207 protein-coding genes, 1 tRNA gene and 2 pseudogenes (1 of these 210 running past the window's edge) are annotated in these 224921 nt (G+C 65.0%); 98 read left to right on the top strand and 112 right to left on the bottom strand.

Annotation, left to right across the window (positions count from 1 at the left end):
• From ABFX23_RS09000 to ABFX23_RS08985, 4 genes are all read right to left on the bottom strand, one after another.
• On the bottom strand, window positions 1-973 hold the 5' portion of the coding sequence (locus ABFX23_RS09000; RefSeq protein WP_346032761.1) for an NAD(P)H-dependent flavin oxidoreductase. 38 nt of this gene lie to the left of the window's left edge; the window shows 973 of its 1011 coding nt (coding positions 1-973); the start codon lies at window positions 971-973; its stop codon lies off the left edge, out of view.
• Window positions 974-1071: 98 nt separating this feature from the next.
• Window positions 1072-2070 (bottom strand): NADPH:quinone oxidoreductase family protein, encoded by a 999-nt coding sequence (locus ABFX23_RS08995; protein WP_346033035.1) that lies wholly within the window; start codon window positions 2068-2070, stop codon window positions 1072-1074.
• A 13-nt stretch (window positions 2071-2083) separates the two neighbouring features.
• Window positions 2084-2896 carry a tyrosine-protein phosphatase gene (locus ABFX23_RS08990; RefSeq protein WP_346032760.1) on the bottom strand — a complete coding sequence of 271 codons (813 nt, stop codon included), beginning with the start codon at window positions 2894-2896 and terminating at the stop codon, window positions 2084-2086.
• The gene (locus tag ABFX23_RS08985; RefSeq protein WP_346032759.1) at window positions 2893-4167 is read right to left on the bottom strand and encodes a TetR/AcrR family transcriptional regulator; all 1275 of its coding nucleotides are present in this window, start codon (window positions 4165-4167) and stop codon (window positions 2893-2895) included. Before ABFX23_RS08985 ends, ABFX23_RS08990 begins: the two co-directional genes overlap by 4 nt.
• Before the next feature lie 118 nt (window positions 4168-4285).
• Here ABFX23_RS08985 and ABFX23_RS08980 point away from each other — a divergent pair, with 118 nt between their 5' ends.
• The 6 genes from ABFX23_RS08980 (at window position 4286) to ABFX23_RS08955 (ending at window position 11521) form a co-directional block, all read left to right on the top strand.
• Window positions 4286-5329, top strand: a complete 1044-nt coding sequence (locus ABFX23_RS08980; protein WP_346032758.1) for a phosphotransferase family protein — start codon at window positions 4286-4288, stop codon at window positions 5327-5329.
• Between the two features lie 31 nt (window positions 5330-5360).
• Complete coding sequence (locus tag ABFX23_RS08975; RefSeq protein WP_346032757.1) at window positions 5361-6137, top strand: SDR family oxidoreductase; 777 nt, start codon at window positions 5361-5363, stop codon at window positions 6135-6137.
• On the top strand, window positions 6137-6937 hold the full coding sequence (locus ABFX23_RS08970) for an SDR family NAD(P)-dependent oxidoreductase (protein ID WP_346032756.1): 801 nt from the start codon (window positions 6137-6139) through the stop codon (window positions 6935-6937). Before ABFX23_RS08975 ends, ABFX23_RS08970 begins: the two co-directional genes overlap by 1 nt.
• Window positions 6938-7169: 232 nt before the next feature.
• On the top strand, window positions 7170-9206 hold the full coding sequence (locus tag ABFX23_RS08965; RefSeq protein ID WP_346032755.1) for a 3-hydroxyacyl-CoA dehydrogenase NAD-binding domain-containing protein: 2037 nt from the start codon (window positions 7170-7172) through the stop codon (window positions 9204-9206).
• Window positions 9199-10383 (top strand): acyl-CoA dehydrogenase family protein, encoded by a 1185-nt coding sequence (locus ABFX23_RS08960; RefSeq protein WP_346032754.1) that lies wholly within the window; start codon window positions 9199-9201, stop codon window positions 10381-10383. Before ABFX23_RS08965 ends, ABFX23_RS08960 begins: the two co-directional genes overlap by 8 nt.
• Before the next feature lies 1 nt (window position 10384).
• Window positions 10385-11521 (top strand): acyl-CoA dehydrogenase family protein, encoded by a 1137-nt coding sequence (locus ABFX23_RS08955; RefSeq protein ID WP_346032753.1) that lies wholly within the window; start codon window positions 10385-10387, stop codon window positions 11519-11521.
• 135 nt (window positions 11522-11656) lie between these two features.
• On the opposite strand, the gene ABFX23_RS08950 is transcribed toward ABFX23_RS08955, so the two are convergent.
• Genes ABFX23_RS08950 through ABFX23_RS08935 form a run of 4 tightly spaced genes read right to left on the bottom strand, consistent with a single transcriptional unit; the run spans window position 11657 to window position 16415 of the window.
• On the bottom strand, window positions 11657-12730 hold the full coding sequence (locus tag ABFX23_RS08950) for an acyl-CoA dehydrogenase family protein (protein ID WP_346032752.1): 1074 nt from the start codon (window positions 12728-12730) through the stop codon (window positions 11657-11659).
• 5 nt (window positions 12731-12735) lie between these two features.
• Entirely contained in the window at window positions 12736-13932 is a 1197-nt protein-coding gene (locus tag ABFX23_RS08945) for an acyl-CoA dehydrogenase family protein (RefSeq protein WP_346032751.1), read from the bottom strand.
• Between the two features lie 12 nt (window positions 13933-13944).
• The gene (locus ABFX23_RS08940) at window positions 13945-15153 is read right to left on the bottom strand and encodes a thiolase family protein (protein WP_346032750.1); all 1209 of its coding nucleotides are present in this window, start codon (window positions 15151-15153) and stop codon (window positions 13945-13947) included.
• Window positions 15150-16415: an acyl-CoA dehydrogenase family protein gene (locus ABFX23_RS08935; RefSeq protein WP_346032749.1), complete on the bottom strand. Its 1266-nt coding sequence runs from the start codon at window positions 16413-16415 to the stop codon at window positions 15150-15152. Before ABFX23_RS08935 ends, ABFX23_RS08940 begins: the two co-directional genes overlap by 4 nt.
• 183 nt (window positions 16416-16598) lie before the next feature.
• On the opposite strand from ABFX23_RS08935, the gene ABFX23_RS08930 reads away from it, so the two are divergent.
• Window positions 16599-17681: a Zn-dependent alcohol dehydrogenase gene (locus ABFX23_RS08930; protein ID WP_346032748.1), complete on the top strand. Its 1083-nt coding sequence runs from the start codon at window positions 16599-16601 to the stop codon at window positions 17679-17681.
• Window positions 17682-17742: 61 nt separating this feature from the next.
• Here the strand turns inward: ABFX23_RS08930 and ABFX23_RS08925 are convergent, their stop codons facing one another.
• Both ABFX23_RS08925 and ABFX23_RS08920 read right to left on the bottom strand, forming a co-directional pair.
• The gene (locus ABFX23_RS08925) at window positions 17743-18720 is read right to left on the bottom strand and encodes a calcium/sodium antiporter (RefSeq protein ID WP_346032747.1); all 978 of its coding nucleotides are present in this window, start codon (window positions 18718-18720) and stop codon (window positions 17743-17745) included.
• The gene (locus ABFX23_RS08920) at window positions 18717-18968 is read right to left on the bottom strand and encodes a hypothetical protein (protein WP_346032746.1); all 252 of its coding nucleotides are present in this window, start codon (window positions 18966-18968) and stop codon (window positions 18717-18719) included. Before ABFX23_RS08920 ends, ABFX23_RS08925 begins: the two co-directional genes overlap by 4 nt.
• 259 nt (window positions 18969-19227) lie before the next feature.
• Here ABFX23_RS08920 and ABFX23_RS08915 point away from each other — a divergent pair, with 259 nt between their 5' ends.
• Window positions 19228-20049, top strand: coding sequence for a mechanosensitive ion channel domain-containing protein (locus tag ABFX23_RS08915; protein ID WP_346032745.1), 822 nt, complete (start codon window positions 19228-19230; stop codon window positions 20047-20049).
• Window positions 20050-20116: 67 nt separating this feature from the next.
• Here the strand turns inward: ABFX23_RS08915 and ABFX23_RS08910 are convergent, their stop codons facing one another.
• A complete protein-coding gene (locus ABFX23_RS08910; protein ID WP_346032744.1) occupies window positions 20117-21874 on the bottom strand; it encodes a class I adenylate-forming enzyme family protein in 1758 nt (585 codons plus the stop codon).
• 562 nt (window positions 21875-22436) lie between these two features.
• Between ABFX23_RS08910 and ABFX23_RS08905 the strand changes: the two genes are divergently transcribed.
• A complete protein-coding gene (locus ABFX23_RS08905; RefSeq protein WP_346032743.1) occupies window positions 22437-25148 on the top strand; it encodes a TonB-dependent receptor in 2712 nt (903 codons plus the stop codon).
• 94 nt (window positions 25149-25242) lie between these two features.
• Window positions 25243-26127 (top strand): acyl-CoA thioesterase, encoded by an 885-nt coding sequence (locus ABFX23_RS08900; RefSeq protein ID WP_346032742.1) that lies wholly within the window; start codon window positions 25243-25245, stop codon window positions 26125-26127.
• 31 nt (window positions 26128-26158) lie between these two features.
• Here ABFX23_RS08900 and ABFX23_RS08895 read toward each other — a convergent pair whose 3' ends face one another.
• The gene (locus ABFX23_RS08895; RefSeq protein WP_346032741.1) at window positions 26159-27058 is read right to left on the bottom strand and encodes a LysR family transcriptional regulator; all 900 of its coding nucleotides are present in this window, start codon (window positions 27056-27058) and stop codon (window positions 26159-26161) included.
• Between the two features lie 116 nt (window positions 27059-27174).
• On the opposite strand from ABFX23_RS08895, the gene ABFX23_RS08890 reads away from it, so the two are divergent.
• Genes ABFX23_RS08890 through ABFX23_RS08860 form a run of 7 tightly spaced genes read left to right on the top strand, consistent with a single transcriptional unit; the run spans window position 27175 to window position 35117 of the window.
• Window positions 27175-29661, top strand: coding sequence for a TonB-dependent receptor (locus tag ABFX23_RS08890; RefSeq protein WP_346032740.1), 2487 nt, complete (start codon window positions 27175-27177; stop codon window positions 29659-29661).
• 16 nt (window positions 29662-29677) lie between these two features.
• A complete protein-coding gene (locus ABFX23_RS08885; protein WP_346032739.1) occupies window positions 29678-30793 on the top strand; it encodes an FAD-dependent oxidoreductase in 1116 nt (371 codons plus the stop codon).
• Window positions 30794-30818: 25 nt separating this feature from the next.
• Window positions 30819-31721: a VOC family protein gene (locus tag ABFX23_RS08880; protein ID WP_346032738.1), complete on the top strand. Its 903-nt coding sequence runs from the start codon at window positions 30819-30821 to the stop codon at window positions 31719-31721.
• 4 nt (window positions 31722-31725) lie between these two features.
• Window positions 31726-32883 (top strand): alpha/beta hydrolase family protein, encoded by a 1158-nt coding sequence (locus tag ABFX23_RS08875; RefSeq protein WP_346032737.1) that lies wholly within the window; start codon window positions 31726-31728, stop codon window positions 32881-32883.
• Window positions 32883-33566, top strand: coding sequence for a glutathione S-transferase family protein (locus ABFX23_RS08870; RefSeq protein WP_346032736.1), 684 nt, complete (start codon window positions 32883-32885; stop codon window positions 33564-33566). The genes ABFX23_RS08875 and ABFX23_RS08870 overlap by 1 nt, the downstream gene beginning before the upstream one ends.
• A gap of 10 nt (window positions 33567-33576) precedes the next feature.
• A complete protein-coding gene (locus ABFX23_RS08865; protein WP_346032735.1) occupies window positions 33577-34149 on the top strand; it encodes a cupin domain-containing protein in 573 nt (190 codons plus the stop codon).
• A complete protein-coding gene (locus ABFX23_RS08860) occupies window positions 34149-35117 on the top strand; it encodes a fumarylacetoacetate hydrolase family protein (protein ID WP_346032734.1) in 969 nt (322 codons plus the stop codon). Before ABFX23_RS08865 ends, ABFX23_RS08860 begins: the two co-directional genes overlap by 1 nt.
• A gap of 13 nt (window positions 35118-35130) precedes the next feature.
• Here ABFX23_RS08860 and ABFX23_RS08855 read toward each other — a convergent pair whose 3' ends face one another.
• The 4 genes from ABFX23_RS08855 to ABFX23_RS08840 form a co-directional block, all read right to left on the bottom strand.
• Window positions 35131-38211, bottom strand: a complete 3081-nt coding sequence (locus tag ABFX23_RS08855; protein WP_346032733.1) for a CHAT domain-containing protein — start codon at window positions 38209-38211, stop codon at window positions 35131-35133.
• Complete coding sequence (locus tag ABFX23_RS08850; RefSeq protein WP_346032732.1) at window positions 38211-44126, bottom strand: beta strand repeat-containing protein; 5916 nt, start codon at window positions 44124-44126, stop codon at window positions 38211-38213. The genes ABFX23_RS08855 and ABFX23_RS08850 overlap by 1 nt, the downstream gene beginning before the upstream one ends.
• Window positions 44123-45943: a ShlB/FhaC/HecB family hemolysin secretion/activation protein gene (locus ABFX23_RS08845; protein WP_346032731.1), complete on the bottom strand. Its 1821-nt coding sequence runs from the start codon at window positions 45941-45943 to the stop codon at window positions 44123-44125. Before ABFX23_RS08845 ends, ABFX23_RS08850 begins: the two co-directional genes overlap by 4 nt.
• A gap of 104 nt (window positions 45944-46047) precedes the next feature.
• The gene (locus ABFX23_RS08840) at window positions 46048-46947 is read right to left on the bottom strand and encodes a TPR domain-containing protein (RefSeq protein WP_346032730.1); all 900 of its coding nucleotides are present in this window, start codon (window positions 46945-46947) and stop codon (window positions 46048-46050) included.
• A gap of 121 nt (window positions 46948-47068) precedes the next feature.
• Here ABFX23_RS08840 and ABFX23_RS08835 point away from each other — a divergent pair, with 121 nt between their 5' ends.
• From ABFX23_RS08835 to ABFX23_RS08820, 4 genes are all read left to right on the top strand, one after another.
• Entirely contained in the window at window positions 47069-49534 is a 2466-nt protein-coding gene (locus ABFX23_RS08835; RefSeq protein ID WP_346032729.1) for an NAD(P)-binding domain-containing protein, read from the top strand.
• A gap of 1 nt (window position 49535) precedes the next feature.
• A complete protein-coding gene (locus tag ABFX23_RS08830) occupies window positions 49536-50402 on the top strand; it encodes a hypothetical protein (RefSeq protein WP_346032728.1) in 867 nt (288 codons plus the stop codon).
• Between the two features lie 16 nt (window positions 50403-50418).
• The gene (locus ABFX23_RS08825) at window positions 50419-52179 is read left to right on the top strand and encodes a cytochrome c3 family protein (protein ID WP_346032727.1); all 1761 of its coding nucleotides are present in this window, start codon (window positions 50419-50421) and stop codon (window positions 52177-52179) included.
• 64 nt (window positions 52180-52243) lie between these two features.
• Window positions 52244-53104: a metallophosphoesterase gene (locus tag ABFX23_RS08820; protein ID WP_346032726.1), complete on the top strand. Its 861-nt coding sequence runs from the start codon at window positions 52244-52246 to the stop codon at window positions 53102-53104.
• 21 nt (window positions 53105-53125) lie between these two features.
• On the opposite strand, the gene ABFX23_RS08815 is transcribed toward ABFX23_RS08820, so the two are convergent.
• From ABFX23_RS08815 to ABFX23_RS08790, 6 genes are all read right to left on the bottom strand, one after another.
• Window positions 53126-57439, bottom strand: a complete 4314-nt coding sequence (locus tag ABFX23_RS08815) for an LVIVD repeat-containing protein (protein WP_346032725.1) — start codon at window positions 57437-57439, stop codon at window positions 53126-53128.
• Window positions 57439-59424, bottom strand: coding sequence for a hypothetical protein (locus tag ABFX23_RS08810; RefSeq protein WP_428831656.1), 1986 nt, complete (start codon window positions 59422-59424; stop codon window positions 57439-57441). The genes ABFX23_RS08815 and ABFX23_RS08810 overlap by 1 nt, the downstream gene beginning before the upstream one ends.
• A gap of 57 nt (window positions 59425-59481) precedes the next feature.
• Complete coding sequence (locus ABFX23_RS08805) at window positions 59482-61458, bottom strand: heme-binding protein (RefSeq protein WP_346032723.1); 1977 nt, start codon at window positions 61456-61458, stop codon at window positions 59482-59484.
• Complete coding sequence (locus tag ABFX23_RS08800; RefSeq protein ID WP_346032722.1) at window positions 61458-62834, bottom strand: multiheme c-type cytochrome; 1377 nt, start codon at window positions 62832-62834, stop codon at window positions 61458-61460. Before ABFX23_RS08800 ends, ABFX23_RS08805 begins: the two co-directional genes overlap by 1 nt.
• Window positions 62835-62989: 155 nt before the next feature.
• The gene (locus ABFX23_RS08795; RefSeq protein ID WP_346032721.1) at window positions 62990-63736 is read right to left on the bottom strand and encodes a hypothetical protein; all 747 of its coding nucleotides are present in this window, start codon (window positions 63734-63736) and stop codon (window positions 62990-62992) included.
• Window positions 63737-63870: 134 nt separating this feature from the next.
• Window positions 63871-65955, bottom strand: coding sequence for a CHASE2 domain-containing protein (locus tag ABFX23_RS08790; RefSeq protein ID WP_346032720.1), 2085 nt, complete (start codon window positions 65953-65955; stop codon window positions 63871-63873).
• Between the two features lie 136 nt (window positions 65956-66091).
• Here ABFX23_RS08790 and gdhA point away from each other — a divergent pair, with 136 nt between their 5' ends.
• Window positions 66092-67456: an NADP-specific glutamate dehydrogenase gene (gene gdhA / locus ABFX23_RS08785; protein WP_346032719.1), complete on the top strand. Its 1365-nt coding sequence runs from the start codon at window positions 66092-66094 to the stop codon at window positions 67454-67456.
• A 13-nt stretch (window positions 67457-67469) separates the two neighbouring features.
• Here gdhA and ABFX23_RS08780 read toward each other — a convergent pair whose 3' ends face one another.
• Window positions 67470-68273 carry a class I mannose-6-phosphate isomerase gene (locus ABFX23_RS08780; RefSeq protein ID WP_346032718.1) on the bottom strand — a complete coding sequence of 268 codons (804 nt, stop codon included), beginning with the start codon at window positions 68271-68273 and terminating at the stop codon, window positions 67470-67472.
• A 91-nt stretch (window positions 68274-68364) separates the two neighbouring features.
• On the opposite strand from ABFX23_RS08780, the gene ABFX23_RS08775 reads away from it, so the two are divergent.
• Genes ABFX23_RS08775 through ABFX23_RS08765 form a run of 3 tightly spaced genes read left to right on the top strand, consistent with a single transcriptional unit; the run spans window position 68365 to window position 71569 of the window.
• Window positions 68365-69183 (top strand): sulfite exporter TauE/SafE family protein, encoded by an 819-nt coding sequence (locus ABFX23_RS08775; protein WP_346032717.1) that lies wholly within the window; start codon window positions 68365-68367, stop codon window positions 69181-69183.
• Window positions 69184-69205: 22 nt separating this feature from the next.
• Window positions 69206-70336, top strand: a complete 1131-nt coding sequence (locus ABFX23_RS08770; protein ID WP_346032716.1) for a pyridoxal phosphate-dependent aminotransferase — start codon at window positions 69206-69208, stop codon at window positions 70334-70336.
• A gap of 15 nt (window positions 70337-70351) precedes the next feature.
• Window positions 70352-71569, top strand: coding sequence for an NHL repeat-containing protein (locus tag ABFX23_RS08765; protein ID WP_346032715.1), 1218 nt, complete (start codon window positions 70352-70354; stop codon window positions 71567-71569).
• 42 nt (window positions 71570-71611) lie between these two features.
• On the opposite strand, the gene ABFX23_RS08760 is transcribed toward ABFX23_RS08765, so the two are convergent.
• The 4 genes from ABFX23_RS08760 to ABFX23_RS08745 all read right to left on the bottom strand — a co-directional run bounded on the left by ABFX23_RS08760 (window position 71612) and on the right by ABFX23_RS08745 (window position 74729).
• Window positions 71612-71803, bottom strand: coding sequence for a helix-turn-helix transcriptional regulator (locus tag ABFX23_RS08760; RefSeq protein WP_346033034.1), 192 nt, complete (start codon window positions 71801-71803; stop codon window positions 71612-71614).
• On the bottom strand, window positions 71800-72225 hold the full coding sequence (locus ABFX23_RS08755; protein WP_346032714.1) for a hypothetical protein: 426 nt from the start codon (window positions 72223-72225) through the stop codon (window positions 71800-71802). Before ABFX23_RS08755 ends, ABFX23_RS08760 begins: the two co-directional genes overlap by 4 nt.
• Window positions 72222-72404 carry a hypothetical protein gene (locus ABFX23_RS08750; RefSeq protein ID WP_346032713.1) on the bottom strand — a complete coding sequence of 61 codons (183 nt, stop codon included), beginning with the start codon at window positions 72402-72404 and terminating at the stop codon, window positions 72222-72224. Before ABFX23_RS08750 ends, ABFX23_RS08755 begins: the two co-directional genes overlap by 4 nt.
• A 210-nt stretch (window positions 72405-72614) precedes the next feature.
• Complete coding sequence (locus ABFX23_RS08745) at window positions 72615-74729, bottom strand: TonB-dependent receptor (RefSeq protein WP_346032712.1); 2115 nt, start codon at window positions 74727-74729, stop codon at window positions 72615-72617.
• Between the two features lie 91 nt (window positions 74730-74820).
• Between ABFX23_RS08745 and ABFX23_RS08740 the strand changes: the two genes are divergently transcribed.
• The 3 genes from ABFX23_RS08740 (at window position 74821) to ABFX23_RS08730 (ending at window position 78402) form a co-directional block, all read left to right on the top strand.
• Entirely contained in the window at window positions 74821-75999 is a 1179-nt protein-coding gene (locus tag ABFX23_RS08740; RefSeq protein ID WP_346032711.1) for a winged helix-turn-helix domain-containing protein, read from the top strand.
• Between the two features lie 109 nt (window positions 76000-76108).
• On the top strand, window positions 76109-78061 hold the full coding sequence (gene ftsH / locus ABFX23_RS08735; RefSeq protein WP_346032710.1) for an ATP-dependent zinc metalloprotease FtsH: 1953 nt from the start codon (window positions 76109-76111) through the stop codon (window positions 78059-78061).
• A 62-nt stretch (window positions 78062-78123) separates the two neighbouring features.
• The gene (locus ABFX23_RS08730; protein ID WP_346032709.1) at window positions 78124-78402 is read left to right on the top strand and encodes a hypothetical protein; all 279 of its coding nucleotides are present in this window, start codon (window positions 78124-78126) and stop codon (window positions 78400-78402) included.
• A gap of 79 nt (window positions 78403-78481) precedes the next feature.
• Here the strand turns inward: ABFX23_RS08730 and ABFX23_RS08725 are convergent, their stop codons facing one another.
• Complete coding sequence (locus ABFX23_RS08725) at window positions 78482-79636, bottom strand: DUF3667 domain-containing protein (RefSeq protein ID WP_346032708.1); 1155 nt, start codon at window positions 79634-79636, stop codon at window positions 78482-78484.
• Window positions 79637-79745: 109 nt separating this feature from the next.
• On the opposite strand from ABFX23_RS08725, the gene ABFX23_RS08720 reads away from it, so the two are divergent.
• A complete protein-coding gene (locus tag ABFX23_RS08720; protein WP_120077223.1) occupies window positions 79746-79979 on the top strand; it encodes a DUF3072 domain-containing protein in 234 nt (77 codons plus the stop codon).
• A 78-nt stretch (window positions 79980-80057) separates the two neighbouring features.
• Here the strand turns inward: ABFX23_RS08720 and rpoZ are convergent, their stop codons facing one another.
• Entirely contained in the window at window positions 80058-80402 is a 345-nt protein-coding gene (gene rpoZ / locus ABFX23_RS08715; RefSeq protein ID WP_346032707.1) for a DNA-directed RNA polymerase subunit omega, read from the bottom strand.
• Between the two features lie 103 nt (window positions 80403-80505).
• On the opposite strand from rpoZ, the gene ABFX23_RS08710 reads away from it, so the two are divergent.
• Window positions 80506-81681 carry a phospholipase D-like domain-containing protein gene (locus tag ABFX23_RS08710; protein ID WP_346032706.1) on the top strand — a complete coding sequence of 392 codons (1176 nt, stop codon included), beginning with the start codon at window positions 80506-80508 and terminating at the stop codon, window positions 81679-81681.
• Between the two features lie 112 nt (window positions 81682-81793).
• Here the strand turns inward: ABFX23_RS08710 and ABFX23_RS08705 are convergent, their stop codons facing one another.
• From ABFX23_RS08705 to ABFX23_RS08690, 4 genes are all read right to left on the bottom strand, one after another.
• Window positions 81794-83410 carry an FAD-binding oxidoreductase gene (locus ABFX23_RS08705; protein WP_346032705.1) on the bottom strand — a complete coding sequence of 539 codons (1617 nt, stop codon included), beginning with the start codon at window positions 83408-83410 and terminating at the stop codon, window positions 81794-81796.
• Window positions 83407-83760 carry a c-type cytochrome gene (locus ABFX23_RS08700; protein ID WP_346032704.1) on the bottom strand — a complete coding sequence of 118 codons (354 nt, stop codon included), beginning with the start codon at window positions 83758-83760 and terminating at the stop codon, window positions 83407-83409. The genes ABFX23_RS08705 and ABFX23_RS08700 overlap by 4 nt, the downstream gene beginning before the upstream one ends.
• 83 nt (window positions 83761-83843) lie before the next feature.
• The gene (locus tag ABFX23_RS08695; protein WP_346032703.1) at window positions 83844-84518 is read right to left on the bottom strand and encodes a TetR/AcrR family transcriptional regulator; all 675 of its coding nucleotides are present in this window, start codon (window positions 84516-84518) and stop codon (window positions 83844-83846) included.
• A 5-nt stretch (window positions 84519-84523) separates the two neighbouring features.
• Window positions 84524-86044 (bottom strand): replicative DNA helicase, encoded by a 1521-nt coding sequence (locus ABFX23_RS08690; protein WP_346032702.1) that lies wholly within the window; start codon window positions 86042-86044, stop codon window positions 84524-84526.
• Window positions 86045-86202: 158 nt separating this feature from the next.
• Between ABFX23_RS08690 and ABFX23_RS08685 the strand changes: the two genes are divergently transcribed.
• The gene (locus tag ABFX23_RS08685) at window positions 86203-86694 is read left to right on the top strand and encodes a UPF0262 family protein (RefSeq protein ID WP_346032701.1); all 492 of its coding nucleotides are present in this window, start codon (window positions 86203-86205) and stop codon (window positions 86692-86694) included.
• 65 nt (window positions 86695-86759) lie between these two features.
• Window positions 86760-87422 carry a glycoside hydrolase family 25 protein gene (locus ABFX23_RS08680; RefSeq protein WP_346032700.1) on the top strand — a complete coding sequence of 221 codons (663 nt, stop codon included), beginning with the start codon at window positions 86760-86762 and terminating at the stop codon, window positions 87420-87422.
• Window positions 87423-87438: 16 nt separating this feature from the next.
• Here the strand turns inward: ABFX23_RS08680 and ABFX23_RS08675 are convergent, their stop codons facing one another.
• The 3 genes from ABFX23_RS08675 to ABFX23_RS08665 form a co-directional block, all read right to left on the bottom strand.
• The gene (locus ABFX23_RS08675; RefSeq protein ID WP_346032699.1) at window positions 87439-88422 is read right to left on the bottom strand and encodes an endonuclease/exonuclease/phosphatase family protein; all 984 of its coding nucleotides are present in this window, start codon (window positions 88420-88422) and stop codon (window positions 87439-87441) included.
• Between the two features lie 88 nt (window positions 88423-88510).
• Window positions 88511-89647: a M14 family metallopeptidase gene (locus ABFX23_RS08670; protein ID WP_346032698.1), complete on the bottom strand. Its 1137-nt coding sequence runs from the start codon at window positions 89645-89647 to the stop codon at window positions 88511-88513.
• Window positions 89644-90252: a DUF4136 domain-containing protein gene (locus tag ABFX23_RS08665; RefSeq protein WP_346032697.1), complete on the bottom strand. Its 609-nt coding sequence runs from the start codon at window positions 90250-90252 to the stop codon at window positions 89644-89646. Before ABFX23_RS08665 ends, ABFX23_RS08670 begins: the two co-directional genes overlap by 4 nt.
• 87 nt (window positions 90253-90339) lie before the next feature.
• On the opposite strand from ABFX23_RS08665, the gene galE reads away from it, so the two are divergent.
• The 3 genes from galE (at window position 90340) to ABFX23_RS08650 (ending at window position 92269) form a co-directional block, all read left to right on the top strand.
• A complete protein-coding gene (gene galE, locus ABFX23_RS08660) occupies window positions 90340-91341 on the top strand; it encodes a UDP-glucose 4-epimerase GalE (RefSeq protein ID WP_346032696.1) in 1002 nt (333 codons plus the stop codon).
• Window positions 91342-91447: 106 nt separating this feature from the next.
• On the top strand, window positions 91448-91573 hold the full coding sequence (ykgO, locus tag ABFX23_RS08655; RefSeq protein WP_007165381.1) for a type B 50S ribosomal protein L36: 126 nt from the start codon (window positions 91448-91450) through the stop codon (window positions 91571-91573).
• Window positions 91574-91642: 69 nt separating this feature from the next.
• Complete coding sequence (locus tag ABFX23_RS08650; protein WP_346032695.1) at window positions 91643-92269, top strand: HAD family hydrolase; 627 nt, start codon at window positions 91643-91645, stop codon at window positions 92267-92269.
• Window positions 92270-92344: 75 nt separating this feature from the next.
• Here ABFX23_RS08650 and ABFX23_RS08645 read toward each other — a convergent pair whose 3' ends face one another.
• Entirely contained in the window at window positions 92345-92656 is a 312-nt protein-coding gene (locus ABFX23_RS08645) for a DUF8200 family protein (RefSeq protein WP_346032694.1), read from the bottom strand.
• A 155-nt stretch (window positions 92657-92811) separates the two neighbouring features.
• Between ABFX23_RS08645 and ABFX23_RS08640 the strand changes: the two genes are divergently transcribed.
• Both ABFX23_RS08640 and ABFX23_RS08635 read left to right on the top strand, forming a co-directional pair.
• On the top strand, window positions 92812-93333 hold the full coding sequence (locus tag ABFX23_RS08640) for a winged helix-turn-helix transcriptional regulator (protein ID WP_346032693.1): 522 nt from the start codon (window positions 92812-92814) through the stop codon (window positions 93331-93333).
• A 53-nt stretch (window positions 93334-93386) separates the two neighbouring features.
• A complete protein-coding gene (locus ABFX23_RS08635) occupies window positions 93387-93647 on the top strand; it encodes a hypothetical protein (RefSeq protein ID WP_346032692.1) in 261 nt (86 codons plus the stop codon).
• A gap of 3 nt (window positions 93648-93650) precedes the next feature.
• Here the strand turns inward: ABFX23_RS08635 and ABFX23_RS08630 are convergent, their stop codons facing one another.
• The 4 genes and pseudogenes from ABFX23_RS08630 to ABFX23_RS08615 all read right to left on the bottom strand — a co-directional run.
• Window positions 93651-94322, bottom strand: coding sequence for a cyclic nucleotide-binding domain-containing protein (locus tag ABFX23_RS08630; protein WP_346032691.1), 672 nt, complete (start codon window positions 94320-94322; stop codon window positions 93651-93653).
• A 78-nt stretch (window positions 94323-94400) separates the two neighbouring features.
• A complete protein-coding gene (locus ABFX23_RS08625) occupies window positions 94401-94889 on the bottom strand; it encodes an MgtC/SapB family protein (protein ID WP_346032690.1) in 489 nt (162 codons plus the stop codon).
• A gap of 35 nt (window positions 94890-94924) precedes the next feature.
• Entirely contained in the window at window positions 94925-95491 is a 567-nt protein-coding gene (locus ABFX23_RS08620; RefSeq protein ID WP_346032689.1) for a manganese efflux pump MntP, read from the bottom strand.
• 58 nt (window positions 95492-95549) lie between these two features.
• Window positions 95550-96143: pseudogene (locus ABFX23_RS08615) on the bottom strand (ATP-binding protein); the annotation flags it as partial.
• Between the two features lie 64 nt (window positions 96144-96207).
• Between ABFX23_RS08615 and ABFX23_RS08610 the strand changes: the two are divergent.
• Genes ABFX23_RS08610 through ABFX23_RS08600 form a run of 3 tightly spaced genes read left to right on the top strand, consistent with a single transcriptional unit; the run spans window position 96208 to window position 97728 of the window.
• A complete protein-coding gene (locus tag ABFX23_RS08610) occupies window positions 96208-96639 on the top strand; it encodes a hypothetical protein (RefSeq protein WP_346032688.1) in 432 nt (143 codons plus the stop codon).
• Between the two features lie 35 nt (window positions 96640-96674).
• Window positions 96675-97634, top strand: a complete 960-nt coding sequence (locus ABFX23_RS08605) for an SDH family Clp fold serine proteinase (protein ID WP_346032687.1) — start codon at window positions 96675-96677, stop codon at window positions 97632-97634.
• Window positions 97573-97728 (top strand): hypothetical protein, encoded by a 156-nt coding sequence (locus ABFX23_RS08600; protein ID WP_346033049.1) that lies wholly within the window; start codon window positions 97573-97575, stop codon window positions 97726-97728. The genes ABFX23_RS08605 and ABFX23_RS08600 overlap by 62 nt, the downstream gene beginning before the upstream one ends.
• Here the strand turns inward: ABFX23_RS08600 and ABFX23_RS08595 are convergent.
• A complete protein-coding gene (locus tag ABFX23_RS08595; RefSeq protein WP_428831652.1) occupies window positions 97707-98681 on the bottom strand; it encodes an IS1595 family transposase in 975 nt (324 codons plus the stop codon). The two genes, ABFX23_RS08600 and ABFX23_RS08595, sit on opposite strands and share 22 nt — an antisense overlap.
• Window positions 98682-98771: 90 nt before the next feature.
• Here ABFX23_RS08595 and ABFX23_RS08590 point away from each other — a divergent pair, with 90 nt between their 5' ends.
• Window positions 98772-99008, top strand: a complete 237-nt coding sequence (locus ABFX23_RS08590; protein WP_346032685.1) for a DUF6471 domain-containing protein — start codon at window positions 98772-98774, stop codon at window positions 99006-99008.
• Here the strand turns inward: ABFX23_RS08590 and ABFX23_RS08585 are convergent.
• A complete protein-coding gene (locus tag ABFX23_RS08585) occupies window positions 98986-99972 on the bottom strand; it encodes a hypothetical protein (RefSeq protein ID WP_346032684.1) in 987 nt (328 codons plus the stop codon). The genes ABFX23_RS08590 and ABFX23_RS08585 overlap by 23 nt on opposite strands.
• A gap of 135 nt (window positions 99973-100107) precedes the next feature.
• A pseudogene (locus tag ABFX23_RS08580) lies at window positions 100108-101022 on the bottom strand (YifB family Mg chelatase-like AAA ATPase); the annotation flags it as partial.
• A gap of 263 nt (window positions 101023-101285) precedes the next feature.
• Between ABFX23_RS08580 and rpmH the strand changes: the two are divergent.
• The 5 genes from rpmH (at window position 101286) to yihA (ending at window position 104609) form a co-directional block, all read left to right on the top strand.
• Window positions 101286-101420: a 50S ribosomal protein L34 gene (gene rpmH, locus ABFX23_RS08575; RefSeq protein ID WP_120077204.1), complete on the top strand. Its 135-nt coding sequence runs from the start codon at window positions 101286-101288 to the stop codon at window positions 101418-101420.
• Window positions 101421-101591: 171 nt separating this feature from the next.
• Complete coding sequence (rnpA, locus tag ABFX23_RS08570) at window positions 101592-101972, top strand: ribonuclease P protein component (protein WP_346032683.1); 381 nt, start codon at window positions 101592-101594, stop codon at window positions 101970-101972.
• On the top strand, window positions 101969-102202 hold the full coding sequence (gene yidD, locus ABFX23_RS08565) for a membrane protein insertion efficiency factor YidD (RefSeq protein WP_346032682.1): 234 nt from the start codon (window positions 101969-101971) through the stop codon (window positions 102200-102202). The genes rnpA and yidD overlap by 4 nt, the downstream gene beginning before the upstream one ends.
• A 17-nt stretch (window positions 102203-102219) precedes the next feature.
• On the top strand, window positions 102220-103971 hold the full coding sequence (gene yidC / locus ABFX23_RS08560; RefSeq protein WP_346032681.1) for a membrane protein insertase YidC: 1752 nt from the start codon (window positions 102220-102222) through the stop codon (window positions 103969-103971).
• Window positions 103968-104609, top strand: a complete 642-nt coding sequence (gene yihA, locus ABFX23_RS08555) for a ribosome biogenesis GTP-binding protein YihA/YsxC (protein ID WP_346032680.1) — start codon at window positions 103968-103970, stop codon at window positions 104607-104609. The genes yidC and yihA overlap by 4 nt, the downstream gene beginning before the upstream one ends.
• A gap of 187 nt (window positions 104610-104796) precedes the next feature.
• Here yihA and ABFX23_RS08550 read toward each other — a convergent pair whose 3' ends face one another.
• Window positions 104797-107115: an EAL domain-containing protein gene (locus ABFX23_RS08550; RefSeq protein ID WP_346032679.1), complete on the bottom strand. Its 2319-nt coding sequence runs from the start codon at window positions 107113-107115 to the stop codon at window positions 104797-104799.
• Between the two features lie 198 nt (window positions 107116-107313).
• On the opposite strand from ABFX23_RS08550, the gene ABFX23_RS08545 reads away from it, so the two are divergent.
• Genes ABFX23_RS08545 through ABFX23_RS08535 form a run of 3 tightly spaced genes read left to right on the top strand, consistent with a single transcriptional unit; the run spans window position 107314 to window position 110392 of the window.
• Window positions 107314-107979 (top strand): glutathione S-transferase family protein, encoded by a 666-nt coding sequence (locus ABFX23_RS08545; RefSeq protein ID WP_346032678.1) that lies wholly within the window; start codon window positions 107314-107316, stop codon window positions 107977-107979.
• Complete coding sequence (gene dapE / locus ABFX23_RS08540; RefSeq protein ID WP_346032677.1) at window positions 107976-109160, top strand: succinyl-diaminopimelate desuccinylase; 1185 nt, start codon at window positions 107976-107978, stop codon at window positions 109158-109160. The genes ABFX23_RS08545 and dapE overlap by 4 nt, the downstream gene beginning before the upstream one ends.
• A complete protein-coding gene (locus ABFX23_RS08535) occupies window positions 109157-110392 on the top strand; it encodes a dicarboxylate/amino acid:cation symporter (RefSeq protein WP_346032676.1) in 1236 nt (411 codons plus the stop codon). The genes dapE and ABFX23_RS08535 overlap by 4 nt, the downstream gene beginning before the upstream one ends.
• On the opposite strand, the gene ABFX23_RS08530 is transcribed toward ABFX23_RS08535, so the two are convergent.
• The 5 genes from ABFX23_RS08530 to dapB all read right to left on the bottom strand — a co-directional run bounded on the left by ABFX23_RS08530 (window position 110393) and on the right by dapB (window position 114757).
• Window positions 110393-111157, bottom strand: coding sequence for a DUF2189 domain-containing protein (locus ABFX23_RS08530; RefSeq protein WP_346032675.1), 765 nt, complete (start codon window positions 111155-111157; stop codon window positions 110393-110395). It abuts the gene before it with no gap.
• A 71-nt stretch (window positions 111158-111228) separates the two neighbouring features.
• On the bottom strand, window positions 111229-111879 hold the full coding sequence (nth, locus tag ABFX23_RS08525) for an endonuclease III (protein WP_346032674.1): 651 nt from the start codon (window positions 111877-111879) through the stop codon (window positions 111229-111231).
• 10 nt (window positions 111880-111889) lie between these two features.
• Window positions 111890-112750, bottom strand: a complete 861-nt coding sequence (locus tag ABFX23_RS08520; protein ID WP_346032673.1) for an ion transporter — start codon at window positions 112748-112750, stop codon at window positions 111890-111892.
• Between the two features lie 93 nt (window positions 112751-112843).
• A complete protein-coding gene (locus ABFX23_RS08515; protein ID WP_346032672.1) occupies window positions 112844-114001 on the bottom strand; it encodes a M48 family metallopeptidase in 1158 nt (385 codons plus the stop codon).
• Window positions 114002-114025: 24 nt separating this feature from the next.
• On the bottom strand, window positions 114026-114757 hold the full coding sequence (gene dapB, locus ABFX23_RS08510; protein ID WP_346032671.1) for a 4-hydroxy-tetrahydrodipicolinate reductase: 732 nt from the start codon (window positions 114755-114757) through the stop codon (window positions 114026-114028).
• A gap of 35 nt (window positions 114758-114792) precedes the next feature.
• On the opposite strand from dapB, the gene ABFX23_RS08505 reads away from it, so the two are divergent.
• On the top strand, window positions 114793-115494 hold the full coding sequence (locus ABFX23_RS08505; RefSeq protein WP_346032670.1) for an NAD-dependent deacylase: 702 nt from the start codon (window positions 114793-114795) through the stop codon (window positions 115492-115494).
• Window positions 115495-115528: 34 nt separating this feature from the next.
• Here ABFX23_RS08505 and ABFX23_RS08500 read toward each other — a convergent pair whose 3' ends face one another.
• From ABFX23_RS08500 to mutM, 5 genes are all read right to left on the bottom strand, one after another.
• Window positions 115529-115993 (bottom strand): hypothetical protein, encoded by a 465-nt coding sequence (locus ABFX23_RS08500; RefSeq protein WP_346032669.1) that lies wholly within the window; start codon window positions 115991-115993, stop codon window positions 115529-115531.
• A gap of 146 nt (window positions 115994-116139) precedes the next feature.
• On the bottom strand, window positions 116140-116925 hold the full coding sequence (locus ABFX23_RS08495) for a HesA/MoeB/ThiF family protein (protein ID WP_346032668.1): 786 nt from the start codon (window positions 116923-116925) through the stop codon (window positions 116140-116142).
• Between the two features lie 265 nt (window positions 116926-117190).
• Complete coding sequence (dnaA, locus tag ABFX23_RS08490; RefSeq protein ID WP_346032667.1) at window positions 117191-118594, bottom strand: chromosomal replication initiator protein DnaA; 1404 nt, start codon at window positions 118592-118594, stop codon at window positions 117191-117193.
• 535 nt (window positions 118595-119129) lie between these two features.
• Window positions 119130-119390 carry a 30S ribosomal protein S20 gene (gene rpsT / locus ABFX23_RS08485; protein WP_346032666.1) on the bottom strand — a complete coding sequence of 87 codons (261 nt, stop codon included), beginning with the start codon at window positions 119388-119390 and terminating at the stop codon, window positions 119130-119132.
• 125 nt (window positions 119391-119515) lie between these two features.
• Window positions 119516-120331 (bottom strand): bifunctional DNA-formamidopyrimidine glycosylase/DNA-(apurinic or apyrimidinic site) lyase, encoded by an 816-nt coding sequence (gene mutM, locus ABFX23_RS08480; protein ID WP_346032665.1) that lies wholly within the window; start codon window positions 120329-120331, stop codon window positions 119516-119518.
• A 56-nt stretch (window positions 120332-120387) separates the two neighbouring features.
• Here mutM and ABFX23_RS08475 point away from each other — a divergent pair, with 56 nt between their 5' ends.
• The 5 genes from ABFX23_RS08475 to dut all read left to right on the top strand — a co-directional run bounded on the left by ABFX23_RS08475 (window position 120388) and on the right by dut (window position 126123).
• Entirely contained in the window at window positions 120388-121131 is a 744-nt protein-coding gene (locus ABFX23_RS08475) for a class I SAM-dependent methyltransferase (protein WP_346032664.1), read from the top strand.
• Between the two features lie 4 nt (window positions 121132-121135).
• Window positions 121136-122704, top strand: coding sequence for a 2-polyprenylphenol 6-hydroxylase (gene ubiB / locus ABFX23_RS08470; RefSeq protein WP_346032663.1), 1569 nt, complete (start codon window positions 121136-121138; stop codon window positions 122702-122704).
• A 61-nt stretch (window positions 122705-122765) separates the two neighbouring features.
• Window positions 122766-123878, top strand: coding sequence for a hypothetical protein (locus tag ABFX23_RS08465; RefSeq protein ID WP_346032662.1), 1113 nt, complete (start codon window positions 122766-122768; stop codon window positions 123876-123878).
• 75 nt (window positions 123879-123953) lie between these two features.
• Window positions 123954-125672 (top strand): bifunctional phosphopantothenoylcysteine decarboxylase/phosphopantothenate synthase, encoded by a 1719-nt coding sequence (locus tag ABFX23_RS08460; protein WP_346032661.1) that lies wholly within the window; start codon window positions 123954-123956, stop codon window positions 125670-125672.
• Window positions 125665-126123 carry a dUTP diphosphatase gene (gene dut / locus ABFX23_RS08455; RefSeq protein WP_346032660.1) on the top strand — a complete coding sequence of 153 codons (459 nt, stop codon included), beginning with the start codon at window positions 125665-125667 and terminating at the stop codon, window positions 126121-126123. The genes ABFX23_RS08460 and dut overlap by 8 nt, the downstream gene beginning before the upstream one ends.
• 7 nt (window positions 126124-126130) lie before the next feature.
• Here the strand turns inward: dut and ABFX23_RS08450 are convergent, their stop codons facing one another.
• From ABFX23_RS08450 to secB, 5 genes are all read right to left on the bottom strand, one after another.
• Complete coding sequence (locus ABFX23_RS08450; protein WP_346032659.1) at window positions 126131-127006, bottom strand: hypothetical protein; 876 nt, start codon at window positions 127004-127006, stop codon at window positions 126131-126133.
• Window positions 127007-127185: 179 nt separating this feature from the next.
• A complete protein-coding gene (locus tag ABFX23_RS08445) occupies window positions 127186-127911 on the bottom strand; it encodes a DUF4136 domain-containing protein (RefSeq protein ID WP_346032658.1) in 726 nt (241 codons plus the stop codon).
• Window positions 127912-128080: 169 nt separating this feature from the next.
• Window positions 128081-129097, bottom strand: a complete 1017-nt coding sequence (gene trpS, locus ABFX23_RS08440) for a tryptophan--tRNA ligase (protein WP_346032657.1) — start codon at window positions 129095-129097, stop codon at window positions 128081-128083.
• Window positions 129098-129102: 5 nt separating this feature from the next.
• Window positions 129103-130674 carry a murein biosynthesis integral membrane protein MurJ gene (gene murJ, locus ABFX23_RS08435; protein ID WP_346032656.1) on the bottom strand — a complete coding sequence of 524 codons (1572 nt, stop codon included), beginning with the start codon at window positions 130672-130674 and terminating at the stop codon, window positions 129103-129105.
• Window positions 130675-130702: 28 nt separating this feature from the next.
• Window positions 130703-131245, bottom strand: a complete 543-nt coding sequence (secB, locus tag ABFX23_RS08430) for a protein-export chaperone SecB (protein ID WP_346032655.1) — start codon at window positions 131243-131245, stop codon at window positions 130703-130705.
• A gap of 233 nt (window positions 131246-131478) precedes the next feature.
• Here secB and ABFX23_RS08425 point away from each other — a divergent pair, with 233 nt between their 5' ends.
• From ABFX23_RS08425 to ABFX23_RS08415, 3 genes are read left to right on the top strand one after another with little or no spacing between them, the layout of a single operon-like run.
• Window positions 131479-132141 (top strand): Tim44/TimA family putative adaptor protein, encoded by a 663-nt coding sequence (locus tag ABFX23_RS08425; RefSeq protein WP_346032654.1) that lies wholly within the window; start codon window positions 131479-131481, stop codon window positions 132139-132141.
• Between the two features lie 14 nt (window positions 132142-132155).
• On the top strand, window positions 132156-133334 hold the full coding sequence (gene mltA / locus ABFX23_RS08420) for a murein transglycosylase A (protein ID WP_346032653.1): 1179 nt from the start codon (window positions 132156-132158) through the stop codon (window positions 133332-133334).
• On the top strand, window positions 133331-133894 hold the full coding sequence (locus ABFX23_RS08415) for a Smr/MutS family protein (protein WP_346032652.1): 564 nt from the start codon (window positions 133331-133333) through the stop codon (window positions 133892-133894). Before mltA ends, ABFX23_RS08415 begins: the two co-directional genes overlap by 4 nt.
• A 28-nt stretch (window positions 133895-133922) precedes the next feature.
• On the opposite strand, the gene ABFX23_RS08410 is transcribed toward ABFX23_RS08415, so the two are convergent.
• From ABFX23_RS08410 to ABFX23_RS08385, 6 genes are all read right to left on the bottom strand, one after another.
• A complete protein-coding gene (locus ABFX23_RS08410) occupies window positions 133923-135473 on the bottom strand; it encodes a catalase (protein ID WP_346032651.1) in 1551 nt (516 codons plus the stop codon).
• 190 nt (window positions 135474-135663) lie between these two features.
• Window positions 135664-137883: a catalase/peroxidase HPI gene (katG, locus tag ABFX23_RS08405; RefSeq protein WP_346032650.1), complete on the bottom strand. Its 2220-nt coding sequence runs from the start codon at window positions 137881-137883 to the stop codon at window positions 135664-135666.
• A gap of 207 nt (window positions 137884-138090) precedes the next feature.
• Window positions 138091-139680, bottom strand: coding sequence for an alkyl hydroperoxide reductase subunit F (ahpF, locus tag ABFX23_RS08400; protein WP_346032649.1), 1590 nt, complete (start codon window positions 139678-139680; stop codon window positions 138091-138093).
• Between the two features lie 175 nt (window positions 139681-139855).
• Window positions 139856-140422: an alkyl hydroperoxide reductase subunit C gene (gene ahpC / locus ABFX23_RS08395; RefSeq protein ID WP_346032648.1), complete on the bottom strand. Its 567-nt coding sequence runs from the start codon at window positions 140420-140422 to the stop codon at window positions 139856-139858.
• A 217-nt stretch (window positions 140423-140639) separates the two neighbouring features.
• The gene (locus tag ABFX23_RS08390; RefSeq protein ID WP_346032647.1) at window positions 140640-141872 is read right to left on the bottom strand and encodes a potassium/proton antiporter; all 1233 of its coding nucleotides are present in this window, start codon (window positions 141870-141872) and stop codon (window positions 140640-140642) included.
• A 44-nt stretch (window positions 141873-141916) separates the two neighbouring features.
• On the bottom strand, window positions 141917-142471 hold the full coding sequence (locus ABFX23_RS08385; RefSeq protein WP_346032646.1) for a hypothetical protein: 555 nt from the start codon (window positions 142469-142471) through the stop codon (window positions 141917-141919).
• Between ABFX23_RS08385 and ABFX23_RS08380 the strand changes: the two genes are divergently transcribed.
• Window positions 142470-142712 (top strand): hypothetical protein, encoded by a 243-nt coding sequence (locus ABFX23_RS08380; RefSeq protein WP_346032645.1) that lies wholly within the window; start codon window positions 142470-142472, stop codon window positions 142710-142712. The two genes, ABFX23_RS08385 and ABFX23_RS08380, sit on opposite strands and share 2 nt — an antisense overlap.
• 59 nt (window positions 142713-142771) lie before the next feature.
• Here the strand turns inward: ABFX23_RS08380 and ABFX23_RS08375 are convergent, their stop codons facing one another.
• Complete coding sequence (locus ABFX23_RS08375; protein WP_346032644.1) at window positions 142772-143461, bottom strand: hypothetical protein; 690 nt, start codon at window positions 143459-143461, stop codon at window positions 142772-142774.
• Window positions 143462-143471: 10 nt separating this feature from the next.
• The gene (locus ABFX23_RS08370; RefSeq protein WP_346032643.1) at window positions 143472-144260 is read right to left on the bottom strand and encodes a hypothetical protein; all 789 of its coding nucleotides are present in this window, start codon (window positions 144258-144260) and stop codon (window positions 143472-143474) included.
• Between the two features lie 212 nt (window positions 144261-144472).
• Here ABFX23_RS08370 and ABFX23_RS08365 point away from each other — a divergent pair, with 212 nt between their 5' ends.
• Window positions 144473-144922, top strand: coding sequence for an META domain-containing protein (locus ABFX23_RS08365; protein WP_346032642.1), 450 nt, complete (start codon window positions 144473-144475; stop codon window positions 144920-144922).
• A 24-nt stretch (window positions 144923-144946) separates the two neighbouring features.
• On the opposite strand, the gene aroC is transcribed toward ABFX23_RS08365, so the two are convergent.
• Window positions 144947-146017, bottom strand: coding sequence for a chorismate synthase (gene aroC, locus ABFX23_RS08360; protein ID WP_346032641.1), 1071 nt, complete (start codon window positions 146015-146017; stop codon window positions 144947-144949).
• 292 nt (window positions 146018-146309) lie between these two features.
• On the opposite strand from aroC, the gene ruvA reads away from it, so the two are divergent.
• Window positions 146310-146921, top strand: a complete 612-nt coding sequence (gene ruvA, locus ABFX23_RS08355; RefSeq protein ID WP_346032640.1) for a Holliday junction branch migration protein RuvA — start codon at window positions 146310-146312, stop codon at window positions 146919-146921.
• Entirely contained in the window at window positions 146921-147958 is a 1038-nt protein-coding gene (gene ruvB / locus ABFX23_RS08350) for a Holliday junction branch migration DNA helicase RuvB (protein ID WP_346032639.1), read from the top strand. Before ruvA ends, ruvB begins: the two co-directional genes overlap by 1 nt.
• A 495-nt stretch (window positions 147959-148453) precedes the next feature.
• On the opposite strand, the gene ABFX23_RS08345 is transcribed toward ruvB, so the two are convergent.
• Entirely contained in the window at window positions 148454-149185 is a 732-nt protein-coding gene (locus ABFX23_RS08345; RefSeq protein ID WP_346032638.1) for a hypothetical protein, read from the bottom strand.
• On the opposite strand from ABFX23_RS08345, the gene ABFX23_RS08340 reads away from it, so the two are divergent.
• Window positions 149184-149276 (top strand): hypothetical protein, encoded by a 93-nt coding sequence (locus ABFX23_RS08340; protein ID WP_346032637.1) that lies wholly within the window; start codon window positions 149184-149186, stop codon window positions 149274-149276. The genes ABFX23_RS08345 and ABFX23_RS08340 overlap by 2 nt on opposite strands.
• A gap of 54 nt (window positions 149277-149330) precedes the next feature.
• Here the strand turns inward: ABFX23_RS08340 and ABFX23_RS08335 are convergent, their stop codons facing one another.
• The 4 genes from ABFX23_RS08335 to acnA form a co-directional block, all read right to left on the bottom strand.
• Window positions 149331-149912, bottom strand: a complete 582-nt coding sequence (locus ABFX23_RS08335; RefSeq protein ID WP_346032636.1) for a prolyl hydroxylase family protein — start codon at window positions 149910-149912, stop codon at window positions 149331-149333.
• A gap of 177 nt (window positions 149913-150089) precedes the next feature.
• The gene (locus tag ABFX23_RS08330; RefSeq protein WP_346032635.1) at window positions 150090-150797 is read right to left on the bottom strand and encodes a prolyl hydroxylase family protein; all 708 of its coding nucleotides are present in this window, start codon (window positions 150795-150797) and stop codon (window positions 150090-150092) included.
• Between the two features lie 80 nt (window positions 150798-150877).
• Entirely contained in the window at window positions 150878-151306 is a 429-nt protein-coding gene (locus ABFX23_RS08325; protein WP_346032634.1) for a rhodanese-like domain-containing protein, read from the bottom strand.
• A complete protein-coding gene (acnA, locus tag ABFX23_RS08320; protein WP_346032633.1) occupies window positions 151306-153981 on the bottom strand; it encodes an aconitate hydratase AcnA in 2676 nt (891 codons plus the stop codon). The genes ABFX23_RS08325 and acnA overlap by 1 nt, the downstream gene beginning before the upstream one ends.
• Window positions 153982-154147: 166 nt before the next feature.
• Here acnA and ABFX23_RS08315 point away from each other — a divergent pair, with 166 nt between their 5' ends.
• Window positions 154148-154324 (top strand): hypothetical protein, encoded by a 177-nt coding sequence (locus ABFX23_RS08315; RefSeq protein WP_346032632.1) that lies wholly within the window; start codon window positions 154148-154150, stop codon window positions 154322-154324.
• A 22-nt stretch (window positions 154325-154346) separates the two neighbouring features.
• Here the strand turns inward: ABFX23_RS08315 and ABFX23_RS08310 are convergent, their stop codons facing one another.
• Window positions 154347-155246 carry a DMT family transporter gene (locus ABFX23_RS08310; RefSeq protein WP_346032631.1) on the bottom strand — a complete coding sequence of 300 codons (900 nt, stop codon included), beginning with the start codon at window positions 155244-155246 and terminating at the stop codon, window positions 154347-154349.
• A gap of 151 nt (window positions 155247-155397) precedes the next feature.
• Between ABFX23_RS08310 and ABFX23_RS08305 the strand changes: the two genes are divergently transcribed.
• A complete protein-coding gene (locus tag ABFX23_RS08305; RefSeq protein ID WP_346032630.1) occupies window positions 155398-156741 on the top strand; it encodes a L,D-transpeptidase family protein in 1344 nt (447 codons plus the stop codon).
• Between the two features lie 12 nt (window positions 156742-156753).
• On the opposite strand, the gene ABFX23_RS08300 is transcribed toward ABFX23_RS08305, so the two are convergent.
• Genes ABFX23_RS08300 through ispG form a run of 6 tightly spaced genes read right to left on the bottom strand, consistent with a single transcriptional unit; the run spans window position 156754 to window position 161544 of the window.
• The gene (locus ABFX23_RS08300) at window positions 156754-157443 is read right to left on the bottom strand and encodes a murein L,D-transpeptidase catalytic domain-containing protein (protein WP_346032629.1); all 690 of its coding nucleotides are present in this window, start codon (window positions 157441-157443) and stop codon (window positions 156754-156756) included.
• A gap of 38 nt (window positions 157444-157481) precedes the next feature.
• On the bottom strand, window positions 157482-158411 hold the full coding sequence (locus ABFX23_RS08295) for a hypothetical protein (protein ID WP_346032628.1): 930 nt from the start codon (window positions 158409-158411) through the stop codon (window positions 157482-157484).
• Window positions 158412-158415: 4 nt separating this feature from the next.
• Entirely contained in the window at window positions 158416-158919 is a 504-nt protein-coding gene (locus tag ABFX23_RS08290; protein ID WP_346032627.1) for a retropepsin-like aspartic protease family protein, read from the bottom strand.
• A gap of 42 nt (window positions 158920-158961) precedes the next feature.
• Entirely contained in the window at window positions 158962-159855 is an 894-nt protein-coding gene (locus ABFX23_RS08285) for a histone deacetylase family protein (RefSeq protein ID WP_346033033.1), read from the bottom strand.
• A 34-nt stretch (window positions 159856-159889) separates the two neighbouring features.
• Window positions 159890-160408: a thioredoxin family protein gene (locus tag ABFX23_RS08280; protein ID WP_346032626.1), complete on the bottom strand. Its 519-nt coding sequence runs from the start codon at window positions 160406-160408 to the stop codon at window positions 159890-159892.
• On the bottom strand, window positions 160405-161544 hold the full coding sequence (gene ispG, locus ABFX23_RS08275; RefSeq protein WP_346033032.1) for a flavodoxin-dependent (E)-4-hydroxy-3-methylbut-2-enyl-diphosphate synthase: 1140 nt from the start codon (window positions 161542-161544) through the stop codon (window positions 160405-160407). The genes ABFX23_RS08280 and ispG overlap by 4 nt, the downstream gene beginning before the upstream one ends.
• A gap of 176 nt (window positions 161545-161720) precedes the next feature.
• Between ispG and ABFX23_RS08270 the strand changes: the two genes are divergently transcribed.
• From ABFX23_RS08270 to ABFX23_RS08260, 3 genes are read left to right on the top strand one after another with little or no spacing between them, the layout of a single operon-like run.
• Window positions 161721-163016, top strand: coding sequence for an MFS transporter (locus ABFX23_RS08270; RefSeq protein ID WP_346032625.1), 1296 nt, complete (start codon window positions 161721-161723; stop codon window positions 163014-163016).
• Between the two features lie 53 nt (window positions 163017-163069).
• Window positions 163070-164083 (top strand): CorA family divalent cation transporter, encoded by a 1014-nt coding sequence (locus ABFX23_RS08265; RefSeq protein ID WP_346032624.1) that lies wholly within the window; start codon window positions 163070-163072, stop codon window positions 164081-164083.
• Between the two features lie 28 nt (window positions 164084-164111).
• Window positions 164112-165866, top strand: a complete 1755-nt coding sequence (locus ABFX23_RS08260; RefSeq protein ID WP_346032623.1) for a cation:proton antiporter domain-containing protein — start codon at window positions 164112-164114, stop codon at window positions 165864-165866.
• 9 nt (window positions 165867-165875) lie between these two features.
• Here ABFX23_RS08260 and ABFX23_RS08255 read toward each other — a convergent pair whose 3' ends face one another.
• From ABFX23_RS08255 to ABFX23_RS08220, 8 genes are all read right to left on the bottom strand, one after another.
• Window positions 165876-167123, bottom strand: coding sequence for a sensor domain-containing phosphodiesterase (locus ABFX23_RS08255; RefSeq protein ID WP_346032622.1), 1248 nt, complete (start codon window positions 167121-167123; stop codon window positions 165876-165878).
• A 61-nt stretch (window positions 167124-167184) separates the two neighbouring features.
• Entirely contained in the window at window positions 167185-167706 is a 522-nt protein-coding gene (locus tag ABFX23_RS08250) for a GNAT family N-acetyltransferase (protein WP_346032621.1), read from the bottom strand.
• Window positions 167703-168593 (bottom strand): RDD family protein, encoded by an 891-nt coding sequence (locus ABFX23_RS08245; protein ID WP_346032620.1) that lies wholly within the window; start codon window positions 168591-168593, stop codon window positions 167703-167705. Before ABFX23_RS08245 ends, ABFX23_RS08250 begins: the two co-directional genes overlap by 4 nt.
• Window positions 168590-169639, bottom strand: coding sequence for a stage II sporulation protein M (locus ABFX23_RS08240; RefSeq protein ID WP_346032619.1), 1050 nt, complete (start codon window positions 169637-169639; stop codon window positions 168590-168592). The genes ABFX23_RS08245 and ABFX23_RS08240 overlap by 4 nt, the downstream gene beginning before the upstream one ends.
• Window positions 169639-171000 carry a DUF58 domain-containing protein gene (locus tag ABFX23_RS08235; RefSeq protein WP_346032618.1) on the bottom strand — a complete coding sequence of 454 codons (1362 nt, stop codon included), beginning with the start codon at window positions 170998-171000 and terminating at the stop codon, window positions 169639-169641. Before ABFX23_RS08235 ends, ABFX23_RS08240 begins: the two co-directional genes overlap by 1 nt.
• Before the next feature lie 5 nt (window positions 171001-171005).
• Complete coding sequence (locus tag ABFX23_RS08230) at window positions 171006-171983, bottom strand: AAA family ATPase (RefSeq protein WP_346032617.1); 978 nt, start codon at window positions 171981-171983, stop codon at window positions 171006-171008.
• Window positions 171980-173224 (bottom strand): DUF4350 domain-containing protein, encoded by a 1245-nt coding sequence (locus tag ABFX23_RS08225; RefSeq protein ID WP_346032616.1) that lies wholly within the window; start codon window positions 173222-173224, stop codon window positions 171980-171982. The genes ABFX23_RS08230 and ABFX23_RS08225 overlap by 4 nt, the downstream gene beginning before the upstream one ends.
• Window positions 173221-173880 (bottom strand): hypothetical protein, encoded by a 660-nt coding sequence (locus ABFX23_RS08220; RefSeq protein WP_346032615.1) that lies wholly within the window; start codon window positions 173878-173880, stop codon window positions 173221-173223. The genes ABFX23_RS08225 and ABFX23_RS08220 overlap by 4 nt, the downstream gene beginning before the upstream one ends.
• Window positions 173881-173959: 79 nt before the next feature.
• Between ABFX23_RS08220 and ABFX23_RS08215 the strand changes: the two genes are divergently transcribed.
• On the top strand, window positions 173960-175525 hold the full coding sequence (locus ABFX23_RS08215; RefSeq protein ID WP_346032614.1) for a tryptophan halogenase family protein: 1566 nt from the start codon (window positions 173960-173962) through the stop codon (window positions 175523-175525).
• A 7-nt stretch (window positions 175526-175532) separates the two neighbouring features.
• On the opposite strand, the gene ABFX23_RS08210 is transcribed toward ABFX23_RS08215, so the two are convergent.
• Complete coding sequence (locus tag ABFX23_RS08210) at window positions 175533-176429, bottom strand: prephenate dehydratase (protein WP_346032613.1); 897 nt, start codon at window positions 176427-176429, stop codon at window positions 175533-175535.
• A 119-nt stretch (window positions 176430-176548) separates the two neighbouring features.
• Between ABFX23_RS08210 and ABFX23_RS08205 the strand changes: the two genes are divergently transcribed.
• A complete protein-coding gene (locus ABFX23_RS08205; protein WP_346032612.1) occupies window positions 176549-177217 on the top strand; it encodes a c-type cytochrome in 669 nt (222 codons plus the stop codon).
• Between the two features lie 33 nt (window positions 177218-177250).
• Here ABFX23_RS08205 and ABFX23_RS08200 read toward each other — a convergent pair whose 3' ends face one another.
• The 3 genes from ABFX23_RS08200 to ABFX23_RS08190 all read right to left on the bottom strand — a co-directional run bounded on the left by ABFX23_RS08200 (window position 177251) and on the right by ABFX23_RS08190 (window position 180007).
• Window positions 177251-177919: an RlmE family RNA methyltransferase gene (locus ABFX23_RS08200; protein ID WP_346032611.1), complete on the bottom strand. Its 669-nt coding sequence runs from the start codon at window positions 177917-177919 to the stop codon at window positions 177251-177253.
• A complete protein-coding gene (locus ABFX23_RS08195) occupies window positions 177919-179100 on the bottom strand; it encodes a Ppx/GppA phosphatase family protein (RefSeq protein ID WP_346032610.1) in 1182 nt (393 codons plus the stop codon). The genes ABFX23_RS08200 and ABFX23_RS08195 overlap by 1 nt, the downstream gene beginning before the upstream one ends.
• Window positions 179101-179197: 97 nt before the next feature.
• Complete coding sequence (locus ABFX23_RS08190) at window positions 179198-180007, bottom strand: sterol desaturase family protein (protein ID WP_346032609.1); 810 nt, start codon at window positions 180005-180007, stop codon at window positions 179198-179200.
• Between the two features lie 52 nt (window positions 180008-180059).
• Between ABFX23_RS08190 and ABFX23_RS08185 the strand changes: the two genes are divergently transcribed.
• Window positions 180060-180641, top strand: a complete 582-nt coding sequence (locus ABFX23_RS08185; protein ID WP_346032608.1) for a TIGR04282 family arsenosugar biosynthesis glycosyltransferase — start codon at window positions 180060-180062, stop codon at window positions 180639-180641.
• Complete coding sequence (locus tag ABFX23_RS08180) at window positions 180638-181360, top strand: glycosyltransferase (protein ID WP_346032607.1); 723 nt, start codon at window positions 180638-180640, stop codon at window positions 181358-181360. The genes ABFX23_RS08185 and ABFX23_RS08180 overlap by 4 nt, the downstream gene beginning before the upstream one ends.
• On the opposite strand, the gene ABFX23_RS08175 is transcribed toward ABFX23_RS08180, so the two are convergent.
• Together ABFX23_RS08175 and ABFX23_RS08170 are read right to left on the bottom strand one after the other, a co-directional pair.
• A complete protein-coding gene (locus ABFX23_RS08175) occupies window positions 181320-182354 on the bottom strand; it encodes an SDR family oxidoreductase (RefSeq protein WP_346032606.1) in 1035 nt (344 codons plus the stop codon). The genes ABFX23_RS08180 and ABFX23_RS08175 overlap by 41 nt on opposite strands.
• Window positions 182348-183397, bottom strand: coding sequence for a methyltransferase domain-containing protein (locus tag ABFX23_RS08170; protein WP_346032605.1), 1050 nt, complete (start codon window positions 183395-183397; stop codon window positions 182348-182350). Before ABFX23_RS08170 ends, ABFX23_RS08175 begins: the two co-directional genes overlap by 7 nt.
• An 89-nt stretch (window positions 183398-183486) precedes the next feature.
• Between ABFX23_RS08170 and ABFX23_RS08165 the strand changes: the two genes are divergently transcribed.
• The 4 genes from ABFX23_RS08165 (at window position 183487) to ABFX23_RS08150 (ending at window position 186496) form a co-directional block, all read left to right on the top strand.
• Window positions 183487-184902, top strand: coding sequence for a dihydrolipoyl dehydrogenase family protein (locus tag ABFX23_RS08165; RefSeq protein WP_346032604.1), 1416 nt, complete (start codon window positions 183487-183489; stop codon window positions 184900-184902).
• Entirely contained in the window at window positions 184902-185888 is a 987-nt protein-coding gene (locus tag ABFX23_RS08160; RefSeq protein WP_346032603.1) for a radical SAM protein, read from the top strand. The genes ABFX23_RS08165 and ABFX23_RS08160 overlap by 1 nt, the downstream gene beginning before the upstream one ends.
• A gap of 59 nt (window positions 185889-185947) precedes the next feature.
• Window positions 185948-186364 carry a DUF2147 domain-containing protein gene (locus ABFX23_RS08155; protein ID WP_346032602.1) on the top strand — a complete coding sequence of 139 codons (417 nt, stop codon included), beginning with the start codon at window positions 185948-185950 and terminating at the stop codon, window positions 186362-186364.
• Window positions 186365-186422: 58 nt separating this feature from the next.
• Window positions 186423-186496, top strand: a tRNA-Gln gene (locus ABFX23_RS08150).
• A gap of 16 nt (window positions 186497-186512) precedes the next feature.
• Here the strand turns inward: ABFX23_RS08150 and ABFX23_RS08145 are convergent.
• Window positions 186513-187382 carry a LysR family transcriptional regulator gene (locus ABFX23_RS08145; RefSeq protein WP_346032601.1) on the bottom strand — a complete coding sequence of 290 codons (870 nt, stop codon included), beginning with the start codon at window positions 187380-187382 and terminating at the stop codon, window positions 186513-186515.
• Window positions 187383-187490: 108 nt separating this feature from the next.
• Here ABFX23_RS08145 and ABFX23_RS08140 point away from each other — a divergent pair, with 108 nt between their 5' ends.
• The 3 genes from ABFX23_RS08140 to ABFX23_RS08130 are packed head-to-tail and all read left to right on the top strand — an operon-like array spanning window position 187491 to window position 191765.
• Window positions 187491-188837, top strand: a complete 1347-nt coding sequence (locus ABFX23_RS08140; protein WP_346032600.1) for a proton-conducting transporter transmembrane domain-containing protein — start codon at window positions 187491-187493, stop codon at window positions 188835-188837.
• Between the two features lie 21 nt (window positions 188838-188858).
• Entirely contained in the window at window positions 188859-191390 is a 2532-nt protein-coding gene (locus ABFX23_RS08135) for a DUF2309 domain-containing protein (protein ID WP_346032599.1), read from the top strand.
• A gap of 15 nt (window positions 191391-191405) precedes the next feature.
• On the top strand, window positions 191406-191765 hold the full coding sequence (locus ABFX23_RS08130) for a P-II family nitrogen regulator (protein ID WP_346032598.1): 360 nt from the start codon (window positions 191406-191408) through the stop codon (window positions 191763-191765).
• 12 nt (window positions 191766-191777) lie between these two features.
• Here ABFX23_RS08130 and ABFX23_RS08125 read toward each other — a convergent pair whose 3' ends face one another.
• The 9 genes from ABFX23_RS08125 to ABFX23_RS08085 all read right to left on the bottom strand — a co-directional run bounded on the left by ABFX23_RS08125 (window position 191778) and on the right by ABFX23_RS08085 (window position 201151).
• A complete protein-coding gene (locus ABFX23_RS08125; protein ID WP_346032597.1) occupies window positions 191778-193067 on the bottom strand; it encodes a PepSY-associated TM helix domain-containing protein in 1290 nt (429 codons plus the stop codon).
• A gap of 5 nt (window positions 193068-193072) precedes the next feature.
• Complete coding sequence (locus tag ABFX23_RS08120) at window positions 193073-193642, bottom strand: hypothetical protein (RefSeq protein ID WP_346032596.1); 570 nt, start codon at window positions 193640-193642, stop codon at window positions 193073-193075.
• Window positions 193642-195753, bottom strand: a complete 2112-nt coding sequence (locus ABFX23_RS08115; protein ID WP_346032595.1) for a TonB-dependent siderophore receptor — start codon at window positions 195751-195753, stop codon at window positions 193642-193644. The genes ABFX23_RS08120 and ABFX23_RS08115 overlap by 1 nt, the downstream gene beginning before the upstream one ends.
• 225 nt (window positions 195754-195978) lie before the next feature.
• Window positions 195979-197241 carry an adenosylmethionine--8-amino-7-oxononanoate transaminase gene (locus ABFX23_RS08110; protein ID WP_346032594.1) on the bottom strand — a complete coding sequence of 421 codons (1263 nt, stop codon included), beginning with the start codon at window positions 197239-197241 and terminating at the stop codon, window positions 195979-195981.
• Window positions 197238-197855, bottom strand: a complete 618-nt coding sequence (bioD, locus tag ABFX23_RS08105; RefSeq protein ID WP_346032593.1) for a dethiobiotin synthase — start codon at window positions 197853-197855, stop codon at window positions 197238-197240. The genes ABFX23_RS08110 and bioD overlap by 4 nt, the downstream gene beginning before the upstream one ends.
• On the bottom strand, window positions 197852-199006 hold the full coding sequence (locus tag ABFX23_RS08100) for an aminotransferase class I/II-fold pyridoxal phosphate-dependent enzyme (RefSeq protein WP_346032592.1): 1155 nt from the start codon (window positions 199004-199006) through the stop codon (window positions 197852-197854). The genes bioD and ABFX23_RS08100 overlap by 4 nt, the downstream gene beginning before the upstream one ends.
• A gap of 10 nt (window positions 199007-199016) precedes the next feature.
• Entirely contained in the window at window positions 199017-200054 is a 1038-nt protein-coding gene (bioB, locus tag ABFX23_RS08095) for a biotin synthase BioB (RefSeq protein WP_346032591.1), read from the bottom strand.
• A 111-nt stretch (window positions 200055-200165) separates the two neighbouring features.
• Window positions 200166-200513, bottom strand: a complete 348-nt coding sequence (locus ABFX23_RS08090; RefSeq protein ID WP_346032590.1) for an ArsR/SmtB family transcription factor — start codon at window positions 200511-200513, stop codon at window positions 200166-200168.
• Window positions 200513-201151 carry a peroxiredoxin gene (locus ABFX23_RS08085; protein WP_346032589.1) on the bottom strand — a complete coding sequence of 213 codons (639 nt, stop codon included), beginning with the start codon at window positions 201149-201151 and terminating at the stop codon, window positions 200513-200515. The genes ABFX23_RS08090 and ABFX23_RS08085 overlap by 1 nt, the downstream gene beginning before the upstream one ends.
• A gap of 77 nt (window positions 201152-201228) precedes the next feature.
• Between ABFX23_RS08085 and ABFX23_RS08080 the strand changes: the two genes are divergently transcribed.
• The 14 genes from ABFX23_RS08080 to ABFX23_RS08015 all read left to right on the top strand — a co-directional run bounded on the left by ABFX23_RS08080 (window position 201229) and on the right by ABFX23_RS08015 (window position 212623).
• Window positions 201229-202158 carry an MBL fold metallo-hydrolase gene (locus ABFX23_RS08080; protein ID WP_346032588.1) on the top strand — a complete coding sequence of 310 codons (930 nt, stop codon included), beginning with the start codon at window positions 201229-201231 and terminating at the stop codon, window positions 202156-202158.
• On the top strand, window positions 202155-202604 hold the full coding sequence (locus ABFX23_RS08075; RefSeq protein ID WP_346032587.1) for a YeeE/YedE family protein: 450 nt from the start codon (window positions 202155-202157) through the stop codon (window positions 202602-202604). The genes ABFX23_RS08080 and ABFX23_RS08075 overlap by 4 nt, the downstream gene beginning before the upstream one ends.
• Window positions 202601-202804: a YgaP family membrane protein gene (locus ABFX23_RS08070; protein ID WP_346032586.1), complete on the top strand. Its 204-nt coding sequence runs from the start codon at window positions 202601-202603 to the stop codon at window positions 202802-202804. The genes ABFX23_RS08075 and ABFX23_RS08070 overlap by 4 nt, the downstream gene beginning before the upstream one ends.
• A gap of 3 nt (window positions 202805-202807) precedes the next feature.
• Window positions 202808-203221 carry a DUF6691 family protein gene (locus ABFX23_RS08065; RefSeq protein WP_346032585.1) on the top strand — a complete coding sequence of 138 codons (414 nt, stop codon included), beginning with the start codon at window positions 202808-202810 and terminating at the stop codon, window positions 203219-203221.
• Window positions 203221-203550: a protein tyrosine phosphatase family protein gene (locus ABFX23_RS08060; protein WP_346032584.1), complete on the top strand. Its 330-nt coding sequence runs from the start codon at window positions 203221-203223 to the stop codon at window positions 203548-203550. Before ABFX23_RS08065 ends, ABFX23_RS08060 begins: the two co-directional genes overlap by 1 nt.
• A 13-nt stretch (window positions 203551-203563) precedes the next feature.
• The gene (locus tag ABFX23_RS08055; RefSeq protein ID WP_346032583.1) at window positions 203564-204790 is read left to right on the top strand and encodes an NAD(P)/FAD-dependent oxidoreductase; all 1227 of its coding nucleotides are present in this window, start codon (window positions 203564-203566) and stop codon (window positions 204788-204790) included.
• Window positions 204791-204800: 10 nt separating this feature from the next.
• On the top strand, window positions 204801-206555 hold the full coding sequence (locus tag ABFX23_RS08050; protein WP_346032582.1) for a SulP family inorganic anion transporter: 1755 nt from the start codon (window positions 204801-204803) through the stop codon (window positions 206553-206555).
• Window positions 206555-206701, top strand: a complete 147-nt coding sequence (locus ABFX23_RS08045; protein WP_346032581.1) for a transposase — start codon at window positions 206555-206557, stop codon at window positions 206699-206701. Before ABFX23_RS08050 ends, ABFX23_RS08045 begins: the two co-directional genes overlap by 1 nt.
• Window positions 206702-206877: 176 nt before the next feature.
• On the top strand, window positions 206878-207507 hold the full coding sequence (locus tag ABFX23_RS08040; protein WP_346032580.1) for a peroxiredoxin: 630 nt from the start codon (window positions 206878-206880) through the stop codon (window positions 207505-207507).
• Window positions 207508-207620: 113 nt separating this feature from the next.
• Window positions 207621-209066, top strand: a complete 1446-nt coding sequence (locus ABFX23_RS08035) for a cytochrome ubiquinol oxidase subunit I (RefSeq protein WP_346032579.1) — start codon at window positions 207621-207623, stop codon at window positions 209064-209066.
• On the top strand, window positions 209066-210061 hold the full coding sequence (cydB, locus tag ABFX23_RS08030; RefSeq protein WP_346032578.1) for a cytochrome d ubiquinol oxidase subunit II: 996 nt from the start codon (window positions 209066-209068) through the stop codon (window positions 210059-210061). The genes ABFX23_RS08035 and cydB overlap by 1 nt, the downstream gene beginning before the upstream one ends.
• Window positions 210045-210182 carry a DUF2474 family protein gene (locus tag ABFX23_RS08025; RefSeq protein WP_346032577.1) on the top strand — a complete coding sequence of 46 codons (138 nt, stop codon included), beginning with the start codon at window positions 210045-210047 and terminating at the stop codon, window positions 210180-210182. Before cydB ends, ABFX23_RS08025 begins: the two co-directional genes overlap by 17 nt.
• Before the next feature lie 144 nt (window positions 210183-210326).
• Window positions 210327-211184, top strand: coding sequence for an LOG family protein (locus tag ABFX23_RS08020; RefSeq protein ID WP_346033031.1), 858 nt, complete (start codon window positions 210327-210329; stop codon window positions 211182-211184).
• A gap of 695 nt (window positions 211185-211879) precedes the next feature.
• Complete coding sequence (locus ABFX23_RS08015) at window positions 211880-212623, top strand: alkaline phosphatase family protein (RefSeq protein ID WP_346032576.1); 744 nt, start codon at window positions 211880-211882, stop codon at window positions 212621-212623.
• 351 nt (window positions 212624-212974) lie between these two features.
• Here the strand turns inward: ABFX23_RS08015 and thiD are convergent, their stop codons facing one another.
• Entirely contained in the window at window positions 212975-213727 is a 753-nt protein-coding gene (gene thiD / locus ABFX23_RS08010; RefSeq protein ID WP_346032575.1) for a bifunctional hydroxymethylpyrimidine kinase/phosphomethylpyrimidine kinase, read from the bottom strand.
• Window positions 213728-213731: 4 nt separating this feature from the next.
• Window positions 213732-215069 carry a phosphoglucosamine mutase gene (glmM, locus tag ABFX23_RS08005; protein ID WP_346032574.1) on the bottom strand — a complete coding sequence of 446 codons (1338 nt, stop codon included), beginning with the start codon at window positions 215067-215069 and terminating at the stop codon, window positions 213732-213734.
• 202 nt (window positions 215070-215271) lie between these two features.
• On the opposite strand from glmM, the gene ABFX23_RS08000 reads away from it, so the two are divergent.
• Window positions 215272-215883 carry a superoxide dismutase gene (locus tag ABFX23_RS08000; RefSeq protein WP_346032573.1) on the top strand — a complete coding sequence of 204 codons (612 nt, stop codon included), beginning with the start codon at window positions 215272-215274 and terminating at the stop codon, window positions 215881-215883.
• Window positions 215884-215978: 95 nt separating this feature from the next.
• Here the strand turns inward: ABFX23_RS08000 and ABFX23_RS07995 are convergent, their stop codons facing one another.
• From ABFX23_RS07995 to ABFX23_RS07985, 3 genes are all read right to left on the bottom strand, one after another.
• Window positions 215979-217139 carry an AI-2E family transporter gene (locus ABFX23_RS07995; protein ID WP_346032572.1) on the bottom strand — a complete coding sequence of 387 codons (1161 nt, stop codon included), beginning with the start codon at window positions 217137-217139 and terminating at the stop codon, window positions 215979-215981.
• Between the two features lie 72 nt (window positions 217140-217211).
• Entirely contained in the window at window positions 217212-217844 is a 633-nt protein-coding gene (locus tag ABFX23_RS07990) for a sigma-70 family RNA polymerase sigma factor (RefSeq protein ID WP_346032571.1), read from the bottom strand.
• A complete protein-coding gene (locus ABFX23_RS07985; RefSeq protein WP_346032570.1) occupies window positions 217841-218092 on the bottom strand; it encodes a NepR family anti-sigma factor in 252 nt (83 codons plus the stop codon). Before ABFX23_RS07985 ends, ABFX23_RS07990 begins: the two co-directional genes overlap by 4 nt.
• Before the next feature lie 223 nt (window positions 218093-218315).
• Here ABFX23_RS07985 and ABFX23_RS07980 point away from each other — a divergent pair, with 223 nt between their 5' ends.
• The 4 genes from ABFX23_RS07980 to ABFX23_RS07965 all read left to right on the top strand — a co-directional run bounded on the left by ABFX23_RS07980 (window position 218316) and on the right by ABFX23_RS07965 (window position 222053).
• Window positions 218316-219938: a CHASE domain-containing protein gene (locus ABFX23_RS07980; protein WP_346032569.1), complete on the top strand. Its 1623-nt coding sequence runs from the start codon at window positions 218316-218318 to the stop codon at window positions 219936-219938.
• A 69-nt stretch (window positions 219939-220007) separates the two neighbouring features.
• Entirely contained in the window at window positions 220008-220739 is a 732-nt protein-coding gene (modA, locus tag ABFX23_RS07975; protein ID WP_346032568.1) for a molybdate ABC transporter substrate-binding protein, read from the top strand.
• Entirely contained in the window at window positions 220736-221425 is a 690-nt protein-coding gene (gene modB / locus ABFX23_RS07970) for a molybdate ABC transporter permease subunit (RefSeq protein WP_346032567.1), read from the top strand. Before modA ends, modB begins: the two co-directional genes overlap by 4 nt.
• On the top strand, window positions 221415-222053 hold the full coding sequence (locus ABFX23_RS07965) for an ATP-binding cassette domain-containing protein (RefSeq protein WP_346032566.1): 639 nt from the start codon (window positions 221415-221417) through the stop codon (window positions 222051-222053). The genes modB and ABFX23_RS07965 overlap by 11 nt, the downstream gene beginning before the upstream one ends.
• A 3-nt stretch (window positions 222054-222056) precedes the next feature.
• Here ABFX23_RS07965 and ABFX23_RS07960 read toward each other — a convergent pair whose 3' ends face one another.
• Both ABFX23_RS07960 and ABFX23_RS07955 read right to left on the bottom strand, forming a co-directional pair.
• On the bottom strand, window positions 222057-224258 hold the full coding sequence (locus tag ABFX23_RS07960; protein ID WP_346032565.1) for a xanthine dehydrogenase family protein molybdopterin-binding subunit: 2202 nt from the start codon (window positions 224256-224258) through the stop codon (window positions 222057-222059).
• Window positions 224251-224724, bottom strand: coding sequence for a (2Fe-2S)-binding protein (locus ABFX23_RS07955; RefSeq protein ID WP_346032564.1), 474 nt, complete (start codon window positions 224722-224724; stop codon window positions 224251-224253). Before ABFX23_RS07955 ends, ABFX23_RS07960 begins: the two co-directional genes overlap by 8 nt.
• Between the last annotated feature and the right edge of the window lie 197 nt (window positions 224725-224921).

Genomic DNA, 224921 nt, shown 5'->3' with positions numbered 1-224921 from the left:
CGCGCGCCTCTTCCATGATGCGCCCGATCAGTTCGGCCACGGTCGGTACGTCGTGGATCAGCCCTTGCGCCATGCCAGCCCAGTACAGGCCGTTGTCGAGGTTGCCTTCCTCCATCACGTTCTTCCCGCGCGCCCCGGCCACCAGATGAGCGACATCCTGGAACTCGGCATCGGGCCGCGAAAGAAGGTCCACCACCTCGTCGGAGACGCTGTTCTTGCCCACCCGGGCGGTGTTGTGGAGGTTGCGGAAGATGAGGTTCGTGTCCCGCTCCGTACTGGCGACGATCTTGTCCTTCACGTTCGCGTGGATCTGGCATTCCTGCGTGGCGAGGAAGCGGGTGCCCATGTTCACCCCTTCGGCCCCCAGCGCCAGCGCCGCCACCAGCCCGCGCCCGTCGGCGATGCCGCCGCTGGCGATGATCGGGATATCCAGCGCGTCGGCGGCGGCGGGGATCAGGATCAGGCCGCCGATATCGTCTTCCCCCGGATGGCCCGCGCATTCGAAACCGTCGATGGAGATCACGTCCACGCCCATGCGCTGCGCCGACAGGGCATGGCGCACGGCGGTGCACTTGTGGATCACCTTCACGCCGTTGGCCTTGAAGTCCTCGACATGCTCCTGCGGGCGGTGTCCGGCGGTCTCCACGATGGAGATGCCCGCCTCGATGATCGCCTGCCGGTATTCGGCATAGGGCGGCGGCTTCATTGTCGGCAGGATGGTGAGGTTGACGCCGAAGGGCTTGTCCGTCCGCTCCCGCGTGGCGGCGATTTCCTTCGTCAGGTCTTCCGGCGTGGGCTGCGTCAGCGCGGTGAGCACGGCAAGGCCACCAGCCTCCGCGACGGCAGCGACGAGCGGCGCGCGGCCCACCCATTGCATGCCGCCCATCATGATTGGATGCTCCACCCCGAACATTGCGGTGAACCGGTTGCGCATGCTCTCTCCCTCACGCGATTCGTGATCGGCATCATCCATCACGAAGCGCCCGCTGGCAACGGGCAATTCGCGTTTTTTGAATGCACGGAATGTGGAAGCGCCCTAGGCATTAGGTATCAGCCGAAGGAGAAGTATGGTCAGCCGAGGGTTACGACCACCTTGCCTACCGCTTTGCGTTCCGCCAGTCGCCGGATTGCCGCGCCGCCTTCTTGCAAAGGGTAGGTGCGGTCGATGCGGGGGCTGATCGTGCCGTCCTGCCACCAGCGGATCAGCTGTTCGACATGCTCGGCATTGCGCCGCGGATCGCGCATGACGAAGCCGCCCCAGAACACCCCGCGCACGTCGCAGCTTTTCAGCAGCGTCAGGTTGAGCGGCAGCTTCGGGATGCCCGCCGGGAAGCCGACGACGAGGTAACGCCCCTCCCACGCGATGCTGCGTAGCGCAGGCTCGCAATAGTCGCCGCCGACCGGATCGTAGATAACGTCGGCGCCGCTAGGACCCACGGCTTCCTTGAACGCGGCGGAAAGCGCCTTGCTTTCATCCTTGGCGAACGGCGCGCGACCATAGATCAGCGTTTCGTCCGCGCCCGCCGCACGCGCCGCCTCGGCCTTCTCCTCGCTCGACACTGCGGCGACGACGCGCGCGCCCATGGCCTTGCCGATCTCGACCGCCGCCAGCCCCACGCCGCCCGCCGCGCCGAGCACCAGCAGTTTCTGGCCTTGGCTCAGCTCGCCGCGATCCTTCAGCGCATGGATGGTGGTGGCATAGGTCATCAGCAGGGCGGAGCCTTCCACCGGGTCAACTCCCTCGGGCAGGCGGAATGCGCGCTGCGCGTCGACGACGATCTGCTCCGCCAATCCGCCGAAGCCGGTGACGGCGATCAGCCGGTCGCCCGCGGTCCATCGTTCCACGCCCTCGCCCACCGCAACGACTTCGCCGGCGAATTCCGCGCCGGGCGCGAAGGGGCGGGGCGGGCGCATCTGGTACTTGTCCTCGATGATCAGCACGTCGGGATAGTTGATCGCGCAGGCGAGCACGCGCACCGCCAGTTCGCCCTTGCCGGGCGTGGGCGCGTCGACCTCTGTGAGTTCCAGCGTTTCGGGGCCGCCGGGTTGGCGCGAGAGCAGTGCCTTGATGATCTTTACTCCGTTACGAAGGGATGGGTTCGAGCAGCCGCGACCGCAGCGCGGCCTGCACGGCATCGTCGATGCCGATGGCCTCGAAATAGGCGGTGAGCGATCCGTACTCGCGGTCGATCCCGGCAAAGGCGCTTTCGAGAAAAGCGGGCCGGGCCGATCGCATCACGGCAATCGCTTCGGGCGGAAACGCCTCGCGCATGGCGCCTTGCGCCCGCGCGCCGCCATCGCGGCCGGTGAACAGGGAGCGCGCCATGTCGTCCTCGCTGGCGACGATCCTGTCGGTCATCGCGTAGTCGTCCAGCACGAGATCGCGTGGCACGCCGAGCGCGCTCAGCACCAGCGCCGCCGCCATGCCGGTGCGGTCCTTGCCTGCCGAGCAATGGATGATGCACGGCGCGGCCCTGTCGGCGATGTGCCGGATGATGCCGGAAAAGGCGTGGCTCATCGTGCGCGGAAGCTCGGCGTAGAAATCCAGCATCAGCGCTTCTGCGCCGCCCGCGTCCTGCGGATAGTCCCGCGCCATGTCGACAAGCCGTCGCTTGTGCCCTGGCGGCCACGTATGGAATGCGAGGTGCGAGGCTTGCCACGCGGTTGGGTCGGCCTCCCGCTCGCGGGGTGCGCGCAGGTCGAACACGGTGGCGATTCCCGCCGCTTCGAGCGCGGCGATGTCACCTTTTGTCAGTTGCGACAGACGGTTGGAGCGGAACAATACGCCTCGCCGCACTTTCCGGCCGTCTCTTGCGGGATAGCCACCGAAATCGCGGAAGTTCGCTGCGCCTTCGAGTTCGACGATGCGCGCCCTGTCTTCCGGCCCGAGAGTCATTCCCCGGCCAGGATGGTGTCCGGATCGGCAAACATGCCGCGCGTCAGGCACGAGGCGTAGAGCCGGATCGCGGTCTCGCGCTCCATCGTGGCCGCCCATTTGCGCAGGTCGTAGGCGGAATTGAGCATGGCGGTGATGGTCTGGCTGGCGATCATCGGATTCACCACGCGGATCGATCCCTCCTGCGCGCCGTCCACCAGCGTATTGCCGAAACGCAGCGCGGTCTGGTCGGATTTCGCCAGAACTTCGGTGCGCACGTCGGCGGGCAGCGCCTGTAGCGCAGATGTACGTGTGAGCGGGAATTCGCCCTCGAACTGCAGGTCCATGAAGTGCGCCATCATCGCTTCGAGATGCTGCCACTGCGTCTCGCCCGCGCTGGCGGCCGCCTGCTGCACCGCGGCCATGCGGCTGAAGGAGCGGCGGAAGCACTCGGCGATCAGGTCGTCCTTTGCGTCGAGGTGATGGTAGAAGCTGCCCTTCGTCACCTGCAATTCCTCGACGATGCGCGTGACGCTGGCCCCGCGATAGCCGCTCTCGTTGATGAGCCGGGTGGCGACCCCAAGGAAATTGGGCGCGCCGCGCTCCTCGTCGCCGACGGGTTCTCCGTCCGCGCCGGGCGGCAATGCGATCGGCGACCATGCGGTTTCGGGCAGGGCGAGGCCGTGGTCGAACAGGTCGAACAACTGGCGGTGCACGCGCGGGAATTCGTCTGCCGGGAAACGCGCCAGCCACACCGGCATCCAGAAAATGGTTTCCTGCAACAGGTGCGTTCGCGCCGTGATCAGCGGCTTCGCCTCTTCGGGGAAATCGCCCCACAGCGCACGCGTGGCGCGGAACAGGTCTACGTATTGCTCCAGCAAAGGCTCGCGGATCGCATCGTCCAGCGTGCGCACTTCGGACAGCGTGGCGATGGGCACATCGGAGCCATCGATCACGGCGGCGCGCAGGTCGATGTGAAGCTGCAGCAGGCGGCGCACGCGTTCGCGGGGTGTGCCTTCCTTTGCCGCCTCGTCCACGTATTCGCGCAGGCGACCAATGGCGCGTTCGAACACGGCGGCGGCCAGCACGTCCTTGCGCGGGAAGTAGTAGGTGACGCTGGTGGTGCTCAGTTCCACGGCCTGCGACACGGCCTGCAGGGTTGTCGCCTTGGCACCGTGCTCGTTGATCAGGTTCGTCGCCGCATCCAGCAAGGCATCGCGCTTGCGCCGGTAACGCTGTCCGCGCTGGGGTCCCCCTGCCGCCCCGGAAGTCTCGATTGCTTTCGCGTCCATCGGTCTTCCATGCCGCAAACGGGCTCGTTCGCCAAGCAAAAGGATAAACGGAAATTGGTTGTCCTCGGCCAAGTTTCGAACGTATGGTATCCTCAAATGCATAAAACGAGGTGCCTAGATGACTGATAGCGGCCAGGAACAGTTTGCCGATCTCGATGGTGACAGCCTGGCGCGTTGGCTTGGTGAAAATACCGCGCTTGAAGGGGCGATCGAGAAGGTCGTTAAGTTTTCCGGCGGCCAGTCGAACCCTACCTACCGGATGGAGTGTGGCGGGAAGAGCTACGTCCTGCGGCGCAAGCCGTTCGGCAGGATCCTGCCTTCCGCTCATGCGGTGGAGCGCGAGTTCCGGCTGATCAGCGCGCTGCACCCGCTCGGTCTGCCGGTGGCGAAGCCCCATGCGCTGTGCGAGGATGAAAGCGTCATCGGCTCCCCGTTCTACATCATGGACATGGTGGAAGGCCGGGTGTTCTGGGACGGCGCGCTGCCCGATTGCGCGAGGGAGGAACGCGCCCCCATCTACCACGCGATGGTCGATACGCTGGCGCGGATCCACGCCGTCGATCCGCAGGAAGCGGGACTGGGCGGCTACGGGGCACCCGGCAACTATTTCGAGCGGCAGGTGGGCCGCTGGACCAAGCAGTACCGCGCTTCCCAGACAGACGACCTTGCTGCCGTCGAAGGCCTCATCGAGTTCCTGCCCGACACCGTGCCCGAGCAGGAGCGCACCAGCATCATCCACGGCGACTACCGTATCGACAACCTGATCTACGCCCCCGATGCGCCGGAAGTGCGCGCGGTGCTGGACTGGGAGCTTTCCACGCTGGGCGATCCCCTGGCGGATTTCACCTACCTCGCGATGAACTGGGCGCTGCCCCGGCAGGGTCGCAACGCGCAGCTTGGCGGGCTGGACCTGGAGGAGCTGGGCATCCCCTCTCTGGAGGAGATCACCCGCCGGTATTGCGAGGCTACGGGCCGCAGCAGCGTGCCCGACATGAACTGGTACTTCGCCTACAATCTCTTCCGCCTCGTCGGCATCCTGCAGGGCATCAAGAAGCGCATCATCGACGGCAACGCCTCCAGCAAGGACGCGCAGAAGAAGGCCGCCATGGTCGAGCCGCTGGCCGATGCAGCCCTTAATTTCGCCAAGAAGGCCGGAGCCTGAATTTTACAAGCTATTGCAAGGAGTAAATCCCATGTCGCTGTTCGATTGCACCGGTAAGGTTGCCGTCATCACCGGCTCGTCGCGCGGGATCGGCCGCGCCATCGCCGAAGAGCTGGCCGCCCACGGCGCGCGCGTCGTCATTTCCAGCCGGAAGCAGGATGCCTGCGAGGACGTGGCCGCCGCGATCAACGCGAAACACGGGGAGGGCACCGCCGTCGCCATCGCCGCCAGCATTTCCGAGAAGGAAGCGCTGGAACGGCTCGTCGAGCAAACGCACGAGAAGCTCGGCCCGATCGACATTCTCGTCTGCAACGCGGCGAGCAATCCCTACTACGGTTCGATGGACGGGATCACGGACGAGCAGTTCCGCAAGATCCTCGACAACAACGTGCTCTCCAACCACTGGCTGGTGCAGCTGGCTCTGCCTGACATGCGGGCGAGCGGCGGGGGCGCGATCATCGTGGTCTCCAGCATCGGCGGCCTGCGCGGATCGGCCATGATCGGCGCCTACAACATCTCGAAAGCGGCGGATTTCCAGCTTGTGCGCAACTACGCCGTGGAAGTCGGCAAGGACAATATCCGCATCAACGCCATCGCCCCCGGCGTGGTGAAGACGGACTTCGCCCGCGCCCTGTGGGAGGATCAGAAGGCGCACGATCGCACCGCCGCCGTCACCCCCATGCGCAGGCTGGGCGAGCCGCGCGATATCGCCGGGGCGGCGGTCTACCTCGCCAGCGATGCGGGCGCTTGGATGACGGGGCAGATGATGGTGATCGACGGCGGCGTCACCATCGGATCGGGCATGTAATGGGCCAGCTTTCCGGCAAGGTGGCCTGCATCACGGGCGCGGCTTCCGGCATCGGCCGGGCGAGCGCGCTGCTGTTTGCATCCGAGGGTGCAAAGGTCGTCGCGTTCGACCGCTCCTCCAGCGTTGCCGACACGGTGGAAGCGGTGAAGGATGCTGGCGGGCAGGCCATCGGCATGACGGGCGACGCGGCGGATGAAGCCGATATCGCCGCGCTGGTGAGCCAGGCGCGCGAGGCCTTCGGTGGCCTCCACATCTTCTTCGCCAACGCCGGGATCACCGGCACGGCGCGGGAGGGGTTCTTCGACAGCGATGCCGCGAACTGGACCGAGGTATTGCGCGTCAACCTGATCGGTCCATTCTGCGCGGTGAAGCATGCCGCGCCTGCTATCAGCGAAAGCGGCGGCGGGGCGATCGTCTGCACCGCCTCGGTTGCCGGCCTGCGTTCCGGTGCGGGGCCTGCGCCCTACTCGGCATCGAAGGCGGGCGTGATCAACCTGGTGCAGACGGCGGCGCAGCAGCTTGCTGGCACTAAGGTGCGGATCAACGGCATCTGCCCCGGCCTGATCGAGACGGGGATGACCGCGCCGCTCTACGAGAATGCGCGGGCGAAGGGACTGGAGGACAGGATCGGCTTGCTCAACCCGCTGGGGCGCGGCGGCGAACCCGAAGAGATCGCGAAGGTCGCCCTGTTCCTCGCATCCGACGCTGCCAGCTACGTTCACGGACAGATCACCGTGGTCGACGGCGGGCTCTCCACATCGCACCCGGTCACGCGGCCTCCGGGCCTTGCGAGAGGCTGACGGGCGGCACGGGGGCAAGGGCCCGGGAACGGACAGCAAGGGGCCGCAGGGCGATACACCGGGCGCAGCGATGCCGTGGCGGGGTGCGACGCTGCGCGCCCGCGCGCCCGCTCGGAGGATCCTGCAAAGCCGCTTGTCTGAAAACACGGTATGTCCTACGGCTGTGCGGGAAGCGGAGTCGCATGGGCCTTTTGCCCGTCCGCAGACGCAGCCAGTCGGAACGGGAGCAAGCATGTCCAAAGTCACCACCAAGCGCGAAGGCGAAGTCCTTGTCGTCACGCTCGACAATCCGCCCGTGAACGCCTTCTCCACCGAAGTCCGCAACGCGATGGCGGCCGCGGTCGAGGACGCAGCGAGCGATGACGGTGTGAAGGCCGTGGTGATCCGGGCGGAGGGACGCATGTTCTCCGGCGGGGCGGACATTACCGAATTCGGAAAAGCCCCGGTCCATCCGACGCTGCCCGAATTGATCGACTCCATCGAGAACCTCGACAAGCCGGTGGTCGCGGCGCTGAACGGCACGGCGCTGGGCGGCGGCTGCGAGATCGCGCTGGGCTGCAATTATCGCATCGGCGTGCCCGCAACGAAGATCGGCCTTCCCGAAGTGAAGATCGGCATCCTGCCCGGCGCGGGCGGCACCCAGCGCCTGCCGCGCGTGGTCGGCGTGGAGGAAGCCCTGCCCATCATCGTGACGGGCAACCCGGTTTCGGCGAAGAAGGCAGAGGCCATCGGCCTGCTCGACAGGATCGTGGCGCCGGAACGCCTGCGGGAAGAAGCCATCGCCTTCGCCCGCGAGGTGGCGGGGGGGAGCGAGCATCCCGTCTCCAGCAAGCGCACCGACAGGATCGACGCGCACGACCCCGGCGTGTTCAAGGCATTCCGCGAGAAGAACGCGCGCCGCCTGAAGGGTCTCGACGCACCGGCACGCTGCATCGAAGCGGTCGAACTGGCCACGCAGCTTTCCTACGACGAGGGCATCGCGAAGGAGCGCGAGTTCTTCATGGAACTGGTGATGGGCGACCAGTCGAAGGCCCTGCGCCACGTGTTCTTCGCAGAGCGGCAGGCGGGCAAGATCGACGGCTTGCCAAAGGACGCGGTGCCGCTGCCGATCCGCAAGGTCGGCATCATCGGCGCGGGCACGATGGGCGGCGGCATCGCGATGAACTTCCTCTCCGCCGGGTACGATGTCACCATCGTCGAGCGAGAGCAGGAAGCGCTGGATCGCGGTGTCGGCATCATCCGCAAGAATTACGATGCCACGGCGCGCAAGGGGCGGATGACCGAGGAGCAGGTCGAGAAAGCGATGGGCCACCTCAGCACTTCGCTCGATTACCAGGACCTCGCCGACTGCGACCTCGTGATCGAGGCGGTGTTCGAGCTGATGGCGATCAAGAAGGACGTGTTTGGCAAGCTGGACGCGATCTGCAAGCCGGACGCCATCATGGCCTCTAACACCAGCTATCTGGACGTGAACGAGATTGCCGCCTGCACCTCGCGGCCCGAGCAGGTGGTGGGCCTGCACTTCTTCTCGCCCGCCAACATCATGCGCCTGCTGGAAGTGGTTCGCGGCGAGAAAACCAGCCCGCAGGTGATGGCGACCGCGATGGATCTGGCCAAGAAAATCGGCAAGGTCGCGGTGGTTTCCGGCGTGTGCCACGGCTTCATCGGCAACCGCATGCTGGCGAAGCGGCAGGAGCAGGCGAGCGAACTGCTGATGGAAGGCGCGCGGCCCGCGCAGGTGGACAAGGTGCTGACCGATTTCGGTTTCCCGATGGGGCCGTTCCAGATGGCCGATCTTGCAGGGCTCGACATCGGCTGGGACCCGGAGAAGACGAGTAGCGCCACCGTGCGTGAAGTGCTGTGCGAGCGCGGGCGGCGCGGGCAGAAGACCGGCAAGGGCTTCTACGATTACGACGAAAACCGCCAGCGCACGCCGTCTGACGAAGTGGACGCTGTGATCGCCGACTTCGCCGCAAAGTCGGGCGAGGAGCAGCGCGATATCTCCGACGAGGAAATCCGCGAGCGGCTGCTCTATCCGATGGTGAACGAGGGCGCGCTCATCCTGGAGGAAGGCGTGTCCCAGCGCGCGAGCGACATCGATACCGTCTGGGTCAACGGCTACGGCTGGCCGCCGCACACCGGCGGGCCGATGTTCTGGGCCGATACCATTGGCCTCGATAGCGTGCTGGCGGGGCTGGAGAAGCACGGCATGGAAGTGAGCCAATTGCTGCGCGAAAAGGCGGCGAAGGGCGAGACTTTCAATGGCTGACGCGCTTGAAGGCTTCCGCCGAGAGGCGCGCGACTGGCTGGAGGAGAATTGCCCGGCCGAAATGCGCACACCCATGCGCAGCGAGAAGGACATCTGCTGGGGCGGGCGCAAGTTCACTTTCGCCAGCGACGCGCAGAAGCAATGGCTGGACGTGATGGCGCAGCGCGGCTGGACCGTGCCCGACTGGCCGAGAGAATACGGCGGCGGCGGTCTGTCGCCTGCCGAGGCCAAGGTGCTGAAGCAGGAAATGGCGGCGCTCGGCTGCCGGGTGCCGTTGCAAAGCTTCGGCATATCCATGCTCGGCCCCGCGCTGCTGAAGTACGGCACCGAGGCGCAGAAGCTGGAACACCTGCCGAAGATCGCGCGCGGCGAGATCCGCTGGTGCCAGGGTTACAGCGAGCCGAACGCAGGCTCCGACCTTGCCAGCCTTTCTACCAGTGCAGAGGACAAGGGCGACCATTTCCTCGTCAACGGGCAGAAGGTGTGGACCAGCTATGCCGATCGGGCCGACTGGATCTTCTGCCTCGTTCGCACCGATACCTCGCAGAAGCAGGGCGGCATTTCCTTCCTGCTGTTCGACATGGAATCGGAAGGGGTTTCCACGAAGCCGATCAAGCTGATCAGCGGCGCATCTCCTTTCTGCGAGACCTTCTTCGACGATGTGAAAGTGCCGAAGGACCAATTGTTGGGAGAGGTCAACCAGGGCTGGACCGTCGCCAAGTACCTGCTCGGCCACGAGCGGGAGATGATCTCCGGCATGGGCGGGCGGGCGCAGGGGCCGTCGCTATCGGAATACGCACTCGGGAAGATCGGGCGCGACGAACAGGGGCGGCTGGACGACCCGGTGCTGCGCGCGCGTATCGCCCTGTACGAGGTGCGTGCCCACGCCTTCGCCGCAATGAGCGAGCGGTTCATCGACCGTCTGAAGGCAGGCAAGATTCACCCCGCGCAGCCCAGCATGATGAAATACTACGGCACCGAGCTGAACAAGGACCGTCACGAACTGCTGATGGCGGCGGGCGGCAGCGACGCGCTGGAATGGGATAGCGAGAATTCGGGTGGGGGAAAGGCCGCGCGCGGCTGGCTGCGCACGAAGGCCAATTCCATCGAAGGCGGGACGAGCGAAATCCAGCTCAATATCATCGCCAAGCGCATCCTCGAACTGCCGGAGGGCTGACATGCCGCTGTTCCTAGACGACGACCAGGAAACCCTCGCTGACACCGTACGCCCCTTCATGGCGAGCGAGGCGCCGGTCTCTCACCTGCGCACGCTTCGCGATGCGGACGATCCCGCGGGGTTCAGCCGCGATCTTTGGCGGCAGTTCGGCGAGATGGGCTTCACCGGCGTGCTGGTGGACGAAGGTGACGGCGGCCTCGGCATGGGTCATGTCGAAGCCGGAATCGTGCTCGAAGAAATCGGCCGCAACCTCACCCCCTCGCCTTTCATCGGCACGGCGGTGGGCGCGGTCGAGGCGCTGCGTGGCGCAGACGCGGCGCTGAAGCAGGCGTGGTTGCCGGGCATCGTCGCGGGAGAGACCGTCGCCGCGCTGGCGCTGGACGAGGGCGCAAAGCACCGCCCGCGCCATGTTGCGCTGAAGGCAGAGCGGCAGGGCAACGGTTTTCGCCTCTCGGGCGCGAAGCAGTTCGTGGCCTTCGGGCACGAGGCGGACCTGCTGATCGTTTCCGCCCGCACATCGGGCGATTTAGCGGACGAGGACGGCGTGACTCTGTTCGCCGTGCCGTGCAGCCAGCCGGGCATCACCGTCAACGCCGAGCGGCTGGCCGACTCCAGCTTTGCGGCGCGCGTGGACTTGGACGGCGTGGAACTGGACGGCAGCGCCGTGATCGGCGAGATCGACGGCGGCAGGGCATTGCTCAACCGCGTGCTGAGCGCAGTGCGCGCCGGTGCCTCTTCCGAAATGGTGGGCGTTGCCGAAGGGGCGAGCGCCCTGACGCTCGACTACCTCAAGCAGCGCAAGCAGTTCGGCCGCGTGATCGGCAGCTACCAGGCGCTGCAACACCGCGCAGCGCACCTCTACAGCGAAATGGAGGTGGCCCGCGCCGCCACGCTGAAAGCGCAGCAGTCGCTCGATACAAGCAGCGCCGATGCGGACCGCGATGCTTCCGTCGCCAAGGCGATGACGGGCATGGCCAGCGGCCTTGCGGTGCGCGAGGCGGTGCAGATGCACGGCGGCATCGGCATGACCGACGAATACGACATCGGCTTCTTCATGAAGCGCCAGCGCGTGCTGGCCGAAATGTTCGGCGATGCCGATTTCCATGCGGACCTGTTGGCTCGGATGGAGGGGTATTGAAGGGCTCAGGCCCACCCCGCTGCGACTAGGCGGCAAGCCGCCAAGTCTCGCTCCCCTCCCGCATGCGGGAGGGGTAGTGAAGCTTGGTGAGCCATAGGCGAACCTAGCTGCAACGGGGAGGGCGCGGTCCCGAAATCAGGCCGCGCGCATCAGCTCGATATAGCGGGCAAGGTGCTCATCCTCGTCACCCAGCAGGTGGCCGAGGATCACCATGCGTTTCGCATAGTGCGACAGCGGCAGTTCCCAGGTCATTCCGATGCCGCCGTGGATCTGGATGGCTTCCTCCGCCGCCAGATTGCCCACCTTGCCGAGCGTGTACTTCGCCGCGGCGACGAAGCGATCGCGCTCCGGCTTGTCGAAAAAGGCCGCCGCATTGATCGAGGAGGAACGCGCCTGCTCGATCTCCAGCGCCAGCGTCGCCATGCGGTGCTGCAAGGCCTGGAACTTGCCGATGGGCACGCCGAACTGCTTGCGGGTGCGCATGTATTCCAGCGTCTGATCGCGCAACTGGTCCATCACGGCAACGCCTTCCCACGAAAGCGCCACGACGCCGGCCGCCTCGGCCTCGGCAATGGTATTGGCATCGACGCCGGAAAGGAGCTTCGCCGGAGCGCCCGAGAGGTGCAACTCGCCGCCCGAGCCGCCATCCACCATCCTGTAATCGGACACGGAAACGCCTGTCCCGCCTGCTTCCACGAGGAATGCCTTGTCACCTGCCGTGACCACGATCAGGTCCGCCGCGCCGAGGTAGCCGACCACGCCTTTCGAACCGTCGAGCGTCCAGTCCTCGCCCGAGCCGCTGGCGGTAACATCGCGGTCCTCCCCGCTATCGGCATCGTGCGCCGGAGCGTGCGCCAGCGTCACGATCTTTTCGCCGCCGATCACGCTTTCCAGTGCCTCGCTCTCGCCAGCGGCGGCCAGCAGGTGCCCGGCCATCAGCGTTTCGAGGAACGGCCCTGTTGCAATGGCACGGCCCACTTCGGCGAACACCACGCCGATATCGAAGGCGTTGCCGCCAAAGCCGCCGACGTCTTCGGAAAACAGCGCGCCCAGCACGCCCAATTCGGCCAGTTCGCTCCACATCGCCCGATCGAAGCCGTGTTCGGTCTCGATCATCTTGAGGCGTTTTTCCCAGTCGAAATTCTTGGCAAGAAAGCGGGACATCGTGTCCGCCAACATCTGGCGGTCTTCACCGATTGCGAAATCCATGACGATCAGAGCTCCAGTATGGCCTTGGTGATGATCTCGCGCTGCACCTCGTTGGAGCCGCCGAAGATCGAAAGCTTGCGATTGTTGAAATATTGCGAGGAAACAGGGCCGGTCCATTCGGGGCCGACGGGCGCGCCGTTGTAGCCTTCCTCCAGGCTCTCCGCGACGAAGGGCTGGGCGTAGCGGCCCGCCGCGCGGCGCATCAGCGCGCCGATTTCCTGCCGGATTTCGGTGCCGCGGATTTTCAGCATGGAGCTTTCCGCCACGGGCGCACCGCCCTTGCCCGCCGCATCCAGCACGCGCAGGTTCGTGGTCTTCATGTTCTCGAGGTCGATCTCCAGCCGCGCCAGCCGCTGCGCGAACAGCGGATCGTCGATCAGCAGCGTGCCGTTCTTCTTCGTGGTGCGGGCAATGTGCTTCAACTGCTCCAGCGCCGCCATGCTCGCGCCGATCCCGGCAATGTTCGTGCGCTCGTACGTCAGCAGGTACTTGGCGTAGGTCCAACCCTTGTTCTCCTCGCCGACGAGGTTGCTGACAGGCACCTTAACATCGGTGAAGAACACCTCGTTCACCTCGGCATCGCCGTCCAGCAGCTTGATCGGGCGCACTTCGATGCCGGGCGATGTCATGTCGATCAGCAGGAAGGAGATACCCTCCTGCTTCTTGCCGCTGCTGTCGGTGCGCACGAGGCAGAAGATCCAGTCGGCATGTTGGCCCAGCGTCGTCCAGGTCTTCTGGCCGTTGACGATATAGTGGTCGCCTTCCCGCACCGCGCTGGTCTTCAGGCTGGCGAGGTCGGACCCGGCGCCCGGCTCCGAATAGCCCTGGCACCACCAGTCCGTGCCATCGAGGATGCGCGGCAGGTAGTGCCGGCACTGTTCCTCGGTGCCGTACTTGATGAGCACGGGCGCGAGCATGGACAGGCCGAAGGGCACGATGCGCGGCGCGTGGGCCATCGCGGTCTCGGTCTCGAAAATGAACTTCTGCATCACCGACCAGTCGGTGCCACCATACTTTTCCGGCCAGTGCGGGGCGAGCCAGCCCTTCTCGTTGAGGATGGCGTGCCATTCCTCCATATCGGCCTTGGTCAGGCGCTTGCCCTCGCGCACCTTGCTGGAAAGACGGGCAGGCAGCTTTTCCTTCAGGAACGTGCGGACTTCCTCGCGGAAGGCTTCTTCTTCTGGCGTATATTCAAGGTTCATGGCTTCTCTCGCTTACGCAGGAATTTCGAACAGGCCGGCAGCGCCCATGCCGCCCGCGACGCACATGGAGACGACGGCGTAGCGTTCACCGCGCCGCCGCGCCTCCAGCAGCGCCGCGCCGACGAGCCGCGATCCGGTCATGCCGAAGGGGTGGCCCAGCGCGATGGCGCCGCCGTTGACGTTGAGCCGCTCGGGATCGATGCCGAGATGGTCGCGACAATAGAGCGCCTGGCTGGCAAATGCCTCGTTGATCTCCCACAGGCCGATTTCGCTCACCGAGAGCCCGGCGCGGTCGAGCAGCTTGGGGATCGCGAAAACGGGGCCGATGCCCATCTCGTCGGGTGCGCATCCGGCGGAGGCGAAGCCGCGAAACACGCCCAGCACCTCGCGCCCCTCGGCCTCTGCCGTGGCGCGGTCCATCAGCACCTGCGCCGCCGCGCCGTCCGAAAGCTGGCTGGCATTGCCCGCCGTGATGTGCTGGCCTTCCTTCACTTTCGCGCCGTCCCCGAAGACGGGATTGAGGCTCGCCAGCGCCTCGTAAGTGGTGCCGGGACGGATGCCTTCGTCCGCTTCCAGCGTCACCATCTCGCGGCCTGTCTCGCTGCCGTCCTTGGCCCGGATCACTTTCTCGGTGGTGAGCGGGACGATTTCCTCGGCGAGGCGGCCCGCCTCTGTCGCGGCGGCGGCGCGCTGCTGGCTTTCCGCGCCGAACTTGTCCTGCGCCTCGCGCGAGACGTCGTAGCGCTCGGCCACGATCTCGGCGGTCTCGATCATCGCCATGTAGGCGTCCGGCTCGTGTTCCAGCACGTTGGGCGATCGCCAGGATGGATCGACAATGCCCGGCACCATGGTGAGCGAGATGGATTCGCAGCCGCCCGCCATCAGCACGTCGGCATCGCCTGCCATGATGCTGCGCGCGGCCAGCGCCACCGTGGTGAGGCCGGAAGCGCACTTGCGGTCCAGCGTCATCGCGGGAACGCTCTGCGGCAATTTGCTGCCGAACACGCTCATGCGGCCAAGGTTGTAGAACTGCGGGCCGTACTGGTTGCCGCAGCCCCAGTAGAGGTCCTCCACCCTTTCCGGTTCTATCCCGGCGCGATCGAGCGCGGCGTCGATCACGTGGGCGGCCAGCCGGTCCGGCATGGTGGCGTTGAACGCGCCGCGGTGGGCCTTGCCGATGGGCGTGCGGGCGGTGGAAACGATGGCGGCTTCGCGGGTCATGACCTCGCTCCCGGTTTGGCCTTCAGGTCGGTGTATTTGCTGAATTCATTGCGGGCGATGGCGCGGTTGTGGACCTCGTCCGGCCCGTCGGCGAAGCGCAGCGTGCGGGTGCTGGCCCAGGTCGCGGCCAGTTCGTGATCGCTGCTGACTCCGCCGCCGCCGTGCGCCTGGATCGCATCGTCGAGGATGGCGAGCGCCATGCTGGGCGCCTGCACCTTGATCATGGCGATCTCGTTCTTGGCGGCCTTGTTGCCCTCGCGGTCCATCATGTCGGCGGCCTTGAGGCACAGGAGGCGGCTCATCTCGATGTCGATGCGGGCGCGGGCCACGCGTTCTTCCCACACGCTCTGCTGGTAGATGAACTTACCGAACGCGACACGGGCTGTGAGGCGGCGGCACATGGCCTCCAGCGCCTCTTCCGCAACGCCGATCGTGCGCATGCAGTGATGGATGCGACCGGGGCCGAGGCGGCCCTGCGCGATCTCGAACCCGCGCCCTTCGCCCAGCAAAATGGCGTCGGCGGGCAGGCGCACGTTATCGAGCGTGATCTCCGCATGGCCGTGGGGTGCATGGTCGTAACCGTAGACGGTCAACATCCGTTCGATGGTCACGCCGTCCGTATCCATCGGCACCAGGATCATGGACTGGCTGCCGTGGCGCGAGCCTTCGGGATCGGACTTGCCCATCACGATGGCCACCTTGCAGCGCGGATCGCCCGCGCCGCTGCTCCACCACTTGCGGCCGTTGATTACCCACTCGTTGCCGTCGCGGATGATGCTGGCCTCGATATTGGTGGCATCGGAGGAAGCGATGTCCGGCTCAGTCATCAGGAAGGCGGAGCGGATCTCGCCGTTCATCAGCGGGGTGAGCCAGCGGTCCTTCTGTTCGCGCGTGCCGTAGCGGTGCAGCACTTCCATGTTGCCGGTGTCGGGCGCGGAGCAGTTGAACACCTCGCTGGCCCAGTAAACGCGGCCCATTTCCTCCGCACACAAGGCATACTCCAGATTCGAAAGCTGCTCGCCCTCGAAGGTGAAGCTGTCGTCCACGTGGGCTTGCCCGGAGTGGGGCGGCATGAACAGGTTCCACAGGCCAGCCTCTCGCGCGACGGGCTTCAGTTCCTCGATCACCGGGTTCGGCGCCCAGCGGTCTCCCGCAGCCGCCGCCGCCTTGTAATCGGCCTGTCGCGGCCTGATTTTCTCATCGATGAACTGTTTGACGCGGTCGCGCATGGCGCGCTGGCGGTCGCTAAGGTTGAAATCCACGTTTGCCCTATCCTCTCAACGGGCCCTCTCCACGGCACCGAACTTTCGAAGCAATGTCCGAATGCACCTTTTTGGGCCGCTTGTCTACATACGCAATCTTCAGGTTCCAAAAATTCGCCTTGGCAAAGCGCGCCAATTCAGCGAACCTGCGAATCCTGAAAGTCATGCCGGATGGAGAGCATAGTGAAAGCAGCCGTATTGCGCGCGGTGGGTGAGCCGCTGCAGGTCGAGGATGTCGCCATTTCGAAGCCCGGACCGCGCGAGGTGCTGATCCGCGCGGCGGCCACCGGCGTGTGCCATTCGGACCTGCACTTCGTGGAAGGTCACTACCCGACCGCGCTGCCCACGGTGCTGGGCCACGAATGCGCAGGGATCGTGGAGCAGGTGGGCAGCGAAGTGCGCACCGTCGCGCCGGGCGATCACGTCGTCACCTGCCTCTCCGCTTTCTGCGGACACTGCGAGTTCTGCGTGGGCGGGCACCTGTCGCTGTGCAACGAGCCCGATACCCAGCGCCCCAAGGATGCCGAGCCGCGCCTAGGCACGGCGGATGCATCGATGGCGCAGTTCCTCAACCTGTCGGCCTTCGCCGAGCAGCTGCTGATCCACGAGAACGCCTGCGTGAAAATCCGCAAGGACATGCCGCTGGATCGCGCCGCCCTGCTGGGCTGCGCCACGATCACCGCCTATGGCTCGATTGTCCGCACGGCGGAGGTGAGGCCGGGGCAGAGCGTTGCCGTGATCGGCTGCGGCGGGGTGGGGCTATCCACCATCAACGCGGCGCAGATCGCCGGGGCCGGGCGCATCATCGCCATCGACATGGTGGCGGAAAAGGAACAGCTCGCCCGCGACTTCGGTGCGACCGATTTCATCGACGCGTCCGAAGGCGACGTGTGGAAGAAAGTGCTCGGCCTGACGAACGGCGGGGTGGACCACGCCTTCGAGGCGATCGGCCGCGCGGACACCGCATCAGACGCCTTCCGCATGCTCCGCCGCCGGGGCATTGCCACGGTGATCGGCATGATCCCGGTGGGCCAGAAGGTGACGCTGAACGGTTATGAACTGCTCCAGGAAAAGCAGCTGCGCGGATCGATGATGGGATCGAACCAGTTCCCCGTCGACATTCCGCGCCTTGTCGATTTCTACATGGCCGGAAAACTGAAACTGGACGAAATGATCTCGCGCCGCATCCAGCTATCGCAGGTGAACGAGGCTTTCGAGGAAATGAAGGGCGGCAAGATCGCGCGGTCGGTGATAACGTTCGATTGATGGGGGAGTGCCGCCTGCGGTGGAAAGCGAACGCTCGCCGGACCGCTGCCGGCGCGGTCGATCATATCAGGCCGGCGGTGAACGCCACGTAACCGGCATAGCCTGCCACCAGCAAGGAGCCCTCGACTCGTGAGAGCCTGCCGCCGGTAAAGGCGAACAGCATCACGATGGCGGAAACGGCAAGCAGCACCAGCAGGTCAACTTGAAGAATACCCGCCGGAATCTCGGTTGGGGCGACAATTCCGGTTACCCCTCCGATAAAGAGAACGTTGTAAATGTTCGAGCCAAGGACGTTACCGAGAGCAATCTCTCCCTGGCGCTTGATCGCGGCAATCGCGGACGTCACCAGTTCCGGCAATGAAGTACCGACGGCCACGACCGTCAATCCGATGACCTCGTCCGAAACGCCGAGACTGGCCGAAATCGTGATTGCAGCATCGACGAGCAAGCTGCCTCCCCAAACAATGAGAGCTATGCCCGCAACCAAGGAAGCGGCCGCCAGCACAATCGATCCTTGAGGCTTGGCAGAAGGAACGAGTGCGGGATCGATCTCCTCGAGTGCCAACGCCTTGTCGTAGGCCGCGCCATGACCCGCCCCTGCCTTTTCCTGCCGAAATGCAAGATACACGTAGGCAAACATCCCCACCACCAGGAGGATACCGACGCCCCGGGTAAGGCCGAGTGTATAACCTGCCGCGATCAGTATCGCTGCGCAGACCAGTCCTGTTCCGCCATCGCGCCAGAGAACCCCGCGAGGAACCGCGAAGGGAGAGAGCGCAACCGCCAGACCGAGGATCAGCAAGAGGTTCGCTATGTTCGAGCCCACGATATTGCCAAGAGCGATACCCGGCGAACCGGCAAGGGCGGCCTGAACGCTCGCCGCGAGTTCGGGCATCGAAGTGCCCATCCCCACGATCGTGAGGCCAATGAGCATCGGCGAAAGGCCGAGATGTTCGGCAATGCGAACAGCGCCGCGCACCAGGAGTTCGCCACCGGCGATCAGAAGGACGAGACCGAGAACAAGCAGCAGGTATGTCATGGCAGAAGGTCCAGTGCGACGCGGAGGCCGCCCAGCAGGGCTGCAACCGCTGTTGCAACCGCTGCGCGAGCATTCAGGATGCGAGCGCGGTTGAGCGCGGTCACCAGGCGGTTCAGATCCGCGTGGTTGAAATCCTCGAACTTGCTGACCCTGCGCTGGGGCTTGCCCGCAGCTTGCAGCCAGAACCAGGCAGACATTACCGCTGCGACGACAATGGTCACGTCCAGCACGTAGAGCGCTATTTCCACAAGACCGCTCCGAACCAACGGATTGGCGCGTCACTGGCTGTAGTCGTGAATTTCATTTCGAACCTCGTCCGATCAAATGATCTGGGAAAACCACTTGTTCCGACATCGCGATGCATGGGGAGCTATCGCCAGAGGGGCCCGGTAACTCGCGACAGATATGAGAGCCGCCAAGGTTTACAAGTGGCGGTGGGTCGAGCAGTTCACATTTCTTGAAGAGCCGCACGGAGGCATGCGGCAGGGAATTTTGGACGGAGAGCAGATGAATTTCGAGATTCCTTCAGCACTCTACACTTCCGACGTTTTTGCATCGGTTTCCCTCATTGTGGTCCTGCTTGTGGCGAGGCTGATCGCAGGCCGCGCCCTGCGGCGCAGAGACGATCTCACACAGCAAGTCGCGCGCCGCTGGACCGCGAATTTCCGCAACGTGCTGATCCTCGTAGCGGTAATCGGTCTCATCATGATCTGGGCACCGCAGTTGCGGACTTTCGCCCTGTCGCTCACGGCGGTCGCAGTCGCCATTGTGGTGGCGACCAAGGAACTGATCCTATGCCTGTCCGGCGCGGCGCTGCGCACTTTCACGCGCGCGTTCTCTGTGGGAGACGTGATCGAGGTGGGCACGACGAAGGGGGAGGTTCTCGATCTCAACCTGCTGGCGACGCGGCTGAAGGAATTCGAGAGCGCCGACGGGTCGATCGTGCCGACAGGCCGCACGATTACCCTTCCGTACAGCTTGCTGTTCACTCTGCCTGCAAAGGTCCTGCCTCACGCAAAAGGGACTATAGAGCACGCCTTCGAAATGACCTTCGAGCCCGATGCAGACGTCTTCGCCATGAACGAGGACCTGCTTGAGGTCGCTGAAATGGCGCTGGCCGACAATGTCGCCGACACCGGAACCACGACATCCTCGGGTCATCAGAGAGCGCGTTGCCGGATCAACTTCGGGACGAGTGAAATCGGCAAGTATCGTCTCGAAATCATTCTGTTCGGTCATCTGCCCGATCCGCAAGGCGCGGAGAACGCGGTTACTCGCGCAATCGGCTCACTGGTGCATTCGCGGCAACGAATTACTGTCGGGGCGTAGTAATTGCTCTGTCCGCAATCGGGTCGAACGAGGTGCCTGCCTGAATTGAACAGACACGCCCGCCCTATCAATCCGCCGTCTCGAACAACCCGCGCAGGTCCTTCTTCAGGATCTTGCCATTGGCGTTGCGTGGCAGGGTGTCGTCGGTGAAGGCGATCCGCACCGGCACCTTGAAATGGGCGAGGCGCGCGGCGACCCATTCTTGCAGTTCCGCCTCGCTCGCGCTTTCGCCGCTGGCGAGGTGGACGACGGCGGCGGGTTCTTCCCCAAGCTGGCGATGCGGCAGGCCGATCACGGCGGCGTCGCTGACGGCGGGGTGCTCGTAGAGGACGTTCTCGACCTCGCTCGAATAGATGTTCTCGCCGCCGCGGATCACCATGTCCTTGGCCCGGTCGACGATATAGCAGAAGCCTTCCTCGTCGAGGCGCGCAAGGTCGCCTGTACGCATCCAGCCGTCGACGAAGCTTTCCGCCGTTGCGTCGGGCCTGTTCCAGTACCCTTTCGCCACCATCGGTCCGAAGGCGTAGAGCTCGCCCACTTCGCCCACGGGCAATTCGCGCGTGCCGTCCAGCGACATGATCTTCAGGTCCGCCACGGCCACCGGCGGGCCGCAGCTGTCGGGGCGGTTCAGATAGTCCTCCGCCACATGGCCCGTTACCGTCGCCATCGTTTCCGTCATGCCCCAGCCGCTGCCGGGCGCCGCGCCGAATTCGTCGTGGATGCGCCGCACCAGTTCGGGCGCGGCGGGCGCGCCGCCGTAGGTGATGAGTTCGAGGCTGGAGAGATCGTAGTCCCCGCGCGCCGGGTGATCGAGCAATTGCCAGGCGATCGTCGGCACGCCGCCTGTCAGGTTCACCCGCTCGCGCTCTATGATGCGCATGGCTTCCTCTGCGTCCCAGTGGTGCATGAACACCATCGTGTGCCCGCTGACGAAATAGCCGACCATGGCGGCGGAGCAGGCGGTCACGTGGAACAGCGGTATCACCAGCAGCACGGTCTTCGGCTCCGGTTCGGGCGGCATCTCGCCCCGGCGCAGCGGCGCGAAGGCGAGGTTGTACTTGCTGGAAAGCACGTTGGTGCAGATGCTGCGATGCGAGCCGAGCGCACCCTTGGGATTGCCGGTGGTGCCGCTGGTGTAGAAGATGGTGGCATCGTCGTCCGGCGCGATGTCGGCGGGAGGCAGGCTCTGATCGGGCAGGTTGGCCCAGGCGTCGCTGGTGCCGAGAATGTCTTCCAGACGCCGCGCGCCTTCCAGCGGGGCTTCGGCGCGCGAGACGATGCAGGTTTCAAGATCGGGGAGATTGTCCCTGATTTCGCTGACGCGGACCCACCGCTCGGCATCGCAGATGATCGCCTTGCTGCCCGAATCGCCAAGGCCGAACGCCAGTTCCTCGGCGGTCCACCAGGCATTGATGGGCACACAGATCGCGCCCAGCGCGGTGATGGCGAAAAAGGCGACCGGCCATTCGGGCAGGTTGCGCATGGCCAGCGCCACCCGGTCCCCCTTCTCGATGCCGCATTCGCGCAGGTGACGGGCGAGGGCGGCGGTCGCGCGGAAACCCGCTTCGTAGCTCACGCGCTCGTCACGGTAGATGGTGCACAGCGTATCGCCGTGGGCGCGCGATGCCTCCACGATGGCGCGCAGCGTGGGCAGGGCGTTCTTCCACACGCGGGTGGGGCGGCCTGCGATGGCAACCGTCTCCATCTCGAACGGCTGGCCGGGCGCGGTCAGCATGGCGCGGACTTTCGCGTGGCTCACAGCGGGCCAGTTTGCAGGTGGCGCCCAGCGTTCTCTCATGGCGCTTTCCGGGCCGGCATCGGTCATGGGCATCTCTCTCCTTGGTGCCGAGGATAGGCATGTGCGGGCCGGATTCGCAAGGGGTAGGATTGCCAATCCTGAAAATAGGGTATGACTCCGGAGCGTTTGGTGAACGAAGCTTTCGCAGCTTGAGCGGAACGTCGGGTATGTGCCGGGGCGAGGAATGACGGTGAGCAGCGTTCCGGGTTCGGCCGTGCAGTACCGATGCCGAGGTGCCGAGCACTTGCGCGGCTTGCATTCGGGGCGCGCGATCCTGCTTCTAACGTCAGTCGCCTGGCGATGCGCTCGCCCAATTCCCGGCGCGCGCGATGGCGACTGGTCCGCACTCGCTCGCGATACCCGCGGCATGGGATAATTGTGCCCCGCCGGTAACACATCGAACCCGTCAGGATACCCGATATTCAAATTACTTGATTAGCTGTGAACAAAGGCGCACACATGGGGCCATGCAGACGAAGGGCGCTGTACCGACTGTAGGAGGGCGTGGGAAAGAGCCGGGCAAACGGCCACCCACGTCCCGGATGCACGGCGTACCTCGCAAAGAAAAAGGTTCAGTTGGGAGAGAGCTATGAAACCGGTTTTTCGTCAGTCCATCGCCTATGGCGCGCTTGCCTGCGCCATCGTCGGCATGCCCTCGGTCGGCTTCGCGCAAGAAGCAGATGCCGCGCAGGAGGAGGCCGATGACCGCAATGTGATCGTTGTGACGGCACAGGGCCGTGCCCAGTCGCTGGCCGACGTGCCTATCGCGGTCTCGGCCATTTCGGCAGAAATGCTGGAGCAGTCCGGCACCACCGATATCCGCGAACTGAACCAGATTGCACCGTCGCTGCTGGTGTCCTCCACCGGCAACGAGGCCAACGGCTCGGCCCGAATTCGTGGCATCGGTACGGTTGGCGACAACGCCGGCCTGGAAAGCTCGGTCGCGGTCTTCATCGATGGTGTCTATCGCTCGCGCTCCGGCAACGCGCTGTCCGAACTCGGCCCGATCGAGCGGGTGGAGATCCTGCGCGGCCCGCAGGGCACCCTTGGCGGGCGCAATTCCACCGCCGGCCTCATCAACATCTACACCGCGCCGCCCGAATTCGACCTCAACGGCTACGGCGCCTTCACCTATGGCAACTACGATGCCATGCGCTTCGAGGCCGGGATCAACGCACCCCTGAGCGATACGATCGCGGCGCGCGTGGACGGCGTCTATTTCAAGCGCGACGGTTTCTACAACGATGTAACCAACGACGTCGACGTGAACGATCGCGACCGCTACCTCGTGCGCGCGCAGGCCCTGTTCGAGCCCAATAGCGACGTCAGCTTCCGCCTGATCGCCGACTATTCGAAGAAGGACGAGGCATGTTGCGCGGCCACTTTCGTGCAGCCCGAATTCGCGCCGCTCGCCGTCATCAGCCCCGGCCTCGATCCGTTCACCAAGCCCACGCCCGGCAGTCCCGCGCTGACCAGCACGAGCAACCCCATCGTCAACGTCCTGCTGGGCCTCGGGCAGGATCCGCGCGCGCTGAACCAGGACACGTTCAACCGCGATATCTACCCCACGGCCGGTCGCAGCTACGACGGCGAGACCGAGGACTGGGGCCTTTCCGGCGAACTGAACTGGACTTTCGGCGATGTCACACTGACCTCGATCACCGGCTATCGCGAATACTCCAACTTCCAGGGGTCGGACACGGACTACACCACGGTCGACCTGCTCTACCGCGCACCAAACGAATTCGGCGGAGCGCGCGCGTTCGAGACGTTCACGCAGGAAATCCGCCTCAACGGCTCGCTGTTCAACGACCGGCTCGACTGGCTGGTGGGCGGCTACTACGCCAACGAGAGCCTGCGCTCGCAGGACAACCTGCGCTTTGGTGCGGATTACGGCACGTTCGTCAGCTGCCGCATCGCGCTCGCCATCAATCCGGCGCTGGCCAATCCCGCGGCCGACAACTGCCTCGGCGCGGGGGTTGCTTTCCTCGACGGAACGGTGGGCGACCCGGCTTTCGGACCCGCCACGCCGCTGATCATCGCGGGTATCAACAACCTGGCGCAGGTGAGCGATCTGGGCGGCACGGGTGACGTGTATGACCAGGACAGCGAGAACTTCGCGATCTTTACGCACAACATCGTGCACCTGACCGACACGATCGACCTGACGCTGGGCCTTCGCTACACGAGCGAGCAGAAGGATTTTTCCGCCACTTTCGGCAACGACAACACGATCTGCCCCACCAACCGCGCAATCCTTTCGCCGCTGTTGCAGGTACCGACTCTGGCCGGGCTTGCGGGCGGCCTGATCGCGCTGTCATGCCAGGGCAATTCGACAGCCGAGCTGGACGGCGTCTCCCTCTCCGATTCGCGGGACGAGGATGAGCTGACCGGCACCGCCGTGCTGTCGTGGCAGCCCAACCCGGACCTGCTGATCTACGGCAGCTATTCGCGCGGCTACAAGGCGGGCGGGTTCAACCTCGATCGTTCCGCGCTGGCCAACCCGGTGTTCTTCAATGTCAATGCGATCGATGTTTCGAACCTGCAGTTCGAGGAAGAGACCGTCGACGCCTTCGAGATCGGCGTGAAATATACCAGCCGCCCGTTCTCGGCCAGCATCGCGGCGTTCCGGCAGGAGTTCTCCAACTTCCAGCTGAACACCTTCAACGGCTCTGTCTTCCTTGTGCAAAACATCAATTCGTGCAGCACTTCGCTGGGCGGGGCCGACCAGGATGGCAGCGCCGCGACAGGGTCGTGCAGCCCGGACAACGTTCAGCCGGGCGTGGTGGCGCAGGGCTTTGAACTGGAAACCACGTTCAACCCGCTGGTGGACCTGACGCTGGCCTTCGGCCTCACCTATGCCGATACCAGCTACGAGAACGACCTGATCGGCGACGATACCGGCGCGCCGCTCGACCCCGCGCTGCGCCTGCTGCCGGGGGACAACCTGTCGAACGCGCCGGAAATCGCGGCAACCGGCTCGATCAGCTGGACGCCGGACCTGGGGACGTCGGGCCTGCGCGGCCTCGTCTACCTGAACGCGCGTTCGGTGGGGGCCTACAACACCGGGTCGGACCTTGCTTACGGCAAGGAGCAGGAAGCCTTCACCATCGTCAACGGGCGCATCGGCATTTCCGGTGACGACCGTGGCTGGTCGCTGGAGTTGTGGGCAAACAACATCTTCGACAAGGATTACACGCAGGTGGCTTTCAACACGCCGTTCGTCGCGCCGCAGCAGACCTACTCGGCCTACCTTGCGGAGCCGCGCACATACGGGATCACGGTTCGCGCCGGTTTCTGAAGCCGCCCGTTCCCGCTATCGCACGAAGGGCCGGGGCGCGTTTCCCGGCCCTTTTGTTTTCAGCCGCTGAATTTCAGCCTGTGAGGAGATCGCCTTGACCACCTTTGCCGACATGCTGACCCTCGATGCAGCAGGCGAGGGAAGCTGGACGGGCAAGCCCGGGCCGGGCGTGGGCAAACGCATGTTCGGCGGGCACGCGCTGGCGCAGGCGCTGATGGCGGCCTGCGAGGCGGAGCCGGATGCAGATCGCCTGCCGCACTCGCTGCACGCCCATTTCCTCCAGCCCGGCGACGCGCGCGAACCCATGCGTTACGATGTGACGACGCTGGGCACGGGGCGCAGCTTTGCCCGCCGCCGCGTGGAGGCCATGCAGGTTGACAGGCACGTGCTGACGATGACGGTTTCGGCGCAAGGAGATGAGGACGGGCTTTCCCATGCTGCCGCCCCGCCCGACATCGGCGATTTCGACAGCGCGCGCCGGGCGCTGGAGCAATGGCAGGACGCGCAAGGCAACCTGCGCCGGCTGCCGGTGATCGGCGACCTTGGCCTGAGGCCCATCGAAGTGGTGCCCGCCGATGCGCCTTCGCTGTTCGGCGATGCGCCGCATCCACCTGGCTCTGCCGTGTGGATGCGGGCGCGCGAGGGGGGCGCGGTCAGTCCGGCGATGGCCCGCGCGCAGCTGGCCTATGCGTCGGACATCCTGTTCCTGCGCAATGCCCTTTTGCCGCACGGCGTGCGACCGGGCGAGGAGGGTATCCAGATCGCCAGCCTGGATCATGCCATTTGGTTCCACACGACGCCGGATTTCGGCCAATGGCACCTCCTGGCAGGCGAAAGCCCGTGGGCAGGCAAGGGCAGAGGCCTCAGCCGCGGACACTTTTTCACTGAGGACGGCATCCTGGTAGCCACCGTCACGCAGGAAAACCTCATGCGCGTGACGGGCGGCCGCCCGGCCGAGAGGTTGCGCGAGAGGGGCTGACGATGTCGGCAACGGCGTGCACCTGCGCCCGCTATCGCGCGGTGGCAGCGTCCGCGATGCGTTCGCGCAGCCATGACAGGCCGGGATCGTCCTTACGCGTGGCGTGAAACTGCATCATCTCGCGCATCGGCGGTATGGCAAAGGGCATCTCCATGACGCGCAGGGGAAGGTGCCTTGCCATCAGCCGGGCCAACCGTTCGTGCATGACGCAAAGCAGGTTCGTCTCCGGCACGAGGTAAGGTGCCTGGATGAAAGAGGGCGCGCGCACCACTATGCGTCTCTCGATGCCCTGGCTCTTGAACCACTGTTCCGCAAAAGTGAACTGGCGTCCGACGCTGACGGCAACGTGACCGGCATCCTCGAAAGCCTGCCGTGACAGAGGGGCATCGACGACCGGGTTGCCGCTCCAGCCGACGGTGACGTGGTTCTCCTCGAAAACCATTTCGCACGGATGGTCCGGGTGGACGAAAGCCTCGGGCGTCAGCAGCAGGTCCAGTTCCCCGTTGGCGAGGGCGATCTGCTGGGCTGGTCCCGGAAGCTCGAAGCTGAAGGCAATCCCTGGCGCTTCCGACAAGAGCGCGGTGACGAGCGGGGCCAGCAGCACCGTGGTCACGTAGTCCGACGCGGCGATGCGGAAATGGCGTTCCGACTGACCCGGATCGAAACGGCCCTGGCGGGCGATCAACGCGCGCAGTTCGAAAATCTTTTCCGCGATCTCCGGCTGCAGGGCCAGTGCGAAGGGCGTGGGGATCAGCTTCTTGCCATGCTGCGACAGGATATCGTCCTGAAAGCTCTCGCGCAGGCGCTTGAGCGAAGCGCTCATCGCCGATTGCGTGACGTTCAGCCGGTTGGCAGCCCGCGTCACGCTCTGCTCCTGCATGAGGACATCGAAAGCGACGAGCAGGTTCAGATCGAAATTGTCGAGACGCATGAACCATCGATATCAGTGATGGTTTTCGATGAAAACAAAAAATTGGACTAAAGGACTGTCGCGGTGAGAAACGTTCGCAACGAGCTGCCGCGAAGCAGACCCACCGGGAGAGAACCATGCGAAAGTTTCTTGTCGCCACATCGGCGATAGCGATTGCCTTCACCAGCCAGCCTGCGCTGGCCCAGGACAACCAGGACGAGAGCACCGAGGCCGAGCGCGCCGGCGGGCTCAACGTCATTACCGTTACCGCGCAGCGCCGCGAGGAAAGTCTGCAGGACGCGGCGATTCCGATCAATGCCGTCAGCGGCGAGGAGCTGGAGCGGACCGGGGTGGTCGACGTGACGCAGCTGAACAAGGTCGCGCCCGCGCTCTACGTGCCGGAATCGGGCGGCGCCAACGTTGGCTATTTCATTCGCGGCGTCGGCAACTTCGCCAATAATGGCTACACGAACCCCGCCGTCGCCTTCAACCTGGACGGGGTCTACATCGGTCGCCCGTCATCGACCGTGGCATCGTTCCTCGACGTGAACCGAGTCGAGGTGCTCAAGGGGCCGCAGGGCACTCTCTACGGCCGCAACGCAACGGGCGGCGCGGTGAACGTCATTCCCAACACGCCGCGCCTGGGTGTGCTGGAGGGCAGCGTCAGCGCGCAATACGGCAATTACGATGCGATCGAAACGACCGGCGTCGTCAACCTGCCCATGGGGGACCGCGTGGCCGCGAGGCTGGCGGGCACATATTCGGAGCGGGACGGCTATTACGACGACGGCACCGGCGCGAAGGAAGACCTGGCCCTGCGCGGACAGCTTTTCTTCGAGATTTCGCCTGCCGCCGATATCCGCCTATCGGCCGACTATTCCACGCAGAAGGGCACCGGGCCGGGCATCGATATCGACGGTGTCTATACCTTCGCGCCGTTCACGCCCGATGCCACGGTTCCAAACTGGCAGTTCATCGCCGCACCTGCGTCGGTGCGCGAGCCCTTCACCGGCCTGTTCGCGCCGCAGTCGCTGGAATTCATCGAGGACAACGCCACCGCAGCGCCGCTCTATTCGCCGGTAACGGGATACGATTATCCCTACAGGGACGATGAATACTGGGGCATCAACGCCGAGTTCAATCTCGATCTGGGCGCAGCCGATCTGGTGGTCATTCCGGCCTACCGTCGCTCAGAGCTGGACAACCAGTTCAACGGTGCACCGTTCAAGGCCGGCATAAACCAAGATACCGCAGAGCAGTTCAGCATCGAGGGACGCCTGTCCGGCGATACCGGTCCGCTCGAATGGTTGCTGGGCGCATACTATTTCGATGAAAGCGTCGAGGGGCTGAACTCCTACAACCAGTTCTCGACCGTCTCCTTCCAGGATTTCGCCACCGATACCGAATCCGTCGCCGTTTTCGCGCGCGCCAGCTTCAGCGTCACTGAGGACTTCCGCGTGGTCGGCGGCATTCGCTACACCGACGAGAGCCGTTCCATCGACGCGCTGTCGATCAGCACGACCGGCGTATGCCTGATAGAGCCGGAGTTCGGACCGCCCAGCTGTCCGCAGGTGCCCACTATCCCGGTCGGCTTGACCTTGCAGGAGTCGCTGGCGCAGCTCGATCCGTCGCTGTTCCCTGCCGGTTCTCCGCTCGATAGCCCCGTGCCCTACGGAGCATTCCCTTACGGCCCGTTCGGCGCGATGGGACCGCAGGCGCTGCTCATCAACACGCCCACCCAGATCGTGCGCAGCTCGGGCGACGACGAGATCACCTGGCGCGCTGCGCTGGAATACGACGTGACGCCCGACAACCTCGTCTACGCCAGCTTCGAGACGGGCTTCCGCGCGGGCGGGTTCAACCTCACCTTCGGGCAGGAGGAGTACGACCCGGAATATATCGATGCTTACACCATCGGTTCGAAGAACAGCTTCTTCGACAATCGCCTGCAGCTGAACTTTGAAGCGTTCTACTGGGACTACAGCGGGCAGCAGCTTGCGGCCCTGGGCGTGGACGATCGCGGCAACAATTCGTTCTACACCCGCAACGTGGGGCAATCGTCCATCAAGGGTGCGGAGATCGATTTCCAGGCCCTCCTGACGGAGACGACCCTGCTGCGCGGCGGCGTGCAGTATCTGGACGCGACGTACGATTCCTTCGTCTACGACCAGGTCGATCTGTCGGACGACACCGATCCGCCCAACTTCCTGACGCCGATCACGGGCTGCGACTACACCCAGAACCTCGGCGCGCAGCGCAGCTTTACCATCGACTGTTCGGGCAAGCCCGCTCTCAACGCACCGGACTGGACGATCAACCTTGGCGTGCAGCAGACGTTCGAGATGCGCGATTACGAAGTCATCGCCACGCTCGACGGGCGCTACCGCAGCGAGAGGGAGGTCGGTTTCAACTATCTTCCCACGGGCAACGCAGGGGACGATGTGACGATCGATGCGAGTATCTCGCTGGTGCCCTACGACAAGGGCTTCACGGCCAGCGTTTTTGTCCGCAATCTCACCAACGAGTCGATGCGCTCGCTCTACCAGCTGGGCGCGGCGAACGTGGCTTCGTCGACGTTCGAGCCGCCGCGCACCTTCGGTGTCCGGGTCGGGTACGCGTTCTAGGGCTCGGGGGAGAGGTATGAAGGACCTGAACATACTTGTGATCGGGGGCGGCATCGGGGGCATGACCTCGGCCATTGCGCTGCGCCGTGATGGCCATTGCGTAAGCGTAATCGAGAAGGACCCCGAGTGGGCGGTTTATGGCGTGGGCATCATCCAGCAGGGCAATGTCCTGCGGGCGATGAAGGAACTCGGCCTGCTCGACGATTACATGGACGCAGCGGTCGGTTTCGATTTCGTGGCCGTGCACGCGCCCGACGGAACACAGGTCGCCAAGGTGCCCAGCCCGCGGCTGGTGGACGGTTATCCCGCCAATGTCGGCATCGGTCGCCCTGCGCTTCACAAGGTGCTGGGCGATCGCACCATCGCGGCAGGGGCCGATGTGCGCCTCGGCGTGACTGCAGAGACGATCGAGGACGACGGCGAGGGCGTTACGGTCCGCTTCTCCGACGGCAGCGAGGGGCGCTACGATATCGTGATCGGGGCGGACGGTGTCTATTCGGACACCCGGTCGAAGGTCATGCCGGATGCCGAGAAACCGGAGTACACGGGGCAGGCGGTGTCGCGTTACAACCTGCCGAGGCCGGACCATCTTGATTCCCTGCACGTCTACAATGGACCGACCGGCGTCGGCCTGGTGCCGATGAGCGAAAAGCTCATGTACATGTACGTCACCACGCCCGAGCCCGGTAATCCCTGGTACGACAAGCAGGGACTGGCGAAGGCCATGCGCGAAAAGCTGGCGAAGGCGCCGCCCGCAATCCGCGAGATGGCAGAAGCGATCACCGACGACGAAGGCGTGGTCTACCGTCCGCTGGAAGCCATGATGCTCTACGGCCCCTGGCACGAAGGCCGCGTGGTGCTGCTGGGCGATGCCGTCCACGCGACGACGCCGCACCTGGGGCAGGGCGCGGGCATGGCGATCGAGGACAGCATCGTGCTGGCCGAGGAGCTGGCGAAGGCGGACACGCCGCAGGAGGCTTTCGAAGCCTACCGCGAGCGCCGCTTCGAACGCTGCAAGTATATCGTCGAGAGTTCGCTGGCGATCTGTCACGGGCAGATCGGCAAGGGCCCGGCGATCGACAACCACAAGGCTACCGCGGAGATGTTCGAAGTCACCGCGCAGCCGATCTGAACCCCAGTTTTTCGAGGGACAAGCAATGAGCCGAGTAACCGAAATCCGCTACGTGGGATACGGGGTCGAGGACTTCGACGCCGAGCGTAAGTTCTATGCCGAGGACTGGGGCCTCGTCGAAGTCGCCGATGCAGACGGCATGGCGTGGTTCAAGACCCACGGGCATGACGAGCACCACGTCGTGCGCCTGCACGATACCGGCACCAACTGCATCGAGGTGATCGCGCTGGCGGCGGATAGCCGCGAGGACATCGACGACCTGCACGCCAAGGTGGCCGAAGCGGGGTGCAAGATCATCCACGAGCCGCGCGATATCGACGCGCCGGGCGGCGGCTATGGCTTCCGCTTCTTCTCCCCCGACGGCCTGCCGTTCGAAATCTCCGCAGGTGTCGAGAAACTCGACAAGCGGGCGATGCAGCGGTGGGAAGGCCTGCCGGTGAAGATCAGCCACATCGTGCTGCATTCGCCGGATCACCACGCGGCGGTGAAATTCTTCACCGACGTGCTGGGCTTCAAGGTCAGCGACTGGCTGGGCGACTTCATGTGCTTCCTGCGCTGCAACAGCGCGCACCATCGCCTCGCCCTGCTGCCGGGGCCGCCCTGCCTGAACCACGTTGCCTTCGACATGCTGGGCGCGGACGACATGCTGCGCGGCGTCTCGCGCCTGAAGCAGCGCGATATCGACATCAAGTGGGGACCGGGTCGCCACACGGCGGGCGACAACACGTTCAGCTATTTCTGCACGCCCAGCGGCTTCGCGGTGGAATATACCGCCGAGCTGGAGGAAGTGGATTTCGAGACGTTCGAGCCGACCGTCTACGAGCCCGGTCCGCGTATCATGGACCAGTGGGGCATCGGTGTGGGCGGGCCGCAGACCATGCCCAAGGCCGAACCCGATCCCTGCCTGTTCAAGCCGGCGGAGGTCTGAACGCGTGGCACTCTACTCTCCTTTCAAGAACTACATCTGGAACCTCAGCGTCGCCATCGCCATGGAAAGCGGCGGGCGCATCGGCGAAATCGTCGACATGTGCCAGCCGATCCTCGATGCGGCGGACAAGGGGGACGATGCCGGCACACCCGAATTCATGCGGGCCTGGGCAGCGATGGGGCACAAGCTGCTGGAACTGGCGGCCGAGGACGAGGCCAGGGGCCGCGCCTTCTCCGCTTCGGAAAAGATGGAACGCGCATCGCTATACCTGCTGGTGGCCGAACGGATGCAGGGCCACGGCACCAAGGGGCGCGAGGAAACCTACGCACTGGCCCGCGAAACGTTCGACAAGTCCACGAGGCTCGGCAAGATCAACCGCGAGCGCATGGAAATCCCGCTCGAGAACGGCACGATGTCGGCGCTCTACACCCGCGCGCCGGGCGAAGGGGAACGCCCTTGCGTGATCTACTGCAACGGCCTCGATAGCTGTAAGGAGATGCTCTACTGGTCGCGCCTGCCCGAAGCGCTGGCGCGCCGCGGTGTCTCCACCCTGTGCGTCGACCAGCCCGGCACCGGAGAGGCGCTGCGTCTGCAGAACCTGCCGGTCGATCCGCATTCGGAAAGCTGGGCCAGCAAGGCGGTCGACTGGCTGGAAGCGCAGCCGGACGTCGACAACGCCCGCATCGGCATGACCGGCATCTCGCTGGGCGGACATTTCGCCCCGCGCGCCGTCGCCTACGAACCGCGCTTTGCCAGTGGTGCCGTGTGGGGCGCGAACCACAACTGGCGCGAGGTACAGGACAAGCGGATGGAGCGCGAAGGGGAGAACCCCGTGCCGCACTACTGGGCGCACGTGCACTGGGCTTTCGGCGCGAAGGACCAGGACGATTTCCTGGAAAAGTCAGAGGGCATGAACCTCAACGGCCACATGGACCGGATCAAGGTTCCGTTCCTCGTCACCCACGGCGCGCATGATCGGCAGATCAGCGTGGGCTATGCCGACGATCTCTACGACCAGCTCGTCAACTCGCCCCGCCGCGAGAAGGTCATCTTCACCGAGCGCGAGGGCGGGGTGGAGCACGTGGGTGCCGACAACATGAGCTATGGCCGAGACCTGATCGCGGACTGGTTTGCCGAGACGCTGGGTGGCCATACCGCGTGATGCGGCTGTGGTTCGCCCCGCAGACCTGCGCGCGCGTGACACTCACGGCGCTGGAGGAGATCGGCAAGCCGTTCGAGACGCGGCTGATTGCTTTCATGGCGGGCGAGCACCGGCAACCGGAATTCCTCTCGGTCAATCCGTCGGGCAAGGTTCCCGCGCTGGAAACGGACGACGGCGTGATAGTGCAGAATGGCGCGATCCTCAGCTACCTTGCGGATACCAATCCCGATGCAGCCCTGCTGCCCCGGCCGGCCGATGCAGCAGGGCGCACGCGTATTCTGGCCGAGTTGTTTCGTTGCTCCAGCGACCTGCATCCGCTGGTGACGCGCTTCGTCATGGCTTCGATGATCTCCACCGACGCCGAAGATGCGCCGCGCATCCGCGCAAAGGCGGCCGAGGGGCTGGCGCTGCAACTCGCGCCGCTGGAAAGCAGGATGAGCGAGCAGCCGTGGATGCTGGGGCAGGATTGGTCGATCCTCGATGCCTACCTTGCCTGGATATGGTTCCGCATAACAGGAATGGGCTTCGACGAAGCCGATTATCCCGCGTTGCAGCGACACCATGCGAGGGCCTGCGAACGCCCGAGCGCGATCGCCGCGCTGGACCAGGAAGAGCGGGCGCAAGACGAACTCAGGGCGCGCGGACTGTTCTTCCAGCCGCCGGTGCCCGGAAAGACAAAATGAGGAGGGTGCAATGACAAAGCTGACAGGACCGACCCGGCGCATCGTCACCGGGCATAACGCCAGCGGCCAGGCGATCATCCAGGAAGATGGCCCGGTGCCCCGCTACCAGAAGATCGGCGGAGAGAGCGGCCCGATGTTTCACGAGGTCTGGAATACGACCGAAACGCCCGTCCGCATCGATGCTGCCAGCGGGGAGCCGCCGGAAGACGGCATCAAGCTGGCCCCGCCGAAGAACGGCACGCGCATCCGCGTGCTCGACATCCCGCCCGATGGGGACAAGCTGAATGACGTGATGCCCGAAGAGGCGCGCGCGCACTTCGCCGAAGTGGGCGCGGGCGACGCTTCCTCGCACACCGGTGCTGGAACGAAGCACGCGCACATGCATCGCACCGAGACTGTCGACTACGGCATCGTGCTGGAAGGCGAACTGGTGCTGATCGTGGACGAGGGCGAAACCGTCTGCCGCGCGGGCGACATCATCATCCAGCGCGGCACCAATCATGGCTGGGCAAACCGGACCGACAGGAACTGCCGCATCGCCTTCATTCTGATCGACGGAACGTTCGACGAAGGTCTGGCCTGATGCGGCTCGCTACACGCGTCAACGGCAAGCCAGACGGCGAACTGGTGGTTGTTTCCGCCGATGGTTCGCGCTGTCTTCCGGCGGGACCGCAACTGCCGAGCCTTCTCGCCGCGATGGACGACTGGGGGGCGGCGACGCGGGATCTCGAGGGGCTGGCACAGCGCCTCGAGCAGGGCGAGGGCCATACCCTCGATCCCGCGTCGCTGATGGCTCCCCTGCCGCGTAGCTGGCAGTGGCTCGACGGGTCCGCTTTCCAGACCCATGCGGACCTGATGCAGGTTGCTTTCGACACCGATCCGCTGAACCCCGAACGTCCCTTGATGTACCAGGGCATGTCCGACCGTTTCCTCGGGCCGCGCGAGGACGCGGTATTCGCCAGTGAGGATGGCGGTATCGATTTCGAGGGCGAGTTCGGCGTCATCGTCGATGCCGTGCCGATGGGCGTCAGTCCGCAAGAGGCGATGAAGCACATCCGACTGGTGGTGCAGATCAACGACTGGTCGCTGCGCGCCTATGCCGTGCCCGAAATGAAGACCGGCTTCGGCTTCATCCTGGCCAAGCCCGCCTGCTCCGTCGCGCCATTTGCCGTGACGCCGGATGATCTGGGCGAAGGGTGGCAGGACGGGCGGGTCTGTCTCGATCTCCACATCGATTGGAACGGGGAGCGGTTCGGCAGGGCCAACGGGCGCGAGATGTCTGTAGGTTTCCACGAGCTTGTCGCCCATGCGGCAACCACGCGCGACCTGGTGGCGGGCACGATCATCGGTTCGGGCACTGTTGCAAACGGGGATTACGCCGAGGTCGGCTCGAGCTGCATTTCCGAACGCCGCGCGATCGAGATCATCGCGCGGGGCAAGCCCGAAACGTCCTTCATGCGCTTTGGCGATGCGATCCGAATGGAGGCGAAGGCCAGGGACGGCGCCTCGCCGTTCGGCGTTATCGATCAGAAGGTCGTCAAGCGCGGTTGATCCGCGCCTTCCCTCACTGGCGGCGGACCGGCACCGTCCCGTCGCCCACCACGGCAAAGGCGGCCCAGTAGAACGGATGCGAAGTGGCCGCATCGTCCATCAGGGTGAGCTGGGCATCGCGCAGGGCGCGGGTGGTGGCGACGCCTTCATCGGCCTCGAACAGGCCGCTGATCAGCTTGCCGGTCGCATCGAAATCGTCCGGCACCGGCCAATGGCTCGCCACCACCGTGCGGCTGCCCGCACCAACGAAGGCGCGCACCAGCCCGTCGAGCGCGAAATTGCCCGTGCCGCTGATCCCCGCCTCCCGGCTGGCGACAAGGCCGCCCGCGCTGGCGGTGTTGCAGGCGGAAAGGATCACCAGGTCTGCATCCATCTGCAGGTCGAAAATCTCCGCGAAGCTCAGCAGCCCGTCGCTTTCCCCGTCGCCGAACGAAGTCATCAGCGCCGGGCGCGGAGGACATTCGGGCTGAGGCGCGGTGACAAGGCCGTGGGTGGCGAAATGCACGATGCGGTATTCGTCGAGCCGATCCATGCCGAGCAGCCCGGTATCGGTGAACTCCGCATCGGTCAGAACGGCAGCCTGCCCGCCGTCCGCGCTGACGATTCGGTTTGCCGTCCGCAGCTCGCTGGCGGCGATGGGATTGTTCCAGGCCGTCGGCCCCCACTGGCAACGGTCGCTGGCTGCCGCCGTGGCCGCCCGCGTGCCAGAAGGGAAACCAGTCTGTCCCAGCGGAAGGTTCTGGCCCAGGCCCAGGTATTCGGCCTGGGCATCGGACGCGCGGGCGCGGCGAACGTCGCGAAAACCCGTCGGTGATACCGAGGTGGAGATCTCCACCGTCCGGCCGAGCCATGCAGTGCCGCGATAATCGAAGGGATCGGCCTCGGAATCGGCGGTGCGCGCTTCGTATCGCGCGACGCTTTCGTCGTCCGTCACCAGCAGGTTTGCCGGCAGGCGCAACAGCGCTCCGTCGGGTTCGAAGACGAGATGCCGAGCCTGCCGCAGCTGGCCGTCGACCGGCGCGAACAGCGCCTGGTAAAGCGCCCTCGCGGTACCGATCTCGAAAGGATAGGTAATCGTCTGCCCCGCCAGTTCCACGGCGATGGAATCGCGCAGGTTATCCACCATGGCCTCGATCTCGTCGACATCGGCATCGATGCGATAACCCTGCGCTCTGCCGGGCTCGATGAAGATGGCGTATGCCGCATCGTCCAGCATCACGAGTTTGTAGTAGACCTCGCCCTCCCCGAGCGTGGCCTGCAGGTCGGAGAGGCTCATCTGGTCGTCGCTCACCACGCGGTAACGCGGGTAGGAGGCAAGCGCCTGCTGCAATTCCAGCTGGGTCTGCTGCAGCTCGGCCAGTTGCGTCCGCTTCGACGCGAGTTCGTTACCTTCTGCGGCATCCTGCCCCTCGGCATCCATGTCGAGCTGCGCGATTTCGGCGCGCAGTTGCTCTATCGCCCGGCCGATGTTGAGCGAGCGGCGGAACAGCTGTGCGGCCTCGTCACTGCCGCCCGAGAGTTCGCGGGCGAGCACGGCCTGCGTCTGGGCCAGGCCGGGGCGCAACAGCAACTGGCTGGCGGCAAACATGCGCGCGGCGGAATCGACTTCGCCGGACCGGCGTGCCAGCAGATCGAAATAGGGTGCCAGCAGGCGGCGCAGGGACGCGGCGGGCTTGCTGTCACCGTCCTCCACCAGCATTCCGAACAGCCCGAGCGCTTCTTCCTCGCGGCCATTGCGCGCGTAGAACCCGGCCAGTTGCGAGCGCGCGCTGACAAGGGCGGGGGAGCCGGGGTAATTGTCCTCGAGCAGTTCCACGGCCTGCCGGTGGAGCACCTCGGCGCGCGCGATATTTCCCCGCGCCTCGTCGATCTCTGCCATTTCGGCCAGCACCTGCGCGCGCAGCCAGAGGATCGAGACGATGCGGCCGTCGCGAACGGAAACGAGCTTGTCCAGCGCGCTCACCAGATTGCGGCGCGCCTCGTCCATCCGGCCCTGGGATCGCAGGGCCGTCGCCCGGATATGCTGTCCTTGCGCATCCAATAGTTCTGCCCGTTCGAGCGTGGTCAGCGCGCCCGTTGCCCCGGTGATGGCGTTGCCCTGTTCCGCTGCTAGCCGGTCTGCCAATGGCGCGCTGACCTGCATCGCGCGCAGGGCGTCCAGGCCGCCGGCGTTACCGGGCAGCGGCCTATCCAGCGTGGCGATCGCTTCGGCCGGTGCATCGCGGTTTAGCGCGTCGAGCGCTTCGTAATTGCGGGCGAGCCTGGTGAGAATGGGATTCTCGCCCACCCGGTCGCGCGCGGCAACGAACATCAGCGCCGCTTCGAGGTAATTGCCGAGGTTGGATTGCTGCAGGGCGGCGTTCAACTGCGCTTCCAGCGCCTGCTGGCCGTCGAGGTTCTGGGCCGATTCCGAGAAGAACTCGGCTGCGTCGGCGAAAGCCCCGGCGTTGGAACGGCGATAGGCTTCTACCAGCGCGTTTTCCGCGGAGATGGCCTGTGCCTGAGCGCGGGCGAAAGCGCTGGCATCGCCGGCCTGGGTGAGCGGGATCGATACCGTCCCCGCCACCACGCTATCCGTTGCGAGGCTGGCAAGGCCGAGGCGAAGGGCATCGCCGTATGAAGCCACGCCGCGCGCGACATAGGTCATGCCATCTGCGCTTCCCATGATGGTTTGGGTACGCAGCCCGCCTTCGGGGGCGGTACAGATGTAGGTGGATGCGCCCGGCAAGCCTTGCGGTGGTGCAGCGTCGGCGCTGGCGGTGCAGGTGGCGCCGCCCCGCCGCGCCTCGGCCAGCAGGTCCGCTTCACTCGCATTGGCCAGCACGGCAAGACTGCCGACTGGGGCAGAGGCATCGCGGCAGATCACCGTGTAACGACGATCGAACAGGCCATCGCCCGCTTGCGGGGACTGGATCTGCGCCTCGCACAGCCCCCCGCTGCCGATGGGTACGGAATCGAGCAACGATACCGGCACCTGCTGCGCGCTGGCGGGCAAGGGCAGCGCGAGCGTCCCCAGCGAGCCGAGCGAGCCGAGCGACAGGGCGCCCAGCACGGCGAAGGCGATCCGGCGAGTGGATTTGACGGCCTGGTGCATTACTCTTCTTCCTCGTCGTTCTCGTCATCCTGCGCGTCGAGAGCATAAAGAGCGCTGTCGCCGCCGCTGGTGACGGGATCGTCGATCCGCTCGTCCTCGCTGATGAGGGGCGCATCGAACAGGGCGGGGAATTCCACGCCAAATCGGTTGGTGAAACTGCGGGACGGATCCTCGGTCTGCTCGCCGGAAACAGGGTTCCTCACCAGCACCTCGTTCTGGATCGGCCCCTGCGGCGCGTCCTCCGGCCTCGGGGTGATGCTGGGGCATACTGCCGTGTTGATCACGCAGTCGTTCAGTGTCGCGCTATCGTCGAACGGTCCGCTCAGAGTGCCAGAGGCCACCGTGTTGAAGAAGAACTCCTCGTCGAATTCGAACGTGTCGTTCACGCTGTCGGAAGCGAGGCCATAGAAAATCGCGCGAAGCGGCGGGACGCCGGACGCCGGGTCGATCTGGCTGACGAACAATCCCGCGCCGCCCAGCGAAACCTCGATCCCGCCGAAGTGATCGGCATTGCCGGTGTTCTGGCCATACAGGTATTCAAGGGCAGCCAGCGAGACGGTGCCTGCACTGACGTAGTTGAACGGCTCCGTTGTACCCGTTTGCGTGAAATCCCCAAGCAGGCCGGGAATGGCGGGATCGTCCGGATCGCTCAGGATCACGCCCAGGTTGTCGCTGGTCGTGAAAAGCAGGTTGTCGGCGATGAAAGACAGGCCGCCCGACAATTCGCCGGCAGCGTTGAACGAACCGACGGATGCATCGGGCAGGAGCATTTGCAGGCTGGGTCCGGCGAGGAACGTCAGCGTGTCGCCGGAGGCGGCCGAACCGTAGCGGATCGCGCCGACGATCTGCATGATGCCGCCTGTAGCAATAGTGACCTCACGCGCGCCGCCGCCCTCGCTGCCCACGAGGTTGAGATCGCGCAGTTCGGCATCGACGTCGGCATCTGCCGTGTCGGGCAGCGTGATCGTCAGCGTTTCCGCCGTGACAGCGGCGATTTCGGCGTCTGTCAGTGTAAAGCCCGCCTCTTGCGTCGTTCCGCCGATCACGTTGCGCGCGGCGGTGTCGAGAGACACGATCTCCACGCTCGACCCGCCGAGGCTGACCAGCGGGTCGATCTGCAGATCCCGCGCCGCGAGCCTCATGGAACTGGCGGCGAAGGACAGCCCGTCTGCGCCGTCGCCGCTGATCGTCATCGTGCCGGTGGAGGTGAGGTCGAACGTGGCGGTCAGGTCAGTGGGAGCGCCGCCACCAAGGATGGTGCCGCCATTGGCGTAGGCCACATCAAGGTCGCCCGCCACCGCTGCGAAAAGGTCGCTGGTAACGGTGATCGCGCCATTGTCAGCCAGGAAGCGGCTGGCGGAGGACGAGGGCTCGCTACCCGATGTCCGGGCGTCGAGCGATGTGAAAGCGATCGACCCGTCTACGGCAATGATCTCGACGAGACCCGCAGCGCCGGTGGCCCCACCCGTCGCATTCGCACCCAGAACGGTTTGCCCTGCGCTGATGTTCGAGGGCGCAGCACCCGCCAGCGTCTGCATCGTTACGGACCCTGCGGTGGCAGCGCCCGCGGGGTCGGCCTGTGCGTCGGCGATCATGGTCAACCCGGTCGTGCTGGCAAAATTGCCGCCGTCAGCAACCACGAGAGATGCCGTGCCGCCCGTCGCATCGGTGCCGGTGTTACCCTGCGCAAGCGTGCCGAGCGTTGTCGTGCCTGCGGCGGACAGACTGGATCCGGCCCCGCTGACGTTGATCGCAGTCGTGCCGCCCACGGCCTCGCCGCCGGTGCTGCTTCCGCCCGGATCGCCAGCGTATGCTTCGGCATACAGTCCTATGTCGCCCCCCGCATCGAGCGAGGAACCGGCGAGCACGTCGATGGAGGCGCTGCCCGCATTGGCGGTTCCCTCGTTTTCGAGAGCCGAGGCCCCGACAAGGAGCACCACGTCGCCGCCGAAGCTGGCCGCAGCGTTGGCGATTTCTATCAGGGCAGTTCCGCCCGTGGCATCGCGGCCCACGGCACCCATGTCGATCGATGTTGAACCTGTAACGGCAAGGTTGGCGGTGTCCGAAACGGCGATGCCCGCATCTCCGCCCAGCGCATTGCTGCCGGTAGCGATACCGCCGATGGAAATGCCGCCCAGCTGGACATCGGTCTGCAAGCCGTCGACCGCGAGGGACGCCGATCCTGCGGTGGCGGGGCCGCCAGCGCCGATGCCGGACGTGCCCCCCGTTGCGGCGACCTGCAATCCCAGCACGCCCGCGATATCCGCGACCGCGCCGTTCGCCACGTTGAACACGGCATCGCCGCCCGTCGCCGCGCCGCCTGCCCCACCCGTGCTGTTGCCGCCGCGGGCCGAAGCATCCAGGGCGACGGCAGAACTGCCGGTAAAGGCCGCCCCTGCATCGAGCTGGAGCGTTGCCGTGCCGCCTGCCGCATCGCCGCCAGCAGGGGTGGCCGCGCCCGAACCGCCGGGATCCTCGCCTCCGAAACCCTGGGCCGACACGGCGACGGGGCCGGTAAAGCCCAGCGTGGCCGTGGTCGCTACCAGCAGGCTGTCCCCACCGGAGCCGAAACCGCCGGTTCCACCTTCTGCGCCGATCCCGTCGCTGCTGAGCGACGCGCCGCCAGCCTGCAGGCTGGCGCTGGCCAGTGCCCCTGCGGCCGCTTGTCCGCCGATGCCGTCACCACCGACAAGGCCGACGCCCCCTTCGCCATCGGCGCTGATGCCAAGCACACCGCCCGCCTGCACGTCGGCGGTGTCGCTGGCGAGCGCCACGGCTACGCCCCCGGTTCCTGTGCCGCCGGTTCCGCCGCTGTCGACAACATCGCCGCCGTTGCCGCTTGCATCGAGATCGATATCGCCCACCACGGTGAGGGAGGCGGAATCGAGCAGGGCAGCGACCGTCGCCTGTCCGCCGAGACCATCGCCGCCCAGTGTATCCAGGGAGTCACCGCCGCTGCCCGCCGCCTCGAAATTGAGGCGCAGGAACGTGCTGCTTCCCCCGCTTGCCGTCACCATCGCGGCCTCGCCGCCCGTGCCGTTGCCACCCGAACCGCCGGCGGCAGTTGCCGAGCCGCCCAGGCCGCCTGCATCGATGTTAAGCCCCGCGCCGGGCGCGTCGAAGATGCCGCCGACATTGTTGACCTGCGCGATGCCGCCTGTGCCATTGCCGCCGATGCCTGTGCCCGTGTCGCCGCCTTCACCCGCCGCACGGAAGTTCTGGTCGAGCGAGGCTGTGACCGTGCCGCCGTCGATATCGGCAGCAATGAAGCCGCCGATGCCGTTGCCGCCGTTGCCGGTGGAGCCATCGCCGCCGATGCCCTCCGCGTTGATGCTGGTGCTGGCAAGGTCCAGCGTGCTGTTTGCATCGATGACGAACCCGGCCGTGCCGCCGGTGCCAATGCCGCCGGAGACACCGTTCCCGCCGATGCCGATGGCACTCTGGCTGAAGACGTTGCCGACGAAGACGCCGCTGCCGTTGGCGATCTGGAGCACCAGCGAGGCACCGCTTGACGTGCCCGCACCGCCTGCCCCGCCGATGGAATCGCCGCCCTGGCCGATGCCGGAAAGGAACAGCGTGCCCGCGAAATCTGCCGTCGCCTCGTCAACGGAGACGAGCGCGCTGCCGCTCAATGCGTCGCCGCCGTTGCCGCTGCCCGCATTGCCGCCGAAGGCATCGACGTTCAATTGCATCTCCGCCCCGCTCATCGCCAGTTGGGCGCCTTGCGAGAGGAAAAGCTGAGCGCTGCCCCCGGTGCCGAGGCCGCCATTGCCCGCGCCGGTCGCGGCCCCGCCTTCGCCGATCGCGAAAGACTGGCTCACGCCGTTGATGGTGAGGACTGCGTCCGGGCCGGAGACGTTGATCGTGTTCGTGCCGCCGGTACCGCTACCTCCGTTCTCCCCGCTGCCGCCCTGCGCGTAGCTGTCGAGAATGAGAGCGCCATCGAACAGGGCTGCGGGCTGGAAGAAGATGTCGATCGAGCCGCCGATGCCTTCGCCGCCGTCCCCGCCGCCGGTGACGTTTCCGCCGAAGCCGTTGGCGAACAGGAATGTATCGCCCTCGACCGAGAAGGTGCTGGTGTCGTCGGCGGAGACAAAAATCGAACCGCCCTGCGCCGTTGGACCGGCGCCCGTTGCTGCGACCCCGTCACCCGCGCCCGCGCTGGCGTCGGCCACGAGGAAGCCGTTGGTTATGGAAAAGAACCCGCCGCCGTCGCTGCCGCCGATCGAGATGTTGCCGCCAAAGCTGTCGCCGGACAGTCCGGCATTCGCCCCGGTCAGGTTCGGCGAGAATGCCGTGGCGAAGATATTCAGCCCGCCATCGAGCGCGATGGTTCCGCCGGAAAACATCGAGACATCGGCAAAGCCGCCGAAAAAGGTTCCGGCAATGTCGTATCCCGCTGTCTGCACCTCGGCCTGCGCGCTTGCCGAAACGACGGTAGCGCCGCCCAGCTGGACAGTGCCGCCGAAGGCCGAAATCGACGCGAACCCTCCACTGGCATCGCCGACGAACACTCCGTCGGAGTCCACCGCGGCATAAGCATCGGCGGTAACGGTTGTACGGCCACCCACCGTCACCAGTCCATCCGTGAAAGCGGTGACACTGGCGGAGCCGCCGTTCACGGGAAGGGGCTGAGAACCGTCCGCGAAGCCGAAATTGTCGGCCGAGACATAGAGATCCTCACCGACGCTGATCGTCGTCCCGGTGCCGGCCTGGACGCTGGCCTGGCTGCGCCCGACGATCACGAGGTCGCCCGCGAAGCTGGAGCTGCCAAGGTTCGTCGTCACGCTGGTCTCGGTCTGGCTGATCGCGGTAACATCGCTGGTGGCGGTAACGCCATCGAGGACGATCTGCGTCGGCCCGAAGCCCGGATCGCTGCGTCCGTTGAAGAAGGAATCCGCGCCTTCTCCGGTCACGCCGCCGTCGATCTCGCGTCCGTTCACGTCGTAGTTGGCCGACAGGATGATCTCGCCGCCCGCCACGGTGGCACCGGTCGCCACGTCGAAGCCCAGGTTGCCGCTGAACAGCATGGAGACGCCGGTGGTGGACGAGGGCAGGGCGCTGGTGACGCCGTAGATCACATGGTTGTCGCCCGCGCCGCTGCTTTCGGGGCCGCCGGTGCTGCCGGTGTGGGTTATCGCCGGGCCCTCGCTCCCGCTGGCGAACGGAATGATGATGTCGAACAGCCCGGAATTGTGCGCCAACTGTGCTTCCAGCGAACCGACGTAGGCGGCGGAGCCGTTGAAATAGGCATCGCCCGCCATGTTGATGTTACTGGAGGAAACGATGAAGAAGCTGCCCTCCGGCGTGCCGGTAAGGCTGGCACCGGGCGCGATGCCGATGGACGAAATGTCGCCCGAAAGAAGCAGCGGCCCCGCGCCCGTGGCGAAATCGGTGAAGCTGGCGATGTCCACCGCGTTGGTGGTGAGCATCAGTTGCGGCACTTCGAACACCGCCGTGCTGCCCACCAGGATCCCGGTGGGCGAGTAGAAGGCCACGAAGCCGCCGGGCGCAACAGGCGTACCCTGCGCGTCGGTCAGGAAAGCCTGCACCGTGCCCGCAAACTCCGCAGGCCCGGTAATTGGCGTCGGCTGGATGCGGTTGAGAATGGCAAAGCCGCCGGCATTGGGAGCGCCGGTGTAGATCGCCGTGTTGCCCTCGGGCAGGAAGGTTTCCGGCGCGCCGTTGATCTCGTTCGGGAACCAGTCGATCACCGCGTCGAAGCCATCGACCTCAATGCGGTCGAACGTCGGCTGGCTGCGGTCGACCGTGACGTTGCCCTGCGCCACTTCGAACGTGGCGTTGTAGGCCTGTGCCCCGGCGGCCTGCGGCGCCGCCAGCAGGGCCAGCGTCAGCGCGGCAGGGGCGCAGCCCCGCATCAGGGCGGAACGGGCGTGGATGGCGGACTTGGTCATGACGACCTCCAGGGGTGCAGGCGGGCAGTGATGGAAAAAAGCAGGCGCACGTCGTTGCGCTCGGTCTGGAAATCCAGTGTGCGCAGCGGCACGGCGACCACGAAATTGCCCTGCAGGTTCGCGCCGCGCACGAAATGCACGCCGGCCCCTGCGGACAGCAGTTCCTCGCTATTGTCGGCGGCAAGGCTCGGGTCTTCGTTCCAGGCCCGGGCATAATCGAGAAAGACGAACGGCTGGATGGCCAGGTCTTCCAGCGATTTCGGTGCCAGCGAGCCGTAGCCCAGTTCGAACCGGGCACCGACGCCCGAATCCCCGATCACCGCGCCTGCATCGTAACCGCGCCCGATGGAATATTGCCCGCCTGCGAATTCCTCGAACGCGGGCAGGGGACTCGCGCTGTACTGCGCATCGAGATCGAAGCTGAGCGTCAGCAGCGGGACCGGACGATATTCGGCGGACAGTTCGCCGCGAATGAAGGTGGGCGTCGGGTCCTGCTCGATCCGCGCGGGCGGTACGGCGCCGTTCAAGGTACAGGCGACGAGGTTGGGCCGGCAATCCTGGGCGGCGCCCAGCACGTCGAGGCCCTGCCGCAGTTCGACGAGGCCCGCCACGCGTGCGCGCGGTTCGTAGGGGGTGTAGCCGCCGCGGCGCTGGATGGAGTCCTCGTCCATCAACAGGAAATTGCTGCGCAGGTAGGCCGTGCGAACGCGGTCGCGCGCCAGCCCGGTTCCGGCAAAGTCCACGTCCTGGTCGATATAGTCGAACCCGGCCGCACCCCACACCGATGCCTGCTGCGTGCGCAGGAATGGATAGCTCGCCTCCACGTTCACCAGCACGGTGTCGGATTCGATCTCGAAACCGGGCAGGGCATCGGGCTCCGTCCAGCCCAGCGTCACGGAGCCGCCCAGCGTCAGCCCTTCGCCGCCCAGCCGCATGTCGTGCGCGATCTGCAGCGTCTGCTGTTCCACCAGGTCCAGCGTGGAAAAGAAGGAGATCGCCGTGCGATCCCCCAGGCCGGTCAGACCGTAGGCTTCGGCGCGCACCAGTCCGGCAAAGCGGCCCAGCGCCTTGCTGCCCCAGTTCTGCACGTTGGCATCGATGGCGAAGCTGTCACGCAGCACTGCAACTTCGCCCACCAGGTCTCCCGGCTCGCCGCCTTCTGCCGCGCGCAGGGACAGGCGCACCTCCATGCCGGGCACGTCGTTCGCCAGCAGCAGGTAGCGTTCAGCCTCATTGACGTTGAAGACCGGCTGGCCGACCAGTTGTTGCAGGTAGGACGAAAGCACGGCTTCCGCGCCCTGCGTATCGCCGCGCGCGCGCACCGCCACGAGGCGGCCCAGCACCACGCGCATTTCCGCATTGCCATCGCCAAGGCTCTGCGCCGGAATTTCGACGGCGGCGAGATAGCCCGCATCCGCCAGCAGCGCGGCGGCACGATCGCGGATGTCGCACAGTGCGCGCACCGGCAGTTCGCGGCCGAGGTAGCCCTCGCTTGCCCGCGAAAGGGCGACGTTCGCGGCGCGCTCGGTCCCGACGAAGGTCACGCTGTTCAGCGTAAGGGTGAGGTCTGCGTAGTCGGGCTGGTCAAGCGCACAGGCGCGACGCTCCATCTGGCCATCGATGGTGAGCGTGGTGTCCTGCCTTTGCTCCGGACGTTGCTGCGGGCCGGTGAGTTCCTCGCGCGTGGGTGGGCGCACATCCTGCGACAATGCAGGAGCCGCCAGCGCAGCAAGTGAACCGGCTGCGAGAAGTAATGCCGCGTATCGGCCAGCCGAACGGGTGTCCGGCCCTCTGCGCGCGGGCAAGTGGATATTCATCAGGTCTGTTCCCTTCCCCCGAATGGGTCACGACCAACTCTGCCCGCAACTATGCCGTTATTGCGGGGCCGAGTCCACGCACGAGCCGTGACTTCATCGAAAAATCATTCAATTCCCAGTTGGTTGGCGATTTCGCCAATTTGACTTGCCGTATCGGGATGGGCTGCCAAGGCGGCATCGCGCGCGCGCCGCGCTTCGCCAAGGCGCCCCATCTGCTGATAGCTGCGCATCAGCATCGCCCATTCCTGCACGCTGCCGCCCTGCGCCTCGATCCGATCGGCCAGTTGCTGCACCATGCCCTGCGCCATGGCCTGCTGCTGGCCGGGAGAGAGGCTGGCGGCCGCAGCCATCTGTTCCTGCGTAGGGCCGCGCGTGGGCGCGGCCAGCGCGCCAGCGGGCAGGAGATCGCGCGTCGAAGCGGCGCTGGCGATCCGTTCGTCGACCTCGATTTCGTTGATCGCCGCCACTTGCCGGATCGTGCGCACCAGGTCGGTCTCCCACGGGGCGCCCGGCGGGGTGTCGGCGAGCAGCGCCAGCCAGTCCGCAATCGCTCCTTCGTGGTCGCCCCCAAGGTCTTTCTCCACCGCCAGGAAATAGCGCGCACGCGGGTCTGCGCCGTCGAGCGACAGCGCCCTGCGGAATGCCTCGGCAGCCGGAGAGGGCATCGGATCGCTCTCGCTGGCCATCACCCGCGCCTCGCCCAGCGAGGACCACAGTTCGGCAGCATCCGGGTCTGCCTGCACTGCCATTTCGTAAGCCTGCGCCGCTTCGGCAAAGCGATTCGCGCCGAACAGGGCGATGCCCAGTTCATGCCAGGCTTGCGCATTGTCGGGATTGGCCTCGGCCCGTGCGCGCAGATCGTCGAGTGAGGGAGCGATCGACATGCCCGCCTCGACCTCGGCAGGCGGCTCGTCGGGCGAGGCGAGGAAGCGCCAGCCGATCACTCCTGCCAGAACAAGAAACGCCGCCACCGCGGCGACAGTGCCTTTCTTCGAGCCGCTCATATACTGCGCCAATCCCCCTTCGGCGCGGACGATAGCGCAAGAAAATTTCACCGCAACCGGGATCGCCTGTTTTCAAGAGCGGGGGTTTTGGGCATAGTCCATCGGATCCGGGGGGATAGGCATGGCAGAACAGCCAGAACGCGTTCAGGTGGCGATTGTGGGCTCGGGGCCGGCTGGTCTCAGCGCCGCCGCGCATGCCGCTGCCAAGGGCATGAGCCACGTCCTGATCGAGAAGACCGATCACCTCTCCGACACCATCTTCAAGTACCAGAAGGGCAAGCACGTCATGGCGACGCCCAGCAATCTGGTGCTGCGCAGCGACCTGGACTTCGAAGCGGGCAAGCGCGAGGCCATCCTGGAGACCTGGGACCGCCAGATCGAGGAAGGCAAGGTAAACGTCCTGTTCGAGGCCGAAGTCACCGCTATCACCGGCGAAAGCGGCGATTTCACTATCGAGATCAAGGGCAAGGAGCCGATCCGGGCCGAATACGTGGTGCTGGCCATCGGCACGCAGGGCAACCCGAACCTGCTGCGCATTCCGGGCGCCGACCTGCCGCTGGTGCAATACCAGCTGGACGATCCGGGCGAGTATTACGACGAACACATCACCGTGATCGGATCGGGCGATGCGGGGATCGAGAACGCGCTGGGCCTCGCCGCGGATGCCGCGCAGGCCAATATCGTCACCATCCTCAACCGGCGTGACAGTTTCGCGCGGGCCATGGGCGCCAACGTCAAGCTGCTGGAAGAAGCCGAGGCCGACGGGCGCATCATCGTGCGTCGCGAGACGGAGCCTGCCGAGCTGCGCATGGGCGAGAACGGCGGCGAGCTGGTGCTCAATACCCGCGACGGGGAAGAGACTATCCGCTGCGACCGCGTGATCGCGCGCACCGGTTCGAAGCCACCGCGCGATTTCGTGGAAGCCATCGGGGTAAACTTCACCAGCGAGGAGCGCGATGCCTTCCCAGCGCTGACGCCTTCGTTCGAAACGACCAAGAACGGCGTGCACGTGATCGGCGCGCTGGCGGGCTATCCGCTGATCAAGCATTGCATGAACCAGGGCTACGACGTGATCGAGTTCCTGTCGGGCAATACCGAGCTGAAGCCCGCCGACCAGCCCATCCTGGAAGAGAAATTCGCCGGTCTCCCCGGCAATCACCCGGTGGAATACTGGCTCGACCTGTTCGGCAGGAACATCGTCATCTTCGAGGAACTCTCGCCGCTGCAACTGCGCGAACTCATGCTCGATTCCACCGTGCACAGCCACGCGCCGGGCGAGGTGGTGTTTACCCGCAACGAGCCGGGTTCTTCGATGTTCTGCATCGCGCAGGGCAGCGTCTTGGTGGAGGTCGATCCCGACGATCCTTCCGTCACGGTGCCGATCGAGGAAGGCTCCATCTTCGGCGAAGTCGGCCTGATTTCGGGCCGCCGCCGTGGCTCCACGATCCGGGCGGCGGAGCAGCTGGTAACGGTGGAACTGTCACGCAATGCCGCGCTGAAACTGATCGCCACGGTGCCGAGCGCAGGGCGAGCGGTGAACCGCATCTCCATCGAGCGGCAATTCCTGCAGATGTTCGGTTCCGGCCTGACGCGGGAGGACGTGGCGGGAATCGTCGAGCAGGGCGAAGTGGTGGACGTGCGCGCGGGCCAGAAGATCGTGGAAGAAGGCGCGGACGACAAGGATATCTACGTCATCCGTCGCGGCTCCATGATCGTGGAGAAGGAAATCGGCGGGCACCCGGTGTTCCTCTCCTACCTGCCCGCAGGCTCATACTTCGGCGAGATGGCGGTGATCGACGGATCGAAGCGCACCGCCACGGTGAAAGCCGCGATCAAGAGCGAGGTGATCCGCTTCCCCGGTGAGGCGTTCACCGCCGTGCTCGACAAGAACGCCAAGCTGCGCGGCCGCCTGCTGGAGGACATGAAGAACCGCCGCGAGGTCAACGCCTTTGTGGAGGCGCGCAAGGACAGCTTCGGTTCTGCCGCAGACATGTATTCCGAAACCGCGCAGTTCCTGGTCGACAACGGCATCGGCGAGGCGACCGACGTACTACTGATCGACGAGACGCTGTGTGTCGCCTGCGACAACTGCGAAAAGGCCTGCGCCGACAGTCACGACGGGCTTTCCCGGCTGGACCGGGAGGCGGGCCGTTCCTACGCCCACCTGCACGTGCCGACATCGTGCCGCCACTGCGAGCATCCGCACTGCATGGCCGACTGTCCGCCCAACGCCATCCAGCGCGGGCCGGATGGGGAGGTGTTCATCGACGACACCTGCATCGGCTGCGGCAACTGCCAGCGCAACTGCCCCTACGGCGTCATCCGCATGGACGCGAAGCCGCCGAAGAAACCGGGTCTGCTGCGCTGGCTGTTCTTCGGCAGCGGGCCGGGGCCGGGCGAGGCGAGCTATGCTTGGCGCAAGGCGCACACCGATCCGGCGAAGCCCAAGCAGGCGATCAAGTGCGACATGTGCGCGGGCATCGAGGGCGGCCCCGCCTGCGTGCGCGCCTGCCCAACCGGCGCGGCCATCCGCGTGTCGCCCGACAAGTTCCTGACGGTAACGAAGCTGACGGAAGAGGTGGAATAGCATGGCCACCACCAACGAAGGCTTCTCCGCTGGTGAAAAGCGCCGGGATGCGGACCATGTCAGCTTCCTGAAGCACCGCCGCTTCCGCTGGCTGAAAGTCGCGCTCGTCCTCAGCCTGGTCGCGCTCGCCAGCTACCTGCTGGTGGACGTGGAGCCGCGCCACAACGGCGGCACCTGGTACGGCTATACGCTTGGCACGATCGGGGCGGGGCTGATCGTCTGGCTGTCGCTGCTGGGCGTGCGCAAGCGGAACATGACCGAAGGGCGCTGGAGCCTGAAGGCCTGGACTTCCGCGCACGTCTACCTCGGCCTCGCGCTGACCGTGATTGCCACGTTTCACACCGGCTTCCAGCTCGGGTGGAACGTCCACACGCTAGCCTGGGCGCTGATGATGATCGTGATCATATCGGGCATCTACGGCATCACCGTCTACGCCACGTTGCCCGCGCGGGTGAGCGAGAACCGGCGCGAGATGACCAAGCGCGAAATGCTCGATGCGCTGGATGCGATAGACCGGCAGTTGCAGAGCGCCGCGCAGCCGCTGGGCCGCGAGCAGAGCGACCTGATTATTGCCGCGCTGGAGCAGGACCCTTTCGATTTCGGCATCGTCGCCCGCCTCACCGGCAATTACCGTGGATGCAGGACCATCCGCGCGCTGGACGCTTTCGGTGTCAGCGCCTCGGTGGACGATGCCGAGGACAAGGTCGGCAAGCTGTTGCGCCGCCGCAAGGCCCAGCTCGACCAGATCCGCCGCCAGATGAAGCTGCGCGCGCTGCTGGATATCTGGCTCTACGTGCACGTGCCCCTCACCATCGCGCTGATCGCCGCGCTGACGGCGCACATCGTTTCCGTGTTCTACTACTGGTAAGGGGGAGGCGCGCGCGATGGACATCCTGATCCGCAGCATCCAGCTCACCGCCACGGGCCGCGAGATCGTGCGTGAGCGCGAGGCGAGCGGCGATGCCATCACCGTGGGCCGCGCGGCAGAAAACGCGATTGCCCTGCCCGACCTCGCCGTCGAGCAGAAGCACCTCGCCCTTACCGAGGAGCCGAACGGCAGCTTGCGCGCCAAGGCCGTGGGCACGTTGGGCTTCACGCACGACGGCGTGCACACGATGGAAGCCGTGATCGACCCGGCGCGCGGCGGCGAACTGGGCCTCGGCACCTATCGGCTGGAGATCGCCCGCGAAGGCGAGAACGGTGGCACCACCGTCGTCACCATCCGGCAGGCGGAGACAAACGCGGGCGAGGCGAAGGATCGGCTGGGCGGCTTCGCGCTGGGCGGCGCGCTGCCCAGCAAGAGGGCGATGGCCTGGGCGGCGCTGGTGGCGATCCTCGTCGCCTTCCTCGCGGTGCCGATCTACACGCACGCCACCCGCACCGTGGTGAGCGATCCCGACATCGACGAACCGGGCGCGGTGGTTATGGATGCAAGCTGGTCCACCGGCGCGCTGTCCTCGGTTCACCACGGGCTGGAGGACAACTGCGAGGCCTGCCACGTCGATGCCTTCGTCGCCGTTCGCGACGAGACGTGCCTCACCTGCCATTCCGGCCTCGGCAACCATGCCGAAGTCGACCGTCAGAATATCGCCATGCCCGAATTCACCGGCGGGGAGGCGTTCCTGTGGAGCGTCGCCCACGCCTTCGGCAAGCCCGGCCCCAACGCCTGCACGGACTGCCATACGGAGCACGAGGGCGCGGGCCGGATGGAGCCGACGAGCCAGCAGTTCTGCTCCGACTGTCACGCAACGATGGACGTGCGGCTGACCGATACTGCGCTCGGCAATGCCAGCGATTTCGGCACGCTGCACCCGCAGTTCCAGGCGCTGGTGAGGCCGGAACGCGGGGCCGAGGAAATCCGCCTGTCGCTCGACAATATCAGCGGCGATTTCAACGGCCTCAAATTCCCGCACGACATGCACCTGTCTTCCACCAACGGCGTGGCGCGCATGGCGCAGCGGCTTCGCATCAATGCAGGCGGCGCGCCGCTGAAATGCAACGATTGCCACGAGACGGGCGCCGACGGCGTCAGCTTCATGCCGGTGGAGATGGAGGAAAGCTGCGAGAGCTGTCACTCGCTGGTCTACGACCGGGTGGGCAGCACCTTTCGTTCTCTCAGTCATGGCGATATCGAGCAGACGCAGGCCGACCTGATGGCGCAGGATCGCAGTCCGCGCCGTCCCGTTTCCACCGGCAGGCGGCGGCCCGGCCCCTATGCGCCGGGCGGCATCTACTACGGCAATTTCAGCCGTGTCCTGCCCATGTCGATCAGCCGCGCCAGCTTCGCCGACGAGGGGCTGTGCGGCGAATGCCATTACCCGGCGCTGGACGGATCGCTGGCGGTTGAGCCGGTCGTGCAGCGCGAACGGCAATTCCAGCACGGCTGGTTCGATCACGATGCCCACGGCCCGAACGCGATGGGCACGGATACCGAGCAGGAGGCCTGCGCCACCTGCCATGCGGCGGAAACCTCTGATGCGGCAACGGATTTCCTGATGCCGAAGCTGGAATCCTGCCGCGATTGCCACATGGGCGAGGGCGCGGTCGAGGCCGAAGTGCCCAGCAGCTGCGCCATGTGCCATTCTTATCACCCGCCCGAGGGGGTTGATTCCGCCCCCCGGCGTGTCGCAAGCTTGCGCGAATGACAGGAGCGAGATCGGTCAGGAACTCCGCCGTCGACAAGGGGGATGTCACGTTGGGGGATGCGACATGATTATCGCGCAGATGACCGATATCCATATCGGCTTCGAGCCTGAAGCGCGGCCTGAGGAACTTAATCGCCAGCGCTTCCGCGCGGTGCTGGACCGCTTGCAGAAACAGCCAAATCCGGTCGACCTGCTGCTGCTGACCGGCGATATCACCGATCGCGGCGACCGCGACAGTTTCGAGAAGACAGCCGAGCTGCTGTCCGAACTCGACATGCCGGTGAAGGCGCTGGTGGGCAACCACGATACGCGCGAAGAATTGCTGAACGCGTTTCCGGATACCCCGACGACCGACGAGGGCTTCATCCAGAGCGCATGGGTTCAGGACGGCCTGCTGGTCATCCTTCTCGATACGCTGGAGCCGGGGCGCCACGGCGGCGCTTTCTGCGAGAGCCGCGCGGCCTGGCTGGCGGGCGTGCTGGCGGACAATCCGGATGTGCCCGCCGTCATCTTCATGCACCACCCGCCGGTAATCTCCGGCATTGCCTGGATGGATCCGGACCCGGCAGACAAGTGGCTGGCGCGCCTGTGCGAGGCGCTGTCCGGTCACGAGGCGCGGGTGCAGGCGATCCACTGCGGCCACCTGCACCGCCAACTGAGCGCGCGGTTCTGCGGCATCCCCGTCAGCGTCACGCCGTCTGTCGCGCCGCTGGTGTCGATGGACATGCGCCCGATCAGCAGCACGAAACCAGACAGCCGGGCGCTTATCACAACAGAGCCGCCCACCTACGCGCTGCACCGCTGGGAGAAGGGGCACCTCGCCAGCCATTACGAGCGGGTGGGCGACTGGGACGTGCTTGCGTACTACGGCCCGCACCTCGTCCCGATGATCAAGCACATGGAAGACGAGAAAGGGCTGGGTTAGCCCTCGGCTACCAGGGAGCGGTTATTGCCCCGGCCGGCGCCGCGCCATCACCGGGCCGGCACCGGGCACCCACGCGGCCATGTCGGCATCGTCCGATACGCGCCACGGAATGCCGGCATCGTTCAGGAAAAGGTTCTCCATTTCCGCGCGGTTGAACGGGCGTGAGCCGAGCCTTCCGAAGACCGCCATCTGGCCGCCGGTCTCGTCCACTGCGCGATCCCGGTCGAGGCCTTTCGACAGCGATATTGCGGGCGACTGCGTGCGTGCCCAGGCGATCAGTTCGGGCATGGGTGCCGGGCTGAAGCCGTAGTAGTTGGGCTGGCTGTCGGGGCTGGTCATCTGGAACACCTTCATGCCGTTGCGCCCGTCGGCGACGTAGGCGAACAGGCTGGCGTTGGTGGAGGCGACGATCACGTCCTGCGCGTCCGGCGTTTCGCCCGCGGGCCAGGGGTTGGCGTAAGGCGCAGGCGGAACGTGGCGTTGCGGCGCGAGCGGGCGCGTCACGTCCAGCATCACCAGACCGTCCGCCCCGGCGGCAACGTAGAGGTAGGTGCGTGCGATGTAGATGCGGCGCGCGTCGGGCAGCAGGAAGGTGCCCTGCGTGCGCTGAACCGGCTGGCGCAGGTCCGTCACGTCGAACAGCTTCACGCCGTCCGCGTCTGTCACCCACAGGTAGCGGAACTGGATTGCCGAAGCGCGCGCGTCGTTCATGGGGATGACGGCGGTGAGTTCGGGCCGGGTTGGATCGGCGAGGTCCACCACCACCAGGCCGACATCGGCGGTGATGTAGGCCACTTCGCCTGCCAGGTGGATATGCCGCGCCCCGTCCAGCACGCCGTCCGGGTTCCAGGCATCCGAGCCATCGGCATAGGTCGCGCGGGCGAGGTGGTTGTTGCGGAATTCGCCGTCCGCCAGCGTGTTGACGTTGACGAGGATCAGCCCCTCCACCGCGTCAGAGATCGCCGCGTAGGAATAGATCGGCAGGAACGATTGCTCCTCGTTCATCTGCCGGATCTGCTCGGTATTGCGGGTGGGCGCGATGGGCTGGTTGGTGGGCAGCGCCATGCACGTCGCGTTTTCGGTATCCACGTGCGTATCGTGCCCCAGCGGGCTGAACGGCGCGGTAATGATGCGTTCGGAGAAGCCCTTGTTGGCGATGGAGGCGATGTCGTAGACGCGGAAGCCGCCACGCCCTTCGGCCACGAACATGTATTCCCCGCGCATCTGCAGGCAGCCGACGCGGTCGCTTGTGCCCTCGTGGACATTGGCGAACTGTTCCACCGCGTGCGTTTCGCCCGACAGGTCTTCATCGAAGAACTTGCCGCGCGTCCAGTCGCGCAGCTCGCGGTTCCCCTCGTTCACGAACTGGGCGTAGTAATCGGGGTAGGCGTAGCGGTGGAGGTAGGAACCGAGCACGGCCTGCGGCTCTTCCCACTCGGTGACGCGCACCGCCTCGAACCCGCCTTCGAGGCCGGTCCAGGCATTCATGCCGACGAAGTTCACGTAGTTCGTCCCCAGCAGCAACAGCTGCGCCATGATGGCGTTGTTGTCCTCGGCATCGGACAGGTGGCAATCGCTGCACTGCTTGGTTTCCTCGCGCCGGACGGTGTGCGGGAAGTGGGGGGCGAAGGCCTGCGAGGAGAAGCCCGCCGCGCTGATCGGCGGCTGCTGGATATAGATGCGCTCGCGGTTGATGTTGGTGCTGCTCAGCACCAGCGCGCTGGTGGAGCGCACGGGCGCAACCTGGTTGCCCTTGGTGGTCTGGTGGATGCCCAGCTGGAACATCTCGTCGCGCGCCACTTGCGGGTTGTAGGTGGCGAAGTTGCGGGTGGTGCCGCCGTCGTAGCGATGTATCTCGCTCTGCCAGTTCGCCTCGATCGGCAGGTGGCAGCCGCCGCAACTGGTGGTCCACGAGAGGTGGCAGGTGAAGCAGGCCATGTCCTTGCTGTCATGTGCGCGGTCCTCGGGCGCGATGCCGGGGCCGAAGCTGAACACGTCCGTCTCGGCCGCGTCGGCGGAAACCAGCTTGGAGCGGGCGGACTTCACGTTGAATCCGGGCGATGCGGGGTCGACGCTGTCGCGCACCAGGCTGACTTCCCACGACAGGTCCGGGTCGACGATGGAGCGCTGGATCAGCGTGCGCCGCCCGCTTTCCGGGTCTTCGCGCCATTCGAAACGGCGGCGGCCATCGGGGTTGCGCAGCAGGGTCAGGTCATGCCCCTCGGGCGGGGCCGCCGGGCCGCTCGTGCGCAGCGTGGGATAGTCGTCCGCCGTGCCGTGGCAATCGACGCAGCCGATCTCGATGGCGTTGGCAACCTCGCCGTAGATCAGGCCGTTGCCGTGGCTGTCCTGCGCATAGTGGCAATCGGCGCACTGCATCCCGTTCTCGGCATGGATGGACATCATGTGAACCGCCACGCCGGGGTTGTTGGTGCCGTTCTCGGCCGGGTCGTCCTCGACCTCCACGAACTGCCCCTCGCCGTCGCGGCGGAAGCGCTGGCGCCAGCGGTTCTCGTGATACGCGAACTGCTCTGGGGTGTCGATTTCCCGGTTGCCGGGGCGCAGCACTTCGCCGTCGGCATCCAGCAGGTTGCCCTCACGGTCGCGCTTGAAGATGGCGCGGAAGTTCCATCCGTGGCCGTGGTAGTCCGCGAACTGGGTGTGTTCCAGGTCGTCGTTCAGGTCATAGACGTTGCGCAGGAAATCGAGGTCCGCCCACAGGCCGCGCGGGGCCGCGCCCTCGGGGTTGCGATCCAGCACGTGGCGCACTTCCTCCGCCGTCAGGTAACGCTGCGTGCGATAGAATTCCTCGTATTCCTCGTCGCTCATGCCTTCGGGGCGCGGCGTGCGGTTTTCCGGGCCGGGCCACATGAAGGGCGCGTCGGTCTCGTAATCCCACATGGTGTAGCCGAGGTAGGAATTCAGGAAGATGTTGGGCTGGTGCATGTGGCAATTCATGCACTGCGCGGTGGGAATGGCACGGGTGAAGACGTGCTGCAGCGGGTGGCCCTTCTCGCGCTCGTCCAGCGGCACTTCGCCGTGGTCCTCGCCGCCGTGCTCGTTGTCTGCATGACCTGGTTGGACCAGGCCGCCGTGGCCGCTGTCGGCATAGCCGCCCCCATGCCCATCATCGTGCCCTTCGGCGCGCTGGCGGTTGATCGTCGGGTCGGCGGTTATCGTCTGCCCGTCGCGGCCATACTGCGCGTAGGTCAGCGAGTGACGATACTCGCGGTCGTTGGCGTAGACCACGTGGCAGGATGAGCAGCCGGAGTGGCGATAGTCGCCCGGCTGGTCGTTCGTGCCCATGAACCACGTGAACGGATCGTTGAGACGGGTCTTGTGGATGTTGAGCACGGGGATCGCGGCGCGCAGGCCCGTGCCGGGGCCGCGGTTCGACTGCTTGAGGTCCGGCCTGCCCGGTTCCTCAAGCCTCTGGATCTGGCCGGTGGGGTTGGGAATGCCGATTTCCGGGAATTGCGAGTTTATCGTGCGCCCGCCGCGTTCGAACACGCGGAACACGTCGGCGGGCGGCACCACCTGCCACGTGGGCAGCGGATAGAGCGCCGCCAGCGCGCCGCGCTGCGCCTGCTCGGTGGAGACGGTGCCGAACGGCTCGCCCTCTGCCGGCATCGCACTCTGGATCAGCGCCGCCTCGCCCTCGCGGGTGTAGGCTTCGCCGATGACGTAGTTCTTGAAGGGTAGAATCCCGTTGTTGTAGGCAGCGCCGCCCCACAGCATGGCACCTGTCGCCATCAGCGAACGCTCGGCAGCCTCGATCACCTGGATATGGCATGCCCCGCAGGCTTCGCGCGCGATACGGTAGTCGCTGGGGTTCACGAATTTCACGAATTCGGGGGTCTCGCGGTTGAGCAGCGAGTAGGAACGCTCCGGGTTCGCCGACGAGGGATAGTGCCAGCTTTCGGGATAGCTCGGCAGCACGTGGGCCGCCTCTCGCGCGGCGACGTAGTCCGGATGGTCGAAGCCAAGGTCAGGGTTGCCCTTCACCTCCTCGTTGCCGCCGTGGCAATCGGTACAGCCGAGCACCACGGCATCGGACACGTGCATGGTGGACAGGCGTGGCACGTCGTCCAGCCCCGTCATCACCGGGGCATCGGAGGCGGAGTGGCAGGTGAGGCAGCCTTCGGACTTGTCGACCGCCTCGCGCCAGGTCTGGTTCTGCGGGGCGGGCTCCGCCAGCACGCCCGCAGCTTCGTAATCGCGGTAGACTGCGGTCTCGTACCCGCCCGCCGCCAGCAGCGATCCCGCGCCCAGCAGGGCAGCCCCGGCGGCGAACACGGCGGGCACGATGTGGCGAGGGGAAAGGCGTTTCAGCATCAGTAGGTCAGCACCGCATTGGCCAGCACCGAGTAATAGACCCGGTCCTGCCCCAGATTGTCGAAAAGGTCGCGAAAGCCGTCACCGGCTACCAGCGCGGCGGCGGAGAGGCGGAAGACGAGGTTCTGGTTGGCATTGGGCCGCCAGATCGCGGCGGCAGACACATCGAAGCCGATGTCCTTCGGGATGGAACCCTCTACGCGCAGCGCCTCCAGCACGGCGGTATCCTCGAACCACAGGTGGTTGGCATTGGTGGAAAGGCGGAATTCCGGCGTCAGGTCGAAATCGGCGCCCACGCCCGCCAGGATCAGGCCGGGGTTGTTGAAGTTGGACTGCCCCTGTTCCTTCGAAGGGCGCAGGTTGTTGAGAATGCCGTTGCGGCCATTCACGGCAATCGCGCGGCCACCGCCGGCGAAGGGGATGGTCTGCCTGATCCAGTAGCTTGTATCGGCGCCGGCAAAGATCGGGTTCTCGAAAATCGCGTCGTAACCGCCTTCGACATTGTCGAACGGATCGGAATCGCCGCTGGCATAGAGGGCGGACAGGCGGAAGCGCATCCAGTCGCGGTCATAGCTCAGCTCAGTCGCGCCGAAGAAGGCGCGGATATCGGCGGGCTGGTCGGTGAAGAAGTTGTTCCGGTCTTCGCCGAAGGCACCATAGAGGCTGGCCGTCAGGTTGATGCGACCGATGCGCCCGTCGGCGTTGTAGCCAACATAGAGCACATCGTACTCGCGCCCGCGCAGCGTGCCGAGCAGGGCCGGGCGCACGGGGAAGCCGTTGCGGTCAATCTCCACGTCGTCCGCCTCGCGGTTCATGTTGTAGGCGAGCGTGATCTGGCTGGTCAGCGCCGGGATCAGGAAATCCTGGCGGTAGGCATTGGCGACGAACACGAAGTCGCTGCGCGGAGTCTGAGTGATGGCATTGAGGCCGGAGTTCGTATCCTTCTCCAGCCGCCAGAACGCGCCCACGTTGTACTGGAAGCGGTTGTTGTCGCGCGTGCCGAAGAAGCGAATGCCCAGCTGGCTGTCGTTGAACAGGAAGCCGCGGAAGTCCGCCTGGAACGGCTGGATCCCGATGCGGAAGCTGTCGAAGTCGTACCGCTCGCTGGTATTGCGGATGTGGTAGTCGAAGAAGGCTTCCTGCACGCCCAAGTAATGGTCCAGCCGGTGCGAGGGGCGGCTCGGCTCCACCAGCAGCACGCGCCGTTCGGGCACGTCGACGTAGTTGATGTTGTAAGCCAGCGTGACGCGGTATTCGACATCGGGCGGCTTGTAGGCTGTAGAGCCCTTGATCAGCGCCGCGCCGAAGATGAAGGTTTGCGAAAAAACCGGCGAGAAATCGCTGCCGAACACGTCGAGCCGGTTCGGGTCCTCGGTGGTCTGCACGCCGACGGGAATGGGGAAGGTGCGCGGCTCGATCACCGTGTCGGAAATGGCGTTGACGACGAAGAACCAGTCGTTGCCCTCGAGGCCGAGAAAGCGCGGCGTCCAGCACTCGGCGCTGCCAACGGGATAAGTCACATTTTCGGGATTGTAGGTCCGGCCTTCGGCGGCGGCGGCCTCGCGCTCTGCCGCCTCGGCAGCGGCGCGCATGGCAGCGCGGCGTTCGCGTTCCTCGTCGCTGCCGACGCAGATCGGGCGGTCACCCTTGTAGGTGTTCTGGTGGTAGGGATCGAGAATGCTGGAATTGATCGCCGCGTCCATCTGCGGACCTATCACCGGGGCCAGCGTCTGCATCAGCCGCCAGCGGTCGGGAATGGGAATCTGGTCGGTCGGGAAAGCCTGCGGCGGCGGCGCGCGCACCGCGCCCTCGTTATCCTGCGTGACGGGATCGGGCAGTTTACCCACGTAGCCGGGGCGGCGGCGACCCTCGATGATCTCCGGATCGACAGGCTCGGCAGGATCGACCTGCGTGCCAAGGCCCCCGTCAGGGCGCTGGCTCTCCGTCTCCTGCTGCGCGGGCGGTTCCTGCACCTGCTGCGGCATCGGCCCCACCGGGTGCGCCGCGCTGGCGAGGAGCAGGAATGACAGCGAAGTGCTCACCTACAGCCCCTCGCACACGTTCTGCGCCGGATCGTCGAGGAATGGGGCGAAGGGGCAGTTCACATAGCGCAGGCGCGTGGTGGTACCCCCGGTTCGCACCTCGATGGTGTCGGCGCGGATGGCCTTTGGCGCGTTGCCAATGCCGGTGTTCAGGCGCAGCCCGGCATTATGCAGGCCGAGGAAGCTGACCATGTCGTCCTGGTCGATTCCGTCGCCCGAAACGCCGATGCCGCCCACAAGCACGCCGTTCCGGTAGATCGGCACGGAGCCGGGGAAGATCTGGATGCCGTTGGCGACGCGCGGCAGGCCCGACGGCGAGACCGGCACGGCGGTGCAGCCGCGCGGAGTATCGGCATTCAGTCCGGCGGTGAAGAACACGTGCTCGAATATCTCGTCGCCCACGAGGTCCGTCTGCAGACCAACCATGAAGGGGCTGAAGGTTGCCGTGTCGGCCACAGACAGCGGGCCGGGCGGCATGCCCACTTCGCCATCGGGGAAGTAGGGCCGCGAAAGGTTTCCGCCCGAACGGTCGGCAAAGGCATGGGAGCCGGTGAGCGCATTGGGATCGCCGAGGAAATCGCGCACGCGCTGCACGTATGTCGCCACCGCGCCGCCCGCGTCGAGCAACTGCTGCGCCGCGACCGGGTTCGAGAAGAAGGTCGCGGTGCGGGCCTTCTGCAGGCTCACGTCGATGCCGAAGATCGGTCCGTCGGACGAACGCACGATGCCGAGAATCTCGCCGTGCGTGTCGACCACGCTGATGCTCGCCTGCATCGTGGAATCGAGCGGGCGGCGGATCTGGGCGCGGGACCGGGAAAGGACGGCAAAGGTCTCTTCCATGATCGCGCGGACCTCGGCCTGCGTCAGCGGCTGGGCGACGCTGGCCGCATCGGTGCCGCCGCGGATGGGATAGCGCGCATTGCCGCTGCCATCGTCGAGAATGAAGGCGCCGGGCAGCGCGAAGTCCGTCGCCGTCGCCGCGCGCAGGCCGGAGGCACTGGTGCCATAGGCCGTGCCTGCGACCAGCCCTGCACCGGTGTAGTAACCGGGCACGGCGAACAGGTTGCCCGCCGTGCCGTTGATCGCGGCAAAGCTGCTACCGGTGCCGCCAAGGTTGGTGGGTACATCGGTGAAGCGCAGCGAAGTGCCGTCGACAAAAATGCGGTTTGCGCGGATGTCGTCCGGCGCCATGAAGCCCTGCGCCCCGGCGATGGCGATGGCTTCCTCGGCATCGTTCTCGACATCGAGGATGTTGGCATCGAAGCCATAGTCCCCGTCGCCCATCACGCCGATGCCGCCCACGACGACGCCGTTCTTGTAAAGCGGGATGCCACCAGGATCGGCCGCGAGGCCCAGTGGCGAACGCTTGGGGCCGATCATGCCGTCACCGAAACGTGCCGACAGGTCCGAACAGGGGAGCTGGCTGAACTGCACGCCGAACAGCGGCCCGCTTTCGAGTCCGACCGTGGTGGGCGCTGGCGGGAAGTGTTCCTGCACGATCTGGCTGGCGGTTCGGCTGGTGAAGGCGTTGCCGCTGCTGGAGAGGTATGCCCCCGTCACCGCCTTGGCGATGGCGGGAAGCTGCGCGGGCACTTCTGCGCCTTGCAGGCCGAATATCTGGCCTGCGGGCAAATCCGCGCCAATGCGCTTTCGGCTGACAACGGCGGTGTCGCGCGCGCCGTTCATGCGGAAAACGCCCAGCACATTGCCCACCCGGTCCGTCACCGCGATGAAGGAGGGCAGGCCGCGCGCCTGCGCTTCTGCCACCGCCTGTGCGATGATCTGGCCGACCTCGGCGGTGGTGAGAGCCTCCTGCGCTGGCGCCACGAACGGCGAGCCGGGCGTTGGTGTTGGCGTGGCGGTGGCCGTGGCATTGGGCGTCGGCGTCTGCCCGCCGCTGCCCGATCCGCCGCCCCCGCAAGAGGCGAGCACCAGCGCGCTGGCGGCAAGCAGCGATGTGGCCCCCCGCGCCCTCATTACTGCAGCCGTCCGATGGCGGATGTCGCTTCGCGCAGCGCCGTGCGGAAGGCGACGGGTCGATAGCTTTCCGGAGAAGTCACGGCATCGTAGGCACGGTTGATGCTGGCGCGGATCCCGGCGGCTGCGCCCACGGTCACGCGTCCGTCGCTGACCATGGCATTGAGCAGGGTGTCGACCGCCATCACCGCCTGCACGCTGCCGGCGTAATCGGTGAAGCGCGGCGCGGTGGCGTTGCTGCCGATCCGCTCCACCACGGTGAAGGCGGCGTTCCCGCCGTAGCTGCGCGAGGACAGCGCCTGCGACAGCGCCAGCGCTTCCTGCCGCAGGGCTATTGCCGCCTGCTGCGCCTCTGCGCGGCCCTGGTTCATCGAGGAATGGAAAGCGCGCGCCGAATTGCGAAAGCCGTCTGCCCGGCCCGGCGCGAGGGCATCGGCGACGGCATTCAGCATGATGATGTTCTCGTCGTTGAACGGCGGCTGGCCGAACGTGATCGGGCGGCCCGGATTGGTCTCGAACGTCAGGCGGCGCTCTTCGCCATCGGTGATCGGGCGGTGACACGAGTGGCAGTCGTAGAAGTAGAGTTGCGGGAAGATCCCCTCGGTGCCGTAGGCGGGACGAGCGAACAGATCCGTTGCGCGGGCGACGGCTTCTGCCTGCCCCACGGCCCACAGGCGCACGCTGTCGGGGCGGCCCTTTCGCTGGACGTAGTCCTCGTCGACATCGTGGTGCTGCTGGAAGGCGCTGAACAGGTCGAGCTCGAAGGTGATGCGCGGGTGTCCCGCTGCCATCATCGCGTGGGTGACGAACTGGCCGCGCTCGGTACTGCCGTAATGGCAATCCAGGCACACGCGGGCGCGGGCCTGCGGCTGGTCGAGCGGGGTGAGGCCATTGGCGACGTTGTTGGCGTGAGTGCCCTGGATTTCGTAGTGCGATTCGAGCCAGCCGATCGACGCGCCATGGCAGCTTTCGCAACCCACGCCGTCGTCCAGCTGGAACTTCGGCCCGCGCTGGCTGACCGGGGCGAAGGTCGCATGGCAGCCGTAGCAGTTCTCCGCCTCATCCTGCCCGCTGTAACCGAGCGAAGCGACGATCTGGCGCCCACGGCGGCCTTGCAGCACATCGAAGGCGCGCGAGTGCGCCCCGCTGACCGCGCTGGGGGATTGCCAGGTGGCGATCTCGTCCTGCCGCACGATGGCCCCGTTGCCTTCGCTACGCCCGTGACAGGTGGAGCCCGCGCAACTGGCAACGCCTGTGAAGGTGTAGCCCGACTGGGCCTGCAAGGGTTCGCTGCCGGAAAGGCCGATGGAAATCGCGGCAAGGATGCCCGCGCCGATGCCCAGCGCCGGAAGCACGCGCACGGCGCGTCGCGACATAGCGCGAACTACCGCGACAAAGGCGGTCTTCGCGCGTCGCGTTCCAGCGCTTGAACCCATTGCGTATCCCCCCGATACTCTTTCAACAGGCAGCCCCCGCTGCCTCTTCCTCCAAGTCGTCCGGCGCGGCGATCAGCCGGTGCGCCGGCCGATAGTCAGCTTTCCTCGCCCTGCGCCCCGTCTTGGGCCGCTGCAACGATCTGGGCAAGCTGAACTTCGCAGCCATTGGAAATCAGCGCCTGCGCCAGCGCCTCGCCATCGTCGGGCTCGTCAGACAGGAACTTGAAAGTCACCTGCACCGCCTCGTCATCCGGCGCGCGGCCAATGGTGTAGGTCATGCCGTCGCGCAGTTGCAGCGCCGATTCCCAACGCGCGAGGCCATCGCCATCGGCAAAGATCACCTGTACGGCATCGTCGGGCGAACCGGCCGGGGCAATCGAGTAGACCGCCTCTCCCGTCTTGTCGGCGCGCCACAGGTTGACCCGGTCGACATCGGACAGGCAGATCGTGCCGGGCGTAGCCACGTCGACGTACCAGATGTTCGGGTTCGTCTCCCCATCCGCGCCGGGAACGCCGCGCGAGGATGCGATCCGCGCCTGCGGGCGGCGCGAGGTGAGGGCGGCAAGCGCGGTGTTGCGCGATCCGGCATTGGTGCGCGCTGCCAGGACGAAGGTGCCCGGCCCGCGCAAGACACGGGTGCGCCCGCCATCCAGCACCGTAATCACGTCGCCTTCGCGCAAGGTGATGCGCTGGGTGTCGCTGATCTGCGTGCCCACGGAATATGTACCTGCGGAAGGTCCGCTGGCGGCGACCACCGTACCGGCCTCGGCAGCGTCGGGCGCCAGCGCCAGCGCCGCAGTCGAGGCGACCAGCGCAAGTATCGGCTTGCTTCCCCCGGACATCGCTTCACTCCTCCACACGTCTGTCAGGCGTTGTAACAAAAAGCTGGTCAAGTTGTCAGCCATGTTAAGAATCTTTTCTTTCCCGAACGCCCGTGGTGCAGGAGATTACTTGGCGAGCCGCCGATCGGCCCGCTCTATTTCGAGCCCATGACATAGGCACCGTCCTCGTTGAGGTTGCGGCTACGCTCCTGAAGGGCCTGGAGTGCGGTGTCGTGAGGATAGCGGGCGGCGATGGCGGAAATCGCTTCCACCCCGCGCTCACGATCCGTGCCCAGCATCGCGACGGCATCGGCGAGGGCCTGACGGTCCTGTTCGGGAAAATCGGGCGCCGGTTCGGCGAGATCCAGCGCACTTGCCCGGCCCGACAGCACCACGCTGCCCATCGGGCGCCACCAGTCGAGGCCCGAACGGCGGGCGAATTCGGCGCTGGCCATGATCGTGCTGCGGAACGTCTTGTTACCCGATTCGAGCCGTGCTGCCGTATTCATCGAATCGCCAAGGGCGGTGTACTGGATGCGGTTCTCGCCGCCGAAATTGCCGACCACCGCCTCGCCCACATGCAGGCCCACGCGGGTGACGCCGATGGGGGGCAGGTCCGGGTCCATTGCCGCAACTTCCTCGCGGAAACGTTCGCCTGCCTGGTAGACGGCATAGCCTGCCCGCGCCGCGCGCGTCCCATCGTCCGGGCGGCTGATCGGCGCGCCCCAGAAAGCGACCACGGCATCGCCGATGAACTTGTCGAGGATGCCGCCGTGCTCGAGAATCACGTCCGACAGCATCTCCAGGTACCGGTTGAGCAGCTTTGCCACCATCTCGGGCGGGATGGCGTGGCTCATCTTGGTGAAGCCTTCGAGGTCGGAGAACAGCACGAAGATCTCGCGCTTCTCGCCGTGCAGGCGCAGCAGTTCGGGATGCTCGATGATCTCGTCGGCAATGCTCTGCGGCAGGTACTTGCCCAGCGCGCCCTCGGCGAACTGGCGCTGCACGGCCGTGGCCGCGCGGGCTGTGCTGGTGACGGCGGTGAAGGCGACGATCCAGCCCAGCGCAGGGCCGACGGCGGGAAAGCCATAGGTGTCGACACCGCGCGAGTGCAGGAAGAACGGCAATCCGATGAAGACCGCCAGTTGTGCGAGAAAGACAGGGACGAAGCGCCAGCCCCGCAGTTCCAGCAGCGCGGTGACGGTGGCCGCCAGCACGGTGAGCAGCGCGAGTGCCCACAGCGCGAGGCTTGATGGCTTCGACAGGCGCGCCCCGTCGAGCATCTGCGCGATGGTATCGGCGTGGAGTTCCATCCCCGGCGGGCGTGGGGACCGGCTGCCTTCACGCGTCCAGTCGTCCTCGCGCGAGGAGAACGGCGTGAGTGCGCGGTCATAGTCCACGATGTCGCCGCCGATGATGACGTAGCGGCCCGCGACAATCGGCGCGAGACCGGCGGCGATATCGGGATTGGCGAACAGGTCTATCGTCAGCGCCGTATAGATAGGAATGTCGTGCGCGTCGGGCTCTCCCGCCACCTCGCTTTCGTAAACGCCGGGCAGCCGGAACCGGATTGCGCCCTCGTAGCCATCGAACTGTTCCACCGCCGGATCGCCAGCCGCGCGCAGCATGGCGCGGCCCAGCAGGGGCGGCAGGCCGGGATCGATATCGGGCCACACCCGCGTCACCCCCTGGTCCGATGGCATCCGCACGCTTGCCGGAGCGACGTTCGTGCCTTCCAGCTGCTCAATGAACCGATCGAGGAATTGCTGCTGTTCGTAATTCATGTCGAGCGAGTTCGCCTCGAACGTGGTGTAGGCGAGCAGCGTGGGCGTCTCCATTCCGCGCAGCGTCTCGATAAGTTGGGCGTCCTCGCTCTGTGGCTGGTCGAACAGGATATCGACGCCGATGGCTTTCGCGCCCATCGTGTCGAGATTGGCCAGCGCGTCTGCCAGCATCCCGCGATCGAGCGGCGAACGCTTCTCCAGCGCGATCAGGGTCTGGTCGGTATAAGTGACCATCAGGATGCGCTCGTCCTGCTCCACCTGCTCGGCCAGGGTATAGGCGCGATAATCGTAGAGCGCGCGCTCGGCATCGTCGGTGCCGGGCAGGTCCCAGCTGTACCGGGCCAGCAACAGGGCCGCCAGCAGCAGCACCGCTGTCACCACCAGCCGCCGCGGGCCCGCCTCGCGCACGTTGCGCCAGCCAGCCGAATACCACTGCGGTGAAGCCCGCTCCGTCACGATGAAATCCCCCTTGCGGCGCCCTTGTCTTTCACTCGCGCGGCAAATTCAAGCCAATCGGGATTCGTCAATAGAGCCCAAAGAGGTCATAAGAGCGCGCAAGAATCGGGCATTATTCAATCAGGGGGAGAGAAGAATGGCTTCTGTTTACGATCGTCACGTGGACCTTAACCAATTCATGGAAGGCGTGAAAAAGCGCAATCCCGGGCAGACCGAATTCATCCAGGCCGTGCAGGAAGTGGCGCAGGACATCTTCGATTTCATCGAGGACAAGGAAGAATACCACCACGCGCAGATCCTGCGACGCATCGTCGAGCCCGACAGGGTGGTGAGCTTTCGCGTTTGCTGGGAGGACGACAATCACAACATCCGCGTGCAGCGCGGGTGGCGCGTCCAGTGCAACAACGCCATCGGTCCCTACAAGGGCGGTATCCGTTTCCATCCCTCGGTGACGGAGAGCGTGCTGAAGTTCCTCGCTTTCGAGCAGACCTTCAAGAACTCGCTTACCGGCCTGCCGATGGGCGGCGGCAAGGGCGGGGCGAACTTCAATCCCAAGGGCAAGTCCGATGCGGAGGTAATGCGTTTCTGCCAGAGCTTCATGACCGAGCTCTACCGCCACATCGGCCCCGATACCGACGTGCCCGCGGGCGACATCGGCGTGGGCGGGCGCGAGATCGGCTACATGTTCGGCCAGTACAAGCGCATCGTGAACCGCTGGGAAGGCGTGCTGACCGGCAAGGGTCTGGAATACGGCGGCTCCGCCATGCGGCCCGAGGCAACCGGTTACGGCGCGGTCTATTTCCTGCGCAACATGCTGCAGCACCGGGGCATGGACATTGAAGGCCATACCGCTGTCGTCTCCGGCTCCGGCAACGTGGCCACGCATGCGGCGGAGAAGATCACCCAGCTTGGCGGGAAAGTGCTGACCCTGTCCGACAGCGGCGGGTTCATCCACGATCCCGACGGCCTTGACCAGGAGAAAATCGACTGGGTGAAGCACCTGAAAAACGTGAAACGCGGGCGGATCAGCGAGTATTGCGACCACTTCACCAACGCCAGCTACCACGGCGACGGTGCGCGCCCGTGGAAGGTCTCTGCCGACCTTGCGCTGCCCTGCGCGACGCAGAACGAACTGGACGAGGAAGATGCGAAGGCGCTGGTCGAGAACGGCGTGAAAGCGGTGTCGGAAGGTGCGAACATGCCCACCACGTTGGAAGGCGTGCACGTGTTCCAGGATGCCAACGTGATGTATGCGCCGGGCAAGGCCGCCAACGCTGGCGGCGTCGCCGTCTCCGGTCTCGAGATGAGCCAGAATTCGGAGCGCATCAGCTGGAACCACGGCCGACTGGGCGACATGCTGACCGAACTGATGGAAGGCATCCACGGCAAGTGCGTGGAATTCGGCGACCAGGGGAATGGCCACGTCGACTACGTGAAAGGTGCGAACATCGCCGGTTTCAAGAAAGTGGCCGATGCCATGCTGGCCTTCGGCGTCGTGTAAGCCGAAAGGTGCCTCAGCAGGGCGCTGTCACCAGCGCCTTGCCCTGCGGGGCGAAGGTGACGCTGGCGAGATCGGGCGCCAGCGCGCATTCGCCCGGCTTCACCACCTCGCTGCCCGATACCAGCACTTCTCCCACCAGCGGCAGGACAAGCAGCGGCTCGGCATAGGTATAGAGCAGGCCATCGTCCGGCACGCCGTCCACCCAGTCGAGGCGGAAGAACGGGCCGTCCACCAACGCGGCGCTGCCGCTGTCCGGCAGGCGCTGGTGCAGCGAAGTATCGTAGGGCGAACCGTCCGCCACCGCCATTCCGGCTTCCAGGTGCAATTCGCGCGGGCGCCCGTAATCGTAAAGGCGATAGGTGATATCCGAATTCTGCTGCACTTCTATGATCGAGCATCCCGGACCGATGGCGTGGACCGTGTTCGCAGGGATGTAGAAGAAATCGCCCGCGGTTACCTCGTGCCATGTCATCAGCTCTTCGATCGAGCCGTCGAGAGCGGCGGCGCGCATGGCATCGGCATCCAGCGGGGCATCGAAACCTATTCCCAGACGTGCACCGGGCTCTGCCGCGATGACCAGCCAGCATTCTTCCTTTCCCCTGCGCCCAAGCCCTGCGGCTTCTGCCTGGCTATCGTCGGGGTGGCACTGGACAGAAAGCTTCTCGCTGGTGAACAGGTACTTGATCAGGATCTGCGAAAGCTGAGGGGGAGGTTCGAACCAGATTTCCCCTATGGGCGCGGCTTGCGGCGCGGAGAACGGCGGCGGAAGGACTTCCACCCCCCAGACTTTCTCGACGGTTCGGTTCGGCAGCAGCATCACCCATCGTCTAAGGCGCAAATCCTGCAAAAGCCAGTACCGACCAAAATTCCTCTCGCCCGATGCTGCGCTGCAACGTAGTGTGCATCGCGTGACCCTGGACTCCGCCCTTGCGCTTCCCTTTCTCGCCCTGCTTGCAGCAGGCGCGGCTGCGGGGTTTGCAGGCGGACTGTTCGGCATCGGCGGCGGCTTCGTGGTCGTGCCCGCATTGATCCTGATCCTGCCGCTGCTGGGCACCGCGCCGGATCAGCTGACTCACGTTGCCGTGGGCACCAGCCTTGCGACCATCATCTTCACTTCCCTGCGCGCCGTGCGCAGCCATGCGCTGCGCGATGCCGTTGACACCCAGGTGCTGAAGAGCTGGGCACCTTGGGTAGTGGGCGGCACCGTGCTGGGCGCGTGGATTGCCGACCTCGTCAGTTCCTCTACCCTCGCACTGATCTTCGGGATCGGCGTGCTCGGCTTTGCCGTCCATTTCCTCAGCCCGCGCGTGCACGATCGGCAACTGGCCACCGCCATGCCGGGCGGCGCTACCCGTGCCGGGCTGGCAGGCGGCCTTGGCCTGCTGTCCAGCCTGCTGGGCATCGGTGGCGGCACCATCACCACCATGACGATGACGCTGTGCGGCACCAGCATCCACCGCGCCATCGGCACGGCCAGCGGCATGGGCGCGATCATCGCCGTCCCGGCCTCGATCGGCTTCATGGTCATCGGTGCGGACGAAACCGGCCTGCCGTGGGGCTCGCTGGGCTACGTCAACCTGCCCGCCGCGCTGGCCGTGATCGTCACCAGCGTGGCTGTAGCGCCGCTGGGCGTGGCGCTGGCGCACAAGCTGTCTCCCGCGCTGCTGCGCCGGGTATTCGGAATTTATCTCATCTTTGTCGGAGCGACGATGATCTTCAACTCGTAGGCGGAAAAAAGGGGTAACAGCGATGGACATTGCACGCAGGACTTTCCTTGGTGGCAGCGCCGCCACAGCAGGCATGGCAGCCGCCTTCCCGGCACTTGGACAGGCCGATCCGGTTGCGAGCGCGGCGAGCAATTTCGGCCCCGGCGATGGCATCGCCATGCTCGCTCGCAACGAGAACCCCTATGGCCCTGCACCCAGCGCGCTTGCGGCCGCCTCCGAAGCCGCGACCAAGGGCTGCTACTACGCCGACCGCGGCCTGCGCGTGCTGCACGAGATGATTGCGGAGCGCCATTCGCTCAGTCCCTCGCAGGTGGTGATCGGCGCGGGCTCCACGGAAATCCTTTCCGCCATCGCCATCGCCTGGGGTCGCGGCGGCGCGATCCTGTGTCCCGGCCTGTTCTGGGATACCACCGTGCAATACGGCGAACATCAGGGCGCGCGGGCGATCCGGGTGCCGCTGGCGGACGACATGAACGTGGACCTTGCCGCGATGGCCTCCGCGTTCGATGACAATGTCTCGCTGGTGCAGGTGTGCAATCCCAACAACCCCACCGGGATGCTGGTGGATGCGGGCGCGCTGCGGCAACTGGCTGCCCGCGTCACCCCCACGGCCACGCTGCTGGTGGACGAGGCATACAACGAACTGGCCGACGATCCGGCGGGCAACAGCGTGGTGGACATGGTGCGCGCCGGGCAGGACGTGATCGTGTGCCGCACTTTCTCCAAGATCTACGGCATGGCGGGAATGCGCGTGGGCTACGCGCTCACCAGCGAGGAAAACGCCGCGCGCATTCGCAGCCACATGATGAGCTTTGGCGGAAACACCTGCGGCCTCGCCGCAGCCATCGCCAGTTACGACGACATGGGCTTCCTGGATGCGAGCCGCGCCGCCATCCTGGAAGGACGCGAAATGATCGTGGAGGCGGCCGCGCGCAGCGGATTGACCGTGCTGCCGAGCCAGACCAATTTCGTCTATATCGAGGTTCCCGATGCCGACGCGGTGGCCAGCGCCATGCGGGCACGCGGCATCATCATCCGCCCGGCATATGGCGAGTGGCGGCAATACTCGCGAGTGAGCACGGGCAGGCTGGAGGACGTGGCGCGCTACGCCATAGCCCTTCCCGAAGTTATCGACGGCCTTGGGGCCGCTTAAGAGGAGATGGACTGGATGCGTAAACTGGTAAGCACTGCGGCACTTGGCGCCGCTCTCGTGATCAGCGGGCCCGCCGTGGCGGATACGCTGGTGGAAGTGGACAGCGAGCATGTGAACGAAGCCGTGCCGATGCCCACCTTCGCGGTGGATGCGGGCTGGCCGCAGTTGCCGGAGAACATGATCCTGGGCCAGGCGCCCGGCCTGGCGGTCGACAAGGACGACAACATCTGGGTGCTCAACCGTCCAAATTCGCTGGGCTTCAGTGATATCGGGGCGGACAACGGGCAGAGCATCGCCTGCTGCAACGCCCCGCCACACGTCCTCCAGTTCGATCAGGAGGGCAACCTGCTGCGCAGCTGGGGTGGCATTGACCTTGCCCCCGGCGAAAGCACGATGGAAGGCGAGGGCCGCGATGCCGTGGAAGTGGGTGACGAACAGTGGCCCGCCAACGTCCACGGCCTCTACGTCGATGATGACCTCAACGTCTGGATCGGCGGCAACGGCGGCGGCGATCACGTGGTCCTGAACTTCACAACCGACGGCGAGTTCATCCGCCAGATCGGCACCCGCCAGCAGACCGAGGGCAACCTGTCGCAGCAATACCTCGGTAACCCGGCGGACATTCACTACGACGGGGAAAGCGTGCTGGTGGCCGATGGCTACATCAACAAGCGTATCATCGAATTCGGCGCGGAAGACCTTGCGTTCGAACACCTGTGGGGCGCCTACGGCACGGAGCCGGGCGGCGGAACGCGCGACGGTGAATTCGACCAGTCGCAGGCCAGCAGCACCGGCGATGGCGGGGCCAATCCCGAAAGCGAGAGTTTCGGCGATATCGTCCACTGCGTGACCCGCGGACCGGACAGCACGATCTACGTTTGCGACCGTCGCAACAATCGTGTGCAGGTGTTCCGCGAAACCGCCGACGGGGTGGAATTCGTCGAGGACGTGGTGATTGCCGAGGAAACCGGTGGCACCCGCACCGCGTCCGACGTGGCGTTCAGCCCGGACGGCAAGTACGTCTACATTGCCGACATGATGAACGGCCGCGTGTGGATCCTGCTGCGCGAAGGGCACGAGATCGTCGGCTGGTTCGGTCGCAACGGGCGCTATCCCGGGCAGTTCATCTGGCTGCACAGCGTGGACGTGGATTCGATGGGCAACGTCTACACCACCGAAGTCAGCACGGGCCGCCGCGTGCAGCGGTTCGTGATGACCGGCATGAGCGAGTGATAAGCGCGGACGGGCGGCCCTACAGGGTCGTCCGCCCGCTCTTCAATCCCGCAGGAATATCTCCTCGATCGTGAGGCCGAACACATCGGCGATCCGGAACGCCAGCGGCAGGCTTGGATCGTACTTTCCGGTCTCGATGGCGTTCACGCTCTGGCGGCTGACATCCAGCCGCTCTGCAAGGTCGTTCTGGCTCCACTCGCGCTCGGCGCGCAGCACGCGCAGGCGGTTCTTCACCGGCATTCTCCGGCCGTGCCCATCGTGATCTTGTTGTAAATCGCGCCCACGCCGATCCCGAAGAACCACAGGGTCGGCCACCAGAACGCGGCGATGTGCGGCACGGGCAGGTAGGTTTCGAAGAAGCCCCAGATTGCGGCAGCCGTCAGGGTGAGGCCGGTCGCCACCATCACCTGGCGTACGTAGAGCAGGCGCAGGAATTCGTCGCGCTCCTCGATGATCAGCCGGGCAAAGATCCAGAACACCGAGGCGAACGCCACGCCGGGCAGGGCCGTGAGGACATAGGCGGGCCAGCCGCTAAGCCCGCCATCCTCGATCAGCACTTCCGCCCCGTAGAGCGAGCCGAGATAGATCACCATCGCCACGACGATCCGCAGCAGGTAGCGCCTGACTTCGGGCTTTTTCTTGAGGTCGCCGATCACCGTGCCTCTCCGCGCCCGGCAAGCGAGCAGCCGCGATTGGAGAGGGTGGTGACGGCGAGAACGGGAAACACGATCAGAAGCGTGGTGGCGACGTCCTCGGCAACCCAGCCGAGCGCCGACATGGCGGCGATTATGAGCATCGCGCACGCCCAGCTGGCGGCCTTGGTGATGTTGTGCATGTCAAGCTCCTTTGAATTTATGTAAAGGGTACTAGACATCGTGTGACGCGAAGTCAAGGTTGCTTTACAAAAGGAATAGGTCGCTTGACCTGATTCCTGCGAAGAACTTGAAAGATCGACAGAAAAAGCCCCGCCTGCACCATGCATGCAGGCGGGGCTCTTGATCGGTGGCAGGCGCCCGCAATGCGCCTGCCGCCGGGGGGGATTCGGTCAGAATCGTCTGGTCACGCCCACGCGCACCTGCCGCGGTTCGACGATGCGGCTGACGATGCTTTCGATACCTTCCGCCGGTTCGCCGGGCAGGCGGGTGGCGTAGAAATAGGTGATGTCGTTGTCTTTCGAATCAAAGGCGTTGAGCAGTTCGGCGTGCACTTCCCAGCCGCGCAGGAATTCGATGCCCTGCGGGGTCCATGCCGCGCGCAGGTTCACCAGCGTGGTGGAGTCGCTGCGCACCGAATTGTCCTCGATCTGCGCGGCAGGGCCGAGATACCGCACGCGGGCGGCGGCGTTCCATTCGGGGAAGGCGGCAGAGATACCCAGCTCGCCGGAGTTCTCCAGCGCGCCGGGAATGTAGTCCTGTCCCGCAAGCACATCGACATAGCGCGAGGTGGTGCCGGTCCAGACCGCGTCGATCGCCAGCCAGTTGTTGGGCTTGTAGAAGGCGGTGAGTTCGTAGCCGTTGCGCTCGCTGCCGTCGTTCGGCTCGACCGTTCCGGCATCGCCGACGTAGATCAGCTCGCTCTCGATGCTGCTCCACCAGTAGACGCCGGTGAAGATCAGGCCGCCGCGCTCGAAGCGCAGGCCCACTTCCTCGAAGTGTCCGTCTACAAGGCCGGGCACCGGGTCCACCGGATTGGTAACGCCGCGCGCATCGTTTGAATGGAAGCCCTCGCCATAGTTGGCGTAGAGCGCAAGGCTCTCTGCCACTTCGTAGTTCAGGCCGATCTTGGGGGCGAAGGTCTCGTCGGTGGCATCGTTCGTCCAGCTGAGCGCGCCGCGCAGGGCCTCGGCCTCGAAATCGTACCAGTCACCGCGCAGGCCTGCGATCACCATCAGCCGGTCGACAGGCCGCCAGATCGCCTCGGCATAGAGGCCCAGCGATGCTTCCTCCACTGCAAAGGCGCCCACGGTGAATTCGGTAACGCCGTCTATTGTCTCGTCCAGCCCGACTTCGCCGATGTCGTCGTAGCGGCCTTCCGCACCAAGGCGCAGGCTGAAGCGATCGGAAAGCTGCTCGGTGCGTTCGATGCGTCCGCCGAAGGTCCAGCGATCATCGTACTGGCGCAGCTGGTCGCCATTGACCGGATCATCGAGGAAGTAGGTGAAGTTGTTGAGCAGTTCCCAATCGTATCGCTGGGCATAGGCGGTAATCCGCCAGTCGTCCGAAAGGTAGTTGGCGGTAAGGACGTGCCGCTCGGTGTCGCCGCGCAGTGTCTCGTCGATGGCGCAGAAGCGATCCTCGCAAAAGACAGTGCCCGGCGCGCGCTCGGGGATCTGTTCGGTAGGTGCCCAGCTTGCGTCGAACAGGCGATAGGTCAGCGAGAGATCGCCCGCCCCGAGGGGCTGAGTAAATTTCACGAAAGCCGAGTAGCCTTCGAAATCCTCGGCCAGTTCCCACGGGCCGTTGTTGAACTTGGCCTGCCCCGCCACCAGCAGATCGCCTTCGCCCACCTGTGCAGATCCGCCGGCGACGAAGCGGTAGTAATCATAACTGCCCACTTCCGCGCTGGCGAAGGGTTGCAGGCGATCGTGCGTGGTGATCTGCGAGCTGCCGACGAAAGAGAAATCGCCGGTGTCGGCGCGATAGGGGCCCTTGCGATAGTCCACCCGCGCAACGGTTTCGGGGATCAGGCCGTTCACGTCGAGGTAGCCCTGACCATGGCCGTGGGTGCGGAAGTTCAATGGCATGTCGTCGACGTAGACCGAATAGTCCGTGCCGTGATCGAGGTTGAACCCGCGCAGGAAGAACTGGTTGGCCTTGCCGCCGCCCGAGTGCTGGGTGGCGATCAGGCCCGGCGTCGCCTCCAGCAGTTCGCCGGGTCGCAGCAGCGGGCGAATCTCGATATCCGCGCCTGCCACGCCGCCTTCGCTGGCAGCGCCTGCCACACCGATCCGGCGCTCGCCGCGTCCGTAGACGTAAATGATCTCGCCAGTTTCGGTGTTGCGCACGACATTGGTATCGTCGGGGTTTGCCTGTGCGGCAGCGATGTCGGCTGCAGTCGCCGTGCGCTCGGTAGTTTGTCCGCCCTCCTGCGCGATGGCCGGGGGCACGGTGAGGATCGTGCTTGCGGATACGAGAAGCGTGTGGCGATAAAGGGTTTTCATCAGGTCCGTTTTCTGGTTGGTCAAAGTCAACCAAAGAGCTGGCGCATCACTTCTCGCCCAACCAGGTAAATTACGGTAATCGGCACGTTACATGGACGTTACACCGCTATTCGAAAGCGAGATTGCTCGCTTGCGCGCTGCCCAGGTGCCCGGTGAAAGCGGGCGCGTGCGCGAACTGTTCGACTATCTCGCCGCACGCGGTCCGGCTGCTGAAAGCGCGACGCAGGACGAGCTGGCGCGCGAGGTATTCGGACAGCAGGGCAGCGATGCCGACGATGCGACGGTACGCGTCTACGTGCACCGCCTGCGCAAGAAGCTGGAAGATTTCTACGCCGCGAACGAGGCGGGCGAACACGGCGCGCATATCGTGCTGCCAAGCGGCACCTATGCCTTGCGGTTGGAAGGCGTCGAGAGCGCCGCCGAGGCGCCGCAGCCGGCGCGTTCCTCCAAGCCCGCCATCTCGATCGCGGCCGTTGCGGCATTGATCGTCATCGCCTTGGCAGCCCTGTTCGCGTGGAGCCAACGCGCCGCCGTGCCCAACGCCTTGTGGGAGCCGCTGGCCGAATCAGATCGCCCGGTGCTGCTGGTGCTGGGTGACTACTACCTTTTCGGAGAGATCGATCCGGTAAGGCCCGAACAAAGCCGCCTCATCCGCGATTTCCGCGTCGACTCGAAGCAGGACCTGGCGGCACTCCAGGAAGCCGAGCCGGAACGTTATGGCTACGCCGAGGATGTCGGTCTTACCTACCTCCCGTTCTCGCTCGCCTACGGGATGAAAGCCGTGATGCCCGTGCTGGCCGAGGCCGGGAAGGATGTGGAGATTATCGCATCGAGTGAACTCGAACCCGACATGCTGAACCGTTTCGACGTGGTCTATATCGGCCTGCTTTCGGGCATGGGGCTGCTGGAAGAACAGGCATTTGCCGGCAGCACCCTGCGGATCGGCGAGAGTTACGACGAGATCGTCGATCGCGACAGCGGACAGGTGTGGACGAGCGACGAAGCGCGCAGCCTTGCCTCCCCCGCCTTCTATCGAGACTACGCCTATCTCGCGCGGTTCACCGCCTCCACCGGCGCGCAGGTGGTGGTTATCGCCAGCCAGCGCGAGACGGGCCTGCGCGGTATCAGCCCGCTGGCCGTGGGCGCAAGCCTGCCGGAAGGCGTTTCCGATGCGGCAGCAGCCGATGCGTTCGAGGCGCTGGTGCAGGTGACAGGGCAGCAGGGCGCGGACCTGGACGACCGGCTTATCCTCGCCCGCGAGAGGCGCTGATCCGCCGCCCGGCACCCGCCCGATATGGCCCCCGATACGGCCCAAAGCCGTTATCTTGTCATTCACCTCGCAGAGCCTACATTGAAGGCCTGAAAGGACGCGATCTTACATGAGCGACAATCAAGAGCCCGAAAACGGCGGTGGCGGCAACAATCCGTGGATGAAGAGCCTGATGATCTGGGGCGGGGTTTTCCTCGCCCTGCTGCTGGCCGTTTCCATGTTCGGCGGCCCGCGCGAAGCGCCGGGCACTGCCATTCCCTATTCCGATTTCAAGGAAAAGGTGGCCGAAGGCTCCGTTGCCGAGGTGACGATCGCACCCGACCGGATTTCCGGCGTGCTCAAGAACGATGAACGGTTCACCACAACGCCCGTGCCCGGCGACATGAACCTGACCCAGCAGCTCGAAGCGGCAGATGTCGAATATACCGGCACCCAGCCCGAACAGATGAACGTGCTGCTGGTGGTGCTGATCCAGGCGCTGCCGTTCCTGCTGATCCTGGGCATCGCCTTCTTCGCGCTGCGCCAGGTGCAGAAGGGCGGCGGATCGGGCGCGATGGGCTTCGGCAAGTCGAAGGCCAAGATGCTGACCGAGAAGCAGGGCCGCGTCACTTTCGAGGACGTGGCCGGCATCGACGAGGCGCGCGAGGAGCTGCAGGAGATCGTCGAATTCCTGAAGGATCCGCAGCGCTTCTCCAAGCTGGGCGGCCAGATTCCCAAGGGCGCGCTGCTGGTCGGTTCGCCCGGTACGGGTAAAACACTGCTCGCCCGTGCAATTGCGGGCGAAGCGCGCGTGCCGTTCTTCACCATTTCGGGTTCCGACTTCGTCGAGATGTTCGTGGGCGTCGGTGCCAGCCGCGTGCGCGACATGTTCGAGCAGGCGAAGAAGAACGCGCCGTGCATCGTCTTCATCGACGAGATCGACGCCGTGGGCCGCCATCGCGGCAACGGTATCGGCAACTCCAACGACGAGCGCGAGCAGACGCTGAACCAGTTGCTGGTGGAAATGGACGGCTTCGAGGCGAACGAAGGCATCATCATCATCGCCGCCACCAACCGTCCCGACGTGCTCGACCCCGCGCTGCTGCGCCCGGGCCGCTTCGACCGCCAGGTGGTGGTGCCCGTGCCCGATATCGATGGGCGCGAGAAGATCCTTGCCGTGCACATGAAGAAGGTGCCGCTGGCGCCTGACGTGAACCCGCGCACCATCGCGCGCGGCACGCCCGGCTTCTCCGGGGCGGACCTCGCCAACCTCGTCAACGAAGCCGCCCTGCTGGCCGCGCGCCGTAACAAGCGCCTCGTCGCCATGCAGGAGTTCGAGGACGCCAAGGACAAGGTCATGATGGGCAGCGAACGCCGGTCCATGGTGATGACCGACGACGAGAAGAAGATGACCGCCTATCACGAGGCCGGCCACGCCATCGTCGCCGTGCATGAAGAAGCGTCGGACCCGATCCACAAGGCCACGATCATCCCGCGCGGCCGCGCGCTGGGCATGGTGATGCGCCTGCCGGAGCGGGACAACTACTCCTACCACCGGGACAAGATGCACGCGAACCTGTCGGTTTCGATGGGTGGCCGCGTGGCCGAGGAAATCATCTTCGGGCACGACAAGGTCTCCAGCGGCGCATCCTCGGATATCCAGTACGCCACCGACCTTGCCCGCAACATGGTCACCAAGTGGGGCATGAGCGAGAAGCTGGGCCCGCTGCAGTACGAGCAGAGCCAGGAAGGCTATCTCGGCATGGGCCAGACCACCCGTACCTTCGCAGGGGCGGATACCAACAAGCTGATCGACCAGGAGATCAAGGACCTGGTGGAAGGTGCCCACAAGCGCGCGACCGAACTGCTGACCAAGCACGAGGACCAGCTTCACCTTCTCGCCCAGGCCATGCTCGAATACGAGACGCTGACGGGTGACGAGATCAAGGTGCTGCTGGAAAACGGCAAGATCGACCGACCCGATACGCCGACCGGGCCGATCCCGGTCGCGCCGTCGCAGGGTTCGTCCATCCCCAAGGCGGGCAAGCGCTTCGGTGGCGGCGAGGCTCCGCAAGGGGCCTAGGCAGTAGCGGGAGCTGGTTGCGGCTTTCGTGCGTTGACAGGGCTCCACGAAGGAGTCCTGCCATGCCGCACAAGTTTGTCGTTTCCGTTCTCGCCGCACCCGCCTTGCTGCTTTCCGGAGCCTGCTCCGAAAGCACCGAGAGCAATGCCGAGGCCATGGCCGAACGCGCCGCTGCCGATGCGGAGGCGAATGCCGAAGTGATCGGCAACGAGCTTCGCGAAGGAGCAATCGTTGCTGCCGACGAACTGAGCGAGGGTGCGGCGGAACTGAGCAATGACCTGGCCGAAGCAGATACCCGCGATACGGCCCCGGGCGACGGTGAACTCGACGGCACCGACTAAGAACGGCCGCTGTTCCCTGATTAGAAGACACAAACACGAGGGCGGCGCAGCGATGTGACGCCCTCCGTTGTTGTCAGGTTCAGAAAGCGCCGAGGACCAGCAGGAGCTGGATGAACAGGCCGACGACGATCCAGATGAATGCACTGAGCACCAGCAGGCGCCAGAACGCGGAGAACCGCGAGAGGTCATAGGTGTAGCGCAGCTGCTTGTAGAGGTGGATCGGAGGGATGAGCAGGGCCATGGATGTCGGTATCCAGCTTGCCACTCCGATCGCACCGAGGATCGACAGGGTGATGAACAGCAGGGTCACGAAACTGAGCGAATAGGTGATGAAGATCGCATGATCGTAGGCCTTGAAGCGCCGCTTCCACGCGAACAGCAGCCATACGAAGGGGATCGAGATCGGGATCAGCAGCCAGCTGAACTTGTAGGCGTTGGCCTGCAGCTTGTAGATCATCAGGCTCGGGTTATCGCGCCACTTGTTCAACGCCTTGTCGAACCACGCGATCCCGCTGTCAGCCGTCGCAAGATCGCTCAGGTCCGCTCGCACGGTCGGCGGTGCCTCGATGCCGTCGGCAGGCTCATTGTCCGGAGCAGGGGCCTCAGGCCCGGCTGCGCCGTCACGGATGCCCCGGGTCAATTCCGAAAGCGCGGATTCGGGGTTTTCGTGGAGGAAGGTTTCCAGCACCCCGATCTCCGCCTGCAGTTCGGTACGTTCGGCGTCGGTCAGGTCTTCGCCCTCGAGTTCTCGGCGCAGATCGGCAATCTCGCTCGTCGCTTCCTCCCGCAATTCCTCCACGGTGCCGGAGGAACCGGCTGGTCCCTGCAGGTCCGTCGGCGCGGTGAAGCCCAGCACCTGGAAGATCGCGAACATCAGGAAGACGGTGAACAGGAACAGCGCCATGGGGGAGACGAAGCGGGCCCGCTGGCCTTCGATGTAACGCCGCGTAAGCGTGCCCGGACGGAACATGAGCATGGGCAGGGTGCGCCACAGCTTGCCTTCGAAATGCAGCGCTCCGTGCAGCAGGTCGTGCATGAATGCGCCGATGGTGCGGTGCACGTGTCCCTGCTGTCCGCAGGCATGGCAGTAGGCCCCGGTCAGCGGTGTATCGCAATTGAGGCATCGGGCCGGCTGGTGCGGATGCGGCGGCTTGGCGCCCGAATCGGGCTCGATGGCGCGCGACAGAAGACCGCCTTCGGTGGCCGTGCCGATACCTTCGAAAATGTCGCTCACCGGCGTGCCCCCTTTGCTCCGCAGCGCAACCTAACCTTTGCCACCTGCTCCGTCGAGATGGAACAAATAGGGATCAAGGGGCGTTGACAAGGCAAAGGAGACAACGAGCATGACTGCACCGACACCTACCCGGCATCCCAAGGCCGACCCCGTGTCCAACGCCGAGAAGAAGCCCGAGAACTGGACCACCGGCGATGAAGCCATGACCGGCGCACAGGCCAGTTACCTCAAGACCTTGTGCGAGGAAGCGGGCACGCCCGAAGCCTATGACCCCGAACTCAGCAAGGCCGACGCTTCGCAGAAGATCGACGAATTGCAGGCCGCAACCGGGCGGGGGCAGTAGCGCTTTCCTTGAGGCCAAAAGCAAAAAGGCCGCACCCGGTGGGCGCGGCCTTTTTGAAACTTGAGAACTGCGAGGCGATCAGCCGTCGTAGTCGGCACCGATCGAGGTGGAGCGCGTGGGCGCAGCGGCGGACAGGCGCATGGCCTCTGCCGACTGGCTCAGCGAACCGATTTCATCGGCTTCGTCTTCCTCGTCGGGAAGGACGCGCTGCAGCGACTGCACCAGCGATTCCTGCAGGTGCTTGGGCTTCACGGTCTGCTCCGCGATTTCGCGCAGGGCGACGACCGGGTTCTTGTCACGGTCGCGATCGACCGTCATTTCCGCGCCGCCGGAAATCTCGCGCGCACGCTGGGCAGCCAGCAGGACGAGATCGAAACGGTTGGGAATCTTGTCGACGCAATCTTCGACTGTAACGCGCGCCATGGGCACTCCGATTGAATTGGTGTTGTCGGAAAGTGAGCCAGTTAGGCGGGCAGAACGCTTCCGTCAAGGTTTCCCTCGGGGCGGGGCGTGCTAACAGGCCGGGATGGACGCTGTCATCGACACCGGGCGGGGCTATCAGGATCCCGAACCCTTTTCGGCGCAGGCGCATGGCCTTTCCTTAACCTTCTACCCCGCTGGCAAGGATCGCCGCGCCGCGCTGCTGGAAATCATTAACGGCGCACGCCAGAGCCTGAAAATCGCCTTCTACATCTTCGCCCGCGACGCGGTTGGCCGCGAAGTGCGCGATGCGCTGGTGGCAGCGGTGGAGCGCGGGGTGGATGTGACCCTGATCGTCGACGGTTTCGGGGCGGAGGCGGACGAGGAATTCTTCGCCGAGATGACCGATGCCGGCGGCACGTTCCTGACCTTCATGGCGAAGTGGAGCCGCCGTGCGCTGATCCGCAATCACCAGAAGATGGTGATTGCCGACGATGCCGTGGCGATGCTGGGCGGCTTTAACGTGGAGGACGACTATTTCGCCCCGCCGCAGGAAAACGGCTGGAACGATCTCGGCTTCCGGCTTGAGGGCGAGGCGGTGCAGCGCGTTGCCGCGTGGTTCGCGGAACTGGTCGAATGGGCCAGCGACGACAAAGCGCAGTTCCGCGACATCCGCCACCGCGTGCGAAACTGGGAAGCAGGCGATGGTCCGGTGCAGCTGCTGATCGGCGGTCCGTCCCGCCGCCTGTCAAGCTGGGCCAGGCGCGTATCGCAGGACCTGGAGCAGGGCGAGAGGCTGGACATGATGATGGCCTATTTCTCCCCGAACGGCCGCCTGAGAGAGCGCATCCGGAAGATCGCGGCGAAGGGGCGCACGAACCTGTTGCTGGCAGGGAAAAGCGACAACGGCGCCACCATCGGTGCCAGTCGTGCGCTATACCGGAAGCTTCTGGAAGCGGGCGCGAACATCCGGGAGTTCCAGGCGTGCAAGCTGCATACCAAGCTTATCGTGCTGGACAACGCCGTGTACCTCGGCAGCGCCAATTTCGACATGCGCAGCCTCTATGTGAACCTGGAGATCGTGCTGCGGATTGAAGACGCGGCGCTGGCGGACACGATGCGCGAATTCATCGAGCAGCACTACGAGGCCAGCGAACGGGTGACGCCCGAACTGCACGCCCGCCGCGCAACGCCGTGGACGCGGGCGAAGTGGTGGGCGAGCTGGTTCCTCGTTTCGGTGGTCGATTACACCGTCAGCCGCAAGCTCAACCTCGGCCTCTAGCCGTTTCGCGCCCGGATGGCCCGGATCGCGCGTGACCCTGTCTCTTCGTGGCAATGGAGAGGGGGAAGCCGGTCCCGCCGCGTGAGGGAGGGCGGGACCGGCCACGCGCCGGTCAGGCGATGCCCTGCTTGCCCGGTGCGATGATGTGATTGGGGTCGAGCGCCTGCTTGATGCGGGCGTTCACCTCGCGATTGGCGGCGCCGTACTGGTCCGCCACCAGGTCCATGGTGGAGACGCTGGAGCGATAGGCCGCCCAGCCGCGCTCGCCGAAGCGGGTGATCATTTCTTCCATGCACTGCTCGGCCTTGGCCGAATGTTCGTCGTCGCCCTTGTCGAACATCAGGAAGATGATGTGGTGCAATTCGCGCCCGCCCACCGCGTAGGCGGGGGCATAGTCGAATCCCCACTTGTTCATGATCTCGGTCGCCAGCTGGGTCTGCCCGATGGTCTCCCCGCCCTTGGCCGGAGCGACAGGCGCGAAGGCGACCGCGCCGCCGCTGCGGCCCCACCAGCGCACGAGGCCCTTTTCTTCCAGCGTCATGCCGCCGCGCATCAGTGTCTTGTTGTGCTCGAAATAGGGATTGCCGCCCATCTCGGCCTCGGTCAGCACGTCGGCGCCCGTTGCCTCGAACGCCGCTGTCAGGATCGGTTCGATGGCGGCAATGATCTCGTCGGTGCCGTAGAGCGCGTAGAAGGTGTTCCACATGCCGATATCGTTGGCGCGCGCGTGGCGCTGGATCACGTCCAGCGGGATCACCCCTTCGCCGTCCCACAGGTCGGCGCGGCGGTTGAACATGCTCATCTGGTAGAGCGCACCCATGATCAGCACGCCGTTGGGAATGAGGTTGTTCATGCGGAATGGGCGGATCGTGTCGGTGATCGCCGCCACGTCCTCCACATTGGGTGATCGCACCATGAAGGGCTTGTAGGCAGGCGGCTTGGGCATCAGCCACATGCCCAGCTTTGTCACGATGCCGAAGTTCGACTGGGTGAAGATGCCGTCGAGATAGGGGCCGTAGCCCCATTTGAACGCCTGCCAGGTGTTGCCGTTCTCGATGGATCCCATGCCGGTCTTCAGGATCGTGCCGTCGGCCAGCACCACTTCCATGCCGCATTGCATGAAGAAATGATCGCCGTAGGGCGTGTAGCCCACGCCGCGCTCCAGCGTGTTGCCCATCATCGAGACGATCGGGCCGACCGTGGGCACGTCCACCCAGTAGGGCAGGTCGTTGTCTTCGATATAGTCGTGGATCTGCTGATAGGTGACGCCCGGCTCGACAAGGATCGTGCCCAGTTCCGCATCGAAATCGAGGATGCGGTTCATCCGCTTGAGGTCGAGAATCATCTGCCCCGAAGAGGCGGGCGTGGCCATGCCGTAGCCCATGTTCTTGCCGGTGGAGATCGGCCAGAGCGGCAGGCGATAGCGGTTGGCCAGCGCGAGGATGGCCTGCACCTGCTCGACATTGGCAGGCGCCACCGCGCCCGATGGCACGTGCTCCCCGCGAAGGTCGGGAATGCCGCTCTTGCGGTAGGAGATGGTGCTCGCCTCGTCGGCGAAGACCCATTCGTCGCCCACGATGGCGCGCAGTTCGCGCACGACGCCTGCAAACACGTCGCGGTCCATGTCCTGCGGCATCATGCGGGCGCGGACCAGCGGCGTCAGCGCCGCCGTGCTGGCGACAGCGCCGCCGATTGCCATGACCTCGCGGCGGGAAAATCCATTGCTCATCCGCCGTGCTCCTCTGGATCGACCTCTGACCGGGCGAGCCATTCGGCCAGCGCCTGCAATTCGGCATCGGTGATTTCGGTGGGCTTGAATGCAGGCATCGCGCCCATGCCGGAGCGCACGATGGCGGCGGTCACGGCTGGCGGCAGCGCTCGTCCGCGGATGATCGGGGCGATGTTGTGGCCGTGGCAGTATCCGCAGGTGCGGGCGTAGAGATATTCCGGCGCGCGCGGCTCGATCTCGTAAGTCGCCTGCGCCGAGGCGCTCATCGAAAATCCTGTTCCCATGCCGACCCCTGCCAGCAGGGCCGCTCCGGTCAGGCCCGCCAGCAGGCGACCTTGTCTGAGCTGCATCGTCCCTCTCCCTCTCGCGGCGCATGTCGCCGTCGTCGGGAGCGAGTGTTCAATGCAATGGACAAATTGTCAATTGTAATACGCTAGTCGGGAGAGGCGTAGTCCAGCTCGGGCAGGGGACGGTGGGCAATTGCGCGCGCGGTGTCGCGATCGACGCCCAGGCCGCACAGGATGTAACCGGCCACGCTCTCGGGATAATCGTCCGGCATTTGGCGCTTCACGATGGAGCCTATGGCCGCCAGCGTCGCGCCCAGCAGGATATCCCGGCCCAGCTCTGCCGAGGGGATGGGCAGGTCGCCGTTATCTACCCCGTCGCTGATCGTGCGCATCGCCTGGCGGAAGGTCTCGCCGCCGAAGATTTCGCCCGACGCGCTCATGTTCAGCATCGACCACGCCCAGCGCCGGTCCTTCTGCGCGCGGCGCAGGTAATAGCGCACGGCAACGGTGCACTGCTCTCGCGAATCCGGCAGCTTCGCCACCGTCTGCGCCACGGCGACGAGGAAATCGTGCGTTACCTCGCTGGTCAGCGCCTCGCGCAGTTCCACCATGCTGGCGAAGTGGTTGTAGAACGTGGCGCGGGTAACGCCCGCCTTGTCGGCCACGTCCTCGATCCGGGCGAACAGGCCATTCTCCTCGCCGAAGATGTCGAAGGCGGCGGCGATGATCTTCGCGCGTGTTTCCGCCCGCCGCTTCTGGCCCACCTTTGTGCGGCCATCGGTGGGTGCGGGCGACTGCTCCTTTGCGCGAGGTGCGGCCATTGCTCCTATTCGAACCCGTAGTCCGAATAGTCCTTCATGTTGGGCGAGGTGAACTTGGTGAACTCGCTCTGGAACAGCAGCGGCACGTTGCCGGTGGAACCGTGGCGCTGCTTGGCGACGATCAGTGTCGCCTTGTTGCGCAACTCCAGATAGCGGTCTTCCCAGACGCGGTACTTTTCCTTGTCGCCTTCGGAGCTGGTCTCGGTCGGCATGTCGGGGCGTAGCGCCTCGTGGTAATAGTCCGCGCGGTAGATGAACCACACCATGTCGGCGTCCTGCTCGATCGAGCCCGATTCGCGCAGGTCGGAGAGCATCGGACGCTTGTCCTCGCGCTGCTCCACCGCACGGCTGAGCTGCGAGAGCGCGATCACCGGCAGCTGCAATTCCTTGGCCAGTGTCTTCAGGCCGCGGCTGATCTCGGAAATCTCGTTGACGCGATTGTCGCTGGCACGGCCCGAGCCTTGCAGCAGTTGCAGGTAGTCGACCACGATCAGGCCGATATCGTGCCGCCGCTTCAGCCGCCGCGCGCGGGTGCGCAGGGCGGAGATGGACAGCGCGGGCGTATCGTCGATGTAGAGCGGCAGTTCGGCCAGCTTCTGCGCCGCGTAGGACAGCTTCTGGAACTCGTCGCGCTTCAGGCTGCCCGAACGCAGCGCCTCGGAAGAAATCTCAGCCTGCTCTGCAAGGATACGTGTCGCCAGCTGATCGCTGCTCATTTCGAGGCTGAAGAAGGCAGCGGGCGCGCCGTAGTTGTGCGGGCCGCCGTCGCGCATGTAGCGCAGGTGTTCTTCCGCGCAGTTGAAAGCGATGTTCATCGCCAGCGAGGACTTGCCCATGCCGGGACGCCCGGCGAGGATCACGAGGTCGGAATTGTGCAGGCCGGCCGTCTTGTTGTCGATCGAATCGAGGCCGGTGGTCTTGCCCGACAGCTTGCCGCCCGATTGCATCGCCACTTCGACAAGGCGGATAGCCTCCATCGAGGCGCTGCGGAAAGCAACGCCTGCCTTCTCGCTGGTCGCCCCTTCCGATACTTCGAACAGGCGCTTTTCGGCGTTCTCGATCTGGCGCTGCGGCTCGACTTCCTCGGAGGTATCGAGCGCGCCCTCCACCAGGTCGCGACCCACGCCGACCAGTTCACGAAGCAGCGCGAGGTCATAAATCTGCTGTGCCAGTTCGCGCGGGGCGAGCAGACCCTGTCCGTCGGCGGTCAGCTGCGCGAGATACCCGGTTCCACCCAGTTCCGACAGCGCCTCGTCACCATCGAAATAGGGCTTCAGCGTGACCGGCGTCACCACCATCTGGCGGTCCACCAGCGTCACGATGCGTTCGTAGATGCGGCCGTGGATCGGCGCGAAGAAGTGCGCCGGGCGCAGTTCGACCGGCAGTTCCTCCAGCACGCGATTGTCGATCAGGACGGCGCCGAGGAACGCGGCCTCCGCTTCAAGGTTGGCGGGCAGGCTGCGGCCTTGCTGGCTGCTGGTTTCGGTCTTGGTGGCGGATCGGGTCAGGAGGTCTTCGTCGGACATGGCGCTCTGATGCGCTGGACTTTCATTCGCTGCAAGATTGACACGACGAAAGTTTGCCCAAGCCTCGCACCCTGGCCTGTGGATAGCGGGGAGAAAGTCTGCGAGCCCGAGATTGGCAATTGAACGCGAAGCGCGGGTGGGGCAGGAGGGCACCGCACATGGACCAGGATAGCGCCAACCGTATCGAGGAAATCACGCTGGACGAGGCGACCGTGCTCGCGCGCAGCGACGATATCGAGAAAGAGCGCGAAGTGGCGCTGCGCGACCTGGTGGAAGACAATTTCTTCAAGCCCGTCCGCGCGACCGGCAAGGGCCACGAAGGCCCGTGGCGGGTGCACCTGGAAGTGGTCGAGGGGATGCTGGCCTGGCACCTGAAGGATGCCGCCGGAACCGAGGCGGGCACCATCGGCCTTGGCATGGCACGGATGCGCCGCGCAATCCGCGATTACTTCGCCATCTGCGACAGCTACTACAAGGCGCTGCGCCGCGCCTCGGCGCAGGAGATCGAGACCATCGACATGGCCCGGCGCGGCATCCACAATCGCGGCACCCGGCACCTGCTGGATGCGCTGGAAGGCAAGGTGGAAACCGATTTCGAAACCGCGCGGCGGCTTTTCACCCTGATCTGCGTCCTGCACATCAAGGCTTAACCTGTTCACACTGACAACCGGGTCGTACCATCGGCAAGAAGAAGAAATCCGTCCTCCGCTTCTGGGTGGAAGTGCTGCTGTTGCTGGCTCTTGTCGGGCTGGCGGCGGTGCTGTGGTTCCGCGCGTCCGGCTGGCAGCCCAGCCGTGCGGAGTTCCCGATGCAGGGCGCGCTGATCGGCGCCGAGGACGGCGCGGTGGATTTCAACGCGCTGCGCGCGACGGGTGCAGACTTTGTCTATATCGAGGCGAGCCAGGGCAGCGAGGGACGCGATGCCATGTTCCCGCGCAATCTTGCCGCCGTGACCGATGCGGGACTGCCGCACGGCGTTGTCCACGCCTACGATCCGTGCGTCCCGGCGGGGCGGCAAGCGGCCAACTTCGTCACCATCGTGCCGCGCGATCCCGAAATGCTGCCCCCTGCCATCGCGCTGTCGAAGCTGGCGAGCGAGTGCGGCGATCCGATTGTCGAGGCGGGCCTCGAAAGCGAATTGACCACGTTCATCAACCAGGTCGAGGGGCATGCCGGGCAACCCGTGGTGCTGAAGATCAGCCCCGAATTCGAAGCCGAGCACGGCATTGCCACGCGCATCGAGCGCAACCTGTGGCTGGAGCGCGATTTCGTTCAGCCCGATTACGGTGGCCGCCCATGGACGCTGTGGGGCGCGACCAGCTACCTGCGTGGCGAATCCGGCAGCGCGGCGCTGCGCTGGGTCGTGGTGCAGCCGTAACGCTGCGTGGCGTGTCTCAGGAGGGCACCATTTCGCCCTGGCACAGGACTGCACGAATGGCGCGGTGGTCCGAACCATTGTTCGGCATGACGGTGAAGTCCCGCAGGTCCAGGCCCCCTCGCAGCATGATCTGGTCCAGTGGCCAGCCCAGGAAAGTCAGGCTGGCGGGGAAGGTGGGGTAGGTGCCGCGCCCGATGCGTGGATCGCGCCAGCCACCCTCCTCGCGAAATCGGGTGGTGGTGCGCGACCAGGGCACGTCGTTGAAATCGCCCATGACCAGCGCATCGCTGTTCTCGCCTGGCGTCTCGGTCCCGGCACGCACGATGTTGCTGTCGCGCTCTTCGGTATTCCAGCCCGGCAGCGGGGGCTTGGGGTGCAGGCCGATGAATTCGAAATCCTCGCCGTTGGGCAGGTTTATCGTGGCGTAGAGCGTGGGCGTATCCCGATGCGTGTTTTCGGCAAGGCGGGCGTCGGCAACCGGCAGGCGGCTGGCGAAGACCATGCCGAACGCACGGGGCTGGGGCTCGGTTAGGAGGAAAGGATAGTCGCCCAGAACGCCATCGAGTTCGCGAACCCAGCTTTCATCCGTTTCCATCAGCAGCAGCAGGTCGGGCGAGACGTCCTCGATCTGCGCCGCCACCTGGTCGAAGCCGGTGTTTTCGACCTTCACATTCACCGAAAGCGCCGTGAAGCATTGCGATAGCTCGGCCTCGCTGGCGGCGATCCGCTCGATCTCCTCGCCCGCCAAAGCCGAATAGGGCCAGATCCGCCAAGTGTTGATGATGGCCGTGATGCCGAAAAGGGCCACGGCAAGCCAGCGGCCCTTGCCGGCCACCAGAAGAGCGACAAGGCCGAGCAGGACGGCCGCATAGGCCAATGGTTCGCGGACAAGGTCCACGGTGCGAACCAGCCAGAAATCGGTGGGCAGCAACGAGATCAGCGTGGCCACGAAGGCCAGCGCGGCAACCGCGAGCAGGGTGATGGCGATGATCCGACGCATGGTTTCCCCTCGAACATTCGGTCATTGTTACTGACCAAGGAACGAGCGGGAAGTTCCGGAAAAGTGCCGCTGGCAGGCGGAGCGCCGTCTAGTCGTCCAGCCACTCAACCAGGGCGGCAAGGCATTCGCGTGCCAGCAGCTTGCAGCGTTCCGGGCTCCAGCCCTGGTCCGGATCGGGCCAGTCGTCGTTATCCTTGAACGGCATTTCCAGCGTCATCGCGCAGGCACCGTAACGCTCTGCCACCTGGTTGGTGCTGATCGTCAGGTTGGCCTTGCCGGGCGCGGACTTGGGATAGCCCTTCTTCGTCTGGAAATCGGGTGTGCGCCGGTCGAGGATGCGCTGGTAGCGATACATGCGCTCGCCGTGATCGTCGGTCCACGAAGGGATGCCCTCGAACCCTGCGAGGAAGACGGCGGCAATCGCCTCGTCGCCGTGCACGTCCATGGCGAAGTCCACGCCGCTCTCGTCCATCGCATTGCGAATGGCGAGAACTTCGGGAGACCGTTCGGCGCTGGGATCGGCCCATTCGCGATTGAGGTTCACCCCGTTGGCATTGGTGCGCAGGTGACCGCGGAAGGAGCCGTCCGGGTTGCAGTTGGGTACGACATGGAGGCGACATTTCTGGCGCAGCACGCGGCCCACCACGTCGGCGGGATCGGTGAGCACTTCCAGCGCGCCTTCCATCCACCACTCGGCCATGGACTCGCCGGGGTGCTGCCGGGCGTAGAACCACACCTGCTTGTCGCCTTCGCCCATTTCCAGGCAATCGATGGTCCGCCCGTCCAGGGTTTCGCCAAGGCGGCGATAGTCGACGCCGGGCATGGATGCGGCCTCGGAGACGAGATCGTTGTGCCGTTCCATCGAATAGGGCGCGAAATAGGCGAACCACGCCACATCGTTCGCTGGCACATAGCGGATGGTGAGCGTGCCGTTGCCCGCTTTCTTGTCATAAGAGCTTTCCGCGCGGCCCCAATAGGCCCGGTCTTCCGAGACGCAGGCGTTGTAGCCGGGCCAGCCTTCGGGATAGGCGCTGTCGGCCAGTTGATCGATCGTCAGCACCAGTTCGCGTCCGGCCGCGCCGGATACGCGGAAGTGAAACCACTGCGCGAATTCGCTGTTGCGGTCGTTGGGGATGCGCAGGTGCGCGGTGGCGCCGTCGATGGAGACGACTTCGATGTTGCCGCTGTCGAAAGCGGCGTCGATCACGATATCGTTGTGGGTCATTCTACCTCGATTGTTTCGCCCGAATTTCCGGGAAAGTTCGCGAACAGCGCATCGGCCATGCGCGGCGCGGCGGCCGCGTCTGCGGCGTAATCACTGTTGGTGGTGGCGACCATGCTGGCGCGGCCTTCCCAAAGGTTCTGCGCGCCGCCCCTCTCGCGGATGGTCACCGCCAGCTCGCGCACCACGCGCTCTGCCGGCTCACCGCCAAGGTTGATGCCGACGCCAAGCCCGACACCGGAGCCGTAGGTTCCGGTCGATCCGCCAACGCCGACGTCCACCGGGCCACGGCGGCGACCTTCATCGACCACGTACTGATCCAGCGAGACCTGCGCGACCTGCGCGCCGTTCACCATCACCACGCGGTAACCGAGTTCTTCCAGCTGCAAGCGCACGGCATCTTCATAGAGGCCGTATTCGATGCTGCCGGGATCGATGCCCGAGGCTGGCGTGATCTGCACCGTGCCCTGGGCAAGGAATGCAGGCTCGTCACCCACGAACCGGGTGACTTCCACCGGGGAGACATAGGCCGGTGTCGTGCATCCGCCCAGCAGAGCGGCGGTGGCGGCCAGTGCCAGGGTGGACAGGAGGGGGGCGGGCTTTCTCATGGTGCATCAACGCTTAGGCCCGGCAAAAGGTGCCTACAAGGCGCTTGGTTTATTGTCGTTTCACGCAAACGTGCTAACCGCGCGGCGATGGCCAACAAAGTCCCCGTTCTCGTCACCGGCGGTGCCGGTTATATCGGCAGCCACGCTGTGCTGGCCCTGCGCGATGCGGGCTGGCCGGTAGCGGTGATCGACAACCTCGTGACCGGTTTCCGCTTTGCGGTGCCGGACGACGTGCCTTTCTATGAAGGCGATATTGCCGACGGTGATCTGCTGGCACGCATCTTTGCCGAGCAGGGCATCCGCGCTGTCATGCATTTTGCCGGCAGCGTGGTGGTGCCAGAGAGCGTGGAGAACCCGCTCAAGTATTACGAGAACAACACGGCCAAGAGCCGCGCCCTGATCGAGGCGATCGTGGCAGCGGGCGTGCCGCACATGATCTTCTCCTCCACGGCGGCGACCTACGGCATTCCCGATGTATCTCCCGTCACCGAGGATACGCCGAAGCAGCCGATCAATCCCTACGGCTGGTCGAAGCTGATGACGGAGCAGATGCTGTCGGACACGGCGGCGGCGCACGCCCTCAACTACTGTGCGCTGCGCTATTTCAACGTGGCGGGGGCCGATCCGAAGGCGCGCACCGGACAATCCTCGGCAGGCGCCACGCACCTTGTCAAGGTCGCGGTGGAGGCAGCGCTGGGCAAGCGGGAGAGCGTGGGCGTGTTCGGCGCCGACTACGACACGCCCGACGGCACGGGCGTGCGCGATTACATCCACGTCAGCGACCTTGCAGCCGCGCACGTGCTGGCGCTGGAGGAGCTGATCGAGCAGCCGGAACGCAGCCTCACGATGAACTGCGGCTACGGTCGCGGCTTCTCCGTGCTGGAAGTGCTGGACGCGGTGGACCGGGTGACGAACCGCAAGATCACCCGCGTGCTCGGCCCGCGCCGCGCGGGCGATCCCGATTCGCTCGTTTCCGATCCCTCGCGCATCAAGGCGACGCTGCCCTGGCGGCCGCAATATGCGGACCTCGACCAGATCGTTGCCCATGCGCTGGCGTGGGAGCGCAAGCTGGACGAGATACGGGAATAGGTTGACTCAGCGACAGGCTCCGATTATCCGCGCGCCAACTTGCCAGCATTGAATTTCCGGCATCGGGGGCCATCTCCGGTGCCGATTATTTTTCGGGAACAGACCAATGAAGATCCGCAACAGCCTCAAGTCGCTGAAGAACCGCCATCGCGATTGCCGCGTGATTCGTCGTCGCGGTCGCACCTACGTGATCAACAAGACCAACCGTCGCTTCAAGGCCCGCCAGGGCTGATGAACGCCGTGCCGCTGCAACGCGGCACCGGTCTTTTGCAAAGCCCCCGCCACCACGGGGGCTTTTTGCATGTCTGACGCAAACAAGCCCACTGCCGTCGTGTTCGACATCGGGCGCGTCATCATTCGCTGGGACCTGCGCTACCTCTTCGCGAAGCTTATCGACGATCGGGCGGAGCTGGACTGGTTCCTCGCCAATGTTGTGACAGAGCAGTGGCATCACCAGCAGGACGAAGGCCGTCCGCTGTCCGAAATGGTGCCCGAGCGCATCGCCAGCTTTCCCGAGCACGCGGCGCTGATCGAGGCCTATGCCACGCGCTTTGCCGAGACTTATCCCGAGCACGTTTCCGGCACGCTGGAGATCATCGCGCGGCTGAAGGCGGCAGGCGTGCCGCTGTTCGGGCTTTCGAACTTCGGCGCCGATTTCTGGCCCGAGTTCATCGCGAACCAGCCCGTGTTCGAGGGGTTTCGCGATATCGTCGTCTCGGGTCATGAGAATGTCGCGAAGCCCGATCCGGCGATCTACGAAATTGCCGAGAACCGCTTCGGCCTGCCCACATCCGACCTGTTCTTCATCGACGACAAGCCCGAGAACATCGCCGCCGCAAAGGCGCGCGGATGGCACGGCCACGTGTTCACAGGCGCGGACGCGCTGGAAGCCGAGCTATCGGCGCTGAACCTCTTGCCGCCGCGATAGAAAAAGGCCCCGGCAGTCGCCTGCCGAGGCCTTGCTGAGTATCCGCCCTGATGGAGAGAGCAGGCGGAGAAACCGTCAGCCGTTGCAGCGCGACAACTGCTGCTGGGAAAGCATCGAACCCCCGGCGTTGAAGCTGGCAATGGTGCCCACTTCGCGGCGCAGTTCGCTGCATACGCGCAGGTCGCGGTCGCGGCTGCGCGGCGCCGTGCAGGTGGTGCCTTCGCAGCGGAACAATACGCCGCCTGCAATCGCCTCGTCATCGCTGGCGGGCTGGGCCAGCTCGACCGTGTAGAACGGGGTGGCGGTACGTGCCTCGATCGCTGCGGGAGCGAGCGTGGCGGACACGGCGACAGCTGCGAACAGCGCGGAGGGAACGAGACGGGTCATGGCAGGCTTCCTTGCGAGAGATTATGGGTTTCAACGAACAACCAGTTGCAAATCGCCACCTAGATACCTAGGTTTCATAACGCAACCCTTCTCGCAAATATTTTTGGCATTCCCGCGTTTCGCTGTAGGACATGCGAGGGACGACAGGATTCTTAATGGGTATCAGAGAACCGCTGGCAGAAATGGGATGCGGCCTGCCGCATGCTCTTGAAGTGATGGGGGAACGCTGGTCGTTCCTCATCCTTCGGGCGGCTTTCAATGGCCTCTACCATTTCGAGGAGTTCTCGCAGGAGCTGGGCATCGCCCGCAACATCCTGTCGAACAGGCTGGCCAAGCTGGTGGAGAACGGTGTCCTTGCGCGAACCCCGTGCGAGGCAGACCGGCGCAAGATCGAATATCGCCTGACGGAGAAGGGCCTCGGACTGCTGCCCGCCATGTTGGCGCTGCGCCAGTGGGGAGAGCGATATGTCGAGGATGTTACGCCCAACCTCGTACTGGTGGACTGCCGCGACGGGCAGCCGGTGCAGCCGATCACGATCCGCGCGCAGGACGGCCGCGAGTTGAGCTGGCACGAACTCGGCTGGCAGACGCCGGACAAGATCGGGCAGCCGGTGGACCGGCACGACGGTGCCTACGTAAAGAGCGGCTTTCCTGACGAACCCGACGGTTCCTGCTGAGCGGACCGCCCCTCAAGACGCCCGATGGCCGGTATATCGTGGTGCGCGGGCGATTGTGGCGCGCCAGCAATCGGGCATTGCCCGACGAGAAGCGGCAGGCACTGGTCGACGAACTGATGGACGCGCGCCGCACCGTGCGCGATGCGAAGGGGGACGAGGCGGCCTTGCGCAAGGCGCGGGGCAGGGTGCAGGCGGCCAAGGAAGCATTGGGCGAGCGCGGCCCCGTGTGGTGGGACGACGGCGCGCCCGACTTCAACCGATATCTCGCGAAGAACACGCCCTATGCGGACTGGTTCGCGGCGCAGTGCGATTGACGGTCAGGTGGTCGCCACGGCGCTGGCGTGCACGCTGGAGGCCAGCTTGCGGGCCAGGTCCTCGCCCAGCAGCGCAGACAAGGCGATACCGATAGCGGGCTTCCTGTGCGAGAGGCGCGTGAGGTCGCCAACCTTCCACGAGACGTATCGCGTCCCCTCCGGCGCGCGCACCGTGCCCGTCGCCGCTTCGCCCAGGACGTAGCCGATCTCTCCGATGAAGCGCCCGTCGCTGACCGGGAAGGTCGTGCCGTCCTTCTCGATCAGCACGTCTCCGTCGAGAACGTAGTAGAGCCGCTCCGGCTGCTTGCCGGCTTCGGTCAGAACTTCGCCTCCCTCGGAATCGTGCCACTCGGCCAGTTTCAGCAGCCTGCGAAATTCGCCCGGTGTCAGCGTGTCGAAACCTGCGAACAGGCGCTTCTCGTCCTCGCTCATCTGGAAGGTCGTGCGCTCCAGCAGGATCATGAAGATCACCACCACGTTGGCGGCGAGGAAGATCGTGCTGGTGATGATCGGGTCCCACAGCGGCTCGGGCGGGTACCAGAAGTAGTATCCCATGTAGAGCAGCGTGCCGAGGACGGAGAAGGCCCGAATCAGCGCCTCGTCCCGGAAAAGGAATGCGATCACGTAGACCACGGCCCCGGCGTGGAGCAGGATTGCAGCGTCGAACAGGTCCATCGGCCCCTCCCTGTGCGAGCGGCGCCCCCTGTCGCACCGCCTTACGGGATCACAAGGTGCGCCGCGAGGGGAGGCCCGTCAATCGCTTTCCCCGGCATGTTCATCCAGCGAAGTCGAGTCCCACTTGGCCGTGAACGGACCACTCGCGATCAGCAGCAGCAGCACGAGCGCGGCCATGATCGCGCCCAGCCAGACCTCGCCCATGCCGCAGGCAAGGCCGATCGCGCCAGCCGTCCAGATCGAGGCGGCCGAGCCCGCGCCCTGCACGAAATTCCCCTGCCGGAACATGGCACCTGCACCCAGGAAACCGATGCCGGTGATCACCCCTTCCACCACGCGCGTCGGGTCGATGCGCGACTGCGGATCGGCGGTGGAGTGCAGTAGCTCGATCGAGGCCATGACCAGCCCTGCTGCGCCCACCGCGATGATGACGAAAGGCCGGAAGTCGATCGGCTTCTTGCGCAGAAAGCGTTCCAGCCCGATCAGGAACGGCAGCAACGCGGCCGCTGCCAGGCGAACGAAGACCTGTGTCCAGGTAAGGGTGTCGGGACCGCCAAACTCACTCATGCTGGATGAATGAGCGGGCGCGGGGAATGTTTCGGTCAAAACCAGCCGGTGTGGTCCGCGAGGATCTTCACGCCGAGACCGATGAGCACCGCGCCGCCGACAATTTCCGCCTTCTTGCCCAGCGCCGGACCGATGCGGGCGGCAAACCAGTAGGCAGGGGCGCACAAGGCCAGCGTGACAAGGCCGATCATCAGGCACGACAGCAGGACCGGCGGGCTGAACAGTTCCAGCGTGAGACCGGCCGCAGCGGCATCGATGGACGTGGCGATGGCGGCAATCAGCAGCGCTGTGAAATGCGACTTGCCCGAGATATTCGCCCCATCTTCCGCTCCGTCGTCCGCATCAAGGCCTTCGCGCATCATGCGGTAGCCGAGGAACGAGAGCAGGACGAATGCCACCCAGTGATCGACGGCTTCGAGCCAGCCGACGAACAGCGCGCCCAGCGCCCAGCCGATCAGTGGCATCACGCCCTGCGCGACGCCGAAGGCGACCCCCGTCTCCAGCGCCCGCCAGCCCGAATGCGGCCCCGATGCACCGCGCACCAGTGCGACGGCGAAGGCATCCATGGCGAGGGCCAGGGCGAGGATAAGGACAGCGATCATGCGCCGCGCCTTTGCCGTTCACAGCGGCTGGGGCAAGCCTCGTTTTATGCGCGCCCCACTATGCTCGGGGTGCCTGCCTGCGATAGCTGAGCGCCTCGGCCACGTGGATGCGCCCGACTTCGCGTGCCCCTGCAAGGTCCGCGATGGTTCGCGCCACGCGCAGCATCCGGGTATAGGCGCGGGCGGACAGTCGCATCTTCTCCGCCGCCTGCATCAGCAGCGTTCTGCCCGCCTCGTCGGGGCGGGCGTAGTTCTCCAGCGCTTCGCCCTCCAGTTCGGCATTGGACCGCACGCCGCGCTCCACCTGCACCGCGCGCGCTGCCGCCACGCGGGCGGCGACCTCGGCGCTGCCTTCGGCTGGCGGGGGCAGGGCAAGATCGGCTGCGCTAACGGGATCGACTTCCACGTGCAGGTCGATCCGGTCGAGCATGGGGCCGGAGACCTTGCTCTGGTAGTCAACCGCGCACTTCGGCGCGCGCGAACACGCCAGCGCGGGATCGCCCAGATGTCCGCAGCGGCACGGGTTCATTGCCGCAACAAGCTGCACCCGCGCCGGATAGGCGACGTGGGCATTGGCGCGTGCCACGTCCACCTTGCCGGTCTCCAGCGGCTGGCGCAGCGAATCGAGCACGGCGCGCTGGAATTCCGGCATTAGGTAGCAAAAGCAGAACAATCGCGGGTGCCGAAATAGCGCCTTGCGGACTATCCTGCCAGCCATGGCAGAGAAACACGTATTGAGCGCCCTCAAGGGTAAGCGCGGGGAATTAGCAGGGCAGATAGACGCCCTACAGGACCAGTTACGCCAAGCAATGATCGACCTAGACCATGTGGACTGCACCCTGCGGCTGTTTGACCCTGACATTGAACTGGACGAGATTAAGCCGAAACCCCTCCCTCCACGGCATCACGCCTTCAAGGGTCAGGTAACGCGCTCCATTCTCGCTATGCTGCGCTCTGAGGGGCCAATGGACGCGAAGGCCATCACGATACGGCTCATGGGCGAGCGGGAACTGAATACCGCTGATAAGGTGCTGGTGAAGGCGATGCACAAGCGTATTGGCGCCGCCCTGCGGAACTGCCGGGAAAGGCAGCTTGTCACTAGCGAGCAGGGCAAGGGTGGGTTGTTGGTTTGGTCGGTCAGAGGCTAGTTGCTCAGTTGCTTTAGCAGTGCCATACAGTGCCTATGGCGACAAAGAAAAACCCGATCCGCGAAATTGTTGAAAAGGTGTCAGCCGAGAGGGACGCCGACATCATCCTTTACAACGGAGGGATTTTTCGTCCCTGTGACGAGACCCTCATCCGCGAATGTATATCGCGGGGACAGACGGGTAGGCGTAAGAACGTCGTTCCTATCCTCGTGACGGGAGGCGGTGATCCAGATGCCGCCTATCGTATAGCGCGCTGTTTGCAGCGCCATTATGAGAAATTCACCTTGTATGTTTCAGGCGCGTGCAAGAGCGCTGGGACTTTGATCGCCATTGGTGCTCACGAATTGCTTATTTCTGACCATGGTGAGCTGGGCCCGCTGGACATTCAGATGGCAAAGAAGGACGAGTTTTTTGGAAGTCAGTCTGGCTTAACCGTCTCCACCGCCTTGGAAGCTCTAGAATCCCGCGCGTTCCAAGCGGTCGAACGGATGTTCATTGAGATTGAATCTAACACGGGCGGAATTCTGTCTGTTCAAACGGCAACTGACCTGGCCTCAAAGACCGTAGTGGGCCTCTACGCACCCATCGCTGGCCAAATTGATCCTATGCATGTCGGGGAGGCTGCGCGCGCTCTTGTCATCGCAGACGCCTACGGAACTAGGCTAAACCAGCACTCAGGGAACCTTGCGAGTCCGACTGCGCTTAACCAGTTATATACCAGTTATCCATCACACGGTTTTGTGATTGATCGCGAAGAGGCGCGCAGCCTTTTTAAGGATGTATCAGAACCGAATGAAAATGAGCTTGCATTGGTTGAGGCGTTGGGGGCAATGGGCCGCCGGATGAATGGCGCGCAAGCGATGCCCGACCCCGACAAGACAGTAGTGTTTTTGACCGAGCCGGTCCAACCGGAAAAGCCAAGGAAGGCAGCAAATGAAGAAGATCGTAACGGAGACGAAGGTGATAAATCGCCAACAGCCGACGCCGCTGCGTGAACTTATTCGCCAGCAGTCCGAGGCGATGCGCGCCATTCACAACATGCCGGACATCGTCAGTGTGATCGAGCGTCAGTCGGCGCGCTGCCAATAGCCCGCCCACTGGCGGCTCTGGCGAGTAGCGAGCGCCGCACCTGTCACCATCATGGCTTGCCCGCCATTGGAGATTCGGCGGTTGTCCTCCCGCCAACTCGCTTCGCCAGCGTAGGCATGGAGGTAGGGACCCGCGATATGGTGGTGAGTGCCAACTTCCATCCGACGAAGGCGGCTGAAATAGCTTTCGGCCTGATTGGTGCAGGCGCCTTCATCGGAATAGGCAAGTGAATGGTTGATGCGCCATGTCTGCCAACCGGCATGTAGATCGTCCCAACTGGAAGCTTCGTCGGCATGGACGATTGCCAATGTATCGACGCGATCGCGCACGATAGGCACGGCATCGCCTTCGTGGCGCACCACGAACGGAAGTGACCGGCCATTGCGCTCCCGCATCACCACGACGCACTGGCGCTTGCCGGTCTGGTGCTTGGCAAGGCGGCGGTCACGGCGATCCTGTTTCCGGTTTTCGGGGCGAATGTGTCCGCCGAAATAGGCACCGTCGATTTCCACGATACCCTCAAGGCGAATGCCAGCCTGATCCGTTGCCATGGCTTCGCGTAGCTTGTGGCAGAGGACGTAGGCAGTCTTGTATTGCACATCGAGGTCGCGGCTCACTTGGAGCGCAGAAACACCCTTCGCGCCGTTCACGAACAGCACGATAGCCGCCAGCAAATCCGTGAAGGTCAACTTGCGCGCGGCAAAGATGGTGCCGCTGGTGACGCTGTATTGGTGCTTACACGCCTTGCACTGGAACTTGCGGCGCGACGGAATGTCATAGGCATCGCAGCAGCCACAACGCGGGCATACAGGCTCCCCTTCCGTTTCCGGCCAACGCAGCGAACGGAACAGCGAATACGCCTCGCCCTCGCCCATGGTATAAACCTTCTTGAGCGAGATCGTGCGAGCCTTCGCAGAGAGTAGAAAGTGCTGTCCTTTGGTTTTCATCATCATATCCAGTGATAAACTACACCGGATATGCTGGTTTACACCGTCATTGTCAATGGCCTATATCATCGGAAGTGATGATATTTGGAGTGCCCCATGGCCAAGAGTGACCCTGTGACCGTTGAATACGAGACTCGCGCGAAGAATCTGCTCAAAGGGGAATTGAAGCGGCGCGGTATCACCTATGCTCAGCTGGCGGAAAAGCTGTCAGAAATCGGGGTCAATGAGAACGACCGAAACCTGAATAACAAGATCAGCCGGGGAGGCTTTTCGGCTGCATTCTTGCTTCAATGTCTATCGGCAATTGATGCTACTGATCTTCGCCTAACCTAGGTGGCGCGGCGCCATCCCCCTTCATCGAAGGCGAATGAAAAATACGAAGGGCAAGTTGCTTGTCCACTCTCTTCTTTTCTTCCTTCGCATTGTGCCACCAAATCGCGACTTCTTTGAAACGGTGAACTTGGTTTGGCGTTATGGTCGCCTCGTCAAAGGCCCATTCACCGTCATAGAGATGGTCCGGTAACTGCTGCACCTTATCGGCGGTGCCGTTGGCATAATATTCAGCGATAATGAGCCACTGATCCAGTTTGCCCTTCCACTGCTGGATGGATCTCAGCCATGAATCTCCATCGTCCAGCCCATTGCCCTTATCTATTGGAGCGGCGATGTCTTCGAACGCTGCTTCGAGGTCGCCAAATAGTCTCTCATGCCATTCCCGGTTGTGTAGCGCCGCGAAAGCCTCATCAATATTTTCGAACTTTTGCCGGTTTCCTTCGGTGTGCTGATACGACCATGTTTCAAAATCGTGATTAAGCAGGCGTACTGACTCTGACACCCGATCAAGCCGTTTGACCATATCGGCATGGCCCGCTTCGGCAATTTCGCGAGCAACCTTCGCTTTACCCGCAATGTCGGAAAGTTTCTCGTCTTGCGCATGGGCTTGCGTGTGAGTGATGAACTCGGCGCGCAGTTTGGTTGCCAGGAATTCCTCAAAGCGTGCGTCTATCATTCCCGCCATCGAATCTTCGGAAAGTCTGCGTTCAGCCACTGGTTCGCTAGAGTTTCCTATCGGCGGCGAAAGAGGATTGAAAAACCGCCAGCCAATTAGTCCCGCACTGACTATGAGGACGACAAACCCAGCAGAAAAAAGGCCGATAAAGAAAGCTTCTGGCCAGCCTAGAGCGTAGGCATCCATCTGCTTGGCGATCCATGAGAACACGCCGGTCATGATCGTGTACGCCCCGATCCAATACCCGAAGCGATCCACGGCTTTGTCGACTTTGCTGAACCTGTCCATAAGATACCTCCTGCCCCACTCTCGAAAGAAAGTGGAGTCAGGCCGTCTCCAACGATTTCTAAGAATTCCATTTTGCTTCTCCTTTGAGAAGCGGCACTCGGAACAAGCTTTCTGCGCTTGCTACCTAATGCCGTGGAATTCGGGCAGCTCGTCGAGGAACAGCACACCCAGGTGTGCGAGGCTCACTTCGCCGGGCCTAACGCGCAGGCCGCCGCCCGTCAGCGCCGCCATGCTGGCCGAATGGTGCGGCGCGCGGAACGGGCGGGTGCGGCTGATGCGCCCGCCCTCAAGCAGGCCCGCCACCGATTGCACCATGCTGACTTCCAGCGCCTCCGACGGAGAAAGCGGCGGCAGGATGCCCGGCAGGCAGCTTGCGAGCAGGCTCTTGCCCGCACCGGGTGGGCCATTCATCAGGAGATTGTGACCGCCTGCCGCGGCGATCTCCAGCGCGCGCTTCGCGGTTTCCTGGCCTTTCACCTGTTTCAGGTCCGGCCCGTGGTGATCGTCATCCACTTCGCCAGGCTGCGGCTGTGGCAACTGCGTCTTGCCCGAAAGATGCGCCAGCAGGTCCACCAGGTTGGGCGCGGCGCACACGCGCACGCCGCTGGCCCAGCGCGCTTCCGGTCCCTGCGTCGCCGGACAGATCAGGCCGAGATCGCTCTCGCTGGCGTGCAGCGCGGCCAGCAGCACGCCGGGCGAGGCGACAACGCGGCCATCGAGAGCCAGCTCGCCCACGGCCAGCCACTCGCTCAATTCCTCGGCATCCACCACGCCCATCGCACCCAGCAACGCGAGCGCGATCGGCAGGTCGTAATGGCTGCCTTCCTTCGGCAGGTCTGCGGGCGAGAGGTTGATGGTGATCCGCTTGGGCGGCAGCGACAGGCCCATGGCGGCCAGCGCGGACTGCACCCGCTCCCGGCTTTCGGCCACGGCCTTGTCCGGCAGGCCGACCACGGTGAAGCGCGGCATCCCTGCGGCGAGCTGGCACTGCACCTCCACCTTGCGCGCGTCGAGGCCAAGGTAGGCAACCGTCTGAACTAAAGCGACCACGTGAAAACCCCCAATTTCAGAGCGTGATAGCGCGCTTGGCCGCCATGTCGAGAGGCGCAGGCTGCGAACCCGTTGGCAATATCTTCCTCTGGTGAAATTTCAGCGGAGCAGGCTATGAGGCTGCCGGTGGGCGGTAACGGGCAAGGCTCATGTCCCGCTTGCGAACCTTGACTCGGTGCCGGTCCTTCAGTAAGCGCGCGCTCCATGTGAGGCCGCCTCTCGATTGGCGGCCCTTTTTGTTCTGACTTTTGAAGGTTTGTACCATGAAGCGCACTTTCCAGCCGAGCAACCTCGTGCGTGCCCGTCGCCACGGTTTCTTCGCCCGCAAGGCTACCCCCGGTGGCCGCAAGGTGCTGCGCAACCGCCGTCGTCGCGGTCGCAAGAAGCTGTCTGCTTGATTCGCTTTCCGCTCGCCCCTCCGGGCGAGCGTCCTCGCTAGGCGCGCACCCCGGACCTGATCCGGGGTCAGCCCGCTGCGGGCGGCCATTTGGCCTTGCGGGCTCCTTTCGGAGCCCGTTTTCGTGCCTGCCATCTTCCCGGGGGCGGGTGTTATCCCTATCTAACACACCATGACGATTTCCGTCCTCACCAGGCGCGCGGATTTTCTCGCGGCGAATCGGGGGCTGCGCAATGCGCGGCCCGGCTTCGTGCTGTTGACGCGCCCGAACGACGGACACGGTGTTCGCTACGGCATCACCGTCACCAAGAAGATCGGCAATGCCGTGGTGCGCAACCGGATGAAGCGGCGTTTCCGCGAATTGCTGCGCGCCGCCTTGCCCGAACACGGCCTGCCCGATCACGATCACGTGCTGATCGGCCGCGAGGGCGGAATCGAGCGTGATTTCGCGCAGATGGGCAGGGAACTCGGCTATGCCCTTGAAGCCGCACGCGAAGGGAAGGGCGATCCGGCCCGCCGTCCGCGTCGTGGCAACAAGCAGAAGCCCCGATGAAACGCATATTCATCCTGATTGCGCGCGCCTGGCAGCTTGGCCCCAGCCGCGTGCTGCCGCCCACTTGCCGCTTCCAGCCATCGTGCAGCCAGTACGCGATAGAGGCGCTGGAGAAACATGGTGCAATCAGGGGTGGATGGTTGGCCATCAAGCGTATATTGCGCTGCCAACCCTGGGGGGGACATGGCCATGATCCTGTTCCTGAACGCGGCGCGCCGCACAACGATTAGACGCGACGGAAAATCACTTGGACAACCAGCGTAACCTTATCATCGCCGTCGTGCTGAGCGCGATCCTGCTGTTCGGCTTCGATTTCGTGATGCGGACCTATTATCCGGAGCCGGAAGAAGCGCCCGCCAACATGGCCAGCCGCGAGGATGCGCCGGTGGCCCGCGTGGACGGCGAGATCACGCCCGATGCGCCGGTCGTCCGCGATCTGGATACCGAACTGGCGACGACGGGCCGCGTGGCCATCGATGCGCCGGAGATTGCCGGGTCGATCAACCCCGTCGGTGCGCGGGTGGACGACATCACGCTCAAGACCCATCGCCAGACGGTGGAGGAAGACAGCGGCCCGATTCGCCTGTTCGCACCGGGCGGCACCGATATCCAGCAGTTCGCCCAGTTCGGCTGGGTGGGCGAGGGCGTTACCGTGCCCGATGCGCAGACCCCGTGGCAGGTGGTCGAAGGCGGTGAACTGACGCAGGAAACGCCGGTTACGCTCGCATGGGACAACGGCCAGGGCCAGGAGTTCCGCCTGACTTTCCGCGTGGACGAGCATTACATGTTCGATGTCACGCAAAGCGTTGCCAACACCGGCGACGGCTCGATCGCGCTGCGTCCCTATGCCTTTGTCAGCCGCACCAGCGCCAATGCCAGCCCCAGCACCTTCACCGTGCATTCCGGCCCGATCGCAGAGGGCAACGGCAGCGTGAATTTCGACTGGGATTACGAGGACGTGGCCGAGGAAGGCCCGGTCAACCTGAGCGGCAGCACACAGTGGCTGGGCTTTACCGATATCTACTGGATGAGCGCGCTGGTGGCCGACGATGCCAGCGCGGCGGAAGGCACGTTCCGCTCCACCGGCGCCGATACCTTCCGCGCCGACCTGATCTACGACGCCGTCACCGTGCCTGCGGGCGAGACCGTGTCGCGCACCACGCGCCTGTTTGCAGGGGCCAAGGAAAGCGCCGTGCTTGACCAGTACGAGGACCAGGGCGTGGAGCGCTTCGGCCTCGCCATCGACTGGGGGTGGTTCCGTTTCATCGCCTGGCCAATGTGGCAGGTGCTGATCTTCCTGTTCGGTCTTGTCGGCAACTTCGGCGTGGCGATCATCTGCCTGACGCTGATCATCCGCCTGCTGCTGTTCCCCATCGCGCAGAAGCAGTTCCACTCGATGGCGCAGATGCGCGCCGTGCAGCCGAAGATGAAGGCGCTGCAGGAACGCTACAAGGACGACAAGCAGCAACTGCAGCAGGAAATGGCCAAGCTCTACAAGGAAGAAAAGGTCAATCCGCTGGCCGGCTGCCTGCCGATCTTCGTGCAGATCCCCATCTTCTTCGCACTGTACAAGGTGCTGCTGCTGGCGATCGAGATGCGGCACGAGCCGTTCTTCGGTTGGCTGCGCGACCTTTCCGCGCCCGATCCGGCGACGATCCTGAACCTGTTCGGCCTGCTGCCGTTCGATCCTCCGGGCTTCCTCGCCATCGGCGTGCTGGCAGTACTGCTCGGCTTCACCATGTGGCTGCAATTCAAGCTGAACCCTGCCGCGATGGACCCGATGCAGCAGCAGATCTTCATGCTGATGCCGTGGATCCTGATGTTCGTGATGGCTCCGTTCGCCGCCGGCCTGCTGCTCTACTGGATCAGCAACAACATCCTCACGCTGGCGCAGCAGTGGTACCTCTACTCGCGTAATCCGGAGCTGAAGGCGCAGATGGCGAAGGAGCGTGAAGCGAAAGAGCGCGAGCACGAACGCAAGAAGGCGGAAGAAGGGTGACGCCCGAACAGGAAGAGCTGGCCAAAGAGGCGAGCAGGCTGTTTTCCGGCCGCGTGGAGTTCCTGCTCTCCGCGCCGCAGCTGAAGCACCTGCCCGACCCCGACTACCCCGAGGTCGCTTTCGCCGGACGCTCCAACGTCGGCAAGAGCTCGCTGATCAATGCGCTGACGGGGCGCAAGGCGATTGCGCGAACCTCTGTAACGCCGGGGCGCACGCAGGAACTGAACTTCTTCGAAGTGGGTGATCCCACGCAGTTCCGCTTCGTCGACATGCCCGGCTACGGCTTTGCCAAGGCCCCGCTGAAGGTGGTCGAGAACTGGCGCAAGCTGGTTCGCACTTTCCTGCGCGGGCGCGTGCCGCTGAAGCGTACGCTTGTGCTGGTGGATTCGCGGCACGGCCTGAAGGATACCGACCGCGACATGATGACCATGCTGGACGAGGCCGCCGTCGGCTACCGCATCGTCCTGACCAAGGCTGACAAGATCAAGTCGAGCGAACTGGAAGCGGTGCGGGCCAAGGTAGAGGCCGAAGCGCGCAAGCACCCTGCGGCCTATCCGCAGATCCACGTGACGAGTTCGGAAAAGGGCATGGGCCTGGAAGAGCTGCGTGCCGCCATCCTGAGCGACATCCGCGCCTGACGACCTCGACTGTGCCTCGCATCGCAGACACAAAAAAAGGCGCCGTGTAGGCGCCTTTTTTATTTTGAATGCTGGTTTCAGCTTAGCCGTTTTTGCCGCCGAAGAGCCAGTCCCAAATACTACGACCCATCACAAATCTCCTGTTGCTTCAGGCGATTCGTGCATTAACCAACAATGTTTGTAAAGTTTAAACTATATTTTTTAACGCCCCGATTTCCCTAGCCTTATGATATTGCAGGATTTTCTCGAAACGAACGGGTCGAGAAATGGCAAATCCCTGGGCCACGATGCATCCCGAATCACGCAAGAGTGTTAACGTTCCGGCGTCCTCAACACCTTCTGCAACAACGATGATTCGCAGGTCGCGGCCCATCTGGAGGATGTTCTTCACAATCCCCAGCGCCTTTGCGTCGGTGGTCATCGGCGCAATGAACATCCGGTCGATCTTGAGTTCGGAGAAGGGCAGTTTCAGCAATGCTTCGAGGCTGGCAGCACCGACGCCGAAATCGTCCATCGAGATCTTCGCGCCCAGTGCTTTCAGTTCACCGAGAATCTCCGCCGCGAGGTCGAGGTTGGAGATGCGGAAGGTCTCGGTAATTTCCAGCGTCAGGCGACGGGGGTCGTAGGCGTGCCGGTCCAGCACGTCGGATACCATCGAGACAATCGAACGCTCGTGCAGCAGGGTGGCCGAAATGTTGACGGCGATCGGCAATTGCAGACCCTCTTTCTCGAAGGCGTTGCCGGCCTTGCAGGCTTCTTCCAGCACGAACCGGGTGAGCTGGCTCATCCGGCCTGCCGTCTCGCACTGGCGGATGAAGTAGTCTGGGGGGATATGGCCCTTTACCGGGTCCTTCCAGCGCACCAGCGCTTCGGCTCCGACGATCTCACCCGTCTGCACCATGATTTTGGGCTGGAAAGCCAGGTAGATCTCGCCGTTGCTGAGCGCGGCATCGATCCGCGCCTGTAGCGAGATGTTCCAGATAAGGTCTTCCTGCGACGCGGAGTCCGCAATGCAGATCGGCTCGAACGTCTCGTTGGTTTTCTCTGCGACAGCGACCGCGGAAGCGAGACGTCGTGGAACACTGGGGCTTGGCGTGATGTCGATGCCGAAGGTGATGCCCACGTCCACCTGTTCGTCCCCCACCACCAGCGGCGAGGCGAACAGCGCCCGAAGCCCCTCGAGGTGCTCGCGAAGCAGCGCCGGGTCCTTTTCCTGCATGGTCCAGGCGATCATGTGGCCCTGGCCAAGGTAAATCGTCGCGTCCTGTGTCGCCGCCTTCAGGCGTGCCGTGATGGCCAGAAGGTACGAGGCGTGCAGTTCGGAAGGCAGGGTGCGGCGGACTTCTTCGAAGCGATGGATTTTCGCGACGATGATCGCGGGCACGGCTTCGGCCACATCCTTGTCCGCCTCCAGCGCCGTGAAAGTGGGAAGGTTGGTGGCTGCATCGACCATCAACATCTTGCGACGCATCGATGCACGGGCCCGGTAGAGGCCGAAAATTGTCAGGACCGCGATCGTGTCTGCCAGACTGATGCGCACGGCGAAGGCAGCGCATATTGCCAGCGTCAATGGAATGGAGCCAACAAGGGCACCGTACACGGTCCGGCGCACCCTTGGCTTGGCGATGGCACTTGCCACGAGAAGGGCGGCTATAGCCGTTATCAGCACCAGCAGGCCGCCGATATACCGGGTATATCCGGACTTGAGTGTCTCGGCTCCATAGATAGCGACCATGGAGGGCGGGACGGCCCTGTGGCCGGGTATGTTTCGCCCCTGCGTTTCCGAGGCTGCGCTGCGTCCTATGACTACGGTCTTACCCGTGAAATCCGGGAACGGTCCATCGTCCCGTTCCAATTCGCTGAAGCGGAAGGTCGGAATGGTTGCGAGGTCGAAATTGTAACTTACCGGAAAGTTCGAATCGTTTGCGGAGTTCCTGCCTGCCAGTCGCGTGGCAAAATTGGGCAGGGTGCTGCCGCCTGCCGTGATCGCGTAGCGCATGTCCCACGTGTAGCCGAGGAAGCTGACCCATTCCTGTGAGGCGACCTCGTCAATTCCATCGGCAACTTCGGGCCGATTTGCGCGCAGGACATCCTGTCCGTTGAGGTCCGTTTCGAGATCGCGGACCAAGAACGTCTGACCTGAGAAGTTCGATAATGCCGCGTTAAGCCTCGCATCTGCCTGCGCTGTGCCCATCTCATCGAACACGAAGTCAACGAACACTGCTTGCGCCCCGGCAGCGTCGAGGCGGTCAATCATATCGGCAAGAGCCACTCTGTGTTCGGGCGTGTTCCTTGCTGCAAGATTGGCATCCGACCCGATAAAAACGATGTCGCCCGAAGCCGGCTCCTGGGTCAATCGGGATTGCGTGACCCACAGGACCTGGTCGATCGGTTGCAGCACGGTAAGCAGGTGCAGCACCAGCGCGATCAGGCCCGCCCACGCGACGTGGCGGACCCGCTCGAGCCACTTGGCCTTATGCCCGGTTTTCGAGGTCTTCTCGACCACTCCTGCCCTTTCGTCGCGCCGATCCAGTTTGCGGCACTCAACCTCCTGCCAGAGGATGGTTAACAAACCGGCAAGACAAAGCCTGTGATTTGGAATTTTGCGCCAGCCCCGATCTTGCCGGGGCTAGCGCGGCGTTCATGCTCGACAGCTTCAGACTGAACCGTTAGGCCCCGCACCAGACAGGGAAACGAAACGCCTATGAAGCTGATCATCGGTAACAAGAACTATTCCAGCTGGTCGCTGCGCGGCTGGCTGGCGGCAAAACAGAGCGGCCTCTCGTTCGAGGAGCTGACGGTCCATATCGATGGTGACGACTGGCAGGCGATGAAGGCGCAGGGCGGCGAATTCCAGCCCTCGGCCGGCAAGGTTCCGGTGCTGTGGGACGGCGACGTGGTGGTGTGGGACAGCCTCGCCATCCTGGAATACCTGGCAGACAAGGTGGGCCGAGACAGGTTCTGGCCGAAGGACGATGCCGCGCGCGGCATGGCGCGGGCGATGGTGGCGGAAATGCATTCATCCTATCTGCCGCTCAGGCGCAATTGCCCGATGAATATCCGCGCCCGCGTGGCGGTTGACCTGACCGACGACTGCAAGGCCAACATCGTGCGCATCCTCGGCCTGTGGGCAGAGGCGCGCGCCCGCTTCGGCAAGGGCGGGCCGTTCCTGTTCGGCACGTTCAGCGCGGCGGACATATTCTACGCGCCCATCGCCAGCCGCTTCATCACCTATGGCATCGGCGTGCCCGGCTTCGCCCAGGCCTACATGCAGGCCCTGTGGGAGCATGACTGGATGCAGCAATGGGTGGAAGCCGCGATGGCCGAGGAATGGACGATTTCCCAGTTCGAGGTGGGCAGCCAGTCGTGAGTAACGACCCCCTCGCCAACGCCCGCCACCTGATCGCCTGCGAAAGCGTGACACCGGCGCGCGGTCCGGTGTTCGACATGCTTGAGGAAATGCTCGCTGGCCTCGGCTTCGAGGTGGACCGCTTTACCCGCGGCGAAGGGCCGGAGGGCAGCGACGAGGAGCCGGTCGAGAACCTGTTCGCCATTCGCCGTGGCCCTGCGGGATCGCCGCACTTTGCGTTTGCGGGCCACTTAGATGTGGTGCCACCGGGGGAAGGCTGGTCCAGCGCGCCGTTCGGCCCGGAAGTCCGCAGCGAACCGGGCGGCGACCTGCTCTACGGGCGCGGCGCGGTGGACATGAAGGGCGCGATTGCCTGCATGGTGGCCGCCGTCGCCGAAATCCCCGCAGATGCGGGCACGCTCAGCTTCATCATCACCGGGGACGAGGAAGGCCCGGCGCTGCACGGCACGCGCGCCCTGATCGAACGGATGCGGACACGCGGCGACATTCCAGACCTGTGCCTCGTGGGAGAGCCCACCAGCGTGAACCGGCTGGGCGACATGATGAAGATCGGCCGGCGCGGTTCGGTGAACATCTGGCTTGAGGTGGAAGGCACGCAGGGCCACGTTGCCTACCCGCACCTGGCCGACAACCCGATGCCGAAGATGGTCGCTATCCTGGCAGAGTTGGATGCGCTGGAGCTGGACGCGGGTACCGACTGGTTCCAGCCCAGCAATCTCGAGATTACCGAGTTCGACGTTCCCAACCGCGCGCACAACGTCATCCCCGGCAAGGCGACGGCGCGCATTTCCATCCGCTTCAACGACCAGCATTCGGGCACCTCACTATCCGAAAAGGTGATCGAGATTGCGGAAAAACATGGCGGCAAGGCGCGGCCCGTCATCAGCGGCGAGCCGTTCCTGACCCCGCCCGGCGCGTTCTCGCAGATAATCGCCGATGCGGTGAAAGCCGAGACGGGCATCGATCCCGAGCCTTCAACCACCGGCGGCACGTCCGACGCGCGATTCCTCAAGGACCTGTGCCCGGTGATCGAATTCGGGCTGGTCAACGCCACCATGCACAAGACCGACGAGGCCGTGGCGGTTGACGACCTTGCCACCCTCACGGCAATCTACCGCCGCGTCGCAATGGCCGCGCTTTCGGCCCCGATCCCGGCGACCAAGGAGAATTCGCCTACATGAAACGCTGGCTCGCCGTTCCGCTGTGGCAGCGGGTTATCGCTGCCCTGATCCTTGGCATCATCGCCGGGCGCATGTGGGGGCCGGGTGCGGAAAGCATCAAGATTATCGGCGATATCTTCGTCGCCTTCATCAAGATGCTGGTGGTGCCGCTGATTTTCTTCAGCCTTGTGGCAGGCGTTGCCTCCATCGGCGACATTCGCAAGCTGGGCCGGATCGGCTGGCGCGCACTGCTGCTGTTCGTGGTGACGGGGCAGATGGCCGTGTGGCTGGGCCTGTTCCTGGGCACCGTGATCGCGCCGGGGGCGGGGGTGGACACCTCCTCCATCGAGATGGGCGCGGTGCCCGAACCCAACGAGACGACCTGGCGCGAGATGCTGCTGGGCATGGTGCCGCAAAGCCCCGTGCAGGTGATGGCGGATGTCAACGTGCTGCCGCTGATCATCTTCTCGCTGCTGCTGGGCATCGGCATCCTGATGGCGAAGGAGCAGGGCGAACCCGTCCTCAAGATCTTCGATAGCGGCTCCATCGTCATGCAGAAGGTGACGATGGTGGTGATGGAACTCACCCCCTTCGGCGTCTTCGCGCTGATGGCGTGGGTGGCGGGCACGCTGGGGCTGGAGGCTCTGGCAGCGCTCGGCAAGCTGGTGTTCCTCAACTACCTCGGCTGCCTGCTCATCATCCTCCTCATATATTCGGGCATGATCAAGTTCATCGCCCGCCTGCCGGTGCGCGATTTCTTCCGCGGTATCGTGGATGCCATCGCGGTGAGCTATTCCACCGCCAGTTCCAACGCCACGCTGCCCGTCACCCTGCGCTGTGCGGAGAGGAACCTGGGCATCAGCAACTCGGTGGCCAGCTTCGTCATTTCGCTGGGCGCGACGATCAACATGAACGGCACGGCCATGTATCTTGGCCTCGCCACGCTGTTCGGCGCGCAGATCTTCGGGGTGGACCTTTCGTGGGGCGACTACTTCATGATCTCCATCCTCGGCACGCTGGGCGCCGTGGGCGCGGCGGGCATTCCGGGCGCGGGCCTCATCATGATGGCGCTGGTGTTCGGCGCGGTCGGCGTGCCGCTGGAGACGATCGCATTCGTGGCGGGCGTGGACCGGATCATGGACATGATGCGCACCACCACCAACGTATCTGGCGATGCCGCGGTGGCAACCACCGTGGCCAGCCTGACCGATGACATCGACCGCGAGGAAATGATCAGCGCGGACGACGTCTGATCAGTTCACCGCGCGCCGGTACAGGTGCCAGGTCGCATGGCCCAGCACCGGCAGCACGATCAGCAGCCCGATGAACAGCGGGATCATTGCGGCAGACAGCGTGACGGCGATGATGACGGCCCAGGCCAGCATCACGCCGGTGTTGGCGCGCACCGCCTTCACGCTGGCGACGATGGCGGTGATGAAATCCACGTCGCGGTCCACCAGCATCGGCAGGCTGATCACGGTGATGCAGTAGAAGCCCCAGGCCAGCAGCGCGCCGACCGCCGTTCCCACCACCAGCATCCACAGGCCCGCCTGTGTCTGGAATATCGCCAGCGATTCCCCGCCGATGCCGCTCTCGGCCATGAAGATGGAGAAGATGGCGTGGGCGATGATGACCCAGAAGCTGAAAGCGACGAACACGAAACCGCCCATCATCAGCAATTGCTCGTCCCCGCGCCCGCGCAGCGCGCCCAGGACTGCGCCCCAGCCGATCGGCTCGCCCAGTTCGCGGCGGCGGCTGACCTCGTAAAGGCCGATGGCCGCAAATGGCGCGATCAGCGGGAAGCCCGCCGTCACCGGAACCAGCCAGCCCGCTTCACCGCGCCAGAACAGGGCGTAGGCGACGGCCAGTCCCGTCACGACATAGATCGCGCCGAAGAACAGGCCGTAGAGCGGACAGGCCAGGAAATCGCGAAAGCCCGCGCCCAGTGCCGCGCGCAAGTCTGCTGCGGTCAGCTTGTCAGCGACGATCGGCGCCGCGCTTGCCGTAGTTGTTGCCATGGTAATCCTCCCCGATGCTTTCATGGCGCGGGGGAGGGGCGGCGACCATGCGCCAGATCAAATTTGCGCGCCTATCGCCCCTTGGGCTTCTCCAGCACCTTTTTCCGATAGCTGCACAGGTCCACGACCTTGCAGCGCCAGCATTCCGGCGTGCGCGCCTTGCACACGTAGCGGCCGTGCAGGATCAGCCAGTGGTGGGCGTGAAGGCGGAAAGGCTGCGGCACGCGCTTTTCCAGCTTGGCCTCGACCTGTTCGGGCGTCTTGCCCTTGGCGAGGCCGGTGCGATTGCCCACGCGCAGGATATGGGTGTCCACCGCGAAGGTTTCCTGCCTGAACCAGCAGTTGAGCACCACGTTCGCCGTCTTGCGCCCCACGCCCGGCAGGCGGACGAGGTCTTCGCGCGTGTCCGGCACCTGGCTGCCGTATTCGTCCCCCAGCAATTGCGACAGCGCGATCACGTTCTTCGCCTTGGAATTGAACAGGCCGATGGTCTTGATGTGCTCGATCAATCCATCGAGGCCCAGTTCCAGCATCTGTTCGGGCGTTTCCACCTTGGCGAACAGCGCGCGCGTCGCCTTGTTGACGCCCACGTCGGTCGCCTGCGCGGATAGCGCCACGGCGACGACGAGCTGGTAGGCGTTGCCGTATTCCAGCTCTGTTTCCGGCTCGGGATTGTCCTCCGCCAGGCGGCGGAAGAACTCGAAGATCTGGTCCTTGGTCATGCGGGACCGGTCATGGCCCCGGATTGCGCGTGCGTTCAAGCGCGGCGAGCTTCGCTTCCACCGCTTCGTCCACTTCGTCCAGCCGTTCCAGGTGCTTCTTCATCTCGTCGATCCGCTGGTCGCGGCGACGCTGCATGGCCTCGGAGAAGGCCGCGGCGATGATACCGGTCGGCATGGCCACCAGCGCGATGCCCGACAGCGCGACCATCGAGGCGAAGACCTTGCCCGCGGCGGTGATGGGCGCGGCATCGCCATAGCCCACGGTGGTGAGCGTGATGACCGACCACCACAGCGCGCGCGGAATGGAGCCGAATTCCTCGGGCTGGAGATCGCCTTCCGTCAGGTAGAGCGCGGTCGCCCCGAACAAGAGCAGCACGCCCGCCAGTGCCATCGTCACGATCAGGTCGTCCGCCCTGTCGGACACCGCCGCCCACACTTCCTTCAACGCCTTGCTGAAGCGCCCGAACTTCATCACCGCGAAAACGCGCAGCAGGCGCACCGTGCGCAGCATGGTGGCATCGGCGGTGACGACGGGCATGAGTGTGGAAATCACCACGGCGAGGTCGATCAAGCCGAGAGGCGAGCGGATGAAGCGCCACCGTTTCGCCCAGGGTCCGCCTTCGCCGGGCTCCTCCGCCGCGGCAAAGATGCGCGCGACATATTCGATCAGGAAGATCACTCCGAACGCCAGTTCGGCCAACACCAGCGCCTCATGCCAGCGTCGGGAAAGGCCGGGCTCCGTCGCCAGCGCGCCGGCTCCCACGGCCAGCAGGATCACCAGCACCAGAAACTTGTTCGTAAAGGTCAGTCGCCCGTCAGGAAGGGCACCGACGAACAGTTCGTCGTGCAGCTTCTTGCGCAAGTCCCCCATGGTCCCCCTTCCATTCGTCCATGCAAGGTGAGGGCTATCCTGCCACGGATTTGACCGCCTGTCGCCCCCACCGCGCGGAGGCGGGGCAGTCGATCACCTGTTGGCGGCCTTCCATTCCATCGCCGCGCGGATGCGGTTTTCCACCGTGGGATGGGTGTAGAGCAGCGCTTCCTCCACCGGCCCCGCCAACGGATAGCGGTATTCGGCGGTCTTGATGAGCGCGCCGGACAGGGCATCGGGCAGGCCGACATGGGTCAGCGAATAGGCATCGGCCTCGCGCTCTCCCACCCGCGTCATGGTGTTGGTGATGGGCTGGGCGAGGATGAACAGCACGCTCAGCACGAAAGTGAGCACCGGCAGGCCGCGCGGGTCCGACAGGTCCGCATCGGTGCCGAACTTTCGTGCAAACCACGGATAAAGCCGCGCGGTCAGCCAGAACACCGCCACCGCCAGCAGGCTGAGGACGATGATCGTGCGCCAGACGTGACCCAGCACGTAGTGGCCGATCTCGTGCCCGGTCACGGCTTTCACCTCGTCCAGCGATGCCTCGTCCATCGCCACGTCCGATATGGCGATGCGGGCATTGCTGCCCACGCCAAAGACATTGGCGGTGAAATTGTTCGACTGGCGCGATCCGTCGAACATGAACACGCGATCCTCCGGCACGCCGGCCTCGGCTGCCAGTTCCAGCACGGCATCGCGCACCTCGCCTTCGGGAATCGGTTCATAACGGTTGAACAGCGGCTCGATCAGCACCGGGCTCAGCAGCAGCATGAAAGCAACGCCCGTGGCTACCAGCGCGCCGCCCCAGGCCCACCACCAGCGCCCGGTCCTGCGGATCAGCCAGTAGACGCCCAGCAGGAACAGTCCGCCCAGCAGCGCGGTCAGCACCAGCGAAATCCCGCTTTGGGCAAGGTAATCGCCCAGCGGCTGGCTGGTGCGGCCGTACTGCGTCTCGCGCCACCAGCCGCTGTAGATGGAATAGGGCAGCACGATCAGCGTATCGATGACGATGAACACCACCGCGAGCAGGAATGTGCGCAGGGCAAAGCCGCGCTTGCCCAGCTTGGCGGCGAGCTTGTCCAGCACGCCGCTTCGCACGATGAACCACGTTGCGATTGCCGATACCAGCAGGCCGACCAGGATCAGCCAGTGGTTGCCGGTGGTGTAGTCGCGCGCCAGCGCCAGTTCCTCGGCGCTGAGCGTATCGATCCACGCCCTTGTCTCGCGCGCTGCCGTGCCTGCCGTCATGTCTTCCCCTCCCGACCGGGGCTGCTAGTCCAGCCCGAGAACGTCCTTCATCGAATAGCGACCCGGCGGCTTGCCGATCAGCCAGGCCGCGCCTTTCACCGCGCCCCGCGCGAAGATCATGCGGTTCTCTGCCGAATGGCTGAGCGTGAGGCGTTCCTGCTCTCCCGCAAAGATTACCGAGTGCTCGCCCGCCACGGTGCCGCCGCGAAGGGCGGCAAAGCCGATCGCGCCTTCGGCCCGTTGGCCGGTATGCCCGTCGCGCCCGCTCTCGGAGTTTTCCGCAAGCTCGATGCCGCGCGCTTCCGCTGCAGCCTCACCCAGCAGCAGGGCAGTGCCAGAGGGGGCATCCACTTTCATCCGGTGGTGCATTTCCAGCACCTCGATATCCCAGTCCGGCCCCAGCCGCGCCGCGGCCTCGTGGACGAGGTGGGCAAGCAGAGTGACGCCGAGCGAGGTGTTGCCCGTCTGGAGGACGGGAATGTTCTGCGCGGCAGCGTCGATCGCGCCGTGCTCCCGCTCGCCAAGGCCCGTCGTGCCGATCAGCATGGGGATGCCCGCACCCTGCGCGGCGGCAAGGTTTTCCGCCAGCGCGACGGGCGCGGAGAAATCGACCAGCACGTCGCTCGTTTTCGCCAGTTCGACCGGGCTCTGGCCCTTGTCGACCCCGCCCGACCCCTCGTGCTCCCCGCTCGCCAGCACTTGCGCGATGGCCTGTCCCATGCGCCCCTCGCTGCCGATGATCCCGATACGTGCCATTGATACTCCTGTCGTTTGTGTGCTTCATGCGCGGGATGAGAGCCTTCCGCAACATCGTGATCCTGACAGGCGCAGGAATCTCGGCCGAAAGCGGCCTCAGGACATTCCGCGCCGAGGACGGCCTGTGGGAGGATCACCCAGTCGAAGAGGTGGCAACGCCCGAGGGCTTTGCCCGCGATCCGGCCCTGGTGCAGCGCTTCTACGACGAGCGGCGCGCGCAGATCCGCGCAGCCTCTCCCAACCCCGCGCACGAGGCGCTGGGCCGGCTGGACCGCGAGTTTGCAGGCCAGCTGCTGATCGTCACCCAGAACATCGACGATCTGCACGAACGCGGCGGGGCGCGGCGCGTGCTGCACATGCACGGCGAGGGCCTTTCCGCATGGTGCCGCGCCTGCGATGCGCGACATCGCTGGGAAGGCACACTGGGCGATGGCCCTGCCTGCCCGGCCTGCGGCGAAGCAGCCATGCGGCCCGATATCGTGTGGTTCGGAGAGATGCCCTACGAGATGGACCGGATTTTCGATGCGCTGGCATCGGCGGACCTGTTCGTCTCCATCGGCACGAGCGGCGCGGTCTATCCCGCCGCCGGTTTCGTGCAGCAGGCCAGCGCGAACGGCGCGCGCACGCTGGAACTGAACCTGGAGGAAAGCCTCGGCAGCCGCAATTTCGACGAAACCCGGCTGGGCGCTGCAAGCGAACTGGTGCCCGCGTGGGTGGACGAGGTGCTGCGAGACTGAAACCGCCGAGCCCGAAGGCCCGGCGGCGCCGTCATCAGTCCATGTTGATCATGATTTCGCGCGTCAGGTACACCCCCTGAAGCTCGCGGATCTCGTTGTAGACGTTGAGCACGGTCTGGTTCGAGCTTTCCATGTTTGCCTCGCCCCAGGCTTCCATGAACGCGTCGTAGCGCTCGCGCGAGGGTTGCAGGTTCTCGCCGGGGAACTCGATCACCAGCAGCAGGTGGAAGTCGCCGCTGCCCGGCGCCATGTTGGCATAGATGCCGTAATCGATGACGTGGCCCATCTGCTTGGCCACCTCGTTGCTGGCCACCCAGGTTTGCCGCAGACCTTCGAGATAGGTGTCCATCTGGCCCGGATCGACTCGCACCGTGGTCAATTCCACTACCGAATCGGAATATTCGTAGTCTTCGTATTCGCGAAGTTGCGCCGAAGCGGGCGCCGAAACGGTCGTCAGCGCGAGTGCAGCGGCAATGCCGCCAAGCATCAGTTTTTTCATGGTATTCCCCTGTACGAGAGCACGCGCGCCACCATGACGCGCATGACCATCAGGGCGAGCGACCCATACGACCCACTGTATTGATCGCCCTTCGGTATGGTTAATGTTCGCCTATCGCGGCGGAGAGTCAAATCGGGGCCGGCGGATCAGCCGGTTGCGCAACCGCTGCACGCCGGGTCCTTGGCGATGGCCAGCGTCCGCATTCCGGGCTTCAGACCGTCCATCAGGTGCAGGCTGCCATATTGGGGATCACCCATTCCGCCGCTGCCGCTCACCAGCAGGCGGATTGCCTGCATCGCCGCAAAAGTGCCGACCCAGCCAACCATCGCGCCCAGCACGCCGTCCTCGGCGCAGGTGTCGCAATCCTCGGCATCGAAGGCATCGCCGACGAAGCAGCGGTAACACGGCTGGTCCGCCCGATGCCCGGCAAAGGCGCCGACCTGCCCCTGGAACCGGCCCACGGCAGCGGAGAGCAGGGGAATCCCTGCCGTGACGCTGGCGTCGGACACGGCGAGGCGGGTGGCGAAATTGTCGGTGCCGTCCAGCACCAGGTCAGCGCCTTCCACCAGCGCGCCGACATTGTCCGGCGTTATGCGCCGGTCGTGGATCGTGACGGAAAGCTTCTCGTCGAAATTGGCGAGCCAACGCCGTGCCGAGACTGCCTTGCCGTGGCCGATATCGCGGGTGGTGTAGATCGTCTGGCGCTGGAGGTTACTGGCGGAAACCTTGTCGTCGTCGATCAGGGTCAGTTGCCCGATACCGGCCCCTGCCAGGTATTGCAGCGCGGGCGCGCCGATCCCGCCCAGGCCCACCAGCACGACATGGGCGCGCGAGAGCGCCGCCTGCCCCGCGCCGCCGATCTCCGGCAACACGATGTGGCGGGCGAAGCGGTCAAGCCGGTCTTCGGAGAGGGGGTGGGGATGGTCGGACATATGCGCAGCCCTGTTGGACTCTTTTTGCTTGGGCCTCAAGCGCCGGCGTTCGCGTCCGCTCACTTGGCTTCCGCCCTACCGGGCGGCGCGCAATTCGCGCGCTGTCGGTCGCTGATGGCGACCGAGACTTGCGCCAGCCTTCAGGATTGCGCGGAAAACGGTCGGCGATCAGCCGACCGCAGGGGCGAACGCCCGCCCGCAGCGGGCGCAGCTATGCTGCGCGTCTAGCGAGGACGCTCCGGCGGAGGCCGGAGCGAAAAACAATCTAGCTTTCGAGCTGCCGCAGCAAGCTGCGAACGTCGCCGTCCATGTCGGCGTCGCGCTGGCGCAGGTCCTCGATCAGGCGCACGGCGTGGATCACGGTGGAGTGGTCGCGGCCACCGAACTTGCGGCCGATTTCCGGATAGCTGCGCGGAGTCAGCACCTTGGCGAGGTACATGGCCACCTGGCGCGGACGCACCACGGCGCGGGCGCGGCGCTTGGACGACATTTCCGCGCGGTCGATGCGGTAGAACTGGCAGACCGTGCGCTGGATCTCGTCGATGGTGATTCGGCGGCGGTTGGCCGAGAGGATATCGGTGAGCTGTTCCTCGGCGAGTTGCAGGCTGACTTCCTGCCCGGTCATCTGCGCGTAGGCGATCAGCTTGTTCAGGCCACCCACCAGCTCACGCACGTTGCGCGACACGGTGCGGGCGAGGAAGTCGATCACGTCGCCGGGCACTTCGAGCGGGGCGAACTTGGTCAGCTTCGATTCGAGGATCGCGCGGCGCAGCTCGATATCGGCGGGCTGGATGTCGGCAACAAGGCCCATCGACAGGCGCGAGAGGAGGCGCGGCTCCACCCCGTCAAGCGCCTGCGGCGCGCGGTCGGCGGCGAAGACCAGTCGCTTGCCTTCGGCCAGCAGCGCGTCGATCGTATAGAGCAGTTCTTCCTGCGCCGATGCCTTGCCGATGATGAACTGGATATCGTCCACCAGCAGCAGGTCGAAACCGCGCAGGCGCGCCTTGAACTCGATCATCTCGTTCGATTTCAGCGCCTGCACGAATTCCACCATGAAACGCTCTGCCGAGCAGTAGAAGATGCGCGCCCGCGGGTGCGTCTGCAGGTAGGCGTGGCCGATGGCGTGCAGCAGGTGCGTCTTGCCCTGGCCGGTGGCGGCTTTCAGGTAGAGCGGGCTGAACTGCGGCTTTTCCGCCTTGGCCATGCGCTCCGCCGCGTTCTTCGCCAGCACGTTTGTGCTGCCGGTGACGAAGGATGCGAAGGTCTGCGACGGGTCGAGGCCGACGCTGGCGGTAAAGCCGTCGTCGCCGATCGATTGCATCGCCAGGCTGGCATCGTTGGCGGCGCGGTGGCCGAAACCGTCGTGGCCACGCAGGTCGAGGTCGGCGATCTTGCGGCGACCGGGATGCACCTTGATGGAAATGTGGCGCACGTCGCTGCTGGCGATCTTCCACGCGAGCGACAGGCGATCGTGATAGCGGTCCTCCACCCAGTCGGCGGAGAACTGCGTCGGCAGGAACAGGTCCAGCGTACCGGTCTCGTGGTTCAGCTTGCCCAGCTGGATCGGCTTGATCCACTGGGTGAAGAGCTGGTGTCCGAGATCCTTTCGCAGCCCCTGGCTGATGTCAGCCCAGTCCGCCGCGAGATCGATCGCTTCCTGCTCTTCCATATTCTCTTCTGCACCCTCGTTTTTCGCTGCGTTTCCACGCCCGCTGTGCGGTCCCATCCGGATCATCTTTTTACCAACCCCAAAAAAGAACGAATGCCGGCCTGCCCGACGTCGCGTGAATGCTACCAAACAGAAGGCAAAGAACCCCCGTCCGGCGAACGCATGCTGCGCCCACCGGTGCCCCCGTTGATAACTCGTTTGTTGATGGCTGCGACGGCATGCGTCGCGGCCGGAAGACTGTTATGAAGGACTGCTTGGGAACCTCAAGACTGCCCGCCCAAATAATTACAAAAAATGGTCATTGACAGGCCGCAAGTCCGCAGACTTCCATTCATCTACCTGAAAAATAACGATAGTTTTGTGACAGTCTCGCGAATCGCGAGATTCCCTACACTTAGCTGCAGGACCTCCCGGCTTCTTTTGCACATGCGAAAGGGGCCGGCGGATTGACCGCCGACCCCTTTCGAAATCTGTTCCGATTTCGTTCTGCCGAAAGCGTTTCGCTCGGGACGAATCGAGTCGCCCCGGAAGCGAATCAGAGAGCCGAAACGCGCTTGCTCAGGCGGCTCATCTTGCGAGCAGCGGTGTTCTTGTGCAGCACACCCTTGGAAACGCCCTTGGCGATTTCCGGCTGCGCAACCTTCAGCGCTTCCTGTGCAGCAGCCTTGTCGCCTTCGGTGACGGCCGTTTCGACCTTCTTGATGAAGCCACGGATGCGGCTCTTGCGGGCACCGTTGATTTCGGCGCGCTTGTTGTTGCGACGGATGCGCTTCTTGGCTTGCAGCGTGTTGGCCATGTCTGTCCTTGTTTCGAGCAGCGGCGCCGCCCGTCTGATCCTGTTCTACGTAAAGCTGAGTCGGTGGTAGACCCACCGGAAAGCGGCGCAACTAGTGTGTCCGAGCCGAAAGGTCAAGGATTCTCCTACTTCTGACATGCAGGACAGAACCAGGTGCTTCGGCCGCCTTGTGTTATGCGCCTGATATGGGCCTCTCCGCAGGAAAGGCAAGGCTCGCCCTCACGCCCGTAGACGAGGAAACGCGTGGCAAAGTAGCCGAGTTCGCCCGACGGCGCGGCATAGTCTCGCAAGGTGGAGCCGCCGTCGCGAATCGATTGCTCCAGCACCTGCTTGATGGCGGGCACCAGTTTCTCCAGCGCGGGGCGATAGACGCGCCCGCCTGCCTTGCGCGGATGGATGCCTGCGCGGTGCAGCGCCTCGCACACGTATATGTTGCCAAGGCCCGCCACCACGTGCTGGTCCAGCAGCAGCAGCTTTATCGCCTGCTTGCGCCCCCTGATCGCGGCGCGCAGGTGATCGACCGTCAGATCGTCGCCCAGCGGTTCCGGCCCCATGGCGGCGAAGGCGGGCCAGCTATCCAGCGCCGCCGTCTCCACCAGGTCGACGTAGCCGAAGCGGCGGGGGTCGTTGAGCGCGAAGCGGTGGTCCGCCGTTTCCAGCAAGAGGTGATCGTGCCGGTCCGGTTCCTCCGGGTCGATTCGCCAGCGCCCGCTCATGCCGAGATGGAAGATCATCGTCTGTTCGCGGTCGGTATCGATAAGGCCGTATTTGGCCCGCCTGCCCAGCGAGAGGACGCGCGCCCCCGTCAGCGACTGGCCAAGACCGGCGGGGAAGGGGAAGCGCATGTCGGGCCGCCCCAGCGTCACGCGTTCTATCCGCGCGCCATCGAGAAAGCGCGCCAGGCCGCGCACGGTTGTCTCTACCTCGGGAAGTTCCGGCATGGCCTGACCCTTTAACACCCTTTGCGCCGCGGGCAATTGCCCCTAAGTGCAGCGGCATGAGCGAGCCAACACCCGACACCGTTTCCTTCGGCTACGAAGATGTCGCCCCGGAAGAGAAGACCCAGCGCGTGGGCGCGGTCTTCTCCAATGTCGCGCGCAAGTACGACATCATGAACGATGCCATGTCGGGCGGGATGCACCGGCTGTGGAAGGACCAGTTCGTGCGCCGCGTGAAGCCGCAGCCGGGCGAGGCGATACTCGACATGGCAGGCGGCACCGGCGACATCGCGTTCCGCATGGCGAACAAGGGCGCCGAAGTGGTGGTGGCCGACATCAACCAGGACATGCTCGACGTCGGCATCGAACGCGCGATGGAACGCGGGATAGATGGCCTGTCGTGGTCCTGCCAGAATGCCGAGCAGCTGAGCTATCCGGACAAGCAGTTCGATGCCTACACCATCGTCTTCGGCATCCGGAACGTGACGCACATCGACAAGGCGCTGGCAGAGGCGCACCGCGTGCTGAAATACGGCGGGCGGTTCTACTGCATGGAATTCAGCACCACCGAATGGCCGGGCTTCAAGGAAGTCTACGATCTCTATTCGCACAAGCTGATGCCCAAGATCGGCAAGGCCATTGCGGGCGACGAGGAAAGCTATCGCTACCTCGCCGAATCGATCCGCCGCTTTCCCAAGCCGCCCGAGTTCGAGGCGATGATCCGCCGGGCAGGCTTCGTGCGCACGCGGGTGGAGAAGATCCTCGGCGGCGCGGTGAACATCCATTCGGGCTGGAAAGCCTGACGCGGTGACGCGCCCCTCGACGCATATCTGGCGGCTCCTCAAATGGGGCCGCATCCTCGCGCGGCACGGCGCGCTGCGCGGGATCGAGCGTGATCCCAACACGCCCGCGCCAGTCATGCGCCTGTGCCGCATCGCCCGGTTCGGCACGATCCAGCCCGCCGAGCCCGACTACGCCGGCGCGTTCCGCGAGATCGGCCCTGCGGCAATCAAGCTGGGGCAGACGCTGGCCACTCGCCCTGACCTTGTGGGCGACGAGGCGGCGAAGAACCTTCTCAGCCTGCAGGACAGCCTGCCGCCCGTGCCCTTCGCCGCGATCCGCAAGCAGATCGAGGACAGTTTCGAGCGGCCGCTGGAAGACATATTTCTCGAGGTCGATCCCGAGCCCGTAGGCGCTGCCTCCATCGCGCAGGTTCACAAGGGCGTCACCACCGACGGGCGCACCGTCGCCATCAAGGTGCTGCGCCCCGGTATCCGCGAGAAGTTCGAGCAGGACATTGCCACCTACGAATGGGCGGCCGCCCATCTCGAGGCAATGGGTGGCGAGGCCAAGCGCCTGCGCCCGCGCCTGACCATCGCCAACTTCAAGCGGTGGAGCAATTCGGAGCTGGATTTCCGGCGCGAGGCGGCCTCGGCCTCCGAACTCGCCGACGAAATGCGCGGCGTTCACGGCTACGAAATTCCCGCCATCGACTGGGATCGCACCAATGGCCGAGTGCTTACGATCGAATGGGTCGACGGGGTCAAGATCAGCCGTACGCAGGACCTGATCGAAGCCGGGCACGACCTGCCCGATCTCGCGCGCAGGCTGGTGCTCGCCTTCCTGACGCAGGCGATCAGCGGGGGATTCTTCCACGCCGACATGCACCAGGGCAACCTGTTCGTGAAAGCCGACGGCACCATCGTCGCCATCGATTTCGGCATCATGGGGCGGATAGACCGCCGCGCGCGGCAATGGCTGGCCGAAATCCTCTACGGCCTCATCACCGGCAACTACAAGCGCGTGGCCGAAATCCACTTCGAGGCGCAGTACGTGCCGAGCTATCACTCGGTGGACGAATTCGCGACCGCGCTGCGCGCCGTGGGCGAACCCATGCGCGGCAAGCCGGTGAGCGAGCTTTCGGTGGGCCAGATGCTCGACGGGCTGTTCGCCATCACCCGCGATTTCGACATGCAGACGCAGCCGCACCTGCTACTGCTGCAAAAGACCATGGTGATGGTGGAAGGCATTGCCACCCAGCTCCATCCGCAGATCAACATGTGGGACGTTTCCGCCCCCTATGTGCGCAGCTGGATACGCGACGAGCTTGGCCCCGAAGCCGCCATCGCCGATCGTATTCGTAACGATTTCGAGACGCTGCTGCGCCTGCCCGATCTCGTGCGCCGGATAGAGGATCGCTACCCGGCCAAGGGCGGCGCGCCCGAACCGCCGCCGCTGCCCGAGGTCGAACTGCTGTGGGAACGCCGCCGTCGCCGGGCCGAGGCCGGGCAGCGCGGCTGGTTGGGCTATATCGTGGCGGCCGCTCTCGGTGGCGCGGCGACATGGGGTGTGATCGCGGCGGGTCTGATCGCCTAAGCCTTGGGGAAATTCTCCCGGTGCAGTTGAGCGCCGGGCATTCCCGGTCCAGACACACGGCATGACCAATCCGCTCATCTGGTGGGATAGCCTCGGCCGCCCGCTGGCGCGCCTGCCGCGCTGGGGCGCGATTGCGCTGCTCGCCCTGCTGGCCGCGCTGATGGCGTGGAGCGCGGTGGCGGTAGCGCCGGTGGACGAAGCCGAAAGCGCGCGAGTGGAAGCGAGCGCCGCCGACGAGGTGCCCGCCCCCTCAAAGGGCGATCTCGCACTCTACGCCCGCATTTCGCAGCGCGTGACGGCGGGCGAACCCTATTACGGCGTGGCGATGGAAGAGCAGCGGGCGGGCAATTACCCCACGCGCCCCTTCGTCACCGTGCGCCTGCCGACGCTGGCGTGGCTGCACCGCTCCATCGGCGTGGACGGCGTAAGGATGCTGGGCGCGGTGCTGCTGCTCGGCTGCGTGCTGATGCTGCACCAGAAGCTGCCGGGCACCATGCCGATGGCGGAGCGGATCGGCGCGCTGGTGCTGCTCGCCGTTGGCGGCGCGGCGCTGGCGGTGCCGCAGGCGGGGCTGATCCATGAATTGCTGGCAGGGCTTCTGCTGACGCTGGCTTTCGCCATGTATTCGCCGCAGCGGTGGTGGCCCAGCCTGCTGGCGGCGGCCCTGGCCGTTGCCGTGCGCGAGCTGGCCGTGGCCTTCGTGCTGCTGTGGCTGGCCTTTGCCGTGTTCGAGCGGCGCTGGCGCGAAGTGGCCGCGCTGGTCGGCCTGCTGCTGCTGTTCGCCGTCATGATGGGCCTGCACTATCACTACGTCGAAATGCGCCGCGCTTTGGGCGATCCGGCATCGCAGGGGTGGGACGTGATGGCGGGGCTGGCCCTGCCGCTGATGGCGCTCTCCCGCCTCACGCCGCTGCTGGTGCTGCCCACCGCGCTGGCCGCGCCGCTCGCAATCCTGCCATTTGTCGGCTGGCTTGGGCTGGGCGGGCGCATGGGCCTCTTCGCCGCGCTGTGGTTTGCCGGTTTCTTCACCGCGATGGCGCTGTTCGCGCGCCCGGAGAATTTTTACTGGGTGCAACTCACCCTGCCCGCCTATGTCGCGGGCCTCGCCTTCGCGCCGCGCGCGCTTGGCGAACTTTTGGGAAAAGCTTGTCGCGCAAAGGAAAGGCAACCTTAACCAAGATTTGCGAAAGGGCGTGCTTGGACTATTAGCGGGCCTTGAGAACCGATGCTTGAGCAGCGGATTGATGTTTTGGAACAGGAGGGACAGTCGACCAGTCCTAGAATCCTGCTTGTGGTGGGCGGCGGCATCGCTGCCTACAAGTCGTGCGAACTCGTCCGCCTGATTGCCAAGGGCGGGGGCGAGACGAACTGCGTCCTGACGAACGGTGGCGCGCAATTCGTCACGCCCATGGCGCTTGCCGCGCTGTCTGGCAATCAGGTCCACACCTCGCTGTGGGATCTGAAGAACGAGGCCGAGATCGGCCACATCCAGCTTTCGCGCGAGGCGGACCTCGTCGTCGTCTGCCCCGCAACGGCGGATCTGATGGCCAAGATGAACGCCGGCATTGCCGACGATCTGGCCACCACGTTGATCCTTGCCACCGACAAGCCCGTGCTTACCGTGCCCGCGATGAACGTGAAGATGTGGGAGCATCCCGCAACACAGCGAAACATCGAGATGCTGCGCGAGAGCGGCGTGCGCGTGATGACGCCGGACGAGGGCGCGATGGCCTGCGGCGAATTCGGCCCCGGTCGTCTGCCCGAACCCGAAATGGTGTGGCTGGAAATCGCCGACATGCTGGGCCTCGACCCCGGCATCGTGGGACAGGACATAGAGGATTACCTGCGCGCCGTGGAAGCGGGCGCGGAAGAGGAAGACTACGAGGACGACAGCGATTTCGGCAGCGACAAGCCGGGCGGCCTGGCCGGGATGCTCGCCAGCATCATCCCGCGCTCCACCCCGCGCCGGATCGAGGACGACGAAGTCACCTACGACGGCGAGGAAGAAGGTTACGAGGAACTGGAAGGCGAAGTCGCCTGGGCCGGTTCCGACCTGCCGGAGGAGCCCGACTATACCGGCGCAGAGCACCTGATGGCGACCAAGGGCAAGGCCAAGGCCGCCCCGCCGACCGACCGCGAGGCGATCAATCACGAGGTGAACGCGCGCCAGGAAGCGCCGCAACCGTTCGAGGGCGAGGAAGCCGCAGCACCGGTAAATCCGCTGGAGCCGGGCCACGTGCAATCGCCCGAGCTCGACCCCATCGACACTTTCGATCCGCTGGCAGGACAGCCCGGTTTCGAGGAAGATATCGAGCACCGCCCGCTCTACGGCAAGCACGTGCTCGTCACTGCCGGGCCGACGCACGAGCCGATCGACCCTGTGCGCTATCTCGCCAACCGTTCCAGCGGCAAGCAGGGCTTTGCCATCGCCGCCGCCGCCGCGGCTGCGGGTGCGCGGGTGACGCTGGTCACCGGCCCTGTCCACCTGCGCACGCCGCTGGGCGTGGAGCGGATCGACGTGGAAAGCGCCGAGGAAATGGCGCGCGCCGTGCGCGAGGCGTTGCCGGTGGATGCCGCCATCATGGCCGCCGCCGTCGCCGACTGGCGCACGAAGGAATACAACGACATCAAGATCAAGAAGCGCGGCGCCGCGCCCCCCGCGCTGGTGCTGGCCGAGAACCCCGATATCCTCGCCAGCGTTGCCGCCAATCCCAAGCGGCCCGAACTGCTGATCGGCTTTGCCGCGGAGACAAACGATGTGATCGAGAACGCCCGCAAGAAGCGCAAGAGCAAGGGCGTCGACTGGATCGTGGCGAACGATGTTTCCGGCGATGTGATGGGCGGGGACAACAACACCGTGCACCTCGTCAAGGAAGGCAAGGTCGAGCATTGGGACCCGATGACCAAGCAGGATGTGGCAACCAAGCTCATCCATGAAGTAGCCGAGAAACTTACCGTCGATGCCTGAGCACGTTCCTGTAAAACTGAAACGCCTGCCTCACGGGCAGGGGCTGGACCTGCCCGCCTATGCCACTTCCGGTGCCGCCGGCATGGACGTGGTTTCGGCAGAGGACGTTGTCCTGCGCCCCGGCGCGCGGCATGCCGTGGCGACGGGCTTTTCGGTGGCGATTCCCGAAGGCTACGAGATCCAGGTTCGGCCCCGATCCGGCCTTGCGCTGAAGCACGGCATCACCGTGCCCAATTCACCCGGCACCATCGACAGCGACTATCGCGGCGAGCTGAAAATCATCCTCGCCAACCTGTCAGACGACAGTTTCCCCATCCAGCGCGGCGACCGCATCGCCCAGTTGGTGCTGGCCCCTGTCACGCTGGCGGAATGGGAAGAGGTGGACGACCTCGATGCCACCGCGCGCGGCGAGGGCGGCTTCGGCTCCACGGGCGGGCACGGCGCGCTCTAGGCGCGGGTCAGTCGTAGATTATCATCATGTAGGAGACGCGCAGCAGGCTGGGCACGGCCTCGCCGGTGCGGCTGCGCGCGGGCATGAACTCGCCCTCCCGGGCAAGGACACGGCACATGTCGTCGGCAACGTCCTCGCCGAAATTGGGAGCTTGCAGCGCGCAATCCGCCAACTCTCCGTCATCGTCGATAACGAGGCGTAAATTGATAATCTGGCTGCGACGATTGATGACGATTGAGGGCGGCAGGCGAAACTGGCGAATGAGGGGCAGCGGATTGGTTACGGAAGCGGGCGTCGCAACTTCAGCCGCATCGGCAATGTCGAGGCCCCAGTCATTTAGCAACTGGCCCTCGCATGTCGCCAGATCGGCGAGGGCCGATTGCATCGGACCTATTTCCAGAGTGAGCGGCTCCATCCGGGGAGTTGCGATCGTGAAGCTTGTGGCGAGCGGATCGAGCGGGATGGTAACTTCCGTTTCACGGTCGGAGGCGGACCACGTGAGGGCAAGGCTGAGGCCGCTGCGCCTGTTCGCCTGTAGCGCAATCTCGCCATCCTCGCCCCGTTTGCCGACGATCACGTGCAGGTCCTCAAGGTCTCCGGCATCGCCGAAGGCAGCGCGGCCCCGCTCCACGGCATCGTTGTTTCGAGGCAGGTCGGCGCCGCTCAGCACGATCCGGTAATTGCCCTGCGGACCGTAGGAATAGATCACGATGCGCACCGGGCTTTCGGTGTCGCCGAAATTGCGGACGAGGCCACAATATTCGCCGGTCTTCCCCCAGTCCCAGTCGTCGATCGGTGCAAGGACGCGCGATTGCGCCATGGCAGGAGGTGATATGGCGGTAAGCGCAGCGCAGACCCCGGCAAGAATCCAGAACTTCCCCATCCCGACCCCCAAGTTTCGCGCTGCGACATTACGCGCGCAAGGTCCGGAAACAAAGCAGGAAATTCGCCCGTCTTCTGCGAGACCGGACAGGCCAGCCCGGTGGCTCTTCGCGCTCGATGCAAAGAAAAAGGCGGGCACCTTGCGGTCCCGCCTTTCTCCGTTGTCCGATTGTCCGGCGCTTAACGTTCGTCGCGTACCGGCTGGTCTTCCGGCGCGATAGAGATGCGCACGGTTTCGCCCGAATTGCCGGGGAAGTCCGTGAACATCGCCTCGATCAGGTTGGGCACAAGGTACTGCAAACGATCGGAGCGCGAGGCGGCTTCGGCCTTGCCTTCGAACAGGCGCTCACCCGTTGCCGCGTCGTCGATCTTCAGGTCGATGCCGCTGGTATAGACGGTGTAGCTGTCGATATCCGGGCCGCCGAAGAACGGATCGTGCCAGCCGAAGCCCCATGCGCGGTCACGCACGTAGGCGACGCGGACATTGCCGTCGCGGTCGCGGAACGCGACAGGGCGGGCATAGCTGCGCCACGGGCTGTAGAACGGATCGCGGTAGCCGTAGCCGAAGCCGCTGGAGCGGATACGCTCGCGGCCCTGGTCGACACCGTAGTCGAAGCGCACCAGCAAGGTGGCCTCTTCGGGCGAGGCAGCCTGGACATAGCCAAGTTCCGCCATCTCGGCTTCGACGTGATCGGCGTAGAGCGCGAATTCGAGGCCGCCTGCCAGGGCAGGATCATCGGCCAGCACGTAGAAGCTCTGGCCCTGCGGTGCCGGCAGCTGGCTTTCGAAGCGCGACACGTCGGCGCGGAAAGGCGTGGCGCATGCGGCCAGACCCAGCGCGAGGGCGGGCACTACCGCCCACCTGGCCGTCTTTCGGGCACCTTTGAGGTTGAACAGGGATTTCATCATGGCGACTCTCTCAATCATCTTGGCTGCGTGCGAGGCTCCTCAGCTCCAGCGCGCAGGAATTTCTGCGATGATTGGTGCAATAGCAAGGACAGAGTGAACCGCGGTTTAACCGCGTAACACGGAAAACCCAGCAAATTCAGTGAGATTGCCCGAAAATCGGCGGGATTCAGCCGCGCACCAGCCCCAGCGCCTTGTAGGCTGCATCCAGGGTCGGCGTGCTGAATTCGCGGGCCTTGGCCGCACCGCGGGCAAGGATCGCATCCAGTTCCTCGCGGTCTTCCTTCAGCTCCACGAAGCGATCGCGGATCGGACCGAGCACCTCGACCATCTTTTCCGCCAGCGCGGGCTTGAACTGGCCGAAGCCCTGACCGCCGTGATCCGCCAGCACGGCTTCGGGCGTGGTTTCCGCCAGTGCCGCATAGATGGTGACTAGGTTCAGCGCCTCGGGCCGCTCGGCCAGTCCCTCGATCTCGCTCGGCAGCGGTTCGGGATCGGTCTTCGCCTTCTTCACCTTCTGCGCCATCGTGTCGGCATCGTCCGCCAGTTCGATGCGGCTCATTTCCGAAACGTCCGACTTGGACATCTTCTTGGAGCCATCGCGAAGGCTCATGATGCGCGCAGCCTTTGGCGGGATGAACGGCTCGGGAAGGGTGAAGACGGGACTCTCTTCGGAAGCGAAATCGTTGTTGAACTTCTGCGCGATGTCGCGGGCCAGCTCGAGGTGTTGCTTCTGGTCCTCGCCCACGGGCACGTGGGTGGCCTGGTACAGCAGCACGTCGGCAGCCTGCAGCACGGGGTAGCCGAACAGCGCGACGGACTGGCCCTCGCGGTTCTTGCCCGCCTTGTCCTTCCATTGGGTCATGCGGTTGAGCCAGCCCATGCGGGCCGTGCCCATCAGCAGCCATTGCAGTTCCGCATGGGCGGGCACTTGCGCCTGGTTGAACAGCACGCTGCGCGCAGGATCGAGCCCGCAGGCCACCAGCGCGGCGGCCATTTCCAGCGTGTTCGATTTCAGCTCCGCCGGGTCGTGCGGCATGCTGATCGCGTGCAGATCAGCGAGGAAGAACATGCACCTTGAGTCGCCGTCCATCTCGTCCTGCATCTTCACCCAGTTGCGGATTGCGCCGAGGTAGTTGCCAAGGTGCAGGTTCCCGGTGGGCTGGATTCCCGAAACGACGATCATGATACTCAGGGCTCTCTTTTCTTCGTAAGTGCAGCGATACGCTGGCGATCGATGGCGCCTACTGCGAAGGCGACGCCGAAATAGACGATGGCCGAGCACAGCACGAGCGCAAGCAGTGCGCCCAGTCGTGCCAGCAGGCCGGCGTCGAACCAGCCGGTTAGCAGGTCACGGGCGAACCACAAGGCAGCGCCCATGGCGGCGGCGGCGACAAGCTGGCGCGCGATGCGGCCCACCAGCGCCAGCGGGATGGTGTAATAGTCGCGCTTCACCAGCACGGCATAGAGGAAGCCGACGTTGATCCACGCGCCGATCACGCTCGCAAAGGCCACGCCGACAACGCCGTAGCGCGTCAGGAAAGCGACATTCAGCGCCACGAACACGAACAGCGAGATGAATGCGGCATAGACCGGCGTGCGCGTGTCGGACCGGGCGTAGAAGTTCGGGACCAGCACTTTCACCAGCACATAGGCTGGCAGGCCCAGCACCAGTGCGGCGAGCACGTTGCCGGTCATGGCCGCGTCTGCTGCGTCGAAGCGTCCGCCCTGGAAGATCATCGTCACGAACGGCACCGCGCAGATCGCCAGCGCCACGGCGGCGGGGATCGTCAGCAGCATGGCGAGCTCGATCGCGTCGGACTGGATGCGGTCCGTCCCCTCGCGGTTCTTCGCCCCGACGAACTTGGAGAGGGTCGGCAGGATGGCGGTGGACAGGGCAATGCCGATGATTCCCAGCGGCAACTGGTTCAGCCGGTCGGCATAGTTCATGTAACTGACCGAGCCGCTTGCGAGCTGGTTCAGGAAGTAGAGCTGTACCAGCGTGTTGATCTGGTAGGCCCCGCCGCCGATCGCCGCGGGCAGGGCGATGATGGAGAGGCGCTTTACCTCCGGCGTGATGCGCGGCCACAGCAGCTTCGGGCGAAAACCTTCGACGCGGGTCCAGTAATAGAGCCAGGCGAGCTGGATCATGCCGCCCACCGTCACCGCCCATGCCTGCGCATAGGCGACTTCCACCAGCGTCGCGCCCAGCGTGTTCATCGCGTACTCGCCGCCCAGCAGGCTGGCGATCAGCACGAGGTTGAGGATGATCGGGAAGCTTGCGCCGGGCGCAAAGCGGCTGACCGAGTTCAGCATCCCGGTAAACAGCGTCACCAGGCTGACCAGCACGATGTAGGGGAACATGATCCGTGCGAAATCGACTTCCATCGCGAAAGTCGCCACGTCGGCGTCGCCATCGCCCAGCAGCATGATCACCAGCGGCATGGCCACCATCATCACCGCGCACAGGCCGATCAGCACCGGCAGGAACACGCTGAGCACGTCGTTCGAGAAGCTGCGCGCCTCGTCGATGCCGCCCTCGCCGTGCAGGCGCTTTGAAAACATCGGCACGAAAGCGGCCGAGAACGCGCCTTCCGCGAACAGGCGGCGGAAGACGTTGGGAATGATGAACGCCTGGAACCAGGCATCGGTCACGCCATTCGCGCCGAGCACGCGCGAGAAGATCATCTCGCGCGCCATGCCCGCCACCCGGCTCACCATCGTAAGCGAGCCGATCGTCCCGACGTTCTTGAGCAGGCTCATGTTCTGACCGCCCGCCTTATCGAGTGGCTCAGCCTTCGCCGCCCGCAGGAGCGCCCGCTGCCGGAGCGGCGCCGCCCTGGCCTTCTTCGGCGCGCTTCTGCTGCATGCGCTGGATGTAGAGGCCGTTGAAGTCGATGGGATCGAGCATCAGCGGGGCAAAACCGGCATCGCGGATGGCATCCGACACCACGCGGCGGGCGAAGGGGAACAGGATGCGCGGGGCTTCGGCATAGATGAAGGCGTGGCTCTGCGCCTCGTTCATGTTGCGCAGGCCCACCAGGCCGCAATAGGCGAGATCGATGATGTAGGCGGTGCCCTGCTCCATCTTGGCCGTGACGGTGATCTTCAGTTCCACCTCGGTCACGTCCTCGCTCGCGGCCTGCGCGCCGATGTTGAACTGCACGTCCATCTTCGGCGCATCCTGCCAGCGGTAGGCGGCGGGCGCATTGGGGTTCTCGACCGAGAGGTCCTTCACGTACTGCGAGATGATGCCGGCCACGGGTGCATTGTCGTCACCGTTCGGGGCGGCTGCGGGATCGAGGTTCTTGAGGACGTCGCCTTCGTCGGCCATGGTCTTTCGTCTTTCGATGATGCTGGGCGCGGTAAAAACCGCGCGGGACAGAAACTGCGCGCGCGCCTATCACCCCTTGCCGCCGCCCGCAATGGGATGGACGAATGGCGGCCTGCCGGCGTCAGGGTGCCTTAAGGCACGGTTGTTCATTTGATATTGGTGCCTATCTCGGCCACAATAGGTTATACAGCTTGCGACGCTTGTAGACTCCGCAAGCGGAATGGGAAAATTGCGTGATTGTAGAAATCGTCATCCTCGCCATGATTGCCGCCTTCCTCGGCATGCGCCTCTATTCGGTGCTTGGCCGGCGGGCAGAGCATGAAGAAGAGATCATCCCCACCAACCGGTTCGACCGGGGGGACGAGCAGTCGCAGCCGCGGCCCGTGCCCCAGCAGGCCAATGCCGAGAACCCGCAGGCGGAGCGCGCCCTGGCCGGGTTCCCGCCCGCGATCGAGCGTGGCCTGCGCGAAATTTCCACCGCAGACCGCAGCTTTGCCCTGCTCAGCTTCCTCGAAGGCGCACGCTCGGCCTATGAAATCGTGCTGGAAGCCTTCTGGCGCGGCGACAAGGAAGAGCTTCGCGAACTGTGCGACGACGACGTCTACGAAAGCTTCGCCGCCGTTATCGACGAGCGTGAGGAAGCCGGGATCAAGATGGACAACCGCCTGATCCGGGTTGAGGACGTGACCGTCTATTCCGCCCAGCTGGACGGCAAGATCGCCCGCGTCGCCGTGCGCTTCGTGTCCGACATCGCCAGCGTCAGCTACGACAAGGACGGCAATCTGGTGGCCGGATCGCTGGACGATGCCGTGGAAAGCCGCGACATCTGGACCTTCAGCCGCGACATTCGCAGCGATGATCCGCAGTGGCTCCTCGACGAGACCGACCAAGGCTGATAGCGGCCCGGCGCGTGACACCGACGCGCCTTCTTTCCTGCATAGCGACGCTTGCCCTGCTGGCAGGCTGTTCGCGCGTCATTCCCGAGGACGCGGGAGAACAGCTGGTGCCGGTCGCCCCCAACGCGGCGATCCTCGGCGTATCTGCCGGACCGTCGCTGTCCGGCCTGCCTGTACGCGATGTCGATGCCAGCCACGCCCTCGATGCCTTCGTCGCCAGTTGCCACGTGCCGCAGCAGCGCGAGGACGTCTCCGGCCTGACGCAATTGCAGGACTGGGCTGCGCCCTGCGATGCCGCCGCCACCTGGCCTCGCAACGACGCGCGCCGTTTCTTTGCCGAGAATTTCACGCCCGTCGTGGTGGGCGACGGACAGGGCTTCGCCACCGGCTATTTCGAGCCGCAGATCGCGGGCAGTCGCACGCGCCGCCCCGGTTTCGACGTGCCGGTCTATGGCCTGCCAGATGACCTGGAGCGATGCTGGCGCGGTGACACGCCCGAAAGCGAGCGCGAGGGACGCGCGCCGCTGTCCCGCCGCCTGCCGGACGGACGCTGCGTCGAATACTACACCCGCGCCGAGATAGAGGACGGCGCGCTGGCGGACCGGGATCTGGAAATCGGCTGGGCGGCGGAGTCGGTGGAACTCTTCTTCCTTCAGATCCAGGGCAGCGGCCAGCTCATCAGCCCGGAAGGGGAGGTGTTGCGGATCGGTTATGCCGGGCAGAACGGGCAGGCCTACACCGCCATCGGAGCCCTGATGCGGCAGCGCGGCCTGCTGGGTGACGGGCCGGGCCAATATGCAAGTTCGATGCAGGGCATCATGCAGTATATTCGCGAGAACCCGGCGGCAGGTGCGGCGCTGATGCGCGAGAACGAGAGCTGGGTGTTCTTCCGCGTGCTGGACGAAACGGGGCCCCTGGGCTCCATCGGCGTGCCGGTGACGGCGGAGAATTCCGTGGCGGTTGACCCGAACTTCGTGCCTTACGGCGCGCCCGTATTTCTCGATCTGGACCGTAACGAGGCCGACGGACTGTGGGTGGCGCAGGATACCGGCGGCGCGATCAAGGGAGCCAATCGCTTCGACACCTTCTGGGGCGCGGGCGAACGTGCGCGTGCGGTGGCCGGCGACATGAGCAGTCGCGGGCAGGCCGTGGTGCTTGTGCCCACGGCTTCTGCCCGCAGGCTGGGGCTATGAGCCGGGCACCGCGCGGCCTTTCGCCCGAGGAATCCGCGCTGTGGAACAAGGTGGCGGCAACGGTGAAGCCGCTGCATCGCAATCCGCCCCGCAAGGAAGCTGCGAAAGCGCCGCCAGAACCGCCGCGGCCCGTCGCGAAACCGAAAAAGCTGGTGCAGCGCCAACCGGCCGTGCCGCTCGCGGCTCCGAAACCGACCCCTGCGCCGATCCCGTCGCCCGGCCTCGATTCGCACTGGGAGCGTCGCTTGGGCCGGGCGGACATGCACCCCGATTTCACGCTCGACCTGCATGGCCACAACCTCGACCAGGCCTATCACCGGCTCGATAGCGGGCTGACGCAGGCCAAGGCCATGGGCGCGCGTCTGGTGCTGGTGGTGACGGGCAAGCCGCGGCAGGTCGCCGCGGCCGACCGGGGGGAGAAGCGCGGGGCGATCCGCGCGAAGATCCTCGACTGGCTGGCATCCGGGGCTCACGCATCCGATATTGCCGCCATAAGGAACGCGCACCGCCGCCACGGGGGCGAGGGTGCGCTGTACCTCGTGCTGCGGCGACGAAGATAAGGTTCGCCGCCGCGCCGTGTCGGCGAAGTTACTCCGCCGGTTCGGGCACGTCCTCTCGGTGCGTGCTTTCCGCGCTGCCCATGCCTTCCTTGTCCGACTTGCCGCCGATCATGTCGCGGGTCGATTTCTCGATGCGGTCGCCAAGGCCCTTGTCTACGTTGCGCCAGTATTCGAACGCGCGCACCAGCACGGGTTCGCTGACGTCCTTGGCAAGGTGGCCGGAGACGTTGGAAACGAACCGGTCGCGCGCGTCGTCGTCCATCACGTCCATCACCAGCATGCGCGCCTGCGACCAGTCGTCGTCACATTCGCGCAAGGTGTAGGCCGAACGGACCATGTCGCCATCCGCCTGCCAGTGCCCGGCTTCGCCCACCAGTTCGGGCTGCGGCGACGCCCCGCCATAGGAATTGGGCGCGTAGACCGGGTCTTCGGATTTCTCGACCCGCATGGAACCGCCCTGCGAATAGGAATGGACCGGACACTGCGGCTTGTTGACCGGGATCTGCTTGTAATTGACGCCCAGCCGCGCGCGGTGCGCATCGGCATAGGAAAACCCGCGGGCCAGCAGCATCTTGTCGGGCGAGAGGCCGATGCCGGGCACCATGTTGTTCACTTCGAACGCAAGCTGTTCAATCTCGGTATGCCAGTCGGTGGGATTGCGATCGAGCGTTAGCGTGCCGACCTCGATCAGCGGATAGTCTTCATGCAGCCAGACCTTGGTGAGATCGAACGGGTTATAGCGATATGTCTTCGCATCCTCGTACGGCATGATCTGGAACTTCAGCGTCCAGCTCGGCGGATTGCCGTTGGCGATAGCATTGAACAGGTCCGCGCGGTGATAGTCGGGGTCGGTCCCGGCCTTCTCCACCGCCTCGTCCTGCGTGAAGTGGGCGTTGCCGCCCTCGTCGCCCACGTTGGTGTGGAAGTGGAACTTCACCCAGAACTTCTCGCCTTCCTCGTTCACCAGCATGTAGGTGTGGCTGGAATAGCCGTTCATCTCGCGCCAGTTCTTCGGCACGCCGCGATCGCCCATCAGGTAGGCAACCTGGTGCGCGCTCTCGGGCGACAGGGTCCAGAAATCCCACATCATGTCGTGATCGCGCAAGCCGTTGTCGGCGCGGCGCTTCTGCGAGTTGATGAAATGCTGGAACTTCATCGGGTCGCGCACGAAGAAGATCGGCGTGTTGTTGCCGACCATGTCGAAATTGCCGTCCTCGGTATAGAACTTCACCGCGAAACCGCGCGGGTCGCGCCAGGTGTCGGGGCTGCCGCGTTCGCCCGCGACGGTCGAGAAGCGCATGCCGACATCGGTCTTCGCGCCGGGCTGGAAGACCTTGGCACGGGTGTATTTCTTTATCTCCGGATTGGTCACTTCGAAATGGCCGAAGGCGCCCGAACCCTTGGCATGGGGGCGGCGTTCGGGAATGTTGATGCGGTTGAACACGGCCATCTGCTCGATCAGGTAGTGATCGTGCAGCACGATGGGGCCGTCGGGGCCGACCGTCAGCGAGTGCTCGTCGCTTTGCACCGGGATGCCGGCATCGGTGGTGGTGGGGGGTGTGCTGTTGCGGTCGGCCATGGGAATCTCCTTTGGGGGGTCTGGAGACTACGGCCCGGATTGTCGGCGGGTTCCGATCAAGCTGCGGCAAACATGCGATATTTCCGATCAGGGGTTGAGAGAAAACGAAAAGACCCCCGGCATCGCTGCCGGGGGTCTTCTCTGCGAGCCTCGTGGGGGGGATGGCTCGGGGGGGCGACCCCTGGGGGTCTTACTTGTGGTACTTGGCGCAGCGGATGTCGAAACGGTCCGCGTCCATCACCTTCGTCCATGCGGATACGAACGTCTCGATGAACTTCGCCTCGCCGCCGTTCTCGGCGAACACTTCCGAGATCGCGCGCAGCTGTGAGTTGGAGCCGAACACGAGATCGGTGCGGGTGGCATGCCACTTTTCCTTACCCGTCGCGCGGTCGGTGCCGACGTATTCCTCGTCACCGCTGTCTTCCACCGTCTTCCACTTGGTGCCCATGTCGAGCAGGTTGACGAAGAAGTCGTTCGACAAGGTGCCCGGACGATCCGTGAGAACGCCGATCCTGTCGCCGTGCGCCGCATGGTGGCTGACGGCGCCGAGAGCGCGCATCCCGCCGACCAGCGCGGTCATTTCGGGGATCGAGAGGCCCAGCAGGTGGGCGCGATCGACCAGCAGTTCCTCGGTCTTCACCGTCATCTTGGTCTTCAGGTAGTTGCGGAAACCATCGGCGAAGGGCTCGAGCGGCTCGAAGCTCTCGGCATCGGTCTGCTCGTCCGTGGCATCCCCGCGGCCGGTGGTGACATCGACGCTGACCGTGTGGCCACCGTCCTTCGCCGCCTTCTCGATCGCCGCAGCGCCTGCCAGCACGATGGCATCGGCCATCGACAGGTCGCCGCGAATCTCGTCGAGCTTGGACAGCACCTTGGACAGTTCTTCCGGATCGTTGACCGCCCAGTCCTTCTGCGGGGCCAGGCGCACGCGGGCACCGTTGGCACCGCCTCGATGGTCCGAATTGCGATAGGTGGAGGCCGAGGCCCATGCCGCCTTCACCAGTTCGGCAACGGTCAGGCCGCTATCGAGCACCTTGGACTTGAAGGCGGACACATCGCTGTCGGAGGGCGTTGTGCCGGCGGGTACCGGGTCCTGCCAGATCAGGTCTTCTTCCGGCACTTCGGGGCCCATGTAACGAACCTTCGGGCCCATGTCGCGGTGGGTCAGCTTGAACCATGCGCGGGCGAAGGCATCCTCGAAGGCCTTCGGATCCTTGCGGAAGCGCTCGGAGATCTTGCGATATTCCGGGTCGCGCTTCAGCTGCATGTCCGCCGTGGTCATCATCGTCGGCACCTTCTTGGAAGGATCGCGGGCGTCGGGCGCCATGTCCTCTTCCTTCTGGTTGATCGGCTGCCACTGGTTGGCACCGGCCGGCGACTGGACCAGTTCGTAGTCATAATCGAACAGCAGGCGGAAGTAGTTTTCCGACCAGTGGTTCGGCGTGTTGGTCCACGCCCCTTCGATGCCCGAGGTGGTGATGTGGCCCTTCTCGATCTGCTCGGGATTGGTGGCCCAGCCAAAGCCCATCAGTTCCAGCGCCTCGCTCTCGGGAGAGCCGCTGAGCTGGTCGGCCGGAACGGCGCCGTGGCACTTGCCGAAGGTGTGGCCACCTGCGGTCAGGGCGACGGTTTCCTCGTCGTTCATGGCCATGCGGGCGAAGGTTTCGCGCATGTCGCGGGCCATGCCTTCATCGTCGTGCGGATTACCCCCCGGACCTTCCGGGTTGACGTAGATGAGGCCCATCTGGATCGCCGCGAGCGGGGTTTCCAGCGCCTTGCCTTCGTCGGGGATGATGCGGGTCTCGACGCCTTCGTTGACCCATTCTTCCTCGGTGCCCCAGTAGACCATTTCGGGCTCGTAGACGTCCTTGCGACCGCCGCCGAAGCCGAAGGTCGGGCCGCCCATGCTCTCGATGGCGACATTGCCGGCGAGCACGAACAGGTCGGCCCAGCTGACGTTCTTGCCGTACTTCTGCTTGATCGGCCACAGCAGGCGACGGGCCTTGTCGAGGTTGCCGTTATCGGGCCAGGAGTTGAGCGGCGCGAAGCGCTGCTGACCGCTGGAGGCACCGCCGCGACCGTCGCTGGTGCGATAGGTCCCGGCTGCGTGCCAGGCCATGCGGATCATGAACGGGCCGTAGTGGCCATAGTCGGCGGGCCACCATTCCTTGCTGTCGGTCATCAGGGCCGTCAGGTCGGCCTTCAGCGCCTTGTAGTCGACCGTGTTGAACGCTTCGGCGTAGTCGAAATCCTCGTCGTGGGGATCGGCACGACGACCGTTTTCCTTGAGAATGCCGAGTTCGAGCTGGTCCGGCCACCAGTCCTTGTTGGTGCGGCCCAGCAGGCTGCGCGTGCCGGCATCGCCGTGGAACGGGCAGCCACCCGAAATTGAACCAGTCTTTGCGTCCATCGTGTTTCTCCTCTCGCAGATGATCGAGTCTTCAATGCGAGGAAGATGCGCCTGATCCTATAATCAGTCTAATTGATAAGTTGGCAGGCATTGATCGCTTTTCATGTTCAGTCGCTGGGGCGTTGCAGAGGCGAGCCGATACGAAAGAACCCGCCGCTGCGGATGGCAGCGACGGGTCCGGGTCGTGTCAGGTCTGTGATCGATCGATCAGGCCGCGACGAGTTCCTCGACGGATTCGTTGCGGATCAGGTAATCGAAGGCAGACAGCGCCGCCTTGGAACCTGCGCCCATCGCCACCACGATCTGCTTGTAGGGCACGGTGGTGCAGTCGCCCGCCGCGAATACGCCGGGCAGGTTGGTTGCGCCCTTGGAATCGATCACGACTTCGCCGTGCTGCGAGAGTTCGATGCCGCTTTCCGCCAGCCATTCGGTGTTGGGGACCAGGCCGATCTGCACGAACACGCCCTCGAGTTCGACGGTCTTCTCGTCGCCCGATGCGCGGTCCTTGTAGACCAGGCCGTTCACCTTGCCGTCGGCGCCGGTGATTTCGGTCGTCTGCGCGTTCACCAGGATGTCCACGTTCGACATGGAGCGAAGCTTGTCCTGCAGCACCTGGTCGGCGCGCAGCTTGGTGTCGAATTCCACCAGCGTCACGTGGCCGACGATGCCGGCAAGGTCGATCGCGGCTTCCACGCCGGAATTGCCGCCGCCGATCACGGCCACGCGCTTGCCCTTGAACAGCGGGCCGTCGCAGTGCGGGCAATAGGCCACGCCCTTGTTGCGATATTCCTGCTCTCCCGGCACGCCCAGCGCACGCCAACGGGCGCCGGTGGAGAGGATCAGGCTGCGCGCCTTCAGCACGCCGCCATTTTCCAGGTGCAATTCGTGCATGCCGCCGGGGCGGTCGGCCGGAACCAGGCGCTTCGCCGTGGCGAGGTTCATCAGGTCGATCGATTCCTGCGCCTTCACCTGGCGTTCCAGGTCCGCCGTCAGCCTGGGGCCTTCGGTATACTCGGTGCCGGGCAGGTTCTCGATGCCCAGCGTATCGTTGAGCTGGCCGCCGAAGCGTTCGGCCGCGATGCCGGTGCGGAAACCCTTGCGCGCGGTGTAGATGGACGCGGCCACGCCGCCGGGGCCGCCGCCCACCACCAGCACCTCGAACGGGTCCTTGGCGGAAAGCTTGGCCGCGGCCTTGTCGCTGGCGCCGGTGTCGACCTTGGCCAGCACTTCTTCGAGGCTAATCTTGCCGTTGTAGAACGGCTCGCCGTTGAGGAAGGTCGCGGGCACGGCCATCACGTCGCGCGCGTCGACTTCGTCCTTGAACGTGCCGCCCTCGATCAGGGTTGCCGTGATGCGCGGGTTGACCAGCGCCATCAGGGTAAGGGCCTGCACCACGTCCGGGCAGTTGTGGCAGGACAGCGAGAAATACATCTCGAATTCGAGATCTTCCTCCAGCGCGGCGATCTGGTCGATCACCTCCTGCTCCACCTTGGGGGGGTGGCCGCCGGCCCACAGCAGGGCCAGCACCAGCGAGGTGAACTCGTGCCCCATCGGCAGGCCGGCAAAGCGCACCCACTTGGTGGCATCGCTGGCGCGGCGGATGATGAAGCTGGGCTTGCGCTTGTCGGTACCGTCGAAGCTGGCCGAGACCTTGTCGCTGAGCGCGGAAATCTCTTCCAGCAGCTCGCGGGTCTGGCCGCTCTTGTCGTCATCGCCCAGCGAGGCGACGAGTTCGATCGGCTCGCGCAAGTTCTCAAGATAGGCCTTGAGCTGCTGCGTCATCGTGGCGTCGAGCATTGGTGTCTCCTTCGAAGGGGATGGTTGAAACGTTGGAGGCCCGGAGCAGGGGGGAGGGGGGGGAACGCTCCGGGCCTCTTCGCGACCCGAGCCAGATTAGTGGTTCGGGAAGGATGCGGGCAGGCGGGGGGGGCCGACCTGCCCGCAATCAGTATATTGCGGTCTTCAAGGACCCTTAGATCTTGCCGACGAGGTCGAGCGAGGGAGCCAGCGTGTCGCTGCCTTCTTCCCAAGCGGCCGGGCAGACCTGGCCGGGGTTTTCGCGCACGTACTGAGCGGCCTTGATCTTGCGGGTCAGTTCGTTGGCATTGCGGCCAACGCCTTCGCAGGTGATTTCCATGATCTGGATCACGCCGTCCGGGTCGACCACGAAGGTGGCGCGGTCGGCAAGGCCCATTTCCTCACGCAGCACGTCGAAGTTCTTCGACAGCGTGTGCAGCTGGTCGCCCAGGAACGGGAACTGCAGCTTGCCGATCTTGTCGGAAGTGTCGTGCCATGCCTTGTGGCTGAAGTGCGTGTCGGTGCTGACGGCATAGACTTCGACGCCCATGTCCTGGAGCATGGCGTACTTTTCGCCCATGTCTTCCAGCTCGGTCGGGCACACGAAGGTGAAGTCCGCCGGGTAGAAGAAGAACACGCTCCACTTGCCCTTCAGGTCTTCGTCGGTGACGTCGAAGAAGTCCTTGCCTGCCTGGAATGCGGTGGCCTTGAACGGTTTGATCTGGCTGCCAATGATACCCATTGCTGTAATCCCTTTCGGTTGTGTGCGTTTGTGAACTCAACGCCCCAGTTAGGGATTGTTGCGATGCGAAAAAGCGATTTTGTGCGATTGCTAACATCGAAATAATCGATCAACGAACGGCAAGTTTCGGAAAGTGCAACAGGTGTTGCAAAAATCGCATGCTTGGTTGGCGAAGCCGCCTCCGCGGCTTTGTCCTCGCCAGGCGCGCTCCGCTTCGCTACGCGCCCGCTGCGGGCGGGCCTTCGCCCTTCGGCTTCTCCCCGATGTGCAGCCACTTGGCCACGCGGTTGATGCTGGGCCCCTGGATCACGCTGGAGACAAGCACTACGAAGAACACCACGTTGAAAATCGCGAAGGCGCCTTCCACCCCTGCCACGATCGGGAAGATGGCGAGCACGATCGGCACCGCGCCGCGCAGGCCCGCCCACGATACGAACAGCATGGTGCGGGCGCTGAAGCGGCGGAAGGGGAGCAGGCAGGCGAACACCGCCAGTGGCCTCGCGACGAGGATCAGCACCACCGTCACCGCCAGCCCCGCGCCCATGATCGGCAGGAGGTTCGACGGGGTGAGCAGCAGCCCCAGCGTCAGGAACATCACCACCTGCGCCAGCCATGCGAGGCCATCCTGGAACGTGCGCACGATGGGTTTTGCCGCGAAGGTGCGCGTGCCCGCAAGGACGCCCGCGACGTAGACGGCAAGGAAGCCATTGCCGCCCAGCAGGCTCGCCGCGCCGAACGCGAGCAGTGCCGCCGCGATGGACACCACGAAGGCAAGGCCGCCCTGGCGCAGGCTCATGCGTTTCAGCATCTCGGGGAACAGGAAGCCCATGGCGAGGCCCACGAGCGCGCCCACGACCATCTGCTGGCCGAATTCCGGTAGCAGCGACAGCGGCGCGGGCTGCGTCGCGGCGGTGAAGGTGAGGAGCGCGGTGACGAGGAAGATCGCCATCGGGTCGTTCGACCCCGATTCCAGTTCCAGCAGCGCGGGCACGTCGTCCTGGATGTCGAGATCGCTGGAGCGCAGGACGGAAAAGACCGCCGCCGCATCGGTGGACGCCACCACCGCGCCGAGCAGGAAGGCCTGCAACGGCGCGAAGTTCAGCAACCAGATCGCCGCCAGCGCCACGACGCCAGCGGTAATCCCCACGCCGAACGTCGCGAGCACCAGCGCCGGGCCGAGCATCGGGCGCACGGCGCGCCAGTTGGTGTCCAGCCCGCCGGAAAACAGGATGAAGGCAAGGCACACCATGCCCACGCCCTGCGTCAGCAGATAGTCGTCGAACACGATCCCGCCCGGCCCCTCCACGCCCGCAAGGATGCCGAGACCGAGGAAACCGATGATGGCGGGAAAGCCGATGCGCGATGTAAGCAGGCCGGCAAACACCGTCAGCACAAGCAGCAGGCCGGTCAGCAACATGGCGAACTCGGGTTGGAAAAGGGCCTGCAGCATCGATCAGCAATTAGGTGGCGATGTCACCCTTGCCAAGCCGGCATCTACCGGGGCGCAGGCTCCGTGCGCGATACCGGCACCGCCCGGCCCCATTCGCTCACCATCCGGTCGGCCTCCCGCAGCAGGCCGACAAACGCGGCGTAGTCGTCGTCCATGCAACCCGAATTCCAGGCGATCTCGGTCGTCGTGGCGGCGCGCGTCAGGCGAACCGTGCCATAGGCCATGTCGGTCATCATCTGTTCGCACTCCGCGCTGTCGGGCGCGGGGTCGGGCAATTGCCGCATGATGTTCTCCAGCGCGATGTACCGTTCGGCATCCGCCTCAAGAGGGTGGAATTCGAGAGTGTAGTCGCCCAGCGCGGCGCCGTCCTCGCTCACCGCCTCGATCCATACCCCGCCATACTGGGGCGTGTATTGCCAGCGCCACCGCGGCGCGCCCCAGCTTTTAACCTCGAAAGCGATCGTGTCCCAGTCCGGCGCGGGCGGCGGCGCAGCCTCGACGCCCTCCTGCGCAGCCGCGCCCATGCTGGACAGCAGGGCGCAAAGGGATAAGAGTAGTGCACCGGATCGGATAGGCAGTCGGGGGGTGATGCTTGCCATGAAATGGGTCCTGATTATTTTCGTCGTTCTCTACGCGATTGCCCTGCTGCTGCTGGCGATCGGAACGTTCGGCTGGTTCGGCCAGGAGCGGGACCCGCTTTCCGGCGTATTCCTGATGCCGCTGGGCCTTCCCTGGAATATCCTGGCGGACCGCGCAGGCTTCGCCAATGCCGCCGTCGCCATTCTGGCACCGCTGGTGAACGTCGCCATCCTCTACGCGATCTGGAAGCGCTTTTCCTGACGCAAATCGCGACAGCGTGAGAGGGCGGGCGCCGCGCGCGGCACCCGCCCCGACATTCTTCAGCCGCCCGTGACCATCGCATCGACGATGACGTAGGTTTCAGGGCCGTAGCTGATCGTTACCCTGTCACCGTCACGCGAAGTCTCGAAATCCCAGCCGGCGGAACCATCGGCCTGCGCACTGTCGGCGCCATATGGCTCGGTTCCATTGAGGAATATGGCCCGCTTGCGCCCGTCCGGCTTCTCGACCTCGATCAGGTGCGTGCCGTCCTCTCCCCAGTTGCGGACTATCCCCGCGTTGCAGCTCTGGGTCGGCGGGCCGCCGTCGAAGCCGCAGGAAAGGATCGTGGTGGCGTTGTAATTCGTACCCGCGACGAGGGCATCCTCGCTTGCCACGGGCGACTGCATCTCGGGCATACCGGCGTTCTCGTCTCCCATGGGGATAGAGACCATGGTCACGCCGTCGACCGTATCGACGATCTGTCCGCCCAGCTGCTCCGCCTGCTGGGCCGTCGGGCAGCCCACCAGCATGGCGCTGGCATCGAGCCAGTTCGAAGTCGCCGCGCTTTCGCCCAGGCGTCGGCACGGATCGCCGGCTTCGGGATAGCCTTCACCGAAGGCCGCCACGCTTTCGGGCCAGAGGAATTCGTCCGCCTCGCCCTCGGCCATCGTGTCGCCCTCGGCAGCTTCGCCGCCGCAGGCCGCGAGGGGGAGTGCGCACAGTGCTCCCGCCAGTATCAGTCTACGCATGACAAGCTCCCTATCGGCACTCCGGATGGGTCTGGATGTCGCGGATGTCGTAGATGTGCCCGTCCGCAATGGTCATCTGCAGGCATTGGCGCGTGTCGTCGTTCCACTGGATCGAGTAGCGCGTGTTGCCGGAAGTGAAATTGTCCACCTGCTCGAAACCGCGCCGTTCGATCTCGCTCATCGCACCGGCGGCACGGGCGCCCTGAAGATCGCCGAAGCTGACAGCCGGATGATAGCCGCCACGATTCGCATGGTGACGGCGGTTCCCCTGCCGTTCGTCCACGCCCGCCGAATACCCGCGCGCGTAGGAATCGTTGCGGCTGTTGTTATGGTAGGGATAGTTGTAGAGGCCGTCGCGGTAGCCGGCATCGAACTGCTCGCGGTTCTCGCCCCTGTCGTCCTCGTCGTTATCGCGGTGGTGCGACTTGCTGGAGAGGAGTGCCCCCAGGATCGCGGCACCCGCCCCGATGGCCAGCGCCGTTCCCACGCCGCTGCCGCTGTGGCCGCAGTCGCCGTCGTCGGCATCGTTGATCGTCATCACCCGGCCGGCATATTCTTCCACCACGACGCAGTTGTCGTCTTCGCGGTCCCACCAGTAACTGTAGGTGTAGCCGTTGGAATGGCTGTCATGACTGGATTCGTGCGAGAAGCCGCGACCGCGCAGCGCGCTTTCCGCCTCGGAGGCATACATGCCGTTGATGTCGACAAGCTGCCGCGCCTCTTCCGCTGCCGCCACGATGGGCAGTGCGGCGGTCGAAACACTCGCCAGGCTCAATGCTGCAATTCGTGAAAAAGTCATGATAACCTCCCGTCCCGCGAAGCAGGGTGACGAGAAGTGGGCCACCCCTTCACCGAGTCGCGATGATCACCAACAATATCGAAGGGGTCAATACCCCTAGCCTAAAGACTAGGTGCAATGAAGCAGCGCTTAAGTACTTGTTGCATGGCGCGCATGCCGGAGTGTCGTTCCCTCCTGTTCGCAAACGGCGGAAGACGAGGAGTTGGAAAATCATGCAATTGCGTAAACCGTTCTGTCTGGCCATCGGTGCCGGCTCGCTTGCCGCCTGTGCCACGACCCCCGATCTCTCGCCCGACGAGCGTGCGCTCGTCTCCAGCGAATGGGTGCTGGTATCGATCATGGACGATAACGAGGACGTGCGCCTGCGCCCGCAGTTCAGCGAGCGCCATGTCCTCAATTTCGAGGCCGACGGTTCGCTCTACATCCAGCTCGACTGCAATCGCGGCAATGCCGACTGGCGCGCCTATCCCGGTTCTGCGGGCAGTGGCGACCTCTCGATTGGCCCGGTGGCATCAACCCGCGCGCTATGTCCCGAACCGTCCTACGGAGAACGGCTCGCCTCCGCCCTTCGGGGAGCGACGGGCTACCGCGTTACGCCGGGTGTCGGCACGCTGACGATCATCACGCAGGACGCGGTGTTCGGTTTCGAGGCGCGGCCCTGAGGCAGGTCAGCCGCGACAGACGCGCTAGCCGCACTGGGCGCGGTGCAGCAGCTTCTGGTCTGCCAGCACCAGTGCCATCATTGCCTCGACCACGGGCACGCCGCGGATGCCGACGCAGGGGTCGTGGCGCCCCTTGGTCTGGATTTGCGTCGCCTCACCTTCGCTGGTGATCGTATCTACCGGGGTCAGGATCGAACTGGTCGGCTTGAACGCCACGCGGCAGGTGACGGGCTGGCCGGTGGAGATACCGCCCGCGATGCCGCCCGCGTGGTTCGCCTGAAACTCCACCTTGCCGTCCGCGCCGGGGCGCATGGGGTCCGCATTGCTTTCGCCTGTGTTGGTGACGGCGGCGAAGCCGTCGCCGATTTCGACGCCCTTGGTGGCGTTGATCGTCATCATTGCGGCGGCCAGCTCGCTGTCGAGCTTGGCATAGACCGGCGCGCCCCATCCGGCGGGCACGCCCTCTGCGCTTGCCGTCACCAGCGCGCCGAGTGACGAGCCGGACTTGCGCGCGCTGTCGACCAGGTCTTCCCAACGCGATACCGTTTCGGGATCGGGGCAGAAGAACGGGTTTGAGCGGATCGCCCCCTTGTCGAAGCGCGCATAGTCCAGCGCCACGTCGCCGATCTGCTCCACCCAGGCGGTGATCCCGACTTCGGGGATGACCTTGCGGGCGATAGCTCCTGCCGCCACCCGCGCCGCCGTTTCGCGCGCGCTGGAGCGCCCGCCGCCGCGATAGTCGCGGAAGCCGTATTTCGCATCGTAGGTGTAGTCCGCGTGGCCGGGGCGATAGGCCTTGGCGACATCGGAATAGTCCTTGCTGCGCTGATCGGTGTTCTCGATCATCAGGCTGATCGGGGTGCCGGTGGTCTTGCCCTCGAACACGCCGGAGAGGATACGCACCTCGTCCGCCTCGCGGCGCTGGGTGGTGTATTTCGACTGGCCGGGCTTGCGCGCGTCCATGAACGGCTGGATGTCTGCTTCCGAGAGGGCGATGCCCGGCGGGCACCCGTCCACCACCACGCCCAGCGCGGGGCCGTGGCTTTCCCCCCAGGTGGTAAAGCGAAAGACGCGTCCGAAAGTGTTCCAGCTCATGGCGCTGCCTTTGGTCGATTTGTGCGCGCGTGTCGAGTGGGGCGAAACTTTCCTACTGCCAGCGCGGCCTGCAATATGCGGGCATGATGACATTCGGCCCCTTGCATGATGACACTTTCCGGCTTTCGCTTACGCTTTCGGGGGCGAAGGCGACACTTTCGCGGGCCAGAGTGACACAAGGGCGGGTTTTTGCCTCTGGACACTGTTCCATGTGTTCCAGGTTCGCCCTGTGCCTGCGGACAAATCGCGCTTTGCACTGGCTTTCGAAGCGTCGTGCGGGCAGGAACAAACCATGATTGCAAAGCTGACTGGACGGCTGGACGAAACCGGCGAGGATTGGGCCATCGTCGATGTGCAGGGCGTGGGCTACCTCGTCCACTGCTCGGCCCGCACCTTGAGCGCGCTGGGCGCGGTGGGCGATGCCTGCACCGTTCACACGGACTTGCAGGTGAGCGAGAACGACATGCGCCTGCTGGGCTTTGCCGAAAGCAGCGAACGCGACTGGTTCCGCCTGCTGACAGGCGTGCAGGGCGTCGGCTCCAAGGTGGGCCTCGCCATCCTCTCGGCTTTGTCGACTGCCGAACTGCGCGATGCCTGCGCCGCGGGCGATGCCGCCAGCGTGGCGCGCGCCAACGGCGTGGGGCCGAAGCTGGCAGGGCGCATCGTGAATGAACTCAAGGAGAAGGCAGGCGCGATGCCGGGCGCTGCCTCGGCTGGCGGCGTGGCTGGGGCTGCGGTAATGCCCGCAGGCGGCGCGAGCGCCGACGCGGTGAGCGCGCTGCAGAACCTCGGTTTCAAGCCTGCCGTCGCTGCGCAGGCGGTGGCGCGGGCGCAGGAGGAACTTGGCGAGGGTGCTGCCGAGGGTGACCTCATCCGCGTGGCGCTGAAGAAGGCGGCGCGGTGATGGAAGACCAACCCATCCATTCCCCCGACCGCCAGCCGGACGATCCGGATGCTGCGCTGCGCCCCAAGTCGCTGACCGAATTCGTCGGGCAGGAAGCCGCGCGCGATAACCTGCGCGTCTTCATCGAGGCGGCGAAGGGCCGGGCCGAGGCGATGGACCACGTGCTGTTCTTCGGCCCGCCGGGGCTGGGCAAGACCACGCTGGCGCAGATCGTGGCCAAGGAACTGGGCGTGGGCTTTCGTGCCACCAGCGGCCCGGTGATCGCCAAGGCAGGCGACTTGGCCGCGCTGCTCACCAATCTCGAACCCAACGACGTGCTTTTCATCGACGAGATCCACCGTCTCAATCCGGTGGTGGAGGAAGTGCTCTATCCGGCGATGGAGGACCGCGCGCTCGACATCATCATCGGGGAGGGGCCATCGGCGCGCAGCGTGCGGATTGATCTGCCGCCCTTCACCCTTGTGGGCGCGACCACGCGGCAGGGGCTGCTCACCACCCCCTTGCGCGACCGCTTCGGCATTCCCGTGCGGCTGGTGTTCTACACCGAGGAGGAACTGATGCGCGTCGTCACGCGTGGGGCGGGCCTGCTCGGCATGGCGATAGACCCGACAGGCGCGCGCGAGATTGCGCGTCGTTCGCGCGGGACGCCGCGCGTCGCCGGTCGCCTGATGCGCCGGGTGCGCGACTTTGCGCAGGTGAAGGGCGCCAGCACCGTCACCGCGCCCATCGCGGACGAGGCGCTGACCCGGCTGGAGATCGACAACCTCGGCCTCGATGCGATGGACCGGCGCTACCTCACCATGATCGCCACCACTTACAAGGGTGGGCCGGTAGGCGTGGAAACGCTGGCGGCGGGCCTTTCCGAACCGCGCGACACGGTGGAGGAAGTGATCGAGCCCTATCTCATCCAGCTCGGCCTGATCGCCCGCACCGCGCGCGGGCGCTGCCTGAACGACGGGGGCTGGGCGCACCTGGGGATGTCCGCGCCCGAATCGGGGCGCAGCGCGCAGGGCGGCCTGTTCGAGGGCGATGGCTGAGGGGCGGTCGTAAGTCCGCGCTAACCATGCGGCCCTGCCATTCGGTTCCATAACGGGACAAAGCGCCGCGAAGCCCGGGAAACGCGCGATTTTTCGGTCTTTCCGCTGCAAGAATCACGGTTAACCCCATTGCCGGCAGTGGCCTCGCGCGTCTCTTTGGCACGAACCGGAAAAGGCCGGGCGTGTCGACCGGGCACCTCGAGCCATCGTTCCGAGAACCTGAGAGAGTTTGTGCATGTCGGTACGTATGGCCATTGCAAAGCTGACCGCTGCCGCCGCAGGCGGGGCTGTCGTTGGCGGAGGCGCGGTGCACGTTGCCGAACCGCAGTCTGCTCAGGTTGCCTACAAGTCCGACAAGGATGCAGAGGAAGCCGAAGTCGAGCTCGCCTATGTGAAGGGTGAGCCGACCGCACGCCCGAGCGTTCCGCCCCCTCCGCGCGAGCAGCTACGCCTGCGCCGCGTGATCAAGACGCAATGCTGCGAGGAAGAGCCGAATTATGCGCTCGCCCAGCCGCTTCCCCTGTCGCCGCCTCCCAGCGCGCCAGTTGGCGGCAGCGGTGGCGGCCAGCCGATCATCATCGGCGGCAGCGGCGGACTTGGCGGCGGCTTCGGAGGCGGTTTCTTCGGCGGCTTCTTCGGTGGTTCGGGCGGCGGCGGCAGTGCCACTGTCGATCTGAGCACCACGACGACCACGACGGGCGGCACCTCGGGCGATTTCCCGCCGCCTTCGCCGCCTTCCAGCAGCGGAGACTTCCCGCCGCCTTCGCCCCCATCGTCGTCAACAGGGTCCACCGGCAGCACGACAACCACCACGACGACCACGACGTCGGGGAACGTGAGCAGCACGACCTCGGGCAATGTCTCGAGCTCGACATCCGGCAACGTCAGCACGTCCACGTCGGGCAACGTGTCGACCACGACGTCCACTTCAGGCAATGTCTCCAGCACGACTTCGACGTCGGGCAACGTCAGCAGTACGACGTCGACCTCATCCTCCAGCTCGAGCTCCAGTTCGAGTTCGAGCTCGTCTTCAGGTGGGTCGGGCAGCACCTCGACAGGCAGCACATCTTCGAGTTCGACTTCGGGGGCCACGAGCACCAGTACGAGCACCAGCACCAGCACAAGTTCGAGCACCAGCAGTGGAGGGCCTCCGCCGCCTCCACCACCGCCACCGCCACCACCACCGCCGCCTTCGAGTTCCGGCACGCAGGTCCCGGCACCTGGCATGTTGCTGCTGTTTGGTGGCGCGGCGGGCGCAATCGCCATGCGGCGCAAGCGCAGGAAGCCGCTTCAGGACAAGGATGGCATGCCCGGCTGAGGCCGGCAGACATCACTGGGGGGAATGGGCGGCCGCAGTGCCGCCCATTTTTTGTCAGCCGTCGAGAAGTCGCCAGGGCCCCTCGCGGAACCATACCGTCACGACGTGCTTGATGCCGCGCTGGACGGGCAGGGCCGCGTGCAGCGTCTTCATGTTGGGCTGGCCGCCGCGATCCATGTTGTTCCACACCAGCAACCGCCCGGTCCTGGGCCGGAAGCGGAAACCAAGGTGCGGAAAATCCGTCTCCCCGCCTTCTTTCGGCTCGTTCAGGGCGAGCATAGCCGTCCAGGTTCGCTGGCCGCCGCGCCTGGCTTCGCCCTGCCAGTATCGCTCTCCGGTGTAGAAGAAGTCGTGGTGGTGCTTGTATTGCTGGCCCTTGTGATAGCGCTGACCCTGCATCCGTTCGGCATGCAGAATGTCGAGGCCGGTCACTTCACAGATGTAGTGTTCGAGATCGCGGGTCAGTGGATCGTCGCGCTCGAAGTGATGGGTGTGGCTTGTGCGAAAGCTCGGATCCTTGCCCGTGTAGAGCGTCGAGGGCACGGCATACCGATTGATCGCCTGGATAATGCGTTTGCAATCCGGGCCGGTCAGGAACTTCTCGGCGACGTACATGTCCGCCAGGTCTGTTTCCACGCGAGCGAACCCGTGGATGCGATCTAGTCTCCTGCAGACATCATGCCCGATCGTCGCACGGGCCGCTCGATCGCTCGTGGGGCGCGATATTTCTGCAGGCTGGTGCGACATGATCGCCGCCATAGCGAAAACAGCGCAAGATAGTCTTAATGCCCGTGCCGGACATTCACGCGCCGCCTAGCGCAGTTCCAGCGACCAGGCCCCTTGCCGATACCACTGGGTGACGATGTACTTGTCCCCCTCGATAACCGGCGTTCCGGCATGCAGGGTGGCCGGGTTCGGGCGACCGTCGCGGTCCATGTTGTTCCAGGTCAGCATGGCCCCGCGCTGCGGTTTTATAGACAGGCCGAGTTCGGGGAAATCGGTCTCGCCACCCGCGGCAGGCTCGTTGAGAAACACCATTGCCGTCCAGGTTCGCTGGCCGCCGCGCTGGCGCTCCTGCTGCCAGTAGACCTGATCGGTCGTGAAATAGTCGAAATGATGGCGAAATTGCTGTCCGGTCCGGTAACGCTGGCCCTGCGGCACTTCGACGTGGCGATGATCGATGCCGAGCGTATCGTCCAACCGCTGCTCCAGCTCGCGCGTCGCCTCGTCCTCGCGGTCGAAGTAGTGGGTGGAACTGGTGCGAAAGCCGTCGACCTGCGTGCCCTTGAAGAGGTCGGAAGGGCCGATGCGCGAATCCACCGTCCGCGAAAGGCGCTTGCAATCCTTTCGAGTAAGGAAATCGGGCAGCAGGTAGATGTCCACCTTCTCGCCACCGAGCCGTTGGGCTTGCGGATTAGCATCCAGCGCCGTGCGGACTCGCTCACCGAAAGCGGCAAGTCTGGCCGGATCGGCCATCGGATCGTCAGAGGTCAGCGGGGAGGGAGCCAGCGGATTTCGCATGGAGCCAGCATATCGAAGGGCAGGTCTGGATGCACCCTGTCAGCCGGAGATCGACGCACGGATGCCTCTGCTCGTCGCCGTTATTCGGCTGGTGCGTCGGCAATTGTTTCCAGCCCGGCCTCGTTCCAGGCAGCGATGCCGCCTTCGAGGTGGCGAACCGGGGTGCCAAGATATTCGGAGAGGGCCGTGGCCGCGATGCCGGAACGGCGGCTGGAGCCGCAGTAGAGGATCGTCTCGCGTTCGGCTTCGATCGGTATGGTGGCCGGGTCGAAAGTGCCGAGAGGGGCGTTCAGGGCGCCGGGCAGGCGGCTTTCGGCGAATTCCGCCGGGGTGCGAACGTCGATCAGCACGACTTCGCCGGATTCCACCAGAGCCGCGAGTTCGGCAGCGGATAGGGTCTCGACCGCTGCGACCGGGGTGGCTGCCGCGCTCGTAGTGGCCGGAACCGGGGCGCAGGCCGCTAGGCCCGCCCCGGTTGCCAATGCCAAGGCCAGCGCGGCGCTTCGCATCAGGCGGCGGCCAGCTTGCGCAGCACGTAGTGCAGGATGCCGCCGTTGCGATAGTACTCCATCTCGTTGGCGGTATCGATGCGGCACAGCGCGGTGAAGGTGAAGGTGGTGCCGTCCTCGCGGGTGACTTCCACTTCCACGTCCTGGCGCGGGCTGAGGTTGTCCAGCCCCTTGATCGTGAAGCTGCACTCACCCGTCAGGCCCAGCGTCTCGCGCGTGTCGCCTTCCTTGAACTGCAGGGGCAGCACGCCCATGCCGATGAGGTTGGAGCGGTGGATACGCTCGTAGCTTTCGACGATCACGGCGCGCACGCCCAGCAGGATGGTGCCCTTGGCCGCCCAGTCGCGGCTGGAACCGGTGCCGTATTCCTTGCCGGCCACGACGACGAGCGGGGTTCCATCTTCCTTGTGCTTCATGGCCGCGTCGTAGATCGCCATCTGCTCGCCCTTGTAGGTGGTGTAGCCACCTTCGACGCCGGGGACCATTTCGTTGCGGATGCGGATATTGGCGAAGGTGCCGCGCATCATCACGTCGTGGTTGCCGCGGCGCGAGCCGTAGGAGTTGAAGTCCTTCTTCGCCACCTGGTGGCTGATCAGGTATTCGCCAGCCGGGCTGTCTTCCTTGATCGAGCCTGCGGGGCTGATGTGGTCGGTGGTGACGGAATCGCCCAGCACGGCCAGCGGCTTGGCACCCACGATGTCTTCCACCGGTGCGGGTTCCATGCCCATGCCTTCGAAGTAGGGCGGGTTGGCGACGTAGGTGGAGGACGGGTTCCAGTTGTAGGTGTCCGAAGCCTCGACGTTGATCGCCTGCCAGTCCTCGTCACCCTTGTAGACGTCGGCATAGCGGGTTTCGAACATCTGCCGGTCGATGTTGGCAACGCGGTGCTGGCGCACTTCCTCGTTGGTCGGCCAGATATCGGCCAGCATCACGTCGTTGCCGTCCTGGTCCTGCCCGATCGGGGTTTCGGTAATGTCTTCCGTTACGGTGCCCTTCAGCGCGTAGGCCACCACCAGCGGCGGGCTGGCGAGGAAGTTGGCGCGAACGTCCGGCGAAATGCGGCCTTCGAAGTTGCGGTTGCCCGAGAGGACGGAAGCAGCGACAAGGTCGTTCTCGTTCACGGCCTTGCTGATCGGCGCGGCCAGCGGGCCGGAGTTGCCGATGCAGGTGGTGCAACCATAGCCGACGAGGTCGAAGCCGATGGCATCCAGATCGTCCTGCAAGCCGCTCTTTTCGAGGTAGTCGGTAACCACCTGCGAGCCGGGAGCGAGGCTGGTCTTCACCCAGGGCTTGGGCTTCAGACCCTTCTCGCGCGCCTTCTTGGCGACGAGACCGGCGGCGATCATCACGTCGGGGTTCGAGGTATTGGTGCAGCTGGTGATGGCGGCGATTACAACGTCGCCGTCGCCAACGTCGTGGCCTGCGCCTTCGACTTCGACGCGGACCGGCGCATCCTTCTTGTAGACGCTCCTAAGATCGCCGTTGAAGTTCTCGTCCACCATCGGCAGGGCGATCTTGTCCTGCGGGCGCTTGGGGCCGGCAAGGCTGGGCACCACGGTGCTCATGTCGAGTTGCAGGGTGGAGGAGAAGACGGGTTCGGCATCGGGCTCGAACCACATGCCCTGTTCCTTGGCATAGGCTTCGACCAGCGCGATGTCTTCCTCGCTGCGGCCCGTCAGGCGCAGGTATTCCATCGTCTTGTCGTCGATGCCGAAGATGCCGCAGGTCGCGCCGTATTCGGGGGCCATGTTGGCGATGGTCGCGCGGTCGGCCAGCGTCAGGTTGGAAACGCCGGGGCCGTAGAACTCGACGAAGCGGCCCACGACGCCGTGCTCGCGCAGCATCTGCACGCAAGTGAGCACGAGGTCGGTTGCGGTGACGCCCTCGGCCATTTCGCCGTCGAGACGGAAGCCGACGACTTCGGGGATCAGCATGGAAATAGGCTGGCCGAGCATCGCTGCCTCGGCCTCGATGCCGCCCACGCCCCAGCCCAGCACGCCGAGGCCGTTGATCATGGTGGTATGGCTGTCGGTGCCGACGCAGGTGTCAGGGTAGGCGACGAGTTCGCCGTTCTGGTCCTCGCTGGACCACACGCCCTTGGCGATATGCTCCAGGTTCACCTGGTGGCAGATGCCGGTGCCGGGAGGCACGGCGTAGAAGTTCTTGAGGCTCTTGGCCCCCCACTTGAGGAAGTCGTAACGCTCGGCATTGCGCTGGTATTCGAGCGCCTTGTTCGCCTCGAACGCCTTGGGCGTGCCGAATTCGTCGACCATCACGGAGTGGTCGATCACCAGGTTGACGGGAACCTGCGGATTGATCTTGGCGGTATCGCCGCCCAGCTTGCCGATGGCATCGCGCATGGCAGCCAAGTCGACCACGCAGGGAACGCCGGTGAAATCCTGCAGCAGCACGCGGGCGGGGCGATACTGGATCTCGTCGCCCGTGGTCGGGTTCTTCTGCCAGTCGGCAATCGCGCGCACGTGCTCTTCGCCGACGGTGAAGCCTTCGTCCTCGAACCGCAGCATGTTCTCCAGCAGCACTTTCAGGCTGAACGGCAGGCGGCTGACATCGCCGACCTTCTCGCTCGCCGCGGCCAGCGAATAGTAGGCATAGGTCTTGCCGTTTACATCGAGTGTCTTGCGAGTGCCGAGCGAGTTGGAGCCGACCTGGGTCATGGGCGATTGGTCCTCTAGAGTGTTGCGGATCGGCCCCGTTCTTGCGAGGGAGGGGCCTGTTCGGGGGCGAACTGCGCGTTTGCGCGCGTTTGGTCAAGTGGGCGATAGTGCAACGCGGCATCGCGGCGGGTTGTTCCGCTGCGCCTGAGAGGGAATTTGAAGGCCTATGGCCATTGGAACTCCACGAAAACGCTCGGCTTCGCTGAACGTCCTGGCGATGCTGGTCGCATTGGTGCTGTCGGCGTTCATCGGGGCGACGGCGGGCCTGATCTGGCAAAGTGCCGGCTGGTTCGAAGACGAGGCGGAGCACGAGGTCGTCACCGCAGAAGCGCCGGGAGACTGATTCCGGACGACGGATTCAGGCGTCAGACGCTGGCGATTTCCGTACTTGCCGCGCGCTTTGCCCTGGGGGCCGCGATCCAGCAGGCCAGCAGGATCAGCGCCACGCCGACGATGGTGGGCAGCGTCACCGCCTCGCGAAAGAACAACCAGCCGAACAGGGCGGCCCAGCCGAAGCCCGTATATTCCACCGGCACCAGCACCTGTGCCTCCGCCCGCGCGTAGGCCCAGGCAATCGCCATCGATCCGCCAACGGTCAGCGCCGCGGCCCCGGCGATGGTTAGCATTGCGCCCGAACCGGGCATGACGAAGAAAAAGGGAGCGGCGAGGAGTTGGACGAGCCCGCTGATCCCGGCATGGAACGTCGTCACCTCTATTGGCCCTGCGGCCTGCGACTGCTTGCGGATTACCACGAAATTGTAGGCGTACAGCAGGGCCGAGACGAACAGCGAGGCGAGGCCCAGCAGCACGTCGTCCTCCATTTCAGTGCGGCCCAGCCTGCCGCTCACGATCACCAGAGTCCCCGCCAAGCCCAGCACCGATGCGCCGATCGCCCCCTTGCTGATCTGCTCCCCCAGCAACAAGTGGGCAAAATACAGCGCCAGCAAGGGCGCGACGAAGCTGATCGCGATGGCCTCCGCAATCGGCAGCTTGGTGAGGGCGTAGAAGAAAGTGAGCGCCATGAATGCCGAAATCACGCCGCGCTCCGCGTGCAGGCGCATCACCTTGGCGCCGGGCCAGGCACTTTTCTGCACCAGCCAGACAGGCGCGATGAATGCGGCCGCCAGCAATGATCGCAGAAGCGATGCCGTGAACACGCCCGTCGCTAGCGCGGCGCCCTTCATCTGCGCGTCCATCAGCGACATCAGGCCCACGCCGATAAAGGCCGCCAGGAACGGCAACAGGTGGCGTTGCGACATGCTCATGCGCTGTTCCTACTGGTGGGGCCCGGCCGCGTCACCATTTGTATGGTTCGCCGGCTACCCGTTCAGCCGCCGCTAAGCGGTCCTGCTTGATCGGAAGGCCGCCGAGGGGCAGAATTACAGGGCTATCATGGTTTACAAAGATTTGATTCGTATGCGCCGTGCGCACTTTGGCGGGATTGCCCTTGCTGCGATGCTGATTTCCGCGCCGGTCGCGGGTCAGACGCTGTTCGCGCAGGATCCGTTGCAGGACGATGATGGTGCCGAGGTAACGTCCACCCCGCAGTTCGAAAGCCGCGAGGTGGTGCAGGAAGACCCGCGCGATGCTCTGGTGCAGCACTGGAGCGTGGAGAACGCGATGGCGCTGGCCGCCGTCATCGACGGAATCGCAGCCGAAGGTCTGAACCCGGCGGACTATCGCGTGGACCTGCTGCGCGAGGAAATCGAGCGCGGGGGAAGCCCGGCGCTGGATATGCGTGCCAGCGGTCTTTTCACCTGGCTGGTGGAAGACCTGCGCGACGGCCGTACGCCGATGGATTCGCGGCGGCAGTGGTTCGTGGTCGATCCCGATGCCGACCTGCTGCCTACCGCGCGGCTGATGAAAGACGCGCTGGAAAGCGGCGATATCGCCGGGATCGTCGAAACGCTCGCACCGACGCACGAGGATTACACCGCCCTGCGCGCCGCGCTTGCCGAGACACCTGCGGAAGATACCGAGACTCGCAAGCTGATCATTGCCAACATGGATCGCTGGCGCTGGCTGCCGCGCGACCTCGGCGGGCAGTACCTGATTACCAACGTCCCCGAATACCAGCTGCGCCTGATGGTGAACGGGCAGATCATCCGCACCTATCGTACCATCGTCGGCGCACCGGGCCGCACGGCCACGCCGCAACTGGCCGAAACGGTGGAAGGCGTCGTGTTCAACCCGACCTGGACGGTGCCGCAGAGCATCGTGGTGGGCGAGGGGCTGGGCAACCGGGTGCTGGGCAACCCGTCCTGGGCGCGATCGCAGGGTTATCGCGCCACGCGCGGGGCCAACGGCTACATCAGCGTGGTGCAGCAGCCGGGGCCGACCAATTCGCTCGGCAAGATGAAGCTCGACATGCCCAATCCGCACGCGATCTTCCTGCACGATACGCCCAACCGCAACCTTTTCGACAGCGACAACCGCGCGCGCAGCCACGGCTGCATCCGGGTGGAGCGGGCGCTGGAACTGGCGATGACCGTGGCGATCCTTGGCGGCGGCGCATCGCGAGACGAGGCCGTTGGCATCTCGCAGAGCGGCGATTACACGCGCGTGCCGGTGGAACGGACCATGCCGGTCTACATCACCTATTTCACCTATGGCCTGGATGTGGACGGCAACCTGCGCGAGTTCGAGGACCTGTATAGCCGTGACGCGCCGGTGCTGGCATCGCTGGATGCGCCGCGTGTGGGCAATCGTGCGACTTTTTCTTCGGAAGAGATCGTCCCGATCGAGCGGCCGGGTGCTTGATAGTGCGTCCGCCTAGCTGGCGCTGTTCTCGGCCGCCATTGCCCTGAAATCGGGCGTGGCCTGCTGCGGCTGCGCCACGCTTCCGCCGTCCGGTCCGATACCGAGCGAATCGGCAAACAGCAACCGTCCGCCCATCATGCGGGTCAGGGCCCGCGGAAACACGTCCGGGCCGAAAGCGAAGCAGCCGTTGGACCGGCCAAGACGGCCCCAGCGCGCCACGTGCTCGGGCGTGGCATAATCGGCGGCATGCATCACGATCGCACGGGGAAAGGCGTTTGAATTCGTCTCGTCCAGGCCGCCCAGCCGAACGGAGGTGCCGAAGCGCCCTTCGTACCATTCCCAGGTGATGTAGGCGCCCCGACTGGTGGCCCAACTGTCGTGAAGGTTGGAGTAAGCGTTCAGCCAGCCATCATGCTCCGGGTCGGAGCCGCTGCCGTGCGTCACCAGCACGCTGTCCGCCGTGCCGTTATCCAGGTTCACGAAGTGGAAGCGCGGCAGGCTGGAATGAAGGCCGAAATCGGCAATGCCGACAAGGTCACGCCGCCACAGTTGCGCCCCGGCACGGGCAACCTCGCGCTGGGCCACTTCCAGCAGGCGGCGCGTGCGCGGATCGGGCGCGGCCTGTGCGAACACGCTGGCGGGCGCCGCGGCCAGTGTGGCCCCGGTGGCAAGAGCTCCGGCAAGAAGATCGCGGCGGTTCATGGACACCATAATAGCGCACCAATGATGAACCTTCCATATCAGCCTTTCAGCTGTTCGATCGCTTCATGACTGGCGGCGATATATGCCCCGTTGTCGTGCCGGTGCGTGCCGACGAAGTGGATGAAGCCGGTGTCCTTGCCCCAGGCCTCGTTCCAGTAATTCATGTAGCGATCGTAGGGCAGCACTACCGGTTCGGGTTCGTTGGACAGGTGGAAGTTGCTCGTCACCTGTTCGGTGCCCCAGATGGTCACGTCCTCCTCGCCGATCATGCGCTTCATCTCGTTGAGGAAGGCGGCGGCCAGCGGGCGGGAATTGCCCATCGCGGCAAACCCGGCAAAGCCCGAACAGCCGCGCGTGTACTTCCACCCTCGTGCGGCATCGATGGTGTCGAGTCGGCTTTCGATCCGTCCCTGAACGTGGCCGTCCATGGGGCCGTCGGGGTAAAAGCGTTCGCGAAAGTCCCTGAGCGGCAGCGGGCCAACCTCGGCATCCTTCCCGCCCAGGAACAGAAAACTGCGGTTGCGCGCGATGGCGTCGGCAATTTCTGGTACCGGGCCGATGGTGACGGTGTCGCTGTCGAGCTGGATCCAGTATTCGCCCGCTCGGTGGTCGAGGATGGTCAGCAGCCGCTCCCACGTGCCGCCTGCGGGAAATTCGCCCAGCTTCACATCGCCGATGCGCATGATCTGTGGATCGCCGCAGTGGTGCGCCAGGATCGCGCGGTCCTGCGCTGTCAGGGTGCCATCATCCAGGATCGCCACGCGGCCCCGGCCAAGGTGATGCCACAGCGATTTCACCGCCACGAGGTAGGGCAGCAGCACCGCCGTGCCGATCATCGAGAACAGCACGACGCCGTCCTGCCTGGGCATGATGGGCGGCGTTTCCAGCACGCCGCTGATCGCCTCGGCATGGCGGTTCGCTTCCAGCTTGGTGCGCCAGCGGTAGGGGAGGAGGTTGCCCATGTTCACCGGGCTAGTTCTCCAGCACCATGCGATCGTCGGCGATGCGCACGTTGCCGATGGTTTCCAGGAACGACTGGCCGAGCAGCGATATGCCAAGCCCCTCGGGAATGATGATCGCGCGTACGTCCTGCGCTTCAAAATCGCCGAGGCGCATCCGAGGTAGGGTGGTGTTGACGCCGTAGACCGCGCCGCTGGCACCCTGCGCCACCGGCGCGACCTCGTTCTCGTTCCAGTAAAGGCCCATGGCGAGCGCGTCCTCACCCGTCAGTGCCACCACGCTGGCGCCGGTATCCACCAGCATCCGCGAAGGCACGCCGTCCACGGTGACATCGGCGTAGAAGTGCCCGTCGCGCTCGCGCTCCAGCGCGACTTCGTGGCCCCAGCCCGTGTTCGTCACCTGTTGCGCCGCGCCGAGCGTCAGTTCGCTCTCCTGCGCAGCCGCAGCTTCGCTTGCCAGCTCCTGTTCCACCTGCATGGCGGGCACGGAGAAACCGATGGCGAGGCCAACGATCATTACACAGGCGAATGGCAGGCGCATGTCCATATGCGCGACAGGTTAGCGGCGAGGTATTGCCACGGGGTAAAGGCGGTTCTCGTCCGCCATGGCCAGCATGGAGGCGGCATGGCGCCGGGCAACGGCACGCTGGTCTGCCCCGTAGCCCCCGCCAAGGGCGCTGGCGACGGGCAGGCAGCGCCTGCGGGCCTCAGCCACAACAAAGCGATCGCGCCGCTCCAGCCCCGCGTCCGTCAGGGCCAGCCGGCCCAGCTTGTCCTCCCCGTGCGGATCGACGCCCGCCTGGTAGAGCACGATATCGGGCGCGAAACTCTCGATCAGCGGCGGCAGTTCGCGTTCGAGGACGTCCATGTAGCCGTCGTCGTTCAGCCCGTCGGGCAGGCCCACGTCGCGGTTCGAACGGGCCTTGCGCGCCGGGAAGTTCTTCTCGGCATGGATGGAGAGGGTGAACACGTCGTCGCGCAAGGTGGTGAGGCTGGCCGTGCCGTCGCCCTGATGCACGTCGAGATCGACGATTAGCACCCGGCTCGCATCGCCCTCTGCAATCAACCGGTTGCTGGCCACCGCCAGGTCGTTGAACACGCAGTAACCCGCGCCGGTGTCGTGCAGCGCATGATGGCTGCCCGCGGCACTGTTGGCCGCGTAGCCGTGCTCCATCGCCAGTTGCGCGGCGAGCCAGGTGCCGCCGTTGGTATGGCGCACGCGGCTGGCAATGTGCGGCGTGACGGGAAAGCCGATGCGCCGCTCCTTCTCGCGCGGCACGGTGCTTGTGAACACCTGCTCCACGTAGTCGGGACAATGCACCGCCTCCAGCCACTCGCGCGGCATGGGATCGGGCGCATGTTCGGTGACGGGCGCCTTGCTGGCCCGCAATTCCTCCATCACGAGGTAGTACTTGTCGAACCTGAAAGTGCCGCGCTCGGGCTGCGGGGCCATGTAATCGGCGTGGTGGACGACGTGGAGCAATGCCTCAGCCAGCGTCGGCCCAGTCTTGCAGCGTGGCCAGCACCTCTGCCGAAGTGCGGCTGGCCGAATTGCGCCAGCTGACCGCGTCCTCCTGCGAATTGAGAAGTTGCCCTTCGCGGTCCAGCACCAGCACGTTGGGCGTGCCTTCGGGCGTGACGCCGAACCGCTCTGCCACGTCGAGATTGAAGCCGTCGCCCGTGTGCGGCAGGCCGACGTCGATGGTGACGACCTCGTAGTGGCTTTCCAGCAGGGCAGCGAGTTCGGGTTCCATCAGGTAGCTCGCCAGCGCGCGGCTGTCGTGGCACCAGTTTGCGCCCATCACCACGAGGACGAGGGTGTCTTCAGATTGCGCCGTCGCCAGCGCGGCATCGACGGCGGCGTGGGCATCGACGGAGGGATCGAAAATCGCGCCTTCGGGATGGCTCATCGCCGCCGGACCGGCAGTGTCGTGCGTCGCGGTGGAGGCGCAGGCGCTCAGCGATGCTACGGCAACCAGCGCGGCCAGCGCTCCCTTGCCGATCATTCGGCGGCCTCTGCATGGGGATCGAAGGCCGTGGCGGTGCCTGCCTCGATCTGCGCGGCCTTTTCCTCCACCAGCTTCACGATGTGGTCGAGCATGTCCTCGCTCTGCACGTGGTGGTCGGTCACGCCGGAGAGATAGACCATGTGCTTGCCAGCGCCGCCGCCGGTGATGCCGATATCGGTCTCGCGCGCTTCGCCGGGGCCGTTCACCACGCAGCCAAGGACGGAAAGGCTCATCGGCGTCTTGATATGCTCCAGCCGCGCTTCCAGCGCCTCCACCGTGCGGATAACGTCGAAACCCTGCCGCGAGCAAGAGGGGCAGGAGACCACGCGAACGCCGCGCGTGCGAAGTCCCAGCGCCTTCAGCATCTCGAAGCCCACGCGCACTTCCTGTTCCGGCTCAGCCGAGAGCGAGACGCGAATGGTGTCGCCGATGCCCGCCCACAAAAGGCTGCCGATGCCGATGCTTGATTTCACCGTCCCGCCGATCAGGCCGCCCGCCTCGGTAATGCCGAGATGCAGCGGGCAATCCACCGCTTCGGCAAGGCCATGGTAGGCCGCGACGGCCAGGAACACGTCGCTGGCTTTCACCGCCACCTTGTATTCGTGGAAATCGTGGTCCTGCAGCAGCTTGATATGGTCGAGCGCGCTCTCGATCAGTGCCTCGGGGCAAGGCTCATCGTATTTCTCCAGCAGGTCTTTCTCAAGACTGCCAGCGTTCACGCCGATGCGGATCGCGCAGCCGTTGGCTTTCGCGGCGCGCACCACTTCGGCCACCCGCTCAGACGAGCCGATGTTGCCGGGATTGATGCGCAGGCAGGCCGCGCCCTTGTCGGCGGCTTCCAACGCGCGCTTGTAGTGGAAGTGGATGTCGGCGACGATCGGGATGTTCGCCGCTTTCGTGATCTGGTCGAAGTTCTCGGTCGCTTCTGCCGTGGGGCAGGATACGCGGATGATATCCGCGCCTGCATCCTCGCAGCGGCGAATCTGGTCGATCGTCGCGCCCACGTCCTCGGTCGGCGTGTTCGTCATGGTCTGCACGGTGATCGGCGCGTCGCCGCCGACCGGCACGTTGCCGACCATGATCTGGCGGGACTGACGGCGCTCTATCATGCGCCAGGGGCGAACCTTGGAAATGGCGTCTGCGGACATGGGCAGGGATATAGGCGCGCTTCGATGAAGGAGCAATGACAGGCTCTGGGCCATGTTCGCTGCCGCAATTTGACTTCACCGGCCTTTCGGGAGACATTCGCGGCACATTGCGGGTCGCACGGACACTTTCGAAGGGGCGAAAGATGTTTGCGAACCCTTGCATGACGGACAATCGCCCGATGCGCCTGTCGACGATTCTCGTCCTTTACCTTGCGCAGGGCATTCCCATCGGCCTGCTGGAATTCGCGATCCCCGCCTGGATGGCCGCGAGCGGCGCGACGGCGGGAGAGGTCGGCTACGTCATCGGCATGGCGGCGATCCCGTGGAGCCTGAAATTCATCAACGGCGCGCTGATGGACCGGTATGCCTACCTTCCCATGGGGCGCCGCCGGGCGTGGCTGATCGCCTCGCAGGTGGTGATGATCGCCAGCCTGCTGGTCTGCGCGCTGCTGGAGCCGGGCCCGCGCGACGAGGTGCTGCTGGGCGCGATCGCCTTCGTCGTCAGCCTTGCCGTGGTGTTTCAGGACGTGGCCGCCGATGCACTGGCCGTCGACATCTGCGATGGCAACGAACGCGGCTACGCGGGCGGGATCATGGCGGGCGGACAGGCGCTGGGCATCGCCATCACGGCTTCCATCGCGGGGCTGATCATCTACCGGTTCGGCGTGGGAGCGGGGTATATCAGTGCCGCCGTCGCCATCATCTTCATCACCGCCTACCTGGTCTGGGTAAGGGAGCGGACCGGCGAACGCCGTCTGCCCTGGACCGAAGGCTTGGCATCGCCGGAATCCCTCGCCGTGCAACCCGATAGCTGGGTGGAGCTGGTGAAATCCGCTTTCCGCTACATGTTCCGCCGTGACAGCCTGATCTGGTCTGCCTCGATCTTCCTGCGCGGGATGGGATACGGCACCATGGCCGTCGCAGTACCGCTGATCGCGGCCAATTACGCGGGCTGGAACGAGGCGCAGCTGGGCGTCGCCAACGGGACGGCGCAACTTGCATCGGCCATCGTCGCCATCACGCTGGGCGGCTGGCTCTGTTCGCGCATGGGCGCAAAGCCGTTCCAGATCGTGACCTATGGCCTGTTCGCGCTTGTCATCGCTGCCATCGCGTTTGGCGAGCCGCTGTGGGACCAGGGCTGGATGATCTGGTTCATCGCGGTCGGCTGGACGGTGATGTACAATCTGGTGGGCACCGGCAACGGTGCGATCAACATGGCGTTCTGCGAGCCGAAGACCGGGGCGACGCAGTTCTCGATCTACATGGCCTTCGTGAACCAGGGCACCAGCTTCGCCGGGTTCTCCTTCGCGTTGCTGGCCGGCTTTGGCGGCTTGCAGGCCCCGCTGTTCTTCCTCGCCATCGGGATCCTCGTCGCGACGGGGCTGACCGTCCTCATCACCATTCCGGCGGACCACGAGGAACCGCTGATTGCGGCCGAGCGAGGCGCGTCCGCCTGACCGCCTTCGTGCAGCGATGACAGCAGCGTACAATTGCGGCATGGAAGGCAGCGATGGACGAACCCGACACCGTTTCCGCACCCGATTGCCCCGACGACCACCCTCTGCTGTTCGCCCGCGTGCTGGACGGCGTTGGCGCAGGTCGCCCGCTGGAGTGGGCGGAGGCGCGTAACTGGCAGCCCTCGCAACCGGGCGAAGTGCTGTGGGTGCACCTGTGCCGCAATCGCCCCGGCGTGATGGAGTGGCTGGAAGAACTGGACATCCCCGAGCCGACGCGTGAACTGCTGGTGAGCGACCGCACCCGCCCGCGCGCCTTTCGCGAAGGCAATACGCTGGTCGCCACGCTGCGCGGCATCAATTTCAACCCCGGTGCGGAGCCGGAGGACATGCTTTCGATGCAACTTTGGTGCGACGGCACGCGCCTGCTCACCTTGCGCCGCCTGCCGCTCCAGACCCCGCGCCGCGTGCTGGCCATGATCGACCGGCGCGAGGCCGGGCCGACGGATGCTGGCGCGCTGATCACCGAGCTGACCGAGGCGATGATCAACCGCATGAACCGCTCCATCGTCGACATGAACGAGCATATCGACGAGCTGGAAGAGGCGGAAGCAGACGACGACGCGGAAGAGATGCTGGAGAAGATCGCAATCATCCGCCGCAATTGCCTGGGCCTGAAACGCCACATGGGCCCGATGCATGAAGCGCTGGAAGCGATTTCAAAGTACGCCCCGCCGTGGTTCGAGGAGCACGACCGGCGCGAGATCGCCGAGTCGATCGACCGGCTGCGGCGCTACCTCGAAGATCTCGACATCAGCAAGGAAAGCGCCGTCGTGCTGATGGACGACATTCGCGGGCGCTCCATCGCCCGCAACGAGCAGGCGACCTACCTGCTCACCATCGTTGCAGGCATTTTCCTGCCGCTGGGCTTCATCACCGGGCTGCTTGGCATCAACGTCGGCGGGATGCCGGGGGTGGACGATGGCGATGCCTTCTGGATCGTGGTTGCCCTTTGCGCAGGCATCCTTGCAGTGCAACTGGCGCTGTTCTGGAAATGGAAATGGCTTTGAGAATGGTCGCAGGGCAGGGGGCTGACTGATGGAAGAACACCACGCCGGACTGATGCTGCGCGATGCCATGCTGATGCTGGGCTTCGCGATGGTGGCCGTGCTCGCCTTTCGCCGCGCAGGGCTGGGGGCGACGCTGGGCTACCTTGTCGCGGGCGCGCTGCTGGGACCGCATGTTCTCGGGCTTGTCGGCAATGCCGAGGAAATGGCCGAGGTCGCCGAGCTCGGCATCGTCATGCTGCTGTTCGTTGTGGGGCTGGAACTGTCCCCGGCGCGGCTGTGGCGGCTGAAAGGCGCGATTTTCGGGCTGGGGCTGGCGCAGGTGACGACCTGCGGGCTGGCGGTGACGGCCACGGTGCTGGCGCTGGCGGGCTATCCCTGGGCCGCCGCGCTGGCGATCGGCCTGCCGCTGGGCCTGTCCTCCACCGCGCAGGTGCTGCCGATGCTGCAATCCGGCGGCAAACTGCGCACGCCGTTCGGCGAGCGGGCCTTTGCCATCCTGCTGTTCCAGGACCTGTCGATCATTCCCCTCATCACGATTGTCGCGGCACTGGGCAGCGGGGCCGAGGACGGGCCTTCGGGCTGGATGCTGGGCGTGCTGACGCTGGTCGCCGTCGTCGGGCTGGTAGCCGCAGGACGGCTGCTGATCCGCCCGCTGTTCAGCCTGATCGGCACGCTGGGAGAGCGCGAGCTGTTCATCGTCGCGGCCCTCTTCACCGTGCTGGCAAGCGCGGTGGTGATGGAAGCGCTGGGCCTTTCCGCCGCGCTGGGGGCTTTCATCGCCGGGGTCATGCTGGCCGACACGCGTTACCGCCACGAACTGGAAGCCGATATCGAGCCGTTTCGCGCGATCCTGCTGGGACTGTTCTTCGTCGCCGTTGGAATGATGCTGGACATCGGCGTGATTGCCGAGAACCCGCTGTTCGTGATCGGTTTCGCGGTGCTGCTGATTGCGGTGAAGGCGGCCATCATCATGGGGCTGGGCCTGCTGCTGAAGATGCGCTGGCGAGCCGCGCTGGCGCTGGGCCTGCTGCTGAGCCAGGGCGGCGAGTTCGCCTTCGTGCTCTACACCCAGGCGGTGCAGGGCGGGCTCATTTCCATTGAGCAATCGAGCCTGTTCGGCGCCATTGTCACCCTGTCCATGGCGGCAACCCCGTTCCTGATGATCGCCACCCGCAAGATCCGCCAGGAACCTAAACGGGAAGGCGGAGAGCGCGAAGGCCCGCACGACGAGGGCGCCGGCGCATTGGTGGTCGGATTTGGCCGCTTCGGGCAGACGGTGGCGCAGACGCTGCTGGCGGGCGGGCTTTCCGTCACGCTGATCGACAGGAACGACGCGCAGATCGACACCGCGGAGGATTTCGGCAGCAAGGTCTACTACGGCGACGGCACGCGGCTGGACTTGCTGCGCCAGGCGGGTGCGGCGGACGCGCAGCTTATCATGTTCTGCATGGACGAGGTGCCGGGCCGCGAATTCATTGATTCGGTTGCCGAGACGTTTCCCAAGGCGACGATTTATGTCCGCGGGTTCGACCGCAAGAGCGTGATCGCGCTGGCGAACAGCAAGGCGGAATACGTCGTGCGCGAAGTCTACGAAAGCGCGCTGGCCGTGGCGCGCATGGCGCTGGAAAACGTCGGGCTGAGCGAACGCGAAATCGACGAGGCGGAGACGACCTACCGCGAGAACGATCGCAAGCGCATGGACTTGCAGATCGAGGGCGGGGATATTTACGCGGCGAAGGAAATGACCCGCCAGCAGCAACGCGCACTGCGCGGCGAGAGCTAGGGAAGCCTCTTATCCCATCGCCACGCCGAGCAGGTGCTGCTGCGCGGCGACCACGGGCAGTGGACGTGCGAACAGGTAGCCCTGGCCGTAGTCGACGCCAAGGTCCTGCATCACCGCGCGCTCGGCCTCGGTCTCGATGCCTTCCGCCACCAGCTTCGCGCCGATATCGCGGGAGAACTGCACCATGGCGGCAGCGATGGCGCGGCGCGCGGGATCGCTGTCGCAATCGCGGGTGAGGACCATGTCCATCTTCAGGATATCGGGACCCAATTCGATCAGGTGGCGCAGGCCCGCATAGCCAGTGCCGACATCGTCGATGGCGATTTTTGCAAAGGGCTTCAACGCCTCGATCTCGCGGGCAAGGGCGGCGTAGTCGTCCACAAGCTGATGCTCGGTCACCTCGATCACGAGGTTGGTCGCCTCCGATTGCTCGAGCACCTGGCGCAGGGTGCCGGACATGATCGTTTCGGGCGACGCGTTGATCGCGGCGTAGATGCCTTCGGGCACCTGTCCCACCGTTTCCAGCGCGCAGCGCACGGCGGTCATTTCCAGTTCGCTGCCCAGCCCGGTTTTCTCCGCATCGTCGAACCACGCCTGCGGCCCGCGCTTCGTCAGGTCGGGGAAGCGGGCGAGGCATTCCACGCCCACCGGCTTGCCGCTTTTCAGGTCGTGGATCGGCTGCTGGAACATGGTGACGGCGTGGCCATCGAGCATCGCCTCCACCCGCCGGCGCGCCTGGCGCAGCATGACGTCTTCTTCCAGCGAGGCCTCGATCCGCTCGGCCGCAAGGCCGGCAAAGCTTTTCAGGATGGCAAGGTCACGCGGGGTCAGCGTGCGGTCGGGCTTGCGGCCAAGGGCGCAGAAACTGCCCCACACCGTGCCATCGGCAAGGCGTAGCGGCGTGTTGATGTGGCAGCCCACGGGCAGGAAATCGGTAATCGCCAGTTCCCGCGTCATGGGATGATCGGCCGGGTCCTGGATCAGCTCCGGCAGGCGGCCATTGAGGATGTGCCAGCAGTAGCTTTCCTCCCGGTTCTCGCGAAAACCGGGGCCCATCGGCAGGCCCAGGTCGGTGCTGACGTGGGTGAGTTCGCGCTGCTCGTCCTCCACGTAGCGGGAGACGAAAGCGATCTCCACGCCGAGGTGCCCCCGAACGGAAGAAAGGATGCGGTCTATTCCCGGATTGTTGACCAGTTCATCGGCCAGCGGGCGGGCAGGAGCCTCGAAGGCCGGCAATTTCAGTGCGACGTTTACCATTGCCTCGGGATATGACGAGAAAGCCCTAAGGCCCTCTTAACCCAAATCGTCTTTGTGGCCGCTAAAGGCGCAATTCGTAGAGAAATTCCGCATCGCGCTGTTCGCCGACCCAGAAGCCGATGTCTGCAATTTTCGTAAAGCCATAGCGCTGATAGAACCTCTGCGCGCCCGGATTTTCGCTGTAGACCGATAGCTGGATGGCATCGCACCCGCGCTGCCGGGCAAGGGCAAGGCACCATTCCATCAGCGCCGCGCCCAGCCCTTCGCCGGTGCGGGCGGGATCGGTGTAAAGCTGGCCGAGGCAGAGCGGGCGGCGCGCATCCGAATGCTCAGCATAGGGGCTTTCGTACTTCACCTTGATAAAGGCGCTCAGCGGTTCGCCCGGCGCATCCTGCGTCAACTGGTGGCGAATGCCGGGATCGGCAATTTCCTGCGCCACGGTCTCGGGCGAATAGACTTCGCGCAGGAACGGTTGCAGGTCTTCGGGGCGATAGAGGTGCTCGAACGAATGGCAGAAGCTGTCACGCCCCAAACGGGCAAGCGCCTCGGCATCGTCCGGTGTCGCGTCCCGCAATATCGTCATGAATACTTGTCCCGCTTGCGCTTGCCGAAGCGCATGTTGCCTTCCAGGTGGCCACGCAGCGCGGCATAGAACGCCTCCAAGAATTCGCGCTCGTCACCGCTGCCAAGCTGCCAGCCGATCTTGCCGGTAATGGCCTCGGCCACCTCGCGCAGAGCCTCTGGCCGGTCGTCCCGCAAGACTTTTTCCAGCACCTGCAATTCGTGCTCGCCGTAGACGAACAGTTCGGCCTCCCCGAAGCGGTAGGTGTCCTGCCTGTCTGGGGCGAGCGACATGGCTTCCTTCAGCTTCGCGCGGCTGGCTTCCACCACCCAGGTTCCGGCAACGATGTCACCAGCGCGCAGGGCATCCTTGTTGAAGAAGGGAAACAGCACGAAGACGGCAAGCCAAACGAACGCCGCCCAGCCCGCAACGCCTGCCTCCTGCCCGCCGCCCAGCAGGAAGAACAGCGGCAGGAACACCTCCACGTCGCGCACCAGGTTGCGGGCGATCACCATTTCCGCAGTCAGCCGTCCGCCGTCCCGCGCCGCAACACGCAGGCCCACCAGCCGCTTGCCCGGCGTGGCGGCGCGGGGGCCCAGTTCGAACCAGAGGAAATAGCCGTATCGGGCAAGGAACATGAAGAGGATGACCAGGACCATCACCCCCTGCATCACCGGGTTCGTGTCCGGCCTGGAACCCATGTCGAACAGGCCCAGGCCGATGGCGGACAAGGTGACGAGCACGACGATGGTGCCCACCACCAGGATAACGAGGTCGAGGATCAGCGCGCCTGCCCGTGCCCCCTTGCTGCCCACGGTCAGCGGCAGCGAAAGCCCCTCCAGCGTCACCAGCGTGCGGGCGCGTTTCGACAGGCCTGCTTGCATCGCGGTTCGTGGGGATGCCGTCATGTCTCGCGCTCCTTCGGGGCGGGCATGGCGGCGAAATAGACGATCCACACGGCCAGCATGGTCCCGCCGATGGCAAGGCGCGAGGGCGTGTCGCCCACCAGTTGCCGGACGTATCCTTCCAGCAGGCCCGCCACGATCAGCATGATCGTGCAGCCCGCCATCACCTGCGCCGCGCGCACGCCAGCGGTCTGCATCGCAGCGAGGATGGAGCGGTCTCCCGGAAAGGCCATCGTGCGCCCGACGTGCAGGCCCGCCGCGCCCGACAGCAGGATTGCGCCCAGTTCGGTCGTGCCGTGCACGCTCAGCCAGGCGGCAAAATCGAGGCCCATGCCGGCTTCCTGGAACACCCAGAACATCGCCCCCAGCAGGGCAAGGTTGTAGACCAGCAGCAGCAACGTGGGCACGCCGAAGGCAAAGCCAAGCGCAAAGGCCATGATGCAAACGCCGGTGTTGTTGGAGAACAGGTAGGCCGCGAACACGCCGAGCCCGTCCGAATTTTCCGCCGTGCCGAGGGTCTCTCGCAAGGTGGCAGGATCGGCACCGGGCGCGCGGCCACCGGCCATGCCGCCGGGCACCAGCGAATAGTACCAGCGCTCGTCCTGGTCGACCAGCAGCCAGCCAACGATCGTGCCTGCCACCATCACGGCAAAGGCAATGCAGATATCCAGCCAGATGGCGCGCACCGCCGCGCTCCACCCTCCGCCAAGGAAGCGGCGCAGCCAGCCCATCAGCCCGATGCGCGGGCCATAGACCTGGAACCATGCCCGCCGCACCAGCGATTCGAGGTAGGCGAGCGTGGCTGCATCGAGCGAGGTCTCGCGCGCCACGGCGAGGCTGGAGGCGGTCTTCCGGTAGAGTACGGGCAGTTCGAGCAGGTCCTCGTCACTGATGCGGCGCGGGCTGTTCTTTTCCAGCGCGGTGACGATCCGGTCCAGCCGCTGCCATTCCACTTCCCTTTCCAGCCGGAAACGGTCGGAACGCAAGGATGCCACCTCGATATCGGCGGGCGGTTCGATCTCCGCTTTCCTGAACAGTGCCAGCACCATCAGCCGATTGCCTCCGCCCGCTTGGTTTCGAGGTAGAGGTCGATCAGGCGGTAGCCGATCGCATCGTGCGGCGCCTCGATCACGTTCACGCCCAGCCGCTTCAGCCGTTGCAGCACCAGTTGCCGTTGGCGCGCCAATGCATCGGCGTTCACCGCCACGGCGAGGTCGCCCAGCGTATCGGGTTCGGCCGTGGTGAGTTCCTCCAGTTCGGTGTCCACCATGGTGACGAAGATCACGAGATGGTGGCGCACCAGCCGCTCCACGCTCTCTACCATCAATTCGGCGGAAGTCGGGTCGGAGAAATCGGAGAACAGCACGATCAGGCCGCGGCGCTTCAGGCGCGCTGTCAGGGTGGCCAGCGCGAGCGTGAAGTTTGGCTCTCGCGCGGTGTAGTCGAGATCGCCCGCTGCGCTTTGCAGCCGGTGGAAGGCGCGGGTGTCGGTGACGAACGGGGTCATCATCTGCGGCTGGTCGGCAAAGCCGAAGAGGCTCACCTTGTCGCCGCCTTTCAGCGCCACGTAGGCGGCCATCAGCGCGGCGGAAACGGCGCGGTCCAGCCGCGGGAGGCCATCGACCGGCTCGATCATCGACTGGCCGCAATCGAAAGCGAAGACGATCTGGTTGTCGCGCTCCGCCTCGTTCTCGCGCGCATAAAGCGCGGTGTGGCGGGCGCTGGCTTTCCAGTCGATGCGGCGGCGATCCATGCCGGGCTCGTACTCGCTCAGTGCCTCGAACTGGGTGCCTTCGCCGCGAATGCGCCGGGCGACGAGGCCGAACTGGCTGTCGCGCAGGAAGCTTTGGAGCACCGGGGAACGGACGGGCGAAAGGTCCGGCCACACCCGGATGCGGGCATCGAGGCGGGTGTGGACATGCCGCACGGCAAGGCCCAGCGGCCCCGGCCAGCGCAGCCACAGGTCGTGCAACTCGCCGGGCCCGCGGCGGATGGGCGCAATCTCGCCTTCGCCTGCGAACATGCCCGGCTTCCCGGTCGGTTCGAGCCGGAAGGTGGCCGCGCCGCCTTCTCCCAGTCGCGGATCGAAGCCGAGCGCGGCTTCGGGCGCGGGAGCATCGCTGTCGCGCTCGATCTCTGCCTCCACGCGGATCGGCGTCGGCTGGCCAACCTCGGCATCGCTTGGCGCATCGCAGGAAAAGCGCACCAGACTCCCCGCCAACCATCCGTCGACCACCGTCAGCAGGAGCAATGCCAGCGCCGCCGCCGGGGCGACCACCCATGCGCCCGGCGCCGTCGCCGCGATCACCGCCGCCACCGGGGCGAGCAGCGCCAGCAGCACCAGTGTGCGCGGCGTGGGCACGATGGGCACGGCAGGCAACCGGGCCAGCAGGGCGCGCAGACGGTTCATCGAGCTTAGCGCGGTGCCTCGGTCTGCTCGACGAGGTCGGCTACCAGATCTTCCACCTGCTTGCCCTCGATCTCCGCCGCAGGAGACAGCAGCAGGCGATGGCGCAGGCAGGCGGTGGCGAGCGCCTTCACATCGTCGGGAATGACATATGCGCGCCCTTCCAGCGCGGCGCGGGCGCGACCGGCATTGGCCAGCAGCACGGCGGCGCGTGGGCTGGCCCCGCTAGCGATATCGGCATTCTCGCGCGTGCCGCGCACCAGTGCGACGCAGTAGTTCACCACCTCGTCCGACAGGGTGACGTCCTTCACCGCAGCCTGCGCGGCGGAAATCCGGCCCGCATTGGCAACCCGCTCTATTCCGAAATCGAGCGGACCCTGCGGCCCGGCGCGCTCGCCGAAACGCTTGACGATGCGCACCTCCTCTTCGGCGCTGGGGTAGGGCACCAGCAGCTTGAAGGCGAAACGATCGAGCTGTGCTTCGGGCAGCGGATAGACGCCCTGGTTCTCGATGGGGTTCTGCGTGGCGACCACCATGAAGTTGTCTGACAGCGAATGCGTTTCCCCGTCCAGCGTCACGCGGCGTTCCTGCATGGCTTCCAGCAGGGCGGCCTGCGTCTTGGGCGGGGTGCGGTTGATCTCGTCCGCCAGCAGCAGCTCGCGGAAAATGGGCCCGCGCGTCAGGGTGAACTGGCTGGTCTGAAAGTTGAACAGGTTGGAGCCGAGGATATCGCCCGGCAGCAGGTCCGGCGTGAACTGGATGCGACCGAATTCCATGCCGGTGGCATGGGCAAAGCACTGCGCAAGGAATGTCTTGGCCGTTCCCGGCGGGCCTTCCAGCAGCACGTGCCCCTGCGCGATCAGGGCGATCAGCAGGTGTTCGACCACCTCGTCCATGCCGACGATGGCCTTGCCCACTTCGGCGCGGATTACATTGGCCATTTCCGCGGTCTGTTCCAGCGTCATGGTCGCAGGGGTGTCACTCATTGTGTCAGCGTCCTTTCAAATGTCCGTAGTCGCCGTGCCGCGCGCAGGATGTCGCGCGGTTTTTCGGCATCGCGCAAGTCGGCGGCAAGGCGGGAGAATTGCTCGCCATCGTGGCCGCGCCGGTGCAGCGCTTCATCGATAGCCACTTCGCGGGCGTCGGTTTCGGCATCGCCCAGGCCAAGCGCATTCGCCACGCGCCGCCCGACCATGTCTTCGTATGGCCGCTTCAAAAGGTGCCAGCGCTTCACCCGCTGCACCAGCGCCGCACCGTTGCGCGCCAGCTGCCGCTTGCCCTGCGACACCGCCGGAGCCTCAGCCACGGGCGGGCCGAACCGGCGAAACGCGCGCCAGCCGATCACCAGCGCGGCGAGCAGCAAGCACAGCGTCGCGGCAAGGAACGGTGGCCGGAAAGCCAGCGTCAGCAGGTTTTGCGCTGCGCCAAGGCCGTTGAGAGAAAGGTCGAAGCGGATCGGCATGTCCTCGCCCAGCGTGGCTCGCTCCACCAGTTGCAGCGCCACTTCTGCCCGCGCCCGGTCTGCCATGCCGTAATTGTTCACAAGGTCCGGCTCGAACACCACGATGACGGGCCAGGGATCGTAGTCTTCGCGTTGCACCAGTTCGGCGGCGAGCACGTCGCCCTCGCTATCCGTCAAAAGCGCGCGGAACGTGTTTTCCTCGTCGGAGGTGAGAGCCTGGACCTGCGTTTCGTCAGGCAGGTCTCCCGAGCCGCCCAGTCCCTGCCAGCCGCCGGTCTGTCCTACGTCCAGGCCAGCGCCTTCGGCAATCTCGATCTGATTAAACCACAGTGGCGACGTCGCACCCAGCAGCATGACCCAGCCATCCTCGCTCTCGACGTCCTCCACATCCGGCACGGGCATGGCGATCCACTTCGGCAGGACGACAAGCGTGGGCCCCATTCCGCCGTTCATGCGCTGATCGAGCAGTTCGCCGAACTCTTCCGGGCTGGTCATCAGCGGCGGGGTGAGGACCTGCAGGCCGTATTCGCGCATGTCCGCCGGATTGCGGGAGAGCGTCACGTTGCGGCCCGTCCGCTCCAGCAGGGTGACGAGGCCGGAAAATCCGTTCAACCCGTTCGCCGCCGCGTGATTGCCGCCATTGCTTTCCTCGCCCCCGGTCCAGCCCTGGCCCAGCGAATAGAGGAACAGCAGGAAGGCCAAGGCCCCCACCGCCAGCAGGGCCAGCACCGTGCCGGGACGGAAGGGGCTGGTCCGCCGGCTCATGCGACAATCGCCTTCCGCGCCAGCGCGAAATCGGCATAGGCGGCGCGGGCGGCCTGCCAGTCGGCCTCCTCCAGCTTGCGCAGGGCGAACAGGCTGCGCTCCACCGGAGCGGCGATCAGGGCGAAGGCCGTGCGCGCCGCATCGGGCAGTCGCGCTTCGGCGGCCAGTTCGCGCGCGGTGCTGCTCGGCTCCACCAGGTCGGGCCGCGCTTCGGCGATCTGGCTGACGGAGCGCTTTAGCAAAAGGTGCGTCGCTTCATCGAACTCGCCCGCCGCTGCCAGCCGGTCCGCCTCCTCCAGCAGGGCCAGAGCCTCGCCCTCGCGCGGCGTCCATTCGGGCTCTTGCGAGGCTTCTTGCTTGCGCCGTGCAAAGCCGGGCCCGAAGGTATCGTAGAGGAAATAGAGCACGGCCAGCACAGCCGCGCCGATCAGCACCCACATCAGGACCGGCCAGATATCGACCAGCGCATTTCCGACCGGGCTAAGCATTTCGCCCAGCCAGCGGATGAATTCGGTCAGCCAGTCGGGTGGCGGCTCCTGCTCCGGCACCTGCACCGGAGCGAACTGGATATCGCCGTCGGTCTGCAGCTCCCGCCATGCCGATGCGAAATCGTCCGTCCCTGCGGGCGGGGTGGGGGTGGCTTGACCGGTCGTCACAAGTGCTTGGATACACGGGCAGGCAGGTGACGCAACGCCTCCATTGCAAGGCTGCCAACAAATCCGCAAAAGGATGCGCATGACGCAGATTGCCAAGAACGAATACGCGCTCCAGTCCCCGCGAGAAGAGCGGGTGCGCAGGGTGCTGGTGGTGGGCGGCGGCTCCTCCGGCTGGATGGCGGCGGCAGTGCTGGCCACGGCGCTGGCGCGCGATGTCGAGGTGCGGCTGGTGGAGAGCGAGGCCATCGGCATCGTCGGCGTGGGCGAGGCGACGATCCCGCCGATGCAGAAGTTCAACCGCTTCCTGCAACTGGACGAGGCGCGCTTCGTTGCCGAGACCAATGGCACGTTCAAGCTGGGGATCGAGTTCCACAACTGGGGGCGCGTGGGGGACAGGTACCTGCACCAGTTCGGCGCCGTGGGGCGCGAGATCGACGCGCTGGTGAAACTGCATCACTGGTGGCTGCTGGGCCTCCAGGCGGACGACGGTGCGGACTACCCCGAATGGCAGGAATGCCACGTCGCCTACCACGCGGCGCAGCAGAACCGTTTTGCCCCCTCGGGCCCAAAGAAGGGCGACCTGCAGAACCGCTACACCCATGCCTATCATTTCGACGCGCACCTTTATGCAGCGCACCTGCGACAGGTGGCGGAAAGCCGGGGCGTCAAGCGGATCGAGGGCATGATCACCGGGGCTGACCGCGATGGCGAGAGCGGCTTCGTCCAAAGCGTGACGCTGGAGGATGGCCGGGTGCTGGAGGCCGACCTGTTCATCGACTGCTCCGGCTTCCGTTCCCTGCTGCTGGGCGGGGCGCTGGAAGAGCCGTGGACAGACTGGTCGAAATGGATCCCCTCGGACCGCGCGCTGGCTGTGCCCTCTGCGCGGGCGGAAGGCGCGCTGACGCCCTACACGAAAGGTATCGCCCATCCGGTCGGCTGGCAGTGGCGCATCCCCCTGCAGCACCGCACCGGCAACGGCCACGTCTTTGCCAGCGCCTTTTCCAGCGAGAGCGAGGCGGAGGAGCGTCTGCTGGCGACGCTCGATACGAAGGCGCTGGGCGAACCGCGCCTGGTGAAATTCCGCACCGGGCGGCGCGAGCGACCATGGGTGGGCAACGTGGTGGCCGTGGGCCTGTCCTCGGGCTTTCTCGAACCGCTCGAATCGACCTCCATCCATTTCGTGCAGAGTTCGCTCGAGCGGCTGGTGGAGCTGTTCCCGACCCGCGCGATGGACCCGGAGCTGCGCGACCAGTTCAATGCCCGCACCCGCCTCGAATGGGAGCAGGTGCGCGATTTCATCATCGCCCACTACAAGCTGACCGAGCGCGAGGATTCGGAATTCTGGCGCTACACCCGCAACATGGACGTGCCCGATACGCTGGCGCAGACGCTGGACGTGTGGCGTGCGCGCGGGCACCTCGCCGTGGATGGCGGCCACCTGTTCCAGATCGGCAGCTGGGCATCCATGCTGATCGGCCAGCGCTCCCTGCCCCGCGGCGTGCACGCGCTGGCGGATAGGGCCGATCCTGCGGAAATCGCCCGGATGGTGCGCCGGATTGCAGCAGACTGTGCCGCCGCCGCCAGCCGCCTGCCGCTGCACGAGGAGTTCATCGCGCACAATTGCGCGGCGAAGGCCGCTGCCTGACGGGCGATCAACCCCTCTGGCGAGCCAGCGGATAGGTGCCGAACATGCGCACCCCCTTGCAGTGGAACGCTAGCTCTTCCATCGCGCGGTCCACTGCCGGATCGCCCGGCGCGCCGATGATATCCGCGTAGAACATGGTGGCGGCGAAGCTGGCGCCCTTCTGGTAGCTTTCCAGCTTCGTCATGTTGACCCCGTTGGTGGCCAAGCCGCCCATCGCCTTGTAGAGCGCGGCGGGGATGTTCTTCACCTCGAACACGAAGGTGGTCAGCGTTTCCTGCCCCGCCAGCGTTGCCGGATCGAGCGCCTCGCGCGCCAGCACCACGAATCGGGTGGTGTTGTCGGCAGCGTCCTCCACGTTCTCATCCACGATCTTGAGGCCGTAGAGATCGGCGGCAAGTTTGGGCGCGATGGCGGCGAATTCCGGGTCACCAAGCTCGGCCACATGGGCGGCGGCGCCAGCGGTATCGGCATGGCTGAGCGGGACGATGCCACGCTCCTTGAGGTAATGGCGCGACTGGCTGAGCGCGTGGGGATGGCTGAACGCACCCTTGAACGGTCCCTTGTCATCCAGCGCCATCAGCGAATGCTCGATGGACAGGAAATGCTCGCCCACGATGCACAGTTCGCTTTCGGGCAGCAGGAAATGGATGTCGGCCACGCGCCCGGCCTGCGAATTCTCGATCGGGATCATCGCGCAGGAAGCGCGCCCTTCCTCCACCGCCTCGATCGCCGCGGCGAAGCTGAAGCAGGGCAGCGGCAGGGCATCCGGGTCCCATTCGTTGACGGCGCGATGCGAATTGGCACCGGGCGCGCCCTGGAAGGCGATGGCGCGTGCCGGGTCCTGCGCTGCGGCAGCATGCATTGACTCGACCATGGCGAGGGCGGGAGCGGGATACGATTCCATAGGGCGAAAGTCGGTAGCGAGGCCGTAGCCCGGCGACAAGCGCGCATACGCCCTTGCGAAGCGCGCCCATGGGCACTAGAGCGCGACCGCATAGATTCTAACCGGCAGAAATAATCGACATGAGCAACACCAACACCATCTTCGGCTGGGTTCTCGCCAGCGGTATCGTGGCCTTGGGCCTCAACTCGGTCAGCGACAAGCTTTTCTCCAGCGAAGTCGAGGAATTCGGCTACGTGATCGAAGCTGCCGAGGAAGGTGCCGCGGCCGATAGTGGCCCCGATTTCGCCACCCTGCTGGCCAATGGCTCTGCTGCCGCCGGTGAAGCCGTGTTCGCCAAGTGCGTTGCCTGCCACACGATCGAGCAGGGCGGTGCGAACGGTATCGGCCCGAACCTCTACGGTGTGCTGGGCACCGGCATCGGTGAACACGCGCCGGGCTTTGCTTACTCTTCCGCTCTCGCCGACAAGGGCGGCACCTGGGATTACGCGGCGATGGATGCCTGGCTTGCCAGCCCGCGCGCATTTGCCAACGGCACGAAGATGAGCTTCGCCGGCCTCTCCAGCGCCGAAGATCGTGCCGACGTGACGCTTTACCTGCGTGAATACGGTGGCGGCCCGCCGCTGCCCGAACCCGTCGCCGAAGTCGATGTGGAAGGCGAACTGGATGGCGCGGGCGAAGGCCCCGGCCAGACCGAAGGCGCGCCTGTCGATCCGGCGGAAGCGGCTGGTGCAATGGGTGACGAACAGCCGGTTTCGGAAGATTCGCCGCTGGTGAACACCGGCGAATAATCGCCGCGCTATTCGGAACAACGGGGCCGCGCCCTAAGCGTCGCGGCCCTTGAAATCCTGCGCCACGACGTACCACTCGCTGGAACCCTTGCGGCTGGCGGGTGGCTTGGCGTGCTTCACGCTTTTGAAGTGCTTTTTCAAAAGGTCGAGCAACTCGCGGTCCGTCCCTCCGGCAAAGCCCTTCGCAATGAAGGCACCGCCCTTTTCCAGCACTTCCACGGCGAACCAAGCTGCCGCTTCCACCAATGCCATGGTGCGCAGGTGGTCGGTCTGTTTGTGGCCCACGGTATTGGCCGCCATGTCCGACATCACCAGGTCGGGCGCGCCGTCCAGCGCTTCGGTAAGAGCCGCGGGCGCGGCATCGTCCATGAAATCCATCTGGAAGATGGTGACGCCCTCGATGGGATCGGTTTCCAGCAGGTCGATCCCGACTATCGCGGCCCGGGGCGCGCGGCGGCGCACCACCTGCGCCCAGCCGCCCGGCGCGATGCCGAGGTCGACGACGCGCTTCGCGCCCTTCACCAGGCCGAACCTGTCGTCCAGCTCGATCAGCTTGAAAGCCGCGCGGCTGCGATAGTCCTCGTCCTTTGCGCGCTTGACGTAGGGATCGTTCAACTGCCGCTCCAGCCACCGCTGCGAGCTGGCCTTGCGCTTCTTCCCGCTCTTCAGGCGGCGCTGCGAATCCTGTCCTGCACGGGCCATCAGTTTGCCGCTCCCGATTGTTTCAGGCGGCGAAGGGCGGCCTGCGTTTCCATGCCCTCGGCATCGGCGGCCATCAGGCTGCGCAGAATGCCCTCGCGAATGCCGCGATCGGCAACGCCCAGCCGGTCTGCGGGCCAGATTTCCAGGATCGCTTCCAGTATCGCGCATCCGGCAACCACCAGGTCTGCCCGGTCGGAACCGATGCAATCGAGCTCGCTGCGTTCCTCGGGCGACATCGCCGAAAGCCGCTGCGAGATATCGCGCATGGAATCGGACGGCACGATCAGCCCGTCCACCGCCTTGCGGTCGTACTGCGGCAGGCCGAGATGAACGCTTGCCAGCGTCGTCACCGTGCCGCTGGTGCCCAGCAGGCGCTGGTCCGGTGCCTTGTGCTCCTCGATACGCGCGGCAAATTCGGTGAAGCTGTCGAGAACGAGCTGCTTCATCTTCGCATAGCGGACAAGGCGGCCTTCGTCGTCGTCGGGCTCCTCCCCAACCGTTTCCGACAGCGAGACCACGCCCCACGGCACGCTCTGCCAGTCGAGGATGCGCGGCACGGGCGCGCCCGGTTCGATCAGCACCAGCTCGGTGGAGCCGCCGCCGATATCGAAGATGATGGCAGGGCCGATGCCGTCTTCCAGCAGGATGTGGCAGCCCAGCACGGCGAGCCGCGCCTCCTCCTGCGCGCTGATGATATCGAGCACGATGCCGGTTTCCTCGCGCACACGCTCTATGAATGCCCCTCCGTTCGATGCGCGGCGGCAGGCTTCGGTGGCGACCGAGCGGGCAAGGTGGACGTTGCGCTTGCGCAGCTTGTCGGAACACACCTTCAGCGCGCCCAGCGCGCGATCCATTGCGTGATCGGACAGCCTGCCTGTCTGCGCCAAGCCTTCGCCCAGCCGCACCACGCGGCTGAATGCGTCGATCACCACGAAATTCTCTTCGTTGGGGCGCGCGATCAGCAGGCGGCAGTTGTTGGTGCCAAGGTCGATCGCGGCGTAGGCCTGCTTGTAGCTTTTGTGTGGAGGGCGGCGCCAGTTGCGGGAATCCCGCTGCGTCCTGCCATTGTGATCGCCGGAACTGCTGTGCTGGCCATTTCGATTGTTCTGGCGCCCTGTCTGCCCCTGTGGCGCCGCTTTCCTGGCCTTTTCGCGTCGGTCCGGCGGATTGATATCCGCCATAACTGGTATGCTTTCGTCTATTCTATAACCCGCCCACGCGGACGGAACCTGGTTACAGGCTATACCAAGCGGGGAAGGGGCACAAGTCGGCAGGATTTCAGGATGTTCCCGGCGCGTGGCGATAGTTGTTGGGCGCGAAGGGCGCTTCCAGCGCGGGGAGCAGGGCAATGTCGCGCGTCGCCGCCGGGTCGTCCACGCCGATAACGATGGCCTCCTGCCGCACGTCGGCGCGGAAGGTGCCGTGCAGCCGGTCCCACAAACTGAAGCCGGAGGTCCAGTTGGAATCCATCTCGTCCAGCTTCTGGCTGTGGTGGATACCGTGCATCCTCGGCGTCGTGATAACGGTGCTCAGTGCCTCATCCACGCCTTTCGGCAAGCGCAGGTTGGAATGGTGGAACAGCACCGAGCCGAGGAAGAATCCGCGCCAGATATTGTGCGTGGCGGGGTCCGCACCGGAAAGGCGAACCTGCAGCATCCGCATCGGGGTCGACACCAGCATGTCGATAGCGTGGAAGCGCACTGCCGTGCTCATGTCGAGATCGGGATCGACGTGGTGGACCCGGTGGAAACGCCACAGGAACGGCACCTTGTGGGTGGCGACGTGCCACAGGTAATAGGTGTAATCCATCAGCAGAACGGCGGCGAAGCGCCCCGGCCACCCGCCGATCAGGTGCTGGAGGCCGCGTCGCTGCCGCCTGTTCTCCTGCGCGATGGCCTCCGTGATCGGCGCTTCGCTGGCCATGATCACGGCCTGGCACGCCGCGCCCATCGCGGCGTTGCGGGCAAGGCGCGGCAATTCCTTGCGCGTGCGCTGGCGCAGCGGACGGGCACGCTCAGCCAGCAGGAGAGCGCCGACCGCGGCCCCTGCCACGGCGATGCCGGTAATTTTCGAGAGACGGGAAGCCATGCGTCACATTGAGCCATCGCTTCCGGCGCGTCCAGCAGTTACAGCGACGGGCATGGACGTGACACCGAAGATTGCCCTGTTCGCCAGGTATCCGACTGCCGGAAAGGCGAAGACGCGGCTCGCCCCGCTGCTGGGCGATGCGGGCGCGGCGCGAGTCCACCGGCGGCTGGTCGAGCGGACGCTGGCGACGATGCGCGAGAGTGGTTTGCCGTTCGTGGTCCACCATACTGGCGCAAGTGCTGCGGATTTTGCCGAGTGGCTGGGCGACGACGTGCCGCTGGTCGAACAGGGCGAGGGCGACCTTGGGGCGCGGTTGTCGCAGGTTGCACCCCCGGCGATCCTGCTGGGCGCGGACATTCCGGCACTCACGGCAGATCACCTCCGCGCTGCCGCTCGGGCGCTGGAAGAGGTGCCGGTGGTGATCGGACCGGCCACCGACGGTGGCTATTACTTGCTAGGCTTCACGCAGGCCGTCCCGCAACTTTGGCAGGACATGCCGTGGGGCACCGACTCGGTGCTGGCAGAAACGAAGCGCAGGCTCGATGATCTGGGTATCGCTTACAGCTTGCTCGAGGAACTCGACGACTGCGATCGACCGGAAGATCTTGCCCGGTGGCCGGAACTGACGGCGTGAGCGACACCTGCCTGCTGATCCCGACGCTCGACGAGGAGAAGGCGCTGCCGGCGCTGATTGCGAAGGTCGCCCGCCTCGATCCCCGGCCATCGGAAGTGTTGCTGGTGGATGGCGGCAGCGAAGACGCCACCGTTTCGCTGGCGCGCAAGGCAGGCTGGCATGTGATCGAAGCCGACCGGGGTCGCGGCGTGCAGATCAACACCGGCGTGGCGGCGGCGCGCGCGACGAACGTCTGCGTGCTGCATGCCGACACCGTGCCGCCGGTCGACATGGTGGCGGTGATCGAAGAGGTGCTGGCGGACCCGAAGACCTCGCTCGCCGGGTTCACGCCGATCATCAGGGGCAGGAAGACCCGTTGGGGCACCACGGCGCACAACTGGGCCAAGACCTGGTACGCGCCGCTCCTTTTCCGCCCCTCGCTGTTCCTTCGCGGCGGGCGGCTGCTGTTCGGCGATCACGCGATGTTCTTCCGCCGTGGCGATTTCCTGGGCTGCGGCGGCTGCGACCCGGCGGCCAAGGTGATGGAGGAAGCGGACCTGTGCATCCGCATGACAGAGCTTGGCCGCGTGCGGATGGTGCCGCGCACCATCGAGACATCCGACAGGCGCATTGCCGAATGGGGCGGCCTGAAGGCGAACTGGATCTACCTGAAGGTCGGATTCCTGTGGGCCACGGGCGCTAGGCAGCGGCTTGAGCGGCACTACCCCGACGTTCGTTAGGCAGGTATCCCCTCGCTATCCCGTGGGCGATCAGCCGGTCGAGCCAGGCTCTGTCCGTTACCGGGCATTCCAGCCCAGTCACGGCGCGGAACTGGCTGTCGTCGAAGCGGGGGTCGCGGGTGAAATAGGCACCGAAAGTCGCCATCATCCGCTCCAGCAGCATCCTTTCCGCCGGACGCAATGCCTGCGGATCGAAAGCCGCAGGGTCGACCACTTGCGGGTCGGGGAAATGATCCACGCGGGATACGCCGTGCGCCAGTTCGGCGGCGGGCGTCGGGCTGTTCGTGACAAGGTGGAAATAGCCGCCCTGCGCCGCATCGAAACGCTCTGCCAGCAGCGCGATGCCTTCCGCCACGTGGCAGAGGGGCACCAGGTTCAGCGTCGAGGATTCGCGCGCCGGAAAGGTGCCCACCTTGCCGCGCGCCATCAGGCGAAAGACGTTGCAGAGCGAGGGAAAATCGCGGATCGCGCCGTTCTCGAAGTCGCCCAGCACGATTGAAGGACGCGCCACGGCGAAGGGCACGCCGCTGGCTGCCACCACGGCCTCGGCCAGCGCCTTGCTCTCCTCGTAATTGTTGGTGAACTGCGTGCCCTCCGGCACAGGCCCCTCGGCAATCGCGCCCTCGCGGGTGCCGCTGACATAGGCTGTGCTGACGTGGAGGAAGCCAGCACCCGCAGCCGTGGCAAAGTCCAGCGCGTTGCGCGTGCCCTCGATATTCACCGCCGCCAGCACTTCGCGCGGGGCATCGAATTCCAGGCTGGCGGCGCAGTGGATGACGAGATCGATATCGTGCTTTGCCGGGTCGAGGCCCATCAGCGGCGCGATGACGTCGCCTGAAACCACATCGATCCCCTCGACCAAGGCACCGTCATTCCCACGCACCTCGCGCGTCTTGCGCACCATGGCCGTCACCTGCGCGCCGCGCGCCGACAGCCGAGCGCAGAGTTCGCCGCCGATCAGACCGGCGGATCCGGTGACGAGGACTTTCAGCAACAGGGCGCTTCCGACTTGGCGGGGTTCGCATCGGACTGGCCGAAGGGCACGGCCGATCCGCAGCCGGGAAAGACACCGAAGTGCTTCGAGAAATTGCCGATGAAGTCGAAATGCGGCGCGAAGCGGGTATCGCACAGCATCATCCAGGTGTTGCCGCACACCGGGAAGACCCGGCCCGCCTCGATGGCGTGGTGGGCGTCGAGTTCGAAGACCTTCTCGTGCTCAGGCACGGTGCCCTGATAGATCACGGCCTGCCCGTAATCCTCGCACTGCGGCTCCAGCCCATCCAGCTTGAACAGGCGGTAGGTGGCGGAGACGAAATTGATGCCCGCCAGCTTCTCTGCAGCCTCGGCATCGTTGATGCCCAGCGGTCGATCGGTCACGAGGCGCGGATCGGCGAAGCCTGCGGCCTTGGCGATCCGGTCGAAATCGCCCCAGTAGAGCGCGCCCGACAGGCATTCGCCGTGCAGCACGGGGTCGTCCAGCAGGTGCGCAGGCACGCGGCGGTCGGCATAGACGTCGGAAAAGTAGATTTCCCCGCCGGGCTTCAGCAACCTGTGCGCGGCGCGGAACACGGCCTCCTTGTCGGCGACAAGGTTGATGACACAGTTGGAGACGATCACGTCGAAGCTTTCCGGCTCCAGCCCCAGTTGGTCCAGCTTCTCGATATCGCCTTCGACGAATTCGACATTGGCATAGCCGAACCGCTCTGCGTGCCAGTCCTTGTGGGCATTGGCGACGGCCAGTTGCTCCGGCGTTGCATCCACTCCGATGACGGAGCCCTCCGGCCCGACCAGCTGCGCCAGCAGGTAGGCATCCTGCCCGCTGCCCGAACCGAGATCGAGCACCCGGCACCCTTCCAGCGCCTGCGGCACCACGAGGCCGCAGCCGTAATAGCGCGCCTTCACCTCTTCGTGCACGTTGCGCAGCGCTTCTCGCACGCTGGGGGAGGGCATCTCGAAAGTGCAGCACGCATCGGTGCGCAGGTCGGACGAACCTTCCAGAACCTTGCCGTAATAGTTCTGCGAATTCTCGAGGTTCATGAAACTTTATCTCCGTGGGGACCGAAAGGATGCATGGACGAGTTCACGTTCGTCGGCCATCCTGAAACAGTTGTTGGAAGGGAATTTTCTTGAAATACACGCATGACGTGATCGTGATCGGCGGCGGTGCGGCAGGGCTTACCGCCGCGGGCGGCTGCGGGCTATTCGGTCTAAAGACTGCCCTCATCGAAGGGCACAAGATGGGCGGGGAGTGCCTGAACAACGGCTGCGTCCCCTCCAAGGCGCTGATCGCTGCGGCGAGGCGCGCCGCCGAAGCGCGCGAGGAGAAGCGGGCCGGCGTGCAACTTTCCGCGCCGATCGTGGAGTGGAGCGGCGTTCACAGGCACATCCACGATGCGATTGCCCATATCGAGCCGCACGATTCGCCAGAGCGGTTCGAGGAGATGGGCTGCGAAGTCATTCTGGGTTGGGCGAAGCTGACCGGGCCGAAGAGCGTCGAGGTCGACGGCCGCACGCTCACCGCGCCGCGCATCGTGATTGCCACGGGCTCCGGCCCGCTGGTGCCGGACGTGGAAGGGCTAGGGAACGTGCCCTACCTCACCAACGAGAATCTGTTCGACCTGACCGAGCAGCCGGAGCACCTCGTCATCATCGGTGGCGGCGTGATCGGCATGGAAATGGCGCAGGCGTTCTGTCGGCTCGGCAGCGAAGTGACCGTGATCGAGCCGGGCGAACTGATGAAGCGCGACGACCGCGACAGCGTGGCCGTGGTGAAAGCCGCGATGGAAGCCGAGGGCGTGCGCTTCGTCGGCGGCAAGGCTGCGAAGCTATCAGGCGGAGAAGGCGCGATCACCGTCACCACCGATAGCGGCGAGGATATCACCGGCTCGCACCTGCTGATCGCCGTGGGGCGCGAGGCGCGCACCTCAGGCTACGGACTGGAGGAACTGGGCATCGAACTGGGCCGCAACGGCATCAAGGTGGACGAACGCCGGCGCACGAACCTCAAGCACATCTATGCCATCGGCGATTGCCGCGAGGGGCCCCGCCTGACGCACGTATCGGGCTACGAAGGATCGAACGTGGTGCTGGAAATCGCGCTTGGCCTGCCCGCCAAGGTGGACTGGCGCGCGCTGCCCTGGTGCACCTACACCGAACCTGAAATCGCCCAGATCGGCATGACCGAGAGCGAAGCGCGCAAGGCATTTGGCGACAAGCTGACCGTCGTAACCGAAGGTTTCGACCACAACGAGCGCGCCATTGCGGAAGGACTGGACAAGGGCCACCTCAAGGTGATGCTGAAGGGAAAGAAAGTGGTGGGCGCATCCATCTGCGGCGTGAACGCTGGCGAACTGCTGTTGCCGTTCACCCAGCTGATCACCGGGAAGAGCGGCACCTTCGACGTGGGCGGCGCGGTAATCTCCTATCCCACCCGCGCGGAAATCGTGAAGGCAGCTGCGTTCAAGGCGTGGGAGCCGACCGTCTTCGGCAAGTGGCCGAAGAAATGGGTCTCCCTGCTGGCAAAGATGCGGCGCGCCTTCTGATGGCATCGCGCGCGAAGACGAGGAATGCGCCTGCGGGCGTGTCGCCCTTCACCGTGGATGGCGAACGCCTGCCGCCCGGCAAGTTCATCGATCCGCAGGTGACTGCCAAGGGAGAGCAGCGCGCCAGCGTCGGGCTGACGCGGCTCGATACGCTGTGGTTCGCCACCGGCACGCTGTGCAATCTCGCCTGCGCCAACTGCTACATCGAGAGCAGCCCAACCAACGATGCGCTGGTCTACATGGCCGCCAGCGACGTGACGCGCTTCCTCGATGAAATTGCAGACAGGGATGTGCGCGAAATCGGCTTCACCGGAGGGGAGCCGTTCATGAATCCCGAGATCATCACCATGATCGAGCATGCCCTGTCGCGCGGCCACGAGGTGCTGGTCCTCTCCAACGCGATGAAGCCGATGCGGCGGCACGAGGCCGATCTGCTGCGCCTGCGCGAGACCTACGGCGACAAGCTGACCGTGCGCGTTTCCATCGATCACCATAGGCAGGATGTGCACGAGGCGGAGCGGGGGCCGAATAGCTGGGCACCCATGCTGGAGGGGATGCGCTGGCTTTCGGCCAATGGATTCTCGCTCGCTGCTGCCGGGAGAAGCCTTGCGGGAGAAACGCAGGAGCAGGCGCGCAATGCCTATCGCCTGCTGTTCGAGGCCGAGGGCATTGCCATCGACGCCTTCGATTCCGCGCGGCTCGTGCTGTTCCCGGAAATGGACGCCGAGGCAGACATCGCGGAAATCACGACCGGCTGCTGGGACATTCTGGGCAAGTCGCCGGACGAGGTGATGTGCGCGACGCAGCGAATGGTCGTGCACCGCAAGGGCGAACCGGCGCCGCGCGTGGTCGCCTGCACGCTGCTGCCCTACGATCCCGGCTTCGACCTGGGGGATACCGTGGCTGAGGCGGACCGCGAGGTGCCGCTGAACCACCCGCACTGCGCACGCTTCTGCGTGCTGGGCGGGGCAAGCTGTTCGGCCTGAACGGCCTGATCGGCATCGGCCTCAGGTGCCGTTCACGCCGTTCATGCGTATTGGGAAGCATGACGCTGAAAAACCTCGCCCCCTTCGCCGCTATCGCGCTGCTTGCCACACCCGCCGCTGCGCAGAGCAGCATCGACGGAACCTACGTTGATTCGGGCGGCTATACGGAGATCACCGTCGCCCCTTGCGGCAATGCCCGGTGCGGGGAGATCACGCGGATCATCAAGAACAAGCCGGGCGAGCCCAATCGAGACATTCACAACGACGATCCCGCCCTGCGCGACCGCCCGATCCTCGGCATCACCATCCTCCAGAACCTGCGCTGGGACGATGGCGCATGGCGCGGGGAGGTCTACAATCCAGAGGATGGCAACACCTACCGCACCGAAGTGCGCCGCCGCGCCAACGGTGCGCTGGAGGTGAAGGGCTGTGTCGTGCTGTTCTGCCGCACCCGCGTGTGGCCCGCCGCCCGCTAGTACAGCCAGACTAGGGTTGACCGAATCCGGAGGCGGCGTTAATGGCGCCCACCTCTGGTGCCCCGTCCTCTAACGGTAAGAGAGCGGACTCTGACTCCGTCAATCAAGGTTCGAATCCTTGCGGGGCATCCATTTCCTCTTCATCCGATCAATGGCGCTCCCGTTCCAGTGCGGCGACGATGTGCTGAGCAAGTCGGTGTGCGGTGTCTGACAGGCCCGACGCCTCTATCAACGCGATCTCCGTGTCGTAGAGTTGAGGCAGGTCCTCGTCCCCGATGATTGCGCTGAGAGAATCGGGCACCATTTCCCGGGGCAGGACGGCGACTCCCAGACCTTCCTTCACGGCTGAAAGGCTGCCCGAAAGGCTCGTGGACGTGTAGGCTACTCGCCATTGCCGACCCATGGCATCAAGCGCGTCCGTGGCGCGTTTTCGGTAAACGCAGGGTTCCGGGGAGACAACCAACGGCACGGCCTGCAAGTCCCGCACTGCCAATTCGTCGCGCGCCACCCACACCAGCGGTTCACGCCAGACGCGCATGCCTTCCAGCGGTGCCGACGGCTCGCGCTTCACCAGCACGAGATCGAAGTCGCCGGAATGGAACCTCTCGAGCAGGTTCAACGTGAGGTCGCAGGTAACTTCGAGTTCGACCAGGGGATGTGTGCGGGAGAAATCGGACAGCACTCCGGGCAGGTGCGCGGTCGCGAAATCTTCCGGCACGCCGATCCTGACCTTGCCGCTCATGTCCGGCTCGAACAACTGGGCGATGGTGGCATCGTTTAGCCGCAGCATCTGGCGCGCAGGCCCAAGCAGCCGGTTGCCCTCTTCCGTCAGGCTGAGCGAGCGCGGCGTTCGTTTCAGGACCGATCGACCCAGCTGGTCCTCCAGCCGCTTGATCTGCAGGCTGACGGTGGACTGCGTGCGTCCCAGTCGCTCGCCCGCGCGGGTGAAGCTGCCGGTTTCGGCGATCGTGACGAAGCAGCGAAGCAATTCGAGGTCGAGGGTGCGGGAAGCTGGCATCGGGCGAGGCTAGACCTGGCCATTTGTATATTCAATAGTTGCTATTTTAAAAACTCGTTTCCTTAATCATTGGCTCGTCGGCATTGGCGCCTCCCGAAAGGAGGCCTCATGGCTTTGACATCGCCGCGCATCACATGCTCGAGGGCAGGTCGGCTCGTCGCCGGTGCGCTCTGGATCGGCTTCTTCGCAATGCCCATCGCCGCCTTCTCCGGGGCTGACATGCTTTCCGTGATCGTGGGGGCACTGACCTTGTTCGTCGGTGCCATCACCGCCAGCTTCTCTCGCCGCTACATGCGCAGCGACCCGGTCGAAGCGCGCTTTTTCGGCAATCTCGGTCTTCTCGTGCTTGCAGTCCTGGTGCTGGCCTTTGCCGGAAACGTGCTGCTGATCGCGCTCGGCTGGTGCCTGAGCGGGTGGGCGCTTGCGCGGCTGGTGGGGCACTCATCCGGCCTCGAAGATGCAAGCGCGGCCCGCCGCCGGACCATGCGCAGTTTCGTTCTGGGCGACGGTGCGCTCCTCGCCGCGCTAGGGCTGCTGGCATGGCATGCCGGTTCCATCGATCTGGCGGTGGTGGCTGACCGCGCGGGGAGCCTTTCGCCATTCCTCCTGACGCTGGCGGCGCTGGGCCTGCTGATCGCTGCAGCCGCCCGCTGCGCCCTTCCGCCCTTCTCGGGATGGCTGATGTCTTCCATGACTGCACCCACGCCCGTTTCGGCCCTGATGCATGCCGGACTCGTCAACGCCGGCGGGTTCCTGCTGCTGCGCTTTGCGCCGGTTTTCGAAATGGCGGACATAGCCCGCTTCGCGGCTGTCGGAACGGGACTGTTCGCCGCTTTCTGGGGACTGGGCATCATGATGGTGCGGCCCGACATCAAGGGATCGATCGCGGGTTCCACCGTGGCGCAGATGGGCTTCATGATCATGAGCTGCGGCCTTGGCGCCTATGCCGCTGCACTGTGGCATCTGGTTGCGCACGGCCTGTTCAAGGCATGGCTCTTCCTCGGCTCCGGCTCTGCGATCGGCATGGCGGGCAACCGCAGGTCCGTGCTCGTCGATCCGAAGCTGGCCACGGCGACGGCAGCCATGCTGTTCGCAGGGGTGGGGGCGGCGATCTTCTCCGGGCTGGCGAGCGCCGGGGTGGTCCCCCTGGCCCTGGGCCTGCTGACCGGACTGACGACCCTGGCCGCTGTCTTGGGAGGAGATTTGCGTGGCCGGACGCGCATCGGCCTTGGCGCGATCATCGCCGGGCTGTTCGCCGTCAACGGGCTGGGACTGTTGTTTGCCGCCAAGGCCTTTTCATCGCAGCCGCCGGCCCTGCTCGGCTCGTGGGAGGCGCTGGCGCTCTTGGCGGTCTTTCTTGCCACCTGGACCGCTCAACACGGTCGCCTTGCCGCCCGCCGCCCGCTTCCCCCCGCGCTCTATGCGGCACTGATCAATGCCGGCGCGCTGCGCTGACGAACAGCAGGAGAAACCAGCATGAACATGATGCCCACCGCTGCCGCCATGGACCAGATCTTGACCCGGTCCGAAGTTGCCGGCCTGATAGCGCTGGCGTCTCGGAGCGTGGCGCCCCTGTGGCCGCTGGAAAGCGCCATTGGCGTGAACCCGCTCGCCGCTTTCGAGGATCTGCCCTTCGCTGAAGCCGTGTCGAAGGCTTCCGCCCGCTTCGGTGCCCGGGGCAGCCTCCCGATTCCTGTCTGGAGGCGTCTCATGCATGCGGGGCGAATCGATCCGCAGCTGCTTCGTGACGCGGCGATTGCGCGGCTGGGGACGATCTACCGCGCTCTTGCGACAGTCGCGCCCGGGCTGAGCACGCTGGACCTGCTGATGGCGCGGCTGCTCGAGATCGAAATTGCCGAGCAGCCGGAACAGGTTGGCAAGCTCGCGCCCGATGCGGCCTTCATCGCCAAGTGGTGCGGGGCATATTTCGACCAGGGGCTGGCTGCGTCGCCGATGCCCTATCGCGAACTGGGCCTTTACCGGGCGGTGCTGGCCATGGCCGGCAGGGATAGCGACTTTCGCCGCCTTGCCGGGAAAGCAGGAGCCGAATTGCTGCTGACCGTGCCGCGCGACCCGCTGGAAGCGATCGCGGAAGGGCTGGCCCTGTGCACTCGGGACGAGGACCACATCGACCACCTCGAAAACCTCGTTGCGCGGCTTCCCGGTTGGGCCGGCCACATCCGCTGGCTGCGCGAGCACGCCGATCCGGTAACGACCAGCGAGCCGGCAACCTCTATGGCGGACCTGCTCGCGCTATGGTTCCTCATGGAGCGCGCAGGCTGCGTTTCCGAACGACCGCAGCCGAGCGGGAAAGTCGATGCGGTGCCCGCTCTTGCCCGACATTTCGGCTTTGACGCGGCGTCCCTCGACGACCGGCAAGCCGAACGCCTCCGCGAGATCGCGGCGATGCCGGACGACGAACTGGGCGCGATTTTCATGCAGGCTGCCGAATGGACCTACGCGAACGACCTCGTGCCGAAGATCCAGGCGGCAGTCAGGAGCGCCGAGCCGCAACCAAAGGCCGACGCGCAGCTGATGTTCTGCATCGATGTGCGTTCCGAACCCTTCCGCAGGGCGCTGGAGGAGCAAGGCAACTACGAGACATTCGGCTACGCCGGTTTCTTCGGCCTGCCCATTGCGCTGCATCCTTTTCGGGAAGACCGGCGCAGGAAACTGCTGCCGGTGCTGCTCTCCCCACAACACGATGTCGAGGAGCGCGGCGTTCCGGGCCGCGAGCAGGAGGTCGCCGATCTGGAAGCCGTTACCGCCCGCGATGCAAAGGCGGCGCAGGTCTTCGGCGCGGCCAAGCTGGGCACCTCCACGGCCTTTGCCACCGCAGAGGCCATGGGGCCGCTGGGCGCCCTTGCAATGGTGGCGCGAACGCTGACGCCGAAGGCCGTGCGCCGTGCCTCGTCCGCCTTCCGGCCCGACCGCAACCGGGCGTTGCGCCCGGACGCCGATGGTGCGGTCGACGCCGGAAAGGCCGTGCCTTTTACCCTCGAAGACAAGGTCGGATATGCCTCCGCCCTCTTCAAACTGACGGGGCTACCGGCCGAAACGTCACGGCTGGTCGTTCTTGCCGGTCACGCGGGATGCGCGGTGAACAATCCTTATGCCGCAGCACTGGATTGCGGAGCATGCGGCGGTCATGCGGGGGGATCGAACGCGCGGATACTCGCTGCGTTTCTCAACGATCCGGAGGTGCGCGAGGAACTGGCGGCGAAGGGGGTTGCCATCCCGTCCACCACCCATTTCCTGGCCGCAGAACACAACACCACCACCGACGAGGTGACACTGTTCGACCATGACGAGGTGCCTGCCAGTCACCATGCCGACCTGCAGAAGTTGACGCGTGACCTCGCGCGGGCGGCCGTCGGCAATCGCGAAAAACGGGCAAGCCGCCTGGGCCGCGCGCCCGACGACTTGCTGACAGGCGCCGCACACTGGGGCGAAATCCGGCCCGAGTGGGGGCTGGCAGGCAATGCCGGCTTCATCGTTGGCAAGCGAGAGCAGACGCGATCGATCGATCTCGAGGGGCGCGCCTTCCTGCATAGCTACGACTGGGAGAAGGATGCGGACGGTAGTGCACTCACAACGATCCTCACCGCGCCCATGGTGGTGGCCCAGTGGATCAATTGCCAATACCTGTTCTCGACCATCGACAATCGCCACTACGGCGCCGGTGACAAGACCACGCACAATGTGATCGGCGGTATCGGCGTCGTGCAGGGCAACGGTGGCGACCTGCGGATTGGCCTGCCCCGGCAGTCGCTCTTCGCGGACGATGGCACCCCCTTCCACGTCCCGCAGCGCCTGCTCACGGTGGTCGTCGCTCCGCCAGGCCGCGTGCAGGCGATCGTCGAGAGCAACGACCTGCTGAGCCGCCTGTTCGATAACGGCTGGGTCCGGCTGGTCGTGGTGGACCCGGAAAACGGCAAGGCGCGAAAGTGGCGTTCACGGGCGACAGCGCCTGCCGAAGGCGCCGCGCCTTTATCCGTAAATGGCTGATCAGGAGGAAACCAAATGAGCAATTCGGACTCGCCCACCCTGCAACTTCACCGACGGCGAAAAATCGAAGTGGTGGTCCACGCCGAAGACCGCAATCTCGTGGAAGACATCCTGAAGACCGCGGGCATTTCCGGCTGGACCATGATCCGCGATGTCTCAGGGATGGGACACAGCGGGTTTCATGACGGCAAATCGATATTCAACGACAAGACCGGGCTGGTGATGTTCGTAGGGGTCGGCGGCGAAAAGGAAATCTCCGAAGTGGCAGGAGCCCTGGCTCGCCTTTTCGAAAGGCTTGCGGGGGTGACATTCCTCTCCGACGTCGAGGTCATACGCTCGGATTATTTCACCGCGACGAACGAGATCGCTGGTTGATCGAAAGCCCAATCAATCCGGGCGCGCGTCGGGAGCCGGCTCGCTGGCCCGCATTGCCGCGAGGGCCACGGTCAGCAGGAAGGCTACCCAGAAAATCGCGGTGAACGGCGCTTCGTTGCCGACTGCAATCCGGATGAGGAGGGTGAGGGCAAGGGCCCCGGGGGCTGCCCATACCACCGCATGCCAGGCGGCTCTCAGGCGCGGCTCGTGGATCCCGCGCCTGCGCCGCTTGCCCAGCCAGATGAAAGTGCCTGTTGCGCAGACTGCAGTCAGCGCGAGCCCCAATACGATATAGGCGATCTTGACGGTCAGCCCGCCGTAATTCCCGAAGTGCAGGTTGTAGATCGAGGCGGCCGCCTGCTGGCCAAGCGCGCCGTTGGCAAGCCCAGCCGTTCCCGTGAACGCGCCATCCGCGGTGAAGTTGTAATATTCGCCGAAGATCAGTCGCCGGTCATGCGTTCCTACCATCTGCATGTGTTGTCCGGCCGTCCCCGGATCGTGGAGGATGGCGTAGGTCACTTCCACGTCGGGGTAGTTGGCACTCATGTAGGTCAGAGCCGCGACCGCGTTCGGCATGGTCGAAGGTGCCGGATCGGCCTCCGGCTCATCGCCGAACAGCGGAGCATAGACTGCCTCGACATCGCCGCCGTAGCTTGCGGTCGCAATGCCGTAGGCAGCAAGCGTTGCCAGCCCGATGATCGCCCCGGTCAGCGCGATCGCGAGCGTGAAGGGCAAGGTCCACACGCTCAATCGGTTGTGCCAGTCCGCCAGGGCTACGCCGCCCTTGTTCCGCGAGCGCAGGCGGAACGCATCGCGGAAAATCTTGGGATGCGCGATGACGCCCGTCACCGCCAGGGCGATCATCATCGCGCCCAGCAGGCCGACGATGCTGATCCCCACCAGCGTGGGAAGGTTCAACGTATAATGCAGCCCGTAGAGAAATTCCGACCAGGCGTTTTCCTCGGGCAGCACGATGCTGCCCTCTGCATCGACATGCAGGGCCTGCGTATCGGTGGTGATGGTGGTTCGGGGCAGGCCGTCCACCGGCATGTGCACGTAGAGATGGGTGGTCGGTTCATCCTCGCGGGCGATCACGGCCTCGACAGCGCGTTGCACGGCCGCAGGGCTGATCTCGCTCATCTCGGGCGCATCGGGCTGCTCGAAGCGCTGCCATTCCTCGTAGAGGACCAGGACGGTGCCGGTCAGGCATACGAGATAAAGCAGCGCGCCTCCGATGAGGCCGATGGCGGCGTGGGCCGAAAGCCCGCGCTTCACGGTGGAAGGATCCATGGCGAGTGTCATTTCGGTCAGCCTCCTGCCATCAGTGCGGGGGCGAGCGGGAGGCTCACCGCCAGCAAGGCGACGAACTGCGCGCGCCGTGTTTCGAGCATGAGCACGAGCGTGGCGAGCGCTCCCCACGCGATCGGTACGACGAACAGGGCGGCGGCATTGGCATCGGCTTCGGACCAACCGAGTCCGATGGCGCCTGCCCGCAGCGCTATTGCCAGTGCCACCGACGCGGCGAAGCCTGCGACCACCACCAGCGCGAAGGTGGCGAGCCTGCCTCCCATGCGGAGCGGGCCGTCACCGTCCGGCAACAGACGCACCCGCCGACCGGGGCTCCTGCCGGGCCGGGATGGCGAGGTCGCCGCGGCCCAGGACAACACGGCGAGCGCAATTCCCATCGCGACCAGCGACACGATGGCCGCCCCCCATGCGCCTGCGGCGATCCCGCCACACACGCAGCCCGCCACCAGCAATGCCCAGCCAGCCAGGTTCGCAGAGTGCGAACGACCCTTCAGCGACCATGACCAGCGCAAGACACCGATCCCCAGCGCCGCAGCGGCCATCCCGGCCCAGAGCAGGAGGTCCGCCATCAGAAACGGCGCGTCAGCGTTGCGTAAACGTTGCGCTCCGCTCCCAGGAAGCAATCGCCCCGGGCAAGGCATGCCGAATAGTATTCGTCGTCGAACAGGTTCGTCGCGTTGAGAGCGAGACTCCAGTCGTTCCAGGAGAGTTCTGCGACAGCGTCCACGAGCGTGTGGCCCGGCGTCACGATACCATCGGGAAATGCCGCGCCGTAGGACACGTTCTCGCCCGCGTGGCGCACGCCGCCGCCAAGCAGCAGGGTCACGTCATTGCCGAGATCGAACGGGCGGGTCAGCCAGAGGGAGGCATTGGTCTTGGGGACATTGTCGAGCTGGCGATTCGTGCCCTCGATCTCCGCCTCGTTGTAGCTGAAGTTGGCGATGACGGTGAAATCGCCCGGCAGGCGTGCGCTGGCCGATGCCTCGAACCCGCGCGAGAACGATTCGCCCGCCTGCACCTGGTCGGTCGGATCGGGCGTGGAATCGTCGCTGATCGGGCGGCCTTTTTCGCGAATGTCGTAGGCCGTCAGCGTAACCAGCACGTTGTCCGTGGGATGGATTTTCAAGCCCACTTCCCACTGTTCGCCCTGCTTGGGGACGAATGGCGTACCATCGCTCGTCGTCCCGGCAATGGGCTCGAAACTCTCGGTATAGCTGACGAAGGGCGAGACGCCGGATACGACTTCGGCGATCACGCCGGCGCGGAATGACGTTGCGCTGGAATCGATGGTCTCGGTTCCGAAGCTGCTGACCGTCACGTTGTCCCGGCGCGCGCCCAGCACCAGCGAAACGCGGTCGAAGAAACGGATCTGGTCCTGGAGATAGAAGCCGAGCTGTTCGGTTTCGGTATCCTGCGTACTGCCGAAGATGAATCCCGGATCGCCCGCACGCGGAATGTCGAAGCCGAAGTCGGACAGCGCGCCGTAATCGATATCGTAGATGTCGATGGTCTCGAGCGCGAGGCCGTCTTCCTTGCGGACCCGGTTCCACGAGTAATCGACGCCTGCGAGAAGAATATGCTCGATGTTGTCGCCGGTGTTGAAGTCGAACTGCAGGTTGTTGTCCGATGAAGCGATCTCCAGCGTGGCATAGCTGCCGCTGGCATAGTTGCCGATTATTCGCTGGTCGTCGTCGAGATAGGGATTGGCGGGGTTGGAATAGCTGTTCGGGTAGTGCGTGAAGTAGGTCAGGTCGCTGTCGATGTAGCGACCGCGCATGTTGAGCCGCACGTTTTCCGAGAAGTTCTGGCGGAACAGCGCCGTCCCCTGGGCCAGGCGGCCGTCGTAGCGGTCATAGCCCGGTTTGCCGATGAAAAGATCCTGCGGCAGCTGGCCATTCGGATTGGGCAGGAGGGTGCCAACCAAGGGTAGGAATTGCGAGGTCGAGCCGCCGTCGTCCTCTTGGTAGAGACCGATGAGCGTCAGCTCGGTATCCATGCCGGGTGACCAGGTCAGCGAGGGCGAGACGAGGACCCGGTCATCGGGCACGAAATCGGTCTGGGTGCCACTGTCGCGGACCCGCGCAACCACGCGCCCGGCCAGCGTGTCCCCGATCGGGCCGGTGAAATCCGCCAGCGCCTCGAAACGGTCGTATGAGCCGTAGCGAACAGAGATCTCTCCAGACGGCGAGAACTCCGGGGTCTTGGAAACGAGGTTGATGATGCCGCCAAGCGATCCCGAACCGAACAGGACGGACGAGGGACCGCGGATGACCTCGACCTGGCTGAAATTGTAGGGATCGGCGCGGATGCTGGCGTAGAAGCTGAAGATGTCGCGCATGCCATCGCGGAACTGCAAGGCGTCGACGCCGCGGACGAAGCCGCCGTCCACGCGGCCATCCGGGCCGTAGGGGTTGGAATGCACGCCCGCGACGTAGTTCAGCGTGTCGGAAATCGAGATTGCCCCCTGCGCCTCGTAAAGTTCGGCGGGCACGACCGTTACCGGTTGCGGCACCTCGATCGCTGGAACCGGGGTCTTGGTCGCGCTCTCGCTCTGCAGTCTTTCGCCGGTGACGACGATCGGCTCGCGCTGCGGTTGTTCGGCGGGCGCTGCCTCCCGCGCAAATGCTGCGTTCGAGGCAAGGGCGCTGCTGGCGAGCAGGAGCGGCAAGGCAAACTTCATGGATTATCCCTCATTATTGCTTGTTCGCATGCTTTTGCGAATCATTCGCAGCGCCAGTAGTGAGAAAGATTCTCATTAGCAACAAAAGAAGCGGGAATTTTTGGCGAAGATCCGGCAGCTGGGGTTGGTCTGTCTTGCGCGATGGCATGGAGAGGGAGGCCGCTCTCTCGCGGTCACGCTGTCACTTCAGATGATAAGAAGCCCCTGGTGCGCCTCGAGGCGCGTTCAGCGGGTGCCGCAGCTTTCGATAGCGGATGCCATCACCTCGGCCACGCGGTCTGTATCGGCTTGCGAGATGCAATAGGGCGGCATGGTGTAGACAGTGTTGCCCAGCGGCCGGATCAGCACGTCGTGCGCGAAGAAATGCGACCGCATTTGCGGGCCGATCTCGGCGAGGTAGCCCGCGTCGTCACCCACGGCGACATCGAAGGCGATCATGGTGCCGCACTGGCGCGGATTCGTCACATCAGGACGTCGCGCCAGTTTCGCCAGTACCGCGCCGAGCGTGTCCGAGAGGACTGCCACGCGCTCCAGTACGGGTTCCTCCTGCCAGATCCGCACATTGGCGACCGCAGCCGCGCAGGCGATGGGATTGGCGGTGAAGCTGGAGGAGTGAAAGAACAGCTTGGAGCGGTCGGTGGAGTAGTGCGCCTCGAAAATCGGTGCCGTCGCCATGGTGACGGCCAGCGGCATGGAGCCGCCCGTCAGCCCCTTGGCAAGGCACAGGATATCGGGCGTTACGCCCGCCTGCTCACACGCCAGCAGGGTGCCGGTGCGGCCCCAGCCGGTCATCACCTCGTCGGCGATGAACAGCACGCCGTGCCACGCGCAGATCGCGCGCATCTCGGCCAGCACCCGCGGCGGATAGGTAAGCATCCCGCCCGCGCCCAGCAGCAGCGGCTCGACGATGAAGGCGGCGACATCGCCTGCCGCGCAGGCCGCTTCCAGCGCATCGAGGCTGGGTTGCGGGTCGGCGGCGGGGAAAGGCACGGTGCCCACGTCGAACAACAGCGGGGCATAGGGGCGGTTGAACACACCGCGCGCGCCCACGCTCATCGCGCCGATGGTATCGCCGTGATAGCTGTGTTCCAGCACCAGGATGCGGTGCCGCGCCTCGCCCCGGTTGTGCCAGTACCCCAGCGCCATCTTCAGCGCGACTTCCACCGCGGTAGATCCGCTGTCGGAATAGAAAACGTGGTCGAGGCCGTCGGGCATTATCTCCACCAGGGCTCGCGCCAGCGTCTCTGCCGGTTCGTGGGTCCAGCCGGCGAAGATCAGCTGGTCCAGCTTCTCGGTCTGCTCGCGAACGGCGGCCATGATCGCGGGGTGGTTGTGGCCGTGCGTCGTCACCCACCAGCTGGAGATCGCATCGATCACGCGCCTGCCGTCGGCGGTGTGCAACACGGCCCCCTCTGCATGGGTGACGAGGGGAATGTCCTCTTCCAGGCCATGCTGATGGAAAGGATGCCAGACCGGTGAGCGGGTCATGAGAGCAGGTCCACGCGGATATGAGTTGCGAAGGCGGCGGCCAGCGTGTCGGCATCGAGGGGAGCCAGGCGAGGGAGGCGGCCGAGGTGCGGCACTTCGGCAATGCGCGTGATCGCGCCTTCGGCCACCGGCTCTTCCTCCCCGATGAAGGCGACGCCCGCAACGGGGAGGCCGCGTGTCGTGAGTGCTTCTATCGAAAGCAGCGTGTGGCTGATCGTGCCGAGCGTGGTTCGTGCCACCACGATGGCGGGCAGGCTCCAGCGTGCGAACAGGTCTGCCGCCAGCAAATCCTCGCGATAGGGCACCAGCACGCCGCCCGCGCCCTCGACTACCAGCGGGCCGTCGACCTGCGGCAGGGCCAGCGCCGCGTCGTCGATCTGCACCCCGTCCACCCGCGCGGCCTCGTGCGGGGAACAGGGCGTTTCGAGGCGATAGGCTTCGGGCAGAACCGTCGCCTCCGGAGCAAGGCGGGCAACGGCCTGGCTGTCGGTCTCTCCTTCCAGCCCCGCCTGTGCGGGCTTCCAGTAGCTTGCCTTCAGCGCCTGCGAGAGCCCGGCGGCGAACACGGTCTTGCCGACGTCGGTATCTGTTCCGGTGACGATAAAGCGGGTCATGCTTTCTTCCATGCGGCAACGGCAGCCAGCACCGTGTCGATATCGTCTTCGCCGAGCGTCGAGCGTAGCGCGAAACGGATGCGGCTGGTGCCGTTGGGGACTGTTGGCGGACGGATGGGCAGGGCAGCGATACCGCTAACCAGCAGGTGTTCGCCAAGCGCCAGCGCATCGGCCTCCGCCCCGACCACCAGCGGAACGATCTGCGTGGTGGAGCCGAGCGTCTCGTAGCCCAGGTTCTGCAACCCGGCGCGCAGACGGTCGCCCAGCGCAGCGAGATGCGCGCGCTCTTCGTCCATGCCCGGCACCAGTTCCAGCGCGGCGTCCATCGCGCCCAGCATCGCGGGCGGGGGCGCGGTGGTGAAGATCAGCCCGGCGCACATGTTGACGAGGTATTCGCGAACCACGGCCGGGCAGGCGATGTAGGCACCGAACCCGCCCAGCGCCTTGCTGAACGTGCCCATCACGATCTGCGCGCCCGGATGGTCCGCCGTCAGCCCCGCGCCGCCCTTGCCCAGAACGCCCGTGGCATGGGCCTCGTCCACATAGAGCATGGCATCGTGTTGTGCGGCCAGGGCATTGAGGCGCGGCAGGTCGGCGCGGTCGCCGTCCATGCTGAACACGCTCTCGGTGACGATCAGCCGCGCGGGCGCGTTGGCGTGCTCGTGCAAAAGCGTGTCGAGATGGCCATAGTCGTTGTGGTCGTAGAAATGCGCGTCGGCATTCGATGCACGCAGTCCGGCATGGATAGAATTGTGCACCAGTCGGTCGGCGAAAATCACCGTGCCCTTCGCCGCCTTGGCGAGCGCGGGGATCGCGGCGGCGTTGGCTTGCCAGCCGGTGGCAAACAGCAGGGCGGCTTCGGTCCCCTTGAACGCGGCGACCTTGTCCTCGACCTCCAGATGCAGCGCGCTGGTGCCGGTGATCAGCCGCGATGCCCCCGCGCCCGCGCCGTACTGGCGCACGTAGTTGGCGGTGCGCTCCACCAGCAACGGGTGCTGCGCAAGGCCGAGATAGTCGTTGCTGGAGAAGTCCAGTAACTCGCGCCCGTCTCGTACCAGCCTGCCGCCGGAGCGCATCTCCACCGCGCGCAGCGCCCGCGTGCGGTGCTTCGCTGCGATGACCTCGAGCGACTGGCGAATATGGTCGAGCATGGCTGTCGGCTCAGGTGAGTTCGGCTTCAGCCTCAGCCTTGGTCGCGCAGCTTCCCGAGCAGCCGCCTACCGCGCGCATGGGTTCTTGACCTTCCATCGCCTTCAGGCCGAGGCGCGCAAACAAGGCGGCATCGCTATCATCGCCCGCATTGGGAGCGGTCAGCAGCTTTTCGCCGGTGAAGATCGAGTTCGCGCCCGCCATGAAGGCCAGCGCCTGCGTGGCATCGCTCATGGACTCGCGGCCGGCGGACAGGCGCACCATGCTCATCGGCATGCAGATGCGCGCCACCGCCACGGTGCGTACGAATTCGATGTCGTCGATCTTCGCCATCGGCGTGTCGGCCAGCATGTCGCCCAGCGGCGTGCCCTTTACCGGAACCAGCGCATTCACCGGCACGCTTTCGGGATGCCGCTCCAGCGTGGCGAGCGTGTGGACGAAGCCCACCCGGTCCTCGCGCGTCTCGCCCATACCCACGATGCCGCCGCTGCACACGTTGATGCCTGCCGCGCGCACGTTTTCCAGCGTGGTGAGCCGGTCCTCGTAATTGCGGGTGGTGATTACGCGCTCATAATATTCGGGGCCCGTGTCGATGTTGTGGTTGTAGTAATCGAGGCCCGCTTCCTTCAGCTGCTCCGCCTGCGACGGGGTGAGCATGCCCAGGGTCATGCAGGTTTCCATGCCCATCTCGCGCACGCCTTTCACGATCTCCACGATCTTGGGCATGTCGCGTTCCTTGGGGTTGCGCCATGCGGCGCCCATGCAGAACCGCTGGCTGCCGGCATCCTTCGCCTGCGCAGCCGATTGCAGCACCTGGCGCACGTCCATCAGCTTGGTCGCTTCCACGCCGCTGTCGGCGTGGGCGCTTTGCGAGCAGTAGCCGCAGTCTTCCGGGCAGCCGCCGGTCTTGATGGAAAGCAGGGTGCACAGCTGCACTTCGTCCGCGCTGTGATGTTCGCGGTGCACGCTGGCCGCGCGGAACAGCAGTTCGGTGAAAGGCAGGTCGAAGAGTTCGGCGATCTCTTCGCGGGTCCAGTCGGTGCGGATCATGCGGGTTTTCGTCCTGTTTTGCGTACGGCTCGACGCTTTGCATCACCCTTTGGCAAAAAAGGACGCCCGCGTGAAGCGCTGTGGCGATCGGATGCGCGGGCTAGACGGAGCCTAGATATGAAGCCTGGCGAAATTGGCGACGCCGGAGGCCGGTCTGCGCCCTCCTTGCTCGGTCTCGGCCAGAGCGCTTGCGGGAGCCATGTCTGAAAAAGCGCGGGCAATGGTGCCGATCGCATGGGCATCCAGCGAGTAATAGACAAGCTTCGCCTGCCTGCGCGTTTCCACCAGCCCTGCCTTGCGCAGGATGGCGAGCTGCTGCGACAGCGTCGGCTGGCCGATGTCGGTCGCCTCCTCGATCTCGCCGACGTTCAGCTCACCGCGCGACAGGGCCTGCAGGATCGTCAGGCGCGAGGGGTGGGCGACCGCTTTCAGCGCTTCGAGAAGCTGGCCTTCGTCCATCACTTGCGCTCCTGCCAGAACCAGTCGCCTGGGTTCTCGGCAGCATAGACGGCGTCGAGAGCCTCTCCGGGAGGGCTGAGCAGGGCATCGCCCTTCTTCCAGTCGGCGGGAGTGAGGGCTGCATTCTTGTCCGCCGCCTGCAGCGCGTCGAGGATGCGCAGCATCTCCGGGATCGAGCGGCCCACGTTGGGCGGATAGCAGGTAATCGCGCGGATCGTGCCTTCGGGATCGATGAAATAGGTGCTGCGCACGCCCCAGTTGTCGGCATCGCCGGGCATGGTCATGCCATATGCGCTGGCGATCACCATGGTCGGATCCTCGATCACCGGGAAGCGCACTTCCACGTCGAACCTGTCGCGGATCAGGCGCAGCCAGGCGAAATGGGAGAACAGGGTGTCGATCGACAATGCCATCAACGCACAGTCGCGCTTGGCGAATTCATCGGCCTTGCGGGCGAGCGCCACGAATTCCGACGTGCAGACCGGCGTGAAGTCCGCAGGGTGCGAGAACAGCACGAGCCATTCCCCGCGAAAATCGGCAAGGCTCACATGCCCGGTGGTGGCGCGTGCGGAGAAGGCCGGCGCCTTGTCGCCGATGCGGGGCGGGACGGGAATTGCGTTGTCAGTTTCAGATTGCATGCAAGTGACCTAGCACTTGACGCGACTCGAAGCAATACATATTATCAGTTTACGAAATTGATAAGAGGAACGTGAAAATGAGCACAGACCAGGCCCTCGCCATTGCCAGCGCGCAGGTCAAGCGCGCTCGCGACGACGAAACCAAACGTCCGACAATCGCGGGATTCTTCGACGAAGCGACCTACACCATCAGCTATGTCGTGCACGATCCCGCCACGAAAGAGGCGGCGATTATCGACTCGGTGCTGGACTATGCGCCAAATTCGGGTCGAACCTCGTTCGGTTCGGCGGACCTCATTATCGAATACGTCGAAACCAATGACCTGAAAGTGACGTGGCTGATCGAAACGCATGCCCATGCCGATCACATTTCCGCCGCGCCCTACCTGCAGGAAAAACTGGGCGGCAAGCTGTCGATCGGCAAGGATATCATCCGGGTGCAGGACGTGTTCGGCAAGCTGTTCAACGCCGGCACCGACTTCGAACGGGACGGATCGCAGTTCGATCACCTGTTCACCGACGGCGAGACCTTCAAGGTGGGCGAGCTGGAAGGCATTGCCCTGCATGTGCCGGGCCACACGCCTGCCGACATGGCTTTCATCATCGGCGATGCGGCTTTCGTGGGCGACACGATCTTCATGCCCGATTTCGGCACCGCCCGCGCGGATTTCCCCGGCGGCGATGCAGGTCAGCTGTTCCGCTCGATCCGCCGCCTGCTTTCGCTGCCCGACGATACGCGCCTGTTCCTGTGCCACGATTACAAGGCACCGGGCCGCGACGTCTATGCCTGGGAAACCACGGTCAAGCAGCAGCGCGAGGAGAACGTGCACGTGAAGGACGGTGTGACCGAGGAGGAATTCGTGGAAATGCGCACCACCCGCGACAAGACGCTGGACATGCCCACGCTCATCATGCCCTCGGTGCAGGTGAACATCCGGGGCGGTCGCTTGCCGGAGCCGGAGGATAACGGCGTCTCCTACATCAAGATTCCGGTGAACGCGGTATGACGATCCCCGGATTTCCCGATGCAGCGCCCGTGGACGGGCTGATCGGCGGCGCGCTGATCGGCCTGGCTGCGGCGATCATGCTGCTGGCCTTGGGCCGCATTGCCGGTGTTTCCGGCATCGCGGCGAAAGCCGCCGGTCTTGGCGGCAGCGGCATGGACCGGATCGGCGCGTGGGCATTCGTGATCGGCCTGCCGCTGGGCGCGCTGGCCGTCATGCTGGCCAAGGGCGGACTGGAGCCTGCCTTTGCCGGGCCTGTCCCGCTGATCGTGGCCGGGCTGCTGGTCGGCTTCGGCACGCGGCTGGGCAGCGGCTGCACCAGCGGCCACGGCGTGTGCGGCATCAGCCGCCTCTCGGGCCGCTCCATCGTCGCCACAATCACCTTCATGGCCGCAGGCATCGCCACGGTCGCCGTAATGAACTTGCTTGGATGGGAGGTACTGCAATGACGAAGAACATGGGTTCACTCGATCGCACGCTGCGCATCGTCGCCGCGATTGTCCTTGTCGCACTGGCTGCGACGGGCACCATCACCGGCACGCTCGCTATCGTCGCCTACGTCGTTGCGGCGGTGTTCGTGCTCACCAGTCTCGTGCGCTTTTGCCCGGCCTACCTGCCGTTCGGCATCAACACCTGCGGCAAGGGCTGAGCCATGAAGACACTCTTCTCCCTGATTTCCGGCGTCCTGTTCGGCGCCGGCCTGACCGTAGGCGGCATGACCGAACCTGCGCGGGTGCGCGGTTTCCTGGACCTGTTCGGTGACTGGGATCCGACGCTCGCCTTCGTCATGGGCGGCGCGTTGATCGTGATGGCGATTGCCTGGCGCATCGTGCCCGGCATGGCCCGCCCGATCTTCGAGGACGATTTCCATGTCCCCACCAAGAACGAGCTGACTCCGAAGCTGATCGGCGGCGCGGTGCTGTTCGGCGTGGGCTGGGGGATCGCGGGCCTGTGCCCCGGCCCGGGCTTCGCGGCGCTGGCGATCGAGCCTGCGGGCGCGGCGATCTTCGTCGTCTCGATGTTGGTGGGCATGGCGCTGCTGCGACTGACCGAAGGAAGAACCTGATGGAACCGAAGAAATTGACCGATAGCCTCTCCGTCGCCGGACAGGTGCAGCCCGAAGAGGTGGAGCAACTGGCCAAGGCCGGGTTCAAGGCCATCATCTGCAACCGTCCCGACGACGAGGAGCCGGGCCAGCCCGACTTCGCGGAGATCGCCGCCGCTGCCGAGGCGCAGGGGCTGGAAGTGCGCCACATCCCCGTCGATGCATCGCGTCCCGTCGAAATGCAGAAGGATGCATTCGCCCGCGCGCTGGCCGAACTGCCCGCGCCCGTGCTCGCCTATTGCCGCACCGGCAACCGCTGCACGCTGTTACACCAGGCCGTAACCGGCTGAACCGGAGATCACCATGACTGCCCACCAGAGCCACCACACCGTCGTGATCGCTGGCGGCGGATCGGCCGGGATTGCCACCGCCGCCTCGATCCTGGGTCGCCACCCGGGTCTGGACATCGCGATTATCGAGCCTGCCGACGAGCACTATTACCAGCCCGGCTGGACCATGGTGGGCGGCGGCGTGTTCGAGAAGGACGAGACCGTGCGGCCCGAAGCGTCGGTGATGCCAAAGGGCGTGACCTGGCTGAAAGCCGAAGTCACCGGCTTCGATCCGGAGAACAAGGCGGTCGAATACGCAGACAATGGACGCGTCACCTACGATGTGCTGGTGGTGGCGATGGGCAACCGCTTGGCGTGGGAAGAGATCGTGGGGCTGGAGGAAACGCTCGGGCGTAACGGCGTTACCTCCAACTACCGCTACGACCTTGCGCCCTACACCTGGCAACTGGTGCAACAGACCCGCGAGGGCCGCGCGCTGTTCACCCAGCCGCCCATGCCGATCAAGTGCGCGGGCGCGCCGCAGAAGGCGATGTATCTCTCCTGCTCGGAATGGGAAAAGCGCGGCGTCCTCGGCGATATCGAGGTGGAGTTTCACAACAACGGCGCCGTGCTGTTCGGGGTGGCCGACTATGTCCCCGCGCTGATGGAATACGTCGAGCGATACGGAATCGACCTCAATTTTGGTTCCACGCTCACCCGCGTCGATGGCCCGGCGAAGAAGGCGTATTTCGCCACCGAGAACGGCGAGGTTGAGCGCGAGTTCGACATGCTTCACGTCTGTCCGCCGCAGAAGGGCAATCCGATCGTCGCTGCCAGCGTCCTGGCGAACGACGCGGGCTATGCCGAGGTGGACCAGCACACGCTGCAACACGTTCGCTACCCCGATGTGTTCGCGCTGGGCGATTGCGGCAGCACGCCCAATGCCAAGACCATGGCGGCAGCGCGCAAGCAGGCGCCGGTCGCCGCCGTCAACGCGCTGGCACGGCTCGAAGGCAAGCCACTGAAAGGCAATTACGACGGCTACGGCAGTTGCCCGCTGACGGTGGAGCGCGGCAAGATCGTGCTCGCCGAATTCGGTTATGGCGGCAAGCTGCTGCCGACTTTCCCCAAGTGGGTGATCGACGGCACCAAGGCCACGCGCGCTGCCTGGACACTGAAGGTTGACGTGCTGCCCGGCATCTACTGGCACGCGATGCTGAAGGGGCGCGAATGGATGGCCCGGCCCATCGGCGGGGCCTGACGCGACCGCAATGCTGAAACGCTATTTCCCGATCCTCGACTGGGGACGCACCTATAACGGAGAGGCGCTGAGCAGCGACATGGTGGCGGCGGTGATCGTCACCATCATGCTGATCCCGCAAAGCCTCGCCTACGCGCTGCTGGCGGGCCTGCCGCCGGTGGTGGGCCTCTATGCCTCCATCCTGCCGCTGGTCGCCTATGCCATTTTCGGCACCAGTCGCACGCTGGCCGTGGGGCCCGTGGCCGTCGTCAGCCTGATGACGGCGAGCGCGGTGGGCGCGGTGGCGGCGCAGGGGACGGCGGAATACCTGGAGGCGGCGATCACACTGGCCGCGCTGTCCGGCGTAATGCTGCTCGTGCTGGGCGTGCTGCGCATGGGCTTCCTCGCGAACCTGCTCTCGCACCCCGTCATCAGCGGGTTCATCACCGCCAGCGGCATCCTGATCGCCACCAGCCAGCTGCGGCACGTGCTGGGCGTACAGGGCGGAGGCGATACCTGGCCCGACATGCTAGGCTCGCTTGCCGCCAATATCGGCAACGTGAACCCGTGGACGCTGGCCGTGGGTGTGCCTGCGGTCATTTTCCTGTTCTGGGTGCGCAAGGGGCTGAAACCCATGCTGATCGGCATGGGCTTGCCGCCCAAGGCTGCCGATATCGCCGCCAAGGCAGGGCCGGTGCTGGCCGTGGCTGTCAGCATCGTGGCCGTGATCGCATTCGATCTTGCGGGCAAGGGCGTGAACATCACCGGCGAAATCCCTTCCGGACTGCCGCCCTTTGCCATGCCCAGCACCGACGTTTCGCTGATCCAGCAACTGATCGTGCCCGCGCTGCTGATTTCCATCATCGGTTTCGTGGAAAGCGTAAGCGTCGCGCAGACGCTGGCCGCCAAGCGCCGCCAGCGCATCTCGCCCGACCAGGAACTGATCGGCCTCGGCGCTTCGAACGTCGCCAGCGCATTTTCCGGCGGCTATCCGGTGACGGGCGGCTTCGCGCGCTCGGTGGTGAATTTCGACGCAGGGGCGCAGACGCCTGCCGCCGGCGCGTTTACTGCCGTCGGTATCGCGCTCGCCAGCCTGTTCCTCACCCCGCTGCTGTTCAGCCTGCCCATCGCCGTGCTGGCCGCCACGATCATCGTTGCCGTGCTGGCCCTGGTGGACCTGAAGACCCCGAAGCAGCTCTGGACCTATTCACGGGCGGATTTTGCCGCGCATGTCGCCACCATCGGCATCACCCTGGTTGCAGGCGTGGAGATGGGCGTGATTGCGGGCGTTTCCGTCGGCCTGCTGCTCTATCTGTGGCGCGCCAGCCGACCCCACGCCGCCATCGTGGGCCGCGTTCCTGAAACCGAGCATTTCCGTAATATCGAGCGGCACAAGGTCTTCACCGCCGATCACGTGCTCTCCATCCGCATCGACGAGGCGCTGACTTTCCTCAACGCCCGCTGGCTGGAGGAATACGTGCTGGAACAGGTGGCCGACCGGCCCAGGGTGCGCCACGTCATCCTGATGTGCAGCGCGGTGAACGAGATCGACGCGTCGGGCCTCGAAAGCCTGGAAGCGATCAACCACCGGATGCAGGATGCGGGAATCAAGCTGCACCTTTCCGAAGTGAAGGGGCCGGTGATGGACCGGCTGCAGCGCACCCATTTCCCCGACGAATTGAGCGGCAAGGTCTACCTTTCCCAGTCGCGCGCTTTCGAAGAGGCGTTGCGCGACAACGGCGACACGTTCGAGGAGCCGAAGGACTGGCCGCGCGGAATGATCTGATGGCAGTCATTCCCGACAAGGACGCAAAGTGTCGCCGGATCGAGGCGCTGATCGCCGAAGGGCGGGGCGTTTGCGAAAGCTGCCGCGAAGTGGGCGTCTCGGAAAAGACTTACTACCGCTGGCGCAAGGCTGACGCCTCCACATAGTTTATTAAATAATGCAAATGATGAAGGGGTCTGCACCCTTTCATATCGGCTTTCCCCCCATTCTTGAACCCTCTCTTGCATATATTCAGAATAACGATTATTGAAATTGAGAATATGAATTCGCCAATGTCGCGCGAGTCGGCTAATCCGGCTCCAGCAACAAAGGAGATACGAGAATGAGCCTTCACATCGGAGATACCGCACCCGACTTCACCACGGACAGCACCGTCGGCGAGATCAGCTTGCACGACTGGGCAGGCGACAGCTGGGTTTTCTTCTTCAGCCACCCGGCCGACTTCACGCCCGTCTGCACCACCGAAATGGGCGCGACTGCCGCGCTTGCAGACGAGTTTGCCAGGCGCAACGTGAAGCCGCTGGGCCTTTCCACCGACACGGCCGACGAACACCGCGCCTGGATCGCCGACGTGAACGAGACGCAGGGCGTGGACCTGCAATTCCCCATCGTCGACGATGCCGACATGAAGATCGCGCAGGCTTACGACATGATCCATCCGGGGCAGAGCGAGACCGCTGCCGCGCGTTCGGTCTTCATCATCGATCCCAGCAAGACCATCCGTCTCATCATGACCTACCCGATGAGCGTGGGCCGTAACTTCGACGAAATCCTGCGCGTGATCGACAGCCTGCAGTTGGCCGACCGCAAGGGCGTCGTCACCCCGGCGAACTGGCTGCCGGGCGGCGAAGTCATCATCCCGCCGAGCATGTCCGACGAGGACGCGAAGGCGAAATTCCCGCAGGGCTTCAAGACGATCAAGCCCTACCTGCGAACGACGCTGGTCGACTGATCACCCGCTTCCGGGGCGCGCGTCCTCCCTCCCTCCGGCGCGCCCCGGTTCCTGCATCACCCCTTGCAAAATCCGCACTGGGGTTTTGCACCCAGAGCTTGTAAAGGCATACCATGTTCGACGGCTTCGATGCCCTGATGCTCGCCCGGATACAGTTTGCCTTCACGGTAAGCTTCCACTTCTTCTTCCCCGCTTTCACCATCGGCCTCGCCAGCTACCTCGCGGTACTGGAGGGGCTGTGGTTGAAGACGGGCAAGCAGCTCTATCTCGACCTGTTCAAGTACTGGGTGAAGATCTTCGCCATCACCTTTGCCATGGGCGTCGTCTCCGGCATCGTGATGAGCTACCAGTTCGGCACCAACTGGTCGGTCTTCTCCGACATTGCAGGGCCGGTGATCGGACCGTTGATGGCCTACGAAGTGCTGACTGCCTTCTTCCTGGAGGCAGGCTTCCTCGGCGTGATGCTGTTCGGCATGAACAAGGTTGGCAAGAAGCTGCACTTCGCCGCCACGCTGATGGTGGCGGTGGGCACTTTCATCTCGGCCTTCTGGATCCTCTCGGTCAACAGCTGGATGCAGACGCCCGTGGGATACGAGATGGGCGCCAACGGCCAATACCTGCCGGGCGACAGCTGGCTGGCCATCGTCTTCAACCCGAGCTTCCCCTATCGCCTCGTCCACACCGTGCTGGCGGCCTATCTCACCACCGCATTCGTGGTAGGCGGCGTCGGTGCGTGGCACCTGCTCAAGGACAGGGCCAACCTGCACGCGCGCAAGATGTTTTCCATGGCCATGTGGATGGCGGCCATCGTCGCACCGATCCAGATCGTTGCGGGTGACATGCACGGCCTCAACACCATGGAGCATCAGCCGCAGAAGGTGATGGCGATGGAGGGGCACTACAACAGCTACCCCGAGGGCGCGCCGCTCTACGTTTTCGGCATCCCCAACGACGAGGAGCAGCGCCTCGACTATGCCCTCGGCATCCCCAAGCTTTCCAGCCTGATCCTGAAGCATGATCCCGATGCGCCGATCGAGGGGCTCGATACCGTGCCCGACGACGAGCAGCCGCCGGTCTTCCTGGTGTTCTGGGCGTTCCGCATCATGATCGCCATCGGCATGGCGATGATGGCGGTGGGCGTGTGGAGCCTGTTCGCACGCTGGCGTGGCAAGCTGTACGACTGGCGCTGGCTGCACCGCGCCGCGCTGGTGATGGGTCCGTCCGGTTTCCTTGCCGTGCTGTGCGGCTGGATTACTACCGAAGTGGGCCGCCAGCCCTACGTGATCTACGGCCTGCTGCGAACGGCGGACGCCGCCAGCCCGCTTGCCGCGCCTGCCGTGGGCGCCTCCTTGCTGGCCTTCATCGTCGTCTACTTCACGGTATTCGGCGCAGGCGTGTGGTACATCCTGCACCTGATGCGCAAGGCTCCGCATACCGGCGAACTGGGTGCGAAGCGCGGCGACACCGGGCCGATCCGTACCGCCGGTATCACGCCGGGGCCGACGCAGAATCCGGGACATGCCGAGACGCTTCCCGATAGCGATGAGGAGGCGCGGTAATGGACCTGACGACCATCTGGGCCTTCATCATCGCCTTCGCCGTGTTCGCCTACGTGGTGATGGACGGGTTCGACCTTGGCATCGGCATCCTCTTCCCCAGCTTCGATCCGGGGCGCGAGCGGGACCGGGCGATGAACTCGATCGCGCCCGTGTGGGACGGCAACGAGACCTGGCTGGTGCTGGGCGGCGGCGGCCTGTTCGCCGCCTTCCCGCTGGCCTACGCGGTGATCCTGCCAGCCACCTATCCGCTGATCATCGCCATGCTGCTGGGCCTCGTCTTTCGCGGCGTCGCCTTCGAATACCGCTGGCGCGATCCATCGCATCGCCGGCTGTGGGACTTCGCCTTCACCGGCGGCTCCGTAGTCGCGGCGATGGCGCAGGGCATGACGCTGGGCGCCTTGTTACAAGGCATCGACGTGGTGGACCGCGCCTATGCCGGAAGCTGGTTCGACTGGCTGACGCCGTACACGCTCCTCACCGGCCTCGGCACAGTGGCGGGCTATGCCCTGCTGGGCGCGACGTGGCTGATCTGGAAGCTGGACGGCGAAGGGCAGGCCCACGCCCGCAAGCTGGCCCTGCGCGCCGGGCTGGCAACGCTGGTGCTGATGGGGGCGGTGAGCGTCTACAACGTGCTGCTGAACGCCGAATATGCGGCCCGCTGGCTGACCGCGCCGGAAATCTATTTCGCCGCCCCGGTGCCGATCCTGACCGCGATCGTCGCTGTCTCCCTGCTGCGCGCGGTGACGAAGGAGCGCAATTCCAAGCCGTTCTGGCTGGCGCTGCTGCTGTTCTTCCTCGGCATGGCGGGACTGGGCGTCACGATCTGGCCGAACGTGGTGCCGCCCGATGTCACCATCTGGGATGCCGCCGCGCCGGAGCGCAGCCAGGTGTTCATGCTGGTGGGTGTTGCCATCACGATGCCGCTGATCATCGGTTACACCGCCTGGGCCTACTGGGTGTTCCGCGGGAAAGTGGACGATGAAGGATACCACTAGGCAGGAAAGCGAAGCGGGACCGCTGTGGAAGCGTCTGGCGTGGATGGCGGCGATATGGCTTGCCAGCATCAGCGTGCTGGGCGCGATCGCCATGGTAATCCGCTGGTGGCTCGCGCCCTGAAGCTGCGGCGGATTTCCTGACTTTAAATCGTCGCGGCGAAGCCCTACCTCTCGATGCTGCTTATTATCGAGAGGATTACGCGTGGCAGACAGCCCCGAAAACGAAGACCACGATCTGAAGGACTACAAGTTCTACCACGCGGACATGGAGGCCGGCTTTGCCGACTCCCTCGACAACGATACCCCGCAAACCCGGCACCCGGCCTATCGCCTCGCCTTCCGCGACGAGGATTTCCTGCTGCGCGAGGAACTGCGCCCGGTGCGCTTCCAGCTCGAACTGCTGAAGCCCACGATGGTGCTGGACGAAGCGCGCGTCGGTTCCACGCTGGTGATGTACGGCTCTGCCCGCATTCCTCCGCCGGAATCGACCGAGGCCGCGCTGGAGCAGGCAGAGAACCTGCCCGACGACGAGGCGCTGGTGGTGCGCAACCTTGCCGCCAAGGCGAAGTATTACGCCGAGGCCTATCGCCTGGCGCGCATGGTGACGGAAAAGTCCATCGTCGAGGACGGCCAGCGACAGTTCGTCGTAACGTCGGGCGGTGGCCCGTCGATCATGGAAGCCGCCAACCGCGGGGCCAGCGATGCGGGAGGCGAATCCATCGGCCTCAACATCATCCTGCCGCACGAGCAGGCGCCCAACCCTTACGTCACGCCGTACCTGTCGCTGAACTTTCACTATTTCGCCCTGCGCAAGATGCACTTCCTGATCCGCGCACGCGCCGTGGCGGTGTTCCCCGGCGGGTTCGGCACTTTCGACGAGATGTTCGAACTGCTCACCCTGATCCAGACCGGCAAGATGAAGCGCATTCCGGTGCTGCTGTTCGGCAAGGACTTCTGGAACCGGGTGGTGAATTTCGAAGCGATTGCAGAGGAAGGCACGATCTCGAAGAAGGATCTCGACCTCATCACCTGGTGTGAAACCGCCGAGGACGGGTGGGAAGCGATCCGCGAATTCTACTGCCTGAAGGACAACGGCGCGGCGGGGATGGACTGCGACGCCTGATCGGCGCGCGCGCGGGTCCTCTCGGCTGCGCCCGGCATCCCGGTTAGGACGAAATTTACCCTGGCATGGCAAGCCCCTCGGTCACTGGTGGACCGATGGATGCGCACGCGAATAGAACTCCTCGATAATTTCCCTGCAAGGTGGGTGTTCTGGTGGGTGCTGATGCCCAACCTGGCGCTGATTGCCATGTGGTTCGTGGGTGGTCCCAACATGACCTCGCGCATCATCATGGCAGGCGTTGCCGCGCTGGTCTTCGGCTCGATGCCCAATCGGCTCGTGCGTACGGCAGGCATCGTCGCCATCTTCGCGTTCCTGCTGATTTCCTATTTCTCGCGCGTGTTCTACCTGACGGTAGACAAGGCCTTCACCTCGCTCGTCTACCTTGGCGAGATGAACCTCTCGGCATCGCCAAGCTATGTCGTCGGCGGCGCGGTGCTGGCGCTGGCGTTCGGCCTGTGCCTGTGGTTCGCCCCGCGAACCGAGAGGCCGCGCGGGTTCCGGCAGTTCCTGCTCGCTTTCGTCTGCGTGGCCCTGCTGGCGCAGGCCGACGAGCGCTTCAACAGCGCCGACCGGGGTGGTTACATGGTCAAGGCCCCGGAAGGTACGCCGATAGAATCCGCCATGCTGACGACGGCGATTTCCCCGAAACGCTCGGGACGCGCAACCTCGTCGTCATCATCCTTGAATCGGTCGGCGTGCCCGCCAACGATCATGACCGGGCGATCTTCGATGCGATCTGGAACGCGGACAAGTGGGCGCCGCATTACACGGCCAGCTATGGCGAAGCGCCGTTCTACGGGTCGACCACCAATGCCGAGATCCGCGAGTTGTGCGAGGCGTGGGACGACCCCACCCGGTTCGATTTCGACAGCGCCAATTGCGTGCCGCACCGCTTCGCGCAAGCCGGCTTCGAGACGACCGCGCTACACGGCTTTACGCCCGAGTTCTTCGACCGCCGGGACTGGTATCCCAGGGTTGGCTTCGAGAACGTGCAGTTCGGCCCCGACCTGGTCCGGGAAGGCGCGCAACTGTGCGACGGGGTCTTCACCGGCGTTTGCGACCGCGAATTCCCTCGCGAGATCGCAGCGATCCTGGGAAGGGAACCGCAGAAACGCAAGCTGGTCTACTGGCTCACGCTCAGTGGGCACCTGCCCGTGGACGACAACGCGAGCATGCAGCTTGGCGCCTGCAACCTCGGTACGCCCGAGTGGCGCGAGGCCTTTCCCATGCTGTGCCGCAGCTACATGCTGCAACGGCAGATTGCCGATGCGCTGCGAGAGGAGATCGACAGTCCCGGTTTTGCCGATACCGATGTCCTGATCGTGGGCGATCATATTCCCCCGTTCTTCCAGCGTTCGATCAGGAGCCGGTTCAAGACGGGGCTGGTGCCGTTCATCTACCTGCGCCGCCAGCAGGACGTGGCGGGGCCTGCCGCCTGACCCAGTCCTGGCGGGATCGGCTGTCCTACACCGCTTCCGCCCCGGCACGCTCGACCGATGCCGAGACTTCCTGCTCCCCACGTCTTCCAGGCACCGTGCAACGTCGCATTTCCCCGTGGCGCTCCGGATTGGCGAAAGGTTACACAGCGCGCCCCGAATTGCCCGAGGCAATTGTCGCTGGATATGTGGGGAAACGGAAAAGGTCCCAGCGGCGCGAGCATTCAGGAATGCCGGAATTGCGCGCTTTCGCGCCTGTTCGAACCGCGTGCCTTCGGCGCTGCCAGCCACGAAAGGGGGCCGGCAGAACGGCTGGCGGATATTTTCAGAAACGGGGTGGTGTGCGTTCCAGGTTCATCGCACCGCCTGGTGCCCCAGCGGTCCGTTGCCGAAGCCGAAGCCGGGCGCGCTCTTCAGTGCCTCGCGCACGAACAGGCGGGCATCGGCGATGGCTCGCTCCAGTGGCAGGCCGTGACCGAGGTTTGTGGCGATTGCGCTGGAGAGAGTGCAGCCCGTGCCGTGGGTATGCTTGGTGACGATGCGGGCATCGCTCCAAACCGCGTCCTGTGTGCCGGGGCGCACGAGGCGGTCCTCCACCATCGGGCCATCCGCGTCTCCTCCTTTGGCAAGGTAGGCGATCTTTCGGTCCGCCATCCCCGCCGCGCCGCCCAGCGCCTCCAGCTCGGGCACGTTGGGGGTGGTGAGGGTGGCGAGGTCCATCAGCCATTCGAACACTTCGATGGTCGCCTCGTCCGCCAGCACGCTGCCGCTGGTGGCGACCATCACGGGGTCAAAGACGATGGGTTTGCCAAGGTCCTCCAGCCGGTCCGCCACCACCTCAGCAATGTCGGCGCTGCCGAGCATCCCGATCTTCACCGCGTCGACGCCGATATCCTCAAGACAGGCATCCATCTGCGCGGCGACGAAATCGGGCGAGAGCGCCTCCACCCCGGTAACCCCGCGGGTGTTCTGCGCGGTGACGGCGGTGATAGCGGTCATGGCATAACCGCCCAGCATGGTGATGGTCTTGATGTCCGCCTGGATGCCGGCCCCGCCCGAGGAATCGGACCCGGCGATGACAAGGATGCGGGGCGGGCGCGCGCTCATGCGATCAGACCGCGGCCCTCACCGCGTCGCAGATGGAATCGACCACCCGCTCGACCTGGGCTTCGTCGTCGCCTTCCGCCATCACGCGGATCAGGGGCTCCGTGCCGGACTTGCGGATCACCAGCCGCCCGCTGCCGCCGAGCTCGCCCTTGGCAGAGGCGATGGCGTCCTTCACGTTCTGCTCTTCCAGCGGATCGCCGCTTTCGTAGCGCACGTTCTTCAGCAGTTGCGGCACGGGATCGAACAGGTGCAGCAATTCGCTGGCGGGCTTGCCGGTGCGCACCAGTGCGGCCAGCACCTGCAGCGCGGCCACCGTGCCATCGCCGGTGGTGGCGTGGTCCAGCAGGATCATGTGGCCGGACTGTTCACCGCCCACGTTGTATCCGCCGGACTTCATCGCGCCCAGCACGTAGCGGTCGCCCACCTTGGTGCGCACCAGTTCCAGGCCCTTGCCCTGCAGGAAGCGCTCCAGCCCGAGATTGGACATGACCGTGGCAACCACGCCGCCGCCTTTCAGCCTGCCGTCTTTCGCCCAGCGGCTGCCGATCAGCGCCATGATCTGGTCGCCGTCGACGGGGCGGCCCTTCTCGTCGATCACGATCAGGCGGTCGGCATCGCCATCAAGCGCAATGCCGAGGTCGGCGCCTTCGTCCACCACGCGCTTGCGGATCGCATCGAGGTGGGTGGAGCCCACGCCGTCGTTGATGTTGAGGCCGTTGGGAGCAACGCCCATGGAGACAACCTCCGCGCCCAGTTCCCAGATCGCGGTGGGGGCCACCTGGTAGGCGGCACCATGGGCGCAATCCACAACGATCTTCAGGCCGTCGAGACGCACGTCCTCAGGCAGCGACTGCTTGACGGCATGGATGTAGCGCCCGCGCGCATCCTCGATCCGGCGGGCGCGGCCGATATGGTCGCCCTCGGCCAATGTCTGCTCCTCGCGCATGGCGGCCTCGATCGCTTCCTCGTCCTCGTCGGACAGCTTGAAGCCATCGGGCCCGAACAGCTTGATGCCGTTGTCGTCGTAGGGGTTGTGGCTGGCAGAGATCATCACCCCGATATCGGCGCGCATCTCGCGCGTCAGCAGGGCGACGGCGGGGGTGGGCAGGGGGCCGGTCATGATCACGTCCATCCCCACGCTGGTGAAGCCTGCCACCAGCGCGTTCTCCATCATGTAGCCCGACAGGCGCGTGTCCTTGCCGATCACCACCCGGTGCTTGTGATCGCCACGCAGGAAGTGGCGGCCGGCGGCCTGCCCCACCTTCATCGCCGTTGCGGCATTGAGCTTCCTGCCATTGGCGCGGCCCCGGATGCCATCGGTGCCGAAATACTCGCGTCCCATAAATGTCCTTCGTTGCCTGTGAGGCTTCGCGCCGCAGCAATGCCGACATTCGGCCCTCTTGTCACGGCCCCGCTGTTCCGCCCCCCTTGCCTTGCGATGAACGCATCGCCAGATAGACCCCGATTTCTCGTGCGGGACATGCAACATCCAGCCGTCTCGCGCATTGGTTACACGACAACCGGATCAACAGGAGACAGATCAAATGGCTTTTTCACTGATGTCGCTTCCCTATGACAAGGAAGCCCTTGCCCCGGCAATTACTGCCGAGACCTTCAGCTACCACCACGGCAAGCACCATCAGGCCTATGTCGACAAGACCAATGCCGCGATCGAAGGCACCGCCCACGCGGACAAGTCGCTGGAAGAAGTGATCGCGGCATCGCGCGGCAGCGACGGCGGCCTTTTCAACAATTCCGCACAGGTGTGGAACCACGGTTTCTACTGGCATTCGCTGACCCCCTCCACCAATGGTCCCTCGGGCGACCTCGCCTCCAAGATCGACGAAGCTTTTGGCTCGCTCGACAAGCTGAAGGACGAACTGAAGTCGAAGGGCGCAGGCCACTTCGCCAGCGGCTGGGTGTGGCTCGCGGAAAAGGGCGGCAAGCTCGAAGTCGTGGATACGCATGACGCCGACACCCTCGCCGACCAGGACTACAACCCCCTGCTGGTGATCGACCTGTGGGAGCACGCCTACTACCTCGACCACCAGAACGCCCGCCCGAGCTATCTCTCGGCCGTGGTCGACGGCCACCTCAACTGGGACTTCGCCGCCGACAACCTGGCACGCGGCAGCACCTGGACCTACGAAGCCTGATCGGTTGAACCGAACGGGAGTCCGCTGGGCGGACTGAGCAAGGGGCTCGTTTCCACACCGGAAGCGGGCCCCTTTCCTACATGGGCCGGAGGTGCCTAGTCCTCCTCGCCGAGTTCGAGAATGTTGGTCTTGAACAATGGCTCACCGAAAATGAAGCCAACGAAGTTCGGCCTGCCGAGATGGTCGACGAGCGCAGTCAGCGTCAGCAGGATCGGCACCGACAGAAGGGCTCCGGCGACGCCCCAGATCCACCCGAAATATGACAGCGCGAGCAGGATCAGCACCGGGTTCATCGTGAACCGCGCACCCAGCACGGCCGGGGTGATCACGTTCGCCTCAACCGTGTGCAGGCCGAGGTAGGCGGCGGCAGGGATGAGGCCGACGAACACCGAGTCCGCAGAGCCGATGCCGAACAGGCCGAGCAGGATCACCATCATCAGCGGCCCGACGTAGGGGATGAAGTTGAGCAGGGCAGCGAGGCCGCCCCACATGATCGGCGCATCGAGGCCCATTACCCAGGCGCCCAGCGCCACGACGATACCGACGCACGTGTTGATGAGGCCGACGGTGAGAATATAGGCGGCAACCCTGTCCTGCACTTCGCGAATGGCGCGCGCGGCTTTCAGGCTGGCGCCCACCTGCTGGCGCTCCAGCAACAGGCGGCGCCGCAAGCGGATACGGGCCTCGATCATGAAGAAGGCCAGCATGAAGGTGAGCAGGGTTTCCAGCAGGACGGTGGGTGTCGCGAAAGCCAGTTGCTCCAGCATGCTCGGCCCGGCGAGGACAACCTGCTGGCCCTCTTCCACGCCGGTCAGAGAGGTCAACTGGTCGTTCAGTTCCCCGACCCAGGCGAAAGCCGCCTGCAACTCGCTGAAATGCTCGCCCACCTGCCGGGTCATGCGGGGCACTTGGTCGTAAAGCGAGATCGCAGGCGCAAAGACAGCGGTGAAGGCAAGCGCGAGTATGGCGAAAAACACCAGCAAGGCGAGGATCGAGGCGAGGAAGTTCGGCAGCCACGTCGCCAGCTTGTCCGCCAGCGGGGAGAGGATGATCGTGAGGATCAGCGCGGCAACCAGCGGCAGGAACACCACCGATCCAATCGACAGGACGAACGGCAAGGCCAGGAACAGGCCGATCGCCAACAGTACGACCAGGGATGAAATCAGCCGTAGTTCCTGCGCGGCGAAAGTCATCGCCCGGCGACGCCCGGCGGTCGGTCTGCTCGGCTTGCTGGGACTTTCCCCCTCGGCGTTCATCGGCGCGTGCCTGTCTTATCCTGCCCGTCTGCGCGCAGCATGTCGCGTTGCGCGAGCGCGATCAAGCGACGACTACTTCGAAGCAGCCGCTTCGCCGCGTCCGGCAGCCACTTCGTCCAGCTCTTCGAGGATGGCGCGGTGTGCCGCAGGGTCGCTCAGGTCGCGGTCGGGGATGTCGCCATCTTCCATCATGCTGGAGAGCGCGGCACGGGCGCGGCCCACACGGCTCTTGATGGTGCCCACCGCACAGCCGCAGATATTTGCGGCTTCCTCGTACGAGAAACCACCAGCGCCAACCAGCAACAGAGCTTCGCGCCTTTCGGGCGGCAGGGTCAGGAGAGCGCGGTGAAGGTCTGACAGGTGCAGGGGTTCTTCCTGCCCGGCAGGTGCCGTCAGGATGCGTTCCGCCACGGTCTCGTCGTATTCCCCGCGGAAGCGGTTGCGCCGCATGTCGGTGAGGTAGGCGTTGCGCAGGATCACGAAGGTCCATGCTCGCATCGATGTGCCCGGCTCGAACCGCTCCTGTGCCGCCCATGCCTTCAGCAGGGCTTCCTGCACCAGATCGTCGGCCATGTCGGGCCTGCCGCACAGGCCGCGGGCAAACGCACGCAGGTGAGGCACGACTTCAGTCAGCTCCCGCTTGAATGCGCGTTTGTCTTCGGCGCTACGCTCGGGCAGCTCGCGTTTGGTTTTCGCCTTGCTCATTTGCCCTCGTCTTCGTCCAGCTTGGAAAGCAGGTTCTTGAAAGAGTCGGGCAGCGGTTCGTCCACTACCGAATTGTAAAGTTTCTTGAGGCTGGACGTCCATTCAGGATCGCCAGCCTTGCCGGCTGCGTCGCCCTTCAGGCCCTTGGCAGCCTTAGCTCCGTCGTTTGACGATGACATAAGTGAAAAATTTCCCGTCGCCATGCAGATTTCCGCTACAGTGGTGATCGCCCTTTCGTGCAGCGGCAACCAGTGCGTTATTGCCTTTAATATGATTGCGGAACGAAACGGCAGCCATCCGGTTCCCCAAGTAGGAATTTCGTGTCGAGGGCCGATTGCAATGTTGCTGCGGGCCCGGCACCGTCATTATCGCTGGGGTGGTTGATCCCTGTCGGGCCGAGGAATCGAATTGCAGCAGCAGGTAAGCAAGCGTAGCAGGACGAAGCGGTGGCTGATGCGCTATCCAAGAGGAATGCCGCTTGGCATTTTCCTCCTGATATCGGCAATCACCATCCTTTCGATCTTTGCGATAGAGCGCGGCGAGTACGAGCGGCAGGCAGCACAGCTCAACGCGCGCGCCACGGCAATTGCCTCCGCTCTGGAACGCCGGGCCAATGCCAGCAGCGCATACCTGCGCGCGGGCGCAGCCTTGCTGTCGACGATGGACGATGTGCCGGCCGACGATTTTCGCCGGTTTGTTTCCGAACTGCGGCTGGATGCCGATTATCGCGGCGCGGAAGGCATCGGCTGGGCCATGGTGGTTCGCCCGTCCGAAATAGCCGAGTTCGAAGCGCTGCTGGCCGAAGAAGCCGTTGTCGAAACCCAGTTCTATCCGGTCTTCACCGGCAACCAGCCCTTTGCCGTGCCTGTCACGTACCTGCAGCCCGATACCGAACGCAATCGCAGGGCGCTTGGGTACGACATGTATTCGGACCCCGTACGCCGTGCTGCGATGGTGGAAGCCGAGCGCACGTCCAGGCCGACGGCCACCGATGCCATCGTACTGCAACAGGAAGGGGAGAGCGAAGCACCGGGCTTCCTCATCTACATGCCGGTTTTCGAACCCGGTGCCGGGGGGCGTACGCTGAAGGGCTTCATCTATTCGCCGTTCAATGCCGAAGACTTCCTGCAGAGCGCGCTCGAACTGGAAGATGCAGGCTCGTATGGCGTAAGCCTCTACGACGACGAAAACGAAGGGGGGGAGAACACGCTGCTCGCCGCGACCTTCGATGGCGATCTCGACAACCGCGAAACTGCCACGCGCACCGTCACGATCGCCAACAATCCCTGGCGTCTTGCGGTCAGTACGAGAGAGGACTTGGGGCTGTCCGGACTATCGATGGCCACCCTCATCTTCGGGCTCCTTGTAGCCAGCCTGCTGATGCTGCTTGTCAGAATGCTGACCCAGCAGGCGCAAGAGGACGAGAGCGCACTTGCCTGGTTCGAGGAGCAGGCGTCCATCCGCAACTCTCTCACCCGTGAACTGAACCACCGGGTCAAGAATACCCTGGCGAATGTCCTGTCGATTATCGCGCTGACCCGCCGACGGGCGACGGACGTGGACGAATTCGCCACGGGTCTCGACGGGCGCATCCGTGCGCTTTCGGCAACGCACGATCTTCTCACCCAGTCGGACTGGGGATCGACGCCTGTGAAGGCGGTGATCGACGCCGAACTGCTCCCCTATGCGCACAATGACGATCATTCGGTGGAGATGGTCGGGCCGGATGTGGAGCTTGCCCCCAACGATGCGCTGTCACTGGGCCTCGCCGTTCACGAACTGGCGACCAATGCTGCCAAGTACGGCGCGCTGAGCAAACCGGGCGGCAAGGTGAGTGTGCAGTGGCGGCTCGTTTCCGAAGACCTTGTCCGCGTTGAATGGCTGGAACGCGGTGGCCCACCCGTGAAGCAGGAGCGTTCCCGCGGGTTCGGGATGGACCTGATCGAGCGGATCGTAGCGCACGAACTGCGGCATCCGGTGGAACTGGATTTCGATCCCGAGGGCGTACGCTGCGTGCTGCTTATCCCTGTCCGCCGCCCCAGCGAATTCATGATCCGCGCTGCAAAGGCAGAGCAGAAGGCCGACGATAGCTGATATGGACGGCAGATTCCTGTCGCTCTAAGGCTGGCTGCCATGCGGGGCACTCCTCTCCTTTCCGGAATCGTGGCGACTATCGCGGCCACCCTGCTGGCCGGCTGCGCGCCTGCCGAACAATCAGGCCCGGTGGTGCTGGCTGCATCGAGCATGCAGGAAGGGCTTGGCGCGGCAGCCGAGCAGTGGGCCGGGAAGGGCCACGAAAGGCCCGCACTCTCCTTCGCTTCGAGTTCCGCCGTGGCGAGGCAGGTGAGCGAAGGCGCACCCGCCGACCTGGTGGTGACATCGGATGATCGCTGGATCGACTGGCTGGACGAACGTGGGGCCTTGTCGGGCGAGCCACTCCCCCTGGTTGCGAATTCGCTGGTGGTGGTGGCTCCTGTTGGAGCGGGCGGCAACGAGAGCCTGGCGGACTTCGCGGCAGCCCCCGAGGCTGGCCGCCTGGCAATCGGCGAGCCGGACAGCGTCCCGGCGGGCGAATTTGCGCGGGCGGCGTTGCGGTCGATGGGTCTGTGGGACGCGCTCTCCTCTCGCCTCGCACCCGGCGAGAATGTCAGGGCCTCGCTCGCACTGGTGGAGCGGGGGGAAGCCGCGCTGGGGATCGTTTACGCCAGCGACGCCGCGGCCAGTGATGCGGTCGAGGTCGTGGAGCGGATCGATCCGGAAGCCCATCCGGCCATCGTCTACTACGTGGCCATGACGAAGGGTTCGCGCCATCCTGACTCGCGCGCGCTGATGGAATTCCTGACTTCGCCGGAAGGGCGCGGCGCAATCGCGGCCAAGGGGTTCTCCCTGCCGTGAGCGAAACCGAATGGACCATCGTCGCGCTGTCGTTGAAAGTCAGCTTGGTTGCCGTGCTGGTCACCTTGCCGATTGCCTATGGGCTGGCCTGGGTCATCGCCCGCCGCCGCTTTCCGGGGCGAATGCTGCTGGATGCGCTGGTGCATCTGCCGCTGGTGCTGCCGCCGGTGGTGACGGGCTGGCTACTGCTCATCGTCCTGGGGCGCAACGGGGCCATTGGTGGATGGCTGTTCGAGACATTCGGCCTGACGCTCGTCTTCAACTGGACGGGCGCCGCGGTTGCCGCAGGCGTCATGGCCCTGCCGCTGATGGTGCGCGCGATGCGGCTTTCGATCGAAGCGGTGGACCGGCGGCTGGTCGGCGCGGCGCGCACGCTGGGCGCGTCGCCGTTCCATGCCTTCCTCACGATCACGCTGCCGCTCAGCCTGCCGGGCATCGCGGCAGGGGCCATGCTGGGTTTTGCCCGCAGCCTGGGCGAATTCGGCGCGACCATCACCTTTGCCGCCAACATCGCGGGCGAGACGCGCACCTTGCCGCTGGCGATCTATACCGGGTTGCAGGTGCCGGGTTCGGAAAGCGACGTCGCGCGCCTCGCAACCATCGCCATCGTCCTCTCGCTGGGCGCGCTGCTGGTGTCCGAATGGCTGGTAAGGCGATCGCAGGGGACCCGCGCCCATGTCCTTTGATGTGAAGATCGAAATGGCGGTGGACGACCATGCTTTCGCGCTGGAATTCTCATCGGATGCAAAGCTGACTGCGCTGGTCGGCCCGTCCGGTGTGGGCAAGACCAGCACGCTCAATGCCATCGCCGGGTTGCTGCGACCAAAGGCCGGGCGGATCGTGGTTGCCGGAGATGTCTTGTTCGACAGCGCCGCCGGGGTGAACCTGCCGCCCGAACGGCGCCGCGCGGGTTACGTTTTTCAGGACGCGCGATTGTTTCCGCACAGGCGCGTTTCGGCCAACCTTTCCTATGGCGCGAAGCTGGCTCCGGAAGGCGCCGAGATCATATCTCGAGACGAAGTCGTCACCCTGCTGGAGATCGGCCACCTGCTCGATCGCCTGCCGGCCACGCTATCGGGCGGTGAAGCGCGCCGTGTCGCCATCGGGCGGGCGCTGCTGTCGGCGCCGCGCTTCCTGTTGCTGGACGAGCCGCTGGCCTCGCTGGACGAGAGTCGCGCCGAAACGTTGCTGAGCCTGATTGAGAGGCTGCGCGACGAGCTTGCCCTGCCGATGCTGCTGGTCAGCCACTCGAGCTCGGAAGTGGAGCGGCTGGCGGGCCGGGTGGTCGAAATGACTGCCCCCGGCCCGGCCTAGCATTTATACAAACAGCGACGTGTCGATCGGCAAGGAGCGAATGCGCTTGCCGGTGAGGGCAAACAACGCGTTCGTCAGGGCCGGGATCACCGGGGGCAGGGCGGGTTCGCCAAGGCCCGTGGGATCGTTGTCCGACAGGACCCATTCGACATGGATCTGCGGCGTCATCGGCATGCGCGGCAGCGGGTAGTTGTGGAAGTTGGACTGCTTCACCGCGCCACCTTCGATCTCGACCGCAAGCTGCATCGCCTGGCCGAGCCCGTCGATGATGGAGCCTTCCACCTGGTTCAAGGCGCCGAACGGGTTGATGATCTGGCTCCCGACGTCGCCAGCGGCCCACACGTTGTGCACCACCGGCTTGCCCCGATCGTCGAGACTGGCTTCCACCACTTCGGCGAAATAGCCCATGTGGCTGTAATAGAAGCCGAAGCCCTTGGCCCGGCCTGCGGGTGCGGGCGCACCCCAGTCTGCCATCTGCATCACCTTGCGGGTGACGGCCTGCAGGCGCGGAGCGGAAAAGCCGGGCTGCGGGCCGATGAAGCCCTGCGTCATCGGTTCGGCTTCGACCCCGTCCGTCAGTTCCAGCATGAGCGTGGGCAAGTCCTTGCCGCTGGCATGGGCCACTTCGTCGAGGAAGCTTTGCATCACGAAAGCGAGCGCGTTCGAAGTCGGCGCCCGCAGGGCCCCCATCGGAACGGCGCTGCTCATCTTGGTCTGCTCGAACTTCAGGTTGTCGACGAACTTGGCCGGGAACTCGTCGGGCGGCATGACCGCCGGATTGAATTGCCCGTCACCAAGGTCGAAGGTGACGAAGTGATCGGCCCAGCCGGTGATCTTGCCATCCGCGTTCAGCGCGGCGCGCAGCTTGTGCCAGCCCGCGGGGCGGTAGAAGTCGCTGCGGACGTCGTCCTCGCGGCTCCAGATCAGGTTGACCGGGGTTCCCGGCATCCGCTTCGCGATCGCGGCAACCTGCACCATGTAATCGTTATTGAGGCGGCGACCGAAACCGCCACCCATGCGAGTGATGTGAACAGTGACCTGCGAAGGTTCCAGCCCAAGGTAGCCCGCCACGGCAGCTTGCCCGCCCTGCGGCGTTTGCGAAGGGGCCCACATTTCCATGGTGCCATCTTCGTGCATCAGCGCGGTGCAGTTCATCGGCTCCATCGCCACGTGGGCGAGGAAGGGATAGCTGTATTCCGCTTCCAGCACCTTGTCCGCCTCGGCGAAGGCCGTTTCGGTATCGCCTTTCTCTGCGAACACTTCATCGCTGGTGCCTGCGGCCCAGGCCTCCTGCGCTGCCTGCGCATAGCCGGCGCTGGAATGGGTGGCCCATTCGCCGTTGTCCCATTGCGGCGACAGGGCAGCGCGAGCCTTGTTGGCCAGCCACCAGTTGTCGGCGATGACGGCGATGCCCTGTGTCAGTTCGACTTCCGGCGCCGCGTCGATGGTGAAGGCATCGATCACGCCGGGTTGCGCCTTGGCGGCATCGAGGTCAGCAGAGACGAGGCTTGCGCCGAACACCGGCGACCGTTCGAACGCGGCATAGACCATGCCGGGAAGCTGCGTGTCGACACCGAAGATCGGCTCCCCGCGCACCACCTTGGGGCTGTCCACCCCGCCGATGGCGCGGCCGATGATGCGGAAGTCCGCCTGGTCCTTCAGCTGGAGGGTGGCGGGATCGGGCACGTCCATCAGCGCGGCATCGGCAGCCAGTTCGCCGAAGCTGGCGCTGCGTTTGCCGCTCTTCTCGATAACGCGGCCCGGCTCCGTTGCCAGGCTGGAGGCACTCACGCCCCAGCGCTGCGCCGCTGCTGCCAGCAGCATGGCACGCGCCGCAGCACCTGCCTGGCGCATGGGAATCCAGTTCATCGGCGTGGCGAACGAACCGCCGGCCAGCTGCGGACCGTACTTGGCCGCATTGGTATCGGCCTGTTCGACGCTCACACTGTCCCAGTCGGCATCAAGCTCTTCGGCGATCAGCATGGGCAGCATGGTCTTGATGCCCTGCCCGATCTCCGGGTTCTTGCCGACGATGGTAATGGTGTCGTCCGCGTTGATGGTGATGAAGGCCGTCAGTTCCGACGGTCCGGCCGCGGCATTGGCGCGCGCAGCCATCGGGAACGTCGCGGCGAGCGCGAAGCCGCCACCAGCAACGGCCGAGGATTTCAGGAACAGGCGGCGCGAAAGCTGGATTGCCTCAGGCATTGGCCGTCTCCTCGTCACGGGCGACCTTGGCAATGGCGGAATGGATGCGCTTGTAACAGGCGCAGCGGCAGATATTGCCCTGCATCGCCGCCTCGATCTCGCCATCGCTGGGGTTGGGATTGTTGTTGAGCAGGGCGGTCGCATTCATCAACTGGCCCGCCTGGCAATAGCCGCACTGCATCACGTCCTCGTCCAGCCATGCCTGCTGCAGCGCCTGGCCGACCGGGGTTTCGCCCAGCGATTCGATGGTCGAGACCTGCTTGTCGCCCACGGCAGACAGGGGCAGCGAGCATGACCGCGTCGCCTGGCCGTCCACGTGCACGGTGCAGGCACCGCACATGCCGATGCCGCAGCCGAACTTGGTGCCGACCATGCTCAGCTCGTTGCGCAGCGCCCAGAGCAGGGGCATGTCGCCCGGCGCGTCGATCTCGCGCGTTTCTCCGTTGATGGTGACACTGTATGCCATGGGCAGGGCTCCGATGCTGTTTTGTCCAGGTGATGCGCGATACGGTACGCAGATTGACTATGTCTACAGGAGGGAGCGCGCCCTGCCAACAGCGACATTAGGTCAGGAGCCGCTCGCGTGCGGGTTTGTCCCCCGTCAGCACCTATGGCACAGATTTGAGGTTGTGATTTAAGGAGGATTTGGGCTTCGTCGTAGTG

Origin of the sequence: Erythrobacter westpacificensis, assembly GCF_039542285.1 — a bacterium.
Lineage (GTDB): Bacteria > Pseudomonadota > Alphaproteobacteria > Sphingomonadales > Sphingomonadaceae > Alteraurantiacibacter > Alteraurantiacibacter westpacificensis.
Note: the sequence above shows the minus strand (reverse complement) of the source record. Positions and strands in the feature narration are given on the sequence as shown.

Excerpts from the sequence above, each read along its gene's own strand:
- ABFX23_RS08990 (WP_346032760.1), bottom strand. The coding sequence starts at position 2,896 with ATGACTCTCGGGCCGGAAGACAGGGCGCGCATCGTCGAACTCGAAGGC.
- ABFX23_RS08985 (WP_346032759.1), bottom strand. The coding sequence starts at position 4,167 with ATGGACGCGAAAGCAATCGAGACTTCCGGGGCGGCAGGGGGACCCCAG.
- ABFX23_RS08980 (WP_346032758.1), top strand. The coding sequence starts at position 4,286 with ATGACTGATAGCGGCCAGGAACAGTTTGCCGATCTCGATGGTGACAGC.
- ABFX23_RS08975 (WP_346032757.1), top strand. The coding sequence starts at position 5,361 with ATGTCGCTGTTCGATTGCACCGGTAAGGTTGCCGTCATCACCGGCTCG.
- ABFX23_RS08970 (WP_346032756.1), top strand. The coding sequence starts at position 6,137 with ATGGGCCAGCTTTCCGGCAAGGTGGCCTGCATCACGGGCGCGGCTTCC.
- ABFX23_RS08965 (WP_346032755.1), top strand. The coding sequence starts at position 7,170 with ATGTCCAAAGTCACCACCAAGCGCGAAGGCGAAGTCCTTGTCGTCACG.
- ABFX23_RS08960 (WP_346032754.1), top strand. The coding sequence starts at position 9,199 with ATGGCTGACGCGCTTGAAGGCTTCCGCCGAGAGGCGCGCGACTGGCTG.
- ABFX23_RS08955 (WP_346032753.1), top strand. The coding sequence starts at position 10,385 with ATGCCGCTGTTCCTAGACGACGACCAGGAAACCCTCGCTGACACCGTA.
- ABFX23_RS08950 (WP_346032752.1), bottom strand. The coding sequence starts at position 12,730 with ATGGATTTCGCAATCGGTGAAGACCGCCAGATGTTGGCGGACACGATG.
- ABFX23_RS08945 (WP_346032751.1), bottom strand. The coding sequence starts at position 13,932 with ATGAACCTTGAATATACGCCAGAAGAAGAAGCCTTCCGCGAGGAAGTC.
- ABFX23_RS08940 (WP_346032750.1), bottom strand. The coding sequence starts at position 15,153 with ATGACCCGCGAAGCCGCCATCGTTTCCACCGCCCGCACGCCCATCGGC.
- ABFX23_RS08925 (WP_346032747.1), bottom strand. The coding sequence starts at position 18,720 with ATGACATACCTGCTGCTTGTTCTCGGTCTCGTCCTTCTGATCGCCGGT.
- ABFX23_RS08915 (WP_346032745.1), top strand. The coding sequence starts at position 19,228 with ATGAATTTCGAGATTCCTTCAGCACTCTACACTTCCGACGTTTTTGCA.
- ABFX23_RS08910 (WP_346032744.1), bottom strand. The coding sequence starts at position 21,874 with ATGACCGATGCCGGCCCGGAAAGCGCCATGAGAGAACGCTGGGCGCCA.
- ABFX23_RS08905 (WP_346032743.1), top strand. The coding sequence starts at position 22,437 with ATGAAACCGGTTTTTCGTCAGTCCATCGCCTATGGCGCGCTTGCCTGC.
- ABFX23_RS08895 (WP_346032741.1), bottom strand. The coding sequence starts at position 27,058 with ATGCGTCTCGACAATTTCGATCTGAACCTGCTCGTCGCTTTCGATGTC.
- ABFX23_RS08890 (WP_346032740.1), top strand. The coding sequence starts at position 27,175 with ATGCGAAAGTTTCTTGTCGCCACATCGGCGATAGCGATTGCCTTCACC.
- ABFX23_RS08885 (WP_346032739.1), top strand. The coding sequence starts at position 29,678 with ATGAAGGACCTGAACATACTTGTGATCGGGGGCGGCATCGGGGGCATG.
- ABFX23_RS08880 (WP_346032738.1), top strand. The coding sequence starts at position 30,819 with ATGAGCCGAGTAACCGAAATCCGCTACGTGGGATACGGGGTCGAGGAC.
- ABFX23_RS08870 (WP_346032736.1), top strand. The coding sequence starts at position 32,883 with ATGCGGCTGTGGTTCGCCCCGCAGACCTGCGCGCGCGTGACACTCACG.
- ABFX23_RS08865 (WP_346032735.1), top strand. The coding sequence starts at position 33,577 with ATGACAAAGCTGACAGGACCGACCCGGCGCATCGTCACCGGGCATAAC.
- ABFX23_RS08860 (WP_346032734.1), top strand. The coding sequence starts at position 34,149 with ATGCGGCTCGCTACACGCGTCAACGGCAAGCCAGACGGCGAACTGGTG.
- ABFX23_RS08855 (WP_346032733.1), bottom strand. The coding sequence starts at position 38,211 with ATGCACCAGGCCGTCAAATCCACTCGCCGGATCGCCTTCGCCGTGCTG.
- ABFX23_RS08850 (WP_346032732.1), bottom strand. The coding sequence starts at position 44,126 with ATGACCAAGTCCGCCATCCACGCCCGTTCCGCCCTGATGCGGGGCTGC.
- ABFX23_RS08845 (WP_346032731.1), bottom strand. The coding sequence starts at position 45,943 with ATGAATATCCACTTGCCCGCGCGCAGAGGGCCGGACACCCGTTCGGCT.
- ABFX23_RS08840 (WP_346032730.1), bottom strand. The coding sequence starts at position 46,947 with ATGAGCGGCTCGAAGAAAGGCACTGTCGCCGCGGTGGCGGCGTTTCTT.
- ABFX23_RS08835 (WP_346032729.1), top strand. The coding sequence starts at position 47,069 with ATGGCAGAACAGCCAGAACGCGTTCAGGTGGCGATTGTGGGCTCGGGG.
- ABFX23_RS08830 (WP_346032728.1), top strand. The coding sequence starts at position 49,536 with ATGGCCACCACCAACGAAGGCTTCTCCGCTGGTGAAAAGCGCCGGGAT.
- ABFX23_RS08825 (WP_346032727.1), top strand. The coding sequence starts at position 50,419 with ATGGACATCCTGATCCGCAGCATCCAGCTCACCGCCACGGGCCGCGAG.
- ABFX23_RS08820 (WP_346032726.1), top strand. The coding sequence starts at position 52,244 with ATGATTATCGCGCAGATGACCGATATCCATATCGGCTTCGAGCCTGAA.
- ABFX23_RS08815 (WP_346032725.1), bottom strand. The coding sequence starts at position 57,439 with ATGCTGAAACGCCTTTCCCCTCGCCACATCGTGCCCGCCGTGTTCGCC.
- ABFX23_RS08810 (WP_428831656.1), bottom strand. The coding sequence starts at position 59,424 with ATGCCGCAGCAGGTGCAGGAACCGCCCGCGCAGCAGGAGACGGAGAGC.
- ABFX23_RS08805 (WP_346032723.1), bottom strand. The coding sequence starts at position 61,458 with ATGAGGGCGCGGGGGGCCACATCGCTGCTTGCCGCCAGCGCGCTGGTG.
- ABFX23_RS08800 (WP_346032722.1), bottom strand. The coding sequence starts at position 62,834 with ATGTCGCGACGCGCCGTGCGCGTGCTTCCGGCGCTGGGCATCGGCGCG.
- ABFX23_RS08795 (WP_346032721.1), bottom strand. The coding sequence starts at position 63,736 with ATGTCCGGGGGAAGCAAGCCGATACTTGCGCTGGTCGCCTCGACTGCG.
- gdhA (WP_346032719.1), top strand. The coding sequence starts at position 66,092 with ATGGCTTCTGTTTACGATCGTCACGTGGACCTTAACCAATTCATGGAA.
- ABFX23_RS08780 (WP_346032718.1), bottom strand. The coding sequence starts at position 68,273 with ATGCTGCTGCCGAACCGAACCGTCGAGAAAGTCTGGGGGGTGGAAGTC.
- ABFX23_RS08770 (WP_346032716.1), top strand. The coding sequence starts at position 69,206 with ATGGACATTGCACGCAGGACTTTCCTTGGTGGCAGCGCCGCCACAGCA.
- ABFX23_RS08765 (WP_346032715.1), top strand. The coding sequence starts at position 70,352 with ATGCGTAAACTGGTAAGCACTGCGGCACTTGGCGCCGCTCTCGTGATC.
- ABFX23_RS08750 (WP_346032713.1), bottom strand. The coding sequence starts at position 72,404 with ATGCACAACATCACCAAGGCCGCCAGCTGGGCGTGCGCGATGCTCATA.
- ABFX23_RS08745 (WP_346032712.1), bottom strand. The coding sequence starts at position 74,729 with ATGAAAACCCTTTATCGCCACACGCTTCTCGTATCCGCAAGCACGATC.
- ABFX23_RS08740 (WP_346032711.1), top strand. The coding sequence starts at position 74,821 with ATGGACGTTACACCGCTATTCGAAAGCGAGATTGCTCGCTTGCGCGCT.
- ftsH (WP_346032710.1), top strand. The coding sequence starts at position 76,109 with ATGAGCGACAATCAAGAGCCCGAAAACGGCGGTGGCGGCAACAATCCG.
- ABFX23_RS08730 (WP_346032709.1), top strand. The coding sequence starts at position 78,124 with ATGCCGCACAAGTTTGTCGTTTCCGTTCTCGCCGCACCCGCCTTGCTG.
- ABFX23_RS08720 (WP_120077223.1), top strand. The coding sequence starts at position 79,746 with ATGACTGCACCGACACCTACCCGGCATCCCAAGGCCGACCCCGTGTCC.
- rpoZ (WP_346032707.1), bottom strand. The coding sequence starts at position 80,402 with ATGGCGCGCGTTACAGTCGAAGATTGCGTCGACAAGATTCCCAACCGT.
- ABFX23_RS08710 (WP_346032706.1), top strand. The coding sequence starts at position 80,506 with ATGGACGCTGTCATCGACACCGGGCGGGGCTATCAGGATCCCGAACCC.
- ABFX23_RS08705 (WP_346032705.1), bottom strand. The coding sequence starts at position 83,410 with ATGAGCAATGGATTTTCCCGCCGCGAGGTCATGGCAATCGGCGGCGCT.
- ABFX23_RS08700 (WP_346032704.1), bottom strand. The coding sequence starts at position 83,760 with ATGCAGCTCAGACAAGGTCGCCTGCTGGCGGGCCTGACCGGAGCGGCC.
- ABFX23_RS08695 (WP_346032703.1), bottom strand. The coding sequence starts at position 84,518 with ATGGCCGCACCTCGCGCAAAGGAGCAGTCGCCCGCACCCACCGATGGC.
- ABFX23_RS08690 (WP_346032702.1), bottom strand. The coding sequence starts at position 86,044 with ATGTCCGACGAAGACCTCCTGACCCGATCCGCCACCAAGACCGAAACC.
- ABFX23_RS08685 (WP_346032701.1), top strand. The coding sequence starts at position 86,203 with ATGGACCAGGATAGCGCCAACCGTATCGAGGAAATCACGCTGGACGAG.
- ABFX23_RS08675 (WP_346032699.1), bottom strand. The coding sequence starts at position 88,422 with ATGCGTCGGATCATCGCCATCACCCTGCTCGCGGTTGCCGCGCTGGCC.
- ABFX23_RS08670 (WP_346032698.1), bottom strand. The coding sequence starts at position 89,647 with ATGACCCACAACGATATCGTGATCGACGCCGCTTTCGACAGCGGCAAC.
- ABFX23_RS08665 (WP_346032697.1), bottom strand. The coding sequence starts at position 90,252 with ATGAGAAAGCCCGCCCCCCTCCTGTCCACCCTGGCACTGGCCGCCACC.
- galE (WP_346032696.1), top strand. The coding sequence starts at position 90,340 with ATGGCCAACAAAGTCCCCGTTCTCGTCACCGGCGGTGCCGGTTATATC.
- ykgO (WP_007165381.1), top strand. The coding sequence starts at position 91,448 with ATGAAGATCCGCAACAGCCTCAAGTCGCTGAAGAACCGCCATCGCGAT.
- ABFX23_RS08650 (WP_346032695.1), top strand. The coding sequence starts at position 91,643 with ATGTCTGACGCAAACAAGCCCACTGCCGTCGTGTTCGACATCGGGCGC.
- ABFX23_RS08645 (WP_346032694.1), bottom strand. The coding sequence starts at position 92,656 with ATGACCCGTCTCGTTCCCTCCGCGCTGTTCGCAGCTGTCGCCGTGTCC.
- ABFX23_RS08640 (WP_346032693.1), top strand. The coding sequence starts at position 92,812 with ATGGGTATCAGAGAACCGCTGGCAGAAATGGGATGCGGCCTGCCGCAT.
- ABFX23_RS08630 (WP_346032691.1), bottom strand. The coding sequence starts at position 94,322 with ATGGACCTGTTCGACGCTGCAATCCTGCTCCACGCCGGGGCCGTGGTC.
- ABFX23_RS08625 (WP_346032690.1), bottom strand. The coding sequence starts at position 94,889 with ATGAGTGAGTTTGGCGGTCCCGACACCCTTACCTGGACACAGGTCTTC.
- ABFX23_RS08620 (WP_346032689.1), bottom strand. The coding sequence starts at position 95,491 with ATGATCGCTGTCCTTATCCTCGCCCTGGCCCTCGCCATGGATGCCTTC.
- ABFX23_RS08610 (WP_346032688.1), top strand. The coding sequence starts at position 96,208 with ATGGCAGAGAAACACGTATTGAGCGCCCTCAAGGGTAAGCGCGGGGAA.
- ABFX23_RS08605 (WP_346032687.1), top strand. The coding sequence starts at position 96,675 with ATGGCGACAAAGAAAAACCCGATCCGCGAAATTGTTGAAAAGGTGTCA.
- ABFX23_RS08600 (WP_346033049.1), top strand. The coding sequence starts at position 97,573 with ATGAAGAAGATCGTAACGGAGACGAAGGTGATAAATCGCCAACAGCCG.
- ABFX23_RS08595 (WP_428831652.1), bottom strand. The coding sequence starts at position 98,681 with ATGATGATGAAAACCAAAGGACAGCACTTTCTACTCTCTGCGAAGGCT.
- ABFX23_RS08590 (WP_346032685.1), top strand. The coding sequence starts at position 98,772 with ATGGCCAAGAGTGACCCTGTGACCGTTGAATACGAGACTCGCGCGAAG.
- ABFX23_RS08585 (WP_346032684.1), bottom strand. The coding sequence starts at position 99,972 with ATGGACAGGTTCAGCAAAGTCGACAAAGCCGTGGATCGCTTCGGGTAT.
- rpmH (WP_120077204.1), top strand. The coding sequence starts at position 101,286 with ATGAAGCGCACTTTCCAGCCGAGCAACCTCGTGCGTGCCCGTCGCCAC.
- rnpA (WP_346032683.1), top strand. The coding sequence starts at position 101,592 with ATGACGATTTCCGTCCTCACCAGGCGCGCGGATTTTCTCGCGGCGAAT.
- yidD (WP_346032682.1), top strand. The coding sequence starts at position 101,969 with ATGAAACGCATATTCATCCTGATTGCGCGCGCCTGGCAGCTTGGCCCC.
- ABFX23_RS08545 (WP_346032678.1), top strand. The coding sequence starts at position 107,314 with ATGAAGCTGATCATCGGTAACAAGAACTATTCCAGCTGGTCGCTGCGC.
- ABFX23_RS08535 (WP_346032676.1), top strand. The coding sequence starts at position 109,157 with ATGAAACGCTGGCTCGCCGTTCCGCTGTGGCAGCGGGTTATCGCTGCC.
- ABFX23_RS08530 (WP_346032675.1), bottom strand. The coding sequence starts at position 111,157 with ATGGCAACAACTACGGCAAGCGCGGCGCCGATCGTCGCTGACAAGCTG.
- nth (WP_346032674.1), bottom strand. The coding sequence starts at position 111,879 with ATGACCAAGGACCAGATCTTCGAGTTCTTCCGCCGCCTGGCGGAGGAC.
- ABFX23_RS08520 (WP_346032673.1), bottom strand. The coding sequence starts at position 112,750 with ATGGGGGACTTGCGCAAGAAGCTGCACGACGAACTGTTCGTCGGTGCC.
- ABFX23_RS08515 (WP_346032672.1), bottom strand. The coding sequence starts at position 114,001 with ATGACGGCAGGCACGGCAGCGCGCGAGACAAGGGCGTGGATCGATACG.
- dapB (WP_346032671.1), bottom strand. The coding sequence starts at position 114,757 with ATGGCACGTATCGGGATCATCGGCAGCGAGGGGCGCATGGGACAGGCC.
- ABFX23_RS08505 (WP_346032670.1), top strand. The coding sequence starts at position 114,793 with ATGAGAGCCTTCCGCAACATCGTGATCCTGACAGGCGCAGGAATCTCG.
- ABFX23_RS08500 (WP_346032669.1), bottom strand. The coding sequence starts at position 115,993 with ATGAAAAAACTGATGCTTGGCGGCATTGCCGCTGCACTCGCGCTGACG.
- ABFX23_RS08495 (WP_346032668.1), bottom strand. The coding sequence starts at position 116,925 with ATGTCCGACCATCCCCACCCCCTCTCCGAAGACCGGCTTGACCGCTTC.
- dnaA (WP_346032667.1), bottom strand. The coding sequence starts at position 118,594 with ATGGAAGAGCAGGAAGCGATCGATCTCGCGGCGGACTGGGCTGACATC.
- rpsT (WP_346032666.1), bottom strand. The coding sequence starts at position 119,390 with ATGGCCAACACGCTGCAAGCCAAGAAGCGCATCCGTCGCAACAACAAG.
- mutM (WP_346032665.1), bottom strand. The coding sequence starts at position 120,331 with ATGCCGGAACTTCCCGAGGTAGAGACAACCGTGCGCGGCCTGGCGCGC.
- ABFX23_RS08475 (WP_346032664.1), top strand. The coding sequence starts at position 120,388 with ATGAGCGAGCCAACACCCGACACCGTTTCCTTCGGCTACGAAGATGTC.
- ABFX23_RS08465 (WP_346032662.1), top strand. The coding sequence starts at position 122,766 with ATGACCAATCCGCTCATCTGGTGGGATAGCCTCGGCCGCCCGCTGGCG.
- dut (WP_346032660.1), top strand. The coding sequence starts at position 125,665 with ATGCCTGAGCACGTTCCTGTAAAACTGAAACGCCTGCCTCACGGGCAG.
- ABFX23_RS08450 (WP_346032659.1), bottom strand. The coding sequence starts at position 127,006 with ATGGGGAAGTTCTGGATTCTTGCCGGGGTCTGCGCTGCGCTTACCGCC.
- ABFX23_RS08445 (WP_346032658.1), bottom strand. The coding sequence starts at position 127,911 with ATGAAATCCCTGTTCAACCTCAAAGGTGCCCGAAAGACGGCCAGGTGG.
- trpS (WP_346032657.1), bottom strand. The coding sequence starts at position 129,097 with ATGATCGTCGTTTCGGGAATCCAGCCCACCGGGAACCTGCACCTTGGC.
- murJ (WP_346032656.1), bottom strand. The coding sequence starts at position 130,674 with ATGAGCCTGCTCAAGAACGTCGGGACGATCGGCTCGCTTACGATGGTG.
- secB (WP_346032655.1), bottom strand. The coding sequence starts at position 131,245 with ATGGCCGACGAAGGCGACGTCCTCAAGAACCTCGATCCCGCAGCCGCC.
- ABFX23_RS08415 (WP_346032652.1), top strand. The coding sequence starts at position 133,331 with ATGAGCCGGGCACCGCGCGGCCTTTCGCCCGAGGAATCCGCGCTGTGG.
- ABFX23_RS08410 (WP_346032651.1), bottom strand. The coding sequence starts at position 135,473 with ATGGCCGACCGCAACAGCACACCCCCCACCACCACCGATGCCGGCATC.
- katG (WP_346032650.1), bottom strand. The coding sequence starts at position 137,883 with ATGGACGCAAAGACTGGTTCAATTTCGGGTGGCTGCCCGTTCCACGGC.
- ahpF (WP_346032649.1), bottom strand. The coding sequence starts at position 139,680 with ATGCTCGACGCCACGATGACGCAGCAGCTCAAGGCCTATCTTGAGAAC.
- ahpC (WP_346032648.1), bottom strand. The coding sequence starts at position 140,422 with ATGGGTATCATTGGCAGCCAGATCAAACCGTTCAAGGCCACCGCATTC.
- ABFX23_RS08390 (WP_346032647.1), bottom strand. The coding sequence starts at position 141,872 with ATGCTGCAGGCCCTTTTCCAACCCGAGTTCGCCATGTTGCTGACCGGC.
- ABFX23_RS08380 (WP_346032645.1), top strand. The coding sequence starts at position 142,470 with ATGAAATGGGTCCTGATTATTTTCGTCGTTCTCTACGCGATTGCCCTG.
- ABFX23_RS08385 (WP_346032646.1), bottom strand. The coding sequence starts at position 142,471 with ATGGCAAGCATCACCCCCCGACTGCCTATCCGATCCGGTGCACTACTC.
- ABFX23_RS08375 (WP_346032644.1), bottom strand. The coding sequence starts at position 143,461 with ATGCGTAGACTGATACTGGCGGGAGCACTGTGCGCACTCCCCCTCGCG.
- ABFX23_RS08370 (WP_346032643.1), bottom strand. The coding sequence starts at position 144,260 with ATGACTTTTTCACGAATTGCAGCATTGAGCCTGGCGAGTGTTTCGACC.
- ABFX23_RS08365 (WP_346032642.1), top strand. The coding sequence starts at position 144,473 with ATGCAATTGCGTAAACCGTTCTGTCTGGCCATCGGTGCCGGCTCGCTT.
- aroC (WP_346032641.1), bottom strand. The coding sequence starts at position 146,017 with ATGAGCTGGAACACTTTCGGACGCGTCTTTCGCTTTACCACCTGGGGG.
- ruvA (WP_346032640.1), top strand. The coding sequence starts at position 146,310 with ATGATTGCAAAGCTGACTGGACGGCTGGACGAAACCGGCGAGGATTGG.
- ruvB (WP_346032639.1), top strand. The coding sequence starts at position 146,921 with ATGGAAGACCAACCCATCCATTCCCCCGACCGCCAGCCGGACGATCCG.
- ABFX23_RS08340 (WP_346032637.1), top strand. The coding sequence starts at position 149,184 with ATGTTGCTGCTGTTTGGTGGCGCGGCGGGCGCAATCGCCATGCGGCGC.
- ABFX23_RS08345 (WP_346032638.1), bottom strand. The coding sequence starts at position 149,185 with ATGCCAGGTGCCGGGACCTGCGTGCCGGAACTCGAAGGCGGCGGTGGT.
- ABFX23_RS08330 (WP_346032635.1), bottom strand. The coding sequence starts at position 150,797 with ATGCGAAATCCGCTGGCTCCCTCCCCGCTGACCTCTGACGATCCGATG.
- ABFX23_RS08325 (WP_346032634.1), bottom strand. The coding sequence starts at position 151,306 with ATGCGAAGCGCCGCGCTGGCCTTGGCATTGGCAACCGGGGCGGGCCTA.
- acnA (WP_346032633.1), bottom strand. The coding sequence starts at position 153,981 with ATGACCCAGGTCGGCTCCAACTCGCTCGGCACTCGCAAGACACTCGAT.
- ABFX23_RS08315 (WP_346032632.1), top strand. The coding sequence starts at position 154,148 with ATGGCCATTGGAACTCCACGAAAACGCTCGGCTTCGCTGAACGTCCTG.
- ABFX23_RS08310 (WP_346032631.1), bottom strand. The coding sequence starts at position 155,246 with ATGAGCATGTCGCAACGCCACCTGTTGCCGTTCCTGGCGGCCTTTATC.
- ABFX23_RS08305 (WP_346032630.1), top strand. The coding sequence starts at position 155,398 with ATGCGCCGTGCGCACTTTGGCGGGATTGCCCTTGCTGCGATGCTGATT.
- ABFX23_RS08300 (WP_346032629.1), bottom strand. The coding sequence starts at position 157,443 with ATGAACCGCCGCGATCTTCTTGCCGGAGCTCTTGCCACCGGGGCCACA.
- ABFX23_RS08290 (WP_346032627.1), bottom strand. The coding sequence starts at position 158,919 with ATGATCGTTGGCCTCGCCATCGGTTTCTCCGTGCCCGCCATGCAGGTG.
- ABFX23_RS08285 (WP_346033033.1), bottom strand. The coding sequence starts at position 159,855 with ATGGCCCCGCAGCCCGAGCGCGGCACTTTCAGGTTCGACAAGTACTAC.
- ABFX23_RS08280 (WP_346032626.1), bottom strand. The coding sequence starts at position 160,408 with ATGATCGGCAAGGGAGCGCTGGCCGCGCTGGTTGCCGTAGCATCGCTG.
- ABFX23_RS08270 (WP_346032625.1), top strand. The coding sequence starts at position 161,721 with ATGACGGACAATCGCCCGATGCGCCTGTCGACGATTCTCGTCCTTTAC.
- ABFX23_RS08265 (WP_346032624.1), top strand. The coding sequence starts at position 163,070 with ATGGACGAACCCGACACCGTTTCCGCACCCGATTGCCCCGACGACCAC.
- ABFX23_RS08260 (WP_346032623.1), top strand. The coding sequence starts at position 164,112 with ATGGAAGAACACCACGCCGGACTGATGCTGCGCGATGCCATGCTGATG.
- ABFX23_RS08255 (WP_346032622.1), bottom strand. The coding sequence starts at position 167,123 with ATGGTAAACGTCGCACTGAAATTGCCGGCCTTCGAGGCTCCTGCCCGC.
- ABFX23_RS08250 (WP_346032621.1), bottom strand. The coding sequence starts at position 167,706 with ATGACGATATTGCGGGACGCGACACCGGACGATGCCGAGGCGCTTGCC.
- ABFX23_RS08245 (WP_346032620.1), bottom strand. The coding sequence starts at position 168,593 with ATGACGGCATCCCCACGAACCGCGATGCAAGCAGGCCTGTCGAAACGC.
- ABFX23_RS08240 (WP_346032619.1), bottom strand. The coding sequence starts at position 169,639 with ATGGTGCTGGCACTGTTCAGGAAAGCGGAGATCGAACCGCCCGCCGAT.
- ABFX23_RS08235 (WP_346032618.1), bottom strand. The coding sequence starts at position 171,000 with ATGAACCGTCTGCGCGCCCTGCTGGCCCGGTTGCCTGCCGTGCCCATC.
- ABFX23_RS08230 (WP_346032617.1), bottom strand. The coding sequence starts at position 171,983 with ATGAGTGACACCCCTGCGACCATGACGCTGGAACAGACCGCGGAAATG.
- ABFX23_RS08225 (WP_346032616.1), bottom strand. The coding sequence starts at position 173,224 with ATGAGCCGGCGGACCAGCCCCTTCCGTCCCGGCACGGTGCTGGCCCTG.
- ABFX23_RS08215 (WP_346032614.1), top strand. The coding sequence starts at position 173,960 with ATGACGCAGATTGCCAAGAACGAATACGCGCTCCAGTCCCCGCGAGAA.
- ABFX23_RS08210 (WP_346032613.1), bottom strand. The coding sequence starts at position 176,429 with ATGGAATCGTATCCCGCTCCCGCCCTCGCCATGGTCGAGTCAATGCAT.
- ABFX23_RS08205 (WP_346032612.1), top strand. The coding sequence starts at position 176,549 with ATGAGCAACACCAACACCATCTTCGGCTGGGTTCTCGCCAGCGGTATC.
- ABFX23_RS08200 (WP_346032611.1), bottom strand. The coding sequence starts at position 177,919 with ATGGCCCGTGCAGGACAGGATTCGCAGCGCCGCCTGAAGAGCGGGAAG.
- ABFX23_RS08195 (WP_346032610.1), bottom strand. The coding sequence starts at position 179,100 with ATGGCGGATATCAATCCGCCGGACCGACGCGAAAAGGCCAGGAAAGCG.
- ABFX23_RS08190 (WP_346032609.1), bottom strand. The coding sequence starts at position 180,007 with ATGGCTTCCCGTCTCTCGAAAATTACCGGCATCGCCGTGGCAGGGGCC.
- ABFX23_RS08185 (WP_346032608.1), top strand. The coding sequence starts at position 180,060 with ATGGACGTGACACCGAAGATTGCCCTGTTCGCCAGGTATCCGACTGCC.
- ABFX23_RS08170 (WP_346032605.1), bottom strand. The coding sequence starts at position 183,397 with ATGAACCTCGAGAATTCGCAGAACTATTACGGCAAGGTTCTGGAAGGT.
- ABFX23_RS08160 (WP_346032603.1), top strand. The coding sequence starts at position 184,902 with ATGGCATCGCGCGCGAAGACGAGGAATGCGCCTGCGGGCGTGTCGCCC.
- ABFX23_RS08155 (WP_346032602.1), top strand. The coding sequence starts at position 185,948 with ATGACGCTGAAAAACCTCGCCCCCTTCGCCGCTATCGCGCTGCTTGCC.
- ABFX23_RS08145 (WP_346032601.1), bottom strand. The coding sequence starts at position 187,382 with ATGCCAGCTTCCCGCACCCTCGACCTCGAATTGCTTCGCTGCTTCGTC.
- ABFX23_RS08140 (WP_346032600.1), top strand. The coding sequence starts at position 187,491 with ATGGCTTTGACATCGCCGCGCATCACATGCTCGAGGGCAGGTCGGCTC.
- ABFX23_RS08135 (WP_346032599.1), top strand. The coding sequence starts at position 188,859 with ATGAACATGATGCCCACCGCTGCCGCCATGGACCAGATCTTGACCCGG.
- ABFX23_RS08130 (WP_346032598.1), top strand. The coding sequence starts at position 191,406 with ATGAGCAATTCGGACTCGCCCACCCTGCAACTTCACCGACGGCGAAAA.
- ABFX23_RS08125 (WP_346032597.1), bottom strand. The coding sequence starts at position 193,067 with ATGACACTCGCCATGGATCCTTCCACCGTGAAGCGCGGGCTTTCGGCC.
- ABFX23_RS08120 (WP_346032596.1), bottom strand. The coding sequence starts at position 193,642 with ATGGCGGACCTCCTGCTCTGGGCCGGGATGGCCGCTGCGGCGCTGGGG.
- ABFX23_RS08115 (WP_346032595.1), bottom strand. The coding sequence starts at position 195,753 with ATGAAGTTTGCCTTGCCGCTCCTGCTCGCCAGCAGCGCCCTTGCCTCG.
- ABFX23_RS08110 (WP_346032594.1), bottom strand. The coding sequence starts at position 197,241 with ATGACCCGCTCACCGGTCTGGCATCCTTTCCATCAGCATGGCCTGGAA.
- bioD (WP_346032593.1), bottom strand. The coding sequence starts at position 197,855 with ATGACCCGCTTTATCGTCACCGGAACAGATACCGACGTCGGCAAGACC.
- ABFX23_RS08100 (WP_346032592.1), bottom strand. The coding sequence starts at position 199,006 with ATGCTCGACCATATTCGCCAGTCGCTCGAGGTCATCGCAGCGAAGCAC.
- bioB (WP_346032591.1), bottom strand. The coding sequence starts at position 200,054 with ATGATCCGCACCGACTGGACCCGCGAAGAGATCGCCGAACTCTTCGAC.
- ABFX23_RS08090 (WP_346032590.1), bottom strand. The coding sequence starts at position 200,513 with ATGGACGAAGGCCAGCTTCTCGAAGCGCTGAAAGCGGTCGCCCACCCC.
- ABFX23_RS08085 (WP_346032589.1), bottom strand. The coding sequence starts at position 201,151 with ATGCAATCTGAAACTGACAACGCAATTCCCGTCCCGCCCCGCATCGGC.
- ABFX23_RS08080 (WP_346032588.1), top strand. The coding sequence starts at position 201,229 with ATGAGCACAGACCAGGCCCTCGCCATTGCCAGCGCGCAGGTCAAGCGC.
- ABFX23_RS08075 (WP_346032587.1), top strand. The coding sequence starts at position 202,155 with ATGACGATCCCCGGATTTCCCGATGCAGCGCCCGTGGACGGGCTGATC.
- ABFX23_RS08070 (WP_346032586.1), top strand. The coding sequence starts at position 202,601 with ATGACGAAGAACATGGGTTCACTCGATCGCACGCTGCGCATCGTCGCC.
- ABFX23_RS08065 (WP_346032585.1), top strand. The coding sequence starts at position 202,808 with ATGAAGACACTCTTCTCCCTGATTTCCGGCGTCCTGTTCGGCGCCGGC.
- ABFX23_RS08060 (WP_346032584.1), top strand. The coding sequence starts at position 203,221 with ATGGAACCGAAGAAATTGACCGATAGCCTCTCCGTCGCCGGACAGGTG.
- ABFX23_RS08055 (WP_346032583.1), top strand. The coding sequence starts at position 203,564 with ATGACTGCCCACCAGAGCCACCACACCGTCGTGATCGCTGGCGGCGGA.
- ABFX23_RS08050 (WP_346032582.1), top strand. The coding sequence starts at position 204,801 with ATGCTGAAACGCTATTTCCCGATCCTCGACTGGGGACGCACCTATAAC.
- ABFX23_RS08045 (WP_346032581.1), top strand. The coding sequence starts at position 206,555 with ATGGCAGTCATTCCCGACAAGGACGCAAAGTGTCGCCGGATCGAGGCG.
- ABFX23_RS08040 (WP_346032580.1), top strand. The coding sequence starts at position 206,878 with ATGAGCCTTCACATCGGAGATACCGCACCCGACTTCACCACGGACAGC.
- ABFX23_RS08035 (WP_346032579.1), top strand. The coding sequence starts at position 207,621 with ATGTTCGACGGCTTCGATGCCCTGATGCTCGCCCGGATACAGTTTGCC.
- cydB (WP_346032578.1), top strand. The coding sequence starts at position 209,066 with ATGGACCTGACGACCATCTGGGCCTTCATCATCGCCTTCGCCGTGTTC.
- ABFX23_RS08025 (WP_346032577.1), top strand. The coding sequence starts at position 210,045 with ATGAAGGATACCACTAGGCAGGAAAGCGAAGCGGGACCGCTGTGGAAG.
- ABFX23_RS08020 (WP_346033031.1), top strand. The coding sequence starts at position 210,327 with ATGGAGGCCGGCTTTGCCGACTCCCTCGACAACGATACCCCGCAAACC.
- thiD (WP_346032575.1), bottom strand. The coding sequence starts at position 213,727 with ATGAGCGCGCGCCCGCCCCGCATCCTTGTCATCGCCGGGTCCGATTCC.
- glmM (WP_346032574.1), bottom strand. The coding sequence starts at position 215,069 with ATGGGACGCGAGTATTTCGGCACCGATGGCATCCGGGGCCGCGCCAAT.
- ABFX23_RS08000 (WP_346032573.1), top strand. The coding sequence starts at position 215,272 with ATGGCTTTTTCACTGATGTCGCTTCCCTATGACAAGGAAGCCCTTGCC.
- ABFX23_RS07995 (WP_346032572.1), bottom strand. The coding sequence starts at position 217,139 with ATGAACGCCGAGGGGGAAAGTCCCAGCAAGCCGAGCAGACCGACCGCC.
- ABFX23_RS07990 (WP_346032571.1), bottom strand. The coding sequence starts at position 217,844 with ATGAGCAAGGCGAAAACCAAACGCGAGCTGCCCGAGCGTAGCGCCGAA.
- ABFX23_RS07980 (WP_346032569.1), top strand. The coding sequence starts at position 218,316 with ATGCCGCTTGGCATTTTCCTCCTGATATCGGCAATCACCATCCTTTCG.
- ABFX23_RS07965 (WP_346032566.1), top strand. The coding sequence starts at position 221,415 with ATGTCCTTTGATGTGAAGATCGAAATGGCGGTGGACGACCATGCTTTC.
- ABFX23_RS07960 (WP_346032565.1), bottom strand. The coding sequence starts at position 224,258 with ATGCCTGAGGCAATCCAGCTTTCGCGCCGCCTGTTCCTGAAATCCTCG.
- ABFX23_RS07955 (WP_346032564.1), bottom strand. The coding sequence starts at position 224,724 with ATGGCATACAGTGTCACCATCAACGGAGAAACGCGCGAGATCGACGCG.